The sequence below is a fragment of the Vibrio sp. SSH13-20 genome, from assembly GCF_040104475.1.
Taxonomy (GTDB): domain Bacteria; phylum Pseudomonadota; class Gammaproteobacteria; order Enterobacterales; family Vibrionaceae; genus Vibrio; species Vibrio harveyi.
In genome coordinates this window covers 1-230,686 of the sequence record NZ_JBECOU010000006.1, presented here as the reverse complement: position 1 = coordinate 230,686, position 230,686 = coordinate 1, and the positions used below count along the sequence as shown (strand labels likewise).

Here is a 230,686-nt window from a genome sequence, read left to right as displayed (position 1 = left end):
TCAGTTTTTTGTATATTTGCTCGTCAGTTAGGTCACCCACGTAAGGCATTAGCACGTCATCAAGTTGACCAAGGTAAACGGGAATGTTGGTTACCGAAGGCACGTGATGATAAATGATGGTCAACATGTTGATCGCATCATCAAAATCTTCTGCTGGAGCTAACTCCAAGTATTCAGAACCTTGAGAAAGAAATTTTGCGTAATCTGGCAAAACATAGCGCGGCTTAAATGGCGCGTGACCTTCAAACATGTCACATATGACGCCTTGCTGCATCGCTTGGCTTACCTCGTCAGAGACGGTCATATATGGAATTGTGGCTTCGGCTTCCAAAGCAAGAAAGTTTGATTTCTGTTTTGGAGATAAGTTGCTATCGGTCGCGATAGCAAGGAAACGCTGCTGAAGATCAGAAAGGCTTTGAGTCATCTAAGATGTTCCTAGAGAAAATACAACGAATACGTCCTTTCAAATCGTTTGCTCACTTTTGAGCATTGGTTGAAAGGACGCGTTGAATTCTACGCCTTGAGAGTCTTTGCCACTAATGAAAAAAACCAAAAAGTTGATTTCCATTTTGGAAATAAGATTTTGCTAATTTAGCCTAAGTTTTAATAACTTAGCGAAATAATTATCAATTCAGCTACGATGCGCAGTCGACAACATAACGCCCGCGCTAATGAATACACCGCCCGTTAAACGATTGAATAACTTCGCTCGTCCTTTCGCAAATAACCAATCCGATGTTTTCACTCCCAGCAAACCATAGAAGGTCAGCCAGCTCAGTTCAAACACCACAAAGGTACTAGCAAAGACAATATATTGAGTGAATAACGATGCAGATGGGTCAATAAATTGAGGAAACAGCGCGGTAAAGAACATAATGGCTTTCGGGTTACTCGAGCCCACAATAAAACCACTGGTAAATGCGCTTAAATAATTCGAAGGAGATTGCTCCGGTTGCGCTTGTGAGAAATCCGTTTGTTTAGAGCGTAATGCTTGAATACCAAGCCAAATAAGATACGCAGCACCACACCATTTAATGATGTTAAACACCAGTTCTGAAGAGGCGATAACGACGCCAAGCCCAGTAAAAGATAAGGTAAGAATTATGGTAATTGCCGTCAGACTGCCAAGGGCGGTCGCAAAGGCATGGCGAAATCCATTACTGACGCCTTTACTCAAACAAAGCAGCGAGCTAGGACCAGGAGAGGCAGTCAGAACAAGTATCGCAAGGGTGTAGTAGATCCAAGTATCGAGTTGCATTGGCGCTCCTTTCCAATGTGTTGATGGGGGTACAGATCGTGTAGCCTACTTGCCTTTCTCGACGTTTCTATCCATGAAACGTAACGCGGAAAGACACCACATAGCTTTTATGAAAGCTGAACGACGATAACTGAACAGGCTCAAAACCAACCTAGCTTTTAGTAAAGCCTATGAGTAAGCAAGCTAAGTAGAAAAACTCAGTTTGCCTCGCTTCTAGTCCACTTTGAGCTGTTTAGTTATGCAATCAACATACTGGTAATATGCAACCGTGTAAAGCGATTCGTTACTCGACAGATATTGTGAATAACCCACCTTAATTGCGCTTAATCGTAGAAAGGTTTTGGATCCACTTCTAACGATGATGGCGCTACTGCTTTCTCAACCGAATGTGAGCTGTTTTTTAAATCTACCATAGCAACATCGATGTAACGCTTATACTTACGTGAGTAGAAACACTTCACGATGGGTTTAAGTGGCTGAGAATCGTTGGATGTCCACACAATGCCAACTCGACCATCACTCAATTGTACTATCGAGCCCACAGGGTACACACCTATGCAGTTGATGAACTTGTACACCAAGTCGGGATCAAGGTGGAATGGCGTCAAACTCAATAAGATTTTAAACGCTTCTGCCGAGCTCATGCCCTTTTTGTAGACGCGATCCGCCGTCAATGCATCATAGATATCAACGATACAGCTCATGCGCCCATGCATCGGGATTTGCTCACCTGATAAGCCCAGTGGGTAACCAGTACCATCAAGTTTCTCGTGGTGCATCAAGCACACATCACGACTCACGCTACTCAATCCTTTAACGCCAACAATGATCTCACCTGCGAACACTTGGTGGAGTTTCATGTGTTCAAATTCTTCCGGTGTTAAGCGAGCAGGTTTATGCAAGATCTCATCATCAACTTTGATTTTACCAACATCATGAATGATGCCGCCGATCGCAAGTTGTTTCAGCGTCTCTTTGTCTAGCCCTAAATGCTTACCGAAAGAAACCAACAAACAAGCGACATTCACTGAGTGCTCCAAAAGGTAACTGTCTTTTTGGCGCAGCGCTGATACACATTGGAGTGCATCAGAATCGATGAATACGCTGTCAATCATGTCATCGGCCCACGATTCAATCTCGTTGACCTCAATAATTTTTCCTTCAAAGGTTTGGTTCAGCAGCTTTTGCGCTAAACACTTCGCTTCCGCAATCAGTTTTTTGGCACGCTTGTGCTGCGCCTCGCGGGAACGGAACGCTCGCTGGATTTGAGGAGTGGTCGTGATTTCAGAAGCTGACAACGTAATGTCATGCTCTTCCTCAACAGGCTTAAAGACGCACTGCTGCGCTGAGAGTTTCTGATCGACCCAAACGTACTTTACGCCGCTCGCATGCAGTTTTTTGATGCCCTGCTCCGTAGAGACACGACCAGCATTCGCGAGGTTGACACGTTTGTTCTGTTCAATCGCAGTAACGAACATACCGATACTGACGTCTGCGATCGCTATTTTTATTGAGTCTTCTGGTTTGTACTGCATACGCGCAACTTGTTAACACTTATTATTTAGCAAACGCATTATAAGAGATCTGACCATTCACTGTTATAAGAATTCACTATCATTTAGAATTAATGAGCTTTTGGTCAATATATGAGACAACATCGCCACAATAAACCACTTTTATTTTATGGACTTAGGTCAAGATTTCATCACAGATGCTGACAATTTCGATAATTTGGGTGCTGAATCAATAACTTCTCAATACAAATGGTATTTACTGTTGACTAAGTTTTATAAATACCGATTATTAGTCGCATTACTCTAATAATTATTCTACTTACACATAAACACCGTAAGCTCATTAACATAACAGACTGTCAATCTGGACCGACTTCTTTCGTTTGCAGTGTAAAAGGACAAACTTCAAAAATATGTCATTTGCGTGTAGCTCGACTTATATACTTATCTCCAAGACGGCTTGGGTTATGGGGGAAGTATCTTGACCAACAAGGTTGATCAAACTATTTCAGAACACGATCGTGATTTTTTACAGATCGTTGAACAACGCTTCATTCATATCTTCGATGTGTTTAATGAAGGACTCTTCTACATGGATGAGTTCGGCAGCATGGTTTTTTACAACCAGCGTTTTTATGAGCAGTTCGGCATCAACGCTGGGCGTATCAACCTCGATAGATGGTTAGAGTTGGTGCACCCGTTAGATCGAGAACGCTTATCTAAACGTGTCGATGAACACATCACGACCGACAACACTCGCGTCACGACCACCTACCGCCTTCGTAAACCCAACGGACAATATGTTTGGATCGAAGGCGTTGCAATGACCAAAGAAACCGAACTGGGTCATTATATGGTTGGCAGCCATCGCGATATTTCTGAACGTAAGTTGATGGAGAGTTACATTCATCAAGTCGCTTTCCATGACAACGCATCCGGTATGGCCAACCGCGCTCACTTACTGCTTAACATCAGTGAATGCGTAAAATCCAACGGTGCTCATGCGTCGATTTTTTACATCCAGATCGAAGAGATCAAGTCGTACCTAAACCAATACGGTAGCGAACTTGTTGATGGTTTAGTAGAAAAGCTATTGCAAACGCTTAGTCACTTACCTTCACCAAACTGCACGGTTTATCGTGTTCACGATGACGACTTCGCGATTTTGGTACTTGACGACGTGCCGCTCGAACAGTTGCAAGAATACGCACAGACCATCAAGCAAAATTATCACGATGCCGTTGTCGAACAAGGGCAATATCTTGGCAGTAACATCAGTATCGGTTTATACCCTTCCATCGATCCGGAACACTCTGCTGAAGAAATTTTGCGTAAAGCCGCACGCACTTGCCAATACGCCAATGAGAAGAACAAAGATCGTATTGCCGTATACAGCCAGAAAACGCAGTATGCGGTAGATCGCTATTTCTTTATTGAGCAAGGCTTAAAAAACGCACTTGAAGAGCGAACACTGAGTGTAAAATTCCAACCAATCGTCAGTGCATCCGATCTGCAAGTCGTGAGTTTCGAGTCTTTGGTACGTTTGCGCAGTAAAGAGTTCGGTGAGATCTATCCAGACGAGTTCATTCCCGTCGCAGAAAACAAAGGCTTGATCGTTGAGCTTGGCTATCAAGTATTCGAGAAAGCGTGTCAGTTCATAAAGAGCTATCGTGAGCGCTATCAAAACCAAGTGAGGGTGAACGTAAACGTATCAGTATTACAGCTTCTCAATAGCGAATTTCCAAACAAAATTAAAGCAATGGCTGACGAAGTAGGAGTCGAGCCACAAGCAATTGTTTTGGAGCTTACTGAAACCTTTATATTGGACAATAACCAGGCAGCTATTGCTCCTTTGAACACCTTGAGTGAGTTGGGCTTCGCTCTCTCTTTGGATGACTTCGGTGCTGGTTACAGCTCATTAAACTGCTTCTTCGATCTGCCAATGACACAGATTAAGATTGATAAGTCGATGGCTTGGAAGACATTAACCAACCGCTCCTCTCATGAGTACCTGAAGTTCTTGATCACTATGTGTCGCGAACAAAATATAGAAGTGGTTATCGAAGGGATTGAAGACGCAAAAATGCGCGACTTCTTTACCAGTATGGGCGTGGACTACCTACAAGGCTATTGGTTCTCGAAACCGCTTTCAGTGGCGAGCGCAAGCCGATATACCTTAAGTCAATAAAGGCGCTCACTAAGAATCGGTCCTCATCATTGAACTTCCCTGAGCTGGAGACACTCCAGCTCAGGCTTTTCATTTTGTTTGCGATTTATCTCAAGCGATCAAACACAACATTTTGATCTAAGTGCTCATGATATTCGGTGTAGTCTAATCCCATATCAAAGATATATTTAGTCACCAAATTTCTGACACATTCGACCAATTGTTCCGCTTGCCATGGCTTTTCAAAATAACGGTCAATACCTGCCGAGTTAATCGCATTAATCGTATCCGTATGGGTTGCTTGGCCTGTCAGCAGAACTTTTCGCGTATGGATAAAACGACTGTCTTTGGAAATTTCCGTTAACAGCTCTACACCTGTTTTCCCTGGCATGACGTGATCTGAAATAATGAGAGCAATCATCTCACCTTCCGCATCCAATTCGTCCATCAGCTCAAGAACTTCATCGGCAGACTCGCAATCTTCAATGTTGAGCCATTGGCTTAACGACTGTAAGTCTTGCAGAACCGCGCTTAACACCTCTCGCTGGTCATCAACGCAAATTAAATTAAGCTTGTCCATGTTCATCCTCTACCGGTAATTTAATTCTAAATATGGTTTTCTCACTGTCGCTTTTCACCGCAATTGAGCCGTTGTAGCCAGCCACAATACGTTTCACTATCGACAGCCCCAACCCTAAGCCAAACGACAACCCACCTTTTTTCGTGGTGAAGTTTGGTCGAAAAATCTTTCTGCGCGTCGCTTCATCAATCTCTGGACCATTATTTGCGATGGTCACAAGTATCTTGCTTTTACTCACACGAGTTTGAATCTCAATCGCAGGTGATTCTGTCTCTCTCATCGCATCACATGCGTTCTTTAGGATGTTGACCCAGATCTGCACCAATTCCGTTTGGGAACCAACAAACAAAGGCAAGTCAGCAGGACTAAAGCGCACGCTTACGCGTCGTAAATCGCTTTGTAACAAAGCAAGCGCTTGGTTTATCGAGTCATTGACTCTAAGCCCTTCTTCTTTATCGATGTCCGTGCGACCAAGCTGTTTCACCGATTTCACGATGCCAACAGTGTGCTTGGAGGCAATGCGTAAGTCGTGTAAATCACGCCCCATTTGCCAGTAACGAATGGCTTCTTCTGGTCGCTTTAACCAATGTTCATTTAGGTAATCAGTCGGCACTGCACGGGCGAGTTCACGAGCCAATTCTTTAGGTAAACCGTAATATTTTTCGAAATGGCGCCCCCGCTTTCTTGCCTCACTGGAAGACACTTTTTGCCCTTGCATCAAACCAAAATCAAAGAACTGACTTGCTTCCGGATGAACTTCTTCAAGTAATTCCATGATCACGGATTCCAAACGCTCCGACTTACTACTCACCACCCCAATGGCATTATTAAGCTCATGTGCAATGCCTGCAGCAAGTTGACCTAACGTCGTCATTTGCTCTGCGGTGTGCAGCTTTTGCAGTGCTTTCTCTTTAGCTAAGGCTTCTTGCATCGCTCGACGTTGACGGCGCGACAGCTCATTGACCATGACAGGCATAAACTGCGCCGTTAATGGTCCGTATTTGCCCGCTTCCACAGCCGGAGTATTGCGCTCTATCCACGCTAGCTCAACATCCGTTTGCGCTATCACCGTTGACGACGCGGTCCACGTTCCTGAAAAGAAACTGTGCACACCGATAAATGCCCCTTTCGATGCAGAAAAAACTTCGGTTTGCTTTTTACCGTCTTCGGAAAAGTAGCCAGCAAGCTCGCCTGATAACACGTAATAGAGTCGCTCGTTGTAACCGTCTTGTTCAATCAATACCGAACCTGCCGCTACGGTAATGCGACGCTCGATATGATTGAAGTAACGCTCGACCAGCGTATCTAATTTACTTTCGTACATGGCTTAACCAATGTGTCCAACCGTGTGAAGAATCCACACCATCAAGAAGCTCAACAACACACCAACCACACCGAGCACAACGCCGACACGAGCCATTTGATTGCTTTGTACATGCCCAGTTGCATGAGCCAATGCGTTTGGTGGTGTACTGATTGGGAGAGACATACCTAATGACGCTGCGAAAGTCACTACTAGAATCAATGTCACTTCACCGCCCAACGGAGTCAAGGACGCCATAGATGTACCAAGCGCAGCCATAATAGGCATCAGCAAGTTAGCCGTCGCTGTGTGGGACATAAAGTTCGCCATCACCAAACATAAGAACGCCGCACCAAACAACACAACATAAGGTGAGAATTCATCAAACGGAATACTATGCACTACCAGCTTAGCTAGACCCGTTTTATCCAGAGCAAGCCCAAGCGCAATACCACCAGACACGAGCCAAAGCACATCCCAAGAGATTTTTTTCAAGTCTTCTTTGTTGATGATGCCAGTTAGCGAGAATACCGCGACAGGAATTAAAGCGACGGTGTACGAGTTCATGCCATGAGCAGAACCCATCAACCAAAGTAAAATGGTGCCTGCAAAGGTGATATAAACAATCATCGCTTTCGGTGTTTTTAGGAATTTGCTCTTAATATTGAGGTCAATCGTGGTTTGTTCCGCTTTATACATAAAGCCGATTAAGAACCAAGCAAGAGCCATCATCACAACCACAAAAGGAACACCGAAGACCATCCACTCACCGAAGGTAATTAAGTTATCACCAACGAGATACTTCAAGGCAATCGCATTTGGAGGCGTACCAATTGGCGTACCGATGCCACCAATGTTTGCAGCAACAGGAATACACAAAGCAAACGCGATACGCCCAGGGTCTTTGGGGCCAAACACCGCAATCACTGGCGTTAGAATCGACAACATCATTGCGGTTGTCGCGGTGTTCGACATAAACATCGAAAAAATCGCCGTGATCAGCATTAAACCTAACATCACATATTTAGGGTTTTGCCCAAAAGGCTTGAGTAGCACACGCGCCAAGTTCACATCCAAGCGATATTTAGTTGCGGCCATCGCAAGAAAGAAACCGCCCAAAAACAGCATAATGATTGGGCTAGCAAAGGTCGCCATGATGTCGTTGTATTGCAATAGCTCGCCAAAATGAGGCTGCCCTTCATCAAACCTAAAGAAAATGATGCTCTTGTTGGATACGAGCAACAGCTCAAGCACGATGATCACCACCGACGTGGCATAAATTGGGATCGGTTCAAATACCCAGCAAAGCGCTGCAAGCAAGAAGATTGCAATCACTCGTTGCTGAATAATGGTGATTCCTTCGAATGGAAAGGCTGACAATGGCATCAGCAAAACGAGCAAAGGGATCACCGTTGGGATGATGTATTTGAGATAAGGGCGCATAGTACTACTTCTCTTCCTGAGATGGTTTACCGTGAGATAACAAGCGTAAGAAGCTGTTTTTATTGGCTTCCTTTCGCCACTCCGAGAAGAAATTATGCGCGCCCTTTAGAGGAGGGTTTCTGGTGTTAGATCAATGAACTCTTATTCACGACGGAAAACATGCGGTATCTGTGTTCAAGCTCACTAATTGAGCGAAATATATTTATCGATCACACAGCGCTTCCATCATACGCTCGCTCCATAACATAGTTCGTCAGTATCGCTCCACGCACCTCAACTTGTTGTTCCTTAAGCACAGAGAATCCCATGTGCTCAAAGAACGGACGAGCGGTAATACTCACCTCCGAATAGAGCCGTGTCAGCCCTTTTTCTTTAGCTTGCTTGAATACATGCGCCATTAGTGTACGTCCAACGCCCTGCCCTTGATATGCGTGATGACAGAAAAAGTGGTCGACAAGCCCGCTTGATTGAACATCACTATAGCCCACAATGACCCCATCTAACTCTGCGACAAAGGGTTGAATGTCCATCATTTTCTGCAGCCAGATTTCTGAATCAAACTCGTCTGGCGCCCACGCTTTCAGTTGCTGTTCGTTGTAGTCTCGACGGTTAACATTACGTACCGTGTTATAGAAAAGTGCCCAGAGTATTGGTGCATCTTGCTCACGAAAATCACGAATAACAATCATAGTTTTTCTATTAAATCGAACTGCATTAATTGGCCTCGCACACCTGGCTCACCTACTGGGTACCAACCATGCTTGAGGTAGAAACGTTCTCCCGCATCATTACCCGGAATATAACGCAATCTTGCATATACGCAGCCCTCTTCAACAAAGCGTTTGAATAGGAAATCTTGCAATTGCTTACCCAGCCCTTGATGACGAAACTCCGGCAGCAAATAAAACAGGTTGATGTATCCGAATCTATGACCCTCTTCATCGGCTACCGGATACCGACACTCTAATTGCCCGATAATTTGGTCATCTTTGATCACATGAAAAAAACCCGCTTCGGGATCTTCCACTATCGACTTGAACCACAAGGTGATTTCTTGAGTATCGAACCCATTTTGATGACCAAAACTCACCTCATACGCGTCTTGTCGAAATGCAATGCACAAATCCAAATGACGAGATAAATCGACGGGAACAAATTCCATTTAAGCCTTTCCTTTTCTTGCTTAGCTTGCCTATATAGACATTAGTTATTTTATATAACCATAAATTCAAGAATTTTATAATTCAACCGTCGGTCATTTGAAATCATGCTTTTATAGGAGAAGTTATTATGCATGCATCATCTGTTACCCAAAAACCGACTCAATTTGGCTACTACCTAGGCGTATTTGGCGTTGCCTTGGTTCTTATCTGGCTAGGTATTTATAAGTTCACCCCTACAGAAGCCAAGCTAATTGAACCTTTGGTACTTAATCACCCAGCAATGTCTTGGCTGTACAGCATCATCTCAGTTCAAGCAGTTTCTAATATCATTGGTCTGACAGAAATCATCGTCGCACTTGGATTGATCATCGGTTTGAAAAAACCAACCGTTGCCTACTGGTCTGGTATTGCGGCTAGTGTCATCTTTCTTGCTACACTGAGCTTCTTAGTTACGACACCAAACACATGGAAAGTTTCCGACGGTGTTCTAATCGCGAACTTTTTCCTAGTGAAAGATATTTTGTTCCTAGCAATTTCAATCAGTGTGATTGAGAAGAATAAACCGAGCTCGTTTACAAAGGCAGCCGCTTAAGTAACAGGCACTTTTAAAGTGAATGAAGAGGAGCGCCATTTGATAGTGGCGCTTTTAATCAGGCGTAATACAACGCAGTGTTTTTCCATGTCAGCTCCCTTTTTAATCCTTTAAAATCGAACTTGTTAAAGTGCAAATAAAAGTACGCTTTGAAGTCCTTGAAGTTCCCAACTTAAATATCATCTATAAGAATCATACCTCCCCTATCACGCTGATTTAAATAAACATTTAATCTCGACTCATACATAACTACTGGTAAATAGTTACTTCGCTTCGAAAATTTTCATTGGGCAGCTTTTCTGTGATTGGTACGTCTGAAATTTAGCTTGTAATCGAATACACTCCATATGCACCCCGTGCAATAAAAAAGGAATTATATGAAAACGCTAATTTTTGACACGCTTGTCAACCTTGCTAACCAAGGACCTGAACACCACGCAAAGATCCGCCAAAACTTGTATGAGCAACTCGATCTGCCATTTGATAAGCAACTTGCATTGTATGCATGCGCTCTTGGTCCAGCGAGTTCAGGGAAACTGGAAAGCCGTGAAGGAATAGACAACGCAGTAGACAGCGCGATTAGACTGTTAACGACTCCTGAGCGTTAATTTGCTTTTTGTTCTGTGACGGCCCTACTCCCCTAAGGGCCGTTTTTCTTTCCGAGATTTAATCAGAAGTCGTGAGTCGCTGGACTTGTTCTGAGTGTGAGAAGTCGATGCAATAAGCGAGCTCTACCGTCCCTCCTCTTTTCGCTTGATACTGTTCTACCGCTTTACGGTCAATGAGTTCATGAATACCTGCAAACACTTCTATCGATAGATCTGAAAACTCTACGTACCCCTGCATTGCCACTTTCGCGTCTTTTGCCACTTCTGTTTTTGGATAAAACGTGGCGATGCACGAAGCAAGAGCAAAGTTCGTCAACAACTGCTCGTTACTGTGATTTTCAAGCGGACTTGCTCCTACCAATAAACTGTAAAACCAACCGACACACCCTAACCAGACGCTATTTTTCAATGTCTTCATCCTTGAGTCTCATCCAAAAAGTTTAAACTTTAAGCTAGATGCAACCTAACGCACCTTTACGTCTCATTGCACCCAGCATTTGGAATTTGCGACACATTCGAGGAAAGTGATTGTTCATTGGGAGTGAGGACGTCATATGTAATCAAGCCAGCAACGACCTTGCTGGCTTAAGGTTAACGTTTAAGGAATTCGTTCAAGGAGAATGAGTTGAAACCCTATTCAAGAGCGAGCGTGATTCCATCTGTTGTTGATGCCACCTTTGTGGTCACTTGGTAGTTTTTATCTTTAACACTAGAGAGCATGTACCAAGTAGATTGCGCTTTTTCTGGTGTAAAGGTTACACGCATAAAGCCACGCTGTTTAATGTCTGTCCATTGCAGCTCAGAAACCAAATGCGGCAATGTGTACTCCATTTGTGCGATGGCAACGGGCTCTAACGCTAAGTATTCTTCTAAACCCGGAGAGCTAACCGAACTTGTCGCAAACTCGACACCAACAGGGTTATTAGATACATCCTTTAACTCACTGGTCCATGCATTGTGCGTATCACCAGCTAAGCAAACAAAATGACCTTCACTCGCTTTTGCAATCTCATACACTCGCTCTCGCTCAACATAGTACCCATCCCAAGCATCGAGGTTATATGGCAGCTTAATCGTATCTGAGCTTGGATCAGCGAGGTAATTTGAAATCGCACTGTTCACCGTGAGAAGAGCATCCATTTTCTGCTCATCTGTGGCATTGAATAACTGAAACATTGCTAACATAACCGAGCTCGGAAGCTCCATACGCGACATAAGAACTTGCTGCCCAAGAACATTCCATTTGGCGTCTTGGCTATTAAACGCATTCATTAACCAAGCCAGTTGTTCAGTACCAAGTAGCTCCCTATCAGCACTGCGTGATTGCGCTACGAGTCCACCAATCGAATCCATTGTCGGTGCATTAAGCGAAAAGTAGTCCAACGACTGATCTCGCCCAACTAAGCGAGTATCGAGCATCATTAGGTTGATCAAATCACCAAACGAGAACTGACGATAAATCAACATATTCGAAAAGGTATTCTCGCGAACAGGCAACCACTCAGTCCATGCTGCGGCAGCGGCGGCGCGTCTGTCGACAAAACTGCCTTCATTATCTTGATGGTTTTCTGCACCATTTTTCCATGCGTCATTTGCAAGCTCATGGTCATCCCAAACCGCAATCATTGGCAATGCAGCATGCAAAGCTTGGAGATCTTGATCTTGACGGTATTGAGCATAGCGCTTTCGATAGTCATCTAAAGTAATGCATTCGGTACCTTTACTTGGCTCACGCCCCAACCTAGCTGCATCTTCACTGGCATAACCACCAGCGCCATATTCGTAGATGTAATCACCGAGGTGCAAAACTACATCGAACGACTCTGTTTGATGCTGTTTGAGAATCTCTTTATAAACGTTGAAATAACCCGCGGGATAATTTGCGCAAGACACGACAGCCATGGATGCTTTATCTACGCTGCCTTCAGGTAGAGTTTGTGTCATCCCAACGATGCTAGTGGTCTCGCCCACCATGAAGCGGTAGTAATACTGAGTACTCGGGTTGAGGTTTTGCACATCCACCTTAACCGTAAAGTCTCGACTGGTGTCCGTGGTGAAAGTACCGCTTTGCTCAACGGTTGAAAAATCTTCTGCTCTTGAGACCTGCCATGTTACATCCACATAACTGGCGGCGGTGGTCACTCGAGTCCAGATAATCACTTGAGTTTGGGTCGGGTCGCCGCTGGCCACACCGTATTCGAATGATCCCGTGGGAGTCGCATCGCTATCATCGCTACCACAGGCGGTAAGTGTTGTTGCAACGGCTCCTGAAGAGACGGCTTTTATGAAATCTCGACGAGACAATGACATAGTAACTTCCTTTGTTATTGTGTTTTTATTAACGCGCTCGTTCCTGCACGATTTAACCAGCCAGTAGACGCATTATGCTTCTTTGGCTAATTACTCTAAAAAACATTAAGTTAGAAGGTAGTTATGACAATTGCATTTCTTGATGTTACATTTTTGTTAATTTAAGTGTAAATACTCTATATTCATCACACTTCCAACAAATCATGAAGGTATTTATAAATCTGATAGGTAAAACAAAAAAAGCGACCTTTTGACAGGTCGCTTTTGTGTTTGGGGATCGTTCCTTGGGTGTTAGAGCCTCAAATTCAGCACATCTTGCTCGGCAGTTTCTACTTTTAGTTTGCTTCGAGATTCAATGTACTCAATCTGCTTTGAGTCTAACGAATAAGGCATAACTACACGTAATTCATGGATCCCTTCATGTTTTGCTAGCTTCACCAACATCACTAGATTGGATTCATCACTCTGACGTGAAGACATCGATTTTAAGGCAGCATCCCAAAGGCGATCCTCTGGTAAGCTCAACTCCGCGATGTTCTGTTTCCACATCAAGCCAAAAATGGGAGCGATGGTGGCGAATGCCTCCAAGAAGGTCCACTTCTTACTTCCCGTTGCCCCTAGGAAGCTTGTGTAGTCGAATTCAATGCATGTCTTTCCTTGTTGCTCCATCCTATGCCTCGACACTCTGAAATGAGATATACAAAATATCGTTCAATTACTTTGATATAGCAATAGGATATAAAACAATGGTCTTTTATGCCCTAATTTAACCTCAAAAGGAAATATTAAAACCAGCTTTGTAACAAATGGAGTACAGCTTCGCCATATATAAGCATTCAATTGATTAATATTTTAAACGACGAACTAAAACTACGGTGTGCCAAGGCATACCAGTGGATGACGACTATTACGTTCAAAAGACGAATATCGAGTCCTACTTGCGTTTGTGATTAGTCATAATCTATCGAGGTTTCTCCGTAGTCGTGATACCCCTGCACATACAGACCTAAGATGTCATTAAAGTACGAGGTGTCGCTTAGTTCGATTCCGCCTTTACTGTTCCGGTTTAAGTTATTTTACATCGAGCACTCGGCTGGCTTTCTTATATTGCACTTTCCAGCCTGACCATCGTGGTAGCTCCCAGCGTTTTGGGTCACCTTTCCGGTTACCTTCTGTGTAGATGACATGAACCAATTTACGTGACACAAAGTACTCTACGTCGAGTTTTAGTTCAGCTAACACCAGCTTAAGTGGAAACTGTTCTGCAAAATCTTGATATTCCCAATCTGGAATACCTTCGAAAGGGATATCATCCGCGTCAAACAGTTCGATGTCTTCTACACTTTCGACACCAAGCGTTTCCAGCTGTTCGACCAGCCAAGTAGAAAAAGACAAATCATCAAGCATGCTTTTATCAACAGGAGTTTGGTTTAACCCGAGAGCGTTATAGATCTTCCAATGCTGAATTTGTTGCTTTCTTAGTGGCGCAAATCCCGGCAATAGCGCTTGTTCATCAATCATCTCAACAATAGACTGAACCGCCACTTCTCCTTGAAGTGCTTGGTATTCAGTACAAATGGTTCGCCCTGCATAGATCAAATGCATGGTCGCGCGCGGGACTTCTTCTTCATAATTGGTTTCGCCTTGCTGCCATTCGCCAAGTTCTAATTCACGTAGCAGCGCCAAGGAAACAGGTAACATCACAGATGCAAGGTTAAGCGTCTGCTTTACGCCTCTTCCGGGGACACTATGGCTATCGAGTACCAATGCTGCCTCACTTTTATCAGGGAAGCGGCTATTGCGACCGACCACCATTTCCATCAAGCCATTGCCCAAAGCGTCACGGCGTCGTTCTCGACGAACGAAGACCAGCTCAGGATGCAACTTGGCGATTGCTTTGGTCAGTTCATCACGTTTGTATCGCGATGCTACGTCAAGTTCTGGCAATTCAAACACTTCTCGCATCTGTTTCGCCAAGCCTTGTGCTTCTTCAAGTACGCTCACATCAACATTAACGCCGGGAAGTTGCTCTCCTCTCACCAAGCGAATCATCAGCGATGCATCACAACCAAATGGTTCTTCTTGCGCTAGGGCTTCGGCAGACTCACCGCCTTGCAATTGATGCAACTGAGCTGGAACAGAGAGTGCGGCAGCTAAGTCGATCATCGCTTCTTTTTCTGATTTGGTTTGCATACGAGTGACTAAATCAGCAAACAATGCGTCAATAGGTAAGGGGTAAACTTTTTTACCATGCTCGGTTACATCACCTTGTTGGTCTATCGCTTCCATACCTCGCAAGGTTTGGCTCGCGGAGAGCAGCGATTTTTCAGGTAACGCATCAAGAAATTGAAGTTCGGAAAGTCTATAGCCGCAACAAGCAGCCGCAAGCATAGGCTCCACAAGTTCTTCACGATGTAATTCGGGTGGGGTAACCAATTCTAATGGCGCATGTTCACCAAACAGACGAATACACGCCCCTTCTGCAACACGACCAGCACGCCCCATTCGCTGAGCGGCACTGGCTTTGGAGATATGAGTTAATGTCAGAGCTGTGCGTCCGTTTCGTTGCACCGTTCTGCGTTCCAAACCACTGTCGATCACCACGCGGATATTGGGAATGGTCAGCGAGGTTTCCGCCACGTTGGTCGCTAAAACCACTTTGCGTTGATTTTGTACCGTTAATGTACGGTGTCGCTCTTCATCACTCACCGAAGCATGCAGCTTCACAATCATTACGTCATTGATGTTTTGCAGCATTTGCGCGCATTGAGTAATTTCTTTGCGACCCGGTAAGAAAACGAGAATATCGCCCTCTTCGTCTTCCAGCGCTTCCTTCACTGTTCGAACGACATCATTCTCGCAACCCTTTTTGTTCGGCAAGTAACGGCTATCCAGTGAACGGTGGGTAACGGTAACAGGAAAACAACGACCTTCCGATCGCAGCCGTTTGGCATCCAAATAGTTCGCCAGTTTTTCACCTTCTAAGGTTGCTGACGTCACGATCAAGCGGTGTTGCTTTTCTTGCTTTAAAATCGCCGTAAGGAGATCAATGTCCCAGCGACGCTCATGAAATTCGTCCACCATCACGATATCGAAGCTAGCAAGCTTGTCTTCTGCGAACCAACGTAGTGCAACACCAGGCGTCACAAACACGACTTTGGTGTTTTCATCATAGTGAGCGTGAAGCTTAATCGCGTAACCAATCTGCTTCCCTAACGGTTGACCAGATTGATCAGCAAGAAACTCTGCCAATGACGTACATGCGATTCGACGCGGCTCAATGACCAATACTCGACCATGATTAGCAGACCAAAGCGGTAAACGCGTAGATTTACCAGAGCCCGTTTCGGCTTCTACCACCAAATGGTGGTGATTCACGAGTTGGTCAAATTCAGCTTGTAAGCTATCGATAGGCAATTGAGACATAACAAATAAGAACGTGATAATGGATTGCGGGGCATTATACCTGAGTGAGAAATTCCTGCTTTAGGAATCGATTTCATGGTTATGTTTTCTTTCCAGTGACGATATTTTCGTCGGGAACTGAATTTTTTTGCGACATTACGTTGATGTACATCAACGAATGTTTACAACTAAATAGTGAACCCGTTAGAATTTTGCACGCATCCTTCAACCCTACATTTAAGGCACCCAATGAACAACGACAAGCGCCCACTCTATATCCCATATGCGGGTCCGGCTCTTTTAGCGACTCCTCTATTGAACAAGGGCAGTGCGTTCTCTGCAGAAGAACGTAGTTCATTTAACTTGGAAGGTCTTCTACCAGAGACAACTGAAACGATCCAAGAACAGGTAGAGCGTGCGTACCAACAGTACAAAAGCTTTGAAAGCGACATGGATAAGCACATTTACCTGCGCAACATCCAAGATACAAACGAAACGCTATACTACCGACTAGTTCAAAACCACATTTCAGAGATGATGCCTATCATCTACACACCAACTGTTGGTGCAGCGTGTGAGAACTTCTCAAATATCTACCGTCGTGGTCGTGGTCTATTTATCTCATACCCGAACCGCGATCGTATCGATGATCTGCTAAACAACGCAGCCAACCACAACGTTAAAGTTATCGTAGTGACTGATGGCGAACGAATCTTGGGCTTGGGTGACCAAGGTATCGGCGGCATGGGCATTCCAATCGGTAAGCTTTCTTTATACACGGCGTGTGGTGGTATCAGCCCTGCGTACACGCTACCAATCGTACTGGATGTAGGTACTAACAACCCGCAACGTCTAGCAGACCCAATGTACATGGGCTGGCGTCATCCTCGTATCACGGGTCCAGATTACGATGCGTTTGTTGAAGAGTTTATCCAAGCAGTACAACGTCGTTGGCCTGATGCGCTAATCCAGTTCGAAGACTTTGCACAGAAAAACGCAATGCCGCTTCTAGAGCGCTACAAAGATCGCATCTGTTGTTTCAACGATGACATTCAAGGTACAGCTGCGGTAACGGTAGGCTCTCTACTAGCAGCATGTAAAGCGGCAGGCACTAAGCTTTCAGATCAACGTATTACTTTCTTGGGTGCAGGTTCAGCAGGTTGTGGTATCGCCGAAGCGATCATCGCACAAATGGTGTCGGAAGGGATTTCTGATAAGAAAGCGCGTTCACAAGTTTACATGGTTGACCGTTGGGGTCTATTGCAAGAGGGTATGCCTAACCTTCTTGATTTCCAGCAACGCTTGGTTCAGAAGTTCGACAACACAAAAGAGTGGGAAAATGAAGGAAATGGCTTCTCACTTCTTGATGTGATGCACAACGCGAAACCAACAGTGCTGATCGGTGTATCGGGTGCTCCGGGTCTGTTCAGTGAAGAAGTAATCAAAGAGATGCACAAACACTGTAAGCGTCCGATCGTGTTCCCATTGTCGAACCCAACTAGCCGTGTAGAAGCAACGCCAAACGACATCATTCGTTGGACAAACGGCGAAGCATTGGTTGCAACAGGTAGCCCATTCGAGCCAGTGGTTCATGAAGGTCGTTCTTACCCTATCGCACAATGTAACAACAGTTACATCTTCCCGGGTATTGGACTTGGTGTTCTGGCGGTAAATGCGAAGCGTGTAACCGATGAAATGCTGATGGAATCAAGCCGAGCGTTGGCAACATGTTCGCCATTAGCTATCAACGGCAACGGTGCCCTACTTCCACCACTAGAAGAAATTCACTTGGTATCGAAGAAGATTGCATTCGCTGTTGCGAAGAAAGCAATTGAGCAAGGCGTTGCGCTAGAAATCACCGATGAAGCGTTAAACGATGCCATTGACCAAGCGTTCTGGCAGCCAGTTTATCGCCGTTACAAACGTACAGCATTCTAAATTTTGCTACGCTTTGTATAATAATTAGCCCTCGCATTGCGGGGGCTTTTGTTTTTTATGCTTTTTTTTCTCATCCTAACCGTATTTTGGCATAAATGGGCTTCTCTCTTTTCATTTCTATCAGATATGATGAGGGATACACATTGAAATTAGGACATCGAACGTTTTGCTGTTTTCCCGCATAAAGTCAAAGTGGAAGCTTAAATTCTCATGGAAGCGTCTGGCTTTGGTTTTGTCGATCTCTTTAATCGGTCTCCTCGTCACCGTTATCGCCATAGACCGTTGGGTTGTGCTACAAGCACAAGAACAAATTTTTACCGACTACGAGCAAGTACCTGAGCATGAAGTCGCCGTTGTTCTTGGTACCAGTAAATACATTGGTAAGGTGCTCAACACCTATTACACACACCGAATCAATGCGGCTATTGAGTTGTACAAACAAGGCAAAGTGAAGCAATTTTTGTTGAGTGGGGATAACGCTCACCGCTCTTACAATGAACCTTGGACAATGAAACGAGACTTACTGAAAGCTGGTGTGCCGGAGGAGGTCATCCATCTCGATTACGCAGGATTTCGTACTTTGGATTCGATTGTTCGAGCAAAGAAGATTTTTGCCTCTGAGCGCTTCCTAATTGTCACACAGCGATTCCACTGTGAGCGTGCTCTTTTCATTGCCGATGCATACAATATCGACGCGCAATGTTTGGCAGTAGCAGGTCCAACGGCAAGCAAGCAAAAACTCAACATGCGCACTCGTGAACTTATGGCTCGTGTAAAAGCATTCTTAGATCTGTACGTAATGCATACTCAACCGCGCTTTCTTGGTCCTCAAGAGCCAATCGTTGCCGTGGAAGAGGTACCAGAAACCATCGATAACGAACGTAATATCCCTGTGCAGTAAACTCTATGAGATGTCGTTTATTTCAACCACTCAGCCATGCATTACACACCGATAACAATTCATTAAAAGTAAATGGGTAGCTTTCTACCCATTTCTAATTCCCAACCTCACACTTTCTTGCTCGACCGTCGATTCAGACAAAATTACCTTTCGCATTCGCAGTAACATTTAATCAATAAATAACTACAAGTCAGTTACTTTGCCATAAAAAACCAACACTAAGGCAATGCAAAAGGAGCACAACCATGACCGCACTCGCTGTGACATTGAAGAACTGGTTCTTCACTCGCAACAGCATGATATTAACGTCTAATGTCCTGCTGTTCGCTATATTGTTCAACACCCTACCCTTTGATCCTCAAGTCGTAACTGGCTTGTGTATTTTGATTTTCGTAGCTGTACTTTGGTTAACGGAAGCAATCCATGTGAGCATCACGGCCCTTTTGATCCCGCTACTCGCGGTATTTTTAGGGGTCTTTAATACGCAAGCCGCACTGAACAACTTCTCTAACTCGATCATCTTCTTGTTCTTGGGTGGATTTGCTCTTGCCGCTGCCCTTCATAAACAAAAGCTCGATCAAGCCATCGCCGATAAAGTGTTGCTCATCGCACGCGGTAAGATGTCAGTTGCTGTGTTTATGTTGTTTGGTGTTAGTGCCGGTCTTTCAATGTGGATTTCAAACACCGCAACCACAGCCATGATGTTGCCATTGGTTCTAGGTGTAATGAGCAAACTGGATGCGAAGAAAAGTCACAGTACCTACTTGTTCGTTCTACTGGGCATTGCTTACAGCGCCTCTATTGGTGGCATTGCAACGCTAGTTGGTAGCCCACCGAACGCTATCGCAGCGGCAGAAGTCGGTTTGAGTTTTACAGAGTGGATGGAACTAGGTTTACCAATTTCATTGATTCTCATGCCTATCGCTATCTTGGTCCTTTACACCATGACTAAGCCTGATTTGAGCCACAAGTTCGAACTTGACCACCAGCCTGTTGAGTGGACAAACGGCAAAATGATCACGCTAGCAATCTTCCTATTGACGGTTACTTTGTGGATTTTCAGCAAACCAATCAACGCGATGCTAGGTGGCTTTGCTAAATTCGATACCTTAGTGGCAATCGGTGCAATTCTTTTGCTTGGTGCGTCACGAGCAGTGGAATGGAAAGATATTGAGAAAACCACCGATTGGGGCGTACTGATCTTGTTCGGCGGTGGTATCTGTCTGAGCAATGTGCTTAAAGCGACAGGAACAAGCGTATTCCTAGCAAATGGTCTAGCTGGATTCCTAGAGCAAGCAGGCGTGCTACTGACTATCTTAGCCGTTGTCGCATTCGTCGTTTTCTTAACTGAGTTTGCAAGTAACACGGCGAGTGCTGCACTGTTGGTGCCTGTATTTGCAACCATTGCTGAGGCTCTTGGTCTATCGCCAGTGATTCTATCTGCGCTAATCGCTGTTGCTGCGTCTTGTGCCTTCATGCTTCCAGTAGCAACACCACCAAATGCTATTGTTTTTGCAACGGGTCATATTAAACAGAAAGAAATGATGCGAATTGGTATGGTTCTGAACATCGCATGTATTGGTGCACTAACGCTGTTCGCTTGGTTGTTCTGGTAACAACGAGGTTCTGGAAAAACGCAGAGAGCTACATCATGCGCAGCTCTCTGTCGTCAAAGTCTAGCACTACAGCTGCTGTTCTCGGTAATCATATGAATACCTAGCTACTACCCCATAGTCATGTTCAGCAGTTTCCCTTTTGGTGGTCGGTCGGCCACCTTTTTTCTTCTCTGTATTTCTCTGTCTAAGGCTGGATTTAAGACGCCACATCTGACTTCATTTGCATGCCGTAATTCACTTCGATTCGGTTGCGACCATTGCGCTTAGCTAAGTAGAGCACTTCGTCTGCACGAGCCATCGTCTCAGAGACTCGTTCATTTTGCATCTGAGCGACACCGATACTGCACGTCAAAGGTTCACCATGAACCCACAAGTGACTTTCAACATTCTGTCTTATGACTTCTGCTTTTTTCACCGCTTGTTCCACATTGGTGTCTGGGCAAAAAACCACAAACTCTTCCCCACCCCATCGAACCAGGCGATCTTCGGGTTGAATCGAACTTGAGATTACCATGACGAACTCACGCAGAATATCATCACCCATCTGGTGACCGTACTTGTCGTTCACACGTTTGAATTTATCTAAGTCCATATACAAAATGGAAAATGAGTCGTGCCCCCATCGAACCTGTCGAGCTTGCTGTTCTAGCCAACTTTGTACCGCATGACGGTTCATCGCTCCAGTCAATGCATCACGGTGCGCCAGTTCAGCGAATTCATAATTTTGCGCACGTAACGTGTTGTTAACTTTCTCTAGATGACGATGACGTTTTTTCGCTTTGTTGTAAGCCATTTTGTTCTTTCGCATCTCGTGCAGTGAAAATGCCAAACCTAATGCCATCCAGGAGAACAATAAAACAAACAACAGCGTTGATTGCTGGACGTACGCACCTTCAAACTCAATTTTGTCGATCACGATCTTATGTTTACCAAGCGCCGCACCTGCACCTGTCGCTAAATCAATGCGTGTAATGTTAGAAAACTCCGGAGCAGAGTGCTCAATAGCAACATCATTGTCATTCAACCACCATGTCATGACTTGAAGGTTCTTAATTGGAATCTCAATAATCTCACTGAAATCGGAAGGAGAAAACTGCATACCATTGTATTTAATGGTGTATTCATCCGTTGGTATTGAGTAGGCAGAGTTAAAGTTTCTTAAATACAAACGTAGATTTTTGCTTGGGCTTTGCCCATCACCAGCAGCCTCGTAACGGATCTTCAAACGGACCGTGTGGTAACTAGAAAGATCCAACCCCTTGGTTGCTTCTTTTACATCGGTGTACACGGAAATTCCACAGTATGGCCATGCGTACTTACTCTCTTTGAGATCGCAATTTAAAGTCAAACTGTGGTTTTGATAGGTAATATCTGACTCACTCAGACCGCCCGCAATAGCGTCATTGGTTACATGGATATTGAACTTGTCTGGTGTAACTTCAAGTTTGCGGGTGTCACCAAGCAAGCTATATAACGCCACCAAACTGATGGTGCATATCGATAATGCAAAAATTAATCTATGTATCCATTTCATCACGACCAACCTAGTTACTGAGTATCATTCTGTTTATATCGACCAATGTACTGAATGTTATTTCACTTTTCAAATAAAGTTATTTATCAAGCCAAAAAGTGATTTTTAACTCAAATTCTCACTATTGATACATTGCATATGGTTATACAACATGATCTTGCTCCAAAGTAGCCTGTGTATTTTCATTTAGGTGCTTGTGCGAAGCACTTCAAACCCTAATAGAGTACATCGATTAAAAAACCAACAAAGAACACTCAAATCCCGCAACTTCGCTCCCTCTTCCTGCCTATCGAGCCCGGTTCGGTATATACTGTGCAAAAACACAATAATGAGTAATGTCATGTCAATAATTGCTACTGGTACGCTAAGTAAGATGCGTGCTTCTCTAGACGGTGCCGTAAGTTACCGTTTACCTGTCGGTGATGAAGAAGTGGATCTAAGTCCGTTTCTTGGTCAAACACTTACCTTGACTCACACTGGCAATATTTACTGCTGCTCTTGCGGTAAGAAAACTAAGAAAAGCTATTCTCAAGGCCACTGTTTTGTTTGTATGAAAAAGTTAGCGAGTTGCGACATGTGCATCATGAAGCCAGAAACTTGTCACTACGAGCAAGGTACCTGCCGTGAACCTCAATGGGGGGAAGAGAATTGCATGGTAGACCACTTCGTTTACCTGTCGAATACGTCAAGCTTGAAAGTTGGTATCACACGTCATACTCAAATCCCAACCCGCTGGATCGATCAGGGTGCGACGCAAGGCCTACCGATCTTCAAGGTGAAAACCCGCCATATCTCTGGTCTGATTGAAGTAGAATTAGCGAAACACATTGCCGATAAGACGAATTGGCGTACTCTATTAAAAGGTGATGGAGAACCAATTGAGCTACAAGAGCGTTTTGTAGAGCTACTGCCATTGGTGGAAGATAAAATTGCAGAGATTAAGCAACAATACGGTGATGATGCTATTGAAGTATTAAGTGAGAACATCACTTCCCTGAGCTACCCAGTTCAGCAACATCCAACAAAAATCACTTCACACAACTTTGATAAGAACCCTGTCGTCACTGGCACGCTGCAAGGCATTAAAGGTCAATACCTAATCTTTGATACTGGGGTGATTAACGTACGTAAATTTACTTCGTATGAGATTGAAGTGAGCGAATAAGCCTCGATTAATTGAATTTAGAGAAACGAAAAAGCTCGAGCCAAGTGCCCGAGCTTTTTGTTCTTTGAGTTTTCGATTCTTACACGTCGAGTATGCTCTCTAACACATCAAATAACATATCGATCTCAGCTGTGGTGTTGTAGTGCATACAACCAATTCGCACCACGCCACCAGATTCTTCGAGCCCCAATTGGCGAACCAACCCGAGTGCATAGAAGTGCCCGTTCCAAACGCAGATATTGTGCTCACCCAACGTTTTAGCAATGAACTCTGGAGCGTATTTATCAAACGTAAGAGCAAACGTGGGTGTCCTCAGTTGGCTACTTTCATCGTTAATACCAAACAGATTCACCCCATCAAGCGCACTCAGACGCTGTAAGAAATGCGCACTTAATTGCTGTTCATGCTGATTATATAACGCGTAGCTTTGCTCTAAACGCTGACGAAGTGATGCACCTTCATCACCAAATTGCGCTAAGTATTCGATAGCAGCAGTCACGCCTGCTAAACCTTCAAAACTCTGCGTTCCTGTTTCGAAGCGTCCTGGTCCAATATTCGTTGCAGGTTCCACTTTATACGGTTTGATACTGTGCAACCATTGGTCAGCAATGTAAGCGATACCGACATGTGGTCCAAAAAACTTATATGCGGAACACGCCAAGAAATCACACCCTATAGCTTGCACATCGACTAAGTGGTGCGGCGCATAATGAACAGCATCCACATAAACCTGAGCACCAATGCGATGCGCCAGTTCTACCACTTGATGAATGTCGACAATTGAGCCGGTGGTATTCGATGCGTAAGTCACAGCGACTAAGCGAGTTTTTTCGCTCAGCAGACTTTGCAGATGTTCTAGATCTAACGTACAGTCATGTTCGTTGATTCTCACTTGGTGAACAATGACGCCTTTGTCTTCTGCGGCTTGCTGCCAGCTCGATACATTGGAGTAGTGATCTAATGCCGAGACAATGATTTCATCTCCCTCTTTCCAATCGCGACTGATCGCACGACTTAATTGGAAAGTCAGTGACGTCATATTGGCACCAAAAACGATATTACCGGATGAAGGTGCATTGAGCAGTGCTTGCGCAGACTCACGAGCGGATTGCATAACGTCAACCGTCGCTTGACTCGAGAAATAGTGCCCACCGAGATTAGAGTTAAAATGCCCAAGGTAACTCACCATACTGTCTAACACCGACTGCGGTACCTGTGAACCACCAGGACCATCAAAAAACGTTACTGGACGGTCGTTATGGTATTGCGCCAATGCCGGAAACTGCTCTCGAATTTGATTAAGATTGAAGTTCATTTCGTTTGTCCGTCGCTGTCAGTACAAATACATCCATGTGACCTTCTTGATCATTAATCACTGAGCGAATTGGAACGGCGTTGTGCCACAGTTTGCTGTCTGCCAGCATTGCTACTTCCCCATTCTCCAGCACTTTACGGAAGAAAGGCGCTTGATTGTGGCTGCTGTAAAGCATGATGTCCCCGCCCATGATGTTGTGACGTCCCACGCCGACAAGCGCGATATGGTCAAAGCCATCTTGGTGCACGCCTTCGGGAGCAACTTGAGTTTCATCATAAATCGCTGTGATTCGAATCTGGTGAATTTCGATTTCCTGACCTTCTGGTAGGTGATTAGCATTAACAAACAACGCGCACATTTCACGGAAGCCGTCACTTGAAAGAATACCTTTCTCAATCGGCTCAAATTGACGAACGACATCACCTTGAAAGCGGTTGATATCCGATGACTGAACAAAGCTGTTCTTATTTAAATCAATCACTTGACCATTTTCAAACCCCACGACGGAGTAGCGGCGTAAACGATACTGACCATCGGCATGTTCTGTCCGAGGTAGTCCTTCAAAGGAAGGAGAAAGTTGCTCAATCGCGGCCATGCTGAGCTGAGTTAAATGTAGGGTGTTCTCACGTGAATGTAACATCATTGGCTCCTTTAATGAGGCACATCTAGTTTGTTTTGATTAACATTTAATTTACATTCTAGGATACGCAAATATTCTGCAATTACCAGAATTTGACGTTGATAGCTTCAACAAAAACAAAAAAACAACATACATATCTAATATTTTGTAAAATATCAGTCTAAACATTCATAACAGAGCATTGACAACATTTGAAACTAGAACTCTCCACTATGAATAGAATTTTATTCTGGAATGGCACACTCGATGATATACCCAAGTGACTTCAAGATGCAGGATTCAGAGCGTTGTCATTGATTCGAGTTCAAGGAAAACAACACCGCGTAATAGCCAGCTCTTTCCAAGTTGTTTGACGCAGAAATCGAGGCAATGACACGCTCCCGAAGGGCGAGTTGTCTTGGCTTGTATACTTTGTTGCCGATTCTTGATTTAGAGTGACTAGATCTTTAAATCGTCGCCGCGTCTACAAACCAAGTCATTCTCGCTGAACCTAGCATCTCGAGGTTACTTGGGTATAAACATCAGCAAGTTCTAACCTATAACCAATAATTCGGTTGGCTCCTTTCGTTTATGCTTTTAAAGCACTAAGAATTTCCATACAATCGGAGAAAATGTTCAGCCCTCTATGGAGCCATAATGAGCGACGTAAAACACTGTAAACTATTAATTCTTGGTTCTGGTCCAGCAGGTTACACCGCAGCAGTCTACGCAGCGCGTGCCAATCTAAACCCTGTGCTTGTGACGGGAATGCAGCAAGGTGGTCAGCTAACGACCACAACAGAAGTAGAAAACTGGCCTGGTGATGCAGAAGGTCTTACTGGTCCTGGTTTGATGGAACGTATGAAAGAGCACGCAGAACGATTCGAAACAGAAATCGTGTTCGATCACATTAACGAAGTGGAATTGTCTCAACGTCCATTCCGTCTAAAAGGTGACTCTGGTGAGTACACTTGTGATGCGTTAATTATCTCTACCGGCGCATCAGCAAAATACCTAGGTCTTGAATCTGAAGAAGCATTCAAAGGCCGTGGTGTATCGGCATGTGCAACCTGTGATGGTTTCTTCTACCGTAATCAAAAAGTAGCGGTAGTGGGTGGTGGTAACACAGCGGTAGAAGAAGCGCTTTACCTATCAAACATTGCCTCTGAAGTTCACCTGATCCACCGTCGCGACTCATTCCGCGCTGAAAAGATCCTCGTGAAGCGTCTGATGGATAAAGTAGAAAGCGGTAACATCATTCTTCATACTGATCGCACTCTAGATGAAGTGCTAGGTGACGACATGGGCGTTACTGGCGTTCGTATCAAAGATGTGAACAGCGGTGCGACCGAAGATCTCGAAGTAATGGGCGCATTCATCGCAATCGGTCACCAACCAAATACACAGATCTTTGAAGGTCAGGTAGACATGAAAGATGGTTACATCATCGTTCAATCTGGTCTTGAAGGAAACGCAACACAAACCAGCATTAAAGGTGTGTTCGCAGCGGGTGATGTGATGGATCATAACTACCGTCAAGCTATTACCTCTGCAGGTACTGGTTGTATGGCTGCACTGGATGCAGAACGTTTCCTAGACGCACTTACTGACAAATAACTTTTCACATTTGTGTCATATCCTTAAAACCCAGCGGTATTCCCGCTGGGTTTTCTTTTGTATACTACCGCCTCATTAAAACAATTATCATTAAGCCTTCACGATGGATAAGAAAAAGCAAAGCAGCTTGAATAAGTGGCTTAAGCAACAAAGTAAGTTAGCCAAGCGCTGGCTGATGGTTGCGATAGGCCTAGGCGTACTATCAAGCGTGTTTTTATTGGCTCAAGCAGCCCTGCTCGCCTCCATTCTCCACCAGTTAATCATTGAGCATGTCGACAGAAGTGAACTTGTTTGGCACTTCGTCGGATTAGGTGTCACCGTTGTTGGTCGCGCAGCCTGTACTTGGGGACGCGAAATTGCGGGATACCGTTGTGGTGAACAAATCCGAGTTTATATTCGTCAACTGATTCTCGATAAAGTCCACCAACTTGGTCCTGCTTACATCAAAGGCAAGCCAGCGGGCAGTTGGGCAACTCTGATTTTAGAGCAAGTAGAAGATATGCAAGATTTCTTCTCTCGCTACCTTCCACAAATGTCGTTGTCTGTATTGGTGCCTTTCATCATTCTGGTGGTGGTCTTCCCTATTAACTGGGCAGCGGGTTTAATTTTCCTAGTAACTGCGCCATTGGTCCCAATGTTCATGGCCTTGGTTGGTATGAAAGCCGCTGACGCAAACCGCAAGAACTTCAAAGCGCTACAACGTCTTTCTGGGCATTTCTACGACCGCTTACAAGCGATGACAACGATTCGTTTGTTCGATCGCACTAAGTCAGAAACCGAGACATTAAAAGGGGCATCAGAAGTCTTCCGTACACGTACGATGGATGTCTTGAAGATTGCCTTTCTATCTTCTGCCGTGCTTGAGTTCTTCACTTCGATTTCAATTGCGATTACTGCGGTATACTTCGGTTTCAGCTACATCGGTGAACTGAACTTCGGCTATTACGGCGCTGGCGTAACCCTCTTCGCCGGTTTGTTTATTCTGATCCTTGCGCCTGAATTCTATCAACCACTGCGCGATCTAGGCACTTTCTATCATGCGAAGCAGCAAGCAGTCGGTGCAGCAGAAAGCATCGTTGAGTTCTTAGAGCTAGACGTTGACCAAGTGAAAGACGGCAATAAAGTCGTTGAGCAAAACGCAGCGATTCACATCGAAGCCAGTGACCTTGTTATCTTCAGTCCAGAAGGCAAACAACTCGTCGGTCCCCTAACCTTCTCTTTAGACGCCAACCAAAGCACGGCATTAGTTGGCCCTAGTGGTGCAGGTAAAACCAGCTTAGTGAACACCATCCTTGGCTTTATGCCATACAAGGGCAGTCTGAAAGTTAACGGTTGTGAATTATCTGAGTTGGACTTGTCTACATGGCGAAAAGCCATCAGTTGGATTGGGCAAAACCCGATGCTTTTACATGGCAGCATTCGTGACAACGTCACCTTGGGCAAACAAGATATTCAAGACCAACAAGTCCATTCAGTACTCAACGACTCTCACGCCGCAGAGTTTGTTGAAATGCATGGCTTGGACTACCAAATTTCTGACCGCTCCGGTGGTCTATCTGTTGGTCAGGCACAGCGTCTTGCACTTGCGCGTGCGATGCTACAAAACGGGCGTTTTTGGTTACTCGATGAGCCAACCGCCAGCTTGGATGCTCGGAGCGAGAAACTTGTGATGGAAGGCATCGGTAAATACACCGAATCCACCACTAACTTGATGATCACTCACCAATTGGCACCACTGCAAAATGTGTCTCAGATTTTGGTGATGCAAGAAGGTCAAATTGTCCAACGTGGTGATTACGAAACTCTGGCGTCTCAAGATGGTTTATTTAAAGAAATGTTGGCTGCCAACCTAGCTCAACGTGAATCAGACAAGGGGAACTTAGATGCGTGATTTACTCCCTTATCTAAAACTGTATAAAAAGCACTGGTTTGGTTTGTCGCTGGGTATGCTACTGGCTTTCCTAACACTGGCCGCTTCCATCGGTCTGCTAACCTTATCAGGCTGGTTTATTTCAGCTGCTGCTGTGGCAGGATTGACCATAGCTCGCGAGACCTTTAACTACATGTTGCCTGGCGCAGGTGTTCGTGGTGCGGCAATGGCACGTACGGCAGGTCGTTGGGGTGAACGAGTGGTTAGCCACAATGCGACCTTCAAGCTACTAACGGATCTACGTATCTTCTTCTTCAAGAAGCTTGCGCCGTTGATCCCCGGTCGTGTTTCGACTTTGCGTGATGCAGACTTACTAAACCGTCTAGTGGCGGATGTAGATGCAATGGATCATGTTTATTTGCGTCTTATCAGCCCTGTGATTGTTGGCGTATTCGGCATCTTGTCGCTAACCGCAGTGCTTGCTTTCTTTGACTGGCATCTTGCCTTATTGCTTGGCGGTATTCTAACGGTAATGCTGTTAGTGTGGCCGGTACTGTTCTACAAACTGGGTAAGCATAACGGCGAACATCTGACACAAAATAAAGCACAGCTACGCGTGGCAACATTAGACTGGTTGCAAGGTTACAGCGAACTAAGCTTATTCGGCGCAGAAGAGCGCTACCGCAATGTGATTCTTGAGAAGCAAAAACAACTGCTATCCAACCAGTTTGTCAACGCGAACCTAACGGGCATGGCGTCTGGCCTGCTGATGCTAGCGAATGGTTTAACGCTCGTTGCGATGCTGTGGTTTGCTGCGGATGGCGTTGGTGGTCGTGCGCCAGATCCTTGGATTGCGCTGTTCGCATTTGCCACCATGGCGAGCTTTGAAATTCTGATGCCAATCGCCGGTGCTTTCCAATACCTAGGTCAAACACTGACTTCAGCACGTCGATTAAACGAAATCACGCTAGCTGAACCAGACGTTATCTTCCCTGAACGTTCTAAACGCGAAGATAAGCCGTTAGATATTGAGTTCAGTAAGGTAGATTTCACCTACCCTGATGGTCAGCAAAAAGTACTGAAAGATCTAACGCTATCACTGCCACTGGGCTCGAAAACGGCGATTGTTGGTCAAACTGGTTCAGGTAAATCAACACTTATTCAATTGCTTTGTCGCTACTGGGATGTAAACCAGGGTCAAGTGAGCATCGGTGGCGCACCTCTGCAAGATTGGAGTGAATCTGATCTGCGCGCGGCAATCACAGTAGTAAGCCAACGTGTTGATGTTCTTAATGGCACATTGCGTGACAACCTGCTGCTTGCAGCCCCTGAAGCCACGGACGAGCAGCTAGCTGATATTCTGACCAAAGTGGACTTGGCGAATCTCTTAGAAGAGCCAGGATTGAACGCTTGGTTAGGTGATGGCGGACGTCAACTGTCTGGTGGTGAAAAGCGTCGAATTGGTATTGCGCGCGCTCTATTGCGTGATGCCCCAATCCTACTTCTTGATGAACCAACTGAAGGTCTAGACAAACGCACAGAGCAAACGGTAATGGCACTGTTCAAAGAGCACTTTGCGAACAAAACCGTGGTATTTATCACCCACCGTTTGATTGAGCTAGAGAGTATGGACAACATCTGTCTGATGGAGCAAGGCGAGATCATCGAACAAGGTAGCCACCAAGCGCTACTAGCTGAGAAAGGTCGTTACCACCAGCTATTACAATCTCTGTAGTCTGGAATTAACATAAGCAAAGGGCTCATCCATTGATGAGCCCTTTTTTATACCAATCACAGTAAGCAAGTGTTCAAAGTTAGCGCAGGAAAAACGCTTGAGAACAAGGCTAAAATTTTCGATAAGTAGTTACTCTACAATTAACTTACTTTGAAACGAAAAGTAAACAAAGTTATCAAGCGTTATAACCAGCTAGAATGACCAGTTATTTGCTACGATTGGTATTACTCTCACAGTTCCCAAAGCAAGAGTAAACTCAATTATCGACCAGATTTCGCAAGGTACGCCGACATTTCAGCCTCTGGCACCATGCCGCCACCCGTAGCCCAAACTAGGTGAATGGCATTCTTCATCTTATCTTCACTAAATTGCATTCGAGCTTGGTAAACTTGGTCTTGTGAAACGTGAACTGCCCCCATCATGCCCGCCAACGCAGAAGGCTCTAAACGAATGTCTTCTTGTTCACTTAGCTCACCCAGATGATGGTACATGCGCTCATCCGTCATGGTGTAGTAACCATCAAGCAGTCTTTCCATTGCTCGTCCCACAAAACCAGACGCACGCCCTACCGCTAGACCATCAGCGGCAGTAATGTTGTCGATACCAAGATCTTGCACCGCGATGTCATCATGTAAACCAGTGTGCACCCCAAGCAGCATACACGGAGAGTGTGTCGGCTCCGCGAAGATACAATGAACGTGGTCACCAAATGCCATCTTCAAGCCAAACGCCACACCACCAGGGCCACCGCCCACCCCACAAGGTAGGTAAACGAACAGAGGGTGCTCCGCGTCAACGATGATACCCATATCATCAAACTGTTGCTTCAAGCGTTCGCCTGCAACGGAATAACCTAAGAACAAGGTCTGAGAGTTCTCATCATCAATAAAGAAGCAAGTTGGATCTTTCTCCGCTTCTTTGCGTCCCTGCTCTACAGCAACACCGTAATCTTGCTCGTACTCCACCACGTTTACGCCATGAGAACGCAGCTTATTTTTCTTCCACTCTCGTGCATCCGCTGACATATGAACCGATACCGAGAAGCCAAGTTTTGCACTCATGATGCCGATAGACATACCTAGATTCCCTGTCGAACCTACGGCAATGCTGTACTGCTGAAAGAACTGACGAAACTCTTCACTGAACAATTTGCTGTAATCATCACTTTCACTTAGAAGCCCAGCTTCAATCGCCAACTTCTCTGCATGTGTTAGCACTTCATAGATGCCACCACGCGCCTTTATTGATCCTGAAATAGGCAAATGACTGTCTTTTTTCAGCATCAAACGTCCAAGAATTTGAGTGCCATATTGCGCTTCCAAGCAGGACTTCATCTTGTCGATGTCAACAACGTTCGATTCAATAATTCCGTTAGAAGCCGCCGTTTCTGGGAAGGCTTTCATTAAGTATGGAGCAAAGCGTTTTAGTCGTTCACTCGCGTCTTTGATGTTGGCTGCACCTAAACCAACGTACGGCAGACCTTCTTCAAGTGTGGTGATATTTGGGTTGAACCAAACCACCTCTTCTAACCCAATGAGTCGCTCAACCAAAGGGAATTCTGCTACTAGTGCGTTTACGTTATGCGTAGTCATTATTGTTTACCTTTATTAGATCATGTACGACAGAAGGAATGTGCCTGCTAATGCTACAAAAGAGGCAATGAATGTCGCTGTCGTGTAGTACTTGAAGATTTCTGTCATCGTGGCTCCGCAATATTGCTTCACCAACCAAAAGAGCGAATCGGTCACTATCGTACAACCAATTGCGCCAGAGCCTATAGCCAGAGTAATGATTTCTGGGCTTACGTTCGGATAAAGTGGGAGTAATGGAGCCACAATTGCCGTCGCGCCCATCATGGCAACGGTGGCAGAGCCCACTGCCGCATGCAGAATAATCGCGACAAGCCATGCAAGAAGGATCGGATGCATATCGAGATTAGAAAGTAACTGTGCCAATACATCCGCCAAACCACTGCCCTTTAATACGCCGTTGAATGCACCACCAGCGCCAATAATCAGCAAGATGTTGGCAATCGAAGAAAATGCACCTTCCGTTTTCTCAAGCAGTACACTCATGCCCATGTTCTGCTTAATACCTAACATGTAATAAGCAACAAAAGCGGCGATAAACATTGCTGTAATTGGGTTGCCGATAAACTCCAAAGTGGTGTAGAGCACAGAGCCTTGTTCCATATTGAGTTCTGCCGCCGTTTTTAACAGCATCAGCGCAATAGGTAACATCACGGTGAATAGCGTCGCCCCCAAAGATGGTAATTGTGCTTCATCTTTCACTTCTAGTGAGGTGAACTCTTCAGGTACGGTTTTGAAAGGTAGACGAGCACCCATCATCTTCAAGAACAGCGGACCGCCAACTAAAGACGCAACCAAACCTATGAGTAAGCCATAGAAAATCACAGAACCGATATCAGCACCAAGCTCATTGGTCACAAACAATGCGGCGGGGTGTGGAGGAACAATACAGTGCACTGCCATCAAGGCGGTACAAAGCGGAATGGCGAGATTTAAAAGTGAGGTATTGGTTTTTTTCGCAATCGAAAAAGCCAGTGGAATTAACAGCACTACGCCAACTTCCACGAATAGAGTAATTCCGCAAACAAGGCCGATTAACACCATAATGACTTCAGGTGATAGCCAGCGAATCTTTTGTAGGGTAAGCCCAATTCGCTCAGCCGCCCCAGACACTTCCATCATCTTGCCAAGTATGGTGCCTAAACCAATCACGACAGCAAGAAAACCAAGAGTGCCGCCAATGCCACTTTCGATAGCACTGACCATCTCTAAAGGTTGCATGCCCATCATCCCACCAACGTAAAAACTGGCGAGTAACAGCGCTAAAAAAGGATGGAGTTTAAACTTAACGATCGCAAAAACGATCATTAAGATACTCGTTATGAGGGTAGTAATGACCCAAAGGTTGGATTCCATGTTCAGACCTATGTTGTTGTTTTAATTGACTGCAATTAAACGAGGAATCCATAGCCCTGACAAACGATCAAAACTCACCTTTAGATGAAGTAAACTTAAACAAAAGCGTGATTTATACGACGTTTAGTGAATTTTTCGACCAATAGGTGAATCCAACTATAACAACGCCGTTATTATGTGTTCTATCAAGTTCGACTCAATAACGCACATGTACACCAGAGATAATATTTTCGCCAAGAACCAACGCATCAATAGTTTTCAACTTTCCAAGCTTCATACTTTTGAAGTGGCAGCACGACACTGTTCATTTTCTCTTGCAGCAGAAGAACTCTCCATGACGCCCAGCGCCATCTCTCACCGTATCAACAAGCTAGAAGAAGAACTTGGCATTGCCTTATTTACCCGCTCTCACCGAAAAATCACGCTCACTGAAGAAGGGGAACGTATTTATCTCGCCTTGAACAGAACGCTCAACGAGTTAAACCAAGAGGTCATGGAAGTCAGAAATGGCGAAGTCTCCGGAGAGCTGACGATTTACTCCCGCCCTTCTTTTGCACAATGTTGGCTTGTGCCTAGGTTGTACCTATTTAAGCAAAAGCACCCTTCCATCGAGCTGAATATTCTTACTGGCAATGAGAACGTCAATTTCCAAGGTTATGGCATCGATGCCGCGATCTATTTCGATGAGCAAATGCCAGAAAAGTTGTGGTCGAAAGAATTGATGAGCGAAGAGATAATCCCGGTCTGCACTCAAACATATGCAGAACAATTTAACCTATTTGAAAAGCCAGCGAATTTGGTAAACGCCACCCTACTTCACGACAACCAAGCATGGGATTACAACTCCCATCACGATGAATGGACACTGTGGGCAAAGCAAAATGGCATAACAGACATTGACGCTATTCCAAGCATTTCATTCGACCGATCCGATTTAGCCGTCAGTGCTGCTATGCACAATGCGGGGGTTGCTATCGGTCGATTATCGCTGGTGGAAAAACGACTTAAATCCGGCGAACTGATCACCCCTTTTAGAAACCAAACTCTGCAATGCAAACAGAAATATTATGTCGTTACGGCTAACGAAAAACATTCTCGAAAGCTTGAGCTTTTTATTAACTGGCTAATTGAGCAAATCAGTATAACGAGAATATAAGAGAAAACGATTCAGAAGATCTATTACTTCACGCGCCGATTTCGCGTCACAAATAAATGTTAAGGCTGACTGAAAAACCAGCGCCTTCATTAGAAAGCGCTGATGCTTGAGCTTTGTCTGTCTCTCCCTATAATGACCCAACAATCAATACCCCAAACAGAACAAACTTGGTGAGGTAGTTAATGTTCGGTGATTATCTAAAGCAATTGAGATATCAACTTGGATTAACGCAAAGGGAGCTTGCGACAAAATTAAACTTGGCAAATCCAGAGTTTTCATCTGTGGATTCAGTCACTATTAGTCGCTGGGAAAGGAATGCAACGGCTCCTAAGACCATCAAAGCAATTAAAGTGCTACGTGAGCTTAACTTAGATCTCAGACCTTTTTTGCTCTCTTTGCCTTCTCCGGAGAACGAAACGTTTTTGGACGATATCATTTATGAACGTTACTACTCACAAAAAGCACTATTACTTTCTTCTGGATATGAAGAATTAAAACCCCAAGAAGAAGCGCCTATTATCGAAGAGGCACTCTTTGCTCATGACATCGACACTCACCTCCCACGGTTACATAACTTCTTCCTAAATGCCGATGCTCACTACCCAGGAATGCTGGACCTTGATTTCTTAGCATTAGATGAAGAAAACAAATTGATAGCCAAGGTGTATAGAGATAGTGAGTCCAACAAGGTAAAAGGACATTCAATTTCCTTCTTATTTAAAACAAAGGACCTCGACGAACACTTTACCAATCCTAACCAAACACTGCCATTTGAGCTCGTGCGGTCTTATTCGGAGCAGTATCAATTCGCCATGTGTTGTTTGAGTCGTTATGCCATGAGTGAACAAGTCTTCATGAAACTGCACCCAACGTTTGTGGATTACATCGCGAGCAAATCCAATATTACTGAGATTTACTACTATGCCTTCGATAACAAATTCAGTGATTATCTAGTGGACCTTGGTGCCAAAAAAGTCGCGTATGACAGCCCAGCTCGGACCGGCTCTGTCAAAATCGGTCGAAAAGCATATCGAAAGTGTTTATTGAAATTGGATACTGCCGTGCTGTTAGCTCAGCCAGCGATGATCTACCTGCTCCACCAACATCAAACCAACATGGCTGCTCAAAGATAAATATAAAATGACTATGCAACGTTATTAACGGCTTTAGTTCGTATATTCCTACGTATAAGAGGCTGAAATTCACCTAAAGAACACCATTCCATTAATACCTATTATTTTCTTATGAAATATATTCTCTTTGATGAACATTTCTCATTTTTAAGATAATGGCAAAAAATATTAGCTCGAATTAAAATTCAATTATTTTTGTTTGAACATTGATAAATAAAACAATAAAATCATTATTATTCATATGGTTATATGAAAGCAAAATAATATCCTTCATTTTCAACTAGGCATCTCATGCCTATAGAATACGCACAATGCCTTCTCAATTAAACGACAAACATAATACGATTTGCATGATATTTATGAGCAGCACGACATAAATATTAATGCATTTCCAACTTCCTATATGTCTCATCAATTTTAAATGATTGTACCGTACCGGAATACCATTTCTCAAAATTGACACATTTGGCAGAGAAATGTCATGCACATAACTTAAACGAAAAATAACAATTAGCTATGGACATGTTTTAAACCTATGGGGGAAGTAAAGTGTTCGGGAGTTATCTAAAATCAATAAGAACCACATTAGGGTTAACTCAGGAGCAAGCATCAATAAGACTAAATCTATTAGGTGGTGATTTAGCAAATATAGACTGTGTTACTTTTAGCCGATGGGAAAGAGGAATCACTCAACCGAGTCTAAGCCGACGAGTCAGAGTGCTTCGTGCATTTGAAAACAACCTGCTGCCATACCTTTGTAATTTAGGGTTAGATACGCCTTTAAAAGACGAGGTTGAACAGTTTGAATTGTCTTTGAAACAAAGATACCAAGACGCAATGTCTATCATCTCAGGGATTGACTACAAAAATGCTTACCCTGTTGTGTATGAACATATTGAAGAGGAAGAACTGAGCCAGAATAATGAGCAAGAATTCATTAATAGTCTGAACAACTTTCATAATCAGCTTAAGTCTTTAAATATTAAACATAGTCTTGCGACTATTGATTTGGTTGAATATCAGAAAGACAATCGAGCAATTGCTTATAAATACCTTTCCAAAGGTGAGCTAGTCGGTCATAACATTGGTATGTTTTTTACTGTGCCCACATTGGAAAATGAGCTAGATAGAACTAAAAAGCAACGCTTACCTATCGACACGATTGACCTTAGATTAACCAAGCCATTGAGAGAGAAAGGAGTATATTCTTACTACGCCATCAGTCAGCACTCCAAAAATGAACGCGTATTTCGTAAACAGCTGCATACAGAGTTCACTTTCTTGGCTCAAAACGCGCATATTCATCATTATTACGCAAGTGTCACTTTAAAGAGCTCGGTCGATGTGATGTTTAAAATGGGCTTTAGTGTTGCGGCTTACGAAGGAGAAAGCCCGGTAGGTGCAATCAAAGTTGGCGCTAAACGCTATACTCGCGCAATCATGTATATTGAAACCAGTGAGCTGTTTATTCAGCCAGAATTTCTCTATTTATTGACGTGTTGTGGTGTTTGTACTCATCGCCAATGTGACAGTTGTACAGAACACCCTAATTGCATTTGTTAAACAAATACTGGCTTTTACGCTTTGCTGTCGATTGTTAGTTTAGATTCACTGTGCCTTCAATCGCTATCTTTGACTTCTGATAACGGTTCACAGCTCTATAGCGGCATTCAAATGATTGCCGCTATATCACTTAGCAATCGAGATGCTCATCAATTCTCAAATGCTATCCTGCTCAACATCTAAGTCGTTAAGATCTATACCCAAGTGCTTTAATTTATTAGCAGGTGAAACGCATGAAAAAGATTCGCTATCCATTTGATTTGCACGGGACACTCTCAATTCAATATCGGGATAAAGTTAATCCAATATTTCTAGACACTAATGAAGAAAACCAATCCATCATTGATATTGATGACTTTGCAGTAAGAGCATTCAGCTATGAAGCGGAAGATCGTCTATTAAAAATCTCACTACAAAAAGCGGTAAATTTATCTGAAATAGCTGACTGTGATTCAGTATTGACGGGCATCGAACTTAAACAAAATAATATCAAACTTGATATCGTCTATTGCCTATATAACGCAGGCATTGTCAGCTCTAGTATCTCCTATCCTCTCGATGATGATTCGCCGATTGAATCCATTGCTATCGCGAAACCCCTGACTCTACACCTTAACTAACCTAACGTTTAAAACCGGACACGAAAAAGCCCTTAATTCGGCAAGAACAAGGGCTTTTCTGTCTGCGATTACTCATTATTACTTCTGATAGAAGGCGCGTTTTTTCTCATACATAGCTTCATCCGCGATCGAAAACAGATTTTCAATCGACACAGATTCACTTGAAGCCCCTCCAACAGAAAACTGAACTGGGTAGCGGTTATGCTCAGATAGCTCAACCCACTTATTCTGTTGAGATACCTCAAGACGTGTAATCAACTCGTTTAGAGCGTCAATGCTCAAGTCTTTTGCAATGACGGCAAATTCATCACCACCAATTCTGTACAACAAGGATTTTCCGTTGAGAACCGACTTGATGAGTTGCGTTGACTTAGCAATCAAAACATCACCACGGTCGTGCCCATAATTGTCATTGAGGTTTTTTAAGCCGTTTATATCAATCACAATAATAGCCATAGATTGCCAATGTCCTTGAATGACGGATTGGCAAGCAAACTCATAGTCTTCGTCAAACGCCTTACGATTAAAGCACTTTGAGAGTTTGTCTCGACGTGCGAAATCTTCTAACTCCAGCCACGAGTATAACTGCTTCTTAAATAGCTCTAATAAAATGCGATCTTCTCCTGTCATGACATAATTACCATAACAGAAGTAACCAATTTCAGCTCCCGTAGAAGATCGCATGGTTTTCGCATTTTCGCTGCACGGTTTTTCAAAACTAAAGCGCATGTCTGAGTCAGGAAACAAGCGGGAGAGCCCCGAATTAATCACTTCCGGAATCGCATGGAACCCTACCCCTGCATGGCTAGTGGTAAAGTTAATCAGCGTCATGAGTTTTGCTTGGTGCGCTTCTTCGCGTGTTAAGTTTGCCCGCAACTCCGCCGTTTGCTCTTCAACTCGATGCTCTAGCTTTTGGTTGAAGTTCGCAAGTTGCGCGTTAGTATCTTGAACTTGTTGGTTGGCGTTGCGCAGCGCTTTGTTTCGTACTTCCAACTCATCCATCTGACTGGTCAATTGCGCCCAAAGCGAATCCAATAGGCTCATCAACTGTCTAAACTCTTTAAATTGAAAACGCTTAGGCGATAAATCTGGTCGTTTATTCGTTTTAAATCGACGCACGACCACTTCCATCTGACGAATAGGTTCTGTAAGCCATCGGCTTGCCACAATCGCAATGCATAGAGTCACAACCAAGGTCGCAATGATGATATTTAATAGCTGTTGCTTCGATTGTGTCAGTTCTTGGTTTCGTGCTGCGTCTGACACAGTGTGAATCATAGTCACTTCTAATGGCTTCACAAAACTGTTGTTCTGGACGGTAATTTTACTCAAATGATGCGTGGTATCCCCCTTGGTATTACTCACCGCACCATAGTGGAAGTTAACGCTTTCTTGAGCATATAAGAATGGTTGCGAAATTCGGATTAAATCCTGATATGACACTAAAACAACCAAATAACCTTGCGGCTCATACTCTGAACCTGGCAGCAGCGTGTACGGCAGTAACGGGCTGACAAAGGCGATACCACTTTGCCCCCCATTTAATACCAGCCCCTCATCAAAGTAAGTACTGTGATACATCTTACCTTGCTTATAAATGTCTTCAGCGGCTCGAATTTTGGTCAGCAGCTTACTGTTTTCTAGGTGATATACTGAGCCATTGCTTTCGTACATTGGTTGCCAGTTTTTATCGATAATGTAAGTCGTACTGACATTGACCGCCAACTCTTCAAATGTCTCTATCATTTGCCAGATAATGGATGAATACAGGACGTTATCCATGCCTTGAACGAGTAAGCGATCCTTGGAATACCAGCGAGTTAAGTTCGCCACAAAGGTCAGGTCTTCACCTATCGTTTCTTGGATACCTTGATTGGTATTTTCCAGTTTAAGTTCTTTTTGCACCAACAAATCGGTTTGGTGCTTATCGATCATACTGGTGCCCACCCAATAAGCAGGCAGTAACGACCCTACCACCACAATCAAAGTTAAGATGCTACGCAAACTTATCATAAGGATGCTTTCCTACTCTTGTGAATGTGATTTGAATGTTTATTGATGAAGTCCACCACAAATTGAGCGGCGCCGTGTGCAGGCATGCCTGCTTTATAGCGCTTATATCCGCGAATCAACGCTTCCCAAGTCACCGCCATTTCTACGGTACTTGGCATGGCATAAGCGGGGGTCAGCTCTTTGTACAAATCGCTATAGTAGGTGTTCTCTTCGTCATACCATTTGCGGTTGATTGAGCGATTGGTAGAGATCAAGTTCTGGTTGATGATGACGTCTTCAATAAACTCCGGCTTTTGTACGATCATCGCCAGAGTACGCATTGCTTTTTTCTTCGCCGGATTGCGCATTGCTTCAGCATTAAATGCCAACACCTTACCGCCACTCAGTGAGTGCATGTGGTGATTATTGTACGTCGGTAAACTGCTGATTCTGAGTTCTGTTGAGAAGTGTTGCTTCAGCTCACCTAGCGCCCAATCACCATCAATGAGATATGGCGCTTTCCCTTCAATGAACAACGCTCGCGCTTGATCTTGGTTGTAATCATCAATCACCACACCTTCTTTAGGTAAACGACCATAAAACTTAAGAGCCGCCGCCAGTGCACCAACATCAATATCGGTGATAGGTTGCGTTCTATGATCGGAAAACATAGGCACAAACGACATCAAGAAGTACATGTTCGGATACTGCATTGCGAGCGTGCTTTTGCCCTGTTTGGCATCTTCAATAAGCTTTTCCCAAGTTGGCTGTACTTCGTTGGTCAGCTTCGTATTCACATACAAAACCAAGTGATTACCTAAACCAAGCGGTACCCCATAAATGGCGTCGTCCACGGTGACGAGTTCCAGAGCTTTTGGCTCTATGCTTTTCTCTTCTAACCAGCTTGGCGGAATTTGGGCGAGATCAAAGTAGTCATGTAGTCCCAAGAAATCAGAAGGAACCCAAATAACATCAGGCACGGTAATACCAGTTTGCTTGGCGAGTAGTAGTTCTGAACGGATATTGTTTACATCGAACTCTCTGATCGCGAGTGTGTTGCCTGTTTCGGCTTCGAAGCGCTCGTTAATTTCTGCGACGGTAGAATATTCAATGCCACTCCAAACTTGGATCTCTTGAGCGGAGACCAAGGAGGAAAACAGAAATAACAACAACAGGCTCAGGTTTCTCACTAGGATTCTCGAAAATTGATGGTATTACAAAAGTAGCGAACGACTGGTGCTTATTCAAAAGCGCCGACAGGAAATGTGCGGGGGCTTCCATTGGTGGTTCACCCTACCATAGAAAGCAAAAAGCGCCGCAATTGCGACGCTTTCAAAGATTATATCACAGTTAGTGATTAAGCGTACTCTTGCTCGAACTCACGCATAAAGTCCACGAGAGCTTGCACACCTTCAAGCGGCATCGCGTTGTAAATTGATGCACGCATACCACCAACGGCACGGTGACCTTTTAGTGCCTTCAGTCCTTTTGCATCTGCCAACTCTAGGAATGTGCCATCAAGTTCTGGTTTTGCTAGTTGGAACGGTACGTTCATCAGAGAACGGTTCGCAGAGTGCACTCCGTTACGGTAGAAATCAGACTGATCGATGTAATCGTATAGCAGTGCTGCTTTTTCACGGTTTACTTGCTCGATCGCTTTTACGCCACCCTGCTCTTTTAACCACTTAAACACTAGACCTGATAAGTACCAAGCGAATGTAGGAGGCGTGTTGAACATCGACTCTTTTTCTGCCAACACTTTGTAGTCAAGAATACTCGGTAGCACTTCTTTCGCCAAACCAAGAAGATCGTCACGAACAATCGCAATTGCAATGCCTGATGGACCAATGTTCTTTTGTGCACCAGCGTAAATGACACCGTATTGAGAAACATCAATTTCACGAGAAAGAATGGTCGAAGACATATCTGCAACAATTGGTTTATCCGTTACTGGCAGATCGTTGATTTCAATACCATCAATGGTCTCGTTCGGGCAAAAATGGACGTAAGCCGCATCTGGCGAAATTTTCCATTCTGTTGCAGGTAGAACTGCCGCTTTACCGTCAATCACCGTTTTTGCGTTGAACACGTCAGGTTCACAGTACTTTTTCGCTTCTGCTACTGCGCTTTCTGCCCAGTAACCACCATCAATGTAAGTCGCAGTTTCCGCGCTACCTAATAGGTTTAGTGGAACAGCGGCAAATTGAGCACGAGCACCACCTTGGCAAAACAATACTTTGTAGTTGTCTGGGATATTTAAAAGATCACGAAGGTCTTGCTCTGCTTCTTCTGCAACCTTAATGAACTCTTTGCTTCGGTGACTGATTTCCATCACTGAAGTCCCAAGACCTTGCCAGTTGATTAGCTCCTTTTGTGCTTGCTGCATGACTGCTTTTGGCAGACCTGCAGGTCCTGCACTGAAGTTAAATACGTTGTCCGTATTTTGTTCCATGATGCTCATTGCTCCTGCTAAGTAAAGATTACGAAATTAATATCACGTTTTTGCAGGGATAAAAACAAGAAAAGAGGTCTTACGACCTCTTTTTAAACTGGAAAAGCTAAAAACTTACTTTGTAAACTTCTCTATTGCATCAATGCAGGCATAAGCAATGCGATTAAAGGAAATTCTTGTCCATTTTCGAACTTCAACTTCCCATCAGAAATTTGTGCTTTTAGTTCATAGCCCTTGTCTTTTTTCTCAATAAGTTCCATCACCATCAACTCGTCAACGCCTTCTTGAATGAATGGGTACAGATCCACCAACTCATCAGAGAAGTAAGTATTCAGCGAGCCTTTTGTCGCTGTCATTAGCTTCATCGGGTCTTGCGTGATGTGGTCGGTACCTTCCGGCACGGATAATTGCCATTCATTACGGAATTTGCCGTCTCCAAATGCGAGAGATAGCTCGTTGACTGATAGGTTAAAGCCTTTGCTAAACAAAGTATCAATATGCGGCAACAGCTTTTGAATCTCTTGCTCATCTAGCATTGGTGAACTTTGGTAAATCGACATAATTTGATCGAACGACTGGCTGTCAATATCACCGATAGCGAAATCAAGCTTGAAGTTATCAACGTCTGTACCATCCGTTAAACGCATTTGCTTAGCGTCTAATACCAACTGGGTGTTCAGTTTGTCGCCAGATTCATTCAGGGATGTATTGCCACTGTAGCTTGCGTTCTCGATTAGGAACATCGGGGCAAGTTGCGCATCAACAATATCCAGTTTTTGTAGAGAGAAAGATTGCTCCCCTAGCCAGTATCCTTTTGCTTGCTTACCTTTGCCTTCACCTTTCAGCTCTGTTAGATGAATCTCTTCACCATTTTCAAAGTCGATTTGTACCGAAGGAATCGACACTTGGTAGTTTAAATCACCCAGCACAGTCACATTACCTTTAACTTGCGCAGGACTAGATGAAAGGTGCATACCTTGAGCGTCGTTTTGGTAATTCCAACTTGCTAGGTTAAGCGTGAAATCCGTGTTTCCGTTGAGCTGTGTTTTACTGTGCATCGTCAGCGGCAAAAAGTCAGCATCCACCAATTTAGAGTCAGCACTTAAGCTCGTTAAACCATGTGTTACGTCGCTGGTCACATCAAAAGCTGTCGGAAGACCATCACGCTCAAGCTGCGCTTTGATTTCTGGGTCGACAACGGTGTAACGCGTCAGAACGACCGAAGACAGGTAACCGCGGTCATATTCCACAATTTCACCTTTGACCATTTCATCGTTCATATTGGCGATGCCATCTTCAATGATAGTTTGACCAATCTGACCAACCGCTAACGGCCAACACAGCGCAAGAGAAATAGCGCCACCAATGGCACCGATTTTTTTAAGATTTTCCATAACGTCACTTATTGAGTATTTGTGCTCAGTCTAACCCAAACCCAAAGCGGATAAAACATTGAGATATATCAGACTATTGATGGTTATTTTAGTTCATTAATCGAGAACAATACTCAGCTCTCAACCATTTCTATATTTAATTGATATGTTGTTGGTGCCAAGTTTTAACCGGAGCTCAAACCACTGTGAACCGTTACGCCGTATTGTGCCTCGACAACAATCCAATCAGTGCCGAACAGTTTCGACTGGAGTTGTCTGCCTTTTCGAGCAAGTTTGATATTCTCTCTGTAGAATCGATAGAAGAAGCGCAGAGCGCTCTCGAATACCTCGAAGAAAGAGAACAAAAGGTTGCGCTGGTTATTGCGAGCCATCATGCACATTTTAATGGCGTTGACTTCCTCATCGGTCTCGACCGCAAGCCACATACTGAGCAAGCTCGCAAAATCCTTATTAGCTGCTCGTCCGATATTGAAGCCATTTTAACCGCCGTCAATGAAGGACGCCTCGACCACTGCTTAACCAAGCCTCTTCCGGATAAGGTCCTGTTCAATACGGCGCAAAAAGAGCTGACCCAGTTCATTCTCCGTCATGATAGAGAAGACTTGCTCAACTACAGCCAAATCCTCGACCAGCATAAATTGCTGCGCGCTCACATCGAAAATCAGATGAGCAACTATCAAGCAGGATTCTTGAACGACTACCATGCCCTCTCTGATGGGGAACTCGCAGAACAAGTCATCACGGCGTTGCAACACTTCTTTGAACAAAATGACGATACCAAGGCTTGCCGTACCTACTCTCCTGAACACCTACTTACGATTGAAGGCGAGCCAAACAGTTTCTTGTGGTTTATTACCAGTGGTGAGGTAGCGCTCTACAAACGTGATGAACTTGGCATGCAACGTGAAGTGGTGCGCCATTCAAAAGGAAACATTGTCGGCGGCATGTCATTTGTCACCGGAGAGAGTTCGTTTTCAACTGCACTCACCCTAACAAAAACGGAAGTCATCAAGCTTGACAGAAATGTCTTCCGTAAGGTGATGCAAGGTGATTCTAACTTACTACCTCTGTTTACCAACTTGTTGCTACGTCATTTCAACCGACGATTGCAACGCAGCATCAACACTAAGCTGCAACTGCAAAAAACATTGGAATCATTGGAGTCCGCCCACCAGCAACTCATCGAACGCGAAAAAATGGCGATGCTGGGTCAACTTGTTGCGGGTGTCGCACACGAATTAAACAACCCCATTGCAGCTATCTTGCGAGGGGTAGAAAACCTAACTCTGACACTTGAAAACCTACTCACTCAGCTACCTAGTTACGAGGTTCAAGAAAAAGGCATTGGTTTACTGACAAGAGCTCAAAGCGCCAAACCGGCTTCGACCGCAGAACTCAGAGAGCGAGTAAAACAATTGAGTTCCAGCCTTCCCGACAGAACATTAGCAAAGAAAGTCGTTAATCTAGGGCTTGAGGGCGACCAAACTTTGGTTGCACAACTTAACCGTCAAAACGCCGACTCATTGGATTCACTTGGCACGTTAGAACAATATCATCAAGTCGGCGCATCACTTCGCTCAATCAATGTTTGCGCAGCTCGCATCGCTGATATGGTAAAAAGCTTAAAAGGCTACGCGCGCTCAGACGACGAAGGTTTACACTTTGCCAACTTACATGAAGGCATAGAAGATACGTTGGTGATCTTTGAGAACAAACTCAAGATGCATAAGGTCACAACAAACTACGCAGAACTTCCTAATACACTCTGCCAACCCATTGCTTTACAGCAAGTTTGGACGAATCTGATTTCCAACGCCATTGATGCCTTTCCTGATAAAGGCGAACTCACTATTCAATCTCGCTTGGTAGAAAAAAACCAACAAAAGTATGCCGTAATTTCATTTACAGACAACGGATGTGGCATCCCCGAATCGCAACAAAAAGCCATTTTTGAACTCAACTTTACAACCAAGAAAGAAGGTAATTTCGGTTTAGGTATCGGACTGTCTATCTGCCAACAGATTATGGCAAGCCATAAAGGCTGGATAGAGGTGGAATCTGAGCTCAACCATTTCACTTGCATGACCGTCTGGTTACCTATCACTCAAGAAGGAGATGAAGTATGACTAAATATCTGATTTTATGTGTGGATGATGAAAGAGAAGTCTTAGATAGTGTCCTTCAGGATTTGATGCCATTCGAAGAAAATTTCGTTGTTGAGGGTGCGGAATCTGTCACGGAAGCAAAACAGGTGATTGAAGAAATGGCGGAAGACGGTATTCAGCTTGCCTTGATTCTGTGTGACCACATCATGCCGGAGCAAACTGGCATCAGCTTTTTAATCGAACTCAGTCAAAATGGTGACACTAAATCATCTCGCAAGCTGCTCTTAACGGGTCAAGCTGGCTTAGAAGACACCGTTGAAGCAATCAATCATGCGAGCCTCGATTACTACATCGCCAAGCCTTGGAAAGGTGAAGAGCTCAGAGACGCTATTGTTTCGCAACTGACTGCTTTTATGATAGAAAATGATGACAACTTATTATCGTGGACATCCATCCTAGACGCAGAGGCAATCCTCAACGCGATGGCACAACGACGTGCAAGCTTTGGTGAATGAGAGCTGGGATAGAAAAACAAGTCATATTCGTCATCAACATGGCGCGTTTTTTGCTGATAAAACAGCACAATGAGTCATTTGACAAAACATCGACACATTTTTGTTGGTCGTAGACCTTCGTTTTTATTATGATGTCGAACAAATCAGATTACGGTTCAAGTGGTTACTTGGATCCATGGAACTATAAGACAAGGTTTATCGTTAGTTATGCGTAAAACACTATTAGCCGCTGCCCTTTTGTTGGCATCAAGCCAAGCTCTAGCTGCGAACGACTACAACGCTCCAGCAACAATGAGCAACTTTAGCTACGACTACATGGAAGCTCGCATTGGTGCTAGCCCAGTAACGTTCGGTGCTGGTTTCAGCAAATCAATCCACCCAAATGCACACGTAATCGCGCGCATCGACTCTGAGTTTGATGGTGATTTCGATTCAGCAGCAGGTTTTGGTTTCCACTCACCACTAAACAACTGGGCTGACCTAACGGGTGCAATGCTAATGCGCGTTGTACAACCGTCAAACTCAAGCAGCACTGACGTTGGTATGGAACTTAACTTAGGCGTGCGCCAATGGCTTGGTCCTCAACTAGAAGTTGGTGGTAAAGCGGGTTACGTTTCTATCGACAACGATGACGATTGGATCGGTTCTGTTTACGCTCGTTTCCACTCTACAGAGCTATTCTCTCTGGGTGCTGAAGCGCGTATCAACGACTTCTACGGTGATCAAGTAATGTTCACTACTCGCTTTAAGTTCTAAACGCCTACTGAGCGTACTTTCTTAAAGTATGAACTAAAAAACCGAGGCATTTACCTCGGTTTTTTTGTATCTACAAACTGTCTTGTTGCAATGACTAACTCAAATGAAGTGGCCAAAAGCATCAACTTCCTTTTGTCGCTTTCAACACTCACCTTTTATGACTCGCTAACTTCATCCTAAACGAGTCAATCATCGTGAAACTAAAGCGATTTATTCACACATTGCCAGCAGTTGTTTCTTGCGTGGTTCTTGGAGCAGCTTCCAGTGAATACCATCAGTGGCGCCAGCAAACTTCCATAGAAGCTTCACATCAACATCACTACCGTATGTCACTCTTACTTTATTAAATACTTCTACTGGTCCTAGTTCCAAAAACGTTTCTACGTCATCAATACCTGCTTTTTTGACCATACGCTCTAGCGTCAACTGCATATTTGGTAGGTCACGCAGACGTCTACTGGCTGAAGACTTTTGGTATTTACGTTCCTTAATAGAACATTCAATCGATTTTTGTAACAACGCGTCTAGACCCGCAAAACCTGAGTCAAATAGATCGGTTACATCATAGTAGTTAACGGTTGCCGTCGTTTGTTTTTTGACGTGCTTATATTTTTCACAGTTTAGTTGAGTAAATTCTTCATCTAACCCGTTACCACCACGTAAATAACAACAGTCGTTACTTACTAGTGCGAACATTGCGTCGTTGCTGAATAAACCAATCCCGCCAAACATTGAACGTTTTTGGTACTCACTAAAATTGCTTACATAGTTAAAAAAAGCTTGGTCTGTCATGTCCATTGACCTCTGTAATTGGAATAAATTACCCCGATTAGCGATGTCACCAGATGAACAGCAGCTTATAGCGAATCATAAATTGTCGATATGTTGGCGATATTTTTGTGAATTGCGCTCACCAACTGTCTTAATCATACTTAACGTTGAAAAATAAGTTAGGATCTATGTCACAGTTGCCGAACTACAAATTCCACATACGTGATTAGTTTCACATTTACTCATCCTTAAGCGATGTTTTTTTGACACAGCAACTGCCAAAAATCAAACATCATGGTGATAAATGCGGCAATTGCGAACGTGAAATAGGTATTTAATTGATAAGCAACATAGTGTGGAGGTACACTGTACGAAAGCTCTCTAGCACAACGTCATAATGGAACATCTATCATTTTTTTGGCTACCAAATAATAAAGATAAGCTTATAAAAGCACTCGAATCTGAGTTCGCTCACCTAGTAGAACAATCAATTTCTACCGGGAAAATCTCCCTTCCTCCTATCCCTGATGTCGTACTTAAAATCCAGCAACTCTGCACAGAAGAAAACACCACGATTTCCGACGTCGCAAATGCGTTACTAGAAGATCCTAGTCTTGCTGCGGTTGTGGTTCGCGTCGCGAATTCCGTGATTTTTAATCGCCGTAATATTACCTGTAATGACCTGACAACAGCGGTATCTCGCTTAGGCATTTTACGAGTGAGGGATATCGTCACAGCTCAAGCAATTGAACAGTTAAAGCATTCGGTCAACCTTTCTAAAGACTGCAATAGTATATTGGTGAAAAGTGCCGCGGTTTCTCGTGAGCTAGGCGCAACCATGGTATTGGTTGTCCAAGAGTTCCGTAAGCATGAACCAGCGACATACGGTCACCTAGAGCAAGAAAAAGCGCTATTAGTAGGTTTGTTGGCGGATATTGGTCTGTTCTGTCTCATCAACGAATACCACTTATATCTTGATCGTGGTAATTACTTAGATGCGGATATTGCACTACAAATATTCCAAACGCGCTGTTCTGCGACAAGCAAATTAGTATTGGAGAAGTGGGGTTTTGACAATGATTTCCGTGAGGTTTCATCGAATGAAAAATATGAAGCATCGCGCCCAGAAGTCAGCTACCTGGATATTGCTCGTATCGCAAACCACTTATTAATGTTCCGTAACCAAGATGAACGCATTGAAGATCATGAAGTGGAATTCAATTTAACGGGTGCAGAAATCTTGTACGAGTTGAGCAATATGAGTGATACTGACTTCCATTGTGAAATTAAAGAAGTTCTAAGCGCAAGCGGTCTTTAATCTCTCAATACTTCATTTTAAGCCACGCTAAGCATCAGATAGTATTCTGAGCTGTTTATGCGTGGCTACGTATTTTGCTTACCTCATAAAGGAATCATTGAGTTTTATGTTCTCAGGGATGCTATTTATCTTTGCCCCATTGGTGGTGGGCTACTTAATTCCAATTTCTCAGGCGTCGGTACTTGAAAAAATCAACAAGTCGACCTCATACCTGATTTACGTCATTCTCTCCTTGATGGGTTTAAGCCTTGCTGCACTCGACAACCTCGGCAGCAACTTGCAAACCATCTTGCTTTACGCTGGTACTTTCTTCGTCTGTTTGGGCGCTTGTAACCTACTTGCCTTGCCGCTAGTCGATAAACTGCTTCCTTTGCAAACCGACCAAAACCAGAAAAAACTCCCACTGTCTTCTATGGCACTAGAATCAATCAAGCTTGTTGTCGTCGTTGGTGGTGGTTTGATTGCCGGTTTGATCTTGCCAATTGGTCTTTCTTGGGTGGATACAGCGAGCGAATGGATTTTATTTCTTCTACTGTTCTTTATTGGCATTCAATTGCGTAATAGCGGCTTAACCCTTAAGCAGATTCTGTTGAACAAACAAGGCATGGCGATTGCGACAGTCATTATTGCAACTTGTATGCTCGGTGGTGCAATTGCCTCAGTGATCTTGGATTTACCACTCTACCAAGCGCTGGCAATGTCTTCTGGCTTTGGTTGGTATTCGTTAGCTGGCATCTTGATGGGTGATGCATTTGGTCCCATTTTTGGCGGCGCTTCCTTCTTGATTGAATTGATGCGTGAGTTGGTCGCATTAGTTGCTATTCCATTGTTTATTCGCACCTACCCTTCAACAGCCATTGGTTACGCAGGAGCAACAGCAATGGACTTTACCCTGCCAGTCATCCAGACAACTGGGGGTGTTCGATGTGTGCCTGTCGCGATCGTAAGTGGTTTTATTTTGAGCTTATTGGTGCCTGTCATGATGCTTTTCTTTGTGTCTCTTGCTAGCTAGATCTCAGGAATATTCATTAACATCCATTACAATACGGCAAAAATTCAAATACCCACGTAACCTCAAAATGCTCAATTCAAAGAGAATTTTCTGGATTACCGCTTAGTTATCGAGCCCTTTGATTTTTAAACTCTTGGATCGGTAATCAGTGACAGGCAAGGCATAGTGCCTATTGGGGTTACAAAGGGAATTCAACCAAAAAGGAATAACAATGAAACGCTTTGTCGTTGCAGCGCTCCTCGCTACAAGCTCAACTTTTACCTTTGCTGCTGACCAGCAATGTCTTGCAAACAAATACGACGGTTATATAGACGCCTCTTTACAGTGGTATCAAGACCTTGTAGACCTAACCGTTACTCAATACCCAGATTTGAAAGAAGTAAGTCAATGGTTCTTAGAAGGTCGCCAACACCACTTTGAATTAAACCGTGAAGCGGTACATTACTTCCTGAAAAATGATCCTAGCCGTGTTGCTACAGAGCAACCTGTTGAAGCGTGGCTCAAGCTAGAACAACACGATGTGAAGCAGCTTGCAACACGCAGTGATGAGCTCGGTCAAGCTGCACAAAAAACGTTTAGTGATCGTCAATCGGCGAACCATCCAAAGAACTATGACCTACGTTCTGCATTTGCTGACTTATTGAGCCACCCAAAACAGATCGATTCTGCGCTTAATAAGTACAATCAATCAATTGCTAAGATTGAAAAGCAGAAGTGTGAATAAACCTCGCCCTAGAATTTCATTTCAGCAACATGGGTTTCAATAATTAAAACGGGACTTTGCGCCCGTTTTGGTTTAGATTGTGCCGCTCGCATTACCAAAATAACTACAAAGATTCTTTGCTATGGTTAAGGAACAAAAAACCGCTGACGTTAGCTTCGAGAGCTTGTTAAAGATCTTCACAATTCCTGAAGGTCCAGATTCTACGTTGACCAAAATCGACGAGAGTCTCTCCCAGAACTTGAACAAATTTCTTCGTGAACACATCGTGGCAGAAGAAAAGCCTTTACGTGAAATTGAGAAAGACTTTTCTTCTGCTCAGATTCCTGAGCAACCAGAGTTCGTGTCAGACCATACCGAGCACCTACTAGATACCTTGGTATCTCACTCGGTTCATACCTCTGCGCCAAGCTTTATTGGTCACATGACTTCTGCCCTGCCGTATTTCTTAATGCCGCTGTCGAAGATCATGATCGCCTTGAACCAAAACTTGGTAAAGATTGAAACTTCGAAAGCATTCACACCACTTGAACGCCAAGTACTTGGTATGCTGCATCGCCTTATTTATGGTCAGGACGACAAGTTCTACCGTAAGTGGATGCACAGCGCGAAGCACTCTCTCGGTGCATTTTGTTCTGGCGGTACCATCGCGAACATTACTGCGCTTTGGGTTGCTCGCAATAAAGCACTAAGAGCAGATGGCGCATTCAAAGGGGTAGAAAAAGAAGGTCTGTTCAAAGCCATGAAACATTATGGCTATGAAGGGCTGGCAATTCTGGTTTCTGAGCGTGGGCATTACTCACTGAAGAAAGCTGCCGACGTACTTGGGCTTGGTCAAGAAGGATTAGTTGCCGTCAAAACAGACGCAAACAACCGCATTATCGTTGATGACTTGAAAGCAAAAATTGCGGAACTTGAGTCGCAAAGTATCAAGCCTATTGCGGTGGTTGGTGTTGCTGGTACGACAGAAACCGGTAGCGTTGACCCGCTTCCTCAAATCGCTGAAGTGTGTGCTGAACACGATTGTCACTTCCATGTGGATGCAGCATGGGGTGGTGCGACACTGATGTCGAACAATCATCGTCACCTACTTGGTGGGGTCGAACTTGCAGATTCTGTGACGATTGACGCGCATAAACAACTCTACATCCCTATGGGTGCAGGTATGGTTCTGTTTAAAGACCCAGATGCGATGAAGTCAATCGAGCACCACGCACAATACATTTTGCGTAAGGGCTCAAAAGACCTAGGTAGCCACACCCTTGAAGGCTCTCGCTCCGGTATGGCGATGTTGGTTTACGCGGCAATGCATATCATTAGCCGACCTGGTTATGAACTGCTGATTGACCAGAGTATCGCCAAAGCGCGCTACTTCGCTGATCTTATTAACGAGCAAGAGGACTTTGAGTTAGTGTCTGAGCCTGAGCTTTGTCTGCTGACTTACCGTTATTTGCCAACCAATATGCGCGCAGCATTAGAGAAAGCACAAGGTACGCAGAAAGAGAAACTGAATGAGTTACTCAACCAACTGACTCAGTTTATCCAAAAGCGCCAGCGTGAAACAGGTAAGTCCTTTGTGTCACGTACTCGACTGAACCCAGACCAATGGCAACGCATGAACACCATTGTATTCCGTGTTGTGTTAGCGAACCCATTGACGACCAATGACATTCTAAGTGTGGTATTGGACGAGCAGCGCGAAATTGCTCAACAAGCCCCAAGCTTAATGGCAAAAATTGAAGAAACTGTCGACGACATTCTCAATTCTTAAGCGCCAATGTGAGTTACATCAAATTGAAAATTTCTTTCTTTTTGATGTAACTCAATCATCATTATTGTGCCACTAGAGCAACAAACCATCGATCCCACATCCAATTCTGTAGTTTTTACAACATTTTGTTTGAGGCTTGTCAAATTCTCACGAAATAGTAACCGTATTTGGTTTAGCCAGATTGAGGATCGGGTTTATACTGAATTTATGGCGCTGGTAGTTTTCGTTAACGCCCCTCTAGACCGAGAAGCCTTTGGGTTTCCATTCGTTAGCAGAGCCAGCGAGTTGTTCTCTATACCCTCGTGAACACTATGAATACATTAGAAAAAATTCAAAAAAATCTGGAGAATTTCAGTAAGTCAGAGCGCAAAGTTGCGGAAGTGATTATGGCGTCTCCACAAACTGCAATTCATTCAAGCATTGCAACGTTAGCTAAAATGGCTGACGTGAGTGAGCCTACTGTTAACCGTTTCTGTCGTCGTCTGGATACCAAAGGTTTCCCAGATTTTAAACTTCACCTTGCGCAAAGCCTTGCCAATGGTACGCCTTACGTTAACCGTAATGTGGAAGAAGACGATGGTCCTGATGCCTACACGCACAAGATTTTCGAATCGACAATGGCGTGTTTAGATGTCGCAAAAAACAGCCTTGATGCGATGCAAGTTAATCGTGCAGTTGATCTCCTGACTCAAGCGAAGCGCATCTCATTCTTCGGTCTAGGTGCTTCTTCTTCTGTCGCACGCGACGCTCAAAACAAGTTTATCCGCTTCAACATTCCTATTACTTGTTTTGAAGATATCGTAATGCAACGCATGAGCTGCATTAACTGTAGCGACAATGACGTTATCGTTCTGATTTCTCACACAGGTCGTACTAAGAGCCAAGTTGAGATTGCGAACCTTGCACGTGAAAACGGTGCAACCGTTATTGCAATCACAGCAAAAGACTCACCACTAGAGAAAGCGAGTTCACTGGCTATTACACTAGACGTGCCAGAAGATACCGACGTGTATATGCCAATGGCAAGTCGCGTAGTACAAATGACGGTTATCGATGTCCTAGCAACAGGCTTCACGCTGCGCCGTGGTACTGGCTTCCGTGAAAACCTAAAGCGAGTAAAAGACGCATTGAAAGACAGCCGCTACGATAAGCTAAGTCAATACTAACGAATCGACTTAGTCTGTAATAAAAAATAGAAAGGGGAGCTAAGTAGCTCCCCTTTTCGTATCTGTTCAGGTCGTATTTCTATTGATTCACATCCGATAGATCTGAGCGAGACTCCAGCACTTCTACTGAACTTACGTGATGCGAACTCTCTCCTACACACGCATCGCTACAATCACAAACTTGACGAAGAATGTACACCAACCGATCCTGCGTAAGGGGTAAGGGGTTGCCTTTGATTGCTACTGACTTCAAAGCATCATCCGCAACTTGCTCAAAAGAAGTTTGGCATACTCCAAACTTACCTAACTGAGGTAGCGCTAGCTTATCTAACACCATTTTTACCCAAAGCACGCCATCGTGCTCATTGGCATTAGTTCGGTCCGTCACTAATTGCGCTAAACGCTTATAACGACTGATCACATCACTTCGCCCTGCTTGCCTTGCCGCATTGATGTTCTCTTGCATCACGTGCGGAGCCAGACGGGCAGTAATCACACTATGCGGCGCATCAAGCTTGCCTCCCAATGCAGAAGCTAAACCATGCGCAGCGCCGAGCTTGGCATTTGTGATTGCCATTCCGCCTAAAAGTGCCGCAAAAGAAAGGTCTGATCTGGCTTTGTGACTGTCTTGTTTACACCCTGCAATTACTGAGCGGCTTAAGCGACGTAAACCTTCTTCACACACCATATCGGTAAGAGGATTTGGATCACCACAAACGTAGGCTTCCATAAGGTGAGTAAACGCATCCATCGCGCCACGACCAGAGGTATACTGGTCAGTACCATAGGTTAAGGTTGGATCAACAATCGCAACGTCTGCGAGCATTTCCGGGCTTCTTAAGCTTACTTTCACTTGGTCTTGCCCCGATTTAAGCACAGCATTTCTGGTTACCTCTGACCCTGTGCTTGCTGTCGTAGGAATAGCAATAAAATGAATCGGCTTGGTTTTCAAAGGAACGTTTCTTCCAACGACTTCGACGTAGTCATAGACGTCACCTTGGTTAGGTATGATCGCCGCGAGCGCTTTGCCCATATCAATGACACTACCCCCTCCAATCGCGATAACCATATCAGGTTGGAACTTACGTCCAAGCACTGCGGTTTCTTCTACCATTGTGATATTAGGTTCACCATTGATGGCAACGTGTTGATAACGCATGTTCTGCGCTTTTAGATAATTAATGATAGGTGTGGCACGTTGCGTATCTTTACCAGTCACCAGTAAAACGCTGTAGCCAAATTGATTGATTACAGACAGCGAAGATTGGAGTGCTCCCTCGCCGAAGATAATCCGTGTCGCAGTCATAAACTGAAACATACACTTCCTCCCCAAAACAACAACTCACACTAGAGTGCTATGCTTTCCACCAAAAAAAGTTGACCAAGTGCACCTTGCCGCCATTAACCCTTCAAAAAGTGTGTTTTTATGCGTCACTTCACATACTTACGTCATGTGCTTTTGCGGTTAAGAATCATTCTAAAAAGTGACTTTTCATGGCTTTAAGCTTAGTGCGTGTTTAGTTTTTATACGATAGATTTCGCCTATCGAGACAAGAGGTAAATGCTGCTTTATTTCCGTATCTGGATCGGGCATAGTTGTCTCAAGAAACGAAAGCATGTACCGACATGAAGTCTAGTTGTGCTTTCAAAAAGAATAGATTTTAGGAGAAATAAGATTATGTTCGTAGTTATCTTTGGTCGCCCAGCTTGCCCATTCTGTGTTCGCGCGAAAGAGCACGCAGAAACACTTAAAGCAAAACGTGATGACTTCAACTACCGTTACGTAGACATCCACGCTGAAGGTATTTCTAAAGCTGACCTAGAGAAAACAGTTGGTAAGCCAGTAGAAACTGTTCCTCAAATCTTCATCGACCAAACACACATTGGTGGTTGTGATGATTTTGAAGCTTACGCAAAAGAGCACCTAGGTCTATTCGACGAGTAATCCAAATTACTGAATTTTTAAAAGCCGCTATTAGCGGCTTTTTTATTGTTTATTCAATTTGTTATTCCCTTACGTCAAGTAATAGTAAAACCTAAAAAAATTCACTTATCTTTTTGCTATATTTAGTTACAATTCGCAACTCTTAATCTTTTATTTGGCACACACTTTACCGAGCCACACAGTGAACATAGACGTCGTACACCTTCTTGAACAAAACCCTATTCTTCTAATCTTCGTCGTATTAGCAATTGGTCTTGCCATTGGTAAAATTCGCTTTGGAAACCTACAGTTAGGTAACTCCATAGGCGTCCTCATTACTTCTCTTGTTATGGGTCATCTTGGTTTCTCCTTTAACGCAGAAGCCCTAACCATCGGCTTTATGCTATTTATCTACTGTGTAGGTATTGAAGCTGGTCCAAACTTTTTCGGCATATTTTTCCGCGACGGTAAACATTATTTTATTTTGAGCATGACCGTATTAGTCTCAGCGGTAGGGTTAACCTATTTCTGTAGCCATTACATGGGACTCGATTTTGGTCTATCTGCGGGTATGATGGCCGGCGCTCTTACCGCTACGCCTGTATTGGTGGGCGCACAAGATGCGTTGAATTCTGGTCTTGCAACCATCCCACGAAACATGGATTTTTCTTTAGTATTAGAAAATCTATCGGTTGGTTATGCGATGGCTTATTTGGTGGGTTTGATCAGTATGATCATGTTCGCCAAACTGTTGCCAAAACTGCAAAAGCAGAATCTATCCGATTCAGCTCAGCAAATTGCGCAAGAACGTGGATTGGGTAACTCTAGCCAACGTAAGGTCTACTTGCCAATCATCCGCGCGTACCGCGTTGGTCCTGAGCTGATTGACTGGACAGATGGTAAAAACCTTCGCGAATTGGGCATTTACCGCCAAACAGGCTGCTACATAGAGCGTATTCGCCGTAATGGTATCCTTGCTCACCCAGACGGTGATGCAATCCTGCAAGAAGGTGACGAAATCGCATTGGTAGGCTTCCCAGATAGCCATGCACGTCTTGATCCAAGCTTTCGCAACGGTAAAGAAGTATTCGACCGTAACTTGCTGGACCTTCGAATCGTCGAAGAAGAGATCGTGGTTAAAAGTGATGCAATTGCTGGTAAGCGCCTATCTGATTTGAATCTATCGGAATTCGGCTGTTTCTTGAACCGCGTAGTGCGTGCTCAAATTGAAATGCCAATGGACTTGGACATTGTTCTAGCCAAAGGTGATGTGCTCCAAGTAAGTGGAGAGAAGAGTCGTGTTCATGGTCTCGCTGAGAAAATCGGTTTCATCTCGATCCACAGCCAGATGGCAGACTTGCTCGCATTCTGTAGCTTCTTCATTCTAGGTATTATGTTTGGTTTGGTGACCATGACGTTTGGTCAAGTGTCATTCAGCCTAGGTAACGCAGTTGGCCTGTTGCTTTCAGGCATCACGCTGGGCTTCCTACGAGCGAACCACCCTACTTTCGGTTATGTACCGCAAGGGGCATTGAATATGGTCAAAGACTTAGGTTTAATGTTCTTTATGGTTGGCATCGGCTTAAGCGCCGGTGGCAAGATGTTTGAACACTTAACTCAAGTGGGTCCACAAATCATCGGTTTGGCATTTATCGTTAGTGTTGTGCCTGTCGTGCTCGCGTACCTAGTTGGCGCTTACGTACTTAAGATGAACCGTGCTCTACTCTTTGGTGCCATCATCGGTGCTCGTACGTGTGCACCAGCAATGGACGTAGTGAACGAATACGCGAAGTCGACTATTCCAGCCCTTGGCTACGCAGGTACCTACGCGATTGCCAATATCTTAATGACTTTAGCCGGTACGATTCTGATTATTTTGAGTTAATCTCTTTGAGCGCGCTTTTCAGGTGTGTTCAAGCAGCGCTCATTATTCAGCACAGAGATTCAAGACACAAAAAAGGCGCTCAATGAGCGCCTTTTTAATACCGTTAGAAACGATTAGATTTGAGTGAAATCTGTTTCTACTGCTGGGTTAACGTCTGCTTCGTAATCCACACCGTCAACACCAAAGCCGAATAGCTTCAAGAACTCTTCTTTGTACTCAACGTAGTCAGTCAGCTCTTTTAGGTTTTCAGAGGTAATTTGTGGCCATAGATCTCGGCAGTGTTGCTGGATATCTTCACGTAGTTCCCAGTCATCCAGACGCAGACGGTTTACTTCATCTACTTCTGCTGCGCTGCCGTCTTCTTTGTAAAGACGTTGGCTGAACATACGGAAGATTTGCTCCATACAACCTTCGTGTACGCCTTCTTCACGCATTTTCTTGAACACCATCGCGATGTAAAGAGGCATGACAGGAATTGCAGAACTTGCTTGAGTCACAACAGACTTAAGTACCGCTACGTTTGCGCTACCGCCAGTTGTTGATAGTTTCTCGTTAAGTGCTGCTGCTGCGCGGTCTAGGTCCATTTTCGCTTTACCTAAAGCACCATCCCAGTAGATCGGCCAAGTAAGCTCTGTACCGATGTAGCTGTACGCCACAGTTTTGCAGCCATCTGCTAGAACGCCAGCTTCTGATAGTGCATTAATCCATAGTTCCCAGTCTTCACCGCCCATTACGGTTACTGTGTCTTGGATTTCTTGCTCAGTAGCAGGCTCTACGCTTGCTTCGATGATTACGTCTTTGTTGGTATCAACAGCAGTCGACGTGTAAGTTTCACCGATAGGCTTAAGTGCTGAACGGATCAGTTCACCCGTTTCTGGCATTTTACGTACTGGAGAAGCCAGTGAGTAAACCACCATATCCACCTGACCAAGGTCTTCTTTGATCAGATCGATTGTTTTCTGTTTTGCTTCATTTGAGAAAGCGTCGCCGTTTAGGCTTTTCGCGTACAGACCTTCTTCACGAGCTAGCTTCTCGAAAGCAGCCGCGTTGTAAAAACCTGCTGTACCTGGCTTCTTCTCTGTGCCTTCTTTTTCGAAGAAAACACCAATAGTTGAAGCGCCGCCACCAAATGCCGCAGCGATACGAGAAGATAGACCGTAGCCACTTGATGCACCCACAACAAGAACGCGTTTTGGCGCGTTTTTAATTGGACCTTGCGCTTTAGTGTAAGCAATTTGTTCTTTTACGTTAGCTTCACAACCCACTGGGTGCGTAGTAGTACAGATAAATCCACGAATTCTAGGTTTGATGATCATATTCAACTTCCTTTAAAAAACGTTGCTAGGATAAAAGGTTCAGCCCTACTTCGCACCTAATTTCTGTAAAAATGCTGCGAAAATGCAAGTGGTTGGAGCACTCAACAAAAAAGCTATAGGCTCAAACACGAAAAAGCACCTCAATTGAGGTGCTTTTCTTATTTTATGCGCGGTCGTATTACGCTGCCGAGTTCAAATGCGATTTTTTGCTTGGTGCATTAGTACGAACTTCTGAAAAGTCGTGGCTAAAATGGTCGACTTGAATCGCTTTATAGCGCAGTTTGTCTGCTGCCATAATTTGATCAATTTCTTGCTCAGTAAGTACGTCCGCTTCGAATGCTTGTTGTAGACGGTCATGCAATAAACCTTTACGCGCTACCTTGCCATCTTTCGCTGCTTTCATCAGTTTGCGTTCAAGAGGCTTCACGTCGTACATCGCAAGGAACGCTCGTTCCATGAGCCCTACGCTATCATCCTCTGATTGACCGATATAGCATAAGCTCGTCATTCGGTCACGTTGAGCTCCAGGCGTCATCATTGCCTCTGCAAGGCTCACACAGAGCTCATCGCTTGGAGCTTTGAAGTGATTACCCAATGGGAACAACAGACCTTTCAGAACGCCACCGACGTATTTCACTGGGAAGTTTGAATACGCTTCATTAAGCGACTTCGATGCGTTGTACAAACAGTGCTGAACGGCATAGTGCACAAAGTTCAAATCACCTTGTTGACGACCTTCATCTTCGTACTTCTTAAGTGCAGCGGACGCCATGTACAAGTAACTCAAACCATCACCGAGGCGTGCAGAGATCATTTCTTTACGCTTCAGATCGCCACCTAGAGTTAACATTGCAAAGTCTGCGCTCACTGCAAGTGCGCGGCTTAAGCGCGTGATGTCTTTATAGTATTGCTGCGTAGGACCGCTCATGTGCGCTTTAACAAAGCGAGAACCTGTCAATGCCGCACCAAGAGCACCAAAAGTATTACCCATCGCATGTTTAATATGTTTGAACAACAATTCGTCAAACTCTTTTGCGCCTTCTTTTACATCTGGGTTTGCTGCTGCTTCCATTTCTTTCAAAACATATGGATGACAACGTGTCGCACCTTGACCGAATATCATCAAGTTGCGAGTCAGGATGTTTGCACCTTCAACGGTAATCGCAACGGGAATACCCAGATAGTGCTTAGCTAGGTAATTCATTGGGCCATCTTGAATTGCACGTCCTGCATGAATATCGAAAGAGTCGTTCAGGATAGTACGAGCCATTTCGGTCATGTGGTATTTGGCAATTGCGGTCACGATGCCCGGCTTCTCCTTCATATCCAGAGAAGTGGTTGTCAGCGTTCGTGTCGCTTCCAACAAGTAAGTTAAACCACCAATGCGACCCATCGCTTCTGCCACACCTTCAAACTTACCAATCGACATACCAAACTGCTTACGAACATATGCATAAGCACCGGTTGTACGCGTTGTAAGGTGACCAATCGCGGTGCCAAGTGCAGGAAGAGAGATACCACGACCAGCCGATAGACATTCCACCAACATACGCCAGCCTTTACCTGCGTATTCGGAACCACCAATCAACCATTCCATTGGAATGAATACATCATTACCGCGTGTTGGACCGTTCATGAATGCAGACCCTAGTGGGTCGTGACGCTCACCGATCTCCACACCTTCATGATCTGCTGGGATAAGTGCACAAGTAATGCCCACGTCTTTTTTGTCGCCAAGTAGACCATCAGGATCTTGAAGCTTAAATGCCAACCCAAGAACTGTTGCTACTGGCGCTAGAGTGATATAACGCTTATTCCAGCTAACACGGATACCAAGAACTTCTTCACCTTCGTGAGTTCCGTAACACACTACGCCTTGATCTGGAATGCCACCGGCATCAGAGCCCGCTTCTGGACCTGTAAGGGCGAAACACGGAATGTCCGTACCATCTGCTAAACGCGGCAACCAATAATCTTTCTGTTCTTGAGTACCATAGTGAGACAGCAACTCACCAGGTCCCAGAGAGTTTGGAACCATCACTGATACCGCAGCACTGATACTACGTGTTGCGATGCGAGAAACGATGGTCGAGTTAGCCAGTGCTGAGAACTCACGACCGCCATACTCTTTTGAAATGATTAACGAGAAGAAACGCTCTTTGCGCAAGTATTCCCATACTTCAGGCGAAAGATCTCTGTCTTCCTTAACGATCTTTTGATCATCAAGCATTTCAAGCAATGTTTCGAGTTCATTGTCCATGAAAGCTTGTTCTTCAGAAGAAAGCGCAGGTTTTGGATAATGATGTAACGTCGTAAAGTTAGGTTTGCCTGAGAACAGCTCAGCATCCCACCATACGCTACCCGCTTCCATCGCTTCTTTTTCCGTGCTCGACAATGGAGGCAGTACTTTCTTAAACATTTTGAATGCTGGGTCACTAATCCATTTTCTTCGTAGAGAGCTCATAGTTCAGATCCTTTTGTTCACGTCACCGCTCGCGGCTTTAACTTATTTTATTATTGATTTAATTTCGTTTACTTAGCTGACATACCTGCCGACAAGTATGGAATCAGAAGATCAACGACAGACTTTGCATCGACCTCTTTTTCAAACTTACTTTCTGCAATCTCGGTTAACGCTTGGCTTGATGCCATAGTGAAAACACAAGTGCCTAGTGTGAAGTGCAATCGCCAGAACAACTGTTCTTCCGTCAATTCCGAATTTGCTTTCATGATGGAAAACATAAACAGCTTCAGCACTTCCTCATATCTTGTACTAATAAACCAACGTAAATGACCTTGGACATCGGTATATCCACGACCAATTAGCAACATAAATAACGCAGTACCATTCGGACGCACATCATTCAGTGCTCTTAGAGGCAAACGTAGCGATTCAAACACTTCATCCATGTTGTAATCATCGCGCGTGTTTAACTCGATCAAAGACGTCTTAATATTTGGCATTAGCGCTTCTAGGTATCGGTCTAATACTGCCCTCACCAGCGTTTTCTTATCGCCAAAGTGGTAGTTAACCGAAGCTAGGTTGACATTCGCCTTACCAGTAATGGTTCGTAGTGATGTGTCATTGAAGCCGTATTCTGCAAATAGTCCTTCTGCTACATCGAGTATTTTTTCTTTAGTTGTACTTCTCGGGGCCATTTCAATCACTCGTATTAAACAACTGTTTGAAATATACTCCCGAAACCTGAAATTAACAAATGATTAACATCACACTTTCAAGCATTGGTCTGACCAGATAAAAGAAGTGCGAACTTAAAGGAATGAATTTAAAGCGAATATTGTTTTGTGAAAAAAAATTCTAAAAAAAATGGAACTGTTTGGAATTGTCTCGGTCTGAATTACTGTAACAACTAGGGCATTTAAAGTTTCACAGGCCGTCAAACTTGTTTCTATCTAGTTGCTACATTGCTGCTTTTTCTTATTAACTCCTATGTTTGTATCCGCCCAGACAATTTTTCGTCTGGGCTTTTTTTCGTCTGTCATTTGAGTTTGCCGCCTTCACTTAACCTTGTATTACGTTGAACAAACTTCACCGATCCTCGGATACAAAAAAGCCCCCCTGTCGGGAGGCTTTCGTTAAATTATTCTATCTTAGCTTACGCTTTTTTCTCGCTTGCGACTTCTTCAGCCGCTTTCTTTGGCAAGGAGAAGTGCAGTAGTGCGTAACCAATTACAGCAGCTGTCGTTGAGCCCATCAGGATACCTAGTCGAGCGTAAGTATCAAATTCTGGACTTACATTGCCAAACGCAAGTGACGAGATGAAGATCGACATGGTGAAGCCGATACCACACAACACGGACACAGCGAAAATATGTACAAAGTTCACACCTTCTGGCAGCTTAGCCACGCCCATTTTCACTGCAGCCCAGCTAAATGTGAAGATACCAAGTGGTTTACCAACCAACAGACCCAGCGCAATACCCAGAGGCAACATTGAAGTCAGACCTGACATCGATACGCCTTCTAGTGAGATACCTGCATTTGCAAAAGCAAACAGAGGAAGAATGCCGAATGCTACGTATGGGTGAAGTGCGTGCTCCATGTGTTTCAGTGGAGAGTGCTCGCCCTTCTTACCTTTAAGTGGGATAGCGAAGCCGATAACCACACCTGCAAGTGTTGCGTGAACACCAGATTTAAGTACGGCAAACCATAGTATCGCACCGACAATCATATAAGGTGTTAGCTTGGTGACCTCTTTTGCGTTCAGCATGAACAAGACACCCGTCATGATGAAGCCGACAATCAATGCCATCGTTGATAGGTCGCCAGTGTAGAACAGCGCAATAATCACAACCACACCAAGGTCATCAATGATCGCCAACGCAAGTAGGAAAACCTTCAAGCTGATAGGAACACGCTTACCAAGAAGCGCCATGATACCTAGAGCGAACGCAATGTCTGTTGCCGCAGGAATTGCCCAGCCAGAAATCGCTTCTGCATCACCTGCGTTGAAAGCAACGTAGATAAGTGCCGGAGCTAACATACCACCTACCGCTGCAATTGCAGGGAAGATTGCGGTTTCTTTTGATTTAAGTGCGCCTTCAAGCAGCTCACGCTTTACTTCAAGACCGATTAATAGGAAGAACACAGCCATCAGGCCATCGTTGATCCAGTGAGACACTGACATACCAAATACATAAGTATGCAGCATTGCTTGATAACTTTCGCCAAGCGGTGAGTTTGCAATGGTCATAGCGATTGCTGCTGCAATCACAAGAAGGATACCGCCTGCGGATTCCATTTTGAAAAAGTCACGAATGACATCGTTCATGGTTTCGCCCTTATATTTATTATCTTAATAAACGATTAACAAAGAATGATGAGAGTGTATAGCTGCTGAAAATTTTAGAATAATCGCTTGTTTAGAGTTTAAACTTCGATTTTTCCGAGGTTTCATTTACGAAACATCGTATTTTTCAACAAGAACATAATTATTTACAAGACCTGCCTATCTCCTTATAAGCTCAATCTATTCACATAGACTACTATTAAGTTAGTATAATATCTGACTAATTTTCGTGATTAACGTGCGGTTTTACACCGAAAACTGCGTGTTTCAGTAACAAAAAAGCCACCCTTGTTGGGTGGCTTTTTCGTTGTTTCTAGTAACCGGTGAGTTGCATAAAACCCCAGGCTTCATTGGAACCCGATGCGAGTATCGGTCCTTCCCAATATGGAATCACAAAAGGAAGCCACATGTCCGATTTTATGATCCGTGTCGTTAAATTGATGTTTTGCCCGGGGACATTGATGATCCACTGAAGCGGTAACCTTCTTCCATTAGACAAGTTAGTGACGTGTAGTGGCGTCATCGTCAGCTCTTTTTCTGTTAGGTTTATCACCTTGCCAGAACGCGTTGATAGTGTGCCGAATAAATGAGGAACCTGACCATTATGACGATAACGACTCACTGTAAGCGCTCGTCCATCATCAAGGTTAAACACAAACCAATCCCAACCTTGCTGCCCTTCGCCAATCAGACCACTTCCCCACTCCTTCTGTGTCCATCCAGAGCCTGATACTGGGATTTCACGTCCATTAAGGGTAAGGGTACCTTTGACATTGAGAAACGGCGCACTGAAGCTAAAAGACGCGATAGATTGCAGCGCATGTTTAACTTGGAACCCTTTGTCACCATTAACAACAAAAGGACCGCTCGTTGTAGTATTTAAGTCAATTGCAAACGTATCGGTCGAGACATCAAGATTTCCTGGGAATGGTGTGGAGCCAAGTGCACGCCAAGTCCAGTTGTCAATCCATAAACGGAAAGGACGATTCGTCATGCCCGCCTGCCCAATCCCTCCACGAGCGACACGCTGCTCTTTCCAAACATGCGAGCCAGAACTGACAACAATATGAGAGATAAACAATTGTGGGTTTTGCCAACCTCGAGTATCACGCTCGTCGGTAGCAACGCGGAAATAACTCCATTGAATGTTGTAAACCTTGCCGTGCTTGTCTTGCACCTTCGCAAAGTAGTTCCACCATTCATGTTGGTAATCTGGATGAAAACGGAAATCATGCGGCAGCGAAACGTGCTCATTTGGTAGAACTGGCTCGAAGATAGTCTTACTTTCGCGCTTTAATACATCGCTGATTTCACTTTGTTCAGTTGCTGTCGCTTCCGCCCAATACGTAAAATAAAGAGTCATGCCCGCGAGGGTGACAAATACGACAAACACTAATGCAGAAAGAGATAGCAGCTTTTTGAGTTTTATGTTTTTCACTACAGCGCATCCCTCAATGACTTCATTGGCGTGCTCTTAATCATCCTGATAACAGGTAAAGCTCCTGCTATCATGATCGCCAACATTGCCCAAGCGATCGTTTGAGCGTATTCCCAAGGAATCGTCTGTAACTCTAGCGACCAACCAAATGATTGTTTAATGATGATATCAACGATCAAGTGTGCCAATGCTAAACCAAGTGGGACCGCAATGATGGCTGAGATGGTACCGAAGACAAATAGCTGTAAACCACCCAACATGACTAGTTCTTTGCCTGATACACCCATACACCGCAGTAGTGAGAAGTGTCTTTGCCGAGAAAGTTCTCCCGCAAGTGTTGCAAAGAACAAACCAAATACCGCAATGATCAGAGTGATGTTGCCCAAGGTGCCTGCAATAGCAAAGGTATGGTCAAACACACGCATAGCTTGGTTGTAGATATTGTTGTTATCAAAGACTCGGTCTTGGGACAAACGGAATACGTTCTCTAATCTACGCTTCAAGCCTTCGCCATTGACATTATCTTCCAGCAAAACACCAAGTCCAACATTACCAGAGCCCGCAAACGCATACAGCCAATTACGATGAGACATCATGATTTGGTTATATGGGTTGCCATAGTCGTAGTACACGCCAACCACTTGCCAACCTCCCCCTAAAGGAGGTTGAAGGTCGATATAGTCGCCAGGGCGAATGTCGAGCTTCAAAGCCATGGATTCACTTACCATCAAACTCTTAGAATGGTGCAAGTGATACCAGTAATTTGGAACGCCTAGTTTCACCGTAAGAGAGTCCAACTCCCCTTCTGAAGAACCCGTACTCACCACTTGTAATGCACCGCGCTCAGTCGGGACATCTTTTTCCCAACGCCACCAAACAGCATCCACTTCGGGTTGCTCTTTTAACCAAGCACTCATGCGTGCTGCTGAGTTATTAGTTGGGTAAATATAGATATCAGCCGCAAGGCGTTGGCTCAGCCACTTATCCGTTGTATCACGGAAGCTGCCCACCATGGTCTCCACGCCAATGTTCGCTGCCAATGCGAGCATAAATGCCATGGTTGCTACACCACGATAACTCATACTTGCTGCAGCATCGGCAAAGAACCAACGTACACGAACCCAACGAAGTGAATAAGAGAAGCTTTGGAACATATGCCACATCAAAAACGGCATAAACAACGCCACACTGATCAGCATGAGTGCGATAATCGCAAATCCCGACTCTTGAGTTTTTGGCGCTTGATAGACGGCCACTGCAGCTACACAGAACGCACACGCCGCGAAAGCCTGCCAAGAGAACTCTCGCCCAGCAAAACGCATCAGAGACAACCGAGAAGAAAGTCGAATCGGTTGTGACTTTAACAAGCGAATCAGCGGCCACAGACACGAAATCAAAGCGCCCATCGCTGACATTGCCAAACTGTACAGGCTCGACTCCCATGACCAGCCAATCGTCAAACCGACGTTTGCGTCATAAAGATCGCTCAAGCTTGAAGAGACAGCAGGGATAAGCTCATTTGCCAAAATAAGACCAAAGAAGTTACCACACGCCCAAGCAACAAGAACAAGGATGGTCAGTTCAAGCATAAGCGCTTGCGCCAATTGCATGCCATTCACCCCCGTTTGACGGAGGATACCAACCAAGCGCTGACGTTGAATAAAAGACAACGACATTGCTTGATAGAAGATGAATAAGCCAACTAAGAACGACAACATACCCATCGCCGTTAAGTTCATGTGGAATGCTTTTGTCAGTGACTCTAATTCGGAGCGGCTGTTACGCACCAGTGTCATACCGTTTGGCAGCATATTTTTTAGTGCCAACATTTTCTCTTCGGACATTTCACCACAAGCAATAGCGGACAAACCGGAGCTGCGCTTAAGCATACGAAGAAGAGAAATATCAGTAACGAGGCGAGTGCCAGAGAGTAAGTTGTCCGTATCGACTTTTAGCGGTCCAAGTCGACTGCCATCATTGAGCTCAATAAAGTCGCCATCATTCCATTGCATGTGTGCAGCCAGATCTTGGCTAGCAAGGATAGGATACGGAGGCTTCATTAAAGACAACATAGGAAGGTCTTTAAGTGATTTACCTTGGTGAAGCGGCAACAGCGCTACAGGATCAACGCCTACTAGCATCAGGCTTAAGTCGGCTTTCGTATCGAGATGAAGAATATCAAAAGGCGCACATTGGTTGAAACCAGCGCGACGTAATTGAATATAAAAGCCCTGAGGAATTTTGTTAGCAGAATGCTTAGTACGAATACGGTAAGGCAAAGGGTTTGAAAAAAGTTTCTCACCGGTTTCGTAGCTCTGTTTAGCGTGTTGGTTAATAGAAGTCACACCGACAAGGAGGGACACCCCGAGGGTTAAACCAAGCCAAACAAGAATGATTTGAAGTGGATAGCGACGGTAATGACCGAGTAGTGCCTTAACTACGGGCCATAACATGTAGCTGTCCTCCTTGAAGACGGATTCGACCTTCCATGTGTTCTGCCACTTTTTCACTGTGTGTCACCAGCAGCAAAGTACACTCTAACTGGCGAGCAAGACTCGTTAGCAAACGCATTACCGCTTCAGCATTTCGCTCATCCAAACTACCAGTTGGCTCATCGGCAAGCAGGATTTTCGGTTCCATGTACAAGGCACGAGCAATCGCTGCACGTTGTTGCTGACCACCAGAGACTTCTTCAGGGTAACGACCTAAAAGCGGCATAAGGTCTAGAGCTGAAAGAATTTGACGCCACAAGCCTTTATCTTCTGGTAAGCCTTTTAATTGGCGACAAAAACGGATGTTGTCAGCGATGTTCAAAGTAGGAAGTAGGTTAAACTGCTGGAAGATATTACCAATATTGTTGCGGCGGTATAGAGTTCTTAAGTGCTCTGGAGCGCTGTGCATGGCGAAGCTTGGGTACTGGATCTCGCCAGAATCTGCGGTATCAAGACCAGCTATCAAGTTAAGTAAGGTACTTTTACCTGAGCCACTTTCCCCCATTAATGCAACTTGTTCACCTTGTTGTAATGTTAATTCTGCCCCTTGTAGTACAGGATGAAATTCTCCCCCGTCTACATAGCCTTTACATAGGTCTGACAGTTTTAACATTGATTTTGCCGCTCAAATGGTGTTTAAAAATTGGAATCAGAATCTACACTAAAATCCTGTTGGTAGGAAGTATTTTGAATAGTTGATCACACTATCAGAGTACAAATGCAACTTGTCTCGCGACACCATTCAAGCTTCGATCAAATTTTTCATCCATTTCTTGCTCGTCATGCGGTGTAGACATGTTCCCCACTTCACCACTTCTTCGGTCAAAAACAGCAAATAAACCCACTGAGGCTCAAAACCAAGATAAATTGCACCAAAAGCAGCAAGAGGGATACTGATCACCCATTGCGCGATTAGATCTTGGTATAAACAGAACTTCACATCCCCACCCGCACGAAGTACACCAACAATAGCCATCATAGGTACAGAGCGAAGAACCACACCGATCGCAAGAATCACCATAAACTGTTCAGCTAGGTGGCGCGTTTCTGGCGTTAGAGCACTAAAGGCATCGAGAATAAGTTGGTTTGAGAGCAGAAGTAAAATCGCGACAACAACAGCTATCAACACATTGAGAATCACGGTTGCCCACGCTTGGTAGTAAACCGGACTAAAGTTCTTTGCGCCTAATTGATTACCCACCAATACCGCAGCAGCGTTAGACGAGCCAATCATCATAGCAAGAGCAATCGACTCTACGGGCGTCATTACTGACAATGCCGCTAAGCCTTGCACGCCTGCTTGTCCCATAATCGCGTGATAAGCAAACAAGCCGCCCGCCCATGCTAGGAAGTTAAATGTTGTCGGAAGGGAAAGTTTTAAGAAACGGGTGATTTTATCCAAAACTAAGCTGGCACGAATGTCATCCAAGCCAAAAGCAATGATGTGCTTTTTAAACCACAGATAACTGAATAAACAGGTTACTTCAATTGCGCCACTGATGACCGTCGCAATGGCAGCCCCTTTAATCCCCATCGCAGGAAAGCCAAATTGCCCAAAAATAAGCACCCAGTTAAGAAAGATATTAGACAGAATGCCGATGCCGCTAAAAAACGTACTTAACCCCGGTTGATGCATGGCGCGTAGACCCACCGCCATACTGGCAACACAAGCCACGGCAAACATGCTGACCGATGAGATCACCAGATAATCGGCACCAAGACGAATCACTTCTTCTGAATCTGTTGTCAGACGCATAATGGGCTCGGGGAACAACACAAATAACACGACAGTGAAAGCCGCGAATACCATGGAGATCATCCAAGTGAGTGAAGTACTCTGGCGCACCCCCACTTTATCGCCCGCCCCCCAATATTGCGCCGTTAACAAGGCACCACCAGTTGTTACGCCAAGCAACATAATTGTGGTAACAAAGGTCGCTCTAGCTGCAACACCCACAGCCGCAATTTCTGCCTCACCCAACTGACCAAGCATCAACACGTCTACTAAGCCACGGCTGGAGAACATCATACTCTGTAAAGTAATGGGTAATGCGATAGCAAATAGTCGACGTAAAAACGACTTATCAGCATGAGTAACCAATTGTGAGAAAAAAGTCATGCTCGCTCCGACGACAACTTATTGATAGAACGGGGAAAGTGTCTCATGATTATACCCAGTGGTGACTAATCCACCAGCAATAAAAAGGACTCAGAATGAAAAAGGTGTTGGTACTTGGGGCTTCAGGATACATTGGTTCACAGCTTCTTCCACAACTGCTTGATAAAGGTTACATTGTCACGGCAGCGGCGCGTCATATTGACTATTTAGAATCCCGAACTCAGCCACACCCTAATCTCACACTCACTTATTTAGACCTCGCCGATGCAGAAGCGACGCTCGAAATCGTGAATGATTTTGATTTGGTTTTCTTCCTTGTGCACGGTATGGCGCAAGGTCACGACTTTGTTGAATACGAATTAAACCTCGCAGAGAACTTCAAAAATGCCCTTGAGAAAAGTCGTGTAGAACACGTTATTTACTTAAGTGCAATTCAGCCTCAAACTGGCAACTCTCAACATTTGGCAGCACGCAAAGCGACGGGAAAGATCATTCGCCAAGCCGGTGTGCCTGTTACTGAACTTAGAGCTGGCGTAATTATCGGTCCCGGTTCTGCGGCATTCGAGATCATGCGCGACTTTGTCTATAACCTGCCGATTCTAATTGCACCTAAATGGGTAGACTCCAAAGCCAACCCAATCGCCCTACCCAACCTCAATCACTATTTGCTTGAATTGGCAGAAACCAAACCAACAGAAAGTGAAATTTATGAAGTTGGTGGTCCAGATACACTAAGTTATCGCGATCAATTTGAAGTAATCTGTAAGGTCACTAAGAAACCTTACCGACTTTGGTCAACACCCCTGCTGACACCTAAAATGGCATCGTATTGGTTAGCTATTGTGACATCTGTCCCCGCAAGTATTGGTAAAGCGCTACTTGCAGGTTTGGAACACGATTACATTGCTGATACCAAAGCCATTCATGAGCGATTCCCTCAAGAGCTGATCAGCTATGAGCAGTCCGTTACAGACACCATAGCAACTGAAGGGACTTTTGTGCGCAGTAATGTTTGGGGATTTGAGCCTGCAGCACTCAAACGTTGGCAACCAGGCTACGGGTACTATCCAAAACAAGCGGGAGCTAACATCAAGACAAAAGCCTCTGCGGAATCACTTTGGAAAGTCGCGCAAAAGATCGGAAGCCCGGAAAAAGGCTATTACTTTGCCAATCTCCTTTGGCGAACCCGCGAGTGGCTCGATATCTTCTTTGGTGGTGGGAAACCTATTCGAGTTTCACCACCAGGACCAGAGCTTAAGGTGGGTGACTTCATTGATTCATGGAAAGTCATTCGCTGTGAAGAGAACCAGTTCCTCTCACTGTTCTTTGGAATGAAAGGACCGGGACTTGGTCGTTTGGAAATCACGATTAAAGACGATGGCGAAGAGCGTGAGTTCGACATTACCGCATGGTGGCACCCACAAGGCTTTCCGGGCTTACTTTACTGGTTTGCGATGATGCCCGCGCACCTATTTATCTTTAAAGGAATGGTGAAAGCCATCGCCAAAGAAGCAGAAGTGCTAGAAAGCCAAAGCAAAGCCCAACCTGCCGGTTAAGGCAATAATCGGCGGATATTTTCTAGATGAGCAAGTATTTCTTGCTTGTCATAAAGTGTATCCGCCTTTGCTGATGTGCTTTGTCGTTCAACCAAGCTGACAGGCAATACTTCTGACATAACGCCTTGTCCTTTTTCCATCTGGCTCAGCACTAACTTGACCGCCCTTCGTCCAAGTTCGTTGAAATCTTGCTTAATCGTTGTCAGAGGGGGTGAGAAAAATTGGCTATCTTGAATGCCATCAAACCCAACCACAGATACGGTTTTAGGTACATTAATACCCGCCTCCAAAAGCGCACATAACACACCAAGCGCCATCTGATCATTTGCGACTAATACGGCATCAAAAGATACACCTTTTAACACGGCATCTTTAATGGCGTTGTATCCACTGGCTGCTTGCCAGTCCCCCTCATAGAATGCCGTTTGCATCAGTCCATGCTGCTGAATCTGTGACTGCCATTCTTGGTAACGAATCTGAGAAGCCGTAGATGCCTTTGGTCCAGAAATGCACACAAAAGATTCGCGTTTGTACTCAATCAAATGGGAGATCGCCAAATTTGCCCCAGATTTATGATCACAACTGAGAGAATTAACGGGCGTCCCCTCGGGTACATCGATAAAAACCAGCGTGAGCTGACTGAACTGCTCCACTAGGGTCTCTGCCATCTCTCTGGTTACCGGAGCGTTGATAATAATGGCATCAACTTGTTGGGCAATAAGCTCTCGGATTGCACTACGGAATTCCTCAATGGAGTTGTCACCTAACACTGCCAGCGCCGTCGCGTAATCCATCTCATGTGCTTGGTTGCGAACGCCATTAGCAATAAGAGCCACACCGTGCAGTGAGATATCCAAAGAGACAATACCGATGATCCGCGACTTCGCTCGGCTCAACATTTGTGCCCCTTTGTTCGGCACGTATCCAAGCTTTTTGATTGCGTCGTTAACTCGCTTTCGTGTTTCTTCTGCGACGTTATCCGCGCCGTTGGTTACGCGCGATACGGTTTGCGTCGAGACACCTGCTAACCGTGCAACATCTTTAAACGTAACTGCCACTGCGTTCTCCTATTCTGATTTGCTGTTCACTCTACCAAATTTATTCGAATGTTCTCGTGAACAATGTCGTAAAAAACATGAAAAAATGTTCCCGAAAACAGCAGATCTAGCACACAAAACTGCGTTCTAAAGCCTGTTCAAAGTCACATTTAAACGACTATTCAATCGAAATAAAACCAAACAAGCGCATGATTATTTGCAGACTAAATGTTTGCGAAAACAGAGAAACAACATGCAAAAAATTGTTCACTTAAAATCCAAGAATCACAGCATGATCATTAAAGTGGATCGTGTTCCTGAAATCCTTCATTGGGGCGCAAAAATCGCTCAGATCGATCCCGATTTAATGCTCTCAACCGAGCGCCCTATATCTCAGGCTCGCCTTGATGTCGACGTGCCGTTATCACTTTGTCCTGAGCTTGGTAGTGGTCACTTTAATGCGCCTGGGATTGAGGGACATCGCAATGGCGAAGACTGGGCTCCCGTGTTCACAACCACATCCATAGAGCACGATGACAACAGCGCGACATTTACCCTACAAGATGACATTGCCGGTCTTGAATTATTGATTGAGCTACAACTGGACTTTAACAGTGATGTGGTACAAAAACGCATCACCGTAAAAAACACGACTGCCGGTGAGTATTGCTTGGGTAAGCTCTCCTCTACCCTGCCACTTCCTAACCATGCAAACGAGCTGATGACGTTTCACGGACGCTGGTGCCATGAGTTTCAAACTCAGCGTTTGAGCTTTGAGCATGGTGGCTTTATGCAAGAAAACCGTCGCGGTCGCACCTCTCACGAAAACTTCCCAGGTTTGTTCGCAGGCACTAATGGCTTTAGTGAACAATTGGGACAAGTTTGGGGCTTCCATCTTGGTTGGAGTGGTAACCATCAACTGCGTGCCGATGTTCGTAGTGACGGTCGCCGTTTTGTTCAAGCAGGTGAACTGCTGTTGTCTGGTGAAAAGCGCCTACAAAGCGGTGAAACCTACCAATCACCATGGCTTTACGCGGCATACAGTAACTCAGGTTTGAATGGAATATCAGAGCGATTCCACGAGTTCGTTCGTGCCAATATTATTCAATTTCCAAACAACAAGCCTCGTCCTGTTCATTTAAACACGTGGGAAGGCATCTACTTCGATCATAAACCTGAATACATCATGCAGATGGCGACCGAAGCCGCCGAGATGGGTGTCGAGCGCTTCATCATTGATGATGGTTGGTTCATTGGTCGTGATGGCGAACGCGCAGCGCTTGGTGATTGGTACTTGGATGAAACAAAGTACCCAAATGGTCTTGAGCCTGTCATCGAGCACGTAAACAACAAAGGCATGGAGTTTGGTCTTTGGGTTGAGCCAGAGATGGTCAGCCAAGACTCAAATCTATATCGCCAACACCCAGATTGGGTATTAAGTCTGCAAGGCTACCACCAGCCCTCCGGTCGCTGGCAATACGTGTTGGATTTGCAAAACCAAGATTGCTTCAACTACCTGTTTGAACGTTTGAATGACTTACTGACTCGTTACAACATCGGTTACCTGAAATGGGACATGAACCGTGAATTGGTTCAACCAGGGCACCAAGGTAAACCTGCTGTGCATGGTCAAACTAAAGCGCTTTACCGCTTGCTGGACGAGCTTCAAGCTGCGCACCCTGCGGTTGAAATTGAGTCTTGCTCTTCGGGTGGTGGTCGTATTGATTTTGAAATCCTTAAACGCACTCACCGTTTCTGGGCTTCTGATTGTAACGATGCGCTGGAACGTCAAGCGATTCAACGTGGTATGAGCTACTTCTTCCCACCTGAAGTTATGGGCGCTCACATTGGTCCTGCAGAGTGTCACTCAACCAATCGTCGCCATGCGATCAACATGCGTGGCGTGACGGCGTTAAGTGGTCACATGGGTGTGGAGCTCGATCCAGTAAAAGAAAGCACGGAAGAAAAACAGGCTTTTGCTCATTACATTCAACTGCACAAACAGTATCGCGATTTGCTTCATTCGGGACGTACTTTCCGCATCGACCCTGCCGATCAAAACCAGAACATCTATGGCGTTGAGAACGGACAAGAGATGCTGATTACGGTGTGTCAGTTAGCAATGCCAAATCATGCGCTGCCATCTCCACTCCGCGTCAGTTGTGCGGATGAAAATGCCCGTTACGAAGTCAAGATTGTTGAAATGCCAAAGACCAGCTTCCAGTTGATGAAGCAACGTCCGCAATGGTTAGACAAAACCCTGGCACTAAGTGGCGATAACTTAAAGGAAATTGGGGTGACGCTTCCGATTCTCGACCCAGAATCGGCACTGATTGTACACCTTAAGAAAATGTAAACCTCTATCTGTGCCCTCTAGCGACCGGGTTTCAACTTCGCGTTGTTCCTGATAAAACACTCCTATACGCGCTAGAGGGACACCCTACAACTAACAAGCAAAACTTAATTGCTTAACTTGTTAAGGAAACAAAATGTCTATTACAGTATTACTTTCGTTCTTGCTGTTTACAGGCTTTGTTGTGGTGTTCACTTACAGCAAAGTTAAAAACGATAAAAACACCTCTCAAGACGGTTTCTTCCTTGGTGGACGAAGCTTAACAGGTGGGCTGATTGCCAGCTCCTTGATTCTTACCAACCTGAGTGCTACCAGCTTTGTTGGCATGAGTGCACAATCCTACACCCACAACATGAGTGTGATGGGCTGGGAAGTGGCCTCTGGCGTTACACTGGTTATCATTGCGCTGCTGCTTGTTCCTCGCTACCTCAAGCAAGGCATCACCACCATTCCTGACTTCTTAGAAAGCCGTTACGACATGTCGGTGAAGAAGTTCGTTACCCTGTTGTTCTTGTGCCAATACGTCATCAACATTCTACCTACCACTCTTTACGCTGGCGCAGTGGTACTGGGCGAAATCTTTGATGTGCAAGGTTTACTGGGCATTTCTGAGTTCAGCTCTATCGCCCTTATTTCTGCCACTATTGGTTTGCTGGGTTTCTTTTACGCGATTTACGGCGGTCTAAAAGCCGTGGTAATTGCAGACACGATCAATGGCGTAGGCTTGATCACCGGCGGTTTGATGATCCCTGTATTTGGTCTGATGGCATTAGGCGGCGGTAACTTTATGGAAGGTTTAGACGTATTGCTGACTGCCGCCCCAGAAAAGCTGCAATCCGTAGGTAAAGAAACCGATCCACTGCCGTTCTCTACCCTGTTCACAGGTCTATTGTTGGTGAACTTGTACTACTGGGGTACTGACCAATCTATTATCCAACGTGCACTTGGCGCGAAGAACCTGAAAGAAGGTCAGAAAGGTGTGATTCTCGCGGGTGCGATTAAAGTTATCTCTCCACTTTTCCTAATCATTCCGGGCATCATTGCTTTCCATATGTTTGGCGCAGATGCAGGCAACCCAGACACGATGTACACACGCTTGGTGAACGAGGTATTGCCTAAGCCGCTTGTTGGTTTCTTTGTTGCGGTCATGTTCGGCGCAATCCTAAGTACCTTTAACGGTGTATTGAACAGCTCAACAACCTTGTTTGCTTTGAACGTTTACAAGCCACTATTTGGCAAAGGCAAATCGGATGAAGAGTTAGTCGGGAAAGGTCGTATCTTCGGCGTTATCATTGCGATCATTTCGGTCTGTATTGCCCCTTTCATCATGTACGCACCAGAAGGCTTGTTCCAATACCTACAAATGGTTGCGGGCTTCTTTAGTGTGCCTATCTTCACCATCGTATTTGTAGGCTACATTTCCAAACGTGTACCGGCTATTGCCGCTAAAGTTGCTTTGGTCGTATTTGTTAGCTCTTACGCTGCGATGCAATTGGTCTTTGGTACACCAATCCACTTCCTACACCAATTGGCGATTCTATTCGTCGTGTGTACTGCTCTGATGTTTGCGATTGGTCACTTCATGCCACGTGAAACAGACTACGTAATGCCTGTAAATGAGAATATCGATGTGACGCCGTGGTCATTCCGCTTTGAAGCATCAGCGGTCATCATCTACATGGTATTGGGCGCTTACGTAATGTTCTCAGACTTCGGTTTTGTCTCAAGCGATCCGACTATCATGCAAGTGTACGGGTTCTGTGGTCTGGTCTTGATGTTCGGTGTGGTTTCTAACTACTTCATCAAGCGTAGAAAGCATAAGCAAGTGACTAAACTGAATGACATGTACATGCCATAAATAAGATCGATAAGTCACGGATATAAAAAATCGGAGCACAGGCTCCGATTTTTTATGATGCGATAGATGAATTAGTCTGCTTTAAATGACAGTGGAATCTCTGCCAATTGATTGCCTTCGTTCGCAGGGAAGATAAGGTACTCACCGTGGTATTTCACCATCGATTTGTAATCAGTGACCTTGTGTACCATGTAACCTGCTTGCGATGCTTTTTCAACGAACTCTGCGTGGTTACCGCGAACAAACCAACTCATCGGTTTTACCAACAGCTCACCATCAAAACAGCTTTCACACTGGTCAGCACATAAGGCTAGTGAGTTTTGACCTTCTGTGTAGATTTGTACTTTACCGCAGCCAACTAACTGCTCAGAAGTTGACACTTCCCAGCCCGCTTGCTCCATCGCATCAAGAAACGCTTCAATGTCAGAATCTTTGATCACTTTAGACTCTTCACCTTCAGGGAAAAACTGCGCGTAAAAGCCTGAGATACGTTTAAAGATAAATAGCAAACCAGCATCGTTTCCTTTTGAGCGACCTGCTTTTTGCCAACGCGTTAGATCATCACCCACAGTGCGACCAAAACGCTGTGACTTCAGCGCCTTGGTTACCCAACGAACCAAGTAATGATTGTTCGCTACTGGTGCATTTGCCAATTTACCAGAGCGATGCTCTTGGTCTAAATCTGCCAAAGCAGCGTTAACTAAATTTTGAATTTCTTTGGTGTAATTAGACATTACGCCTTTCTTCCTAAAGTCCAATAAAACAGTGCAGACAGCACTGAACAAGCAAACATAACAACGATCATCGGCCACGCAACGCCACCGGGCATTGCTGCAACAAGCGCACCAATCAATGAACCTGTGCCAAAGCGCAGAGTACCAGCAAGTGAAGATGCAGTGCCTGCCATTGTTGGGTAGCCACTTAACAGCAGCGCCATCGAGTTACTACCAATCGTAGACAAGGTTCCGATAAACAGCACTACAAATGGCACGATGCCCCACAAACCAAGATCAAGCATCCAACCAGCAAACAGTCCAATACCAGCAATCAACTGGATGGTTAGACCGAAGCGCAGCATAAAATGGGAACCGACCTTTTTCACCATGCGACCATTGAGACTGGTCATGATGATCATTGCCACAATGTTCAAGCCAAATAGGTAACCAAATTGGTCTGGCCGAACACCGTATAAATCGATATATATAAATGAACCCGCAGTCAGGAATGCAAACATGCCTGAGAACGAGAACGCACCTGAGAGCATTAACCCTAACGCTTCAGGGTTAGAACACAGACGTGCATAGTTACGAATCGTGGTTCTGAATCTTAATGGCTGACGGTTTTCTGGTTTCAATGTCTCTGGAATCATCCATAGAACAAGCAAGATCACCACAACCGCGAAGATAGCGAGCACCCAAAAGATTGAACGCCAACCGAACCAGATCGCGAGGTGACCACCAATCATCGGTGCAACCAAAGGTGCAATCGTGATCACCAACGTCACGAATGACATTGCACGCGCAAAATCTTCACGGTCAAACATGTCTCGTACAACCGCTTGGATAATCACAGCCGCTGCCGCACCAGCAAAACCTTGTGCCGTACGCACATAAGTAAGCGCATCAATACCGTTAGTCGTTGCACTGACTACCGCTGCCAAACCAAAAAAGAGCACACCTAAAATGAGTACAGGTCGGCGACCATAGCTGTCGGCTAACGGACCATGAATCAGCTGACCTATTGCGAAGCCTGCTGTATAAGCCGTTAACGTAATCTGTACAGCACCTGCGGTTACACCAAGATCTTTAGCGATGGTTGGCATAGCCGGCAAATACATATCGATAGCAAGTGGCGTCAACGCACCAATTGCACCGAGTACAAGGAACAATAAAAAACTGATTTGTGACTGGGGAGCACTTTGGGCTTTTTCTGTCATTGCCTTACCTCTTGTTGTGTCCTCCCATCAACATTCCACATTGATTGAGATAGATGATTGACGCTTCCCTTACCCCGAATCCGTAACAATCACGGAGACAGTGCATAGTATCCTTACTATTGAGAAGATCATAAAAGACGAAAGTATACCAAGGCGGTCTTGCCTAACCCGACGCTAAAACCTGCATGATGAGTATGCAGAACGAAAAAGTAACCGAGCTAAAACGAAGAGGCGACGACGTTAACACCGTCTGTACTTATCGTCAGTAAGGACCAACAAGAGAAAAGACTTTTCTCAGATTAAATACAGTTCTGCCTGCGTTTATGAGCGGCGAATGCGCGTCTTGTTCAGACACTAAGACTTATTTGGTAGGAATCCCCATTCTGAGCGATTTCCTACCAAAACACTAGTTCCTATCAGGAATTAAACAATTTCCCAGAACAGCAATTACTTCCAACCAGAGTGAATCATTTCACTACTGATTCGACTTCTTCTTCTGTTAAGAATCGGTAATCACCCGGCTCAAGCGATTCATCAAGCACAATTGAACCAATACGCTCACGGTGAAGGTGTTCAACCTTGTTGCCGAGCGCAGCAAACATACGCTTCACTTGGTGGTATTTACCTTCCACAATCGTTAACAGCACTTCGTTTTCAGCTTCGTTTACAATTTCAAGGTGGGCAGGCAATGTTGGCTCGCGTTCATTACGTAACTCAATACCTTCGGCAAACTTTTCAACGTAATCAGGTTGAATCGCATCCACAAGCCATACGCGGTACGTCTTTTCACATTTGTGTTTTGGCGACGTAATACGGTGGGACCATTGACCATCGTCAGTGATCAACACAAGACCAGTAGTGTCCACATCCAAGCGACCAGCAAAGTGTAGGTTTTCTACCTTTGGCTCATCAAGCAACACGAATGCGGTTGGGTTATGCCCATCTTCATGTGAACACACAAAGTCCGCAGGCTTGTACAACATAATGTAACGAGGACCAGGAGCACCAACTTCGCGCCCTTCCCACTCAACCACACCACCTTCTGGCACTTTGAAAGCACCACTCTTTTGTACTTCGCCATCAACGGTCACTTCGCCACTTTTGATGATCTTCGTTGCCTGCTTGCGAGTCGCACCCAGCCCATCACACAAATATTTATCTAAACGCATGAATACCTCTAATGTTTAAGGTCGGGTATTATAGCGATCCTAATTCGAATAGTTGAGCAATTTCACAGATTTTCATGTACACCCTTCGACCATACCAAGCCGACTCTGTTAAAGCGGTGATTCACTATTTTCGTAAACACACCACACCAGCAGTCATTGTGCTGCCTACAGGAGCAGGTAAAAGCTTGGTCATTGCAGAGCTAGCAAGACTTGCCAAAGGGCGCGTCCTAGTACTTGCTCATGTAAAAGAGCTGGTGGAACAGAACCACGCCAAGTACGAAGGCTATGGACTGAAAGGCTCAATATTCTCAGCGGGTCTTGGACGTAAAGAAACCGATCAGCAAGTGGTGTTTGCTTCTGTACAATCAGTAGTGCGCAATCTGGACTCTTTCAAGAATCAATTTTCCTTGTTAGTGATTGATGAATGCCATCGCGTGCCAGACGAAAAAACCAGTAGCTACCAAAAAGTAATTACGCACCTAAGAGAACTCAACCCAGGCATTAAAGTTTTGGGGTTAACCGCAACCCCATACCGCTTAGGCATGGGCTGGATCTATCAGTATCACACCCGTGGACAAGTTCGCACGGAAGAGTCACGCTTTTTCCGTGACTGTATCTTCGAACTCCCTATCCGTTACTTACTGGATGAAAACTTCTTAACACCAGCTCGCATGATGGACGCGCCAGTCCTATCTTATGACTTCTCACAACTCAAACCAGCAAACACAGGTCGATACAAAGAAGCTGAGATGGACATGGTGATCGACAAAGCTAAGCGAGCGACACCACAGATCGTTGAACAAATCATTCAATACGCCAAAGAACGCAAAGGCGTAATGGTATTTGCAGCTACAGTTCGCCATGCACAAGAAATCCATGGTTTATTGCCTGAAGGCGAAACCGCGATTGTGATTGGTGACACGCCAACACCAGAGCGCGATGCCATTATTCAGTCGTTCAAGAATCGTGAGATAAAGTACTTGGTTAACGTGTCCGTTTTAACCACGGGCTTCGATGCACCACATGTGGATTTAATCGCGATTCTGCGCCCAACCGAGTCGGTCAGCTTGTATCAACAAATTGTTGGTCGTGGTTTGCGTCTGTCGGAAGGCAAATCAGAATGTCTCGTACTGGATTACGCTGGCAACAGCTATGATTTATATCAGCCTGAAGTGGGCGATCCGAAGCCAGATTCCACTAGCGAAATCATCACCATCCCTTGCCCCGCTTGCGGCTTTAATAACAACTTCTGGGGAAAACTGGATAGCAATGGCTTTTTGCTGGAGCACTTTGGTCGTCGTTGCCAAGGATATTTTGAGGACGATGAGACCGGAGAACGTGAGCATTGCGGTTATCGATTTAGAGCTAAATATTGCGGCGAGTGTGGCGCTGATAACGACATTGCAGCGCGTATTTGTCATGAGTGTGATGCCACGCTGGTTGATCCAGACAAAAAGCTCAAGGAAGCATTGAACCTAAAAGATGCGCTGATCTTTGAATGTACCGAAATGGACTTGTCAGTATTTAAGTCCAGTGATGGCAAATCACAGTTGAAAGTGACGTATTCCGGTGAAACCTATCAAGGAGAAGGAAATGCACTGGTTCACGAGTTCTGGTCACTGAATACCAAAAAACAGAAGCAAATCTTCAAAGACCAGTTTGTACGCCCTCACCTTGCTGACAAACATCGTCCATTTGAAGAGGCGTCGCCAACCAGAGTCGTGGCAAACCAGCATCGTTTCCGTCTGCCACAATTCGTGATTGCTAGAAAGTCAGGGCGTTTTTGGAAACTGCGCGATAAGATCTTTGACGACGAACTAAGATAAGCGAATGCTCACGAATTCACTTTCTGTTCATGTACAGCACGATATAATCGTCGTAACTCATTGAAAAAGGCTTTGCTATGTCTACCTCCTTCACTCCGCGCAAACTTCCCGTGCTGCTAGGCTTAGTGCCACTTTTATTGTCAGCACCAAGTTTTGCATCTCACCATGATCATCATGATGAAAAAGACGGTCATGCCATCGTTCGTGACGTTGAGAAACCGGGAACTCGAATTGAATTCGATGAAGATCAAGATGAAGTCTATCGTGCCGTTCAAAAAGGTTACATTCGCCCATTCTCCGATATGTACGCAGCAGTGGAGAATGATTTGTATGGGCGTATTATTAAAGTAGAACTCGAAGAAGACGATGACGAATGGGTTTACGAGCTGAAAATCTTGTTCAATGACAGTGTGATAAAAGTGGAATACGACGCTGCCACACTAGAGATGCTCGAGATCAAAGGGCGTAACTTCAATAAAGCTCTTAAGCCGCAGTAACCGATATCCAAACATAATTAGAAGAAAGAATATGAAAATACTTGTTGTCGAAGATGAACCTCGCCTAGGCGAACAGATTTTAGAAACGTTGGAAAACAATGGCTGGGTACCAGAACTTTCCCAAGATGGTATCGACGCGCTTTACCGTGCGACCTCTGAAGAATGGGATGCGATTGTGCTCGACTTGGGTTTGCCAAAGCTCGATGGTCTGACGGTCTTGAAAGGCATTCGAGACGAGAACATTAATACACCTGTGGTAATTCTGAGTGCCCGTGACACATTATCTCAACGTGTTGAGGGTTTGAATGCCGGAGCCGACGATTATCTAACCAAGCCATTTGAAATGGTTGAGCTAACGGCTCGCCTTCGCGCTCAATTACGCCGTGCTTCAGGTAACGCCTCACCTGTCATGCAGATTGGTGATTTAAGTTTAGATACGCGCTCATCAAAAGTGCTGTGGCAAGGGCAAGCAGTAAGCTTAACCGCGTTAGAATATAAAGTGGTCGCGTACTTCATGCACAACCCAGAAAAAGTCATTTCTCGTACCGAGTTGGTAGAACACATCTACAAGCAAGACTTCGACCGTGACTCAAACACCATCGAAGTGTTTATCGGTCGTATTCGCAAGAAGATCGCCCCAAAAATCATCAAAACCGTCCGCGGTTTAGGGTATCAATTGAATGCGGAATAGAAGCAAACTTCCCATGCACATTCTTAAGCGGCTGAGCATCAAAAGCCGCTTAGTGCTAGCGGCGGTCGTTTGGCTCACAGCGATGATCCTCGCGGCGGGCGTCACGATCCCAACCCAAGTTTACAGCTATATGGTGGACGACACTCGCTCCCAATTGAATGTCTACATGGACGAGATTGCCGCCCAGCTCGAAGTCGACAGTAAAGGTCAACTCACCCTTCCTACTCAACTTTCCGACCCAAGATTTAATCGTCCATACAGTGGTCTTTACTGGAGCGCATCAACGGACACGAGTCTAGAACGTTCGCGTTCACTATGGGATAAGAAAATTGAGTACAAAGGATTGGATAAAGACGCCTTTGGCGCACGTGATGAAAAACTTATCACGTTGAAAAAGACCCTTTATCTACCGGACTACGATGGTCCTATTGATGTCATCATTGGCATTGACGAAGATCCAATTGAAGGCACGATTCAGTCTTTAACTGGGCAGCTTTGGATCATTTTAGGATTGCTCTTTGCTGGTGTTCTTGCGGTTATCTTGCTGCAAATCGCCTGGTCATTGAGTCCGCTAACCAAGCTGCAAAGAGAGTTAGCCGAACTGAAATCAGGCAACAAGAAAGGCTTGGAAGAAGAGTACCCGAAAGAAATCTCACCTTTGATTTCTGACCTTAATGCCCTGCTCTTTCACTATCAAGAGCTACTTGAACGTGCACGCAATCATGCAGGAAACTTATCTCACGCGCTGAAAACACCACTTTCTGTTTTAAAAAACGAAGTACAAAACTTCACGCCTGAAGAACAAGAACGCTTGAACGCGCCAATCACACAGATCCAACAACACATCGATTACCACTTAGGTCGCGCTCGTATGGCTGGTTCAATGAACATTCTTTCGGTGAAATCGAACCCTTCAGAGCGCGTTGATGCCATATCCATGGCGTTTGACAAGGTCTACGCACATCGTGACGTCACACTGATTAACGAGCTTGATTCTGAATTGAACGTCGCCGTAGAGAAAACCGATCTGGATGAAATGGTGGGAAACTTACTGGAAAATGGCTACAAATGGGCGAACAGCATCATTCGTGTGCATTCAACGTTAGATAAAGACAACATTCATATCATTGTTGAAGACGATGGTCCGGGTATTCCTCCTGAGCAATTATGCCAAGTAATAAAGCGTGGCTACCGTCTGGATGAAACAACGCCAGGATCCGGTTTAGGTTTAAACATTGTCAGTGAAATGGCGCACAGTTACCGCGGTCAACTTGAATTATCAGAGAGTAAAATGGGAGGGTTAAAAGCCACCTTGATTCTGCAAAAGAGCCGCGCTTAAGTCAGCTTACATCAGTCACTCACAGTATTACTTTAAAATGGCACTTATCGATTTATTCGCTAGGTGCCATTTTTATATACCCAAGTAACCTCAAGATGCTTGGGTATATCTAAATAGCGCTTTGATTGGGTAAGTTTAATGCTAGCGATGGTTCACTAATCAACAGCACATTCCCATCCGAATAATAGTCGTGCTTACTATCCATTGCGACAGGTTGCGCTAACGAATGTAACTCTCCGACTAGCGCTAAATGACTGACTTCAATTTGATTCGCTAGACGGTCTCTTTCGCTGTCCACATTAGGATCTATTCGATGCAACACCGTCACAATACCCGAGTAATGCGCCAACTTGAGACCGTCATCGTAACTAATCGCTCCGACCCAAATCGGTTGACCAGACTTTGATTCTAACCCTGCTTGCCACCAGCGAACATGAGAGCGTTTTAACAAACTTCCGGGCTCTTGGAATGCCATCGACTGTGGCTTGCCATTCCAAAACAAATCAGAAACGGGCGGCAGCTTCTGCTTCAATAAGCTCACATAGTCTGCCAATTCAATGTCGTTTCTTGAAAAGGTTTGATTCTCTAGCCAGCCGAGCTCTTGCATTAGGCTTCGCGGGGATTCTCCGACGTACACCAAGTTGACTGCCTGAGCGTCAAACACATTCGAGCGCCCCGGATAAACCTTAAAGCAGATATCATTAAGGACTATCGATTGATTTTCAGTAACGCCGGGTTGTTCAATATTGTCATCTGCTAGATAGAAAAAGTGTCCATAATTCGCAGCAACTAAACATAACACTAAAGCCGTTAGGGATTTTGTCCATTTACGTGACCAGTTTTTCTTCCAAGCCACAAGAGCGAATACAGAAGCGATGAGTACTGAGGCAATAAGAAGCTTATGCTCAACAAGGATGAACTTTATGGAATCAAGTGGAATCCATGTGTTAAGACCCGCAGCAAGCAAATACCCAGCAACGACAAATTGCCCAACACCAAGTATCAATCCAATTGATGAACAGACAGTAAAACGCTTCCAACTAACATTCGCAGTACCTGCCATAAATGGCACGACCCAAGCAACAGGTCCGAGTAAGCGTGCAAAGATCAAAATGGCATTGCCGCGTTTTTTCATCAACAAACGACAACGAGCGATTGGACGCCTTGTCTTGGCTTGCCAACGAATCAGCTTCTTCTGTGCTTTAGAGCCAGAACGCTTACCAATAAAGTAACTGAGTTGATCGCCAATCCAACCGCCCAACAAAACGGCGACAACGCCCCAAATCACACCTTGGTGCAATTGATAGCCCGCAGCGAGCAAAAACGGCTCGCCCGGGACAAAGAGGTTAGGTCCAATCGTTGCATCCAGAAATGCTCCGAAAAACAGACTGATTGCTTCCAGCATGCAGCCTCCGACGATTACGAATGTTGATCTTTGTAGTGACCGAATTTGTATTCCATTTCGTTGTTACGCATCTCGCCAAAGAAGAATCGACGTACATTGGCTTTGAAATAGGTCATGCCCATCTTAAAGAAACCGTCTTGTTCAAGGCGGCGCGGATCGAATTCAAACGTCATCGGTAAGAAGCGGAAACGCCATGTTTTAGAAGCGCGCTTTACGTAATCACAATCTTCGCAAAGTGTAATAGACTCATCAAAGCCGTTGATCTCTTTGTGTGCGCGTTTGGTAGAGAAAATACAAGCACCTACCGCCGTTGGGAATGTGTACTGAGTAATAAACAATCCCGCGTTAAACATGCCATAACCCAACTTATGTGCCATTGGCAGATTTTTTGAGCCCATGTAAACACCAGCAACTTCCAACTTCGCATCCTCAAGCTTACTCATTGCACGGCTCAGAAAATCACTTGGTAAGCGCACGTCGGCATCTAAGAAAAGAATACGTTCATACTTCGCCAGTTCTGCACCTGTATTACGACCTAAGCTGACACCACGCGTATCCATGCGGTGCACTGTCAGTTCTGGCAATGAGCTTTCGTAAGCTTGTGCAACTTCACGTGTCGAATCTTCGCTGTTCGAATCCACCACGATCACTTCAAAGTTCTGGTGAGTTTGTTTGGTTAAGTCTTCAAGTAGTCGACCAATACGTTTTTCTTCATTGAGGGTAATAATCACGATACTGATAGGATTCATAATGTGCTCCATTGAGGTTGTCCGTTTATGTACGATGGAGAATAGAACCGACTGACTTAACGGTTACTGAGGTCAACATTCATTTTGCGTTCATTTTGTGAATAACAGATGTCGTTAATGAATGAATTAACTTGGAAAGAGAATTGAGTCCTAGGCAAATAAAAACGTACTGACAAAAAGCCAAATAGGTTAAAATCAGCGCAATGCGGACAAAGTTTTGCCGACACCACAAAACAGACACTCTTCTTGACGAAGAATTACTGGCTTTTTGGTGATTTAGGTACAATTTTGGTTGCTGAATGTAGAGCAGGATGATAGTATCCGCGCTCGCTTGAACAGTTCCTGTTTCAAGCTTTACTACGAACACAAGGTCGCATTGTGTTTGTAAAGTTTTATTTTTTACTAATTTGAGAGTAAATACTATGAAATTCGAAGCAGTAGTACGTACTGAACTAGGTAAAGGTGCGAGCCGCCGCCTACGTCACGCTGGCAAATTCCCTGCAGTTGTATACGGCGGTGAAGAAGCAGCAGTTGCTATCGTTCTTAACCACGACGACATCGTTAACCAAATGGACAAGCCTGAGTTCTACGAAGGTATCGTTCTAGTGATCGACGGCGCTGAAGTTAAAGTTAAGCCACAAGACGTTCAACGTCACGCTTACAAGCCAAAAGTTGAGCACATGGACTTCATCCGTATCTAATTCCCTACCAAGGAATTAACGGATAAAATCCAAACCTTTTGCATAAAGATTATCGGACTTACCAACCGAGACATCTAAAAAATTTCAAAACCCCGGAGACTTACCACCTCCGGGGTTTTACTATTTAGGACAGAAGTAAATCTCCCCCTACTCTTTTCTCAATTCTCTTTTCATTACCGATAGTGCTTTTCTTCAAACACCGCATTAAACACTCTCATCAGTAAGTTATGTTCGTGCTATGTACTTCACCAGCGTCACGTCGTTGAGCGTCATATCATCGATAACCTCCGACTCTTCCTCTCCAGATCGCACAAAGCCACACTTCTTATAGAAATTAAGCCCTTGTTTATTGGTGTCTAACGCCTTAAGGCTAATTTGCATCACTGGTGTCGAGAGTAAGCGAGTTTCTAATTCATCAATCAGAGCACTGCCAGCGCCCTGCCCGAAGTATAAAGGCGAAACATAGCAACAAGTAACCGTTGCCGTCTTGTCTTCGCTGGTGTGATCAGGCAGTTCATAACTTAGAAAGCCCACGATCTCTTTCTGTTTCTCAACAACAATGAGATTGGCCAGTTGCTCCGTCATTACTCGCGTCCACATACGCTCTCGACGTTCTCGAGTAAATTGGTCAATGTAACTCTGCGGCATTAATCCTCGGTAAGCGACTTGCCATGAATCAACGTGTATTTTGGCGATCTGATCCGCTTCATCTCTCACTGCATTTCTAACTGTATATCCCATTGCTTGCCTTTCTCATTACTCCGGAGTAAACACTCTTTGACGACTGTACGCTTCAAACCCCAAAGACTGGCAGAGCCTTATTGAAGGCGTATTTTCACTATTTACTCGATACCTAATTTTGCGCTGCCTCGACTTCACTTCATTGATTAAATGACTGAGCAGGCGTTTTCCATACCCTTTTCCTCTTACTTCAGGAGAAACCAATATGGATAAAGACTCAAACGGCTCTTTCCCTTTATAACAATAAGAAGCAAGCACAGCGACCAGCTCATTTTTGTCAAATATGCCGTAAAAAAAATGGCTATCGAGGTCAAAGTCCGCTTTAAGGATATCTTCTTCGCTCATTCGGCTGACAAAAGATTCAAGTAATTCGAGATCAGATTCGATCGAGAGAGGAATTATCCCATCGTCTTTGTTGACGTTGTCGTCATTAAATAAATAGTAGTCGACATCATCATATTCACAGAACATTTGTTTATTATTGAGTTTTCTCTCCAGCTCACTTGGCTGAAAATGTTTAATTCGTTCCCATAATTTAGGGGGACAAGATATAAACGTAACGGCGTCTGATTGATATAAAAATACAGCGCAAAGATCGGAGAACTTTTGCCAATAGTGAGGGTCATAAGAATAGCCATTGTACAAATTACAGCTCACACTGAACTGCTTTTGCCATGAGCAATCGATTTCCGCGGCAAGTGCGGTTGTTTTTTTGAGCATCCTTACTCCTCAACACAGCGTACAGAAAAATCTTAACTATTTGTTTCGTAGAGAGTAAGAAGACATTAATCTGGCAAAATAATCACCAAAGTTTGCTCCATATCTCACCAAAATGCGTATTGATTCACATTAGAAAATTGAAATCAATTAAGCGACTCACAAATTTAGTTAGTAAAAACATTAAATCCTTTCTAAATACGGTTTCTGTTTATTTGTCGACGCGGTTTGCAGCCCTGTTATTTCCTGTATTCAACAAAACTGTAAATAAGATATAGATCACTAAAGTTTCACATTATTTCCGTATATTTCACGCCGTAATAAAATCAAAATCACAAAGAAAGGATCCCTTATGAAGTTTTACAAATCCCTTTTGGTACTTTCAGTCGGCGCTGCGCTAGCAGGATGTGGCTCAGACAGCGACAACTCTCCAATCACTTGTGACACTGCAGATTCATGTACTAAGTTCACTGTTCTTCACACAAACGATAACCACGGTCGTTTCTGGGAAAACAGCAAAGGTGAGTACGGCATGGCTGCACGTAAAACACTGATTGAGTCTATTCGTGCTGAAGTAGCAGCAAATGGTGGCGAGTCTATCCTACTGTCTGGTGGTGACATCAACACAGGTGTACCAGAGTCAGACATGCAGAACGCTGTGCCAGACTTCGTAGGTATGAACCTTCTGGGTTACGACGCAATGGCTGTGGGTAACCACGAATTTGATAACGCTCTAGATGTTCTAGATATGCAAGCTGAGCTAGCTGATTTCCCAATGCTAGCAGCAAACATCTACAAAAAAGATGCGGACGGAAAAGTAACTGATGAACGTTACTTCGCTCCTTATAAAGTCTTCACGATTAACGGTCTGAAAATTGCGGTTATCGGTCTTACTACTGAAGATACAGCAAAACTTGTAAACCCAGACAACGTAAAAGACATCTACTTCCAGGATCCTCAAGTTGAAATCCAAAAAGTGCTGGGCGAGATCGAAGCTAACGAGAAAGTCGACCTAGTATTCGCAACAACACATATGGGTCACTACCAAAATGGTCAAAGTGGTAGCGAAGCGCCTGGTGATGTTCAACTAGCACGTTCTCTAAAAGAAGGTGAACTAGACGCTATCATCGGCGGTCACTCGCAAAACCCAGTATGTATGGAGCCAGGTACGAACAACTACGCGGACTTCAAACCAGGTGATGAGTGTACACCAGATCAGCAAAATGGCACTTACATCATGCAAGCGCATGAGTGGGGTAAATACGTAGGTCGTGCAGATTTCGAATACTACGATGGCAAGCTTCACCTAGCGAACTACGCACTGATTCCAGTAAACCTAAAAGCGAAAGATGAAAATGGTGATTACCAATTCATTCAAAACCAAATTAAACCTGATGCAACAGTAAAAGCGCTGCTTCTACCATACCAACAACAAGGTCAAGATTTGCTGGACGAAGTAATCTCAAACACAGACGGCAAGCTTGAAGGCGACCGTAATGTTGTCCGTTCACAACAAACTAACCTTGGTCACCTACTGGGTAAAGCATACCGCACGAACAAGCTAGTGAATGCTGACTTTGGTGTAATGAACTCAGGCGGTGTACGTGATTCTATCCAGAAAGGTGATGTCACTTACCGCGATGTTCTAACAGTTCAACCTTTTGGTAACTTTGTAACAAAAGCAACCATGACTGGTGAAGAGGTTAAAGCTTACCTAGACGTTGTAGCAACAAAATCTGCTGGCTCTGGTGCATACGCTCAACTAGACAACATCACGCTATCAGTTAACTGTGATGCGAAAGACGTAACGATTACAGACATCAACGGTAAAGGCTTTGATCCAAAAGCTGAGTACACTTTCTCTGTAATTAGCTTTAGTGCAGCGGGTGGCGATAATTACCCAATCATCGATGTTAAATCAACCCAGCAAACAGATGCAGCTATACTGCGTGAGTTCTTCGTTAATAACCCTCAGATTTCTGCGGCAGATTTCGATAAGAACTTGGGTAACATTGAGTACTTGAGCAACGGCCAATCAGTGAAAGGCTGTCCTGCTTCAGGTAGCTAATTTACTTTATTCTTGTCTACACTTAGACATTGACAGCCATTCGGTTGCATAACAACTGAGATAAGGCGTGTCAGACTGACTCTAAGACCAACCGGAGCCCAAGTGGCTCCGGTTTTTTTATTTGCGCTAAATCTCTGATAAAACGCCACCTTCACAAATCGTTCAAAAAATGTTCATTTACGTTGTTGACGACCATGTGTAGGGCTTCTATGTTTGATAAGGTCTTTCGAATATGAAGATTCATCAACTGTGTTTGAGCAATTAACTTTTATTCACACAGTCAATGATTCTGAGAAAGATGCGAATGGCGTTACAAACACTGCTCTCAAACAATTTGTCTCTCAGACTTCAAACGAAGGCGATGGGCTTCTACGCTCCCGCCAATGAGCAGCGATCTGAACGCCAATGTGTTCAAACTGCTGCCATCGAGTTCTGGAGGTCAAAAATGAAACGAGCCAGCAACAGCTATAGACTGCAGATAATTAAAGAAGTGGTCACTCGCAGAGAGCGTGAAGCATGTACTGATCCAATGGCAAGATACATTCATCAAATGATGGATGAATTACCCACCAGTAAATTAGACGTGGAACAAAATCACCGCTTTGCCGGTAGTCACTTCGACGAACAAGCAGGAGGCTGGGTAAGCGACCAATGGTCTTTAAAGTAACGCCAAGTGCTCATCACTTTGAGCACGAAAATGGATAGGAGCTTCCCGGCTCTTATGGATAAGTAGTTCAGACTGGGCCGGGAATAGTTAGTCATAAGTAATAAAGCGTAAACAACACTAAAACAAATCCTGTTGCGGGGATAAGTCATCTTGAGGCAGTTCTGCTTTCCCCTTCCCTGCTAGCACCTTTCTTCTGTACCTCTGACGACACAGCTTAATCACGTGCAACTGTTGTGCAGGAGTAAAACTCAGCCAATTAAACCGCTCTTCTCGTTTACGCATGCATCCCTTGCAATAGCCCTTTTCGTCAGAAGTGCACACTCCGACACAAGGACTTGGGACGGTAAAAAACTCCAGTTGCTCCATGCTCAACCCGTTCTTTGGTTATCTCATCAAGACCCGATTCACTTATAGTCGAATAACTGTAAGAAATTTCGAAGTTTTCGCTGAATTTTAGTACCTGGAATGGGATCTCTGTTATAAAATACGCCGTGTTTAAAAACATACGAAACCATAACCGTATGCTGACAAAAACACTGTTTTATTACCTATACTTACCACGTTTTCTAAAAACGGAGTCAATAAAATGAAGCTTAGCCTAAAAACGTTAGTAGCAGCAATCTCACTTCCAGTTCTAATGACTGCATGCGCTAGCAACGGTGACAATGTGAAAGAAATTACGGCTCAAGATCTACAGCACCACAACTGGCAGCTGGTTCAAATCGATGGCAAAAACATCGCAGCAGAAGAACGCCAAGCACCTCGCTTAGAAATTGGTGAAAACCTAACAGCGAACGGTAATGCAGGTTGTAACAACTTCTTCGGTCAAGCTGAACTAAAAGATAACCAACTACGCATCGAGAAAATGGGCATGACCATGAAGATGTGTATGGAAGACCAAATGAAGATTGAAAAAGTAATGTCTGAAACGCTTTCTGATTGGAGCGACATTACTCTGACTAACGATGGTCTAGTACTGAAAAACGCAGATCACGAACTAACGTTCACACTGCGTGACTGGGTAAACTAATCCCACATTTGTTTCTGAGACAATAAGTCTCTGAAAGAATCTCTAAAAAAGCAGCCCTTTGGCTGCTTTTTTTTGTTTCTAATGCCCCATACCTTGCTTAGCCAGCTTTTCAGGATCATCATAAACCGCGTGGCGATCTATCATATCCAAGGTTGCTTCATTCATTCCGGTTACAGCAACAATAGAGCCGCCTTTACGAAACTTAATGATGGCTTTATCCAAAGCTGATATTGCTGTGATATCCCAAAAATGCGCATCGGATAAATCAATTGTGATGTATCGCGTCGCATTATCAAAATCAAACATATCAGTGAAACTATAAGCGGAAGCGAAAAAGATTTGCCCATGAACTTTGTGAATCGTATGGTCGTTATCAACAATGACTTCATCCGAAACCTTCATTAAAGTCCGGCTCTGATTCACATAAAAGACACACGCTAATAAAACGCCCACCAGCACACCAATAGCAAGATTGTGGGTGACAACAACCGAAATCACCGTCGATAGCATGATAAGGTTTGTCGATAAACTGTGTTTACGCATTTCTGCAATGGAGTGCCACGAGAAAGTACTTATCGCAACCATGATCATCACAGCAACGAGCGCCGCCATTGGGATTTGCTTGAGGTAATCCCCCAAGAACACCACCATGATCAGCAAAAACACACCGGAGCAAAGCGTCGATAAACGTGTTCGACCGCCAGACTGGATATTGATCATCGACTGACCAATCATTGCGCATCCTGCCATACCGCCAAACAGCGATGCGACCATATTCGCAATCCCCTGTCCTTTGCACTCGTCGTTTTTCTCACTCTCTGTATCCGTCAACTCATCGACGATAGATGCGGTCATCAGTGATTCAAGGACACCGACAATGGCGAGAGCTAATGAATAAGGGAAAATGATTTGGAGTGTTTCAATGTTGAAGGGAATATTGGGAATCATGAATACGGGAAGCGAATCGGGTAACTGCCCCATATCGCCAACAGTACGAATATCGATATCAAACATCAACGCAACCACTGTCACCGTGATAATGCATACCAAAGGGGACGGTAGCATTTTTCCGATTTTCGGCACATATGGAAACAAATAGATGATGGCTAGTCCTAAAACGGTCAATGCATAAACGGACCAAGAAACGTTCGTCAGTTCAGGCAGTTGCGCCAAAAAGATTAAAATTGCCAACGCATTTACAAATCCAGTCATAATGGACTTAGACACAAAACGCATTAAATCCCCTAGCCTTAAGTAGCCAATCAATAACTGCAGTACACCAGCGAAAAACGACGCAGCGAGCAAATATTGCAAACCATAATCTTTAACTAAGGTGGTCATCAATAGCGCCATCGCTCCGGTTGCCGCGGAAATCATTCCGGACCTTGAGCCAGTAAACGCAATCACGACACAGATGGAAAACGAGGCATACAAACCCACTTTGGGGTCGAGTCCTGCGATGATAGAGAATGCAATAGCTTCTGGAATAAGTGCCAGTGCTACAACAACTCCTGATAAACAATCTCCTTTAACGTTGTTAAACCAAGTATCTTTTGTAAATTTAAACATAAATCTCTCATAAACGTATTGCCTTAGTTGGTGCATTGCGCACGGTGAAGGGAGTGATGCAAACGCATCTGAGAGATCGTTCTAGGGCGGACTAATGAGCAAAAAGCACCTTCCTTATTCGTCAATTGAAACGTCACGGTTTTTCTCGATATGGGCCAGTCAAAAACAAAACCAGCCTCATCGAAGGTGTGCTTTATATCACTTTAAAAATGTAATTTGTAATAAATTCTTACAAAACCAAGTAAATTTGCCTACAAGTAACCATAAAAAAGCGCCTCTAAAAGGAGGCGCTTCTTAATTCATAACATCTACTTAAGTGACTTCAAAATGACTGCTGAGAATAAGATTGTCCATCAAAACCACTTAATTGCTCGTACGCTTTAGACAAAATAGCAATCCCGATGATGGTCACTAGGAAGCTTAATAAACTCATTAGGATTGGCAGTTGTAAATACGCCAGAGGTGATATTGCGATACCACACAGAAGCGGTACCAAGATCACCACACCCATCATGTACCACGTGTACCCTTTGGTTAAGTTCCATGCATAAGGGAATGACACACCTTTACCAATAGCAATGGCGGGAAACACCAACACCAATCGGCAACAGATCACACCAAGTGCGAACAGTACAATTGCGGCAAGCGCAACGTTAATCATCGCAAAGATGGCGGCAACGGCGACTACTGCAACTGTCATCACCAAGTAATGACCGATGAACCACATTTCGATCTTACCAAGGGTGAAACGCCCCCATTGAGGGACAGATTGAGGACCTTTGAGGATAATACTGTGCACATTAATCGCGACGATCGCAGACAATAGCGCCATCAAGATTTGTACGAAGATAGCAGCACCATCGCCTTCACTTGCACCTAAAAGGAGATCAAGAATAACAGAAAAGAGAATCGGTAAAGCGGTCGCTTTCGCAATCGCTTGTTTATGCGTGTTTAGTGAAGCAAAGGCACTTTTAACGGTATCGACAAACATAGTTAGGTTCTAGCCAAGATTAAGATTCATTTCATTTTGGGTACTGATGTTATCTTCCTGATACCGGTTGAGCAAACCTTTCCCAAAATATCATTAGGTTACAGTGATTAATTCGACCTAAATAGCTCAGTTCGTTGCCCCCAAAAACATAAATCAATTAGATCAAATGCCCGACTTTGCGAATCAATACTGCAAGGCTTTCTGCTTCAAGTTTTTTCATCACATTAGAGCGATGTACCTCAATTGTTCTTAGAGAAACACACAACGAATCGGCCATCTCTTGGTTTTTCATCCCCTTGACTACCAATCCAAGTACTTCTTTCTCGCGCTTGGTGAGATTCTGTAATACCTGTTTCGCACTCAACTTTTCACCGTTTTTTAATGACTGTGCCATAGCATTATCCACTGCAACCACAAGCGCGTTTCCATCAACAGGCTTTTGAAAGAAATCTAATGCGCCATCTTTTAGTGCATCGACAGCCATAGGTATGTCGCCATGACCAGTTAGGTAAATCACGCTGATCGGGCTGAATTTCTCATTCATTACATGATGGACATCTTGTCCCCGCATCTCAGGCATACGGCTATCAAGCAAAACACAACCCGGAGCGGACAATTCAGCGTTGTTGAGAAAATCTATCCCACTAGAAAAAGCTTCAACCTCGTAACCATAACTTTCCAACATAAACGCCATGGATTCTAATACTGGCTCTTCATCATCAACGATGTAGAGTGGACAAAGGTTACGACTCATAACAAGCCTCCTGATACGGTAAAACAATGGTCACCTGACACCCAGTGGGCTCTATGGACCTAAATTGCATGCTGCCTTGGTGCGCATCGAGTACATCACGACATATTGCCAGACCTAGCCCTAATCCATTTTCCTTCGTGGTGTAGAAAGCTTGGTCTAATGGCGTACTTTCTTCTTCAATTCCAATGCCGTTGTCCGTCACGTCAATGATGACCATCTCATCACAGAAGCTCACGTGCAGATCCACGTACAAATCTCTACGTTTCGGCGAATGGCTCAAACACGCATCTTTGGCGTTATTTAAAACATTGAGAATGACCTGCTGCAAACCTGTCACATCTGCAAAGACTTTTTGCGGCTCACCAGAGTAAAGCACACCAAGTTGGATTCGATGACGTTGGAATTCGTAATCCACCAGCTTCATCGCTTCTTCAATCAAACAAGGTAGATCCACCCAGTTTTTTTCAATCGGTGTTTTGTTTATCAAGCTACGAAGGCGCTGAATGATGTCGCTTGCAGAAGTCACCTGTTGTTGGATTTTATCGAGGATTGGCGCCATTTCTTCGGCAGTCGCGCCATGTTCCATGCGCATTTTCGCCCCTTGACTGTAGTTTTTGATTGCTGCCAATGGTTGATTAATTTCATGCGCAATACTGCTACCAAGTTCACCGACAATGGTGATACGTTGGGCATGCTCCAACATTGAGCTCTTACGGCGTAAGTCGTTCATGGTGGTTTTTAACGTTTCACGACTACGTTGAAACTTCCATTCCAACCAGAAGTGATATCCCGTCAATAACAGCAAAGTCAGTAACGACGCCATTGCGATCGCTTGGTTCTTATGCAGCCATTCTTGTGCTTTTTGTCCCCAAGACTTTTGCAACGGATGCATGTCTAAGTGCTTGTAGACTTTATCAACGTTGATGCTCGGCGCAGGCAACATCCAGCCAACGTTGTTCGCCGCAACGGCTGCTGGATGATCTTCTGGCATTGCGAAAAGGGTTTGCGCCACCATTTGCCCCACATCCGTGGGCGCTCGCTCTGTCATAGCCATGGTCCAGTTTGGATACAGTGGCGTGCTCACCGCACAAACAGAATCAGCAGGACGCTTCTCATTCAATACACGTAAGCTGTGCAGTTGGATACGCCCCTCCTTCGCCATGTTCTCCAGAGTACATGCAGGGACGATCGCGACATCGAGATCGTTCTTGATCACGTCCAAAATCAACTGGTCAGTTGGTGGACCAGTAAAATGAATTTTTTCGAAGAAAGAGGAATTGAAATAGCCGAGCTTATCGAGCTCATAACGCAGCGCGAGAAAGCCGCCAAAGGCTTTTTCCGATACCGCCGCGACATTAGCTTTATTGATGTCACGCAGCGTTTTATAAGGCGACTCTTCACGCACCACTACCACCGAAGCAATCGACTTATTTGGTAAGTTGCTATAGGCAGTTTTTTGCGTTGCTAACCAGTTGATTGGGTATTCACGTGCCAACTTAGTCGCCTGCCCTGGACTAGTCAGAATGAAGTCAAGCCAACCGTGCAAAAATGCATCTTCAAGTTGGTCGAAATCGTAAGTATGTAGGTTGAATTGATAGCCAGGATTCTGAGTCTCCAACCAATCCAAAGTTGGTTGCCACGCTTCACGAGCATGTGCGTGTCCACGCAGCGCTAAAACGCCAACATCGTAGTCTTTTCTCGGTACTTTTTGATCATTAGCAGAGGCAAAAGAGGTAAAGAAAAAGGAGAGAGCAAAAATGAAAAGAATTAACTTTTGAGAATAATTATCAATCACTTATGAAATACTACCAAAACTCGGTTGTGGCACATTTTAGCACCACTTCCCCCTTCTACTTTGTTGCTTTAGATCAATCCCACATCATTATTGTGGGAAACCACAATATCGTCATTTAAACGATTTCCTCAGAATGCCTTACCCATAAAGGGGTAGAGCGCATTTCCGCTTATTTTAAGCCATGAACACCAAAAATGATTAAGAAACGTTCATGTCAGCACTGCCCCATCAAAAGCATTCTATCTGTCGAAACATCGAGGATTCGGCAGCAAAACTTTAAATTAAAATATGGAAGCAACTCATGAAAAAATCGACGATTGCGTTGGGTGTGTTAGCAGCTGTCACAGCGGTTGGCTACTCAGCTTACAATACGATGTTCTCAGCTGAGGCTGTGATTGTGGATGCCGCTGCTCAAGAGCAGAAATTCGCAGAATACGCTCATCCTGAGCACTTCATTTCGGCACAACAACTTAAGTCGCTGATGGACGGCGACAAAGATGTGGTTGTGATCGGTGCGCTAAACCCTATCAAACCAGATAGTCCTATTTCTGGCTCTTACACTATGTGGCGTAACGATTACTCGGCGGCTGATGGTCAATTCGACTTCGGTGGTATGAGCAATAACACCGAAGAAATGGAGACCATTCTGGGCAGCTTCGGCGCAACAGCTGACAGCACAATCGTGGTTTACGCAGCAGGCTCTCACCACGATGCCGCTCGCCTTTACTGGCAAATCCATAACCTTGGTCATCAAGACGTTCGTTACCTAGACGGTGGCTTGAACGCTTGGATGGGCGCTGGTTACCCAACTGGCTCTGCAAACCCAAGCGTTGCCGCAGTTGAATACAAAGCACCGAACACAAAACAAGACAACAACACGCTAGCGACACTGGATATGGTTATCGCAGCGCAAAACAACCCTGATTGGGTGATCCTAGATACTCGCGGCAACGACGAGTTCAACGGCGACGTTGCGGTTTCTGGTGCGTACGGTCCGGGTACTATCCCAAGCAGTGTTCACATTAACTGGACCAAAGCGTTAAACGAAGACACAACGCTGAAATCTGCACAAGAACTGCAAGCTCTTTATGGCGACATCATCAAAGGCAAAAAAGTGATCGCTTATTGCCAATCCGGTGTGCGTTCTGCCCACACCACCATGATTCTTACTGAAGTACTTGGCGCAGAAGGCGTCTACAACTATGACGGTTCATGGATCGAGTACAGCCATGCTCACTATGAGCAGAAAAACCCTGAAGTGAACGTTATCAACGGCAAGAGCTAGTCAACACGGAAATAGCAGTTAATGAACAATGTAATTTTTAGTCAAAAGCTATTCGACACCGCTCAAATGATTGTCGATGGCTGTATGGGTGATGCCGATCCGGCATGTCAAACCGCGTGCCCAATGCACACAGACGTAAAGCAATACGTTCGCATGGCGGGTGAAGGTGATTTTCAAGGTGCTCTGGATCTGATCCGTAGCAAACTATTCCTTCCTCAAACACTAGGTCGCATCTGCGCACATCCGTGTGAAGCGTCTTGTCGCCGTAATTCTGAGTTTGGTCAGCCAATCAGCGTAGCTGGGATTAAACGTTTCGTCGCAGAGAAAATGGATAACCAAGATCACTGGGATCTAAACATTGCCCCCCTAACTAACAAGCACATCGCGATCGTAGGTGCAGGTCCTGCTGGCGCTCAAGCGGCAATCGAACTACGTCGTCAGGGTCATGAAGTCACCATCTATGAAAAGCTGGACGTTTACGGCGGTATGATGCGTGTTGGTATCCCTGAATACCGCCTGCCACGCGATGTTATCGATTTCGAATACAGCTACTTAGCGATGCTGGGAATCAAAACTCAGTTTGGCGTTGAGATCGGCAAAGACATCAGTTTCGAAACACTACGCAACGAGCATGATGCGGTGGTACTTGCACATGGTGCGCACGTAGGTTCGATCATCCCTCTGCCGGGTCATGACAACGATGGCGTGTTCTCTGCGGTTGAATACCTAAAAGAGATTTCTGAAACTCGCCAATTCCCACGAGCAGGTAAGCGCGTAATGGTTATCGGCGGTGGTGACGTAGCGATGGACTGCGCACGCTCTTCATGGCGTATCGGCGCAAGTGAAGTTTACCAATGTTCACTTGAGAGCCTTGAGAACCTGCCTGCAAGCCAAATCGAAATCGATGAGTCACTAGAAGAAGGCGTTGAATTCCATGCGGGTTGGGGACCTGTCGCTATCGAGCACGAGAGCGGCAAAGTAACAGGCATTACTATCAAGAAAGTGCTGTCGATCTTTGATGAGCAAGGCAACTTTGCACCTCAGTACAGCGAAGAAAGCAAAACTATCTCTGTGGATACCGTTGTTTTCGCTACGGGTCAAATCGTGGCAGATATTACTGACGGTGCACTAGAGCAAACTCGCGGTGGCCGTTACGTTGTCGATAAACAAACACTAGCATCTAGTCTAGAAGACGTATTCGTAGCTGGTGATGCGTGTGGCGGGAACATCGTAATTGAAGCGATGGCATTAGGTCGTAAAGCAGCAATGAGCGTTGAACGCTTCCTAACGACTCGTCCACTAACTGAAGACCGCGACTTCGAGCAAGAATACAGCTACTCATCTCGTCTAGACGTACCACTACCAAAAGGTACGGTAGATACCCCTCGCCTACACGGTGAATTGCGTGACGCTGAAGAGCGTAAGCAGGATTTTGCACAAGTGGATTTAGGCTTTACTGAAGCGCAAATCAAACTAGAAGCTTCTCGCTGCCTGCAATGCAGCTGCAAGCTATGTATGACCGAGTGCATCATGATGAATGACTTCAGCGACTGTCCGAAAACCATTTTCTCCGACTTTGTGAACAACAAGTCGATGGATCCACTGATGGCTTACTCATGCAACGCGTGTGACCAATGCACCATCGTGTGTCCGAAAGACTTCCCAATGAAAGAGATGTTCCTAGGGGCACGTGCTGACTTTGTTAAGGCAAACAACGGTGAATCTCCAATGCCGGGTCATAAAGCGATCAACATGCACCAGAAGCTTGGCTTCTCAAAAATCTTCACTATGGCAAAACGAGCGGTATCGACAAAATGAGTAATAAAGTATTTATGCCAGGATGCAGCTTGCCATCCTATTCACCTGAAGGTGTAGCTGCCATTGCTAGCTACCTAAAGCAAGTATTTCCAGACATGGGCGCAGTCCAAAAATGCTGTGGCAAACCGACTGCAGCTATCGGTCAAACGGAGAAGTTTAAAGAGCGTTACGGTCAGCTACAGGCTGATTTTGACAAGCTAGATGCACAAGAGGTGATTGTGGCGTGTCAAAGCTGCTACGGCATGATCAAAAAATCTGGTGGCACACAAAAACCAGTGTCTTTGTGGAAGCTACTTCCTGAAATTGGTTTACCGGAAGAACTGCGCGGCAAAGCCAAAAACAGCGACGTGGTGTTTACCATTCACGACTCTTGTTCAACTCGCTACGAGAAAGAGCTGCAAGACGGTATCCGTTGGATATTAAACGAACTTGGTTACAAAACCTCTGAGCCAGAACACACACGAGAAAACACCCGCTGCTGTGGCTTCGGCGGCATGGTTGTACCTGCAAACCCAGATGTGGCAACGCGCGTAATTAAGCGCCGTGTTGAAGAGTTTGAAACCGACTACGTAGTGGTTTATTGCTCGGCATGTCGTGCATCCATGATGGGTGTTGGTACAAAGTCTTGGCACATTCTGGATCTGATGTTCGGTCCTGTGATCATGCAAGGTGATGAGCCGCCAGTAAACGTACTTGCAAGCCCTGTAAAAGCTTGGTTCAACCGCTACAAGTCAAAAGCGGGCCTGATCAAGTGTATGTCAGTGTAACTGTCTCTGTGTCGCTATCTCTTTTTAATTATTAGGTTTAAGTGAAGTTGAACTTATGAAACTCGTAAAAATCGCTCTTATCGTCGCTGTTGTAGCTCTCGCTCTGTTCGCGGCAAAACAAACTGGCATTCTTGAAATCATCACTGACATCAAGAGCCTACAAGATTGGATCGCAAGCTTTGGTGTGTGGGGTTACGCCGTATTCGTAGCAGCATTCGTATTTGCGTGTGTTTTCCTACTACCGGGCAGCGCATTTACCATTGTGGCAGGTATCGTATTTGGTCCTATCAAAGGTGGCGTATTGGCGCTCTTTTCTGCAACGCTTGGTGCAGTAGCAGCCTTTATCGTGGCGCGCTTCCTACTGCGTAACACCATCATGAAGAAGTTTGGCGACAACCCAATATTCAAGAAAATCGATGACGGTGTAGCAGCAAACGGCACCAGCTTCTTGATTCTGACTCGTCTTGTGCCTGTATTCCCATTCAGCCTACAAAACTACGCTTACGGTCTAACCAGCCTAAACCTTGGCACTTACGCTCTGGTTTCTCTGTTGACCATGGCGCCAGGTGCTTTCATTTTTGCTTACATGGCTGGTGACATCGCAACAAACGGTGTGTCTGCAATGTTGTTGGTAAAATTTGCGGTTGCGGGTCTTGTGCTGTTTGGCATGTCTTTGATTCCAAAATACATCGCAAAGAAAAAAGGCATCAACATGGAAGAATTAGCGAAGTAATCCGGTCTATCCATTATTGAAGCCAAAATAGTGCGACTTATCGAGAGTCGCACTATTTTCATTGCTACTGATTTGCTCACACTTTGTCCTTAAATTGGTGACTTTTAAGACCAAAAACTGACGTGGATTGGTATCACCTCACAAGGCGAGTAATTCTCTGAATCTATTATCAAATTCGCGTTGATAATAGAGCAAGATAGATTACTATCCATCTAGAGGGAACGGAGCTTCCAGCGTGGTTTATCCCCAATTCAGAGTACCAAAACAGCCGTTTGTACCTCATGGGAATATAAAGCTCCAAAATGAAAACAAAGATAAAGAAACACGGATTACGTATGAAAAAGCTACTTAGCACCATTGGCATTTTAGCCACCACATTCGCGACCTCCTCTTTTGCATCTTCGACCGCTGAAGAATGGCAAAAAATAGAACAGCAAGCCGACGGTCAGACCGTTTATTTTCATGCTTGGGGTGGTAGCCAAGAAATTAACCGCTACATCCAATGGGCAGGCAAAGAGCTTAAATCTCGCTACAACGTGACACTTAACCACGTCAAGGTCACCGATATTTCTGAAACCACCACTCGTCTTATTGCTGAAAAAGCCGCAGGGAAAAACAGCGGTGGCAGTGTTGATATGGTTTGGATTAATGGCGAAAACTTTAAATCGATGAAAGACAACCAACTATTGTTTGGTCCTTTCGTTGAAGGTTTACCAAGCTGGCAGTATGTCGATAAAACCCTGCCTGTTGATGTCGATTTCTCTGAACCAACAGATGGTCTAGAAGCGCCTTGGGGCGTAGGTCAATTGGTGTTTATCTACGATGAAGAAACCCTGCACAACCCGCCAAGCTCATATGCTGAAATGCTGAGCTACGCAAAAGCGTTTCCAAATCGTCTGACATACCCTCGCCCACCGGAATTTCATGGCACCAGTTTCATCAAATCTCTACTGATCGAACTGAGCAATAACGATCCTGCACTGCAAAAGCCAGTGACAGACGAATCATTCAAAACTATCACGCAACCTCTATGGGCTTACCTGGATGAATTTCACAAAGTCGCATGGCGTGGCGGTAAGCAGTTTCCGGGTGGCACAGCGGAAACGGTACAACTACTAGATGATGGTCAGATTGACTTAGCCGTCACTTTTAACCCAAATGCGGTTTATTCAGCACAATCTAGCGGCAACCTTGCAGATAGCACCAAAGCGTATGCGATGGATGCGGGTGCACTTTCTAACATTCACTTCTTAGCTATCCCTTGGAACGCAAACGCCAGTGCAGGGGCTCAAGTTGCTATAAACTTTTTATTAAGTCCTGAAGCGCAATCTCGTAAAGGTGATATCAACATCTGGGGTGATCCTTCAGTGCTAAGCAGCCAATACCTGACTGGTACGGCTAAAAATACTCAACAATTCAAGTCTATTGCAGAGCCACACCCAAGCTGGCAAGCCGCACTAGAAAAAGAATGGTTGAAACGCTACGGGAATTAATAATCACCCATGTTAAGAGCGCTGTATCTAGTTATTATCGCAGTTTGTATATTACCAACCATCCCGGGTCTACTCGGGGTGGTGGTCTCTGCGCTCGGCTATGTTCCCCCTATCGGCTTACATCATTTTTCACTTGATGGCTTTGATGCTGTGTTTGACTGGGAAGGCGTGTGGACATCTATTGGTCTAACGTTCTACTCTGCCATTTTAAGTAGCTACCTTGCTTGTTTGATGACGTTTGCGATTCTGCAAGCTTCTTGGGGAAGTAAATTCTGGCGTAAAATCGAAGTCAGTCTTTCTCCGCTTCTTGCCATGCCACACGTGGCATTCGCCATTGGTTTTGCTTTCCTATTTGCACCAACAGGTATGGGCGTTCGCGTACTCAATCAAATGTTTGGTTACGATCCAAATGCGCAAACGGTGAATGACTTAGCGTTGCTGATCAAAGACCCATACGCACTGGGTTTGATCATCATGCTTGCCATCAAAGAAGTCCCGTTCCTTTTGTTGATGAGTATTCCGATTCTTCAACAATTGAAGGTCGAGAAGATAGAAAAAGTCAGTCATTCGATGGGGTATAGCTCGGCTCAAGCTTGGTGGAAATGCGTTTTCCCTCAATGGTTAGCAAAACTGCGCTTCCCAATGCTAGCCGTGCTGGCTTACAGCTTATCCGTTGTCGATGTCGCGCTAATTATCGGTCCAACCAACCCTCCTACCTTTGCAGTATTGGTATGGCAGTGGTTTAACGATCCTGATTTATCCCTCCTACCAAGAGCAGCGGCGGGTGCAGTTGTGTTGTTTGCGATTGCGAGCCTATTGATTGGCTTTGCTCGACTCGTAGAGTGGAGCGTTACTAAAGGCTTTAAACGCTGGCAATACTCCGGTCGTAGCGGTTTCCGCTTACCAGGAAAGACCTTGTTCTCTATGATTGCTCTACTCGCACTGTTGATGGTGCCGTTGATGGTGGTGTGGAGCTTTGCACAACGTTGGCGTTTCCCTGACTTATTACCAAGCCGTTACAGCTTACGTTTTTGGGAATACGAGTGGCAAAGCATTCTTGGCACGCTAGAGCAAAGCATGTTGATTGCGGTGATCAGCGCATCAATTGCTCTGGTACTTGCTCTGATTGCTCACGAATACCGACTGCGTTACCGCTGGCAAGTCCCAGGGTACATCATTGCCGTGCCAATGTTGATTCCGCAGCTTTCCGTTTTGTTTGGAATGCAAGTCGTCACGCTGTACCTCGACAGCAGCGCGTACTTGTTCTGGGTATGTTGGGCACACGTCTTCTTTGCTTTCCCGTTTGTTTACCTATCACTCGACGGTCCATGGCGCAGCTTCGACAATGGTTTGACTCGTGTCGCCTTAAGCCTTGGTAAATCACCGATGCAGGCTTGGTTAAAAGTCAAACTGCCCATTCTTTTGCCTGCGATTGCTTTTGCTTGGGCAGTTGGCATTAGTGTCAGCTTAGCGCAGTACCTACCAACACTCGTGCTGGGAGCTGGTCGCATCAGCACAATAACAACAGAAGCGGTCGCCCTATCAAGTGGCTTTGACCGTCGTGTCACTGCGATTTACGCAATTTGGCAAGCTCTCTTGCCGTTAATGTTCTTCTCTTTTGCGATTTTACTTAGCCGCTTACACGTTAAGTATCGCCGGTTGTCTATTAAAGGTTTACTACCGAATGAGTCTCTGTCTCGAAAACCTCGCCATCCATAAAACCAATGGCGACACGCTTTTCTCTGCCTTCAATATGACGGTAGAGAAAGGTGAAATTGTTACCCTGATGGGTCCAAGCGGCTGTGGCAAATCCACTTTATTGGATGCCATTGCTGGTCACCTATCTTCCGAGTTCGACTATTCAGGCTCAATCACTCTCGATAATGAAAAGTTGGATGCTTTGCCTGCGCATAAGCGTCAGGTAGGTATTTTGTTCCAAGACGATTTGCTCTTTCCGCACCTCACCGTATGGGAAAACCTTGCCTTCGCTCTGCCTGATTCAATCAAAGGGGCTGAGCGTAAAGAACGTGCGATGCAAGCATTGAAACACATCTCGTTAACCAAGCTCGCGGAATCTTTCCCAGATCAAATATCAGGTGGTCAGCGCGCCCGTATCGCTCTGACTCGTATGTTGTTGGCGAAACCAAAAGTTGCCCTACTCGACGAACCATACAGCAAACTCGATAAAGATTTGCGCGTGCAGTTTCGTAACTGGGTCGTGGAACAGCTTCAACTCGCTAATATTCCCGCGTTGATGGTGACTCACGATGAAGACGATATCCCTGCAGGCAGTCGTTGCCTAAACTGGCCGTGGGAGACAAGTCATGCTTGATAGCCTAAGCATCAAAATCATTAAGTGGCCACTGGCACAAAGCGCAAAGCTGATCGACAAATGTGGCGTGACGGCTAACCAAACCACACTGTTCGGTTTTGCCCTTGGTTGCTTTGCCCTACCAGCATTGATGGCAGAGCAATACACACTCGCATTAGCGTTTATCCTACTGAACCGAATTTGTGATGGATTAGATGGTGCGTTGGCAAGAATCCAAGGCATTACCGATGCCGGAGGCTTTCTCGATATTAGCTTGGACTTCTTGTTCTATTCTTTGATTCCATTTGGTTTTGTGTTGGCAAATCCAGAACAAAACGCCGTCGCGGGCGCATTCTTGATCTTCTCGTTTATTGGCACGGGGAGCAGCTTCTTAGCTTTCGCGATCATGGCAGGTAAACGCGGTATCGATAACCCTGTCTACAAACACAAATCTCTGTACTACATGAGCGGTCTAACAGAAGGCACCGAGACCATTGGTTGTTTCGTGTTGTTCTGTTTGTTCCCACAACATTTTGCCGTGATTGCGTATATCTTTGGTGCGGCGTGTTGGTTTACCACATTTACACGTATTTACTCTGGGTTTCATACGCTGAAACCGTAAACAAAACTTAAAGGGAGATTCCTGATTGCTACGAAGGAGTGCAACCGGGAATCTCTTTTCAATCTTCCCTCAATAAAGCATCCCACTCACCACCAGCGTCACCACAATCCCAGAGACAAAACTCGGCACATGCCACTTCTGCTGCTTAGCTCGAAAATACTCTTTTTGTCGCTCTTCTTGATAGCTCTTCACCGCTAGTTCTTTAATGTAATCGTTCTGCATAATCTACCCTCCTGACGTTTTTCAAATCGAGGATAGAAGCTCAAGTTAACTTGAGGTCAATGCTGAAGTTCCAATTTAGGATATATTCCTTAGAAGTGGAGCGATCCTTGCTTTCAATTCATTAAACTCAACCAGTTGCATTTATTTGTATCACAGTTCTGGCGTGTCACTTGATCGTCGTCAATGGAACATCAATCTATTTCACCTTTCGATGTTCAAATGACATCAAGTTGCTAGCATGAGCCCATTCAAGATAACTCTGGGCTTGTTATGACTCCTACTGTTGACCATGTACTCCTCAATATCGCACTCAATTTGAGCTCAAATCGCTCTCATGAGCAGCAATACCAAAACCTGATTGATGGGGTCGCACAAGTCTTCCCTTGTGATGCGAGTTGCTTGTTCATATTCGATGAGGATGGCTTTCTAACGCCGGTTGCAGTAAAAGGCTTGTCAAACTCAGTACTCGGTCGCCGTTATTTTCCTAAAGCCCATCCGCGCTTAGACGCTATTATCCACAGCCGTGAGCCTGTTCGCTTCGATGCCGACTGTGCCCTGCCCGACCCATTTGACGGGACATTATTGACCGAAGACCAATGCATTGATGTCCATGACTGCATGGGTTTTAGCTTATATGTTGAAGGGCAACTTGTCGGGGCATTAACCATGGATGCACTTGCGGTTGGCGCGTTTGATCATATCGACCCAGTAGCTATCGAAACCTTCGCGGCACTAACGGCGGCAACACTGCGCAACATTGCACAATTAAAAGCCCTCAAAGCACAAAACCAAAAGCAAAAAAGCGTTACACAAACCCTGATTCAACAAGCGCGATCACAACATGGTGACATGGTTGGCTTAAGTCCACAGATCAATCAGTTACGAAATAATATAGCAACCGTTGCACAATCGGATTACGCAGTGTTGGTATCTGGAGAAACCGGTACAGGTAAAGAACTTGTCGCTCATTCAGTTCACGCTCAATCTCATCGCAACGATAAGCCGATGATCTACGTGAACTGTGCCGCTCTGCCCGAGGGCCTGGCGGAGAGCGAACTGTTTGGCCATGTGAAGGGAGCTTTCACCGGAGCCAATAGTCACCGTGCAGGTAAGTTCGAGCTAGCTGATGGCGGCACAATCTTCCTAGATGAAGTGGGTGAATTGCCTTTGGTTTTACAAGCAAAACTACTGCGCGTTATTCAGCAAGGCGAGCTGCAACGTGTGGGCAGCGATCAGCATTTGATGGTGAACGTACGCATCATCGCAGCCACTAACCGACAGTTAGAAAAAGAGGTGGAAACTGGCACATTCCGCGCTGATTTGTTCCATCGATTGAACGTGTTTCCCATCAAAGTGCCACCACTGCGCGCGCGTGACGGCGACATTCCAGTTCTTGCGGGATACTTACTGGAAAAAGTGCGCCAGCAATTTAACGCACCAAACCTTCATGTTCACCCTAAGGTACTGACTCAATTAGAGTCTCTGCCTTGGTACGGTAATGTTCGAGAGCTTGAGCATACCTTAACGCGAGCGGCATTACATGCCATTCAGCAAGGCGATAGCACCATCATGCTCAATCACTTTGACACTTCACTCGCGTTAGATGATGTAAAAAGCACATCACATTACTTGCCTAGAGAGAGCCAGCCGATGCGCGAGTTGGTGGAGCGTTATCAACATGACTTGATTGAGCACGCATTGAGCCAATCTGGCGGTGTTTGGGCAAAAGCAGCGGAGTTTTTACAGATGGATCGGGGTAACTTATATCGCATGGGTAAAAAGCTCGGCATTAATAAATAGAGGCTCCCGCTTCGCCCTTATGAAACAACGATTTACTTTTATCGATAGCAAACATATCGATAACAAACAAAGAGATTCCGGATGACTCACTCTGGCTCGTCCGGAATAACACGCAACACCAATGTACATGGGCTAACTGTCCCATCTGGTTTCTCGTATTTCACTTACTCTTCCTCATTCGTAATAATTAAACCGCTCAAGTCTCAGCTTTCTTGTAACTCTTTAAACTCATCAAGTTTTCAGTTGCCTTATTGCGTCATTCCCGACAGCGACGAAGGAGCGCAATCGGGAATCTCTTGCCTTCACAAAACCGCAATAACTTATCTCCTGTTTAACAAGCACTTCTACTATCGTCCGTTAAAACGTTTATCGCGCGTCGCTTTTATCACCAATTCAAATACACCGTTGTTATTTACACATCAGTTACGTTGTAAAAATCACATCAGCGACATACTCAAAAACACATAAAGCCATTAAAAATCAAAGAGATAATTATTGGCACGCATTCTGCTCTATTGGAGAAAACAAAACGACTATTACTACAATCACTGGAGAACCCAATATGTTCTGTATTCAATGTGAACAGACAATCCAAACCCCGGCAGTAAAAGGCTGTTCTTTCGCACAAGGTATGTGTGGCAAAACTTCAGAGGTATCCGATCTACAAGACGTGTTGGTTTACACTTTGCAAGGGGTTTCTTTTTGGGCAGCACGCGCGCTTGAATTCAATATCATCAATGATGAAATCAACCAGTGGGCTCCAAGAGCATTCTTCTCTACGTTGACCAACGTAAACTTTGACCCAGAACGTATCCTTGAACTGACTTCTCAAGCAGCCACTTACAAAGCGCTGCTAAAAGACCAAGCGATGACAGCAGCAGCTCTTACAGATGAAGTGCTAGTGAACATTCCTGATGTAGCGAACTTCGAGTTGCCAAACAGCGCAGAGGAAATTTTGGCGTTTGCTCCTCAAGTTGCGGTAAACCGCGGTAAAGACCAAGTACACGAAGACGTTATCGGTCTACGTCTGCTTTGCTTATACGGTCTAAAAGGTGCAGCTGCGTACATGGAACACGCACGCGTACTTGAGCAAACCAACAATGACATCTTCGCCGAATACCACGAAATCATGGCCTGGTTAGGTACTGACCCTGAAAATCTAGGCGAACTGCTAGATTGCTCAATGCGTATTGGTCTTATGAACTACAAAGTGATGGAAATGCTGGATCACGGTGAAACAGCAACGTTCGGTCACCCAGAGCCAACAACCGTTAACGTTAAGCCAGTCAAAGGCAAATGTATTCTTGTTTCTGGTCATGACCTTCACGACCTAGAAAAAATCTTGCAACAGACCGAAGGCAAAGGCATTAACGTTTACACTAACGGTGAGATGCTGCCTGCACACGGCTACCCAGAGCTGAAGAAATACCCTCATCTAGTAGGTAACTACGGCAGCGCGTGGCAGAACCAACAGAAAGAATTCGCCAACTTCCCTGGCGCGATTGTGATGACCTCAAACTGCCTATTGAACCCGAACGTGGGTCAGTACGCAGACCGTCTATTCACTCGTAGCATTGTCGGTTGGCCAGGTGTCGCTCACCTAGAAGGTGATGATTTTAGCCAAGTAGTCGAGTGTGCATTGGCACAAGAAGGCTTCCAACACGATGAAATCGAGCACAACATCACGGTTGGTTTTGGACGTAACGCACTGATGAACGCGGCTCCTGCGGTTATCGACCAAGTGAAACAAGGCAACATCAAGCACTTCTTCCTAGTAGGTGGTTGTGATGGCGACAAAGCAGAACGTAGCTACTACACAGACTTCACTGCAGAAGCACCAGAAGATACGCTAATCCTAACGCTGGCTTGTGGTAAATACCGCTTTAACAAGAATACATTTGGCGACATTAATGGCATCCCTCGCCTATTGGATGTGGGTCAATGTAACGATGCATACTCAGCAATTCAGCTGGCATTAGCCCTTGCGAAAGAATTCGACTGCGACATCAACGAGCTTCCTCTTACGCTTGTTCTTTCTTGGTTCGAGCAAAAAGCGATTGTGATCCTACTTACGCTATTCGCACTAGGCGTGAAAGGCATCTACACAGGTCCAACAGCGCCTGCATTCTTGACGCCAAACCTGATTGCAATTATCCAAGAGAAGTTCGATATGCGCAGCATTGGTAATGTTCAAGATGACCTTAAAACTATCCTAGCAGCGTAATCACCTTGCTTATCACGCGCCTCCTTAATTGGGGGCGCTTTTATCTATTGAGTACTCGACAACCAAAGAGATTGTTATGTTTTTTGAATGGCAAGGCAGTCAACCTGTCACCTTACGCTGTGTAGATAAATATCACGAGACTGCCGATGCAGTGAGCCTCAAGCTGGCAGACTTATCTGAATCGCTTTTGTTTGAATTTAAAGCGGGTCAGTTCATAAATCTTGGCATTGAAATCGATGGCAAGATGGAATTCCGTGCCTATTCACTCAGTTCCCTTTCCGGCGATGATTGCTTACAACTGACCATTAAACGCGTCGACGGCGGGAAGGTATCAAACTACATCATCGATAAACTGTTGATTGGAGATACAGTTCAAGCTCTTCCACCAACGGGTGATTTCAACTGTGTTGACCATCCACCAATCACGCTAGATGGTAAAAAGAAAGCCCTGCTGATCAGTGCTGGATGCGGCATCACCCCCGTATTCGCGATGACAAAACAATGGCTGAGCAATGATCAAGAAGTGGATATCGAATTTCTGCATATCGCTCGCTCTCAACCAGAAACGATTTACTTTGATTTGCTAGAGACTTACCACTCAGTTTACCCAGATTTTAACTTGAAGCTGTTACTAAAAAATCGCGGTGAGACCCAGTACCCTGAAGGTCGACTCAGTAAGGAATGGCTTCAGGAGTTGGTCCCAGATTTTAATCAGCGCACGGTTTATCTATGTGGTCCAAACCAGTTCATGCTCGATGTTCAAGGTTATTTGACCGAGCTTGGCTTTGATATGGCTAACTTCTTCCAAGAAAGCTTTACACCAGCGGCAAGTGAAGAAGCTGAAGTGTCAGATGAAACGGCAAGTGTGTCAGTCCCCGACTTTGCTCAAACGATTGATGCACAAAAAGGTCAAGTCCTTGCTGATGTGTTGGAAGGCGCAGGGTTACCGTTGATCGTCGCTTGTCGAAGTGGCATTTGTGGCTCTTGTAAGTGTAAGGTTCGCAAAGGCAGTGTTTCTTCAACCAGCCTTGAAACATTAACACCGGAAGAAATTGAACAAGGCTATGTACTCGCCTGTTCTTCGACGATTGAATCCGACCTCGAAGTTCAGATTGGTTAAAGCGGTTGATACAAACATTAAAAAAGCGCCGTGCTCGGCGCTTTTTGTTTATCGCAGACTGTAATTCTACCAAGACGCGAAGCATTTGATAGAGATTCTCTATAAGGAAAAACGACTGAGCTGGGAACCTCGCTTTAAACTCAGCTAAACAGCAGAACCTTCAGTGCAGCTTCGCTATCTACATCCATAAACTCTGGTGGATTGTCCAAACGCTCTCGGAATGTCAGCTCAGGCGCTTCTTCCTTCATGCTTTCAATCAAGAAATCGCTGGTCACCGATGGCGAGTTTACACATGCGAGAACTTGTCCACCTTCTGCTAGCAAATCTGGCAAACGGCGTAGAATCTTTTTGTAGTCTTTCGTTAACGCGAAGCTGCCTTTTTGGAATGATGGTGGATCAATGATGATCATATCGTACTGACCTGACTTCTTGATCTTCCCCCACGACTTAAAGATGTCGTGCCCCATAAAGCTCACTTGGTTGATGTTATGACCATTCAGTTTATGGTTCTCACGACCTTTCGAAAGCGACGCTTTTGCCATATCCACGTTTACGACTTTATCGGCACCACCAGCAATAGCCGCCACAGAAAAGCCGCAAGTATAAGCGAACAGGTTAAGTACATTTTTGTACTTGGCATTTTCACGAACCCAATCACGACCGTAGCGCATATCAAGGAACAAACCGAAGTTCTGGTTACGACCGATATCTAGCTGGTACTTCAAGCCACTTTCTTCAACCACAGGTCGAGCATCTAGCTCACCCAACAGAATTTCTGAAGGTGCGCCGTCAGCATAACGGTGTTGAATCACGATAGTGCGACCCTGTTTCTCTGCCCACAGCGCAGATTCAGAAAGCGTATTTAAACCAGCTTTTAATTCAGAAACAAACGTCTCATCGACTTCTTTAAATAGGTTAATGATCAACTGACCTTGTAACCAATCACATGTGATTTGCTCTAAACCTTCGAAGCGGCGACCGCGACCGTGAAACAGTCGGCGGATTTCATTGGGAGCTTGTGTTAGCTCCGCTTCTAGATGCTGGAAAAACAGCGGAAGTTGTGATGCTTGCATCGAATTCTCTTATTCGTTTTCTTTGTAATGGTTATTTGATCGTAGGCCAGTTCAGTTCCCACGGAGAAAGCCAAGTGTCGATACCTTGGGATACAATTTCATTGTGCCATTTACTGCCAAGCGCTTTATACTCGCGTGGATCGCAAACAAAGCAGTGTGTTTCATCTTGATACGGGAAACACAATGAAAATGCATGCAAGTAACCACGGTCAGCGTCATTACCTGCATTATAAATAGGATCACCAACAATACCCGAACCAACGGATTTTAATGCCACACGAATTTGGTGTGTTTTGCCAGTATGCGGCTTGCATAAAAACAGGCGCTCTCCCGGCTCTGCAGCGAGAGAAAAGAATTGGGTAATCGCTGGATTCGTTTTGCTGTTGACCAGTTTCCATGAAGAACGACGAGAGCGTTCCATGTCCCCCACTACCAGCCCTTGCTTCTTCTTAGGCTTTTTCGAACCAATCGCAAGATAGAACTTCTCGACTTCACGATCTGCAAATGCTTGCGACAACGCGCTTGCTGCTTTTGCGTTGCGACCCAAAAGCAAAATTCCAGACGTCATTTTGTCGAGGCGGTGAATAAGATACAACTGCTCATCACCACTTTGTTTCGCTACTTCTTGCAGCAACATAGTTTCACCATCGTCTTTATGTACTGAGACGTTGGGATGTTTATTGATGATCAGAAAATCTGGATGGGTGTGTAGAATGTCGAACATAAAAAACTGGCTCCACGTTTGGAGCCAGAAGTATACCGATTCTAAGCAATTAGGCGAGCTTAAACTTACCCACCAGCGCTTCCAATTCTTGAACTTTACGGTTCAGACCTTCTACGCTTTGCGAGCTGTCATTCGCTAATTGTAATGAACGGTTTGAGATGTCGCTGATCGATGTAATATCGGCAGCAATTTCTTTCGTCACTGCGGTTTGCTCTTCCGCTGCTGTCGCGATTGAGTTAACCATGCTTTGAACATGAGCCGCACCAGAAACGATTTCTTCCAGTGAGTTCACCGCTCCCGAGCTTTGACTCACGCCAATTTCAACCAAACGACAGCCATCTTCCGTGTAAGTCACTGCCTCTTGAGTGCCGACTTGAATCGCTTGGATGATCTCACCGACCTCTTGTGTTGCCTTCGTTGTGCGTTCAGCCAGAGCGCGTACTTCATCGGCAACCACAGCAAAGCCACGACCAAACTCGCCTGCACGTGCCGCTTCGATTGCCGCGTTCAATGCCAGCAGGTTCGTCTGCTCGGCAATGTCTTCAATCACTTTGATAACCGCGCCAATTTTCTCGCCATGAGAACCTAGGCTGTTCATCTGCACCGACATATCCGACATTTGCTGTGATACCTGTTGAATGCTCTCCACCATCTCAACAATCACGGTGCGACCTTGTTCAGCGGTTGATTCCGACTTGCGTGCTTCTTCAAACGTCGCAGCACCTTGCTCTGCAACTTGAGAAATGGTCAAGCTCAACTCTTCTGCCGCAGTCGCAATCAAGTTTGCTTTATCAGATTGGCTACTTGCACCCGACACAATATCTTGGCTCACAACTGACAGCTCGCCGGTAACTGATTTCACTTCTTCCGATACGAGCGAAATCGAACCAATAAGGCTAGTCAATGATGCTTGCATCTTATTTAGAGAAGTCGCTAGGTTAGCCAGCTCGTCACCCGATTTATCTTCAATCGGTTCTACCGCTAAATCGCCTTCCGCGACACGTTGCGCTAACTCATCGAGCTTACTCAAACGGTGAGTAATTGAATTGGACAATAAGTACGCAATAACGGCTGTTGCAATCAGCGCAATCGAACCAAGCACATAAATCGTCAGTTCAATGCTATTAAACGAATCCGAAAGGTCCAGTAGCGCTTCACTGGTACTTTGGCGACCGTCCGTTGATGCTGCATCAAGGATAGATTCAATCGGCGCTAGGTTAGCGTCATACAGAGAGCGAAGGCGCGCCACGTTCTCTTCAACGTTTTCTAGACCAAGATTAGTCAAAATTTGCGACTCAAAGTCACGAGTGAAATTACTCATGTAACGTTCAACTTTTTCAACATTACGGTAATCTTCGCCACCAACCGTTTCCAAAAGTTTGACTTCAGCAATCGCTGCTGCAAATTCTTGTTTATTTACTTGGTACTCCGCCTGAGCACCCGATACACCTACGATGCTACCTAATGCATCACGATAAACATCACCAGCTTCATCGATCAAAATTAAGTACTGAACAGTTTCAGGAACATCGTCCGTTCTTACCTCGTCAGCCACTTCGTGCGAGTTCAATACTTCTAATGTGATAATTCCAATCATCACCAGCATGATTGCTAAGATTGCACCAAAACTCGCGTACAGTTTTTTACGAACAGACATTGTCACTAATAACCTACCTTACCCTTGTCTTCTATTTTCTAACTTAGTTCATCCACATATTTACACATGCTTTGTAAGGCTTATCGGAACGTTCAACTGCAACTTTAACACTTATTTTTGTGATCCAGCTCCCTTTGCGAGTCGTCTCACAATTAATACCCATTATTAATATGAATTCACTCAATCCTATAAATAATGAATATAAAAAACGGGAGCCTGTGAAGACTCCCGTTTATTAATTTTTGAATTTAGCTGAATGCTTTTCGCTTATAGCTTCTTAGAGAAGATACCTGCGAGGGCAATGATACCAATACCAAGTAGCATGATTTCGCCTTTACCGCTGTCGAAACCAGACTTGATGCCCATGAAAGCGACGATTGCGATAGCGACTGGGATCACGTATTTAACTAGGTTGTACCAAAGACCAAATAGAGGGAAAGAAACTTTACCGTCGTTAGTGATCTCTTTTTCAAGGTCAGCACGGTTTAGACGCCAGCCTGCAAAGATACATACCAACATACCGCCAACCGCTAGGAAGATCTTATCTGTTAGTAGGTCGAAGATATCAAATGCGCCCGTACCGAATAGGGTTGGACCAACACCACCAAGTGACAGTGACGCGAACACACATAGTGTTGCCATTACGACACTCGCAGACAGTACTGCTGTTGAACGCTTCAGACCTTTCTCATCGATTAGGTAAGAAACTACTACCTCAAGTAGAGATACAGAAGACGTCAGTGCCGCAACAGTAAGACCAATGAAGAACATCAGAGCAAATAGAAGACCAATTACGCCGCCCATTTCAGCAAACAGTTGAGGTACAACTACGAAGACTAGACCTGGACCTGCTGCTGGCTCCATACCAAATGCGAACATTGCAGGGAACATAGCTACACCCGCTAGGATTGCAACACCTGTGTCCATTGCCGTAACCATACCAGTTGTTTGAACTAGGTTCTCTTTCTTCTTCAGGTAAGAACCGTAAGTCATCATACAACCCATACCCAGACTTAGAGAGAAGAATGCCTGACCTAGCGCCGCTAGAACGACATTGCTGTCTACTTTTGAGAAGTCTGGCATGAACAGGAACTCAAGACCTGCCATTGCGCCCGGTAGCATCAGACCTTTCACTGATACAACGATCAGGATAAGGAATAGAAGAGGCATTAGGATTTTACCCGCTTTCTCGATACCGCCAGAAATACCTTTCATTACGATAACGATGTTTAGGAACAGGTAAACACCCATCCACATTAGCGGTTGAACTGGATCAGAAATGAAGCCGCCGAAGCTGTCACCTATTGCTTCAGGAGCACTTAGTAGACCACCGCCTACTTTAAAGATGTACGCTAACGCCCAGCCACCTACTACAGGGTAGAAACCCATGATCAATAGACCACTCAGTACGCCGATAACACCCGTAAATGTCCAACGACGATCAGTCGATTTGAAAGCACCTACTGCTGAAAGACCTGTCTTACGACCAATAGCGAACTCAGTAAGCATGACGCTAAAGCCGATAAAAATAACAAACAAAAGGTAAATTGCAACGAACGCACCGCCGCCGCTCTCACCAGCTGTGTAAGGGAATTTCCATATATTGCCTAAACCGACAGCGGAACCCGCTGCTGCCATTACGAAGCCTAGTTTAGACCCCCACGTATCACGTGGTGCTGCTGTATTTGTAGCCACGCTTTTTCTCCAAAATGTTTTGTTGTGTTTGCATAGAGATAGGCGTCTAGAATATGTTCGTGTAAATATTAATGTACACTTTATAAGATGTTTGTGTGACGCTCTATGTATGGCAAGTAAAGCAGTTTAACTTTAAAATTGGAACCCCGAATAGCACATTTATCGCGCAAATGTATCATTGTTCACGCTAAATGCTGCTTTTTTGCGCAAAAGTTAAAGTTTCATCCAACTTTTCACACCTTAGTAACACATTACCCCGTTATAAAATCTATTTCACAACATAAAATCACCTAACCGTGTTGGTATGAAAATAGTTTCCCGTTACGTCATTTCCGCTTAATATCCATGTTGGGCTTATTACTTTTGGCGTATATGGACAAGTTCTATCACTTTCTCACCCTAGCTAGCATTGGGCTTTATTGGTTCCTAGTGGCTGGTGTTACTATTCGTGTCGTATTAAAACGTCGCGCTGTTAGCGTCTCTCTTGCATGGCTGATGATCATCTACATCCTGCCAGTGCTTGGTGTTGCTTGTTATTTCTTATTTGGTGAGCTTAACCTTGGTCGAAAACGTGCAGAACGGGCTAAAGTGATGTTCACACCGTTCCAACAATGGTTCACTCAGTTAAATGATTGTAACGCGCATGTTCCAGAAGCAATGGGGCGTCATATCTATCGCATTGATGAGCTATGTAACAACCGTTTGGGTCTTCCTGCATTAAGTGGTAACACACTTTCACTTCAGCAATCACCGGATGAGATCCTTCATTCCATCATTGAAGATATCGAAAACGCACAGCACAGCATTCGAATGGTGTTCTACATTTGGCACCCAGGAGGCTTAGCCGATTCAGTCGCTTCTGCACTGATTCAAGCGGCAAAACGTGGCGTAGACGTAAAACTGCTTCTTGACTCTGCTGGTAGTCCGCGCTTCTTCCGCAGTCATTGGTATAAGATGATGAAGGATGCGGGCATCGATGTAGTACAAGCATTGGAAGTTAAAATGTGGCGTATCTTCCTGCGCCGTTTGGACTTGCGTCAGCATCGTAAGATCATCGTGATTGATGACGAAATTGCTTATACAGGATCAATGAACTTGGTCGACCCTGCTTTCTTTAAACAAAGCAGTGGTGTTGGTCAGTGGATTGACATCATGGTGCGAATTACCGGTCCTACGGTCAACGTGCTAAGTGCCATTCACTGCTGGGATTGGGAAGTAGAAACAGGTGAACGTCAGCTACCTAAACACCCAGAGTGCCGCATTGACAACAGCGATGAGTTTCAACATCCAATTCAGGTGGTTCCATCTGGTCCGGGGATGCCGGAGTACTTGATTTACCAAGTACTGACTTTGGCGATCAACCAAGCGAATCGCTCGGTGAGGATCACCACACCTTACTTCGTGCCAAGCTCTGATTTACTCGAAACATTAAAAATGACCGCACAACGTGGCATCGATGTTGAGCTGATCATCCCACACAAAAACGATTCCATGATGGTGCAATGGGCATCGCGAGCTTTCTACAGTGAGTTGATGGCTGCTGGTGTGAAAATCTACGAATTCTATGGCGGTTTATTGCACACTAAATCGGTGGTGATTGATGATCAATTCTGTCTGGTCGGCACGGTAAACATGGATATGCGCAGCTTGTGGCTCAACTTTGAGGTAACTCTGGCAGTAGATGACGAAGAGTTCACCAAGCAAATGTCGTGGCTGCAGGACACCTACATCCAACAATCACACACTGTTGATAAAGAAGAATGGGAGAAGCGCAGTATCTTCTCTCGTTTCTTGGAACGTGTTTTCTATCTATTTAACCCATTGCTATAACAAATGAGTTATACCCAAGTAACCTCGAGATGCTAGGTTCAGCGAGAATGACTTGGTTTGTAGACGCGGCGGTGATTTAAAGGTCTAGTGGGTCTAAATCAAGAATCGACAACAAAGTATACAAACCAAGACAACTCGCCCTTTGGGAGCGTGTCATTGACTCGACTTCTGCGTCAAACAACTTGGAAAGAGCTGGCTATTACGCTGCGTTGTTTTCCTTGACCTCGAATCAATGACTACGCTCTGAATCCTGCATCTTGAAGTCACTTGGGTATAAAGCTAATAAATCTCTACAAAACCGACAGTTCTATGCTGTCGGTTTTCTTTATCTGTTGCACTTTCTCACTGTTTTTCGCTCTATGCTCTGACGAGTCGTTTCATTTCTACTTTTCCCTTGCAAACCACCCTTGGTCCATGTTTTAAATATTGAAAATCGTAATTTAGACAGGGAATTTTTATGTCAGAAGGCAAAAAGACCAAACTCGTTACCGCAGGTCGTGATAAGAAGTGGACAAATGGCGTGGTAAACCCACCAGTGCAGCGCGCTTCTACTATAGTGTTTGATACCGTCGCAGAAAAAAACCAAGCGATGATCAATCGTACGAATAAAACCCTGTTTTACGGACGCCGTGGTACAAACACACACTTTGCCTTTCAAGATGCCATGGTAGAGGTCGAAGGCGGCGCAGGGTGTGCCCTTTACCCATGTGGCACGGCGGCGATTTCTAATGCCATCTTGTCTTTTGTCGAAACGGGCGACCATATCTTAATGGTGGATACCTGCTACGAACCTACTCGCGATTTCTGTGACACCATCATGAAGAAGATGGGTGTAGAGACAACTTACTTCGATCCTATGATCGGCGCAGGCATTCGTGACCTTATTCAGCCGAATACTAAAGTGCTTTTCCTTGAGTCTCCTGGTTCCATTACCATGGAAGTGATGGATGTCCCTACCCTAGCAAGCATTGCACACGAACAAGACATCATTGTAATGTTGGATAACACATGGGGCGCGGGGGTGAACTTCTCACCATTCGAGCACGGCGTGGATATCTCTATCCAAGCAGCAACCAAATACATTGTTGGTCACTCAGATGTAATGCTGGGTACGGCGGTTGCTTCTGAGAAGTACTGGGATCAGCTACGCGAGCAGAGCTACCTAATGGGTCAATGTGTTTCTCCTGATGATGCATATCTAGGTCTGCGTGGTATTCGCACACTTGATGTACGCTTACGCCAACACGCGGAAAACAGTCTAAAAGTCGCGCAATGGTTAGCAGCTCGTCCTGAAGTTGACCACGTTCGTCACCCTGCTCTAGAGAGTTGTCCGGGTCACGAATTCTATAAACGCGATTTTACTGGTGGTAACGGTCTGTTCTCATTCGTGTTGAAAAGCTCGTACCCGAAAGCCACCACAGCATTGTTGGATGGTATGAAGCACTTCAGCATGGGTTATTCATGGGGCGGGTTTGAGAGTTTGATTTTAGCTAACGAGCCAAAGAGCTTTAATAGCTTGCGCACAGTGGCGAATCCAAATTTCGAAGGTACATTGGTACGTCTACACATTGGTTTAGAAGATGTAGAAGACTTAATCGCCGATCTTGAAGCTGGCTTTGCTCGATACAATGCATTAGTGCTAGAAAAAGAAGCCTCTTTATAAGCATTCAGAACAATTATTAAATAGCCTCGTACTGCGAGGCTATTTTTTTACCTCTCATTATAGAGTTACTAACTCATTGTCTTAATTAGAATTAACTAACATTCTAATATTCATCAATCCTATGTTAATTGAATCTGTTGATTTTCTTTTGAGTAATCACAGATTAAAACAATGTGCCACAAACGAACTTCTCAACCGCAAAACTTATCTCCTATTTTATAAAACTCATAAGAGGTCATACCACAAGGAGATAGTTTTGAAACTCAGATTCATAACAACAATGCTTTTCGTTTTAAGCACCCTACCTTTTGCATCTGCCAACGCCAGTGGTTACACAGAAACCAAATACCCCATCGTACTTGTCCATGGTTTATTTGGTTTTGATTCCCTTGCCGGAGTCGATTACTTCTATGGCATCCCACATGCTCTAACGAAAGATGGCGCGACGGTTTATGTCGCTCAAGTCTCCGCAACCAACAGCAGTGAAGCACGTGGAGAGCAGCTCTTGGCTCAAGTAGAAACGTTGCTTGCTGCTACAGGCGCGGAAAAGGTCAATTTGATTGGGCACAGCCATGGTGGACCAACAACACGTTATGTTGCTTCTGTACGCCCAGATTTAGTGGCGTCCGTTACCAGTATTGGAGGGGTGAACAAAGGATCAAAAGTAGCTGATATTGTGCGTGGAACGGTTCCTGAAGGCTCCATCAGTGAAGGTGTCGCGGTGAAGCTAGCAGAAGGGCTAGTGACTCTCATTAATCTACTTTCCGGTGGCACTGATCTCGACCAAGACCCACTAGCTTCCTTAGCGGCACTAACCACCGAAGGTTCTTTGGCGTTCAACCAGCATTACCCTGAAGGCATTCCAACCAGTGAATGTGGAGATGGAGACCTATTGGCGTCTAACGGTGTGCATTACTACTCATGGACTGGCTCTTCCAACTTTACCAACCTGTTTGATCCAACAGACGGCGCAATGGTGGTTTTAGGTTTGGCGTTTGATAGTCCAAATGATGGTCTCGTGGGCACGTGCAGCACTCACTTGGGGAAAGTGATTCGTGATGACTACAAGATGAATCATCTGGATGAAATCAACGGGCTGCTAGGTATCCATCATTTGTTCGAAACGGATCCAGTCACATTGTATCGCCAACATGCAAACCGCCTAAAACAACAAGGTCTATAAGAAGGAAGCCATTATGAAGAAAGTCGCTCTCATCACCTTATTCATCATATCACTCATTGGTGTAGGAGCGGCTTATCTGTTTCCATCGTCTCCACCTTCACAACTTATAAAAGCTCAGTCACAACAGGACACCAGTATTGATCTCTCTTCTCAAAAAGACTTCTTTGAATACACTCTGAGCGGTCTAGGAGAACAAAGCCTTGAAGAAATCAAAGCCAACGTAAAAACTGGTGAATCACAACTAGATTCACTGGGTATCAGCGCAGAACTGTTCGAAACTTACCTAGTCTACAAAGAAGCGTTATCCAAGCTAGAACCGTTCGAAGGAAATTCGTTGTCATTAAACGAACTGAAGCAGCTAAATGACGCAATCTTAGTGATGCAAAGCGCGTTTTTTACTGACGAACAAATTGCTCAACTTTTCGATGAAGAAAATCGCTTACGCCAGTTAGCAATAGATAAACTCACCATTCGAGAAACCGAATTAGACGCTGATTCTCAACAACAAATGCTTGAAGAAAACCTCGCCTCTCAACCTAAGTACATTCAACAAAGTGAGCGCAATAACGCGCTAGTGATTGAACTAAATCAGACCTCAGAAATGTCTGCACAGGAGAAGTATTTGGCTCGTGTTGATTTGGTGGGTGAAGAAGGCGCCGAACGACTACAAACTCTGGATGAACAACGAGCTTCGTTTAACGCATCACTCAACGATTATTTAGAGAAACGTGCGGAGATCATCAACAATGATTTCCTCGGCGAAGAAGAAAAGAAAACAGAAATTACCGGATTAAGAGAACAAAGCTTCGAGCAAAAACAATGGCGTCGCGTCGAAGCTTTGGAAAGGATTCATGATAGTAAATCTAAAAACTAATTCAGTTTTTTAGGACAACCAACAATATGGTCATCGACCATACCTACTGCTTGCATGAAGGCGTAGCAAATCGTCTCGCCCACAAACTTAAAGCCTTTCTTTTTGAGGAACTTACTCATCGCTTTGGATTGTTCTGTCGATACTGGCACTTGGCTCATGTCTGTCCAGTGATTCACGATTGGTTTGCCATCAACAAATTGCCATAGCGCCGCGGAAAGGCTTCCGTATTCTTCTATCAGTTGCTTTGCCGCTTTAGCATTGCTGAATACCGAATTAATTTTGCCGCGATGCTTAACCACGTCGAAGTTTTCAACGATGAATTCGGTACGCACTTCATCGCGTTGAATCAGCTTATCTAAGTCATAGTTTTCAAACGCTTCTCGATAACCTTCACGCTTTTTCAAAATCGTAATCCAGCTTAAACCGGCTTGCGCACCTTCTAGCGTGATGAATTCGAACAATACCGTATCGTCGTGTACAGGCACACCCCATTCAGTATCGTGATATTCGCGTTCAAGTGGATGGTTCATCGCCCATGCACACGTATTCTGTTCCATATTTAATCCTTATAAAAACGCCCCTGACGTTAGCCAGAGGCGCTCTAGAACGTTACTTAAACTAAGTCGTTACTTCGGCACTGCCACCTTGTGGAATAGACGATACAACACTGGCACGACAATTAGTGTCAGTACGGTCGCAAAACCTAAACCAAACATGATGGTTACAGCCATTGGTTTAAAGAAGATATCCGGTAGTAGAGGAATCATGCCTAGAATGGTTGTGATTGCAGCCATGCATACTGGACGCACACGACTTACTGCGGCATCCACCACTGCGTCGTACGCTTCTTTACCCGACTTCATTTCAATCTCAATCTGATCAAGCAGTACGATACCATTTTTCAGTACCATCCCCGACAGACTCAAGAAACCCAGTAATGCCATAAAGCCAAACGGCGTATTCAACACCAATAGACCGGTTGTCACACCAATTAATGCCAAAGGTACTGTTAACCAAACAATAAGAGGCTCTTTGATTGAGTTAAACAAGAAGATGGTGATCAAGAACATAAACAAGTAACCCATAGGCATCGTGGTAAACAACGACGCTTTTGCATCACCTGATGACTCATACTCACCACCCCACTCTAGTGAGTAACCTGGTGGCATTTCGATCGCTTCAATCTGCGGCTGTAGACGTGCTTGCAATGTTGCCGCTGTCTCTTCACCTAGGATATCTGGATCTGCCATTACCGTTAGCATGCGCTTACGGTTCTTACGCACAATGATAGGGTCTTCCCAACGCATGTCGTAACCCATAGTTACTTGTTGTAGAGGAATAAATTCACTCTGCGCTGGGCTCCAAATTTTCATGCCTTCGATGTTACGAATGTCGATACGCTCATCTTCCGGAAGACGCGCAACAATCGGCATCAGAGTTGTACCATCGCGGTATAAACCAATATTCATACCAGAGAAGGACATCGATAAGAAATCATCCACATCCGATTTAGTGATGCCGTAACGACGAGCTTGACTTTCATTAAACTGAGGCTCAAGCACTTGTGTACGTTCACGCCAGTCGTGACGAATGTTCGTTGCTCCCGGGTCGGCGTACATCACATCCATCACTTGTGCAGCAATAGTACGCAGCACCGTTGGATCAGAACCAATAATGCGCGCTTCAATCTTCGCACCGCCACCAGGACCCAATTCAATTTGCTTCAATTTGTAATTGATTTCTGGGTAGTTGGATTTGATGTGCTCTCTAAAGCGCTCCATAAGTGGTGCTAACGCTTCGTAGTTCTCGACACGCGTAGTGATCTCACCATAAGCCGCGTAACTTTTCTCTGGGGCATAAGTCAGCATGAAGCGCTGCAAACCCTTACCTGCGGTGGTAGTGATATGTTCAACGTGATCTTGCTCAGCAAGCCAGCCTTCCAGTTCTTTCAGCGTATCATTCGTAGCTCGAATATCCGTACCCTCTGGCAACCAAACATCCAACTGGAAAATAGGGGTGGTTGAAGATGGGAAGAAGGCTTGTTTCACATAGGTGAAGCCGTAAACACTCGCCGCTAGACCTGCCACCAAGACAACAACAGTAAACCATGCTCGGCGCATACAGAAGCTTAAGAACTTCTTATACATAACGAAGATGATGCCATTGTATGGGTCATTGTCTTCGCCTTCACCACTCTTAATTTTCTGACCTTTGAAGAAAATATCAGCGAAGAAAGGCGTCAACGAAATAGCGGTAAACCAGCTCAGCATTAACGAGATAAGCAGTACGGTAAACAAGGTACCACAGTACTCACCCGTCGAGTCTTCTGATAGACCGATTGGCGCAAAAGCAGTAACAGCGATAACCGTCGCGCCTAAAAGCGGCCATTTGGTTTGCGTGACGATATCCGTCGCAGCTTGAAGTCTCGTTCGTCCTTTTTGAGTCCCGATGAGTATCCCTTCCACGACGACGATGGCGTTATCCACCAGCATACCCAGAGCAATAACCAATGCCCCAAGAGAGATACGCTGTAAATCGATGGCTAAGTACTTCATAAAAATGAAGGTACCTAGTACAGTCAGTAGCAAGATCAGACCAATAAGCAGACCTGAGCGTAAACCCATAAAGAACAACAGAACGATGATTACGATACCAACGGCTTGAGCCAAACTAATAACGAAGCCACTCACCGACTTATCTACTTCTTTTGGCTGATTGTAGATTTCTGAAATTTGAACGCCTACTGGCTGTTGGTACTTCAGTTCTGCAACTCGACGATCAAATGCCTTGCCAACTTCAACAACGTTGACCCCTTGAGCAAATGAAATCCCCAAGTTCAGCGCCAACTCACCATTGTAGTTAATGATGTTGGTTGGAACTTCTACATAACCTCGTTTAATTTCGGCAACGTCTTTTAAGAAAATCAGACCTTGTGCACCAGACTCGGTGATCAATAAGTCACCTAGCTCATCTACGCTTTGAAACTCACCGGTAGGTTGAATACGAATGTACTCATCACCGATACGGATCGCACCAGCATCAGAAACTACGTTTTGGGTCGAAAGTAAGTTAAAAACGGTTGTCGGAGATAGCCCCAAACTGCTTAGCTTTTTCATCGAGATTTCGATGAACACTTGCTCTTGCTGTTGACCAGATACCGAGACCTTACTTACCCCATCAACCAGTTCAAGTTCACGCCTTAAATAATCAACGTAATCGAGCAACTCTTTATAACTGTATCCGTCACCAGTTACCGCAAGCAAAATCCCGTATACATCGCCGAAGTCATCAATCACCGATGGGTCATTGACACCCGGTGGTAATGTACCTTTTAGGTCATTAACCTTACGACGTAGTTCATCCCAAATCTGTGGTAAATCATCCGGACCATAGTTGTTTTTCATGGTCACTGTAATTTGAGATAGACCACGACTGGAAATGGAGTTCACTTCATCCACGTAGGTTAATTGCTGAATCGCTTTCTCTATCGGATAAGTAACTTCTTCTTCCACTTGTTGTGGCGTTGCCCCCGGATAAGAGGTCACTACCATTGCGTCTTTAATAGTAAAGGCTGGATCTTCAAGACGCCCTAATCCAAAGAACGCCGCAACACCACCAATCAAGAAGATCAGCGACACCATCCAACTGATTACGCGGTTTCTAATGAAATACGCCGCAATACCCGTTACGTTTTCATCATCTTGTTGAGGCGCAACGTTATTTTGTTCACTCATTGAGTTGCCTCCTGCTTAACCACTTCCACTTTCATGCCTTCTCTCAATCGAGCCACACCTGCGACAACGACTTTGTCATCAAGCTCTAGACCATCAAGAATTTGAACCGATGTTTTTGATGCTTTGCCCGCTCGCACTTGCTTGCGAGTGACGGTATTGTCGTCATTTAGCACCCAAACAAATTTGTTTTCTCGGCTTAAATCATCGCCATCAGCATTGAAAATCGCTTCAATCGGAACATTGATACCAACATTCAATTCCAAGCCAACATTCTCATCTTTAGACGTCACATCAACAGCCATACCGTCAAGAATGTACTCTTGGTCTGGCATAGGCAGTGATAAGGTGACGGTAAATGTGCCAGTATCTGGATCTGGTTCGGTCGTGAATTCTTTGATGTGGGCTTTGTATTCATTACCACTTGGTACACGAACTACCGCATCAATTTTGGCAAGATTTTCCGACGTCGGCGGCTGTTTGACATAGAGGCGATCCGGAAGTTGGATCAGCACTTCAACACGATCAACACTATGAATGTTCACGATGTACTGCCCAACTTGAATATTCTCAAACTGGTCAACGTTGACGCGTGAGATGATGCCGTCAACAGGCGCTTTAAGTTGAGTAAAAGACAGTCGAAGTTTGGCTAACTCCAATTCAGCCAGTGCGATTTGACGTTGTGCTGCAATCTCATCGAATTGAGATTTCGCTAATAAACCTTTTTTCACCAAAGGTGCAGAGCGACGATACTGGCTATCGACGACGGAAAAACGTGCCGAAGCATTATCAACATCAAGCTGATAATCCGTAGGATCCAGTGTGGCAATGACATCGCCTTTAATGACTTTATCACCCTCTTTCACCAGCACTCGGCTCACCTCACCCGCAACGCGGAAACTCAAATGCGAACGGTCAGCCGCATTGGCAATAGCAGGGAAATAAAGATTATCATCGACTCGCTTTCCTTCCAGAGAAGCGACTCTCACACGAGGTGTTTCTAGTTCTCTTTCAGGTCCTTTGTCACCACAACCAGCGAGCAATACCGCAGAGCAAAGCGTCGTTAAAGCTAAGATTCCTTTCATGTTACAGCCCTCGCTCCTTAACCCATTCCCGAACCTTAATACCCGGTTCGATCACGTTCACGCCAGAGATAATGATTTGATCACCATCTTGCAGTCCTTCCTCGATTTGCTGCTTATCGTTTAACGCGACGGACACTTTCTCAACAATACCTTGGTCATTGACACGCCAAACACAGGTTTTGCCATCTTCAGTAAATATCGCGGAGCTTGGAATTCGGGTGGCACCTGCATTTTCAGAAACTAAATGCACGTTACCGGACATACCCGGCAATATCCCCACCCCTTCTGGTCGTTCCATTACCATGGTGACTTTGTAACTACCAGTTTTAGGGTCTGCTTCAGTATCAATTTCTTGGAAGGTTAACTCGAAAGAACGCTCTGGGAATGCATCAAACGTCATGGAGGCGTACGCATTTGCACCTTGAGTAAATTTACTTAACAAGTGATCAGGCAGTTGGAACAGTACCTTCATTACTTGGTTAGTCTGAATATTCATGACGCCTTCTTTTGCCGCCACATACTCATGGTTTTCTGCTGGGAGATAAGAAATCGTGCCGTCATAAGGGGCAACAAGTTTGGTGTATCTTAGGTTTGCTTTTGCCTGATTCCACTGGGCTTTGGCCGAGTTGTGATTGGCTTTTGCTGCATCAAAATCTTGTTCCGAGACCACTTGTTCTTTACGAAGCTTTTTCGAACGCTCGTATTGAACGTCAGCAAGGGTGTAATTTGCACGGGCTTGTTTTTCGAGTAGTGAATACTCATCGGGGTTAAGCACGGCAAGCACATCGCCTTTATTGACCATTTGACCTGCGTTTACTTCTATCGATTGAAGCAAACCAGGGACACGAAATGCGAGTACTGCTCGGTCACCAGCTTCTGTAGTGGCAGGAAAATGTCTTTCAAACTGAGCATTGCCTACAGAAACAGTGAAGAGTTTGGCGGGCCGAGATTCGGGTTCAGGGACTGGTGGCAGCTCTTTACCACACCCCGAAAGAACCGTCATGACAGCGATTGGAATGAGCGCTTTTCTCATGTGAATTCATCCATTTAACATCCATTCTTTTTAAGGTAGATGAATTTATGACATTCTTCTAGAGCATCTGAATCTAATTTTTCTTTAAAATGAGCTATTTGAGACAAAAATAAAGCAGACCGAGGTCTGCTTTATCAATACATTCATAATTAATTATCAGAGCTTATTAAATTCTCTGTTTACGCGATAGGCATCAGAGGTGACATACGCTTCCATACTTCGAATCTTATTATCAAGACGACTGAAGTCGTTTTCTAGCACACTGAGCAACTGATCTGGGCTTTGCCCTTTTTGCCACGGTTTGCTCTTCAATGTATGTTCCTGTTGCGCCTTAATGTTTTCGGTATAAGTCATTGGCTGCTTTTCTAACATGAAGGTCATCGCAATGTATGCCAACAACACAAGGAAAGTACCACCAAGCAAGGCTGCGGAAATCACAACGATACGAATCAACCAAACTTCTGCACCAAAGTAGTTTGCCACTCCGGCACACACGCCGGAGATTTTACCGTTTACAGGGTCACGATACAGTTCTCGTTTACTCATACTTGCGTCTCCACGTTGGGGATTCTGCATCTAGGATACGCTCCAATGTATCAACTCGAGACTGCATCGCTTCCGCTTTCTCAGACAGCACCTGAAGACGCTCTAGATCTTGGCTCGACAGTGCACTATCTGCTTTGCGTTTGCTGCGATAGTGTAAGAAGAGCCATAGTGGAGCGACAAAGATTAAAAAGACAATCAATGGTCCAGTAATAAAAAATGTCGACATAAATGGCTCCTTTCTTATTTATTGTTCGATGACATCTGTTCTTTCAGTTTTGCCAACTCTTTTTCGATTTCATCTTGTGCTTGTAGCTCGGCAAACTCTTGGTCTAAAGATTTTGCGTTGCCAGTTTTTGCGTAAAGATCTGCTTCTGCTTCCATCTCGTCAATTTTACGAGAGTACTGTTCAAACTTTGCCATCGCTTCGTTTGTGCGACCTGCATGCAGTTGTTTTTGAACATCACGACGGTTAGATGCCGTTTGGTTGCGAATTGCTAATGCTTGTTGCTTAGCGCGCGTTTCAGCAATTTTGTTTTCTAGTTTACCGATTTCACCGGTTAGCTTCTCGATGGTTTCTTCAACCAACGTTTGCTCAGTATGAAGACCTTTAATGACTTGCTCTAGCTTTTGCTTTTCAATCAGAGCTGCGCGAGCCAAATCTTCACGCTCTTTCACTAGAGCTAGGCTTGCTTTTTGCCCCCACTCAGTGATTTGCTCTTCTAGAGCTTCGACTTTGCGAGCCAACTCTTTTTTATCTGCAATCGCTTTAGCCGAGTTAGTACGCACTTCTACAAGTGTGTCTTCCATTTCTTGGATGATAAGACGGATCATTTTTTCAGGATCTTCCGCCTTGTCTAGCAATGCACTGATGTTTGAGTTAACGATATCTGCAAAACGAGAAAAAATACCCATAACGGAACTCCTCTTTTTTCCTATTAAAACTCGACAAGGCGGTTATTCACCTTGTGTCTCCATTTAGATATTACAAGTAGCGTGCCAACTTTTATTTCCCTTAATAAACAGCAAGTTAAGCATTTTGTTGTTGTTGCATACCGTTATGCTATGATGGTTTTTACCAACTGTTGGTAAATTTCACCAACTCCAATACTGTAAATCATGGCAAGATAGAAAATAAGAAGGATTTTATGAAGCAAAACCTCATCGGTGAATCGCCTGCTTTTCTCGCCGTATTAGATAAAGTATCACAACTTGCGCCAATTGAGCGCCCTGTCCTCATAATTGGAGAACGAGGCACAGGTAAAGAACTCATCGCGCAACGTTTACACTATTTATCAAAGCGTTGGGATAAACCACTGCTTTCCCTAAACTGTGCGACATTAAGCGAAGGTTTGATTGATTCTGAGCTTTTTGGTCATGAGTCCGGCTCATTTACTGGCTCTAAAGGCAAGCACAAAGGACGTTTTGAACGCGCAGAGGGTGGCACACTATTTCTCGATGAATTGGCGACCGCTCCTCTCCTCGTTCAAGAAAAACTTTTGCGTGTGATTGAATATGGGGAATACGAGCGCGTTGGTGGGCATACTGCATTAAACGCCGATGTACGTTTGGTGTGTGCAACCAATGCAGACTTACCAAAGTTGGCGGAACAAGGCGATTTCCGAGCGGATTTACTCGATCGCTTGGCGTTTGACGTCATCATGCTTCCTCCTTTACGTGAAAGAAAAGAAGACATTCTCTCTCTTGCCGAGCATTACGCGATCAAAATGTGTCGTGAACTCCAACTTGAATACTTCGTCGGTTTTACGGAGCAAGCGCAGCAATCGCTCCTAGACTACGGATGGCCAGGTAACGTACGTGAACTTAAGAATGTCATTGAGCGTGCCATATACCGTCATGGATTGAACTCAGATCCGATTGAACACTTGATCTTTAACCCATTTGAAACGGGTTGGGAGAACGCATTGGGGCACTCTGCGAGTCAAGAAGAACCAGAAACAACACAAGCCGCACAAAAAGCAGAAATACACTTCCCGTTGGATTACAAGCAGTGGCAAGAAGACCAAGATATTGAATTGCTCAACCGTGCATTGGAAGAAGCCAAGTTTAACCAGCGTCAAGCCGCAGAGCTGTTAGGTCTGAGCTACCATCAACTAAGAGGCATGGTGAGAAAGTATGGCTTAGTTGGTCAAGGATAAACGTCCTTGCACCAAGTTAACTATCATTGCTCTCTAGCGATGTCTCACTCTATCAATTGATCACTATACCCAAGTGACTTCAAGATGCAGGATTCAGAGCGTTGTCTCTGGTTCCCTGTTTAATGAAAGTAAGCAAGGAAGACAACGCTGGGTAATAATCGGCTCTTTCCTAGTTGTTTGACACAGCAGCCGGGTCAATGACACGCTCTCGAAGGGCGAGTTGACTTGGGTATATAATGATAAAACGAACCGCGGTGCGAAAGGCGCTATTGCACGTACGTTGTGAGCAATTTCAAGAGGCAAAACAGGTCAACGACCAGAAATGATACGGTAATTTGATCTAACACCCTGCAGCTCAACGATTTTATGTTTGGAGCGAGTTGGCAAAAGTGATAAATTAGCGAGATCATTTTCGCTTGTCATACCCGGTGCTATAACGCGCTGGGAGCAAGCAAAGTCCAATGACCATTTCATATTATGAATGCTTTTATAAGACTATCGCTGAGCCTAATTGGTATTAGCTTACTCACCGCCTGTGGTGACGAAATCGATCACAATGATATTCGAGAGAATGGCTTTGTGTTTTGTGGGCAAGGTAAGCCAACCACATTCAACCCTCAGTTAATTGACAGCGGCATTACAGCCGAAGCATTAAGTCCTCAGCTTTATGACACGCTGCTCACGCTCGATCCTAAATCTCATCAACCCATCGCGAACCTTGCTGAGAGCTGGTCGGTGAATGAAGAAGGCACCGAATATACGTTTAATCTTAAACGTGGTGTTCAGTTCCAAAAGACTTCATGGTTCACACCAACTCGACCATTCAACGCGCAAGACGTGGTATTTAGCTTTAAGCGAATCATTGATGTAGACCATCCGTTTCACGACGTCGGTGGTGGTTTTTATCCATGGTTTGCAGGTTTAGATTTCCAAAACCTAGTTAAAGATGTGATTGCGCTGGATGACCACACGGTTAAATTTGTTCTGACTCAACCTAACTTTGCTTTTTTGGCAAACATTGCCACCAGCCATGCAGTGCTTCTCTCTGCAGAATATGGTCAGCAGTTAGCAGCAAAGGATGAGAAAGCACAAATTGATATGCTGCCTATCGGTACCGGTCCATACCAACTAAAAGAGTATCAAGTGAACGACTTGATTCGTTTAGAGCGCCATCCTAAATACTGGAAATCGCCGGCAAAAATGGAGCAAGTCGTATTCGATATTTCCCACCGTGGTACGGGCACACTCGCTAAGCTACTGAGAAATGAGTGCGATATCTTGGCTTCACCGATCTCTAGTCAAATCCCGATCATCCAAGAAACAGAAGAGCTGGAATTAACCGCAACACCTGCTAACAACGTGTCCTTTATTGCGATTAATACTGAGCACCCTGCTCTGCGCGATGCTCGAGTTCGCCAAGCCTTGAATCTGGCGATCAACCGCCAGAACATTCTTGACTCGGTTTATTACGGTACGGGGACTCAAGCTTATACACTGCTTCCACCAAACTCTTGGGCTTACCAAAAAGACAGCGTGAAAATACGTTATGACCGTAATTATGCTTTAGCCCTACTTCGAGAAGCAGGTTACGAGAAAGGTCTGCAACTGACGATGTGGGTCCCATTAGAGCCTCGCGCTTTCAACCCTAGCCCGCGTAAAACCGCAGAGCTTATCCAAGCTAACTTTGCCGATATCGGTGTTGAGTTACGCCTACTGACCGATGATCGCTTTGAGCGCACACAGCTCGAAACCATCAACGATGTTGATTTGCTCTTAACTGGCTGGATTGGTGATACTGGCGATCCTGACAACTTCTTCCGTCCGCTGCTTTCTTGTGAATCTGAGCGGGTGGGTTTAAACGTTTCAATGTGGTGTAACGATGATTTTGACTTCCTGCTCGATCTCGCATTAGAGACACAGCAGCAGCGTTACCGCTTGAACCTATACCGCCAAGCGCAGAATATTCTGAATGAAGAGTTTCCAGTTATCCCATTAGCTCACGGCGTTCAGTTCCGTGTTCACGATAAATCGCTGAAAGGTTTTAAATCGAGCCCTTTCAATGCGCAACCTTTTGATAGAGTTGAGAGAATTCATTAATGTTTTGGTACGCCGTAAGACGTCTTAATCTATTTGTCATCACTTTGATGATTCTCACTTTGGTGGGCTTTTCACTCTTGCGTTTGGATCCAACATCTCATTGGGCAAATGTAGAGTTTTGGTCAGGCTGGCAAAGCTACCTAGTTGAGTTGTCTCAGCTCAATTTCGGTATCAGCAAAAATGGCAACCCAATCTATGAAGAGTTAGCGGTCGTGTTCCCTGCAACGCTAGAGCTGTGCTTTTTCGCCTTTGTTGTGTCACTGCTGATCGGTATTCCACTCGGTACAATAGCGGGCATGAAACAAGGCAAATGGTTAGATACCAGCATCTCGTTCGTTTCTATGTCTGGTTATTCCGCCCCAATTTTCTGGGTTGCGCTGATGTTGATTATGGTCTTTTCACTTCAATATCATGTCTTCCCTGTCGCGGGACGCTATGATCTTCTTTACGAAATTGACCATGTGACAGGCTTCGCCATTATCGATGCATTTATGGCAAAAGGTGAATACCGAGCTCATGCGCTACAAAGCGTTATTGAGCATATGGTTCTTCCTTGTTTGGTTCTGGCTCTAACACCAACCACACAGGTCATTGGTTTGATGCGTGCATCAGTGGCAGAAGTGATGAGCCAAAACTACATCCGTGCGGCGCGAATCAAAGGTTTATCAAACCGTGAGATCGTGACACAACACGTATTACGCAATGCGATTCCACCCATCATTCCAAAGGTTGGGGTTCAGCTTTCAAGCATGATTACGTTAGCTATCATTACTGAGTCTATCTTCAACTGGCCAGGCATTGGGCGCTGGTTGTTGGACGCTCTTTCGAATCAAGACTATGCGTCAATTCAAGCTGGTGTCATGGTTCTGGCGACCCTTGTTTTAACTGCCAACATCCTTTCGGATTTGATTGGTGCCATGATCAACCCTCTGGTGAGAAAGGAATGGTATGCTAACAAATAACGTTTATCAGGAAGAGCGCATTCCGACTCAGTTCGAACGATTCTGGCGTAGCTACCGCGCGAACAGCTTGGCAATGTTTGGCTTGTGGTGCTTAATCTTCATTGTGCTGATCACCATTTTTGCACCTTTAATTGCCCCTTATGATCCTCAAGCTCAATCTGGCGAATTGCTTGTGCCACCATCATGGGCACCAGCTGGCACGGTTGACTACTTCCTAGGGACTGACGACTTAGGTCGTGACATTCTTTCGCGCCTTATTATGGGCTCTCAACTGACGTTCGGAGCTGCAGTTGCAATTACGGCGATAGCAGCGTTGATCGGTTGTTTCATTGGTGTTTTAGCGGGCATGACTAAAGGCCTGCTCTCCAGTACCCTAAACCACTTGCTCGACACTGTGATGTCTATTCCATCACTACTGCTTGCGATCATTTTCGTGGCATTCTTAGGCTTTGGTGAATTCAATATTCTTCTGGCCATCTGCTTAGCTCTGATCCCACGTTTTATCCGTTCGGTCTATATTGCCGTGCATACCGAGGTTGAAAAAGATTACATCATGGCAGCACGTCTGGATGGTGCGAACGATTTTTATCTGCTGTGGAACTCCATTCTACCTAACGTATTAACGGTTATCGCCGCTGAAATTACCCTTGCACTGTCAGTTGCTATTCTAGATATCACTGCGCTTGGTTTCCTCGGCTTAGGTGCTCAAGCACCAAGTACTGAATGGGGAGCAATTCTAGGTGACTCTGTTGAGCTCATTTACATTGCACCATGGACAGTAACACTACCAGGTCTCACCATTATGTTTACCGTGGTTATTCTAAACTTAGTGGGTGAAGGTGTACGCCAAGCTCTCAATGCGGGGATCGAATAATGCCGTTATTAGATATTCGACATTTAACCATTGAAATTGAAACGCCCTCAGGTTTGGTGAAAGCGGTAGACCGCATGAGTATTACCCTGAATGAAGGCGAAATCCGTGGTTTAGTAGGCGAATCAGGCTCGGGCAAAAGCTTAGTGGCCAAAGCCATTGTAGGCGTTTGTAAAGACAACTGGAAAGTGACCGCAGACCGAATGCGTCTTGGCAATATTGACCTGCTTCAACTGACGCCAAAAGAACGCCGAAGAGTGATTGCGCGAGACATCGCCATGATATTCCAAGAGCCTTCAACGTGTTTGGATCCCTCAGAAGAAGTAGGACGTCAGTTGATAGAATCGATCCCGTCTCGCTCTTTTGAAGGTAAATGGTGGGAACGCTTTAAGTGGCGTAAAAAACAGGCCATCGCCCTACTCCATAAAGTGGGTATCAAAGATCATAAACGCTTAATGGGCAGTTACCCGTACGAGCTAACCGATGGTGAATGTCAAAAAGTCATGATCGCAATGGCTATTGCAACTAAGCCAAAAATCTTGATTGCTGACGAACCAACAAACGACCTTGACCCAATTACACAATCGCAAATCTTGCGTTTGTTGAGTCGTATGAACCAACTTAACAACACCACCATTGTGTTGATCGGGCACGACTTGACGACCATTACACAATGGGCAAATCGCATTACCGTAATGTACTGTGGTCAATCGGTGGAATCAGCAGATACCGATAAACTCATCGAAGCACCTAAACACCCTTATACTGCTGCGCTGCTAAAAGCGATGCCCGATTTCAATGATTGGATTCCTCATAAACAGAAACTGCAATCGCTGCCAGGCTCAATCCCTCCGTTGCAGCACTTACCGATTGGTTGCCGTTTAGGGCCTCGTTGTCCTTATGCACAAAGACAATGTGTCGAAATTCCGCATACCAAACGAATTAAGAACCATAAATTTAACTGCCACTTCCCATTGAACACGGAGAAACATTCATGAGTGCGTTGCTTGAAGTCGATAACCTATCGAAACAGTTTGTCACGCGCTCAGGTCTGTTCAAACGCACAGTCAAAGAGGCAGTAAAGCCGGTCAGCTTCAGTTTAGAGCCGGGGCAAACTATCGGCTTTATCGGACAAAATGGTTCAGGCAAATCGACGCTAGCACGTATGTTAGCTGGCGTTGTTGAGCCGAGTTCTGGTGAGATTCGAGTGAACGGTGAACGTCTCGAACACAAAGATTACTCGACGCGCTGTAAGCTGATTCGCATGATTTTCCAAGACCCAAACACCTCTTTGAACCCACGAATTCAGATAGGTCGAATTTTGGAAGGTCCGTTAAAGCGAAACACGAACATGCCGCCAGATGCACGTATGAAGCGTGTGAAAGAAACCTTACTTCGAGTTGGTCTGCTGCCGGAACATGCGTACTTCTACCCTCAAATGCTCGCAGCAGGTCAGAAACAACGCGTGTGCCTTGCTCGTGCATTGATCCTTCAGCCTTCGATCATTGTGGCTGACGAAGCACTCAACGGTCTCGACATGGCGATGCGCTCTCAGATCATCAACCTCTTCTTAGAGCTGCAAGAAGAGATGGGACTGTCCTTTGTTTATGTATCTCAGCATATTGGGATCGTAAAACACATTACCGACAAAGTGATGGTGATGCACGAAGGCGAAGTTGTGGAGTTTGGTGAAACTAACCAAGTACTTACCAATCCAGAGCACGCTATTACTCAACGATTGGTCGAGAGTCACTTTTACAAAGCGCCAAGCCACTAATCCTTGTCTCTCAGAAAATCGTAAATTACTGACAAAAATAACAAAGCCTGCATCAACGCAGGCTTTTTAGTATTACTGGATATCAAGACGCGACTCGACGCAATTAGCGACGGCTTTCTTGTTTGCGCAGTTCAAAATCAAATTCGTCAGGAAAAAGAACAACACCTTCTTCATTCTGGTTTGGGAAAACCACGACAGAGAGCTCATCGTCTTCTAAACCGGACGTCCAGCGACTGTGCCACTTATTCAATGAAATAGCTTCCGGCTCACATTCTTCCCAGTCACCCGTTGCCCATTGCTGTGCAAACTCTTCGTTTGGCCAAACTGGTACACAATCGTCATCTTCTGTGTTTAGCATGACACAACCGTGTTCGTCTTTCAGAATCCACACTTTGCGGTTCGCTACGATTTCTTTTACGCAGTATTTCAAACGCTGCTCTTCATTGTAGCGGTTAATGGTGTCCATCTGCTCTTGGGTTAATGCTTCAGACATAGTCGTCTCCTATTTCCCATAGAAAAATGCCCACCGAAGGGCGGGCATCTAAAGTATAAACTGGTAATAATGAAATTACGCAAGCTCAGTTTGAAGCCAAGGCCAACCTTGCTTCTTACGGCTTAGCGTGTTTTCCATCATTAGCATGCCATCTTTCTCATGCTTAACAAGCTTCTCAGCCCACTCACCTTTGTATAGAAGACGAGTTTGAGCAGTAGTGATGTCTGTTAGCATCACTGCCGCGAATGCTAGGTTGTCGTTTGCACAACGCGCCTCTAGATCAGCTTCTAGCGCATCGATCATGCCATCCACTTGCTCAAGAGTTGCAAGCTCAACCTGACCTACGACTACGTCACGACCGTTGAATGGGTAACCTTTCAGGTCTTTTTCAACAAGCTCAGCAGCAGATAGACCTTCGATGTTTGTCTTAGCAATTAGAAGATCTTTAGTGAATGCGTCAACATCTTGCACATCTGCGATTGCCGCTAGTTCAGCAACAGCGTCTTTGTCTTTTTGAGTACAAGTTGGAGAAGCAAAACCAACAGTGTCAGATAGAATAGCTGACATCATTAGCTTAGCGATTTGAGGTGTGATCTCGTGACCTTCAATCTTGAACATGTTGAATAGTACTGTGTTAGTACAACCAACAGGCCAGATCCATGCTTCCATTGGGTTTACTGTCATCACATCACCTAGACGGTGGTGGTCAACGATACCCGCGATTTCAGCTTCAGCGATGTCGTCTGGTGCTTGCGCTAGATCTGAGTAATCTACTAGCCAAACTGTTTCACCCGCAACTGAAGTACGTAGCTCAGGAACTTCTGCGCCAGCTACTTCTAAGATGTGCTGAGTTTCACGGTTAATTTCGCCCTGACGAATTGGCATTGCTTCAACACCACGCGCCTTTAGAAGTTCAGTTGCAACTAGTGCACTACAAATACTGTCACTGTCTGGGTTCTTATGACCTACAACTAGAATCATGTCTCTTCCTATTCAAGTCAATTTGATGGCTTCCTAACGGGGTGAATTACTTAACGAATTGCACCAAGGAAGCGAGTTTGCTCACAAAGGCGGTTACTTTACCTGAAATTTTGCTTTTGTCCTAATTTCAAAACGTAAAAAAGACTCAATAAATTCACCCGACAAGCACAACACACAGGATTCATTCAATAGAGGTCGTTTATACCCAAGTGACTTCAAGATGCAGGACTCAGAGCGTTGTCATTGATTCGAGAGCAAGGAAAACAACGCAGTGTAATAGCCAGCTCTTTCCAAGTTGTTTGACGCAGCCATTTGTTTGACTAAAAAAGCGAGTCAAAGACACGCTCCCAAAGGGCGCTCCTTGCAAATATAAGAGCCTTGGCTTGTATACTTTGTTGCCGATTCTTGATTTAGACCCACTAAACCTTTAAATCGCCGCCGCGTCTACAAACCAAGTCAGTCTCGCTGAACCTAGCATCTCGAGGTTACTTGGGTATAGTAGTGACAACGAAAAAAGCCCAAGCAATTCAATACTTGGGCTTTGATGAAAAGTCTGGTTTAAAACTGTTCTATCGTGTCGCCAGATTTAAACTCCACTTTCCTATTTTTATAACTGGTGTAGCAGAAGACAATAATAAACTTCAGCGTCATGATGAGAATGATGGTAGGCGCTGGTGCACTGTCAATGAAAAAGCTCAAGTACACACCAAGAAAAGCACTCAGCAGTGACATACATAAGGCAAGCAACACCATGCTGTGGAAACGGCGCGTTAGTAAGAATGCAGTTGCCCCGGGAGCAATCAGCATCGCGATAACTAAGATCATCCCAACAGCCTTAAGTGCAGCGACAATGGCTAACGATAGTAACGAAAGCAAACCATAATGGAGAAACTTAACAGGCAGACCAATTGCTTGCGCGTGTTGGTAATCAAATACGAAAACTAACAAATCTTTTCCTTTGAACACCGCAAACAGCACAACAAGTAAAGCGACGATTGCGGCTTCAATGATGTCCGCCCAACTCACACCTAGTGCATCACCAAACAAGATATGATCTAGGTGGACGCCTACTTCGATTTTGGTCATCAATACGAGACCAAGCGCGAACATGGCAGAAAAGACTACGCCCATAATGGTGTCTTCTTTGATACGGCTATTTTCTTTTAAGTAGCCTGTTGAAAGCGCACAAAATATACCCGCAGCAAACGCGCCAACGGTGTAAGGGATAGCAAGGATATAGGCAATCACCACACCAGGAAGAATCGAGTGCGCGATGGCGTCCCCCATCAACGACCAACCTTTCAATACAAGGAAGCAAGACAATAAAGCCGTTGGAATTGAAACAAGCAAAACAATCAAGAATGCTTGCTGCATGAATGTGAAGGTAAAAGGCATAAGGAGTGTATCAAGCATTTTTGTGCTCCTTATTCATCATAGGCATTGAAGACACTGATTCACGATTCTTTTTTGCGATTTGTTGTTTGCTTTTACGTCTAATCGCAATTTGACCATGCTTAGGTGCGAAAACAAATGCCATCAAGAAACAAGCTGCTTGCAGTAAAACGATGATCCCGCCAGTCGCACCATCAATGTAGTAACTGACGTAGGCACCAACGAATGAACTTAGAGACCCAATTGCAACAGCGTAAACAATCACGCGTGAAAATCGGTCAGTCATTAAATACGCTGTAGCCCCTGGAATAACAACCATCGCAATAACCAAAAAAGCACCAACGGTCTGCAACGCTGCGACAGTACATGCACTTAGAAGCGTAAAAAACAACACTTTCAATCGGGTCGGGTTCAGTCCGACACTCTTGGCATGGTTCTCATCGAAAAAGACCACCATTAGGTCTTTCCATTTGACGAGCATAACGGCAAGCGAGATACCACCAATAATAACTAACTGGAATGTATCGGTCGGCGTGATGGCGAGCACATTACCTAATACAATAGTTTGAATATTCACCGCGGCAGGGAAAAGAGAAACTAAAAATAACCCCAGACCAAAAAAAGACGTAAATATCAAACCAATGATGGCATCTTCTTTTAATTTGCTTCTTTGGCTCAAGAACAACATTCCAGCGGCAGCAAGACCACCAGACAAAAACGCGCCAAAGGCAAAAGGTAAGCCGAGCATATATGCACCAGCAACCCCAGGAACGATCGAGTGAGAAAGTGCATCACCAATGAGTGACCAGCCTTTCAACATTAGGTAAGTCGACAGAAAGCCGCAGACACCGCCAATCAATGCACTCACCCACATGGCATTCACCATGTAGCCATAGTGAAAAGGTTCGAGTAAATAATCCATAAAAATGAACTCCTTACTTGTCTGGACGCGAAACCGGAACAGCTTGCTGCTCACCATACATAACAACTGGACGTTCGTGGTCAGACAATACTGTCAACTTACGCTCATCATCATCTTCATGAAGATCTTTACCGCCAAGGATGAAGTGTCGAAGGACGCCACCAAATGCAAGTTCGAGGTTTTCAGGAGTGAAGATTTCGCTAGTCATCCCGGAAGCAAGCACAGTTCGGTTGATCAATACGGTGCGGTCACAAAAATCTGGCACACTACCTAAATTGTGCGTGGATACCAGCATGACTTTGCCCTCATCACGTAAGTCACGCAGCAACGCCATGATTTGTTCTTCCGTTTGAACGTCGACACCAGTAAAAGGTTCATCCAGCAAAATAACGTCACTCTCTTGCGCCAATGCTCGCGCAAGAAAAACACGTTTCTTTTGTCCGCCAGAAAGTTCACCTATTTGGCGTTTTCTAAACGCGGTCATGTTCACGCGATCAAGTGCAGCCGTCACCATGTCATGATCGGTTTGCTTTGGAATGCGGAGTAATCCCATATGACCATAGCGCCCCATCATGACAACATCTTCAACCAGAACAGGAAAGTTCCAATCGATTTCTTCGCTTTGCGGTACGTACGCGACAACATTCTGTTTTAGAGCTTTTTTTGCCGGCATACCAAGGATCTCAACCGATCCTTGGCTAACCGGTACAAACCCCATAATGGATTTGAATAACGTCGACTTACCGCTGCCATTCACACCAACAAGAGCCGTAATTGATCCTTTTGGAAGAGAAAAACTTGCATCATATAGCGCGGTATGACCGTTGCGATAAGTGACACTAATGTCTGATACTTTAATTCCTGCCATTACTGTTCTAGACCCTCTGCGATTGTGTTTGAAGTCACTTTCAGTAAGTCTAAGAAGGTTGGCACTGGACCGTTTTTACTGCTCAATGAATCCACGTACAAGACACCTGCATATTTAGCCCCTGTTTCACGCGCAACCTGCTGTGCTGGCTTTGCCGATACCGTGCTTTCACTGAATACCGCAGAGATCTGATTTGCACGAACTTCATCAATAACGCGTTTAACTTGTTGTGGCGTACCTTGCGAGTCTGCATTGATTGGCCATAGGTAGAGTTCTTTAAGACCGAAGTCTCGAGCCAAATAGCTGAATGCCCCTTCACTTGTTACCAACCAACGTTTGTCTTCTGGGATTTGAGCCACTTTTTCGCGAATAGGCTGAACCATATCCATGATCTGCTTTTTGTATGCTTCAGCATTCTTTTGGTAAGTCTTTGCATTAACACTGTCGTATTTCACTAGTGCATCACGAATATTATCGACGTATATCAGAGCATCACTTGGAGACATCCAAGCATGGGGATTAGGTTTGCCACTGTAAGGACCTTGAGCGATGCTCATCGGCTGCACACCCTCGGTCACAATCACACTTGGCACATCATGAAGATTTTTGAAGAACTTTTTGAACCACAGTTCTAGGTTCAAACCATTGTACAGAATAAGATCCGCGCCTTGAGCGCGTCGAATATCACCAGGGGTCGCTTGATAGTTGTGAATCTCAGCGTCAGGTTTAGTAATCGACTCAACAACAGCCGCATCACCAGCTACGTTTTGAGCCATATCCGCGATAATGGTGAAAGTTGTCACTACTTTAAATTTCTCGGCTGCCATTGCTGCCGTGCTTAATCCAAGTGACATCATAGACAAAAGTACAACCGCAGGTTTGGCAAAAGAGCCAATTTTTAATCTCATCCCTGTTTTCTCCAGAAGGCAAATAGTTACTTTGAAAAGATAGAAGGATTCTACCTTTCATTAGCATTACTGTAAATGATAATAGTTATCATTTACAGTAATTTTAGCCTTTATTTCTGAAAAGGACGAGATTGGCTCACTTTTCCAATTACATTGCTGTCACGACAGCCTTAGCATTTAACCCTTTATCTAAGCTGACTAGCAATAACTGACATGGCTCTTGATTGAGCTTCTCCCCGGTCCAGTAATCATACCAATCTGTTGGTTGGTCTGCGGTAAGCGTAAATTCTGTCGCATCATCGTTCGCGTAGTTAAACAAACAGTGCAGATCATTCTTAGATGTTAGTGGCAGAAAAGCATGGTTCAAACCTAATGCGGTAAACTTAGCCGATTCTTGATTACGGCGTTGACGCAGCATCAGTTTCGCTAGCGTCTTACTCGCAAATGGGGTGATTTCTGGTAGAGGGTCACCGGAAAGTAGTAGACCGCCACACGCTAACAGCACGTTACGATGGAATTGATAATCTTCACGCGAGGCTGCTTGGTTAGGTAATGAAGTGAACGTTGCGCAATCTGGGTCGATTTGCCATAACTTGCGATGCTGCCAACTGCGGAAGAAGGTCTCTTTAGCAATTTGCTCAAAGCGATGGCTATGGCGCTCTACATCGTCAGACACACGCATAGCATCGACTAAGCCCAAAGAAGGCCACATTGGTGCGTTACAACCCAATAGCCATGCATCTCCTGCCCCTTTAGCGATCGCTTCCATACCCATACGGTAGGCTTCTACACCGGTTACGCCCGATTGACTGCGCTTACCTTTTAAAGTGCCCCAATAGTTTGCATCTAATTTGAATAGCTCAACACCCCACTCTTCGCGCATGACAGATACTACGTGAGTTAAGTGATCTTGAACTTCAGGGTTTGAAGTATCGAGAATGTACCAAGGTGTACAACGCCAACCACCATAGGTGACATCTTCAGCTTTCAGAAGCTCTCCGTCTTCGTGACGCACAAACCAATCGGGATGCTTTTTGAAGATTTCTGATTCTGGCTGGGCAATGAATGGTGCCATCCAAATGGCTGGTTTTTTGCCTTTTGCACGAATGTTATGAATCAGCTCTTTTACACCACCAGAGAACTTATCTGAAGGCGTTAGCCAATCTCCCATAAATACTTGGTAGCCATCATCTAGCAGTACCCATTCGACCTCAGCTAGGTTGTCTTGCATACATTCCACGTTTTCCAAAACGTTGCCTTCGGTCACGTCCGCGTAGTAGGCATACCAAGAGCACCAACCAACCGGAGCGTCTTGCATTACTCCGTTACGTGCAGGGTGATGTTCTGCAATCATCTCACTGTATTCTTGATACAGCTCAGATAACGAACTCCCACGTAACACAACAACCGATTCAAGATGGTTATGTTCCCAGTCTGCAACTTGCGTTCTTTCACCATCGATTGCTGCTGAAAGTACCCAATGTTCACCATGTTGCTTCACCTCAAAGTAACCAGCAAAGCGACGGCAAGTAGTGAAACCAAATAAGGTGTAACCTGCAGAGTCTTCTACGACTAAATAGTTGTAGTAACGCTTTGGTGTGCTCTCAGGGTAAATACGGTAGGAATTGTTGTTATCGGGGCAACGACCAATGTCGATAGGTTGAGAAATGGTACCGCTGGTCTGTGCCAACATTTGGAAGCCATCACCGATAACGGTTGCGCCTTGCTCATAGAGAAAAGGCATTTGAAACAAGACTTCACGGTCAGTAAAGGTTTTATTGTGTATCCCGGCAAAAGAAAAGTGAATTTGGTTGCCGACGATTTCGAATTGAAGATCGTTATCACTTACTGAGATCTCAGTATGATTGGCCAATTGAATGGTCTGAGCCATAGAAAATCTACTCACTTGATTATTATTGTTTAGTTTGGCTCATTATCCTCCGCTTCTGCTGCTCAATTCGTTATCGACGTCACGAATCTGTTGCTCTTGAGCAAGCCCAAACTCGGTATTGAGAGAATGCTCACTGAAATTTGGTCAAAAAAATACCAGCCCGAAGGCTGGTATTTTATTTAAAGCTTAGTGCTCTGATTAAGCAACTTCGATTGGACCACCGAATGAAGTAACTGGTGGAACTTTACCAGTGAACTTCTCGAAGTTTACGATACATGTATTCGCAGAAGTCGCCTGTGCTAGCTCAGAAGAACCGATATCTTGAGTTAGAGTGTTAGGGTCACCGTAAGTACAGATTGCACCTACTTTCTCGTTTAGAGGACCATACCACGCACCTTCTTCGATACGGATAACACCACGTGGGTAGCTGTCAGTAAGTACAGCACCAGCAAGAAGCTGACCACGATCGTTAAATACGCGTACCAAGTCACCGTCTTTGATGCCTTTCGCTTTTGCATCAGCCGGGTTGATGTATACAGGCTCACGACCTTGAACAGCGTAAGTTGCACGGAAGTCTTCAGATTCACACATCTGAGAGTGCAGACGCTTGTCTGGGTGGCAAGATTGTAGCCAGTACGGGTGTTTGTCAGAGCCAGGACCACCGTGTGAACGTTCTGATTTCTCGAACCACATAGGGTGTTCTTGACAGTGTTCGTAACCGTAACGACCGATCTTACGAGAAGTGATCTCGATGAAACCAGAAGGTGTACCCAGTGGGTTGATTTCCGGATCTTGACGGAAGTCAGCGTGACGAACCCAAGGCTTACCTTGACCGAAGTCTAGTACGCTCTTCTCCCAGAACTCATCAAATTCTGGCATTTCGAACTTACCGTCGTTCGCTTTCTTACAATCGTTGTACAGGCTGCGGATCCATTCCATCTCGCTCATGCCACGAGTGTACTCGTCGCGACGACCAAAGCGTTGAGTCAGTTCACTCATGATTTGGAAGTCTGGCTTAGATTGGAACAATGGATCCACTAGACGATGCATAGCAATCAAACCTTTGTTCGAGTAAGAACCGTACACGTCGATGTCGTTACGTTCCCACTGAGTACATGCTGGAAGCACGATATCAGAGAAACGACACGTTGCAGTCCAAGCGAACTCAACCGTTACTACTGTTTGTAGCTTCTGGAACGCTTGCTTCATGCGGTTACGATCTTGGTGGTGGTGCCATGGGTTACAACCCGAGATCACCATCATCTTGAAGTCTGGAAGTTTAACTTTACCACCGTTGTAGTTGATCTCTTTGCCTGGTTCTAGCAGACAGTCGATCCAACGAGCAACAGGGATAGTACGGCTGTAACCGTTAAAGTCGTTGTTGTCCCACTTCGGCTTCATACCAGTATCTAGGTTACGAGGGAAACCACCAGGACCCGCGAAACCAGTTGAAGGTACACCGATACTTGAGTAGTGGTGACCGTAAGAGATACCACCGCCAGGCAGACCAATTTGACCAACCATTGCTGCAACTACTGCTGCTGCCCAGTATGGTTGCTCACCGTGCTCTTGACGTTGGATACACCAACCCATAAGGATTTGTGTACGACCGTTCACTAGCATGCGTGCGAATTCACGAATCTTGTCCGCTTTCACGCCACAGATAGGAGCAGCCCACTCAGGTGTCTTAACAACTTTATCTTTCGTTTCACCTTGAACGTACTTGATGAAATCTTCGAAACCTAGACAGTAAGTTTCAATAAACTTCTTGTCGTATAGGTCTTCGTTGTACAGTACGTGCGCAACAGCAAGCATGAATGCTACGTCTGTTAGCGGGTTAATGTATAGGTGATCGTTCTCTAGGTAACGTTGAGTCTTGTTCTTAACTGGGTCTACAGAAAGAACATTGATCTCGCCTTTCGCTACTTTTTCCTTCAACTGCGCTAGGTAGTTGAAAGATTCGTGCGTTTCACAGTTCCAACCTACTTGCAGGTTTTTCACTGGGTCATTTGCCCAAAGAATGATGTTGTCTGAGTTCTCTAGAATTTCAGACCAAGACGTACCTTGTGCATAAACTTCTGTTGAACCAAGTACGTAAGGCATGATGGTTTGACCTGCACCAGTCGAGTAGTCACCTACTTTAGTGATGAAGTTACCGTGCATACCTACAGCACGTTGCATGTGTGCCGTACAGTTGTTGAACGCACCAGTTTGGTTCCAACCAGTTTGACCTGCGTGTAGAGCCCATGGACCGTATTCTTTCTGAACACGTTCTAGCTCACGGTAGAACAGGTCTAGAGCTTCATCCCAAGTTACACGGATGAAACGGTTGTTACCGCGCGTCTCAGCGCTGTATTTGTGCTTCTTCAGCCAATCTAGACGAACCATTGGGTAACGAACACGTGATGGGCTGTAGATGATGCCCTTGATGCCGTTCAACATTTCTGTTGGGTTCTGGTCTAGTTCTAGCGGTTTGATCTCTTGAACTTTACCCGCGTAGATGTGGGCGCGAAACGCGCCCCAGTGTGAACCTGTTACTTTCCAAGTACCAGTAGTCTCAGCTGCATTTGCAGATGCTGAAGCTAATAAGCTTGGGCCGATAACTGACGCTGCACTTGTGGTTGCTACACCTTTAAGAAAACTTCTTCGTGTAATAGCCATTTAATTTACTCCAATCCGACGCTTATTAGTGGTGACCTTCAGCATAATCTGAAGAGTGCTTCTGTAGGTACTTCAAGATCAGTGCTTCACTGTCTGTATCTAGGTTAACGAACGCTAGCATACCGTCGAACATACCTGGCCATGTGTTCGCATCGAAGTGCGCTTCAGCAGGTTGTGTGTGACATACTGAACAGTTAGTTTTGTAAGCTTCTTTTGATTTTTCCCATACAGGGTTGATGTCGTTCAGCATAGATTCTTTCTTGATCCATACTTTCGCAGCTACTTTCTCCCAAGGAAGACCTGTTAGCTCATCAACTTTCTTCTCACCAGCAGTCACAACGTTAGCGTCTGTTGATGCTTCTTTTAGTAGTGATGCTACTGCGATGTTCTTACCGAAGTCTTCTTGAATTACACGACCGAAGCCTTTCGCTTTACGCCAGCCATCGATTTCAACTTCAACGTAGTCGCCTTTCTCTTCAAGAACTTTAACAGTCGATGCTGGGTTTAGAAGACCTGCTTCTTTAGCACCTTTATCGTCGAAGTAGATTGGTAGATGACGAACACTTACAAGTTGTTGACCTACACCGTAGTCAGTGTTTGAAGTCATACCTTCAAGGTCACCAACGATACCACCAATGCTGTCCATACCAGCTGGCAGGTTGTGTGCGATACCTTTGTGACAGTCAACACAGCTTTGGTCTTTCTCAGCTGCTTGTTTCATTTGGATACGAGCCGTTGGAGACATTTGCTCGAAGTCCATAGAATCGTAGTTGTGACAGTTTTTACACTCTAGAGATTTGTTTGCAGAGAAACGATCCCATTCGTGTTTAGCAAGTTCGATACGGCGCTCTTCGAAAACACCCGGTTCGTCGTAGTTGCCAAATACTTGTGCAAATACTTCTTTAGATGCTTGCATTTTACGAGCGATTTTATCTGTCCAGTTGTGTGGAACGTGACAGTCAGGACATGTAGCACGAACACCAGAGTGGTTTTTCCAGTGAACCGTGTCTTGCAGTTCAACGTATACGTTGTCACGCATAGTGTGACAGCTAATACAGAATTCTTCTGTGTTGGTTGCTTCTAGTGCGGTGTTAAAACCACCCCAGAAAATAACACCAGCGATGAAACCGCCCATAGTCAGCACGCCAAGGCTGATATGAACTGCCGGGCGCGTCATCGTACGCCACAGTTTAATGATTAATGATTTCATTATTTGCTCTCTTAAAATCTTTTCAAAAGTGTGGTTGTGAGCTCACTGGCTTACATGCCGTGTGCGCCTGGAGGACCAAAGAAGAACACTTGTAGTGCCCAAACGATAAATCCGTAGCCACCTACGAAAGCCACACTCAGAATTGGGAAGAGAACAACTGCAATGAAGAGGAAAGACTTCCACTCCAGGGAGCGTTTTTCACCACTCTCAATTTTGTTAACATCACTCATACATTTGCCTATTTTGTATCTAGTGTTATTGAAAAGCCTGCGTTACCAAGCTTAAGTTTTTTACAATCTCTATTGGAAAATGTTAGACCATACTAATAGTAAGGTTCAATCAAATCTGACGCTCCAGCCCTTGTTATCCAACACTTTTTTGAGCTCATCCAGAGATGTGTTTGATTGATATTCTTTGTGAAAGAATATTAATAGATGTGAAAAAATAAGTCTTTTGCAAACATGTTAAGAATACAACATTAGATTAACTTTGTTTACATTTTTATGGATTTTTTCGTGCTACTAAATCGCTATTTTTTCGACTAAAGACAATACTTTGTGAACTTTATGTTAAGAAAACTTCACGAAGTCTTAGCGATCATTTTGTCGATGAGATTGCGAAAAAACAGAGCTTAGCAATTCATAAACCTATGCCACTTCGTTAGAATCAAAGCATTGATTTTGGGAGAAGGTTTATGAATCAAGTTGTCGATATAAATTGGTTTGAGCTTGCACTTTTTAGTTTGATTCTTATTGTTCCACTCACCATCAATGCTCGCTATAAATTAGGAATTGCGAAAGATACAGCGATGAGTGTTGCGCGAATGACAGTGCAACTCATTTTGGTTGGTGTGTATCTGGAATACCTTTTTAAGCTAAATAGCTTACTCGTAAATTTACTGTGGTTATCCATTATGGTTGTCGTCGGAGCAAGCTCAATTGTGGGCAAAGCTAATCTTCCGAAGAAACCACTCATGCTCCCACTGATTACTGGCTTGTCTTGCAGTCTAGTCCCTCTTCTTGCCGCTATCACTTTAGGTCTCGTAAAGCCAGAACCATTCTACAATGCCCAATACATGATTCCATTAGCAGGCATGCTGTTAGGCAATAGCTTAAGCAGCAATATTGTCGCGTTGCAGAACTTATTCACCGCTTTCGAACAACGCAAGTCAGAGTACGAGGCAGCCATCTCATTGGGAGCCGCTCCTAGGTATGCCTCCTTCCCTTTTCTTCAAGAAGCCCTTCGCAAATCCCTTGCGCCAATTCTTGCTTCTATGGCGACAACAGGCTTGGTGACGCTCCCTGGTATGATGACAGGTCAGATCTTAGGTGGTGCTAGCCCGATGATCGCCATCAAGTATCAATTGGTTATTATGCTGGCGATTTTTGTCATGCTCAGTGTGTCTGTAGCGATCACTTTAGAGATGACACTAAGTTGTGTACAAACCAAAGAAGGACGTATTAAAGTGAAGTTTATCAACAAGGAAAAGACATAAAATCGGTTACTTCGTCATCACATAAGCGTCTCATTTTATGAATTTTTCTCGATCAAAAAAGATACTCACGATCTTTGAGACAGGTTATCCACAGAAAATGTGGATAAACCCCGAAAACCCATAAGCAACCAGAAACATAAGCGCAACTTTGAGACCACTGTACACTGCGAAATTTAATGGTCACTGATTGGTCATTGAACCGTCATCTTACTCTTCTAAAGTGCAATTAAACGACATAGGGAGAGCACCATGGATAGGTTAGCCGTACGAGAAAACTTCGATGAGTTGCAGTCAGATTCGCCCGTTGATTGGCTGACTCAGGAACCGGTAGAAATGACGTCTCATTGGATTCCAAACGAATATGGCATCAACGAAGAACTGGTTTAAACATCGGTTGAGCGAAGTTTAGATAAAAGAAAGGCAAGCCATTTAGCTTGCCTTTTTTAAAAGTTATTTCAGATGCTTGTCTTCATCACGTAGATAAATCATCCAATACCACATGCCAACGAAGACACCACCACCGATGATATTACCGATTGTCACAGGGATTAGGTTGTTCACTAAGAATCCCATCATGTTTAGATCCGCGTAATCTGCAATGTTTGCACCTGTCATTTGCCAAAACGATTCAGGTGCGAAGTATTTAATACCGATCGCCATTGGTACTTGGAACATGTTAGCGATACAGTGCTCAAACCCAGCAGAAACGAACATAGCTACCGGCAAGATCATTACGGCGATTTTATCAGTCAATGTGCGACCACTGAACGTCATCCAAACTGCGATACATACCAAAACGTTACACATGATGCCCAGCGCGACAGCTTGGAAAAAGCCATGATGCAGTTTGTGCTGCGAAATGGCCATCGCATTCAAGCCCACTTGACCACCGTCGAACATGTACTGTTTGGTGATCAGCATACACACAACAAGCAAAACCGCACCAACCATGTTACCGAAGTACACAACCAGCCAGTTTTTCATTAAGGCTTTCCATGAAATCTTGCCGCTTGCACGTGCCACCAGCGTAAGAACTGAGCTAGTAAAAAGCTCGCCGCCGGTTACTACCACTAAGATCAGACCAAGACTGAATGCCAAACCACCAATAAGACGTGTAATGCCCCATGGAAGATCACCAGCACCTGTGGTTACGGTTGTATAAAAAATAAAAGCGATACCAATGTGAAGACCTGCTGAAATTGCCAACAGGAAAGATTTCATTGGAGCTTTAGTTGCTTTGCCAACACCTACTTCGGCGGCACGTTCAGCAGCCTGAGGTGGTAATAATGAGTCAAACTGATTGAAGTTCATGGAAGTGTAACATTTAGAAACAATTAACGAGGCGCGGATAATCGCTCCATTTCCAGACTTTTTCAAGGGCTATTTTTCATGTTTACCAAATTTGTTGTTGTTGAGAGAGTAATCGATAAAATTCAACTATGAGTTATTGTCCTAACCATTATTAATATTTGGGTCAAATGTTTACCGTAGAATAAAATTTCCGCGTTATATCAGAGCTATAGCGCTACACTTAACATTTCTAAGGGTTTTCTATTGCTCAACCTTAGTTTTCAGACTAGCTTGGATAAAAAAGTACGAAGGAATTACCTATGAAATATTCAGCTGACCATATCGCCGAACTGAACCTACTTCTTCAATTCGATTTAAGCAGCGCAGCAACAGGCATCAAAGTCCACAAAGAAGCTTCTGAAGAAATGCAGGCAGCCGTTGCTCGTCTGTACGAAAAACAACTATGTACACAACCTGATGGCGGTTATCTAACTGACGAAGGTATCGAAGTTGCAGAACACGCAGATAAAATTCTTCGAGTCCTTTCTGCTGAATAACGATATTTAAATAAACCAGTATCGGAATTAAAAAAGCCACCGCAATGGTGGCTTTTTTGATAATTAAATTTATCTAGACTCACTATATTAAGCAATGAGCTTTCTCATTTTTCCAAATGGTTGAATTTTATCATACGCCCAGTTAAAGCCCGTTGCATAAAATAAGAAGAAAATTAAGAAGCCCGCTTCTAACGCTAATGCCTGTAGCAGAGTGATTTCCAAAAACCACGCGATCACCGGAATAGACAAGAAGATTAATCCACCTTCAAATCCCAAAGTGTGACCAATTCGCATCGCTAGACTGCGCTCTTCGCGGTTTGGACCAAACCACTTGTCAAAGTACAAGTTATAAATGTAGTTCCAAACTACGGTGTAAAGACTCAGACCAATACCCACCACCGCTAAGTCACTGGATCCCTTCCCTGTTATTAAAGAAGCAGCAGGAATAATGATCGCCAATGCAATCATTTCAAATAGTACAGCGTGAAAGATACGTTCGTTACGAGTCATGATGTTTTACCTAAATAGTTCTACTCAATGACTGGCATTTTATCTATCATTAAGATAAGTAAAAGTTAGGTACCATCGGTTAAAACGATATGTTTACTATTGAACAACTACAAGCTTTCGCCACTACATCAGAAGCTGGTTCTTTCTCCGCAGCAGCCCGTAAGCTTGGACGAGCACAATCGGTGATCAGTCAGCACATCATGAACATGGAACTTGATTGCGGCGTGGACCTTTTTGATCGAACTGGTCGTTATCCAAAACTGACGGAGAAAGGTCATGAGTTAATGCCTTACGCACTTGCAACGCTTAGCCAACTTGACCGACTGAATAATAAAGCGTCTCAACTTTTTTCCAGCCCTGCAACCAAGCTTGTCCTTGCTGTTGACGAAGGGATTCCGCTCACCCGCCTCCCGATTGCATTGAAAAATTTAGAAAAAAAATTCCCAAGTCTACAGGTGGAATGCTTGACCGCATCCAGCCCTGACATTATTGAACTAATTAAATCAGAACGTGCGACAACGGGCATCATCTTAAGTGACTTACAAATGCCTAAGAATGTTGATTTATCTAACCTAGGGCATATTGGTTTTGATGTGTTTGTCTCATCACAACACCCTTTAGCAATACAGCCAATCCGAAACATCGACGAGCTAAAGCAACATCGTCAACTGGTAATCCGTTCAAAGAATGAAGACGTGAGCGGTCTTAATCAGGCGTTTAGCCCAGATATCTGGTACGCTGATGATTACTACATATTATTAGAACTGGCGAACAAGGGATTTGGCTGGTGCTTTCTTCCTGAACATTTGGTGTCTTACGCACCAAATACCTTAGTGAAACTTGGCGAAGAATTCACAAAACTGGCATGGCAAGTCAACATTGATTTGATACAACATCAGAAATGGCATTCCGATCCCCTGCATCAACAAGCCAGATTAGAGTTACAAACCCTGTTTGAGTAGTCATCAGGGCATACTTTAGGAACATACAGATGGCAAATATATTGATCGTGGGCGCAGGCTGGCTAGGAGCGCCACTTGCACAAACTTTAGCTGACCAAGGACACCATGTTACGGTTACCCGTCGTAGCCAATCTAGGCTAGATGAACTTCCAATCACTTCCGTACGAACGGCTCAACTTGACCTTAGCGAGCCAAGAGCTCAACAGAAAATTGTCGAACTGATCAAACAAGAACAAATAGAGCGCATTGTCGGATCGTTTCCTCCAGGTTTTCGCAAAGGAAACGGACAAGAATATGCACAGCAATGGCAACGATTAGTTGAAGCCGCAAAAGTAAGTGGTGTGGAAAAGCTTTTGATGGTCAGTTCAACGACGGTCTATCCAAATTTTCCCGTCGATATGAGAGAGGAAGACGCCACATTCGCTTTAGCGCAAGACAATCCGCATTTCTCTGATAATGCACGTATTATGCTGCAAGCCGAGCAATACGTGATGGACTCCGGTATTGACTACGCTATCGTTCGCTGTAGTGGTTTGATTGGTGCCGACCGACACCCGTCTCGCTTTGCGTTGCGATTAAAACAGGTCAGTCGCAAAGCGCCAGCGAATATGGTGCATCAAAACGATGCTGTTGCGGCAACGGCTTTCGCGCTCAATCAAATTGAGAATGAGGTAGTTAATGCGACCACGCCAAATACCGTCAGCAAAGCTGAGTTTTATCAAGCCGCCATTACGCAAAGTGATTTAGACATTGCCCTTCCGCCAGTCACCGAAACCGCCGATAAGCGAATCCTTGCAGACAAACTTATCTCGCTTGGTTACCAGTTCCAATTCACCTCAACGCTGGACGCACTATGAAACTCTATCAACACATTGAAATCTTGTGGGAGTACATGCAACTCAAGCATAAGCTAAAGCCTGCTGACTGCCTATTTGTAATGTGCAGTAATGACTTACGCGTAGCCGAACACGCCGCTAAGCTTTACCATCAAAAATTTGCGCCACTCATTGTATTTTCTGGTGGCGAAGGGCGTTTTACGGATGGTTTATTTGAGAGAAGTGAAGCTGAGACTTTTGCAGATATCGCCAAGCTTGCAGGTGTACCGAGCGAAGCAATATTGCTCGAAACAAAGTCGAGTAACAGTGGTGAGAACGTTCGCTTCACTGAGCTGTTATTGAAAAAAAAAGGGATTAGTTGTGACTCTCTGATTTTGGTTCAAAAGCCATTTATGGAAAGACGCGCCATTGCAACCTTTGAAAAACAGTGGCAATCGCCTTATTCACAGCTTCAAGTCACGTCCACAGCGCACCCTTTCTTTGAATATATCAACGAAGAAATGCCATTAATGATGGTGCTTGAAGCGCTCATGGAAGATTTTTCTCGTGTGAAAACCTACCCAGAGAAAGGCTTTCAAACAAAACAAGAGATTCCTGCCCACGTTGAGTCTTCTTATCAAGCACTTCGAGAAAAGTTTGAGTTTGGTCTCGCGTAATCCTTCACTTACGGACCAACAGCTAGACAGTAAAAAGCCACCGAATTCGGTGGCTTTTTCTTATCTAACTCTTATCTAGACTGGCTTACTTACCAAGTGCTTCTTTATAATGCTGGCGACAAACGGATACGTAACGATCGTTACCACCGATTGCGACTTGATCACCTTCTTTGATTGCAACACCGTGCTCATCAGTACGGATAACCATGTTTGCCTTGCGACCACAGTGACAAATCGTTTTGAGTTCCACCAACTTGTCTGCCCAAGATAGCAGGTACTTGCTGCCTTCAAAAAGTTCGCCTAGAAAATCGGTACGAAGACCATAGCAGAGTACAGGAATATGCAGCTTATCAACCACTTCTGTTAGTTGGTAAACCTGTTCTTTCGACAAAAACTGACACTCATCAATTAGGATACAGTGACGTTTTTCAACTTCATGCAGTGCCGCGATCTCTTGGTAAAGGTTGGTATCTGGACGGAACAAATGCGCGTCTGATTGCAAACCAATACGAGAGCTCACTTTACCTACGCCGTAGCGATCATCTAACGCTGCTGTGAAAATCACAGGCGTCATGCCACGTTCTTGGTAGTTAAATGAAGATTGAAGAAGAGTTGTCGATTTACCCGCGTTCATTGCCGAGTAATAGAAATACATCTGAGCCACAGAGCACTACCTTCGTTAAAGTTTAGAATTTATAAAAGCTTGTAAAGAAAAGGGCTGAATCATCAGCCCTTTTTAAAGATTCAATTACTTACGTCGCCACGTTGTGCCTTCTGGACCATCTTCCAGAACAATGCCCATTTCCGTCAGCTTGTCACGAGCCATATCTGCGTTAGCCCAATCTTTTGCTGCACGAGAATCGTTACGTAGCTTAATTAGTGCTTCGATTTCAGCCACTTCATCGTCGTCGCCTGCATCACCTTTTAAGAATGCTTCTGGATCTTGGTGAAGAATACCGATCACGTCAGCCAGTTCACGCATTAGCGCACCTAGCTCGCTCGCTTTCTCTAGGTTTTCTGTCTTCAGACGGTTTACTTCACGCGCCATGTCAAACAGTACTGAGTAAGCTTCTGGTGTGTTGAAGTCATCGTTCATCGCTGCTGTAAAGCGAGTTACGTATTCTTCACCACCCGCTGGCGCAGCATTTAGATCCAGACCACGTAGAGATGTGTATAGACGCTCAAGAGACGCGCGTGCTTGGTTTAGGTTATCTTCGCTGTAGTTTAGCTGGCTACGGTAGTGACCAGACATTAGGAAGTAACGAACGGTCTCAGCATCGTAGTGACCTAGAACATCACGGATAGTAAAGAAGTTACCTAGAGACTTTGACATCTTCTCACGGTCTACCATTACCATGCCGCTGTGCATCCATGTGTTCACGTACTGAGTGTCGTGTGCACAGCATGATTGCGCGATTTCGTTCTCGTGGTGTGGGAACTGAAGATCAGAACCGCCGCCGTGAATGTCGAAGTGGTTGCCTAGGATTGACGAGTTCATAGCAGAACACTCAATGTGCCAACCTGGACGACCTGGACCCCATGGTGATTCCCATGTTGGCTCTCCCGGTTTAGACATCTTCCAAAGTACGAAGTCTAGCGGGCTACGTTTTGCTGTTTCGATATCGACACGAGCACCAGCTTGAAGCTGGTCAAGATCTTGCTTAGACAGTTTTCCGTATTCGTTGAACTTGCCCACTTCGAACATTACGTCGCCGTTGTCTGCAACGTAAGCAAAACCACGCTCGATTAGCTTTTCAACCAATTCGATGATTTCAGCAATGAACTGAGTCGCACGAGGCTCAACGTCAGGACGTTTCATGTTTAGTGCATCAAAGTCAGCGTGCATTTCACCGATCAAACGTTCAGTAAGTGAATCACAAGACTCGCCGTTTTCTGCCGCGCGTTTGATGATTTTATCGTCGATATCAGTGATGTTGCGTACAAACGTTAGATCGTAACCAAGGTAACGTAGGTAACGAGAAACAACATCAAAAGAAACGAAAGTACGACCGTGACCAATATGACAGAGATCGTAGATGGTAACTCCACAGACATACATGCCAACTTTGCCGGCTGTAATTGGTTTGAATTCCTCTTTCTGTCTTGTGAGTGTGTTATATATCTTTAACATGATCTCTATCTATGATTGTGAATGAATAACAAGAACGCCGAGTATAACAACTCAGACCTTATTAGGTAATAGCAATTAACCGATAAAACGATAATCGGCTAAACTTCAAGCACAAAACTATGAATTTGTTCTTCCTGAGTTTTTAAAGCGTAATAACTTAGGCTAGAATCGCAGTTTCAATACAACACAGTAAAGGAAAGTAGCATGATCACCCTTCACACTAATTTTGGTGACATCAAGATTCAACTAAACGAAGAGAAAGCGCCAGAAACAAGCGCAAACTTCCTTCAGTACTGCCGCGACGGTTTCTATGACAACACTCTTTTCCACCGTGTTATTGACGGCTTCATGATCCAAGGTGGTGGTATGGAGTCTGGTCTACGTGAAAAAGCTACACGTGCACCTATCAAGAACGAAGCAAACAACGGCCTTAGCAACAAAGTGGGTACACTTGCTATGGCTCGTACTATGGAGCCGCATTCAGCAAGCTCTCAGTTCTTCATCAACGTAAACAACAACACGTTCCTAGATTTCCGTAGCGAAAGCCTAGATGGTTGGGGTTACTGTGTATTCGGTGAAGTAATCGAAGGCATGGACATCGTAAACAAGATCAAAGGCGTTAGCACTGGTTCTTACGGCATGCACCAAGACGTACCTCTAGAAGATGTAATGATCACTGGTACTACAATCGAAGAGTAATTCTTTAGAATTGCCACCAAGAGATAAGTTTGTGGGGAGGCTTCGCCTCCCCTTATTTCTATGACGACATTATTTATATCTGATCTTCATCTTACCCCATCACGTCCGGACATCACGGAGTGCTTTGTCACGTTCATGCGTACAGAGGCGATCCATGCAGATACTTTGTATGTGCTCGGTGATTTGTTCGAGTTTTGGATTGGTGACGATGATGACACCCCTTTCGCAGACCAGATCCGCGCTGAATTTAAAGCGCTGACGGATTCTGGTGTCCCTGTTTTCTTCATCCAAGGCAACCGAGACTTCCTCCTAGGTAAACGCTTTTGCAAAGAAACCGGTATGACGTTGCTCGACGACGTTTGTACGATTGACCTCTATGGTCAAAAAGCCGTTATCTTACATGGCGATACACTTTGCATTGATGATGTGAAATACCAAGAGTTTCGTAAAACCGTTCATAAACCATGGCTTCAATGGTTGTTTAATCGAATTCCTTGGTTCGTTAAGAAAAGAATTGTCACCAAGGTTCAATCAGACATTCGAGATGATAAAAAAACCAAGTCTCTCGATATCATGGATGTAAACCAAGGCGAAGTTGAACGTGTTATGTCTCAAAACTGCGTCAACTTGATGATTCACGGTCATACACATCGTCCAAATACACATTTTTTTGAACTTAATGGTGCTAAAAACACCCGCATCGTTTTAGGTGATTGGTATACCCAAGGCTCAGTTTTACAAGTAAATTCTGACGGTTTTGACTTACAAACACGACCGTTTGACACAGAATTGAAGTAAAGCTTGTCGAGCGTGTAGAAGATTGACGCGTAAAGCATAGAAATTTTACAAAAAATCGCTATCATCGTAATACTAAGTTAAACAGAACAAAGTACCGCATTGAAGTATTCATACGTAGCTCGTCAACCGATACTAGACAGAGAAAAGCGTACCATTGGGTACGAGCTTCTCTTTCGTGACGGTCCGAAAAACACCTTTCCAGAAGTAGAACCAGAAATGGCGACTAGCCGACTTTTGTCTGATCACTTCTTGACGACTCACTACAGCACACTAGGTGATAAACTCGGCTTTGTTAATTTTCCATACCAAAGCTTAGTCAACCTAGTTCCTACTCTATTTCCTAATGAGTCGTTAGTTGTAGAGGTGCTGGAAGATTGCGAACCGACAGATGAGCTACTTCATGCGATTAAACATCTGCACGCATCTGGTTATCGTGTCGCATTAGATGACTTCGTTCCGACCAAGGCTTGGAAGCGCTTCTTACCATACGTCGCTATCATTAAGTTTGATATCCGTTTGGTGCCTATAGATAAAGCTGCAATCTATATTCGTTCTCTCGGACATTTTGGTATCGACTTCTTAGCAGAAAAAGTCGAAACCTATGAAGAGTTTGAGCAAGCGATGGATGCTGGTTTTAACTACTTCCAAGGATACTTTTTCAGTAAGCCAGAGATGATTCAGAAGAAACGCCTCAACCCAGCGTTTTTGACGGTTATACAACTGTGCAAAGAAATTGCAGATAAACCTATCGATTTCAATGAGGTAGAACGTCTGTTTTCTATTGATGTGACTTTGTCTTATAAGCTGTTGACTTACGTAAACTCAGGTTACACGCTCACAACTAAGATTAAGTCTTTCCGTCAAGCTCTGGTTTACCTTGGTGAAGAGCGCTTAAGACGCTTTATTTCTCTTGTGGCGATTGCCTCTGTGCACGAGGATAAACCTGACTCTCTCTATTCGTTAGCGATTCAACGCGCACGTATGTGTGAGATTTTGTTGAGCCAGATGAAAACCAAGTATGATCCGGGGCAAGCATTCCTGACAGGTATGTTTTCACTGCTGGACTCACTACTCGATCAGCCACTATCCGATGTAATCAGCGACATTCCAGTCGATGAGGAAATCAAACAAGCACTCACCAGTCGAAAAGGTGTATTAGGCTACCTACTTTCAATGATCATTGCTTACGAGAAAGCCGATTGGGAAACGACGGAAAAGTACTGTAACGCGCTCAAACTGAATGAACCACAATTAGCGAAGGCGTTCAGTCAATCCACTGCGTGGGCCCAAGAACTGCTGTCTCAAACGCCCTAAATCGCTATAATGCCCCAAAAGAATACCTCCAGCCTCACTGATATGCCCAAGTAACCTCGCGATGCTACGTTCAGCGAGAATAAGTTGGGTGTAAAAGGTTGTTTGTTTTACCGCTTAATTAATCGAGATTTCATTTTATGGCTTCTTCTTGTCCTTGCGGGTCTAACCGCACCTACTCACAGTGTTGTGAAATCGCCCACAATAACCATGCTGACGTCATCACTCCAGAGCAGTTGATGCGTTCTCGCTATAGTGCACATGTGTTGGGTCTAGTGGATTACGTGGTAAAAACATATCACCCAAGCTGTAACGCAGAAGAACAACGTGAAGGCATTGCCCAGTCCATCGATAGCGATTGGTGCAAGCTTGAGGTAGTCAAAACTGAAGCGGGTAGCAACAAGAATGAAGGTTTTGTTGAGTTCAATGCGTACTTTAATGAAGACGGCAAACGCTACTGCATGACAGAGCGTTCTCGCTTTGTAAAAGAAGAAGGACTTTGGTACTACATTGACGGCACATTTCCTGAAGAGCCAGAAGACGAACTAGAGCAAGATCCACGCTTAAGCCAGCCAGTAAGTAGCCTAAAAGTAGGTCGCAATGACCCGTGTATCTGTGGAAGTGGTAAGAAATTTAAGAAGTGTTGTGGGTAAAGCATCCATACCTAGCTTATTAAACTCGATTTAATTGGATTCTTGACATCGCTTAGGCTTGTCGAAATGACGTGAATATATGTACCTGTTTGAAGTAGATAACTCTACTGCAAGCACCATTAGAAAATATACCGTCATTCTGAACAACGAAGGACGAGCGTGATTCAGAATCCAATCGCCACTCGCACTGTCGCCGAGGTTTACCCCGAACCAAGAACACTAAATTAAAAAAGCCCCTAGACTCCCGAGTCATAGGGGCTTTCATTTATCTATAGCAGGCTTATTTATGACGCTCTTTCAGTTTATTCACCACGTCATTCATCGATAGACCTTGGTCCTGAAGCAATACCAGCAAGTGGTAAATCAAGTCTGCTGATTCACACACTAACTCCGCCTTATCGCCCGACGTCGCCGCAAGCGCGACTTCAACGCCTTCTTCGCCCACTTTTTGCGAAATACGCTTGGTGCCACGGGCATAAAGACTGGCAGTATAAGAGGAATCTGGGTCGGCACTCTTGCGGGCAGCCAATAGCTGCTCAAGTTGATGAAGCCACACCATTTGTGACTCCTCTTGAGGGTCCACATCCCAGCAAGTTGTGTTACCCAAGTGACACGTAGGACCAATGGGATTCACTTTCACCAGTAGCGTATCGTTGTCGCAATCGATCTGAATGTTCACCAATTGCAATACGTTGCCAGAGGTCTCACCTTTCGTCCAAAGACGTTGCTTGGTACGAGAGAAAAACGTCACTTGACCTGTTTCGCCCGTTTTTGCCAACGCATCTTGGTTCATGTAACCCATCATCAGCACTTGGCTTGATTGGAAATCTTGTACGATGGCAGGTACCAGACCATCCACCTTTTCCCAGTTGATTCGCTCAGCTAGCGAACTTACTTCGGCGGCTTTCACACTCATAGTCGTACCTCAATGCCTTGTTGTTTCAAATACTGCTTTAGTTCACCAATATTGATGACTTGCTTGTGGAATACCGATGCGGCAAGCGCGCCATCCACATTTGCTTTTTGGTAGGCTTCTGCGAAATGCTCCATGGCACCTGCACCGCCCGATGCAATCAATGGCACGTTACACACTTCACGCACCATATTCAGTTGTTCGATGTCGTAGCCGTTACGTACACCGTCTTGGTTCATCATGTTCAGCACGATTTCACCAGCGCCGCGCTTTTGTACTTCTTGCACCCAATCACGCGTTTCCCATTGGGTCGCTTTGGTGCGTTCTTCATCACCAGTAAACTGGTAAACCTGATACTTGCCCGTCTCTTTGTCGTAGTATGAATCGATACCAACGACGATACATTGCACACCAAACTTATCAGCAAGGTCAGTAATTAACTGAGGGTTAGCCAAGGCAGGAGAGTTAATAGATACCTTATCTGCACCAAACTCAAGAATGCGCGCCGCGTCTTCTGCTGATTTAATACCACCAGCCACACAGAACGGGATATCAATCACTTCTGCAACGCGAGCGACCCAACTTTTATCGACGACACGACCATCACTTGAAGCGGTAATATCGTAGAACACAAGCTCGTCAGCGCCTTCTTCAGCATAACGCTGCGCTAGAGGAACGATGTCACCAATAATTTCGTGGTTGCGAAACTGGACGCCCTTCACCACTTGTCCATCACGAACATCAAGACATGGAATTATTCGCTTTGCCAACATGCAAACGCCTCCTCTGCTGTGAACTTACCATCTAACAATGCACGACCAACAATCACGCCAGCAACACCGCTGCCTTTTAGTGCTTCGATATCCGCTAATGAACCGATGCCACCTGAAGATTGGAACTGCACTTGCGGGTACTGTTTACATAAGTCGACGTAAAGCTCAACGTTTGAACCTTCTAGCGTACCGTCACGAGAAATGTCCGTGCAAAGCACATGCTGTAGACCTACCGTCAGATAATCGTTGATCAATGCTTCGATAGTCACGCCTGAATCTTCTTGCCAACCAGAGATCGCTACCTTACGCGTGCCGTCTTGATCGATGTTGATGTCTAGCGCGAGAACAATTTTCTCTGCACCGTATTTTTCCATCCAACCTTTCACAAGCTCTGGCTGTTTTACCGCTGTAGAACCAACGACAACGCGCTGCGCACCGGCTTCTAACAGATCAATCACGTCCTGCTCTGTACGCACTCCACCACCAATTTGGATGTTCGCTGGCGTACTTGCTAATAGCTTTGCAATCAAATCAAGTTGACGTGCTGTCGTGTCTTTCGCGCCAGTTAAATCCACTAAGTGTAGCCAGTTAGCACCCGCTTGGTGGTACAAATTAAACTGCTTTGCTGGATCGACTTTGTACTCGGTAACTTGACCGTAATCACCTTGATAAAGGCGAACCACCTGTCCTTCAATTAAATCAAGAGCTGGAATAATCACACTAAATCCCTTTTATAATTCTAAGAAGTTTTGAATAAGCTTCGCGCCCGCTTTTGAAGAACGCTCAGGGTGGAATTGCACACCGTAGTAGTTACCGCTTTGTACTGCTGCTGTGAACGGGTTGCCGTATTCACACTCAGCAATCGTGTACTCCCCGACAGGCATTGCAAAGCTGTGTACAAAGTAGAAGTACTCACCTTCTTCAATGCCTTTGAACAATGGGTTACCTGCTTTTGCAGACACTGTGTTCCACCCCATATGCGGCAGCGGTAAATCGCCGGTTTGTAGCAACTTCACTTCGCCATCACAAAGTCCAAGACACTCAACCAACTCATCTGCTTTCTGCCCTTTCTCTTGAGACACTTTGCCCAATAGTTGCATGCCTAAACAGATACCTAGCAATGGCTTTTCTACCTGTTTTACCAAGCTGATAAGATCGCGCTCTTCTAGGTTCTTCATCGCTTCACTGGCAGTCCCCACTCCCGGTAGAAATAACTTGTCAGCTGCCAATACAACTTGTGGATCTTTTGAAATAGTTACGTCATAACCTAGGCGTTCAATGGCAAACTTCACCGAAGAAACGTTGGCACAGCCAGTATCGATAATGACAACTTTCTGTTCTGTCACTGTTTTTCTCCTTGCTAACGTGAGCCTTAAAGCACGCCTTTACTACTTGGTAGCTCAGTGCCTTCTACTTTGATTGCTTGACGTAAAGTACGACCAAACGCTTTAAACAAGCTTTCAATGATGTGGTGGTCATTATTGCCCGCAGAAGACAGGTGCAGCGTACACGCTAGGGTGTCAGTCAGAGAACGGAAGAAGTGAACCACCATCTCTGTTGAAAGATCCCCCACTTGCTCACGGCTAAACTGCGCGTCGAACTTAAGGTAGGGACGACCTGATAGGTCTAGCGCACATTGTGCTAAACACTCATCCATTGGCAGGCTGAAACCAAAGCGACCAATACCACGCTTGTCACCCAGCGCTTCTTTCAACGCCTGACCTAAGGCAAGAGCGGTATCTTCTACTGTGTGGTGATCATCAATGTGAAGGTCTCCTTCCACTTTGCACACCATTTGGAATCCACCGTGCGTCGCAATTTGATCCAACATGTGGTCGAAGAAACCAAGACCCGTTGAGATGTCATTACCGCCTTGCTCATCAAGATTAACCGCAACTTTGATGTCCGTTTCTTTCGTGGTACGAATCACTTCAGCAATACGAGCTTTCACCGTCAGATCTTTCAGGATCTGTTTCCAATCCATGGTTTCTGGGTTGTATTGAATACCACGAATTGCCATGTTTTCTGCAAGTTGAAGATCGGTTTGACGATCACCAATCACAACAGAGTTTTGAAAATCAACTTTGCCACCTTGTAGATACTCTTTTACCAGGCCTAATTTAGGCTTACGGCAAGAGCAGTTATCTTCATCAAAGTGAGGACAAATCAGCACGTCATCAAACTTCACACCTTGAGACTCAAAGATCTCCATCATCATGTTGTGTGGTGCGTCGAAATCTTCTTGTGGGTAGCTGTCGGTACCTAGACCATCTTGGTTCGTTACCATCACTAGGCGGTATCCGGCATCCTGCAACGACAACAGGCTTGGGATAACAAATGGCTCTAGTTTAAGCTTATCTAAACGGTCTACTTGAAAATCAACCGGCGGCTCAACAATTAAGGTGCCATCACGGTCGATAAAAAGGATTTTTTGTTGTTTGCTCACTCGAACTTCCTTATTGCTATATCTTTTTGGCGCTCCCGCTATTGAGCGAGAGCGATAAATACTTTTTCTACTTATGAGTAGTAGTTTCTGATAAATCCGAGTGTTTTTTCGCACTCGTCGCGGTTACCCACGCTGATACGTACACAGTTCTCGATTGGTGAGTTACGTAAAATAATGCCCGTATCCCAAGCGGCTTTGAAAAGATCATCGCCATCTGGGAACTTCACCAATAGGTAATTCCCCCATCCTTCAAAGACTTCCAATCCCGGAATCATTGACAAACCAACTTGTAAGTAAGCTCGGTTTGCATTCAGGTCGAGAACTTGAAACTTCGCTCGCGCTAGACCTGCTTCAGACAGCGCTTGAGTAGCAATTTCTGCCACTGGAACCGGTACTGGATATGGTGCGATAACTTTAAGAAGTACATTAATCAACTCTTCGTTCGCAAGCGTAAATCCACAACGCAGACCAGCAAGCGCGAAAGCTTTCGACAGAGTACGCAGAATTGCTAGGTTCGGATATTGCGCCAGCAAATCTACCGTTGACGCTTCTGGACAAAAATCAATGTACGCTTCATCCATTACAACGATTGCTCGGTCTTTTGTCATCTCAAGCAGAGACACAATGTCTTCACGCTTAACCAAGTTACCTGTTGGGTTGTTTGGCGAACATACGAAAACCAGTTTCACGTTATCCAGATTGGCTTCGATGCCTGCAAGGTCTAGTTGCCAATCTGACGTCAGTGGTACGGTTTTGCGCTCAACACCGATGGTTTCGGCACTGATAGCGTACATACCGTAAGTCGGTGGACAGTAAAGAATCGCATCTTCACCCGGCTCACAGAAAGCACGAATCAGTAGCTCAATGCCTTCATCTGCACCGCGAGAAGTCAGCGTTTGTTCTGGTTTCACACCCACATACGCCGCGTAAGCGGAAATCAGTTCTTTCGGTTGGCATTCGCTGTAACGATTAAGACGAGCAAAGTCTGTTTTGTATTCATTGTTAAATGGTGATTCGTTGGCATTTAGCCATACATCACCAGTACCGCCAATTCGGCGAGCCGATAAATAAGGGGTAAGTTTTTGGACTTGTTTACGCGCTAGCTTTTCCATCTCAATATCCTCTTACTTCGCTGCCAATTTTTCTACACGGATAGTCACCGCACGTTTGTGTGCATCTAAGCCTTCTGCTTCAGCCATAGTGACTACTGTAGGGGCAAGGTTCTTTAGGCCATCAGCAGATAGCTCTTGAATCGTCATACGCTTAGAGAAGTCCGCCAAGCCTAAGCTTGAATAAGTACGTGTGTAACCGTAAGTAGGAAGAACGTGGTTAGTACCCGATGCGTAGTCACCTGCTGATTCAGGCGACCAATCACCAAGGAAAATAGAACCTGCGTTGTCTAATAGAGGCAGAAGCTCGCGTGGGTTCTTAGTCTGAACAATTAAGTGCTCAGGACCGTAGTAATTTGAGATTGAAACCGATTGAGTCAGAGACTCAGCAATAATAATCAAACTTGAAGCTAATGCTTGCTCGGCAATGTCCGCACGAGACAACTCTTTAAGCTGACGTTGAACAGCATCCGTCACTTGATCTGCAAGCACAGGAGAAGGAGTCACAAGAACCACTTGAGAGTCAGGACCGTGCTCTGCTTGGCTTAACAAATCCGCTGCAATGAAATCTGGGTCTGCCGTTTCATCAGCAATCACTAGCACTTCTGATGGACCTGCTGGCATATCAATCGCTGCACCACGGAAATCATTACTTACCTGACGTTTTGCTTCTGTCACGTAAGCGTTACCTGGCCCAAAGATCTTATCAACTTTAGATACGGTTTCTGTTCCGTAAGCCATTGCTGCGACGGCTTGACCACCGCCGACATTGTACACTTCATCAATGCCACACAGTTTTGCTACATAAAGGATCTCGTCAGCAATTGGGGGTGGAGAACAAAGCACCACTTTACGACAGCCTGCAATTTTTGCAGGAACCCCAAGCATCAAAACAGTCGATGGCAATGGCGCACTGCCACCGGGAATGTACAAACCCACTTTTTGAATTGGGCGCGTTACCTGTTCACAGACTACACCCGGTTGAGTTTCTACTTTGATTGGCTGCGGCTTCTGCGCTTTGTGAAACTTAGCAATGTTTTCATACGCTTGTTCCAGTGCGTTCTTCATTTTTTCAGAAAGACGCGCTGATGCCTCATCGATTTCTTGAGCTGATACACGGATAGATTCCGGCTGCACGCGGTCAAACTTCTCAGTCAGCTCCAATAATGCAGCATCACCTTCTTTGCGAACTTTTGTGATTACTTCAGAAACCGCGGCAGTGATATTCGCACCTTCTGTAATTGCAGGACGTTCTAGGATTGAGTCTTGCTGCGTTTCACTTAGCGATTGCCATACGACTGTTCTCATTGCGATTACTCCATCATTTTTTCAATTGGTAGTACTAGAATTGAGCTGGCACCCAGTTCTTTTAGCTGTTCCATGGTTTCCCAGAACAGGTTTTCAGTACTTACCAAGTGAACCGCAACTTTTTGCTTGTCTGCAGATAGAGGTAATACCGTTGGGTCTTCAGCACCAGGAAGTAGAGCTTTGATTTGGTCTAGCTTCTCTGCAGGTGCGTGTAACATGATGTACTTAGACTCTTTCGCTTGCTGTACGCCTTGCATTCGGGTAAGAAGTTTTTCGATTAGCGCCACTTTGTCTGCATCGAATTCGCCAGTACGTTGAATCAGTGTCGCTTTTGATTTGAAGATAATTTCAGCTTCTTTAAGACCGTTCGCTTCCAGTGTTGCACCTGTAGAGACCAAGTCAGCGATGGCATCAGCAAGACCAGCGCGAGGAGCAACTTCTACTGAGCCTGTCAACATACATGTTGAGAATGGAACACCCGCTTCATCCATATAAGCTTTTAACAGTTGCGGGTAAGTTGTAGCGATACGTTTTCCAGCTAAGTCTTGAGGACCGTTGTACTCTTCGTCTTTATCAATCGCGATAGATAAACGGCAACCACCAAAATCAAGTCGACGAAGTTGAACAAATTCAGACGGTTCACCCAGTGCTTTGCGATCAAGACGAACTTCTTCTAATTCGTTTTCACCAATAAAGCCCAAGTCAACCACGCCATCCATAATTAGACCTGGAATATCGTCGTCACGAACCAAAAGCAAATCAATTGGCATATTTTCAGAATGAACAACTAAGCGCTCACCCATTACATTGAACTTCACGCCACATTTTTTAAGTAGAGCTTGGCTCTCTTTGCTTAGACGACCTTTTTTCTGAATTGCAATTCTTAAGCGTTGTGTTTGCATTGCTTTATCCCTGTGCCAGATTCGGTAATTAAAATATTTTATAAACCAGTAAAACTAAAAAACCCTCGAGAGATGTTGGTCTCCCGAGGGTTTGAAATCTGTTTTCACTTTGATTTTCACCTCCGGGAGTTTCCTATCTCCCGGGTATGCGTGCATCTCCCGAAAGACTAGACTGGGTGATGGTGATGATGAATGTTCATTACAAAATTACGCATACTTATTTAAGGCTCGATTGTGTTGCTTCGTTAACAACCACACTAACTAAGCTGCTAACTTTTTTCAACCTTTAATTTTAAAAAAATACGAATTGTATAATACAAATAAAAAAGGAGGCCGAAGCCCCCTGTTATTTTAACATTTAATTCAACAACTTATGCACTCTGACAAGATGCCATTTTTGACTTTGAAAGCCATGACAAAATCGCACAAACGATAACGAATGTAATCGATGCTGCGATGAAAGAGAACGCAATTGAAGCCGTCATACCAAGAGCAATAAAGCCCACGCATGAAACAAGCGCGACTGATAATGCATAAGGTAACTGAGTTGATACGTGATCGATATGGTTACAACGTGCACCAGTCGATGACAAGATAGTCGTATCTGAGATTGGAGAACAGTGGTCACCGAATACCGCACCAGCAAGAACCGCACTTAGCATTGGTAGCATAAGCGCTACATCTGTTGCGCCCGCCATATCGCCCGCGATTGGTAGCATGATACCGAACGTACCCCATGAAGTACCTGTCGAGAACGCCATTAGACCAGACAGCAAGAATAGGATAACTGGCAGCCAGTGTGGGTTGATGTTGCCTTGTGCCATTGTAGATAGGTAAGAACCTGTCTTCATGTCACCGATAACAGAACCGATAGTCCAAGCAAACACTAGGATTAGGATTGCACCAAACATTGATTTAGCACCAATCCAAAGCGTACGTGCAATCTCAACCATTGGTAGACCTTGCTTCAGCACCGTAAATAGCGCGACAGCAAGACCAAGTAAGCTACCGTAAATTAGAGAAGTACCAACATCAGTATTCTCAAACGCACCTAACAAAGCAAATTCTTTGCCATCTGCTGCTAGTGCTTGACCACCGGTGTAAAGCATTGAAGCAATCGTTGCCACAATAAGCGTAACGATTGGAAGAACTAGGTCAGAAACCTTACCCTTCTCACTTTCACGGATATCTAGCTCTTCATTTAGCTCATGCGCTTCTTGAGTATCATTTTCTTTATCTTTATCGAAACCACGGCCTTGAGACGCCGCGATTTCGTGATCACGCATCTTACCAATATCCAAACCAAACCACGCCACTGCGAATACCATTAGCAGAGCAAATACAGCGTAGAAGTTCATTGGGATAAGGCGAACATAAGCGCCTAGTGCAGAATATTCTGTGATGCCATGTGACACCAAGATACCACCGATAATAGTAATGATGTATGCACCCCAGCTTGATGCTGGCATGATCACACACATAGGTGCTGCTGTGGAGTCTAAGATGTACGCTAGCTTAGCGCGAGAGACGTAAAAGCGGTCAGTTACTGGACGAGAGATCGCACCAACAGCAAGACTGTTAAAGTAATCGTCGACAAAAATGAATACGCCAAGGAAAGCTGCAAGAAGTTTAGAGCCACGTTTACTTTTTACGCGTGTTTGCGCCCATTCAGCGAAAGCACGAGTACCACCAGAAAGTGTTAACAACGCTGTTGTCATACCTAAAAGAATAAGGAAGCCAACAATACTCATGTTCCAAGTATTGATACCACCGTCTTCAATAAAGACAGAAGAAACTTGAGAACTAACATAACCTACCGTATTACCGATAGACCAATCGTTAAGAAGTACCGCACCCAGCACGATACCAACACCAAGAGAAACTAAAACACGTCGAGTTAGAATCGCCAGCGTCAGCGCGACAATAGGCGGTAATAACGAAACAGGAGAATGTGCAAAATCTATTAAATTCATGATCTTCAAAAACCAAAGTTTGGCTAGAGATCTACTGCAGACAAGTCACGTAGCATACGGTACGTGCTCATGTTGAACTTAGCGACAGGGAAGCGAACACTTCACCCAACCCTACAGTAGCGCTCCATAGTTTAATGTAAATATACTATGGCAGTGTTGTTCCTTTCAGAGACAACCCCAGCAAGTGGTTTCGATAGCCCCACTTACTTCGGCAATCTTCGCCTTCCACTATTATTCATTGGCATCACCCCAATAATAGCTACTCTTCGAGACTGCACCTCTACGGCAATAACAAACAATTAACCGTTAATCGTACAAATTAACAACAATTTATCTGCAATATTGCATCAGGTGGTTGTCATTGTACCTATGAAGCCTCCCATTGCAACACATCAAACTAAATTAAATGAATAAATAATCGCGATTTCGATTTATAAATGAAATGTGACCAAATCATACATTGCGCAACTGCAATCACTTCAACCTTGTCCATTATGAAACTTTATTACTACTATTAAATACGCCATAGTTTTACGTGCAACAATAAATGAATGAAATATGACAGTGATAGCATTTGCCATCTAATCCTTTTCTGTCAGAAAAAGGGAAATTTAATTCAAGCTATAAATAAACATGATAGCGATCGAGAAAAAGACCGTATCTATTAAGTAAAAATTGTCTGAAGTGGCTAATTAAATTTCAAATTGATTAATTAATATTGTTAGAACCCGAAAAAACTAAAGAAATTTAATCTAAATCATGAATTAGCATTTGCACATATCAGAAAGATAAAGTTAAATATAAGGACTCTATGTTTATTTCTAGATTCACATTTAATTTATCTTATCGATAAGCGATGTAGAATCTTTTAACCTATTAATAGGAATCGTCATGTCAGAGCTGACTAAAACACTTCTAAATATCCGTAGCCTTCGTGCATTTTCTCGTGAGCTGACTCTAGAACAATTGGAAGAAGCTCTAGATAAACTAACTATCGTTGTTCAAGAGCGTCAAGAAGCAGAAGAAGCAGACCGCGCAGCACAAGCTGAGCAAGAAGCTAAACTGGCTGCTATCGCTGAGCAAATCGCTCAAGACGGTATCGATGTTGAAGCGCTAATTAGTGCACTTGCTGGTGAAACAAAAACTAAAGCAAAAACTAAACGTGCTCCTCGCCCTGCTAAATACAAATACACTGACGTAAGCGGTGAAGAGAAAACTTGGACAGGTCAAGGTCGTACACCTTCTGCAATCCAAGAGCAACTAGATGCAGGTAAATCTCTAGATGATTTCCTAATCTAAGAATAGATTTATGAAATTTTAAAAAGGTTCCCTATGGGAGCCTTTTTTATTTTTCTGTAAATAGATACAAAAATGGCGCATTTTGAATGCGCCATTTTTTGCGTATGTGAGAAGTTGGTTAATTCAACAGAATCTATTAACGTTCCCAGTATGCTTCTTCTAAACTATCTTCGCGCTCAGGAAGACCACGAGAAAGACGTGGTGAATGCTGCACTAACACTTCGTAACTCGCGCGGTTTGCGTATTTACAAACTTGAGAGAACGAAGAGTAAGTTAAATACTCATTGCTGTGCTTGCTAGAGTTAGGCACATTTTCTTTGTGGTATTTATTTGCAGCCATATCGTGAAGTACTGCTGACAATGCTGCATCACCTGCGCCATTAGTATTTTTAATTTTTTCTGGGCCACCCATGTATGGGGAGATATGTGAATATACTTTGATTGCATTTTCACATGAGTCTTTCTTTGCAGGTCGGCTAAATTCAAAACGGTTGAATTCGGCAATAGAACCAGGAAGCAGCGGCAACGACGTTTCACGCTTCGCGCTTTCTTCTGTATAACCCGCCATAAATAGACCAACAGGACCTGCTGTACATAACACAAGGTCAGCCCACTCAAGCGTCTTATCCGACGCCGCTAGCGGATCAGATTCGCCCGTTAGCGCTTCCGCTTCGTCTTCATTCATTGCAACAACGGATACATTGTCACGAATAAATTCTTGCCAGAATGTTGGGTCATCTTGAATAACAAATTTAGTTCCTAGTGTTAGTACCACAGGAACATCATGTTTCTTCGCGTATTCAATTGCACGCATCGTTGCTTCCGGCATTGGGTCGCCTTCTTTACAACGAACTAGGTAAGCAGTCAGTACTAACGCAGACGCGCTCTTGAAGATTTTCTCAGGGATGTTGTCTGGGTGAAGTTGGTTCATTTGACCTTCACTGATTGCGAAAGTACGTTCACCATCTTCTGTAATCAGAGCGAAACAGCGACCGATGGCACCTTCAACACCTTGTAGGTAGTTCAGGTCCATACGGCTAGAAGTGTTACATAGGTAGCGGTAACCGTAGCTACCAATTTTGATGTCCTGACTCATTACACCCAAAAGCGTTGAACGGTCATCCGCTAACACAGAATAGTTGTGTAGCGTGTTACCAATTGTGCCACCAGCATACTCATTGGTAATTAAGCATTCTTCTTTTAGCTGTTGGTATAGCGCTTCTGCAGTCGCGTCATCAATTACCAACGAGTGTCCTTTACTCAAACCGTACTTTTCAATCACATCCGTTGTAACTTTCGCTTCAATATCAACCAGCGTTTGGTCAATGCCGATGATGTGAGTGCGCGTCATCTTTTTGCTTTCTTGTGCTTGGCTCACCAATGGGTCACGAGCATGAACAGGAAAATAGTGCTTCGATTTGCGTTGTCCAGGAAATTTCATATTGTTAGTCTGAGTAAGGGGATGAAAAGGAGAACGGATTCTATACCGCCGTCATTAAAGCAGCAATAAAGGCAATTATAGCAAACGTTTGCAGTCCGCTTTTTTCTTTCAATCGCCCTATTCGCCTTCCATGAAACCAAGATCTGGCAGTTGTTCGAGGTGTTCACTGTAACGCTTAAGGTCGAACTCCCCACCGTTCTTCATTACGTCAAAAATCTCAATAGACATAGCACACGCCATCATCGCCACCGCATCTTCACGTGGTGTGCCTGTCATCATTAGACGCATCAGCGTTTCTTTCACCTTAAGTGGATTACCATCTTCAAGTTGATTTTCAACAATTTCAATCAACTCAGCTTCTTGCATAAATTGGTTTTCTTCAGTCATTTGATTTTTCCTCTTGGATTTTTGCCAACTATGCCATATATAACCCTTCTATACTTATCGAATTTAATACTCACGTTCGCATTTGGATAAATTTAAGCCAAAATCGAAGTGTGATTTCGATCTCGGATCTGTCACCGGTCAGTGGATTCTGGTAGAATCTGCGTCCCGTTAATTTTAGTGGTGTTTAGTAATGTCTGATAACAGCCAAAAGAAAGTCATCGTCGGTATGTCCGGCGGCGTTGATTCATCTGTTTCTGCGTATCTTCTAAAGCAACAAGGCTACCAAGTAGAAGGCCTGTTCATGAAGAACTGGGAAGAAGATGACAACGAAGAATATTGTACAGCAGCAGAAGATCTTGCTGATGCGCAGGCAGTATGTGACAAGCTAGGCATCCACCTACACACTATCAACTTTGCTGCTGAATACTGGGATAATGTATTTGAATACTTCCTTGCGGAATACAAAGCAGGTCGTACACCAAACCCAGACATTCTTTGTAACAAAGAAATCAAATTCAAAGCATTTCTAGAATTTGCGGATGAAGTGCTTGATGCAGATTACATCGCAATGGGTCACTACGTACGCCGCTCTTTCCCAGAAGACGCTTTACCTGGGGAAGAACAGGAAAAACCACAAATGCTACGTGGTCTAGATGGCAACAAAGACCAGAGCTACTTCCTATACACATTAAGCCACGAGCAGATTGCACGTAGCCTATTCCCTGTTGGTGATTTAGAGAAGCCAGAAGTGCGCCGTATCGCAGAAGAGCAAGACCTGATCACAGCGAAGAAGAAAGATTCTACCGGTATCTGTTTCATCGGTGAACGTAAGTTTACGGAATTCCTAGGTCGTTACCTTCCTGCTCAACCGGGTAATATCGAAACGCCAGAAGGCGAAGTGATCGGTCAGCATCAAGGTTTGATGTACCACACATTAGGTCAACGCAAAGGTCTTCATATCGGTGGTCGTAAAGGCGGTGGCGGTAACGAAGACCCATGGTTTGTTGGTGAGAAAGATCTAGAACGTAACGTTTTGATTGCGGTTCAAGGTAAAGACCACCCAATGCTGAAATCAGAAGGTCTACTTGCATCACAACTTCACTGGGTAGATCGTGAGCCAATTCGCGATGTTATGAAGTGCACAGTGAAAACTCGTTACCGTCAGGAAGATATTCCTTGTACAATCATCCCTATCGATGATGAAAACATTAAAGTGATCTTTGACGAGCCACAAATTGCTGTAACGCCAGGTCAATCAGCCGTGTTCTATAAAGATGACGTGTGCCTTGGTGGCGGCATCATCGAGCAACGCATTAAATATTCTCAAGCTTAGGAGTCGTTACGTGGCGAATACACTTTATGACCGTACTATCGCTTTTGCAGGTATCTGCCAAGCTGTTGCTTTGGTTCAACAGGTAGCGAGAGACGGACATTGTGATCAAGATGCCTTTGAAACGTCAATTAACGCCATTTTGAATACTAGCCCAGCCAACACCATCGGTGTTTTCGGTCGCGAAGCCGACCTTAAGCTGGGTCTTGAATGCTTGGTGAAAGGGATTGATAGCACCCCATCTGGAAGTGAAGTCACTCGCTACATCATCAGCCTAATGGCATTAGAGCGCAAGCTATCGGGTCGTAACGATGCAATGTCACAACTTGGTGACCGCATTCAAATGGCTCAGCGTCAAACGGAACATTTTGAATTGCTAGATGATCAAATGATCAGCAACCTAGCGAGCATTTACTTGGATGTAGTCAGCCCTATTGGTCCTCGTATTCAAGTAACTGGTACTCCATCTGTACTGCAACAAACCGCTAACCAGCACAAAGTTCGTGCGTTGTTGTTATCGGGTATTCGTAGCGCAGTACTCTGGCGTCAAGTTGGCGGTAAACGTCGCCACCTGATCTTCGGACGCAAGAAGATGGTAGAGCAAGCACAAATCCTTCTTGCTCGAATGTAATAAGGTATCAAGTAAGCAGCTCGCGTTTATCGCGAGCTCATTTTTTTCGATCAAAACAAATCCCGCGCAAACGTTTGCGCAATATTCGTGACAATTGCCACAGTTATTGGTATAAAGCTCACGAAATTTAGAAACCCAATTCAGGAGAACATCATGGAACTGTCAGCATTGACTGCTGTTTCACCAGTAGACGGCCGTTACGGAAGCAAGACAATTGCGTTACGCGAAATTTTCAGTGAATACGGTCTACTAAAGTACCGTACTATCGTTGAAATCCGCTGGCTACAAAAGCTTGCTGCTACTGCTGAAATTGCAGAAGTGCCAGCGTTTAGCGCAGAAGCAAACCAATTCCTAGACGACCTTGCTGCAAACTTCTCTGAAGAAGATGCACGCCGAATCAAAGAGATCGAGCGTACAACTAACCACGACGTTAAAGCGGTTGAGTACTTCCTAAAAGAGAAAGTAGCAGACGTTCCTGAACTGCACGCAGTAAACGAGTTCTTCCACTTTGCATGTACTTCTGAAGACATCAACAACACTTCACACGCTCTTATGCTTAAAGAAGCGCGTGAGAACGTGATTCTTCCAGAAATCCGTAACCTAATCGACGCTATCAAAGCGCTAGCAGTGGAATACCGCGACATTCCTCTTCTATCTCGTACACACGGTCAGCCAGCTTCTCCATCAACAATGGGTAAAGAAATGGCAAACGTGGCGTACCGTATGGAGCGTCAATTCAAGCAAATCGAAAACGTTGAGATCCTAGCGAAAATCAACGGTGCAGTAGGTAACTACAACGCACACCTTTCTGCTTACCCAGAGCTAGATTGGCACAAGTTCTCTGAAGAGTTCATCACAGAGTCTCTAGGCGTAACTTGGAACCCTTACACAACTCAGATCGAACCGCACGATTACATCGCTGAACTGTTCGACGCTATCGCTCGTTTCAACACTATCTTGATTGACTTCGACCGTGACGTTTGGGGTTACATCGCACTAGGTCACTTCAAGCAAAAAACCATTGCTGGTGAGATTGGTTCTTCAACAATGCCTCACAAAGTTAACCCAATCGACTTTGAAAACTCAGAAGGTAACCTAGGTCTTGCGAACGCTGTATTCGGTCACCTAGCACAGAAACTACCTATCTCCCGTTGGCAACGTGACCTAACTGACTCAACAGTTCTACGTAACCTTGGTGTTGGTGTTGGCTACGCAATTATCGCTTACACTTCTACGCTTAAAGGCATCAGCAAGCTAGAAGTAAACCGCGAAGCACTTCTTGCTGAACTAGACAAAAACTGGGAAGTACTTGCAGAACCAGTACAAACAGTAATGCGTCGTTACGGCATCGAGAAGCCTTACGAGAAACTAAAAGAACTGACTCGTGGTAAGCGTGTAGATGGTGAAGCAATGCGTAACTTCATCGACGGTCTTGAGCTTCCTGAGCACGAGAAAGCGCGACTTAAAGAGATGACACCAGCGAACTACATCGGTCAAGCAATTGAGTTGACAGACAAGCTGTAAGAGAATCGAATGATAAAGAGGGTTGACGTGAAAGCGTCAACCCTTTCTTTATTTTAGGGGGAACGAACTGCACCCTATGCAGCGCAGTGATTCGGAATAATGGATAAGGCTCTATTCATGAAGCGAAGCGTTCTCGAATCTCGAAGACCAGCATTACCAGCAATTTTATTGCCTCTGAAAAAACAGAGTAATCGTCCCTACTTCGATCCCAAACTTCTTGATCTTAGTGAGATTAAACACGTGCATTTCGTCTTGGCGGTAGAGCCAGTCATCAAATGAAACCGTGATAGTTGAATCATCCATTTTTAGCTCAAAATCGTACTGCCATTGCAGAGCGTTTCCTACCTCTTTGCCCGTAGCGACACCAATAATATCATCCGCTTTCCCCTGATAAGTACCGTCTGCAAGTTTGGTAATGACCCAGATTCGCTGGTCAAGTTCACCATCGTCAAAGACAAAGTCTTCCACCAGCGTCAACTCATTGCCTTCAACCGTTCCAACAATATCGACTTCAAAGCGGCGAGTTTGCTTCTCGGTGTAATCTTGAACCATCCCCCACGCTTTGACATCGCCTTCAAAGTAGCCAAATAAATCAAAAGCCGGTGAGGACGCCTGGTAATTATCTATGTCAGCTGAACATGCGCCGAGTAACGTTGCAGCAGCGACAACCGATGTTTTGATCATTCGTTTTATTATTTTCACTGCCTCACCTGCCCGATCAGTTGTTTACGAAGTTTTGGGAATTCCGTCTGTGGTGATAACCAAATTGAAAGAAAGGCATCATTGAGGCGCTCATCATTCACATAACCAACCGTCTGGTAAGGTTTACTGCCTGCTTGACGATAAATCAGTTGACCATTTTTACCATCGGTAAGGTAGGTAAGCTCATCGCCTTTCTTGATGTCAGGAAACATAGTGTTCAATTCAGAAATCCACTGCTGGCGATAAGCCTGAGTAAAACCCAGCTTTTGCCATTGTTCGTCGGTCACATCAAGTAGCTGGTCTCTACTGATATCGCGCTGATAGTTAATCTCGAGTGCAAATGGATGGGGAGAAATATCACCGGACACCATATATATGCCCTCAGGCGCTTTTAAGCGAGATTTATAGATATCAAACACGAACCAAGTGAGCTGCGCTTCACCGACAGTTTGCCATTGCTGCCAATCGCTATTTGTTACTCCGTTTGTACTCGTCACACTTTGCGCTTGCAAAGGCACCGCACAGAATAAGGAGGCGACTATTACACTGCTAGTCAGTTTCCGTTTCCAATTTATCTTCCAACTTTTCATTTCCGTACACCTTGAGTATCAATAGCATCATCAAACACCATACAACGAACAAAATCGCTAGTGTCGCGCTAACGCTGAAACCAAACTCGACAGCCTCAAGCTTATAACCGGCAAAGTAGCTGGCTGTGCCTCCGAGACCACCTACTATTGATACGTAAATTTTGGGGAAACGGTACAAAATTGACTTAAGTTGATAAGCGTACCAAGAGAACAGAACCCACAAACAGGTGAGCCATAAGGGTAACCACGTGGTCGGAAATATAAAGACAGAAAATTGCTTATTGAGTGTGTCTAGCACCAAACCCACAAAGACAACCATGGTGATACGTTTGAGAGCAAAGGGCTCCACTCTCCAACAATGTACTATCGTCAGCAATGTAAGTATTAAGGTCAGCGACTGCCACTGATAGGTTCCAAGTACAGCTAAAAACCAGCATAGTTGGAACCAAGTTGACGCTAAAAACACTTTCATGACGAACTACGGACGCTGAAACGTCATATGAACCGCACTGATCGTGCGAGCTAGAAACCCACCTTCACAGTAACTTAGATAGTATCGCCACATACGTACAAAGCGATCATCGTAACCAAACGCACGCACGTCATGCTCTGATTGATTAAAGCGGTGGTGCCATTCGTTAAGCGTCTTGGCGTAATCCAACCCAATATCAAACAAGTCTCGCGTCACCAGGTCACTGTGTTTAGTTGTTGCTTGGGTGAGTGACGTTACCGAAGGTAAAAAACCGCCAGGGAAAATGTATTTCTGAATGAAGTCGACATTGTTGCTGTAGTAATCGTAACGCTGATCGGCAATAGTAATCGCTTGGATAGCCATCAAACCACCCGACTTTAGCAGGGACTCACACTTCTTGATATAAGAAGGTAAAAATTGCTTACCCACGGCTTCTATCATCTCAATAGAAACAAGCTTGTCATAAGACCCCGTTAAGTTTCGGTAATCTTCTTTAAGCAAGGTGATTTTGTCGGTCAAACCACGCTCATTTATCTTCTGTTCAGCGTAGGCATACTGTTCTTCAGAAATGGTTGTCGTGGTCACTCGACAGCCATACTGCTCAGCCATATAAATCGCCATTGCGCCCCAACCGGTACCAATTTCAATGACATGGTCGCTAGGTTTGAGCTCAAGTTGTTGACACAGGCGTTCCATCTTATTGATTTGCGCCTGCTCTAATGAGTCATCCACTTGGTTGTACAGGGCCGACGAGTACAGCATATTCGTATCAAGAAATGCTTCATACAAATTGTTGCCTAAATCGTAATGAGCGTGAATGTTTTTGCGCGAATTTTCTTGCGAATTGCGATTTGTCCAATGGCTCACCTTATATAACAGCCTCGTTATCCAGCTGCCCTGCTCTTCAAGCTTATCCAGCGCTCGCATGTTAAGCGCCATTAGCTTCATCAATGCTGTCAGATCTGGACTATCCCACCACCCATCCATATAGGCTTCACCCGCAGCGATACTGCCGCCCTGTAGAATTCGGGAGTAGAACCCCGGATGCTTAACTTCAATAGTTGCAGCAACGGGTTCTCCGTTATGCTCACCATTGGGCGTCGAAAAACGTTCGCTACGCTCAGTCGTTTCTGTCTTGAAGCTCTCAATGACCGTTAAGCATCCAATCTCCATCTTTTGCAGACACTGGAAAAGAACTCCACGGGCCGCTTTTTGCGTTGTTGTTAATTCACGCGGCATTGCGATAGAAGTTGTATTTAACATGCAGAGTTCTCCTTATGCTTATTATTTTTCTTGTCTTCACCCACATGGTTTGCTTCGCCCTTACTGGATTGAGCGTATTTTGGATGTGAGTAAAAAGGTGCGCCTTTAATCCACAATTTCAGTGCGTGCCAATAAATACCAACCATTACTTTTACCGTTTGAATCGGCGTAACGATCAAGCATTTCAACAAGGCATTACTTGAAAAGGGCTTGGCTTTCATAGCCATAGTCGCATCAAAATGTTTTTCGCCTTTATGGCATTCCAAATGAATATTCAGCTTGTCTGTTAAAGGTTTGATTTTCCATCGGTACAGTTGGTCGATTGGGTTGAAAGGAGAAACATGAAATGCTTTGTTCTGCTCCCACCCAAACTCTTCATCTTGCTCGTCCGCTGCTACCGCATAATAATGACGTTCATTCCAAGGTGTGTTGCTCACCTCTGCTAGAAGGTACTTCCATTCCCCTTCTTTGTTATAAACGTAGTAGAAATTGACCGGACTGAAATAGAGTCCTAGATAACGTAAGTGACAAACCGCTATCACTTTACCGGTCAAACGAACACCAGCTAGCGCTTCCAGTTTGTCTTGAACCGCAGATTTTACGCACCCTTTACCACCGATATAATCACTGCGCTTAAAACGTGCCCAATGCCACCATCGCGAACCAAAGCCCCATACTTTTTTCTCTAACGCTTCGAGCTCGTCCACGTCGATGGCTGGCATAAATAGTGAGTAATTCAACTCATGCTTTATAGGCGTAAAGCGACGGTGACGGACGTTGCCTATAAATAATCTGCTGTTCATCTGACTATCCATATCATGCCGCGCCTTTTTCAAAAGGAACCACATTTTGCTCGCGGTACTTTTCTTCTAGCCCTTGAACAACATCGAGTGCGCTACGGACACCATCTTCATGGAAACCGTTGTACCAATAAGCACCGCAGAACCATGTGCCTTGTATACCTTGCACTTCGTCTTTACGTTGCTGTGCAGCGATAGACTCCGTCGTAAACACAGGGTGATGATAAGTGAATGAGCGTAGGATTTTGTTTGGGTCGATTTGTTCCGTACTGTTCAAAGTGACACAGAAAGTATGCTCAGACTGGACATGCTGAAGGATATTCATGTTGTAAGTAAGCGAAGGAAGTCGTTGCTGCTCATCTTCACTGCCTTCTAGCAGATAATTCCATGACGCCCACGCTGCCTTACGTTTTGGCAGTAAACGGGTGTCTGTATGCAGTACAACCTCGTTTGCTTGATAGGTCATATCCCCTAGAATTTCCTGCTCGGTTTGGCTGATATCTCCTAGCATTCTCATTGCTTGATCACTGTGACAAGCAAAGATAACGTCATCAAACCAATGTGTTTCTCCATGAACCTGAACACCTACGCCATTTTCAGTTCGGATAACTTTCTCTACAGGGCTGTTTAGACGAATATTATTGGCATAGCCTTTCGTTAGAGGCGTGATGTAAGAGCGAGAGCCACCTTTAACCACGTACCATTGTGGGCGATTTGTAATATCCAACAAACCGTGGTTGAGGAAGAAGCGTAAAAAAAACATAAGCGGGAATGCACGCATATCCGCTAGTGTCGACGACCAAATTGCAGCGCCCATCGGCAAGATGTAGTTGTCGGTAAAGAAAGCACTGAATTTGTGCTCATCCAGAAACGACCCCAACGTCTGGTTATTAGTTAACTGTTCATTGGCAAAGCTTTTAGCCAGTTTGTTGAAGCGAAGGATTTCAAAAATAAAACGATAGAACTTTGGATTTGCCCAATTTCGTTTTTGAGCAAACAATGTCGATACAGTGTGTCCGTTGTATTCCAATCCATTACCATCGTTTCTGACGCTGAAGCTCATCTGAGTAGGAATGCCTTCAACGCCAATCTCATCCATCATTTCTATGAAGTTTGGGTATGTACGATCGTTGTATACGATAAACCCAGTGTCGATTGCATACTCTTTACCATCAAGACTGACATCAACAGTCGCCGTATGACCACCAACGTAATCATTCGCTTCAAACAACGTCACGTCATGTTCTTTATGTAAGTAATAGCCACATGTGAGACCAGATATCCCTGTACCTACGATGGCGATTTTTTTTCTTCCTGCCGTATTCATGATTCTTCCTTCTTATGATGCGAGTTTTGAGGTAAGCCGAGCTTGCCAGCTATACGGAAGCAACGAGATAAAACGCAGAACACCGGTGAATCTCGCCGGGAAATAAATATGGCTTTTGTTGGCATCCAACTGTTTTCGAATCGCAGCTGAAGCCTGATTGACAGAAACAATCATCGGCATGTCAAACGTGTTTTTGTCAGTAAGTGGCGTTTCGACAAAGCCAGGGAACACCGTCACCACTTTGATACCTTTCTTCTTCAAATCGACGGCTAGCGTACGTGCAAAGTAACTGACGGCTGCTTTTGAAGCGCCGTAGGCTTCAGCACGAGGCAATGCGACCTCTGACGCGATTGACCCGACAATTACGACACGATGCCCACGTTCAAATTGCCCCTGACACGCTTCGACACAATTGGCCACACCAACGACGTTAACGTTCATAACACGCGCCATGAGTTGCGCATCAACAATGCCATCATCCATGTATTCACAGTCACCGGCATTGAAAATCCAAGTTTCAGGGATAAACGGCAGTTGAGAGAGAGCTTGAATTGTTTCGTCGTACTGAGTCACGTCGAAGCGTAAAGTCGACATGTTGGTTGAACCTTTTTCTAGCTCAGCCAATACAGCTTCGTTACGACCACATGCAATCACTTTCCAACCTTCATTGGCATAATCCAAGGCGAGCTGTTTGCCAATGCCTGAAGTTGCCCCGGTGATAAGTACTGAGCCACTCATTGCCCTAACCTCTGTTTAATGGTTTTGACGACAGAACCTAGGAGCGGTAGGTTCTCGTAGAGCATTTCGCCCAAATCAAAATAATCACGATGGTAAATGACTTGCCCTTCACAAAACTTAAGGTGGGATACACCATTTACAGATATCGGCGCACCCTTTTGAAGCTTAGGATGTTGTAAATCCATCGTCCAAGTGAGAAACCCAGTTTCTCCGACTTGTTGATGGTCATGGATAACGAAGTCACAGCGAATGACATTGGTGTATAAGGACTGAAAGTAATCGGAAAGTGCAGGCCACCCTTCTAATCGATGGGCTGCATCTTCAAACACCACATCTCGGTGGTAAACCCCTTCAAGCAAATGCAAGTTTGCTTTACTCAACTTCTGATATATGTTGCCAACTGACTGAATGTCCATTCCTTTGCTCCTATACCACATCAAAAGTTGTACAAAAATATCATATGTACAAGATAGACTAATCATGAAAAGTTGTACAAAAATATTTTTGTATAACTTTGTTTCTGAACAGTGATACGTGATGAAGTACAGCAGAGATCAACAGACACAAAAAAAGGCTTGGTTAAAAAACCAAGCCTTTTCAAAATTTTAACTAGCAGTAAGTTGAACTGTTAGCTTACAACGTGATTAGTATTGTTGGCTACGTAGCGCTGCAATACGTTTATCTAACGGTGGGTGGCTCATTAGAAGTTCTGTCATCGAGCGCTTACCGTTAATACCAAATGCCATCATAGTGCCATCTAGTTGAGATTCGTGGCTCATCTTCAAGCGCTCTAGTGCTGCGATCATCTTCTCTTTACCGACTAATTGAGCAGCCCCTGCGTCTGCGTGGAATTCACGATGGCGGCTGTACCACATGGTTAAGAAACTTGCTAGAAACCCGAATACCAGTTCAAGTACCATAGATACACCAAAGTAAACCATCATGTTGGTACCTTGACCTTCCTCATCATCGTTAGAAGCAACAATATTTGCGATAAAGCGAGATAGGAAGATAACAAACGTATTCACCACGCCTTGCATTAGCGTCATCGTTACCATGTCACCATTAGCGATGTGGCTAACTTCGTGCGCCAATACCGCTTCTGCTTCATCACGGGTCATGTTGTGTAGCAGACCGGTAGAAACTGCAACCAATGAATCGTCGCGTTTTGCACCCGTTGCGAATGCGTTGATGTCCGCAGAATCATAAATTGCAACAGTTGGCATACCAATGCCAGCTTGCTGAGCTTGACGTCCAACCGTTTCAAGAAGCCAATGCTCTGTTTCGTTACGAGGACTTTCGATGACCATGCCACCCACAGAACGCAGTGCCATGCCCTTAGACATCATTAACGAAATAAATGCGCCACCAAAACCAAATACAGCAGCCATCACAAGTAGACCAGATAGACTGCCTGGTTGCATTCCAGTTACAGCGTAAACAATATTCAGAACAACACTAAGCACTAGCACAACAGCTAGGTTAGTTGCTAGGAATAACATAATTCGCTTCATTACTTTTCTCCGAGGAAGCTTATCGTTTTTTAAAACAGATGTTTTTTAAACGGATTATTATATGGAACAGGTTTTTATAAGTAACAGAACGCTTGAAAAGCTGATTCCGCTTAGTTTCGTGCTCCGTTGCGTTATAGATATAGTCTATCCGCGATAAAAACAAGGTTAAGCAATAAATTGCAACATTTGTTTTCGAGACTGAAATAATATACCCAAGTAACCTCGAGATGCTAGGTTCAGCGAGAATGACTTGGTTTGTAGACGCGGCGACGATTTAAAGATCTAGTCACTCTAAATCAAGAATCGGCAACAAAGTATACAAGCCAAGACAACTCGCCCTTCGGGAGCGTGTCATTGCCTCGATTTCTGCGTCAAACAACTTGGAAAGAGCTGGCTATTACGCGGTGTTGTTTTCCTTGAACTCGAATCAATGACAACGCTCTGAATCCTGCATCTTGAAGTCACTTGGGTATACACACCTTTTTACACTCTTAAATCAGCACTTTAGACCGAGTATAGACTTTGGTCTTATTGTGCGACTATCTGTACGTGCTAGATTCGGGTTAGATGAACGAAACGGGGTTAGCTTTTAGGACAATTAAGCAGCTCCAAACTTCCATGTCTTGAGGGAAAAATCATGGTAGAAACTAACGACTATCAAATGGCTATCGATCTACTTTGTTGTCACCTGGGTATCTCAGAGGATGAGGCAAAGCAACAACTAGGTATTTCAACCGATGCTCAAATGTCAAAGCGCGTTGTAGAAACACAACAGGCGTTGATGGGGCTTAGCCAAGAGAAATAAACTGAACGTCGAATCTTACGATTAGACACAAAGGTTTACACGAAAAAAGGGCTGCATTTCGCAGCCCTTTTGGTTTTAACTAAAACCTTATTACTTATACGTTCAGCAACGGTTCAACGTTGATGTATTTGCCTAACTCTTTACGTTTAGCACTTGGGATGTACGGGATCTCACCGAGTTTTGGCGCGTCTAGACGTTCTTCCAACATATCGATGATTTCTGCATAGTGCTCTGTGCCCGGATTCACGCGATTTGCCACCCAGCCGACTAGATTTAAACCATCAGCTTTGATGATTTCAGCGGTGAGCAATGCATGGCTCAAACAACCCAGCTTAATACCTACAACCAATACGACAGGTAACTGCTCTTGCTGCACCCAAGTCGACAAGCTGTCTGTATCAGACACAGGCACACGCCAGCCACCAGCACCTTCCACTAGAACAATGTCAGATTGCTCTTTGTGTTGAGCCAATTTCTCGCTCAGTACTTCGTATTTAATTTCTACATGTTCATGTTTAGCGGCGATGTGAGGAGAAGCAGGTAATTCCAAAGCGTATGGGTTTACATCGTCGTATGCGATATCGAGTGTCGCCGCTTTCTGCAGATGCAATGCATCCGAGTTACGCCAACCTTCCGCCGTCTTGTCGCTTCCTGCTGCCACTGGCTTGTAACCAATGGTGTTAAGCCCTTTTGCACCAAGTGCTTGCAAAATAGCTTTAGACGCTACCGTTTTTCCTACATCAGTATCCGTACCAGCAATAAAAAATGCATCAATCATTTAACTATGACTCCAAAACAAACCTGATAACTTGCAGGTAGAAGACCTTGATCGTTTCTAAATGCTTGGTACGCGCGCTCAACCTGCAACAAAGTGCGACGGCTCGTCAGACCATGTGAGCGCCCGCTTACGTGATTTGCACCAATGCCTTTGAGATCACGCATGACAGAAAACGCTGAATCGTACCAAACTGTGATGGGGGTCAAGTCTAGATGATGGTTGTGGCACCAAGATTGCGCTAACGCAATTTTTACCTGATTGTGGGTAATAAAGTTATTCACGTGTTGATATGTATCAATTTTTGACCAAGCCTCACGCAACTCATAAAGCGAACCATCGACCAGCGTAGAGAAACACCCGCTTCCCCCCACTTTTAAGACACGACGTATTTCTCTGAATGGGTAACTCAAATCTGTACACCATTGTAAAGCCAAACTAGAAAACACGTAGTCGAAGCTTTCATCATCAAAAGGCAAGTTTTCAGCATCAGCCAACTGATAATGCATGCATTCAGAGCCACAACGTTGCTTTGCTTTATCTAACATGGCTTGAGAGATATCACCGCACACTACTTCTGCGCCCCGCTGCTGAAGAAGCTGAGAAAAGTAGCCAGTGCCACATCCTAAATCTAACACACGCTTGCCGGTTAAATTTGTAGGGAGCCTATTAAGTAACCGATGTCCAACGTCGCGTTGAAACGCTGCATGTTTATCGTATGTTTCTGCAGCTTTACCAAATGAAGAGGCAATCGCATCCTTATCTTGGTGAAAGCTCTCTAATGCGACCATTTGTGATAAAGCGGAAGTTGCATTATCCATTACAGCGCTCCTAATGCTTGCTTCAATGCCATTGAAAGCGTTTTAACTTGTTCATTAGTGTGATTAGCAGTAAGCGTAATTCGAAGACGAGACGTCCCTTTCGGTACCGTCGGAGGACGAATAGCCGTCACCCAAATACCGTTCTGACGACAAGCACCTGCAACTTGCAAAGCCAAATCAGATTCACCAATCAAAAACGGCTTAATCGATGTTTGAGTCTCAACAAAACCGTCAAGATCACTGAGATTGTCTCCATACACTTTCCCCAACTCTGTCAGTTTTTCACGCCGCCACGACTGCTCTTGAATCATCGAGACAGCATGCGTCAGCGCATAGGCTTGTGCTGGAGGTATCGCCGTAGAATACACATGGTGACGAGCAAATTGAGTTAAAAAATCCCCCGTTGCGCGATCACATAAAATGGCTGCACCAGACATCCCAAATGCTTTGCCGAAGGTCACGATCAATATCTCGGGCTTAACCGCCGCCAATTCACATGAGCCACCGCCAGATTCCCCGAGAACACCGATACCATGAGCGTCGTCTACAGCAAGCCATGCATCATGATTGCTGGTGACATCAGCGATATCAGCAAGTGGGGCACAGTCACCGTCCATGCTGAACACCCCTTCGGTAACCACAAGATTGTTATCTTCAGCGCTTATGAGTGATGAAAGGTGCTCGATATCGTTATGTTTGAAGCGCTTCATTTTAGCTGGTGACAACACACCAGCCTCCATCAAAGAGGCATGGTTCAAACGGTCTTGGAGCAATACGTCTGATTTTTCTAGCAGAGTAAACAGCAGCGCTTGGTTAGCACTGAAACCAGAGCCAAATAGGATTGCCCTCTCGTAGCCCAGCCATTCAGTTAGCGCAGCCTCTAAATTGCCATGCGCCGCACTAAACCCCGTAACCAGTGGAGAAGCACCGCTGCCACTGCCATATACGCTCAAGCCTTGCTGCCAAGCACGGACAAGTGCTTGGTCATTTGCCAAGCCCAAATAATCATTACTTGAGAAATTGATGTAACGTCTGCCTTCGTGCTCCAAAATTGATTGGTTACCAGCAAACACCACATTCATGGAACGACTCAGCCCTCGCGTTTTACGCTCAGCAAGAGCGGATTCGATACGAGATTTAAACGCTGGCATCGTAGAAAAGATCGTCTTTTGTCGGGCGAGCAGCAACGCGCTCTACGACGCGATCGAGTAGCTCGTTTTCTTCGATTTCATCAGGTTTTTGAGACACCTCTTGGCTGTTAATGCCAAGCTTCTTAAACAACATCATGTCTTTGTCTTCAGAAGGGTTTGGTGTAGTTAGAAGCTTGCAGCCATAAAAAACAGAGTTAGCGCCGGCCATAAAGCAAAGCGTTTGCATTTGTTCGTTCATGTTTTCACGACCAGCCGATAAACGGACTGCGGATTGAGGCATCATGATTCTGGCAATGGCGATCAAACGAATAAAATCGAACGGTTCAACGTCATCAACTTCTTCGAGTGGTGTGCCCTTCACCTTTACTAGCATGTTTATTGGTACACTTTCAGGATGCACTGGCAAGTTAGCCAATTCAACCAACAAACCTGCTCGGTCATGTGCACTTTCACCCATACCAATGATACCGCCAGAACAAATTTTCATACCTGCATCACGAACGTGAGAAAGCGTGTCTAAGCGGTCTTGGTAAGTACGTGTGGTAATGATGTTGCCATAGAACTCAGGTGAGGTATCGAGGTTATGGTTGTAGTAATCCAGACCTGCAGTAGCCAATTGCTTAGCTTGATCTGGCGTTAACATACCTAATGTCATACACGTTTCTAAACCCATGCCCTTCACGCCTTTGATCATGTCGGTCAAATGTGGCATGTCGCGCTCTTTCGGGTTTTTCCACGCAGCCCCCATACAGAAGCGGGTCGAGCCAGCGTTTTTCGCTTTTTGTGCAGCGTCGAGCACACGCTCAACTTCCATCAAACGTTCTTTTTCAATGTCTGTGGTGTAGCGAGCACTCTGAGGACAGTACTTACAATCTTCTGGACAAGCACCTGTCTTAATCGACAAAAGCGTGCTTACTTGAACATGGTTGGTTTGTTGATATTGACGATGAACAAGCTGCGCTTCGAATAGGAGATCCATGAATGGTTTTTCCATGAGATCGCGCACTTCAGCATGCGTCCAGTTATGACGAACTTCCACGTGTATTCCTTTAATCACTTTTTTTGTTGTGTTGACAGTCTACTGAGTCTCGATAAACTGTCAACACAACATAAAACAACAAAGTTTACATTTGGTTATTTTTTAAACTCAATTATTTTTGGAATAGCACATGGATCTCGCCTTCGACCGCCAGCATATCTGGCATCCTTATACTTCGACGTTGACACCTCTGACCTGCTACCCAGTTGCATCAGCAAATGGCGTGCGTATTAAATTGGAAGATGGCACTGAGCTTATAGACGGGATGTCTTCTTGGTGGTCGACAATCCACGGTTATAATCATCCGCACTTAAATCAAGCGGCTCACCAGCAAATCGAGCAGGTCTCTCATGTGATGTTTGGCGGGATTACCCATCAACCAGCAATCAATTTGTGTAAGAAACTGCTGTCCCTCGCACCAAGTAACCTTGAACATGTCTTTCTTGCTGATTCTGGCTCCGTTGCCGTAGAAGTGAGCTTGAAGATGGCACTGCAATATTGGCATGCCAGGGGCAAACGCCGACCAAAGTTTCTCACTTTACGACACGGTTATCACGGCGATACTTTTGCGGCAATGTCGGTTACCGATCCTGACAACTCAATGCATTCTCTCTACAAAGGCTTTTTGCCTGAACATATCTTTGCGGAGTCACCAACTTGTGGTTATTGGGATGAATGGAAGTCAGAAGACCTTACTGACTTCGAGCACAAGGTAGAGACGCACCATCAAGAACTTGCTGCGGTGATCCTAGAACCTATTGTTCAAGGCGCAGGTGGAATGCGCATCTACCATCCAGAATTTCTCAGAGGTGTGCGTAAGCTTTGCGACAAATACGGCTTGTTATTGATTGCAGATGAGATCGCAACTGGGTTTGGACGCACTGGCAAATTGTTTGCCTGCGAACATGCAGATATTCAACCAGACATTCTGTGTGTCGGTAAAGCGCTCACTGGAGGTTACATGACCCTCTCAGCGACCCTAGCTAGCAAACACGTCGCAGATACCGTTTGTGGCGGTGATGCAGGGTGTTTTATGCACGGCCCAACCTTTATGGGCAACCCGCTCGCCTGTGCTGTTGCCACCGCAAGTTTGGAGTTGGTTGAGCAAGGTAATTGGCAGCAACAAACCCAACAAATTGAAACGCTGTTTTCCGAGCTGCTGCCAAAACTTGAAACATACGACTTGGTGAAAAGCACCCGTTGGCTAGGTGCTATTGGCGTTGTGGAAACGCATCGCCCAGTAAATATGGAAACCATCCAAGCTCTCTTTGTTGAGCACGGTGTTTGGATTCGTCCATTTGGCAAACTGATTTATATGATGCCACCGTTTATCAGCAAACCAGACGAAATTGAAAAGTTGGTTAATGCGATTGATGCTGCTTTGCAACGCGAAGATTGCTTCGCTTAATTCGTTCTCGGTTAACGCAGGACACTGTGACAAAGAGACAAATAAGAACGGTTTGAATTGCTACTCAAACCGTTTTCTTGTCATTGACTCAAGGAAAGCTATCGAAGTTGACTGTCTTTACTCGCTCGTCGATTGAACAGTGCTTGGCGTTGCGACACCAATTCGATCGTTGACTGGCATTCGATACAAAGACGAACGCCTTTCATTGCTGTTCGACGCGCTTCTGGAATTTCATCTCCGCACTCATCACAATAGTGGGCGCTTTCTCCCTGCTTAATATTGCCTCGAACACGGGAAATTTCATCGTCGATGGTATGTTGAATCTGTTGGCTGACACTATCGTCATTTGCCCACCCTACGGCCATAAGCCCTCCTCGTTACTTGAATGAGAAAATCTACTTACCGTGGTAAGGTGGATGATTATATCGATTACAAATAACAAGATAATTAGGGTAAATTCGAAAACACTATTACGCTTTGGTAATAATCTTGTACTGAATTAATTAGTCGGACGTCTTTTGGAAAAGTGATGTCAGGTTACTCGTACTTCCTTCCTCACACTCAAAATACTGAGTTTGACCTGACTGCCTTAAAGTAATACTGAGTACTTTCTCCACCTCATTAAACTCTTCGCTAAAGTACTCACTGATTAATATGTCACGTTCACCAATACTAAATTCTAATGACTTCTCATCTGCTAACGCTCGATGATAATGTTCGACACGATAATCTCGATGTTTTATCTGCTGTAAAACTGGGCTTTTATTTGCAATGGACTTATTAAAGATAAGCTCGCCTTTGCCTTGCTCTATAAAAATACTAAAGTTCATAGTTTGGTTTACTGAACATTCAAAGACCTTTCTAGGCAAGATGTCAGCGATAGCAAATGTGCTCATCATAGCAACACCGCCCCCCCAAACGACCACCAATCGTTTCATTACCATTCAGCCAACACAGTAAATAGCGCTTGCTCAGACATGCGGGTTAATACATATCCATGTGAAGATGAATAAGAGCCACTGAGTACACTATTCTCTTTTTTAACAACCATATCTTCGATGCCGTCAGCGTTGTAATCCCCTTTTGCCACAACAGTAATGACTTGAAAACCATCGGTCGCGTCGAAGTACTCTGCTTTTACTTCACTGATGACCTGAGTTCTTTGGATATGGTCTGCCTCATCCCACGTTGATAGTGTCTTTGCTTTCTCTGCACTTTCGTCAGAAATAACAAAAGCAAGTACACTTGGCGCAAATTTAGGAAAGCTATCATCTAGCTTAAAGTCCGATATAAACGAACGTTCAGAGGCAATGAGCTTTGCTATCTCGCTCCAAGTTTGGCACTGCGTTAAATACGCTTTAAACGCGCCGTATTCATAAACTTTTGCCGCAGTAAAACCCATAACATATGCAGTTGCTAAGTCATGGCAATTAGATACCAATTTTTCTTCATCAGACGCACGTCTCAATTCAAGTTCATAGCCCCAATCGAGCGAGTTACGAAGTTGCATATTTTCTTTGGAAGGTTGCGCGATTTCTCGCGCGAAAAAGAGATTGGCTCGCTTACTGTCTAGGTATTGAGGCTGTATCCGTTCACTTGCGATAACACCATTGTTAACAGTCAAGGTAAGAGCAAAAGTGACGAGCAATGAAAGGTGAGGGTTTGGCATAACATTTAATATCAATGGGTGAAAGCTCGTTAGCTTGTCACGTTGGAAATCGTTTAGAAAAATATCATTTATCTCGCAATGCTAGATTCTGGGCGGACCCTACATTCTTAATGGTATGAGTTACAAAGCTGAGTATCTTCACTCGGCGCAGATAACAAAAAACCCAGCACTAAGGCTGGGTTTTGATGTTCTAGTGGTTAATGAATTAACCGATGTGCGTTGCGCCTGCCATGTACTTCTGAAGTACTGTTGGAATTGCAATGCGACCGTCTGCTTCTTGGTTGTTTTCTAGGATAGCAACCATGGTACGACCAACCGCTAGACCAGAACCATTTAGCGTGTGTACAAGCTCAGGTTTCTTCTCGCCTTTACGACGGAAACGCGCTTGCATACGACGAGCTTGGAAGTCCCACATGTTAGAACATGAAGAGATTTCACGGTAAGTTTCTTGAGCAGGAACCCACACTTCTAGGTCGTAAGTTTTACGAGCGCCGAAGCCCATGTCACCTGTACACAGAACCACTTTACGGTAAGGAAGTTCAAGAAGCTGTAGAACTTTCTCAGCATGACCGGTTAGCTCTTCTAGCGCGTTCATTGAATCTTCTGGTTTAGTGATTTGTACTAGCTCAACTTTGTCGAACTGGTGCATACGAATCAGACCACGAGTATCACGACCGTAAGAACCGGCTTCAGAACGGAAACATGGTGTGTGAGCCGTCATCTTAAGTGGTAGATCCGCTTCGTCAGAAATCGTGTCACGAACTAGGTTCGTTACTGGCACTTCTGCAGTAGGGATTAGAGACAGTTTACGTGGCTCTTCGTCGTTTACTTTTTCTACTAGCGGCTCAGTGTGGAAAAGATCTTTACCAAACTTAGGAAGCTGACCAGTACCGAATAGGCTGTCAGAGTTTACTAGGTAAGGTACGTACATTTCAGTGTAGCCGTGTTCTTCTGTGTGAAGATCCAGCATGAACTGAGCGATTGCACGGTGTAGACGAGCAAATTGACCTTTCATCACGATGAAACGTGCGCCAGTAATCTTAACTGCACTTGCGAAGTCTAGACCGTCACCCATTTCGCCTAGGTCAACGTGATCTTTCAGTTCGAAGTCGTAAGATTTTGGCTCACCCCAACGAGAGATTTCTACGTTATCGTTCTCATCTTTGCCATCTGGCACTTCATCTGCTGGGATATTTGGTACAGAAAGCGTGAATTCGTCTAGCTGAGCCATTACTTGCTCAAGTTCAACTTTCTTCGCATCAAGATCGCTACCTAGTGTACCGATTTGTTTCTTGATCTCTTCTGCGCCTTCTTTGTCACCAGCCGCCATTTTTTGGCCGATTTGTTTGGAGATGGAGTTACGCGTGGATTGTAAATTTTCAACTTCTACTTGAATGGACTTACGTTGTTCTTCAAGTTTACGAATAGTCTCTACGTCTAGCTTAAAGCCACGACGCGCCAGTTTAGCAGCTGTTTCATCCAGCTCTGTACGAAGTAATTTAGAATCCAGCATTGTTAATCCTATGCTTTTTGTTGTGAAATCACGCGCACTTTCCAAGGCGTACGCGTTAAAAAAATTTACGCAATAAATGTATCCAAAAACGCCTACTTTTCATAGCGCTTTTGTGGGCTATTTGCGTCTAAAGTAGCCAAGTAATCTAACTTTTCGCCGATTTTGGTCTCTAGACCACGATTTGTCGGCTGATAGTACTTACGATCACCCATTTCAGGCGGCAAATATTGTTCACCTGCGGCATAGGCTCCTGGCTCATCGTGAGCATAACGATATTCTGCACCGTAACCCATGTCTTTCATCAAACTCGTTGGCGCATTTCGAAGGTGATGCGGCACTTCATATTCAGGCAAGTTATGAGCATCTGTGAGCGCTTGCTTCCACGCCACATAGACGGCATTACTTTTTGGTGCGCACGCTAAGTAAACTATCGCCTGTGCAATCGCACGTTCACCTTCTGCCGGACCAACACGGGTAAAACAGTCCCAAGCAGATAAGGCTACTTGCATTGCGCGAGGATCTGCGTTGCCTACGTCTTCAGAGGCAATAGCCAGCAGGCGGCGTGCGATGTACAAAGGGTCACAACCCGCAGCCATCATACGCGCAGCCCAATAGAGCGCAGCATCAGGGTTTGAGCCACGAATGGATTTGTGGACCGCAGAGATTAAGTCGTACCAAATATCGCCTTTGTTATCAAAGCGAGAGACCTTTTCTCCTGCTACTTCCGCAAGTAACTTCAGAGTGATCTCTTTTTCGCCCTGCGCATTATCCTCAGCCATATCATAGAGCAGCTCAAGGTAATTGAGGGACATGCGAGCATCACCGTTTACCAGTTCAGCTAAGCGATCTAATACGTTATCGGCGAAATGTGCTGGTGTATTCCCCAACCCACGCTCTTTATCGCTAATGGCTTGGTTCAACGCTAATGAGATTTCTTCTTTATCTAAAGAAGTCAGCTTGTACACACGTGCACGTGACAGCAATGCGTTGTTTAGCTCAAACGATGGATTTTCTGTGGTCGCGCCGATAAAAGTAACGGTTCCATCTTCAATATGAGGTAAAAACGCATCCTGTTGAGATTTATTGAAGCGGTGCACCTCATCCACAAACAAGATGGTACGGCGACCCGCCATTTTATTCTCACGCGCTTTCTCGATTGCAGCACGGATTTCTTTCACACCAGACGTCACCGCAGACACACGCTCTACTTCTGCGTTGGCATAGTTTGCAGCAACTTCCGCTAATGTCGTTTTGCCAGTGCCTGGTGGTCCCCACAAGATCATCGAGTGAATATGACCCGCCTCTAACGCGCGACGTAAAGGCTTACCAGGACCTAAAATGTGCTGCTGTCCGATGTATTGTTCGATCGTTTCCGGTCTCATACGAGCAGCAAGGGGACGAAAATCTTCGTCCCCCGAGAAATCTAATGTGTAATTGCTCACTACCAATTAATTCCTTTGATCATCCACTTCCACGCCATCTGGGATTGTGAAGGTGAATCTGTCTGCTTTTGGTTTGCCAAGCTTCACGTTGCTAAAGCTGAACAGCCCCTTCTGACCATCTTGCTCAACTACGTTAAAGCCTTTCACCACACCTTTTGCATCAATATTAATCTGGAATTGACCTTGTGTGGAGTCTACTGCGGTAGGAATGAGGGTGAACTCGTCCCCTTTTTGAGAAATCTTGTAGTTATCCCAATCACTTGCGCGATTACGCGTTAGCAAAACAAATGGCGTTTGCTCTGTTGCTTGCTCTTGCCAGTAGATGCTGACTTGTTCAATGAATGGGCTGTAGTACCACAGTGTTTTACCATCAGAGACCAGCAAGTTTTCGTCAGGGAATGTCGTGCTCCAGCGAAACAGGCTTGGACGAGCAATTTCAACCGTACCTTCCCCTTCCATGACTGTTTCACCTTCTGGGCTGATTACTTGCTGTGAGAAATCCGCACTGAAGCCATCATTCATAGACAGGCGTTTGTTTAATTCATCTTTAGGAGACGCGGCATGTGCAGTAGAGAAGAGAGAAAAGCTTAAAACAAGCGCAGAGAAAAGTTTCGCTGAAAATAGTTTTTTCATTCAGATACCTATTGTTAGAACCACTCACCTCAGTTGGACTGAGGTGAGTAACACAAGTTCATTAATCTTTTGGTGGCGCAGGAGCCAGTACTTCACGGTTACCGTTATGACCCGGAGCACTTACGATGCCTTGCGCTTCAAGCTGCTCAACAATTCGAGCCGCTCGGTTGTAACCAATCTTGAATCGACGTTGTACGCCAGAAACCGACCCACGACGAGATTGAACCACATGCTCTACGACTTGATCGAACAATGGGTCCACTTCTTCATCCGATTCCATCTGTTCACCCGGAAGCAGACTTTCTGGACCTTGGTCACCACTGATGATTTCGTCGATGTAATTAGGCTTACCACGCGCTTTCCAGTTGTTAACAACAGCGTGAACATCATCATCCGACGCAAACGCACCGTGAACACGGATTGTATGGCTTGAACCCGGAGGTAGGTAAAGCATGTCACCCATACCGAGTAGTGATTCTGCACCGCCTTGGTCAAGAATCGTGCGCGAGTCAGTCTTAGTAGATACTGTAAATGCCACACGCGTTGGAATGTTCGCTTTAATCAGACCGGTAATAACGTCAACCGATGGGCGCTGCGTCGCAAGGATCAAGTGAATACCAGCCGCACGCGCTTTCTGTGCCAAACGAGCAATCAGTTCTTCAACCTTCTTACCTACCACCATCATTAGGTCGGCAAATTCGTCGACAACCACAACGATGTAAGGCAGTTTCTCTAGCAACGGTGGCTCAGTGTCCATGCTGTCGCCTTCTTGCCAGAATGGGTCATGAATTGGATGACCCGCTTCTGCTGCCATCTTCAACTTCTCGTTGAAGCCTTTGACATTACGGACGCCCAATGCCGACATTAGTTTATAACGACGTTCCATCTCGCCTACACACCAACGTAGCGCGTTAGACGCGTCTTTCATGTCCGTTACAACTTCAGAAAGAAGATGAGGGATACCTTCGTAGATTGAAAGTTCCAACATTTTCGGGTCGATCATGATGAAACGCAGATCTTCAGGCGATGCTTTATACAGCATACTCAAGATCATGACGTTCACACCCACCGACTTACCAGAACCAGTCGTACCCGCAACTAACACGTGAGGCATCTTCGCAATATCAGCAATAACCGCTTCACCAGCAATATCTTGACCAAGAACGACTGTTGTCGGCGAGGTTGCTTGTTCAAATTGAGGACTGTTGATTACATCAGACAGGAACACGGTTTGGCGGCTCATATTAGGCAACTCTAGACCTACATACGGTTTGCCTGGAATAACTTCGACAACACGTACTGCCATTGCTGACAATGCACGAGCCAAGTCCATAGACAAACCTGAAATACGGCTCACTTTTACGCCTGGAGCCAAATCAAGCTCGAATCGAGTAATAACAGGACCTGGGTAAATACCGACTACATCAGCTTTAATCTTGTAATCTGCAAGTTTGGTTTCAACCAAACGAGCCACCTCCTCCAAAGCGTCACGGTCGATAAAGTTGTCGCGTTTCTCTGGGTGGTAAAGCAATTCTAGCGTTGGCAATGGCTCTGCTGGTACTGGCAAGTTTTGCTCTTGTTGTACCAAGAATGGGTTTTGCTGAGCAGCCACTTTCGCTTGAGCGCTCGAAACCAAGTTTTGGAACGCCGCTACGTCTTGGTCACCTTCTTGAACCTCTTCTACCTCGACATCTTGAGGCGCTGGTGCTGTCGGCTGAGGCGCAGCTTGGTGCTGCATAGGTTGTTCTTGTACAGCCTGCGGTTGTACAGGCTGAGAAGCAGGTTGTTGCGGCTCAACATGTGTAGGCTGAGCTTGCTGTACAGGTTGCTGCGCTTGGTAATCATCTTCTTCATCCAAGACATCAAAGTTCGAAATCGTTGGCTCGATGTGCTGGCTTGGCTCTGTTTGTTCTGCAATGTTATCCAAAGCTGCAGCGTTAATTACAAGCTCTTCGTGTAAAGATTGCTCTGTAGTTGGCTGTTCGATTGGCGCGTGAACCAGTGCTTGTTCTTGAACAACTTGGGGCTGTTGAGCCTGATCTGCTTCAAACTGAGCATACTCATCGTAGCTTGGCTCATTCTCGACCTGTTCAAAGACAGTTGGTTCAGGTGCCACAAACGGTTCTTGTTGCGCTTGTTGATGATCAACTTGCTGTGGAGCTGGTTCTTGAGCAACGGACTGTGGCGCTTCAGGCTGAGCCACAATAGGTGCAACCACTGGCTCTTGGGCTTGTGATACTTGAACTTGTGGCGTTTCATCAGCCCAGTCGTCAGCTTGTTGCGCTGCCGCTTCTAGCTCCTCAATGGTGACATTCAGTTGCTTAGTACGCTCAACCGTCGGATCCACGTTGTCTGTGTTCACTGCTCGAACAGGCTCAACTGATTGAGGTTGAGCTTGCTCTTGAGCCTGATGCTGAACTTGAGATTGTAGTGGCGCTGCATTCACAACCGCTGGTTGAGACGTTGGCTGCGCTATAGGTTGTGTCGTAAACTGCTGTTTCGGTTGTTCCGCTGCAGATTGAGGCATGTAGATCGGGTATTCATGTGCAGGCGCCTCTTCTTTCGGCTCTTCTACATCATAAGCCGTAAGGTGCGGCAGAGGTTCATCTTCAAGGTCATCTTGACCGCACTTACTCACGACTCGATCCTCAGCTAACTCGTCTAATTGAGGCTCTAACGTTTCTTGCTCAGTACCACGGGCTTTATTAGTAACAGCAGCAACTAAGCCAAGCGCACGGTCACCTAACCATTCGACAATCTTCAGCCAAGAAATACCGGTAAACAGAGTAAAGCCGGCTCCCCATAGGAAAAGAAGCACAAGCGTTGTACCCAACACATTCAGTGTAGGTAAGGATAGACTGGTTAGTACGTCACCAACGACACCACCAGATGAGAAATACCAAATGTCGTCAAAGTTAATATCAGCAAGACCACAACTGGTAAGAATGAGGATAACTAACCCAAGTAGACGAGTACCCCACAACATAAGGTCGATAGGATCGTCTTCAGAACGCTTACGGCAAATCACCCATGCTCCTGCTGTCAACAGGAATGGCAGTGGGTACGCAAGGGAACCAAAGGTAAAGAATAGCGTGTCGGCTAACCAAGCGCCGAACAAGCCACCAGCGTTATTGATCTCTCCCCCCCAAGCAGTTTGGGACCAAGACGGATCAGCCGGGCTAAAGGTAAATAGTGCAACAGCCAACAATACCGAGCTAAGAACGCCAACGATAAAGCAGCACTCTTTTAAGCGTTGGAAGCCATTTAGACGTGAAGACTGAGGCTCTTCACTGGTTTTGATAATGGTTTCGACTTTCTTTGCGTTCTCTTTGAACATAAATCAACTTGAATATGGAAATGAATTAGGAATAAGCAAAACATTCCGAGCGGCACAAAGCCGCTCGGTAAATTGATTTAACCATATCAAAGAGAAAAACCCAATTACTCTATGGAGAAAGCGGAAGCATTTACCGCTTTCTTTGCAAGAATTTAACGAGTTTTAATCACAAGCTGGTTAGTTTGCTTCACTTCTTCCATAACGACGTACGTACGAGTGTCATTTACGCCAGGAAGACGTAGTAACGTATCGCCTAGTAGTCGACGGTAAGCACCCATATCAGATACACGGGTCTTTAGAAGATAGTCGAAATCACCTGATACAAGATGACACTCTTGGATGTCGTCTAGTTTTTGAACAGCTGCGTTAAACTGCTCGAACACATCTGGTGCACCACGGTTCAACGTAATTTCTACGAATACCAATAGTGATGCATCGAGAAACTGCGGGTTTAATAGCGCAGTGTACCCTGTGATGTAACCTTGACGCTCTAAGCGACGCACACGCTCCAAACACGGCGTTGGAGAAAGTCCTACACGTTTTGAAAGTTCAACGTTCGAAATACGACCGTCTTTCTGCAGTTCATTAAGAATGTTGCGGTCGATACGGTCTAGTTCCTTGGACGGCTTCTTATAGTTGTCTGCCATTTTTTATTCCACCTTATTACTTCCTTGCAAAAAAATATACTACAACTTTTTAATATTTGGTGCCAAATATTACAAATCAACATCTATACTAGATATTAATTCGACAATAACACCCTACAAACAGTTAATACAACCATTTTAGAAAGAGGACACAGGATGATCATTGGCGTACCTAAGGAAATCAAGAACCACGAATACCGTGTGGGTATGATCCCAGCTAGCGTGAGAGAGCTAATCTCACATGGTCACCAAGTTTTGGTTGAGACCAATGCAGGTGCCGGCATTGGTTTTTCAGACGATGATTACATCGCTGTAGGCGCATCCATTCTTCCTACTGCTACAGACGTGTTTGCGAAAGCAGATATGATTGTAAAAGTAAAAGAACCCCAAGCTGTCGAGAGAGCAATGCTCCGCGAAGGGCAGATTTTATTTACTTATTTACACCTAGCACCAGATTTTCCACAAACTGAAGAGCTAATCAAGAGCAAAGCTGTCTGTATAGCGTATGAGACTGTAACAGATAATATGGGTCGTTTGCCACTGTTAGCACCAATGTCAGAAGTGGCAGGTCGGATGTCTATTCAAGCAGGTGCGCAAACGTTGGAAAAATCGCACGGCGGTCGCGGTCTACTACTAGGTGGCGTACCTGGTGTTGAGCCTGCGAAAGTTGTTGTCGTTGGCGGCGGTGTAGTTGGCGCGAACGCAGCTCGTATGGCTGTTGGTCTTCGTGCAGACGTAACTATCCTAGACCGTAACGTAGATACTCTACGTAAACTAGACGAAGAATTCCAAGGTCGCGCTAAAGTGGTTTATTCTACTGAAGACGCTATCGAGAAGCATGTTCTAGAAGCAGACCTAGTGATCGGCGCGGTTCTAATCCCTGGTGCAGCAGCACCGAAACTGGTAACAAAAGAGCACATCGCTAAGATGAAGCCAGGTGCGGCGGTTGTTGACGTAGCCATCGACCAAGGTGGTTGTTTCGAAACTTCTCACGCAACAACACACGCAGACCCAACTTACATCGTTGACGAAGTCGTTCACTACTGTGTAGCAAACATGCCAGGTGCAGTTGCTCGTACTTCAACATTCGCGCTGAACAACGCAACGCTTCCATACATCGTGAAGCTAGCAAACAAAGGCTACCGTGAAGCGCTTCTTGAAGACAAAGGTTTCCTTGAAGGTCTAAACGTTATCCACGGTAAAGTGACTTGCAAAGAAGTTGCTGAGAGCTTTGACCTAGAATACGTTGAACCAGCGCAAGCTATCGCAATGTTCAACTAATGACAAAATAACGCACAAATTGTCACGTTTTGTTTACAAAAGCCCACATTAAAGTGGGCTTTTTTGCATAGAGCATTTAATTATAAAAAATAACTAAACCTTATAAGCGCAAATTAAAATGTTTCGAGGTGTGACTGATTTAGCGCAAAACTCTGCCAATCTAACACGATAACCACGTTCTTCAAGATAAAGTACTTTGTCCAAAGCAAGCCAAATCTCCAACGGTCGTTGAAACATCAACTGAACCAAGCTCAAACGCTCCATTTGCCAAAAGCGCTTCTCGCCTAACTTTTCGAAATGTTCGAAGTCGATTTGGCCAGAGAGATCGATACCTTTCTGGTCCGCAGCCCAGCGACACAAAGATTCAAATCCTTCACTTAATTGCGACTTACGCACACTTGGAACTGGTTGGTACTCTTCCATGCCCAACACTTGTCGTGTGATCAAATCAAACCCAAGACGAAACACCATTTCCTGCTGACGATGACGTCGCACACGTTCTCCGCCCGTTACTGTTTGTTGTAACGGAATACGCAGTTCTTGCTTAGACAATGAGAGAGAAGAAGCCCTGCCCTGCGTCGACATCGGCTGATACTGCTCAGACTGAATCAGATGGTAACAACAAGGTGAGATTGTCATCGCAGCAATCCCATTCTCGCTTCCATACTGCATTAAGCGAACATGGAGATCACCACAAGCATGAAGTGCTACCGCGTGTTGCGTCGGTTTAAACACCGCTCTCGTTTTGCTATCGAACGCATCACCTTGAATAAACGTCATCTTCCAATGGTGTTCATTCGCTGCTTGTTGCCCCGAATCACACAGCGCTTGCTGGTATTCAAAACTAGTAACAGGTTGATCGGTTTGCGTTGTCAGGATTCGTCCCAAATACCCTTTACCTGAACACCACTCTAGCCATTCTTCACCGTGATGATGTTGAATCGCCGCTTCGCCCATCGAGCTAATTTGCTCTAACTTACGACCGGGGATGCCGTTATCTAAACCACGGACAAGTTCCAAACCCTTTAAATCTAGTGGCTCTAAAAAAGTAAGTTCTGCGAGTTGTTCAAGTTCAAGCAAAAACGGACTGAGTGCTTTTAGCGCAAGTTCTGGTTCCGCTTTATATTCTTCGATTTGAGAGGGACTAAGAGACGCTAACCATTGGCACAACTGAGGGTGTTGCTCTTGCCAAGGTAACGATACGTGAACGCTGCTTTTAAATGGCTCGAATCGCCACAAAGATTGGTTTTCGATTAAGCAGTCATTAATAAATTGAAATTGCGTTTTCATAGCTCCCCCTACAACGAGCGCATTGTAGAGGGAATCGAAACATCAATGAAGTGTTATCTAACCGGAAGCTCGATGTCTTTAAACATCTCTTCAATTTCCGAGTTCGATTTCAGAGAAATCGCTTGTTCAACTACCGGACGAGTCAAGTGCGGTGCAAAACGCTCCATAAAGTCGAACATGTAAGAACGTAGGAAGGTACCGCGACGGAAACCGATGCTTGTCGTACTCGCACCAAACAAGTGGCTTGCATCAATCGCAACCAAATCGCTGTCTTGGTCTTCATCAACCGCCATACTTGCAATCACACCGACTCCAATGCCCATACGAACGTAAGTTTTAATCACGTCAGCATCTGTCGCAGTGAACACAACGCGCGGCGTCAAACCTTCGCGGTTAAATGCCGTATCCAGTTCAGAGCGACCAGTAAAGCCGAACACGTAAGTCACCAATGGGTAAGCTGCTAAATCGTGAATGGTTACCGTGTCTTTCTTCGCCAATGGATGTTCTTTTGGTACCACGATCGAACGATTCCAGTGGTAACAAGGCAGCATAATGGCATCTTGGTAAAGGTGAAGAGCTTCTGTCGCAATCGCGAAATTGGCCGTACCTTTCGCAATCGCTTCAGACATTTGCGAAGGCGTACCTTGGTGCATGTGCAACGACACTTTCGGGTAACGTGCCGTAAAGCCTTTGATCACGTCAGGAAGTGCGTAACGTGCTTGGGTGTGAGTGGTAGAAATGTTCAACGTACCCATTTCAGGGTGAGTATGTTCACCAGCAACCGCCTTAATGCTTTCAACCCGCGCCAGAATCTCTTGAGAAATTCGCACGATTTCTTCACCAGCGGGTGTCACCTGCGTTAAGTGTTTACCACTTCGTTCAAAGATCTGAATACCCAATTCATCTTCCAGCAAACGAACTTGCTTACTGATACCAGGCTGAGAGGTATATAGGCTCTCTGCCGTCGCAGAAACATTCAGATTATGGTTCACAACCTCAACAATGTACTTCAGTTGTTGCAGCTTCATCGTAATCCCTTACTCATTGATTGAGATAATAACGTCATACTTATCTTGTCTACTCGCCCGAGTAGATATAATGATTAGTTATAACGTGTTAGCAACTAAATGAACAGTAATTTCTAACTTATAGCTCAAACTCATAGCGAATCGAACTCCTTGATTAAATATGCATAGAGTTGAATTTTAAAAATTCGCTTTTTCTTACAGCTCACCGCATTCCGTGCTTAATTACGTCGGAAAACGTGTTTGGGGCAAAATAATCAAACAAATAGGGTGCCGAGAAAGATAAGATTCATGTATTCTTGAACGCTAGCCATACAAAAGTAAAAAAAGCAGACGCAAAGATATGAATACTGGTTTAATAATCGCTTTGGTAGTCATCCTACTGGTACTGATCCTTGGCTATAACATCATGTTGCAGTACAAGGTCAAAGTAGAGACAGCGAAAAGACAAGAGTCTGCTCGCTACGTGGCACTGATTGACGGTACAGAAGAGCTGATTGGACATGCTCATCATATTCCTTTCAGCAAGGACTTACTGTTATGTCTTAATAATCGCATTCTTGATGCGCTTGAAAGCATGCGTGACCTCGATCCGAAGAACAAACAACTTGTTCAGCGCGTCGAGAACATGAAACAGCAGATTGCCCAACTGAATGAGAGCAATCAAAGCGGCGAAAGCACGACGTTTAAAATGCCAAGCAGCGACAAGCAAGCTATCTTGATGCTGAAACTGGTAAAACGCCTGCGTGACACCGTTCGTAACGAGCACAACAAAGGTCGACTCGATACACAAACTTATGTGACTGAAAACGCGCGTCTGGAAACCATGCAGATTCGTATTAACATCGAAAACGTCATTAAGCGTGCAAACGATTCGATTGCTCGTGGTCAGCCTGGTACCGCTCTGCAATTGCTTCGCAAAGGTATTGATGCTCTGAGCACAAAAAATGATGCTTATTCAGTTCAAGCAAAACAAAAGCTTGAAGAAATGCTTGGTGATCTTGATAAGAAACGCCAGGACAAGAACGACGCAGAAATGCAGCAAATTGCCGATAAAGAGCGTGACAGTGATATGGATGCGCTCTTCGGTGAAAAGAAAAAGTGGTAAACTCTCCACAAGCTTTCCGCCCTATCTGATTAAAGGCTGCGTTTGCAGCCTTTTTTGTGTCTTATTACTCTGAAAATGACACAGGCTGGATAACCCAAATTTGAATGTAAAGTGCTAAAAATTAAAATGATGAATCTCGACGCCTATCAGGATCTTCTTGCTCCAATTAATCAATTCTTGCAGTGCAGCACCCCAGATGAGTGGGTTGAGGAAGCAAAGAAGCCAGAAAACCTTCAAACCATTTTATTAGACCATCTACTGTGTGAGCTTAAAGCGGGTCAGTCTGCGATGTTCTTGATCCGTAAATACGCCGTAGACAAAGCAAGTTCACACGCCCTGCTCGACTGGTTTAAACCCTACGAAGATTTCGCTTACCGCAAAACGGGGTCATTAGAGACACTAAAAGGTAAGAGCAATATTTCTAAAGCCATCATCGCTAAGTCTGATTCACCATACAGTCAGGATCTGATCGATAAGATGGTTCTGCTGATCAAAGAAGAGTTGCACCACTTCTACCAAGTGCTCGAAATCATGGAAAGCCGTGGCATTGAGTACCAGAACATTCCAGCAAGCCGCTACGCAAAAACCTTAATTTCACACATGAAAACGCATGAACCAGAAACCTTGATTGATAAGCTCATCATCGGTGCTTACATCGAAGCGCGTTCGTGTGAGCGTTTCGCTAAACTGGCTCCGCATATGGATGAAGATATTGCCAAGTTTTATGTTTCTCTGCTGCGTTCAGAAGCGCGTCATTATCAGGATTATTTGATTCTGGCAGAGCAAATCGCGGGTAAAGATATTAGCGAGCGTGTGGCAGAGTTTGGTCGTATCGAAGCCGAGCTGATTTCAACTCCAGACGACGATTTTAAGTTTCACAGTGGTGTGCCTGTACTAGCAGCTTAAGTTGCGAACCTGAAGTAAATAGCAAAAAGCCGGACATCACATCCGGCTTTTCTGTATCTGGTTCGGCACTTGCTGTAACTCAGTGTTCCATAGACATTCCCGACAGCGCCCTTTCGTCGCTTTTGGGAATGACATTATGTTGCGTTAGCAATTCTAACGTCGTCATCCTCACAGTGAGGGACGAGCGAGTTGGGGAGCTCTTTTACTCGCCAACTAAGAACGTGCGCTCAGCTCCATACGTTGTAAATTCGCATCAATGGTTTGATCGCCTTTCAGCCTTTCCCACAGCTGCCCTAACAGATCTAAGCTTCGCTCACTTGGGTAACGTTGTGTCGATTCCAACAACTGCCATTCCCCGCTTTGGCTCTTCTCGGCGAAAACAAACTCAAAGGAAAGGTTGTTAGACATACCTAATCGTAAATCAGTCACAATCAATGCATCATTCTCTACACGGTAGTTAAGGTAGTTGTGTGAAAACGCCTGAAGCCCTTTTAACGTATCCGGTTTGTCCTCTAGTGGCCAACTGCCTAGAGGATGTGAGACAAAATCAATGCGTTCGCTATTGTCGAAAACTGATGCCAATCCTTCCCAATATTTACCATCATCCATCACGACCACACGCCAAAGCAGAGTATTAAATGGTGTCGGTGTAATCAGCACCTGTTGATTTGGTAGGCTCTGCGTCATTAAGTTTTGCTCCACTCGGGAAGCAATGATCTGCTGTGAAGCGTAACCCCACCCCAGATAAAGTGTCGAGATCAGCACAACCGTTTGGCACCACTGTCCACCACGCGATTTAGAAAACAGAGCGACACCAATTGCGACCAGTAGAGGTAAGGTGTAAAGCGGATCAATGATGAAGACGTTCCGTAGCTCAAAATAGCCCTCAAAAGGCCATATTAACTGGGTGCCGTAGGTTGTCATCGCATCCAATAAAGTGTGCGTAACCAAAACACTCACAGTCAGAAAAAATACTCGAGACAACGTCCAGAATGTGTCTGGTCTCCATCGACAGTACAGCCAAGAAATCAGCAACGCGAAAGGAGGTAAAACAAGTAAAGAGTGAGAGAATCCACGGTGCTTAATCGTATTTTGGACTGCATCACCATAATCAAGGATCACATCTAGGTCAGGCAAGGTTCCGAGCGCTGCGCCCGTTAATAACACTTTCGCATTGCAGCGTTTGCCGGCTATTGCACCTGCAACCGTTGCCCCTAATGCTGCTTGAGTAATTGAGTCCATACTGGCTATCTAAACCTATTCATGACAAAGATTGATTAAGCCGCAAACTAAAACGCATTCCGATAGGAGTCAAACAACTCGCCTTATTTCACTCTCTTATTTACTTACTTTTACACAATATACCCAAGTGACTTCAAGATGCAGGATTCAGAGCGTTGTCATTGATTCTCTGTTTTTACCGAAAGCAAGCAAGGAAAACAACGTAGCGTAATAGCCCGCTCTTTCCAAGTTGTTTGACGCAGCAATCGGGTCAATGACACGCTCCCAAAGGGCGAGTTGACTGGGCTTGTATACTTTGTTGTCGATTCTTGATTTAGACCCGCTAGACCTTTAAATCGCCGCCGCGTCTACAAACCCAGTCATTCTCGCTGAACCGAGCATCTCGAGGTTACTTGGGTATAGAAGTCGATCAAATGTCGAGACAGGATTGAGCATCACCTTAGGCTAGTTCGGCACCTCAGTGCTGGCAATCTTCTTTAACAGCGTTTCTCTTCGAAGCTCCAAGATCTCATCAATGAGTTTTTCTTTCGCATCGATACCGAAATGCTGAGCATAGTTTTTCACTTTCTCAATTTCGTCTGGCTGGAGACGGTAGACCTCTTTCTTTAAAAGAACTTCTGCTTCGCTTTTGATACAGCCTTGGTGTTGAAGCAACTTAATGATGATTTCATCCGTTGGGTTTACAGCTTTTACCATGATTCTCTAATCTTCAGGTTGAGTGTTGAGCCATTTAGCTCGCTCATTTAAGTCGCACAACTTATAGCCCAAACATGACAAATTTATTGCAGCATCACGTCATAAAATAGCAAAACATGATTTACCGCACATTGGTTTAAATGATTGTTTTTAATCATCATAACTAGACAATCGATATAGCTAGACAAGCAATGTCAGCTGCTCGTAGAGGATATAAAGAGATATCGATAGTAAGAGAAGCAGACAAAGTAAACGTACATCGCAGAACCACTCACCTACTCTGCCGAAGAAATATAAAAGCTCAGAATCTTGATACGAAAAAGCCGGACAACTACGTCCGGCTTTGGCTTAAATTAAAGTGACTAGATCGCTAAATCGCCGCCGCGTCTACAAACCAAGTAAATCTCACTGAACCTAGCATCTCAAGGTTACTTGGGTATAGTTCAGTAAAAATATACCAGCATCTCGACATCATCCCCTTGCTGCTTAGCATTTAATGAGAAATGCAAGTAACCAGCTTCGGTAACTGGAATTTGCAGATATTCATTGCTGCCCCAGTAATTTGATGCATATTCGTGCTGTTCTACTGTCGGCCAGTACGCTCGGCTAGCGTAGAGGTCAACATTGCCATTTTCGTCATTGTTGTTTTTATCACTTAACCATACGCGAACTTCTTTTACGCCTTGCGGAACATATACCGCAGCGTAACGTTGTTGATGCACGGTTAAGGTCTTTGCCTGGCCAGATTCCAACACTACAGGCGCCAAATCATCTTGTTCTTGTGTTGGGGGTGTTTGTGTTTCTGTCTCTAACGTCGCAACCAGAGTCACAGCATTAAATTCAGTACGACCAGCAATGCTGATGTAGTATCGACCAGGTTTAATGTAGCCAGAAGGTTCGGTCTCAAAAGTGACGACCTCATTGCTACCATCTGCGTACTGGCTGAATTCAAAATCGTAGTAATGCGCTTCTTTCTCAAAGCTCATGTAAAGGTCTGCATCACCTTGATTCTCACCTTGCAACGCGACTTCAAAGTGTGTGCTCTTCTCTGGAACGTCAACATAGAACAATTGCTCACTGTATGCTTCCCCACTAATTACCACGCTTTGGTTGGTCGCTAGCGCCGTGACTTGATCAGAAGGGTCTGTCGGCTCGTCTGGCTTGGTATCTGGATTTGGGTCTGGCTGCTCTGGTTGGTTAGCAACAGAATCTAACCAGCGGTCAAACTCGCCGTTGTATTGCTGACCTAATACCTGCACTTGCAGCGCCCATTGCTTAAACTCACCAGCACGCGAAAGCGCCAGCAGAGTGTCCACTTCCTGAGGATGCTCTTCCAACATAAAACGCACGGCTAGGTAACCCCAGCGATAAATACGGTTGGAATCATGAGAGTAAGTGGTTGCAAACACATCCGACAAACTCATCTTTCCATTGTCAATCAAACCAATCGCTGCGTCATAGCTTTGTTTGTAATGCATGTATTCAGCGAAACCTTCTAACCACCAAACAACATAGCCATGTGCCAAGTTATCGCTAAACGAACCGTATTGGTTGAATCTCGCATCCAGATAATGGGTGTACTCATGCTCTAGATTGAGAATAGAAAGCTCATCACCATTGGCGTAACGATAAGCGACAAAGCGCGCCACATTGCCGGCTTCTGATGGGTTACCTTCTAGGTACTGTCCACCATTATCAGTTGTGTTGCCAAATAAGAAAGATGAATAATCTACGTAGCTGCCATTATTAGCAAACACCGCCACTTCTACCCGTTCGTTATGGTCATCTGCCACTGGCTGATTCCCGGTATTCGCAACTTGGTGAAAGTCCGCTTCTTTGGCAGAAAGCACGCCACATGCTTCTATCGCCTGAGCTTGGGTCAGATCTTGTGAGCGAATAATTGCAGGACCATCGCACTCATGACGATTCGGTAAAACACGCGCAGCTAAATCATGTTTTGCTTGGTCTAAATCGAGACCATTCAACCCTTCCGGCGCGTAATAGCTCATCATCTCAACTGCCGCTAACCAAAGTTTGTCGTGTTTGCTACCCAACGGGTTTTGCACCATCACTTGCTGCATTACACGTAGTGCTTTTTCTTTAGTCGCTTTATCCGGACTTGCTAGCAAACGACCAGTTTCACGTATCGCGTTGTACACGAGGAAGCTAGCATCAGTATCAAGCGCCCAAGCGTTATCACGAGCAAAGGCAGCTAAGGTATCGATGTGCTGTGTGTGACTTGCCATGTAACGATAAAAATCATCCTTCGACGCATGCCCTGCCATGGCACGGAATAGATTGTTCAGCCCAGCCACCCACTGCGTATCTTTTGCCGTCTCACGATTAAAGTGACGAAGAGCAGTGAGCTGAGCATCCATGGTCAACGGTAATTGTCTTACGTTGTCGACCATTAAGGTCAAACTCTTCATCGCACCCACTTGTTCGCGACCTTGATCAAGCGCGTGTGGGTTAGCAAGAAACGCATTTATTGACTGCGCAAAGCGTTGGCTCAGAGCTTGAGAGAAATTCGGTTGCTGCGCGTTATAGCGCACATAGTAAGCAGCACGCACAAATTCACCCAAGTTTTCTAACTTACGCGCTTGCTCGGCGTCACCTCGGTAACGAGTAATTTCTTGATTTAATACAGTTTGAATGCGACTCAAGCTCGCTTCGGTGTAAATATCATTTAACGAGTCAGCAGGAGCAGAAAACCAAGAGCTGTAACAGTGATAGTCGGCAGCAGACACTGCGGAAGCAAGATCAACCGCGTGCTGAAGATCAGCAACATCACATTGTTCTTGGGCAAATGAGAAACTGGAAACACTGGCAAGCATGCAAGCTAGCGCCAAACGATGACGTGGGAATAGACGGGTATGAGACATAACAACACTCATTAATTAGTTATATATTTGAGCGGTGATTTATATTCCCCTTGCACAATTAAGTGCAATTGATGGCATAATTTTTTATGAAGTTAGTTCAGAAATATTTAAACGAAAACGTTTTACAAGATATTGATAAACTTATGAATTTAATTAAGAAAGCTCAGCAAGAATCCTCGCTGAGCTTTTTACAGGTCGCAATCAGATTTTAAACTTTAAAATAAGCCGCTTCTTGTTTGAGCTTATTAGAAAGTGCGTTCAGATTCTGGCTTGCGACGTCATTGTTTTTCATCGAGTCAATCGATTCTTTCGACATGCTGGAAATCTGATCCATCGCCACGACAAGCTCACTCACAACTTGAACTTGTTCTTCTGTGGCAGTCACAATATCACGCACTCGATCAAGGGAATCCTGCGCTTGTTTCTCAATGCTAACCAATAAATGCGTCGCCTCTTCTGTGTTCCTTTGACAACTTTCCACTTGTGGTTGCGTGCTTTCCATCGCGTTCACACTTGCGACCGTCTGGGCTTGAACCTCTTTCAGCATCTTCTCAATCTGAGTAGTGGCTTCCCCCGTACGCTTAGCGAGGTTTCTTACCTCATCAGCAACGACTGCAAAACCGCGTCCAGATTCACCCGCCCGAGCAGCTTCAATTGCAGCATTAAGTGCCAACAAGTTAGTTTGCTCAGAGATGTCACTGATCATATTCACGATGCCACCAATTTCACGCGTTTTTGTCTCAAGTGCCTTCACCTGCCCTACTGTGCCATTTACGGCTGCAGTAACGGATAACATTTGTTCTGCCACAGCAGCAATGCGTTCACGACCATCGCGAGCATTCTCTGATGTGTTAACTGAGTTTTGCTCCGATAAATTTACGATCTTGGCTATCTCATCGATACTCGCATGCATGGTTTCTAATCTGATCGCCATTTGATCCGTAAGAGACGCTTGCTGTTGAGCAGTATCAAATACCGAGCGAGAACCACGAGAGACTTCTTCGACTTGCTCTGCTAATTGCTCAGATGCGCCACGAATATTGCTGACAATCGAGCTGAGCTTTTCTGACATCAAAGACAGAGAATGCAAAATGCTGCCTTGTGCGCTGTCACTATGATCTTGGGTTAACTCACCTTCTGCCATTGTTTGAATCGCGCGTTGTGCCTCAAATGGCTCGCCACCTAGAGAGCGTCGGAAGCTACGCTCAATAACAAAACCAACTAAGATTGAAATCAGCAAAGCAATTCCACTTAGAGCAAGCATTAAGCTTTGGAAGCCACTTGCTTGCTCTCGCGCTACTGGCGTCAATTTCTGGTTCAACGTTTCTTGGTAATCAATAAACTCGTTGATCACCTTTAGCCACATCGCAAAGTTAGGGCGGACTTGCTCCAAAAGTAAATCCGTGACTGGTTTGCCGTTTTCTTTTTTAGCGATAACTTCTTGAACGAGAGGAAGTGTTTTCGCTTGGATGTCATCGATACGTTGCAATATCTCACGTTCTTTAGCGGTAAAAGGAACATCACTTGCCATCATGCTTTGCATCTGTTGTTCAGACTCGCGATAAAACGCTTCCAGACGTTTGATTTCCTCTTCAAAGGCGCGCATTTCTTCCACATTTCGCGCCATTGCAACATCTCTAATTGCAATCGCACGGTCATGGACACTACCTCGATAGTTAATGGCATAGCGCTGCTTCACAGAGTTGATATCCGTAACCTCAGATAAGGTCATATCAATAAAGTTAACTTTCTGAATTCCGACAACCGTAAGTATCGCCATAAGCGCCACTAATGTACCGAAGCCAAGCGCCAAACGGGTTCTCACTTTTAACTGAGCAAGGGACTGCATTTCGTTCTCCTGATAGCAAACGAGATAAGTGAGGCAACTTCGCTGGTTACCTCTCATTTTAATTTTGTGCGAAAGAGAACAGACCTTGTTGTTCTGACAAAAATTCCAAACTAAATGAGAATTCATCACAGGCATGTTCTATACGCTATCCCGATCACATATTTGAGTTTGAATAAGCAGTGGAATCAGAAGGTTAAGTTCAATACTTTATTATGCGAAACAGAATGGTTTGCGGGATTATTACAACCTAACCTGTCAACGTCTAATCGGTTACATCAATAAAACCGATAGGTACCATCGAACAATAAAGATAAGAAATAATTGTTGTTTAACAAGTGCTTAATAAATGTCTGATTCGGTCTCCTCATATTTTCCAATTTCCACTTGGAATCTGGATCACAACTCATCAACAAATTCGGTCAAAAGATAATCTGTCATCCATATTTAACGTGCTAGTCATATTTATAAATAAGAATTATTGCTCTAACACAACTTATGGATAAACAAGATGAAATTTACGCAGTGGAGTCTTTTGCTAAGCGGTTTAGTGGCATTACCAAGCTTGGCAGATACGGACGTATACCTCACTAATAACTCGGACCAACCGTTAACCATTCAAGTGAAGCACGAAGGCAGCGATTTACTGAAATACGGAGAGGAATGGCAGCAACATGTGCAAGTGCTTGGTCCTTGGGAAACCAAATCCGTACTCAGCTTTAACCGCTGGGAAGGTGTTAAGTCTGGTCAGAATTATCGCTTCGAGACTGTGGTGTCTAACCCGCAAGGTGAAAGCGTTACGCTTAACCAAGTCATGGAAGGTCATTGGTACAACTCGACCATTGAGTACGGTTTATCTGCAGCAGATGTGGATTTAACGCTGAAAGATGATCGTAATATTCACCGTTCTAGCACTAGTGCCTTTGGGTCTCGCCCTTCTGAATTGGCTTTTAAATCCGCAAGCACTGCGCGCTATGACGATTTGTACTACACCATTACTCCAAACAAAATCGATGAAGTCGTCGATACTGATGAACAAAATCTCAAGTTGATGACTTATAACATTTGGGCGCTGCCTGCGATTGCTTCACATATTGGTGATCGTTTTGAACTCATTCCCGATTATGTCAAAGGTTATGACGTGTTAGCACTGCAAGAAGTGTTTGCCAGTGGTCGCGATGCTTTCTTACGCGAACTCGCCAAAGAATATCCTTACCAAACTAAGATGCTGGATAAAGATGGCTTCAACATTTACGACGGTGGCGTGATCATTGTGAGCCGTTACCCTATCGTTAATCAGGCTCAATACGTCTTCCCAGATTGCTCCGGAACAGATTGCTTCGCAGACAAAGGAGTGAATTACGCAGAGATCATTAAAGGTGGTCAGGCATATCACGTATTCGCTACGCATACAGCCTCTTTCGATACTGATACTGCACGCGAATACCGACAGCGTCAGTTCAAGCAAATGCGCACAATGGCGCAATCTCTCAATATTCCGAGTAATGAAACGGTGGTTTACAGCGGCGATTTCAATGTGAACAAATTGAAGTTCCCTGGCGATTACCAGCAAATGATCGCCAACCTAAGCGCGATAGAACCGCAATACTCTGGTTATACCGCTTCGACGTTTGATCCTCGCATCAACAACTTTGCTGGAGAAGCCCTATCCGGGGGTGAAAATGTGGAATATCTAGATTATGTAATGGTGAGTAATGAATATGGCGTGAAGTCATTTAACGATAACCGTGTCGACATTCCACGCTCAACAGCGGAGAGTTTGTGGAAGCATTACAATCTGTCGGATCACTTCCCTGTTAGCGCTGTGATCAAACCATGAAGCGTATTGCGTTAGTTACTGTGTCCGCCGTTGTGGCGGGCACGATTTGGTTCTCAAGCAAAGGCGAAAAGAGCGAGAGCTTTCTGCCGTTTTCTTCCGTATTGGAGAGTGCGACGAATCCCCAAGTCGCTGCATCTACGTCTTCCACAACCAATCAAACTGCAAACAAAACAATCGTACCAAAAGCGAAGGATACTCCCTCTCCACTCAAAGCAATTGCAGGACGGTTAAGTGATGCCAAAGGCAGAGTATTAAAGGATGAGATAGAAGCGTTTTGGCACTCATGTATGTCCGACTATAACTGTGAATCCAAGCTTGCTGAGTTAGAGAGCTACATGGCAGAAGAACGTTTTGCTCTGCTGGCGAATTACCACCAGCTCAATAGCTTATGGCAACAAAGTGTTGGTAATTTAATGTTTGATGAGCATCAGCCTCTTGCCTCTCGCATCGCACTTCTCAAGGCAGAAGCGAGGAAGATATGGGGGGAACTAGCAGACGTAATTTTTGCCGATGAGTTTGCACTCTATGACTTCAGCTTGCAGGCAAAGCAGTTGGATTCGACTTCACCTCAAGACTATGTGCAAACCTTTGAGAAGTTAGTCCAAGATTGGCAAGGCAATCAAGAAGCACTGGGATTGGTCAGCGAACAAGCGAAATATGAACGCGCTGTTGAACTGATACCGAAAGACATGAGTCATGCAGAGCGCAAGGCTTTGGTTGAGAAGCTTCAACAAACTTACCTTTCTGAACAAGAGAGTGAGGAGATACACGCTCGTGAACTACAGGTCGCGCAGCAAAAGCGGCAAGTGCGCGATTATCAGAGCGAGTTGCAACAGCTTGAATCTAAATTAGCAACGCAAAGAGCCACCAGTCACGCGGGTTTGTCGGACTCGGATTGGCAACGTTATTATCAACAAGCGGTAGCCGATTTTCGCCGTGAGTTCTTCGCGGGTTAATCGCTCACTTGTTTATTAAGAAGTAAGGATAACCAAGAGATTCCCTACTCGCTCAAAACTTAAACTAGGTCATTCCAGCAAGCCTAGGCGCGACTAGGAATCTGGTTCCCGCGAATGCTTGATACAAGAAGGTCGCTCACTTTAAGCGACCTTTTGTTATTCATTCTGTTGGTACAACTCAAGAGTTACAGCACGCGCAAGCACTCTTCTGGTGGCAAACTTAGAAGCGTGTTCGCAAAATTAATCTTCTCATCACGCCATTTCAGTGCTGCTCCTCGGCTGTCTTGCGAGTGACGATCTGCTTCAAAATAGCTTTTCCTTGGTAAACCATTTGCTGGTGTCATCACCATAGACTGTTCATTCAAACGAATCGTAAATAAGAACTGACCACGTTGCCCTGTCTGCGCCGCTGGGTGATGCAACGTCGTATCGCAACAATAACGCTTATCACGTAACGCACGACACGTGTACTCAAATGCATCTTGTGTACCACGCCCCGGAAAAGCGGTATACACACTGATGCCATCACGTTGCAAAGACTGATCACCCGCCGCTAATTGCACTGCATACTGGATCATTCTAAAGCCCAGTACCACACCACCAATGCTATTTAATCCACTAAATTGAATCGCCCCTTCTAAACTCAGACGAAGTTTATCTTCACCTTCATAGAGAAAGAGGTCAGGCGCCGCCCAATCACTTTTTGGAATAAGCAGTTGAGTAATATCCGTGTGTTCCATGTTGGTCTCCGCAACAATATGTGTATTTGAGACCATTAAAATAATGTAATGAGAATTATTATCAATAAAATTCAACAAAAAATGAGAGAAGAAAAAGACACAACGCCATGAAAAACGTTGTGCCTTTAACGAAATAATCTGTCACCGTAGCCCAAATTGAATTCGTTTAGCGAGGTAGGTATTCGATGGTCGTCTCAGAACAGATTCAAACCAAACACTCCTTTCACATCAAACAACACTTGCTCGGTTTTCTCACGGGAAAGCTGACTGCCTTGTTTTAGGATGTCGATAAGCTGTGCTTTATCATCAAGGAACATGGCGCGTTTTTCTCGAATAGGACGAAGCATCTCTTGCAGACACTCTTCCAATACTTTCTTGGTTGTTCCATCGCCTAATCCACCACGGCGGTAAAGCATTTTGAGTTCTTCTACATAATCTTTGTCGGTATGAAACGCATCAAGGTATGTGAATACAATATTTCCTTCAACCTGACCAGGGTCTTCAATGCGTAGGTGGTTTGGGTCGGTGTACATCGATTTCACTGCCGCAGAGATTTCTTTCTCTGTTGCTCCAAGGTTGATTGCATTGCCCATGCTTTTTGACATCTTGTTTTTACCGTCAGTGCTTGGCAAGCGTGGTGCGTCACTGAGCAATGGACGACACTCTTTCAAGATGGCTTTTCCGCCAAGGTGATTTATCTTTCTAACGATCTCATTGGTCTGTTCTAGCATCGGTAATTGGTCATCTCCGACAGGCACGAGAGTCGCGTGAAAACCTGTGATGTCCGCGGCTTGAGAAATTGGGTACGTCAGAAACCCAGCCGGAATGGAACGCTCAAACCCTTTGCTTTGAATTTCATTTTTCACCGTCGGGTTACGCTCCAAGCGTGCGATAGAAACCAAGTTACTGTAGTACATTGTCAACTCGGCAAGAGCCGGGACTTGAGACTGCAAACAAATGGTAGTTTGGGTTGGGTCAATCCCGACGGCGAGGTAATCCGCGACCACATTTAAAATGTTAGACGAGACCTTAGAGGGATTATGTGCGTTATCGGTTAAGCCCTGCATGTCAGCAACCAAAATGGTTTGCTCATGTTGAGTTTGTAGAGCAACACGTTGTTGTAGTGAACCAACGTAATGGCCCAGATGCAAAGGACCTGTAGCTCGATCACCAGTTAAAATGATTTCGCGTTCTTGAGTATCGTGTGGGGTGTTCATAACTTATCTCCAAAGAAAAATAGATCGCTACTGGAGATAAAAAAAGACATGACATTCTCAGCTACCGTCCAGCAGCGTAAGAATGTAAAGATTCCGCGCCGCTCTAATTAGAGCGCCACCAAAAGAAGTTTGATGAAGGAGTAAATGTCGTTTTCATGTTTTTAAAACTAACAAGGAGCAGAGCTGAAAACAACCCTACTCCTTGCACAATTTGATTTTTCAATTTTGGTGGCTTTGCCATACACGCATCAAATTTGAATATACATAGCGATAACGAGCGCCGCGCCAAATACACTCCCTGACACAAACGCGAGTAATACCGCTTTGTTCTGTTTACTTCTCATCCTTTGTTTCTCGACTCTCAATTTACGTGAGCTATCGCTCGGCTCAGTACTCGTAATCAATGGGACAGTAATCAATCCTTTTCGGTGAGCCAATACTGCGAATAACCCTCAGCTCACTCTGTTGCACACAGCGTTACGACTTTTGGCACAAACTTAAACCACTTAGCCCTAGAAATGTGATGACCTTAGAACAAGTTCAATGAAATCCGACATGGATTACAAAGGTACGTATTTTGAAAAGTTACGTTTAGATACTTCTTTTAGGATGCTTTTATTTAGATGTTTAATGGATAAGAATTTGAGTTATTTAGCATCAAACACTGTTTATTAAAAGAAGAATGACACCGATCATCTTTTGACCAAAACCTTGAAAAATATAACCAAACCATGAGGGCGAAATAGCTAACCAATAACTAAACTTTCAGGACACTAACCCCAGTTAGGGAGCAAAAGATGAGCGACAACAACAATCACTCCAAATGTCCTGTCATGCATGGAGCGAATACCAACCAACAAGCCACAGAGTTCAATTGGTGGCCGAAAACCCTCAACCTCGATATCCTACATCAACACGATCACAAAACTGACCCAATGGGCGCAGACTTCAACTACGCTGATGCCTTTAACTCTCTTGACTTAGAGGAAGTCAAAAAAGACCTGAAAGATCTGATGACCGATAGCCAAGATTGGTGGCCAGCGGATTGGGGTCATTACGGTGGTTTGATGATTCGGATGGCGTGGCACTCGGCAGGTACGTATCGAATTGCCGATGGTCGTGGTGGTGCAAGTCGAGGCAACCAGCGTTTTGCTCCCCTCAACAGTTGGCCAGATAACGGTAACCTCGACAAAGCCCGTCGCCTTTTATGGCCGGTCAAAAGAAAATACGGTAACAAGCTATCCTGGGCGGATTTAATGATTCTTGCTGGCAACATGGCTTATGAGTCAATGGGCTTCAAGACGTTCGGTTTTGCCGGCGGTCGAGAAGACATTTGGCATCCAGAAAAAGACATTTATTGGGGCGCAGAAAAAGAGTGGCTGCAACCAAGTGGCGGTGAAAACAACCGATACTCTGGCGAACGTGATCTCGAGAATCCGCTTGCAGCAGTGATGATGGGCCTGATTTACGTAAACCCAGAAGGGGTCGACGGTAAACCCGATCCCATCAAAACCGCACACGACATGCGTGTAACATTTGCCCGTATGGCAATGAACGATGAAGAAACCGTTGCATTAACAGCCGGTGGTCACACTGTTGGTAAAGCACACGGCAACGGCGACGCTTCGTTACTTGGTCCTGAACCTGAAGGCGCTGAAATTGAAGACCAAGGTTTCGGTTGGCTAAATAAAACTTCTCGTGGCATAGGACGTGATACCGTCACTAGTGGCATCGAAGGCGCATGGACAACCAACCCAACCAAGTGGGATAACGGCTACTTCCATTTGTTGTTCACCTACGACTGGTGGGTAACGAAGAGCCCAGCAGGCGCAGAACAATGGGAACCAATCAACATCAAAGAAGAAGACATGCCTGTGGATGTGGAAGACCCAAGCATCCGCCGCAATCCGATGATGACCGATGCGGATATGGCACTGAAGTTTGACCCAGAGTACCGCAAAATCGCCGAGCGTTTCCGCGACGACCCTAAGTACTTTGAGGATTGCTTTGCTCGAGCTTGGTTTAAACTGACTCACCGCGATTTAGGACCTAAATCTCGTTATCTCGGCCCTGATGTGCCAGCCGAGGATTTGATTTGGCAAGATCCGGTACCACCGGTGTCTTATCACTTATCTGAAGACAATATCGATGCACTCAAGATGGCGATTCTTAACAGCGAGCTAAGTATCGCAGAATTAGTCTCAACCGCATGGGACAGCGCGCGAACATTCCGTGGTTCAGACCGCCGAGGCGGAGCAAACGGTGCGCGTATCCGCCTTGCTCCGCAAAAAGATTGGGTAGGTAACGAACCGGAAAGATTGCAGAAAGTACTCAACACGCTCGATTCAATTCGCACCACCCATAACTCCCCTATCAGCATGGCGGATTTGATTGTGCTTGCTGGCGGAGTGGGTATTGAGAAAGCAGCATCGAATGCGGGCATGAATATTTCTGTGCCATTTAGCCAAGGTCGTGGTGACTCAACCGATGCAATGACTGACGCCGAATCCTTCGATGTACTCGAGCCGATCCATGATGGATTCCGTAACTGGCTAAAATCAGATTACGTTGTGACGGCAGAAGAACTATTGCTTGAAAGAAGCCAATTGATGCAACTAACCGCAGTCGAAATGACCGTATTAGTTGGTGGCATGCGCGTGCTTGGTACCAACTACGGCGGCGCTGCGCATGGTGTGTTCACTGATAATGTCGGCGCGTTAACGAATGACTTCTTCGTAAACCTCACTGATATGAGCTACACCTGGCATCCAACCAGTGATAACGAATACGAAATCCGCGAGCGAGCTTCTGGTCAAACAAGATGGACAGCATCACGTGTTGACTTGGTGTTCGGTTCAAACTCCGTGCTCCGCTCTTATGCCGAGGTTTACGCACAAGACGACAACAAAGAGAAGTTTGTGCACGATTTTGTTGCTGCGTGGGTAAAAGTAATGAACAACGACCGCTTTGACCTTTAATCGCCTAACTTAATCAAGCTTTAACCATTGAGAGAAGAGTCAAACATTATGGCTCTTCTCTTTCTTACCTTTCTTTTATTTCTGGTTTCTCTATCCATACTTCCTCGTTCTCTCCTCTCTTTGGCTTAGATTCTTTTACTGAAGATTAACCGCCCGATATTGTCATACAATTTGCCATATTCAGAAGGCAAACGTATCTCAATCAAATACCCATTTTTTGCTTATACCTTCTCGTTTTCGTGACCTTATCCCGAAGACATAAAAATCACTCAAAGCCAATAAAAATCGTACCAATAGGCTAACCAACCTCTCATTTTTATCAAAAACCAGTGGCAAATCGCCTTTCGTCTCATTTTCCGATTGCAAATTCAAAATGAGGAATTAAGATAAAAGCATATAATCATACAATACGATATTTGGAGTTTGATATGACAAAACCTGTCATTGGTTTCATCGGCCTTGGTCTGATGGGTGGAAACATGGTTGAGAACCTTCAAAACCGTGGTTACGAACTAAACGTAATGGATCTGAATAAAGACGCAGTAGCAGCATGTGTTGCTCGCGGCGCAAAAGAAGCAAGCTCACCTAAAGCACTGGCTGAAGCAAGTGACATCGTGATGCTATGTCTAACAACATCTGAAGTTGTTGAGAAAATCGTTTATGGTGAAGAAGGTATCCTAGCGGGTATTAAAGAAGGTGCGACACTGATTGACTTCGGTACGTCTATCCCTGCTTCTACTCGTAAGATCGGTGCAGACCTTGCAGCTAAAGGCGCAGGTATGATCGATGCGCCTCTAGGTCGTACGCCTGCTCACGCAAAAGATGGTCTGTTGAACATCATGGCTGCAGGTGACATCGAAACATTCAACAAGGTGAAGCCTGTACTGGACGATCAAGGTGAAAACGTATTCCACCTTGGTGCGCTAGGTTCTGGTCATGTGACTAAGCTAGTAAACAACTTCATGGGTATGACAACAGTAGCGACCATGTCTCAGGCATTTGCGGTTGCTAAACGTGCTGGCGTTGATGGTCAACAACTATTCGACATCATGTCTGCTGGTCCATCAAACTCACCATTCATGCAGTTCTGTAAGTTCTACGCTGTAGATGGCGAAGAGAAGCTTGGTTTCTCTATTGCAAACGCAAACAAAGACCTTGGTTACTTCTTAGAGATGGTAAAAGACCTAGGCACTGAGTCTCTTATCGCAGAAGGGACTTCTAAGAGTCTACAAGCTGCAGTGGACCAAGGTCTTGGTCAAAACGACGTACCAGTGATCTTTGATTACTTCGCAGAGCTAGAAGGTTAATACTTTACTAAACTGCGCTTCCAAAGCCTTGCTAACCCCGTAGCAAGGCTTTTTTTGTGCTTTCTTTTCTCCTCTTAAATTCACTCCTTCTCCCTCTTTGAGATCCACACCCTACGTTCAAACTGTATATGTACTCAAGCAGCTTCAAGATGCAGGATTCAGAATGTTGCCATCGGTTCCCTTTTTACCAAAAGTAAGCAAGGAGAATAACGCCGTGCGATAGCAAGGCTTGTCCAAGTGGTTTGACACCGCCATTGGTTTAATAAAAAACCGAGTTCATGACACGCTCCCAACGGATATTCTTGGTAAATGTTAATGGCGTTGGCTTGTATACTTTGTTGGTGATTATTGATTGAACTCTACGAAACCTTTAAATCACCGCCATGTCTACAAACCAAATCATTCTCGCTGAACCCAGTCATTCTCACTAAATCAAGCATCACGAGGTTACTTGGGTATAGACATGACATTATGTTTGTACATTATTCCGCGGATATTTTCTTTTTACAGTTAAAGAGTGACCGATTATCTTGAGACTGGTTTCTGAGTACTAGTTGAAGAATTCCAAGTTAATGGGAAGCTTTGCCCTTCGTTACAAACCATCGGTGAACTCCCCAGAACAACTATTATCACCGCAGAACATGACCCACGGCGTGATGATTATCGATGACTACAGCTCAAGGAGTGGGAGCATACTGCAAGCGTTATCTGGTTGTTATTCATGGCTTTTTGTCATTCTCTGGGCTGAATGGTTTAGCAACGCGCTCTACTGCTGCGTTTTCAAAGCAGCGCAAACATCCGTCATGGCACACTTTCAGAATCGTTCACTGCAAGTTACTTGGAATGATAAAGATCGTTTGTGGCTCAATTAATGACACCATAAACAAAAAAATCCCACGGTATTGACCGTGGGATTTTTCATAGAGAGTTTGTTAATTGCGGTTAGCTTTTCGCGTTAGCTAACTTTGGGCTTTTAGGTCCTCGCGCCGCGTTCACCAATAGAACACCAACCGAGAGAACAATCGCACCACACAAGATGAACAGAAGTCGACCTGTTGGCTCGTTTGGAATCAGAGCCATCGCTAGGATACCGAAGCCTGCTACGCTAATAAGCTTACCAAGCATGCCACGCTGTTTTGTATCTAGGTTTTGTTGCTCTTCACTATCAGCCACAAGCGGTGTGTTCCAGTTCTCGAACAATTGGTCCACTTCTTTTTCACGCTCAGGCGTCAAGCCTTTGTAGAAGCGTGTTGTTAGTAAGAAGAAACCACCAGTGAAGACAACGTGCGCCGCTAAGCTCAAGCCAACTTTAAGGTCAGCCCACTCACGTGCTGTTAGAGCTTGTTCTAGTCCGAATAGGTGCTCAACATCTTGTGCTTGTAGAGAGATACCGAAGATGTAAGAAACAAAGCCACCTACAACGAGTGTTGCCCAACCAGCCCAGTCTGGCGTCTTACGAATCCACATACCAAGTAACACAGGAATCAACATTGGGAAACCAATCAACGCACCTACGTTTAGTACGATATCAAACAAGCTCAGGTGACGTAGTGAGTTAATAAACAAACCAATACCGATGATGATGAAGCCCATCATAATGGTCGTCACTTTACTCACGATAACCAGCTCTTTCTGTGACGCTTGCGGGCGTACAATAGGGCTGTAGAAGTTCATCACAAAGATACCTGCGTTACGGTTTAGACCAGAGTCCATTGAAGACATGGTCGCCGCAAACATTGCTGACATCAGAAGACCCACCATACCCGCCGGCATTACGTTTTGTACGAACGCTAGGTAAGCTGCATCACCACCTACTGAGCCGTACTGCTCTGCGAAGTCAGGCATAAATGCCGCTACGTACCAAGGAGGTAGGAACCAAATGATAGGACCAACAATCATCAACACACATGCAAGACCTGCAGCTTTACGCGCATTCTCACTGTCTTTTGCACATAGGTAGCGGTAAGCGTTGATGCTGTTGTTCATTACACCGAACTGCTTAACAAAGATGAACACCACCCAAAGGACAAAGATACTGATGTAGTTCAGGTGATTACCCAGCATGAAGTCACCGTGGAAGTTCGACACGATGTTACCAATACCGCCGCCGTGGAAGTAAGCCGCCACCGCACAAGTAATGGTTACCGCCATGATAACCAGCATCTGCATGAAGTCAGAAGCAACAACCGCCCAAGAGCCGCCCGTTACCGCCATCAACATCAGAACCAAACCAGTTACGATAATGGTCGCTTCCATCGGAATATTGAATACCGCAGCCACAAAGATTGCGAGACCATTCAACCAGATACCAGCTGAGATCAAGCTGTCTGGCATGCCAGCCCAAGTGAAGAACTGCTCTGACGTTTTACCAAAACGCTGACGAATTGCTTCGATTGCCGTTACTACACGTAGCTGGCGGAACTTTGGAGCAAAGTAGAGATAGTTCAAGAAGTAGCCAAATGCGTTGGCTAAGAATAGGATTACAACAACGAAACCGTCGTTGAACGCGCGTCCTGCGGCACCTGTAAACGTCCATGCTGAAAATTGCGTCATGAAGGCGGTAGCACCTACCATCCACCATAACATCTTACCGCCCCCTCGGAAGTAGTCACTGGTCGACGTCGTGAACTTACGGAACATCCAACCAATGGCAACTAGGAAGAAGAAGTAGGCAAGAACAACAAAAGTATCAATAGTCATTTTTTCAGCCTTTCGAGTTTGATCATTTTCTACTGCCTAGATTACTCCGTTCATATTTTTATTTGTACTACAATAAGCTTTAATTGTGATCTAAAGCATAAGTTATTCGACGAAGAAAACGCACTAAAATCCTTTATTTTCTTGGCTATTTGGGATTTAAAGGAATAATCACCACGTAAGCCATTGCATTATATTGTAATACAAATAATATATTAGAAATCCATTAAAGTATGGAATATTTTTCTTTCTTGTGCTTTGTCTGAAGATCAAAAATGCGTGGCATTTATTTGTAGGAAACGTAATGAGATGTTTCAGATGAACCGGATCGCAAGCGCGATTATAGATGAATACAAAAATTGAGATTCCCGACTCGCTCCTTCGTCGCTCTCGAGAATGACGCTGAGGAGGTTCTACGCATTACCACTTCCAGATCTCAAACCTCATGCTTCTCCTCTCGGCTTTACCCCTACTCCTTACCGTCATTTCCTAAAAGGAGGACGACTGAGTAGGAAATCTCTTTTCTAGTTCCTTTATCTCGCCTCTTTCAAACACAAAAAAGCGAGCACTAAGGCTCGCTTTACATTCTTTTCGCTAATTTTATCGGGGCGCTACTGCACTTATGCTACGTGAGCGACGGCGTCACGAACCAATGTACCTAGTTCATCCCACTTGCCTTCATCGATAAGTTTTGTTGGAACCATCCAAGTACCGCCACATGCCAGCACTGAAGGAATAGACAAGTACTCATCTACGTTACCTAGGCTCACACCACCTGTTGGCATGAATTTTACTGGGTAAACTGCCGTTAGAGCTTTAAGCATACCAACACCGCCAGATGGCTCAGCAGGGAAGAACTTAAGTGTACGCAGCCCCATTTCCATCGCTTGCTCAACAAGGCTTGGATTGTTTACGCCAGGTACAATAGCTACGCCCTTGTCTAGGCAGTATTGAACCGTACGAGGGTTAAAGCCTGGGCTAACAATAAAGTCCACACCGGCTTCAATCGCTTGGTCAACTTGTTCATTAGTTAAGATTGTACCCGCACCAATCAACATTTCTGGGAACTCAGCGCGCATAGCACGAATCGCTTCTGCAGCACACTCTGTGCGGAACGTGATTTCAGCGCAAGGCATACCGTTTTCAACCAAAGTGCGACCTAAAGGAATCGCATCTTCTGCTTTGTTGATGGCAATAACAGGAATTACTTTTAGGTTTGCTAATTGTTCGTTTAATGTTGTCATAAGAGTGTACTCATCGTCGTTAACTTGAGTTCAATAAATCACTGCGGAGCGCCGATTATTCAACACTCCGCAAAAGAATTACAAAGGAAGATCGGGCATCACTTCACGTGGAATGATGGCACCTTTGTGCTGAATAACCTCACCAGCCATACAATGACCAGAGTAAGCCGATTCAGCCGCATTACCACCAGTCAAACGCTTCGCCAAAAAGCCTGCACTGAAAGAGTCACCTGCTGCCGTCGTATCAATCACGCTATCGACTTTGTTTGGCGCCACGTATTGCGCTTCGCCATTCGCCACAACCAAGCAATCTTTACTACCACGTTTGATGATGATTTCATCTACGCCTAGTGCAGAGGTTCTCTCAATGCACTGTTCTAGATGCTCGTCACCATACAGCATTTGCTCATCCTCAAATGTGAGTAGAGCAATATCGGTAAACTTAAGAATCTTAAGGTACCAAGACATGGCATTCTCTCGGCTTTCCCACAATTTAGGACGGTAGTTATTATCGAAAATAACCTGGCCGCCTTGTGCTTTAAAGCGTTCGAGGAATGCAAACAACTGCGTCTTACCTTCTTCAGTAAGAATCGCTAATGTAATGCCACTCAGGTAAACCGCATCATAAGAATAAAGCGTGTCGACTAGTGCCGAAGATTCGTCCTGTTCAAACAAAAACTTTGCTGCTGCTTCATTACGCCAATAGTGGAAGTAACGCTCGCCTGTCTCATCCGTTTCGATGTAGTAAATACCCGGCTGTTTACCATTAACAGTCAACACTAAGCTGGTATCAATGCCCTCTTCTTGCCATGCTGAAAGCATTTCTTGGCTAAAAGGATCATTACCCAGGGCAGTTACATAGCTAGTTTTGATATCGTGAGCTTTGGTCAAACGGGATAAGTAAAGAGCGGTATTCAACGTGTCACCACCGAATGACTGACGCAACTGACCTTCCTTTTTCTGTAGCTCAACCATACATTCGCCAATGATCGCGATATTTAATGATTTCATACTGTCACCTTAGCAACTGAGGTTGCGCTATACGTTACTTTAAGAAGTCTTCACGAGCTGGGTTGAAGATATCCAGAAGAATGCTGTCTTGCTCTAGTGCAACCGCGCCATGCATCATGTGCTTACGAGCAAAATACGCGTCACCCTCTTTCAGTACTTTCTTTTCGCCTTCGATTTCTGCTTCAAAGCTGCCACGTACTACGTAACCGATTTGATCGTGAATCTCATGCGTATGTGGAGCACCAATCGCACCTTTGTCAAAACATAGGTGAACAGCCATCAGATCATCTGTGTAAGCAACAATTTTACGTTTGATACCGCCGCCTAGCTCTTCCCACGGGTTCTCATCTAATACAAAGAAAGAATTCATCGTCATACTCCTAAAAAGTCTCTATTAAAGCGAACCCTACGGCACTTCATTCTTAACCATGCTTTTATTAAAAGGTTCTCTTAAAAAAGCGTCGTATTGATAAAAGTGAAACGCAAAGCGAAAGGGTCTGCTGTCGAATTGGTAACGAGCATATCCGATCCATCTTAATTGTAATACAATATATCTAAAAATATGTGATATCCATCAAATGGAGAGACCTAAAGCATTCCACTTAACGATTGATAACGTAGAAACATCAGCCACAACAGGGATCGCCACAACAATATAAATCAATGAGTTAGCTAAATTCGCGTGATTTCACTCTCCCTTTTTGCCACAAAAACTACCCCCCAAATCTAATATTGTATTACTTTATAGAAAGTTTAAGAAAACAACACACTTCATCTGAGGGTGGTAAAGAAATGACTACACAACCGATTTTGTTGACTGAAGCAGAAGTCGAACTACTAAGAAAGGAAGTCGGAAAGCCGAGCTTGATGGGCAAATCCATTGAAGCGAATCGCAAGGAACTTGAAGCCTTCATGCGTCTGCCTCTAGACGTCCCAGGTCACGGCGAAGCGGGTGGCTACGAGCACAACCGCCACAAACAAAACTATACCTACATGAACTTAGCGGGTCGTTTGTTCTTGATCACTCAAGAAGAAAAGTACGCGCAGTTCGTTAAAGATCTTCTCGCTATTTACGCAGAGAAGTACCTCACTTTTGATTTCCACGTACAGAAAAACACTAACCCTACAGGTCGTCTTTTCCACCAGATCCTTAATGAACACTGTTGGTTAATGTTTACTAGTCTTGCCTATTCTTGCGTGGCATCAGTGATGACAGAAGAAGAGCGCACTGCGGTTGTTGAGCGCATTTTCGAACCAATGCTAGACATGTTCACCGTGAAATACGCGCACGATTTCGACCGTATTCACAACCACGGTATCTGGGCAGTGGCGGCTGTTGGTATTTGTGGTCTAGCTATTGGCAAACCTGAATATCTAGAGATGTCTGTGTATGGTCAAGATCGTGATGATACTGGCGGCTTCCTAGCGCAAATCTCACAACTGTTCGCACCTTCTGGTTACTACATGGAAGGTCCGTACTACCATCGTTATGCGATTCGTCCAACTTGTGTATTCGCAGAAGTGGTACACCGTCACATGCCTGAAGTAGACATCTACAACTACAAAGACAAAGTGATTGGCAACACAGTACAGGCGATGCTAGCAACAGCTTACCCGAATGGTGAGTTCCCAGCCCTAAACGACGCATCTCGTACCATGAGCATTACCGATATGGGTGTTCAAGTTGCAGTGAGCGTTTACAGCAAGCACTACGGCTTGGATGACAACATTCTAGGCATGGCGAAGATTCAAAACGCCGTTTGGATGCACCCATGCGGTCTAGAGCTTTCTCAAGCTTACGATAAAGCCATCGCAGACCGTGAAATCGGTATACCTTTCTGGCCAAGTGTGGAACTTAACGAAGGTCCAACTGGCAACAACGGTGCACAAGGCTTTATCCGTATGCAGGATAAAACCGGTGATGTGTCACAGCTTGTGATGAACTACGGTCAACACGGCATGGGACATGGTAACTTCGATACGCTTGGCATTACCTTCTTCAACCGTGGTCAAGAAGTGCTGCGTGAATACGGCTTCTGTCGCTGGGTAAACGTTGAGCCTAAATTCGGCGGTCGTTACCTAGACGAAAACAAATCGTACGCACGTCAAACTATCGCGCATAACGCGGTAACGATTGATGAGCAATGTCAGAATGGTTTCGATGTAGACCGCGCTGATTCAGTGCACGGTTTGCCTCACTTCTTCAAAGTGGAAGGCACTGAAATCAACGGTATGAGCGCGTTTGCGAACGACCACTACCCGAACACAGACATGCAGCGCAGTGTGTTCATGCTTAACCTAGATGAGCTTGAAGCACCGCTATTGCTAGACCTTTACCGCATCGAAGGTGAAGGAGAGCATCAGTACGACTACTCTCATCAATACGATGGTCAAATCGTACGTACTAACTTCGATTACCAAAGCTTTGGTGAACTGAACACGCTTGGCGATGACTTCGGTTACCAACACCTTTGGAAAGTAGCAAGCGGCAAAGTGCAAGATATGGCGCTAGTTAGCTGGCTACAAAACAGCACCTACTACACTTGGTTAGGCACAAGCAGCAGCGCGAAACAGAACGGCGATAATGAAGTGATCTTCACTCGCACTGGCGCCAATGACCCAAGCTTTAACCTACGTAGCGAACCGGCATTCATTCTGCGCAGCAAGGGCGAATCGACGCTATTTGCTTCTGTGCTAGAAACACACGGCTACTTCAATGAAGAGTTTGAGCAATCGGTGAATGCACGTGGTCAGGTGAAAGATATCCGCGTCGTGGGTTACAACGCCGTTGGCAGCATCGTAGAAATCACGACTGAAAAATCACTGGTTACTGTGATGATCAGCAATGTTCTAGGCGCTGACGACCAAACCCCACACCAAGTAGAAATGAACGGTAAAACCTACAGCTGGAATGGCTTCTACTCTCTAGAAGTGAACGCATTCGGGCAGGAGAAATAATAATGAGCTACCAAACCCAGTCTTACCAACCGCTATTAATGAACTTTGAAGAAGCGGCAGAACTAAGCAAAGCACTTGGCACGGATAGCCTATTAGGAAATGCACTAGCACGTGACATCAAACAAACTGACGCTTACATGGCAGAGGTCGGTATTGAAGTTCCAGGTCACGGCGAAGGCGGCGGTTACGAGCATAACCGTCACAAGCAAAACTACATCCACATCGATCTAGCGGGGCGCCTATTCCTTATCACTGGCGAACAGAAATACCGCGATTACATCGTGGACATGCTAACGGCTTACGCGAAGGTTTATCCGACGCTAGAGAGCAACACCAGCCGTGACTCTAACCCTCCGGGTAAGCTCTTCCACCAAACTCTGAACGAGAACATGTGGATGCTATACGCCTCTTGTGCGTACAGCTGCATTTACCATACCTTGGAAGAAGAGCAAAAATCACTGATTGAGAACGACCTGTTCAAGCAAATGATTGAGCTGTTCGTGGTAACTTACGGCCACGACTTCGACATCGTACACAACCACGGTCTATGGGCAGTAGCCGCTGTGGGTATTTGTGGTTACGCAATTAACGATCAAGATGCGGTAGACAAAGCGCTTTACGGTTTGAAACTAGACAAGGTCAGCGGCGGCTTCCTAGCTCAGTTAGACCAGTTGTTCTCGCCAGACGGCTACTACATGGAAGGTCCTTATTACCACCGTTTCTCGCTACGTCCAATCTACCTATTCGCAGAAGCGATTGAGCGTCGTCAGCCTGAGCTTGGTATTTACGAATTTAACGACTCGGTCATCAAGACCACGTCTTATGCCGTATTTAAGACGGCATTCCCAGATGGTACTTTGCCAGCGTTGAACGATTCATCGAAGACGATTTCGATCAATGATGAAGGCGTAATCATGGCTACGTCAGTGTGTTTCCACCGTTACGAGCAGTCTGAAACGCTACTTGGCATGGCAGACCACCAGCAAGACGTTTGGGTTCATATCTCAGGTAAAACATTGTCTGACGCGGTTGCAGCAACAGACAACATCAAACCATTCAACTGGGGTAGCCTATTCGTAACAGACGGTCCAGAAGGCGAAAAAGGCGGCGTAAGCATTCTTCGTCACCGTGACGAGCAAGACGACGACACAATGGCGCTTATCTGGTTTGGTCAGCACGGCAGCGATCACCAATACCACTCAGCGCTAGACCACGGTCACTACGATGGTCTGCACCTGAGCGTGTTTAACCGTGGTCATGAAGTGCTGCACGATTACGGCTTTGGTCGCTGGGTAAACGTTGAGCCTAAATTTGGCGGTCGTTACATCCCAGAGAACAAGTCTTACTGTAAGCAGACGGTCGCGCACAACACAGTAACGGTTGACCAAAAGACACAAAATAACTTCGACACAGCGCTAGCAGAAACCAAGTTCGGTTCTAAGCACTTCTTCAAAGCTGATGACGAAAAACTGCAAGGCATGAGCGGTCGCATCTCTGGTTATTACAACGGCGTAGACATGCAGCGCAGCATCATTCTTGCTGAGTTGCCAGAATTTGAAAAACCGCTTGTGATTGATGTTTACCGCATCGAAGCAGATCAAGAACACCAATACGACCTGCCAGTGCACTACTCTGGTCAAATCATCCGTACGGATTTTGAATACGATGTAGAAAGCACGCTGCGTCCAATGGGCGAAGACAACGGCTACCAGCACCTATGGAACATCGGTTCTGGTCAAGTCGAAGGCAGTTCACTGGTAAGTTGGTTGCACGACAACAGCTACTACTCGCTAATCACAAGCGCAACTAACGGCGGCAAAGTGTTCTTCACCCGCACAGGCGCAAATGATCCAGACTTCAACTTGAAGAGCGAACCAGCACTTATCCTACGTCAATCAGGTCAGAACCACGTGTTTGCCTCAGTGCTAGAAACACACGGTTACTTCAACGAGTCTATCGAAGCATCGGTTGGCGCTCGTGGCCTAGTTGAGTCAGTAACCGTCGTTGGCAACAACGAAGTGGGTACTGTGATTCGTCTGCAAACCACAACAGGCAACGCTTATCTGTTCGCTATTTGCAACTTAGATGAAGACAAGCAAAACGCTGCACATCGCGTTGAATTCGACGGTGTGGCTTACACTTGGGAAGGCGCATTCGCACAAATTTAATCTTTAGATAGCCACTAAAAATTAATGTAAAAAATCGGGAACTAATTCAAAGCCGGACGTCATGTTCGGCTTTTTTTCTTTCAATTCAAATCACTAAGTCTCTCTCAGTTTTATCAAAACAAATCGTTTGTACGTGTTTTATTGAAGGCACAAAAAGCACCTAACCACAGGACTCTGCTGATTAGGGATGGTAGAAATTAATCATTAGCTATTAGGTTACTTGCGGTTTAGCTTTAACTTAGAGAACAAAACTCCACCAACTTGACCAATGTTTCGAGCTTTTCAAAGCGAGGGCTTCTTGTTCCTCTAGAATCTGACCTATCACTTAAAACGCCCCTTTCACTGAGTACCTTATCCGTAGAAATCGGTGCTAAAAGCCCCCTCTCATCGGTTGTCTCCCTTCCATAGTGAGCAAGCAACTGGCATAAAAAAGGTTCATCGCGGCTTTCCGGGGAAAGCCGCTTTTATCTTTAAGAAGAAATAATCGGTATCTCGATAGCCATACCCCATCCGCTTGATTAACTTTATCTTGTTATTTATCCCTTCAAGCGTACAGGTA

General features: G+C 44.9%; 197 protein-coding genes, 1 riboswitch and 1 other annotated feature (1 of these 199 cut by a window edge). Of the genes, 82 read left to right on the top strand and 115 right to left on the bottom strand.

Annotated elements, in window-relative coordinates; genetic code table 11:
* The 3 genes from ABMY42_RS18435 to ABMY42_RS18425 form a co-directional block, all read right to left on the bottom strand.
* Nucleotides 1-424, bottom strand: partial view of a YjjI family glycine radical enzyme gene (locus ABMY42_RS18435; RefSeq protein WP_069687039.1) — the beginning only. 1,121 nt of this gene lie to the left of the window's left edge; 424 of the gene's 1,545 nt are visible here — the first part of the coding sequence; it begins with the start codon at nucleotides 422-424; the stop codon falls past the left edge of the window.
* A 207-nt stretch (nucleotides 425-631) separates the two neighbouring features.
* The gene (locus ABMY42_RS18430; RefSeq protein ID WP_069687038.1) at nucleotides 632-1,258 is read right to left on the bottom strand and encodes a LysE family translocator; all 627 of its coding nucleotides are present in this window, start codon (nucleotides 1,256-1,258) and stop codon (nucleotides 632-634) included.
* Nucleotides 1,259-1,581: 323 nt separating this feature from the next.
* Entirely contained in the window at nucleotides 1,582-2,793 is a 1,212-nt protein-coding gene (locus ABMY42_RS18425; RefSeq protein ID WP_005444470.1) for an HD-GYP domain-containing protein, read from the bottom strand.
* A 460-nt stretch (nucleotides 2,794-3,253) separates the two neighbouring features.
* Between ABMY42_RS18425 and ABMY42_RS18420 the strand changes: the two genes are divergently transcribed.
* The gene (locus tag ABMY42_RS18420) at nucleotides 3,254-4,960 is read left to right on the top strand and encodes an EAL domain-containing protein (RefSeq protein ID WP_349266608.1); all 1,707 of its coding nucleotides are present in this window, start codon (nucleotides 3,254-3,256) and stop codon (nucleotides 4,958-4,960) included.
* Between the two features lie 85 nt (nucleotides 4,961-5,045).
* Here ABMY42_RS18420 and ABMY42_RS18415 read toward each other — a convergent pair whose 3' ends face one another.
* The 5 genes from ABMY42_RS18415 to ABMY42_RS18395 all read right to left on the bottom strand — a co-directional run bounded on the left by ABMY42_RS18415 (nucleotide 5,046) and on the right by ABMY42_RS18395 (nucleotide 9,427).
* On the bottom strand, nucleotides 5,046-5,519 hold the full coding sequence (locus tag ABMY42_RS18415; RefSeq protein WP_005444472.1) for a response regulator: 474 nt from the start codon (nucleotides 5,517-5,519) through the stop codon (nucleotides 5,046-5,048).
* Entirely contained in the window at nucleotides 5,506-6,843 is a 1,338-nt protein-coding gene (locus ABMY42_RS18410; RefSeq protein WP_009698101.1) for an ATP-binding protein, read from the bottom strand. Before ABMY42_RS18410 ends, ABMY42_RS18415 begins: the two co-directional genes overlap by 14 nt.
* 3 nt (nucleotides 6,844-6,846) lie before the next feature.
* Nucleotides 6,847-8,265, bottom strand: a complete 1,419-nt coding sequence (locus tag ABMY42_RS18405; RefSeq protein WP_005444477.1) for an SLC13 family permease — start codon at nucleotides 8,263-8,265, stop codon at nucleotides 6,847-6,849.
* 209 nt (nucleotides 8,266-8,474) lie between these two features.
* Nucleotides 8,475-8,954, bottom strand: a complete 480-nt coding sequence (locus ABMY42_RS18400) for a GNAT family N-acetyltransferase (RefSeq protein ID WP_349266607.1) — start codon at nucleotides 8,952-8,954, stop codon at nucleotides 8,475-8,477.
* Nucleotides 8,951-9,427 (bottom strand): GNAT family N-acetyltransferase, encoded by a 477-nt coding sequence (locus tag ABMY42_RS18395; RefSeq protein WP_009698103.1) that lies wholly within the window; start codon nucleotides 9,425-9,427, stop codon nucleotides 8,951-8,953. Before ABMY42_RS18395 ends, ABMY42_RS18400 begins: the two co-directional genes overlap by 4 nt.
* A 128-nt stretch (nucleotides 9,428-9,555) precedes the next feature.
* Between ABMY42_RS18395 and ABMY42_RS18390 the strand changes: the two genes are divergently transcribed.
* Complete coding sequence (locus ABMY42_RS18390) at nucleotides 9,556-10,020, top strand: DUF417 family protein (protein ID WP_005444484.1); 465 nt, start codon at nucleotides 9,556-9,558, stop codon at nucleotides 10,018-10,020.
* 377 nt (nucleotides 10,021-10,397) lie between these two features.
* A complete protein-coding gene (locus ABMY42_RS18385; protein ID WP_272759394.1) occupies nucleotides 10,398-10,628 on the top strand; it encodes a PAS factor family protein in 231 nt (76 codons plus the stop codon).
* Between the two features lie 58 nt (nucleotides 10,629-10,686).
* Here the strand turns inward: ABMY42_RS18385 and ABMY42_RS18380 are convergent, their stop codons facing one another.
* From ABMY42_RS18380 to ABMY42_RS18365, 4 genes are all read right to left on the bottom strand, one after another.
* Complete coding sequence (locus ABMY42_RS18380) at nucleotides 10,687-11,046, bottom strand: T6SS amidase immunity protein Tai4 family protein (protein ID WP_009701546.1); 360 nt, start codon at nucleotides 11,044-11,046, stop codon at nucleotides 10,687-10,689.
* Nucleotides 11,047-11,261: 215 nt separating this feature from the next.
* The gene (locus ABMY42_RS18375) at nucleotides 11,262-12,938 is read right to left on the bottom strand and encodes an alkaline phosphatase D family protein (RefSeq protein WP_349266606.1); all 1,677 of its coding nucleotides are present in this window, start codon (nucleotides 12,936-12,938) and stop codon (nucleotides 11,262-11,264) included.
* Between the two features lie 291 nt (nucleotides 12,939-13,229).
* Nucleotides 13,230-13,607 carry a hypothetical protein gene (locus tag ABMY42_RS18370; protein WP_005444488.1) on the bottom strand — a complete coding sequence of 126 codons (378 nt, stop codon included), beginning with the start codon at nucleotides 13,605-13,607 and terminating at the stop codon, nucleotides 13,230-13,232.
* A gap of 402 nt (nucleotides 13,608-14,009) precedes the next feature.
* Nucleotides 14,010-16,364, bottom strand: coding sequence for a helicase-related protein (locus ABMY42_RS18365; protein WP_349266605.1), 2,355 nt, complete (start codon nucleotides 16,362-16,364; stop codon nucleotides 14,010-14,012).
* A gap of 228 nt (nucleotides 16,365-16,592) precedes the next feature.
* Between ABMY42_RS18365 and ABMY42_RS18360 the strand changes: the two genes are divergently transcribed.
* The 3 genes from ABMY42_RS18360 to ABMY42_RS18350 all read left to right on the top strand — a co-directional run bounded on the left by ABMY42_RS18360 (nucleotide 16,593) and on the right by ABMY42_RS18350 (nucleotide 20,798).
* Nucleotides 16,593-18,281 (top strand): NAD-dependent malic enzyme, encoded by a 1,689-nt coding sequence (locus ABMY42_RS18360; RefSeq protein ID WP_005444490.1) that lies wholly within the window; start codon nucleotides 16,593-16,595, stop codon nucleotides 18,279-18,281.
* A 166-nt stretch (nucleotides 18,282-18,447) separates the two neighbouring features.
* Nucleotides 18,448-19,182 (top strand): ElyC/SanA/YdcF family protein, encoded by a 735-nt coding sequence (locus ABMY42_RS18355; protein WP_009700901.1) that lies wholly within the window; start codon nucleotides 18,448-18,450, stop codon nucleotides 19,180-19,182.
* Between the two features lie 245 nt (nucleotides 19,183-19,427).
* On the top strand, nucleotides 19,428-20,798 hold the full coding sequence (locus ABMY42_RS18350; RefSeq protein WP_009698107.1) for a DASS family sodium-coupled anion symporter: 1,371 nt from the start codon (nucleotides 19,428-19,430) through the stop codon (nucleotides 20,796-20,798).
* A gap of 196 nt (nucleotides 20,799-20,994) precedes the next feature.
* Here ABMY42_RS18350 and ABMY42_RS18345 read toward each other — a convergent pair whose 3' ends face one another.
* Nucleotides 20,995-22,332, bottom strand: a complete 1,338-nt coding sequence (locus ABMY42_RS18345) for a GGDEF domain-containing protein (protein ID WP_017188153.1) — start codon at nucleotides 22,330-22,332, stop codon at nucleotides 20,995-20,997.
* Between the two features lie 340 nt (nucleotides 22,333-22,672).
* Here ABMY42_RS18345 and ABMY42_RS18340 point away from each other — a divergent pair, with 340 nt between their 5' ends.
* The gene (locus ABMY42_RS18340; protein WP_050906986.1) at nucleotides 22,673-23,497 is read left to right on the top strand and encodes a DUF2797 domain-containing protein; all 825 of its coding nucleotides are present in this window, start codon (nucleotides 22,673-22,675) and stop codon (nucleotides 23,495-23,497) included.
* A gap of 79 nt (nucleotides 23,498-23,576) precedes the next feature.
* Here the strand turns inward: ABMY42_RS18340 and ABMY42_RS18335 are convergent, their stop codons facing one another.
* Together ABMY42_RS18335 and ABMY42_RS18330 are read right to left on the bottom strand one after the other, a co-directional pair.
* A complete protein-coding gene (locus ABMY42_RS18335) occupies nucleotides 23,577-24,812 on the bottom strand; it encodes a cysteine desulfurase-like protein (RefSeq protein ID WP_050932242.1) in 1,236 nt (411 codons plus the stop codon).
* A complete protein-coding gene (locus tag ABMY42_RS18330; RefSeq protein ID WP_005444497.1) occupies nucleotides 24,796-25,455 on the bottom strand; it encodes a 2OG-Fe dioxygenase family protein in 660 nt (219 codons plus the stop codon). Before ABMY42_RS18330 ends, ABMY42_RS18335 begins: the two co-directional genes overlap by 17 nt.
* A 633-nt stretch (nucleotides 25,456-26,088) precedes the next feature.
* On the opposite strand from ABMY42_RS18330, the gene trxB reads away from it, so the two are divergent.
* The 3 genes from trxB to cydC all read left to right on the top strand — a co-directional run bounded on the left by trxB (nucleotide 26,089) and on the right by cydC (nucleotide 30,653).
* Nucleotides 26,089-27,048, top strand: coding sequence for a thioredoxin-disulfide reductase (gene trxB, locus ABMY42_RS18325; RefSeq protein ID WP_005444498.1), 960 nt, complete (start codon nucleotides 26,089-26,091; stop codon nucleotides 27,046-27,048).
* A gap of 103 nt (nucleotides 27,049-27,151) precedes the next feature.
* Nucleotides 27,152-28,939 (top strand): cysteine/glutathione ABC transporter permease/ATP-binding protein CydD, encoded by a 1,788-nt coding sequence (cydD, locus tag ABMY42_RS18320; protein WP_349266604.1) that lies wholly within the window; start codon nucleotides 27,152-27,154, stop codon nucleotides 28,937-28,939.
* Nucleotides 28,932-30,653, top strand: a complete 1,722-nt coding sequence (cydC, locus tag ABMY42_RS18315) for a cysteine/glutathione ABC transporter ATP-binding protein/permease CydC (RefSeq protein ID WP_017819488.1) — start codon at nucleotides 28,932-28,934, stop codon at nucleotides 30,651-30,653. The genes cydD and cydC overlap by 8 nt, the downstream gene beginning before the upstream one ends.
* A gap of 260 nt (nucleotides 30,654-30,913) precedes the next feature.
* On the opposite strand, the gene ABMY42_RS18310 is transcribed toward cydC, so the two are convergent.
* Together ABMY42_RS18310 and dsdX are read right to left on the bottom strand one after the other, a co-directional pair.
* On the bottom strand, nucleotides 30,914-32,245 hold the full coding sequence (locus ABMY42_RS18310) for a D-serine ammonia-lyase (protein WP_017188158.1): 1,332 nt from the start codon (nucleotides 32,243-32,245) through the stop codon (nucleotides 30,914-30,916).
* Between the two features lie 15 nt (nucleotides 32,246-32,260).
* Nucleotides 32,261-33,598, bottom strand: a complete 1,338-nt coding sequence (gene dsdX, locus ABMY42_RS18305) for a D-serine transporter DsdX (protein WP_050908860.1) — start codon at nucleotides 33,596-33,598, stop codon at nucleotides 32,261-32,263.
* A gap of 208 nt (nucleotides 33,599-33,806) precedes the next feature.
* On the opposite strand from dsdX, the gene dsdC reads away from it, so the two are divergent.
* The 4 genes from dsdC to ABMY42_RS18285 all read left to right on the top strand — a co-directional run bounded on the left by dsdC (nucleotide 33,807) and on the right by ABMY42_RS18285 (nucleotide 38,070).
* Entirely contained in the window at nucleotides 33,807-34,754 is a 948-nt protein-coding gene (gene dsdC / locus ABMY42_RS18300; RefSeq protein WP_038898864.1) for a DNA-binding transcriptional regulator DsdC, read from the top strand.
* A gap of 182 nt (nucleotides 34,755-34,936) precedes the next feature.
* Nucleotides 34,937-35,887 (top strand): helix-turn-helix transcriptional regulator, encoded by a 951-nt coding sequence (locus tag ABMY42_RS18295; protein ID WP_038898860.1) that lies wholly within the window; start codon nucleotides 34,937-34,939, stop codon nucleotides 35,885-35,887.
* Between the two features lie 549 nt (nucleotides 35,888-36,436).
* Nucleotides 36,437-37,450 carry a transcriptional regulator gene (locus tag ABMY42_RS18290; protein ID WP_038898859.1) on the top strand — a complete coding sequence of 338 codons (1,014 nt, stop codon included), beginning with the start codon at nucleotides 36,437-36,439 and terminating at the stop codon, nucleotides 37,448-37,450.
* A 233-nt stretch (nucleotides 37,451-37,683) separates the two neighbouring features.
* A complete protein-coding gene (locus tag ABMY42_RS18285; protein ID WP_005444511.1) occupies nucleotides 37,684-38,070 on the top strand; it encodes a hypothetical protein in 387 nt (128 codons plus the stop codon).
* 78 nt (nucleotides 38,071-38,148) lie between these two features.
* On the opposite strand, the gene ABMY42_RS18280 is transcribed toward ABMY42_RS18285, so the two are convergent.
* From ABMY42_RS18280 to ABMY42_RS18265, 4 genes are all read right to left on the bottom strand, one after another.
* Nucleotides 38,149-40,083: a diguanylate cyclase gene (locus ABMY42_RS18280; protein WP_038898858.1), complete on the bottom strand. Its 1,935-nt coding sequence runs from the start codon at nucleotides 40,081-40,083 to the stop codon at nucleotides 38,149-38,151.
* Entirely contained in the window at nucleotides 40,080-41,252 is a 1,173-nt protein-coding gene (locus ABMY42_RS18275; RefSeq protein ID WP_017188164.1) for an extracellular solute-binding protein, read from the bottom strand. The genes ABMY42_RS18280 and ABMY42_RS18275 overlap by 4 nt, the downstream gene beginning before the upstream one ends.
* A gap of 167 nt (nucleotides 41,253-41,419) precedes the next feature.
* Nucleotides 41,420-42,514 (bottom strand): 3-phosphoserine/phosphohydroxythreonine transaminase, encoded by a 1,095-nt coding sequence (serC, locus tag ABMY42_RS18270; RefSeq protein WP_009698119.1) that lies wholly within the window; start codon nucleotides 42,512-42,514, stop codon nucleotides 41,420-41,422.
* Between the two features lie 131 nt (nucleotides 42,515-42,645).
* Nucleotides 42,646-43,908 carry a DUF945 family protein gene (locus tag ABMY42_RS18265; RefSeq protein WP_009698120.1) on the bottom strand — a complete coding sequence of 421 codons (1,263 nt, stop codon included), beginning with the start codon at nucleotides 43,906-43,908 and terminating at the stop codon, nucleotides 42,646-42,648.
* Nucleotides 43,909-44,093: 185 nt separating this feature from the next.
* Here ABMY42_RS18265 and ABMY42_RS18260 point away from each other — a divergent pair, with 185 nt between their 5' ends.
* The 3 genes from ABMY42_RS18260 (at nucleotide 44,094) to ABMY42_RS18250 (ending at nucleotide 47,284) form a co-directional block, all read left to right on the top strand.
* Nucleotides 44,094-46,034: an ATP-binding protein gene (locus ABMY42_RS18260; RefSeq protein WP_009698121.1), complete on the top strand. Its 1,941-nt coding sequence runs from the start codon at nucleotides 44,094-44,096 to the stop codon at nucleotides 46,032-46,034.
* Entirely contained in the window at nucleotides 46,031-46,528 is a 498-nt protein-coding gene (locus ABMY42_RS18255; protein ID WP_009698122.1) for a response regulator, read from the top strand. The genes ABMY42_RS18260 and ABMY42_RS18255 overlap by 4 nt, the downstream gene beginning before the upstream one ends.
* A gap of 207 nt (nucleotides 46,529-46,735) precedes the next feature.
* Entirely contained in the window at nucleotides 46,736-47,284 is a 549-nt protein-coding gene (locus ABMY42_RS18250) for a hypothetical protein (RefSeq protein WP_005442235.1), read from the top strand.
* A gap of 210 nt (nucleotides 47,285-47,494) precedes the next feature.
* Here ABMY42_RS18250 and ABMY42_RS18245 read toward each other — a convergent pair whose 3' ends face one another.
* On the bottom strand, nucleotides 47,495-48,082 hold the full coding sequence (locus ABMY42_RS18245; RefSeq protein WP_005444533.1) for a TfoX/Sxy family DNA transformation protein: 588 nt from the start codon (nucleotides 48,080-48,082) through the stop codon (nucleotides 47,495-47,497).
* 370 nt (nucleotides 48,083-48,452) lie between these two features.
* On the opposite strand from ABMY42_RS18245, the gene ABMY42_RS18240 reads away from it, so the two are divergent.
* The 5 genes from ABMY42_RS18240 (at nucleotide 48,453) to ABMY42_RS18220 (ending at nucleotide 54,043) form a co-directional block, all read left to right on the top strand.
* Complete coding sequence (locus tag ABMY42_RS18240) at nucleotides 48,453-49,373, top strand: HDOD domain-containing protein (protein ID WP_005444535.1); 921 nt, start codon at nucleotides 48,453-48,455, stop codon at nucleotides 49,371-49,373.
* Between the two features lie 106 nt (nucleotides 49,374-49,479).
* The gene (locus ABMY42_RS18235) at nucleotides 49,480-50,385 is read left to right on the top strand and encodes a lysine exporter LysO family protein (RefSeq protein WP_005444536.1); all 906 of its coding nucleotides are present in this window, start codon (nucleotides 49,480-49,482) and stop codon (nucleotides 50,383-50,385) included.
* Nucleotides 50,386-50,596: 211 nt separating this feature from the next.
* The gene (locus ABMY42_RS18230) at nucleotides 50,597-51,109 is read left to right on the top strand and encodes a hypothetical protein (RefSeq protein WP_005444538.1); all 513 of its coding nucleotides are present in this window, start codon (nucleotides 50,597-50,599) and stop codon (nucleotides 51,107-51,109) included.
* A 121-nt stretch (nucleotides 51,110-51,230) separates the two neighbouring features.
* On the top strand, nucleotides 51,231-52,877 hold the full coding sequence (panP, locus tag ABMY42_RS18225) for a pyridoxal-dependent aspartate 1-decarboxylase PanP (RefSeq protein WP_349266603.1): 1,647 nt from the start codon (nucleotides 51,231-51,233) through the stop codon (nucleotides 52,875-52,877).
* A gap of 311 nt (nucleotides 52,878-53,188) precedes the next feature.
* Nucleotides 53,189-54,043 (top strand): MurR/RpiR family transcriptional regulator, encoded by an 855-nt coding sequence (locus tag ABMY42_RS18220; protein WP_005444542.1) that lies wholly within the window; start codon nucleotides 53,189-53,191, stop codon nucleotides 54,041-54,043.
* 79 nt (nucleotides 54,044-54,122) lie between these two features.
* Here the strand turns inward: ABMY42_RS18220 and ABMY42_RS18215 are convergent, their stop codons facing one another.
* On the bottom strand, nucleotides 54,123-55,361 hold the full coding sequence (locus tag ABMY42_RS18215) for an iron-containing alcohol dehydrogenase (protein ID WP_017188169.1): 1,239 nt from the start codon (nucleotides 55,359-55,361) through the stop codon (nucleotides 54,123-54,125).
* Nucleotides 55,362-55,721: 360 nt separating this feature from the next.
* Between ABMY42_RS18215 and ABMY42_RS18210 the strand changes: the two genes are divergently transcribed.
* A complete protein-coding gene (locus ABMY42_RS18210; RefSeq protein WP_005428550.1) occupies nucleotides 55,722-55,988 on the top strand; it encodes a GrxA family glutaredoxin in 267 nt (88 codons plus the stop codon).
* A gap of 181 nt (nucleotides 55,989-56,169) precedes the next feature.
* Nucleotides 56,170-57,852 carry an aspartate:alanine antiporter gene (locus ABMY42_RS18205; RefSeq protein WP_005444545.1) on the top strand — a complete coding sequence of 561 codons (1,683 nt, stop codon included), beginning with the start codon at nucleotides 56,170-56,172 and terminating at the stop codon, nucleotides 57,850-57,852.
* A 113-nt stretch (nucleotides 57,853-57,965) separates the two neighbouring features.
* On the opposite strand, the gene fabV is transcribed toward ABMY42_RS18205, so the two are convergent.
* From fabV to ABMY42_RS18165, 8 genes are all read right to left on the bottom strand, one after another.
* The gene (fabV, locus tag ABMY42_RS18200; protein ID WP_005444550.1) at nucleotides 57,966-59,168 is read right to left on the bottom strand and encodes an enoyl-ACP reductase FabV; all 1,203 of its coding nucleotides are present in this window, start codon (nucleotides 59,166-59,168) and stop codon (nucleotides 57,966-57,968) included.
* A 178-nt stretch (nucleotides 59,169-59,346) separates the two neighbouring features.
* Nucleotides 59,347-61,632 carry an acyl-CoA dehydrogenase gene (locus ABMY42_RS18195; RefSeq protein WP_009698128.1) on the bottom strand — a complete coding sequence of 762 codons (2,286 nt, stop codon included), beginning with the start codon at nucleotides 61,630-61,632 and terminating at the stop codon, nucleotides 59,347-59,349.
* Between the two features lie 68 nt (nucleotides 61,633-61,700).
* Nucleotides 61,701-62,327 (bottom strand): TetR/AcrR family transcriptional regulator, encoded by a 627-nt coding sequence (locus ABMY42_RS18190; protein ID WP_005444555.1) that lies wholly within the window; start codon nucleotides 62,325-62,327, stop codon nucleotides 61,701-61,703.
* Between the two features lie 458 nt (nucleotides 62,328-62,785).
* The gene (gene nhaA, locus ABMY42_RS18185; protein WP_005444559.1) at nucleotides 62,786-63,961 is read right to left on the bottom strand and encodes a Na+/H+ antiporter NhaA; all 1,176 of its coding nucleotides are present in this window, start codon (nucleotides 63,959-63,961) and stop codon (nucleotides 62,786-62,788) included.
* A 331-nt stretch (nucleotides 63,962-64,292) separates the two neighbouring features.
* Entirely contained in the window at nucleotides 64,293-65,417 is a 1,125-nt protein-coding gene (locus ABMY42_RS18180; RefSeq protein WP_154203771.1) for a lipocalin-like domain-containing protein, read from the bottom strand.
* Entirely contained in the window at nucleotides 65,417-67,870 is a 2,454-nt protein-coding gene (locus ABMY42_RS18175; protein WP_009698130.1) for an ABC transporter permease, read from the bottom strand. The genes ABMY42_RS18180 and ABMY42_RS18175 overlap by 1 nt, the downstream gene beginning before the upstream one ends.
* A complete protein-coding gene (locus ABMY42_RS18170) occupies nucleotides 67,851-68,522 on the bottom strand; it encodes an ABC transporter ATP-binding protein (RefSeq protein ID WP_005428554.1) in 672 nt (223 codons plus the stop codon). The genes ABMY42_RS18175 and ABMY42_RS18170 overlap by 20 nt, the downstream gene beginning before the upstream one ends.
* Nucleotides 68,523-68,651: 129 nt before the next feature.
* On the bottom strand, nucleotides 68,652-70,028 hold the full coding sequence (locus tag ABMY42_RS18165; RefSeq protein ID WP_349266602.1) for an MATE family efflux transporter: 1,377 nt from the start codon (nucleotides 70,026-70,028) through the stop codon (nucleotides 68,652-68,654).
* A 95-nt stretch (nucleotides 70,029-70,123) separates the two neighbouring features.
* On the opposite strand from ABMY42_RS18165, the gene ABMY42_RS18160 reads away from it, so the two are divergent.
* On the top strand, nucleotides 70,124-71,584 hold the full coding sequence (locus ABMY42_RS18160) for a DUF2867 domain-containing protein (protein ID WP_349266601.1): 1,461 nt from the start codon (nucleotides 70,124-70,126) through the stop codon (nucleotides 71,582-71,584).
* Here the strand turns inward: ABMY42_RS18160 and ABMY42_RS18155 are convergent.
* Nucleotides 71,581-72,642, bottom strand: a complete 1,062-nt coding sequence (locus tag ABMY42_RS18155; protein WP_349266600.1) for a LacI family DNA-binding transcriptional regulator — start codon at nucleotides 72,640-72,642, stop codon at nucleotides 71,581-71,583. The genes ABMY42_RS18160 and ABMY42_RS18155 overlap by 4 nt on opposite strands.
* 232 nt (nucleotides 72,643-72,874) lie before the next feature.
* Here ABMY42_RS18155 and ABMY42_RS18150 point away from each other — a divergent pair, with 232 nt between their 5' ends.
* Both ABMY42_RS18150 and ABMY42_RS18145 read left to right on the top strand, forming a co-directional pair.
* A complete protein-coding gene (locus tag ABMY42_RS18150) occupies nucleotides 72,875-74,977 on the top strand; it encodes an alpha-galactosidase (RefSeq protein WP_349266599.1) in 2,103 nt (700 codons plus the stop codon).
* A 133-nt stretch (nucleotides 74,978-75,110) separates the two neighbouring features.
* Nucleotides 75,111-76,832 (top strand): solute:sodium symporter family transporter, encoded by a 1,722-nt coding sequence (locus ABMY42_RS18145; protein ID WP_029789440.1) that lies wholly within the window; start codon nucleotides 75,111-75,113, stop codon nucleotides 76,830-76,832.
* A 71-nt stretch (nucleotides 76,833-76,903) separates the two neighbouring features.
* Here the strand turns inward: ABMY42_RS18145 and ABMY42_RS18140 are convergent, their stop codons facing one another.
* The 3 genes from ABMY42_RS18140 to rsuA form a co-directional block, all read right to left on the bottom strand.
* Nucleotides 76,904-77,566: a DUF2913 family protein gene (locus tag ABMY42_RS18140; RefSeq protein ID WP_009702485.1), complete on the bottom strand. Its 663-nt coding sequence runs from the start codon at nucleotides 77,564-77,566 to the stop codon at nucleotides 76,904-76,906.
* A complete protein-coding gene (locus ABMY42_RS18135) occupies nucleotides 77,566-78,768 on the bottom strand; it encodes a Bcr/CflA family multidrug efflux MFS transporter (protein ID WP_005450614.1) in 1,203 nt (400 codons plus the stop codon). The genes ABMY42_RS18140 and ABMY42_RS18135 overlap by 1 nt, the downstream gene beginning before the upstream one ends.
* Nucleotides 78,769-79,235: 467 nt before the next feature.
* Nucleotides 79,236-79,937, bottom strand: a complete 702-nt coding sequence (gene rsuA, locus ABMY42_RS18130; protein ID WP_009698137.1) for a 16S rRNA pseudouridine(516) synthase RsuA — start codon at nucleotides 79,935-79,937, stop codon at nucleotides 79,236-79,238.
* Nucleotides 79,938-80,011: 74 nt separating this feature from the next.
* Here rsuA and ABMY42_RS18125 point away from each other — a divergent pair, with 74 nt between their 5' ends.
* From ABMY42_RS18125 to ABMY42_RS18110, 4 genes are all read left to right on the top strand, one after another.
* A complete protein-coding gene (locus tag ABMY42_RS18125; RefSeq protein WP_009698138.1) occupies nucleotides 80,012-81,763 on the top strand; it encodes a DEAD/DEAH box helicase in 1,752 nt (583 codons plus the stop codon).
* Between the two features lie 77 nt (nucleotides 81,764-81,840).
* Nucleotides 81,841-82,260, top strand: a complete 420-nt coding sequence (locus ABMY42_RS18120; RefSeq protein WP_005450617.1) for a hypothetical protein — start codon at nucleotides 81,841-81,843, stop codon at nucleotides 82,258-82,260.
* 31 nt (nucleotides 82,261-82,291) lie between these two features.
* Complete coding sequence (locus tag ABMY42_RS18115; RefSeq protein ID WP_005442273.1) at nucleotides 82,292-82,951, top strand: response regulator transcription factor; 660 nt, start codon at nucleotides 82,292-82,294, stop codon at nucleotides 82,949-82,951.
* Nucleotides 82,941-84,290 carry an ATP-binding protein gene (locus ABMY42_RS18110; RefSeq protein ID WP_045488294.1) on the top strand — a complete coding sequence of 450 codons (1,350 nt, stop codon included), beginning with the start codon at nucleotides 82,941-82,943 and terminating at the stop codon, nucleotides 84,288-84,290. The genes ABMY42_RS18115 and ABMY42_RS18110 overlap by 11 nt, the downstream gene beginning before the upstream one ends.
* Nucleotides 84,291-84,399: 109 nt before the next feature.
* Here the strand turns inward: ABMY42_RS18110 and ABMY42_RS18105 are convergent, their stop codons facing one another.
* Both ABMY42_RS18105 and ABMY42_RS18100 read right to left on the bottom strand, forming a co-directional pair.
* Entirely contained in the window at nucleotides 84,400-85,695 is a 1,296-nt protein-coding gene (locus tag ABMY42_RS18105; RefSeq protein WP_349266598.1) for an LssY C-terminal domain-containing protein, read from the bottom strand.
* A gap of 14 nt (nucleotides 85,696-85,709) precedes the next feature.
* Complete coding sequence (locus tag ABMY42_RS18100; RefSeq protein WP_005450620.1) at nucleotides 85,710-86,444, bottom strand: glycosyltransferase; 735 nt, start codon at nucleotides 86,442-86,444, stop codon at nucleotides 85,710-85,712.
* 422 nt (nucleotides 86,445-86,866) lie between these two features.
* Here ABMY42_RS18100 and rplY point away from each other — a divergent pair, with 422 nt between their 5' ends.
* The gene (gene rplY / locus ABMY42_RS18095) at nucleotides 86,867-87,145 is read left to right on the top strand and encodes a 50S ribosomal protein L25 (RefSeq protein WP_005450622.1); all 279 of its coding nucleotides are present in this window, start codon (nucleotides 86,867-86,869) and stop codon (nucleotides 87,143-87,145) included.
* A gap of 225 nt (nucleotides 87,146-87,370) precedes the next feature.
* On the opposite strand, the gene ABMY42_RS18090 is transcribed toward rplY, so the two are convergent.
* Together ABMY42_RS18090 and ABMY42_RS18085 are read right to left on the bottom strand one after the other, a co-directional pair.
* Nucleotides 87,371-87,886, bottom strand: coding sequence for a GNAT family N-acetyltransferase (locus ABMY42_RS18090; protein WP_005450623.1), 516 nt, complete (start codon nucleotides 87,884-87,886; stop codon nucleotides 87,371-87,373).
* Nucleotides 87,887-87,901: 15 nt separating this feature from the next.
* A complete protein-coding gene (locus ABMY42_RS18085) occupies nucleotides 87,902-88,606 on the bottom strand; it encodes a GNAT family N-acetyltransferase (RefSeq protein WP_047513592.1) in 705 nt (234 codons plus the stop codon).
* A 349-nt stretch (nucleotides 88,607-88,955) separates the two neighbouring features.
* Between ABMY42_RS18085 and ushA the strand changes: the two genes are divergently transcribed.
* Together ushA and ABMY42_RS18075 are read left to right on the top strand one after the other, a co-directional pair.
* Nucleotides 88,956-90,671: a bifunctional UDP-sugar hydrolase/5'-nucleotidase UshA gene (ushA, locus tag ABMY42_RS18080; RefSeq protein ID WP_009698144.1), complete on the top strand. Its 1,716-nt coding sequence runs from the start codon at nucleotides 88,956-88,958 to the stop codon at nucleotides 90,669-90,671.
* Nucleotides 90,672-91,116: 445 nt separating this feature from the next.
* Nucleotides 91,117-91,338 (top strand): hypothetical protein, encoded by a 222-nt coding sequence (locus tag ABMY42_RS18075; protein ID WP_005450627.1) that lies wholly within the window; start codon nucleotides 91,117-91,119, stop codon nucleotides 91,336-91,338.
* Between the two features lie 117 nt (nucleotides 91,339-91,455).
* Here the strand turns inward: ABMY42_RS18075 and ABMY42_RS18070 are convergent, their stop codons facing one another.
* Nucleotides 91,456-91,704, bottom strand: coding sequence for a DUF1289 domain-containing protein (locus ABMY42_RS18070; protein ID WP_017188178.1), 249 nt, complete (start codon nucleotides 91,702-91,704; stop codon nucleotides 91,456-91,458).
* A gap of 220 nt (nucleotides 91,705-91,924) precedes the next feature.
* Between ABMY42_RS18070 and ABMY42_RS18065 the strand changes: the two genes are divergently transcribed.
* Nucleotides 91,925-92,368, top strand: a complete 444-nt coding sequence (locus ABMY42_RS18065) for an META domain-containing protein (protein WP_005450631.1) — start codon at nucleotides 91,925-91,927, stop codon at nucleotides 92,366-92,368.
* Between the two features lie 78 nt (nucleotides 92,369-92,446).
* Here ABMY42_RS18065 and ABMY42_RS18060 read toward each other — a convergent pair whose 3' ends face one another.
* From ABMY42_RS18060 to ABMY42_RS18045, 4 genes are all read right to left on the bottom strand, one after another.
* On the bottom strand, nucleotides 92,447-93,937 hold the full coding sequence (locus tag ABMY42_RS18060) for a SulP family inorganic anion transporter (RefSeq protein WP_349266597.1): 1,491 nt from the start codon (nucleotides 93,935-93,937) through the stop codon (nucleotides 92,447-92,449).
* Nucleotides 93,938-94,259: 322 nt separating this feature from the next.
* Entirely contained in the window at nucleotides 94,260-94,928 is a 669-nt protein-coding gene (locus tag ABMY42_RS18055; RefSeq protein ID WP_005450635.1) for a hypothetical protein, read from the bottom strand.
* 157 nt (nucleotides 94,929-95,085) lie between these two features.
* Nucleotides 95,086-95,682 (bottom strand): response regulator, encoded by a 597-nt coding sequence (locus tag ABMY42_RS18050; protein ID WP_009698147.1) that lies wholly within the window; start codon nucleotides 95,680-95,682, stop codon nucleotides 95,086-95,088.
* The gene (locus ABMY42_RS18045) at nucleotides 95,672-97,477 is read right to left on the bottom strand and encodes a sensor histidine kinase (RefSeq protein ID WP_005450639.1); all 1,806 of its coding nucleotides are present in this window, start codon (nucleotides 97,475-97,477) and stop codon (nucleotides 95,672-95,674) included. Before ABMY42_RS18045 ends, ABMY42_RS18050 begins: the two co-directional genes overlap by 11 nt.
* Nucleotides 97,478-97,778: 301 nt before the next feature.
* Here ABMY42_RS18045 and ABMY42_RS18040 point away from each other — a divergent pair, with 301 nt between their 5' ends.
* The 8 genes from ABMY42_RS18040 to ABMY42_RS18005 all read left to right on the top strand — a co-directional run bounded on the left by ABMY42_RS18040 (nucleotide 97,779) and on the right by ABMY42_RS18005 (nucleotide 106,506).
* Nucleotides 97,779-98,762, top strand: coding sequence for a rhodanese-like domain-containing protein (locus tag ABMY42_RS18040; protein WP_038898844.1), 984 nt, complete (start codon nucleotides 97,779-97,781; stop codon nucleotides 98,760-98,762).
* A gap of 21 nt (nucleotides 98,763-98,783) precedes the next feature.
* On the top strand, nucleotides 98,784-100,580 hold the full coding sequence (locus ABMY42_RS18035; RefSeq protein WP_005450642.1) for an FAD-dependent oxidoreductase: 1,797 nt from the start codon (nucleotides 98,784-98,786) through the stop codon (nucleotides 100,578-100,580).
* Nucleotides 100,577-101,347: a (Fe-S)-binding protein gene (locus ABMY42_RS18030; protein WP_009698151.1), complete on the top strand. Its 771-nt coding sequence runs from the start codon at nucleotides 100,577-100,579 to the stop codon at nucleotides 101,345-101,347. The genes ABMY42_RS18035 and ABMY42_RS18030 overlap by 4 nt, the downstream gene beginning before the upstream one ends.
* A gap of 55 nt (nucleotides 101,348-101,402) precedes the next feature.
* Nucleotides 101,403-102,080, top strand: coding sequence for a TVP38/TMEM64 family protein (locus tag ABMY42_RS18025; RefSeq protein WP_005450645.1), 678 nt, complete (start codon nucleotides 101,403-101,405; stop codon nucleotides 102,078-102,080).
* A gap of 335 nt (nucleotides 102,081-102,415) precedes the next feature.
* Entirely contained in the window at nucleotides 102,416-103,573 is a 1,158-nt protein-coding gene (locus ABMY42_RS18020; protein WP_005450647.1) for an ABC transporter substrate-binding protein, read from the top strand.
* Nucleotides 103,574-103,582: 9 nt separating this feature from the next.
* Complete coding sequence (locus ABMY42_RS18015; RefSeq protein WP_274882653.1) at nucleotides 103,583-105,292, top strand: thiamine ABC transporter permease; 1,710 nt, start codon at nucleotides 103,583-103,585, stop codon at nucleotides 105,290-105,292.
* Complete coding sequence (locus tag ABMY42_RS18010) at nucleotides 105,258-105,905, top strand: ATP-binding cassette domain-containing protein (RefSeq protein WP_005450651.1); 648 nt, start codon at nucleotides 105,258-105,260, stop codon at nucleotides 105,903-105,905. Before ABMY42_RS18015 ends, ABMY42_RS18010 begins: the two co-directional genes overlap by 35 nt.
* Nucleotides 105,898-106,506, top strand: a complete 609-nt coding sequence (locus ABMY42_RS18005) for a CDP-alcohol phosphatidyltransferase family protein (protein WP_005450653.1) — start codon at nucleotides 105,898-105,900, stop codon at nucleotides 106,504-106,506. Before ABMY42_RS18010 ends, ABMY42_RS18005 begins: the two co-directional genes overlap by 8 nt.
* 69 nt (nucleotides 106,507-106,575) lie before the next feature.
* Here the strand turns inward: ABMY42_RS18005 and ABMY42_RS18000 are convergent, their stop codons facing one another.
* Nucleotides 106,576-106,728: a hypothetical protein gene (locus tag ABMY42_RS18000; protein ID WP_017188183.1), complete on the bottom strand. Its 153-nt coding sequence runs from the start codon at nucleotides 106,726-106,728 to the stop codon at nucleotides 106,576-106,578.
* A gap of 270 nt (nucleotides 106,729-106,998) precedes the next feature.
* Between ABMY42_RS18000 and norR the strand changes: the two genes are divergently transcribed.
* The 3 genes from norR to ABMY42_RS17985 all read left to right on the top strand — a co-directional run bounded on the left by norR (nucleotide 106,999) and on the right by ABMY42_RS17985 (nucleotide 111,872).
* Nucleotides 106,999-108,528: a nitric oxide reductase transcriptional regulator NorR gene (gene norR, locus ABMY42_RS17995; RefSeq protein WP_005450661.1), complete on the top strand. Its 1,530-nt coding sequence runs from the start codon at nucleotides 106,999-107,001 to the stop codon at nucleotides 108,526-108,528.
* Between the two features lie 562 nt (nucleotides 108,529-109,090).
* A complete protein-coding gene (hcp, locus tag ABMY42_RS17990; protein WP_069687012.1) occupies nucleotides 109,091-110,752 on the top strand; it encodes a hydroxylamine reductase in 1,662 nt (553 codons plus the stop codon).
* A 76-nt stretch (nucleotides 110,753-110,828) separates the two neighbouring features.
* Nucleotides 110,829-111,872 carry a hybrid-cluster NAD(P)-dependent oxidoreductase gene (locus ABMY42_RS17985; RefSeq protein WP_029789457.1) on the top strand — a complete coding sequence of 348 codons (1,044 nt, stop codon included), beginning with the start codon at nucleotides 110,829-110,831 and terminating at the stop codon, nucleotides 111,870-111,872.
* 140 nt (nucleotides 111,873-112,012) lie between these two features.
* On the opposite strand, the gene ABMY42_RS17980 is transcribed toward ABMY42_RS17985, so the two are convergent.
* From ABMY42_RS17980 to ABMY42_RS17965, 4 genes are all read right to left on the bottom strand, one after another.
* Entirely contained in the window at nucleotides 112,013-112,945 is a 933-nt protein-coding gene (locus tag ABMY42_RS17980) for a class I SAM-dependent methyltransferase (protein ID WP_005450667.1), read from the bottom strand.
* A gap of 31 nt (nucleotides 112,946-112,976) precedes the next feature.
* Nucleotides 112,977-113,669 carry a TIGR01621 family pseudouridine synthase gene (locus ABMY42_RS17975; RefSeq protein ID WP_272759373.1) on the bottom strand — a complete coding sequence of 231 codons (693 nt, stop codon included), beginning with the start codon at nucleotides 113,667-113,669 and terminating at the stop codon, nucleotides 112,977-112,979.
* A gap of 49 nt (nucleotides 113,670-113,718) precedes the next feature.
* Entirely contained in the window at nucleotides 113,719-115,332 is a 1,614-nt protein-coding gene (locus ABMY42_RS17970; RefSeq protein ID WP_349266596.1) for a methyl-accepting chemotaxis protein, read from the bottom strand.
* A gap of 261 nt (nucleotides 115,333-115,593) precedes the next feature.
* The gene (locus ABMY42_RS17965; protein WP_005450673.1) at nucleotides 115,594-117,021 is read right to left on the bottom strand and encodes a sodium-dependent transporter; all 1,428 of its coding nucleotides are present in this window, start codon (nucleotides 117,019-117,021) and stop codon (nucleotides 115,594-115,596) included.
* A 372-nt stretch (nucleotides 117,022-117,393) separates the two neighbouring features.
* On the opposite strand from ABMY42_RS17965, the gene cls reads away from it, so the two are divergent.
* From cls to ABMY42_RS17945, 4 genes are all read left to right on the top strand, one after another.
* Nucleotides 117,394-118,851 carry a cardiolipin synthase gene (gene cls / locus ABMY42_RS17960; protein WP_005450675.1) on the top strand — a complete coding sequence of 486 codons (1,458 nt, stop codon included), beginning with the start codon at nucleotides 117,394-117,396 and terminating at the stop codon, nucleotides 118,849-118,851.
* Nucleotides 118,852-119,308: 457 nt separating this feature from the next.
* Complete coding sequence (locus tag ABMY42_RS17955; protein WP_005450676.1) at nucleotides 119,309-120,514, top strand: cystathionine beta-lyase; 1,206 nt, start codon at nucleotides 119,309-119,311, stop codon at nucleotides 120,512-120,514.
* A gap of 280 nt (nucleotides 120,515-120,794) precedes the next feature.
* On the top strand, nucleotides 120,795-121,697 hold the full coding sequence (locus tag ABMY42_RS17950; RefSeq protein WP_009698161.1) for a triacylglycerol lipase: 903 nt from the start codon (nucleotides 120,795-120,797) through the stop codon (nucleotides 121,695-121,697).
* A 13-nt stretch (nucleotides 121,698-121,710) separates the two neighbouring features.
* Nucleotides 121,711-122,571, top strand: coding sequence for a lipase secretion chaperone (locus tag ABMY42_RS17945; RefSeq protein WP_349266595.1), 861 nt, complete (start codon nucleotides 121,711-121,713; stop codon nucleotides 122,569-122,571).
* Here ABMY42_RS17945 and ABMY42_RS17940 read toward each other — a convergent pair.
* From ABMY42_RS17940 to pspA, 7 genes are all read right to left on the bottom strand, one after another.
* Nucleotides 122,568-123,128 (bottom strand): DNA-3-methyladenine glycosylase I, encoded by a 561-nt coding sequence (locus ABMY42_RS17940; RefSeq protein WP_005450686.1) that lies wholly within the window; start codon nucleotides 123,126-123,128, stop codon nucleotides 122,568-122,570. The two genes, ABMY42_RS17945 and ABMY42_RS17940, sit on opposite strands and share 4 nt — an antisense overlap.
* 69 nt (nucleotides 123,129-123,197) lie before the next feature.
* Complete coding sequence (vmeI, locus tag ABMY42_RS17935) at nucleotides 123,198-126,305, bottom strand: efflux RND transporter permease subunit VmeI (RefSeq protein WP_005450688.1); 3,108 nt, start codon at nucleotides 126,303-126,305, stop codon at nucleotides 123,198-123,200.
* Nucleotides 126,302-127,387: an efflux RND transporter periplasmic adaptor subunit gene (locus tag ABMY42_RS17930; protein ID WP_050908339.1), complete on the bottom strand. Its 1,086-nt coding sequence runs from the start codon at nucleotides 127,385-127,387 to the stop codon at nucleotides 126,302-126,304. Before ABMY42_RS17930 ends, vmeI begins: the two co-directional genes overlap by 4 nt.
* A 1-nt stretch (nucleotide 127,388) precedes the next feature.
* Complete coding sequence (locus tag ABMY42_RS17925) at nucleotides 127,389-128,420, bottom strand: efflux RND transporter periplasmic adaptor subunit (RefSeq protein WP_005450692.1); 1,032 nt, start codon at nucleotides 128,418-128,420, stop codon at nucleotides 127,389-127,391.
* A 156-nt stretch (nucleotides 128,421-128,576) separates the two neighbouring features.
* On the bottom strand, nucleotides 128,577-128,966 hold the full coding sequence (gene pspC / locus ABMY42_RS17920) for an envelope stress response membrane protein PspC (protein ID WP_172458607.1): 390 nt from the start codon (nucleotides 128,964-128,966) through the stop codon (nucleotides 128,577-128,579).
* On the bottom strand, nucleotides 128,959-129,192 hold the full coding sequence (gene pspB, locus ABMY42_RS17915) for an envelope stress response membrane protein PspB (RefSeq protein ID WP_005450695.1): 234 nt from the start codon (nucleotides 129,190-129,192) through the stop codon (nucleotides 128,959-128,961). The genes pspC and pspB overlap by 8 nt, the downstream gene beginning before the upstream one ends.
* Before the next feature lie 14 nt (nucleotides 129,193-129,206).
* Complete coding sequence (pspA, locus tag ABMY42_RS17910; protein WP_005450697.1) at nucleotides 129,207-129,878, bottom strand: phage shock protein PspA; 672 nt, start codon at nucleotides 129,876-129,878, stop codon at nucleotides 129,207-129,209.
* 233 nt (nucleotides 129,879-130,111) lie between these two features.
* Between pspA and pspF the strand changes: the two genes are divergently transcribed.
* The 6 genes from pspF (at nucleotide 130,112) to ABMY42_RS17880 (ending at nucleotide 136,829) form a co-directional block, all read left to right on the top strand.
* The gene (gene pspF / locus ABMY42_RS17905; RefSeq protein WP_038897449.1) at nucleotides 130,112-131,122 is read left to right on the top strand and encodes a phage shock protein operon transcriptional activator; all 1,011 of its coding nucleotides are present in this window, start codon (nucleotides 130,112-130,114) and stop codon (nucleotides 131,120-131,122) included.
* A gap of 477 nt (nucleotides 131,123-131,599) precedes the next feature.
* On the top strand, nucleotides 131,600-133,219 hold the full coding sequence (gene sapA / locus ABMY42_RS17900) for an ABC transporter substrate-binding protein SapA (RefSeq protein WP_349266594.1): 1,620 nt from the start codon (nucleotides 131,600-131,602) through the stop codon (nucleotides 133,217-133,219).
* A complete protein-coding gene (locus tag ABMY42_RS17895) occupies nucleotides 133,219-134,181 on the top strand; it encodes an ABC transporter permease subunit (RefSeq protein WP_005450705.1) in 963 nt (320 codons plus the stop codon). Before sapA ends, ABMY42_RS17895 begins: the two co-directional genes overlap by 1 nt.
* A complete protein-coding gene (locus ABMY42_RS17890) occupies nucleotides 134,168-135,055 on the top strand; it encodes an ABC transporter permease subunit (protein WP_322851677.1) in 888 nt (295 codons plus the stop codon). Before ABMY42_RS17895 ends, ABMY42_RS17890 begins: the two co-directional genes overlap by 14 nt.
* Nucleotides 135,055-136,050 (top strand): oligopeptide/dipeptide ABC transporter ATP-binding protein, encoded by a 996-nt coding sequence (locus tag ABMY42_RS17885; protein ID WP_005450708.1) that lies wholly within the window; start codon nucleotides 135,055-135,057, stop codon nucleotides 136,048-136,050. The genes ABMY42_RS17890 and ABMY42_RS17885 overlap by 1 nt, the downstream gene beginning before the upstream one ends.
* A complete protein-coding gene (locus ABMY42_RS17880) occupies nucleotides 136,047-136,829 on the top strand; it encodes an ABC transporter ATP-binding protein (protein WP_005450710.1) in 783 nt (260 codons plus the stop codon). Before ABMY42_RS17885 ends, ABMY42_RS17880 begins: the two co-directional genes overlap by 4 nt.
* 103 nt (nucleotides 136,830-136,932) lie before the next feature.
* Here ABMY42_RS17880 and ABMY42_RS17875 read toward each other — a convergent pair whose 3' ends face one another.
* From ABMY42_RS17875 to torE, 10 genes are all read right to left on the bottom strand, one after another.
* Nucleotides 136,933-137,322: a DUF2750 domain-containing protein gene (locus ABMY42_RS17875; RefSeq protein ID WP_005437260.1), complete on the bottom strand. Its 390-nt coding sequence runs from the start codon at nucleotides 137,320-137,322 to the stop codon at nucleotides 136,933-136,935.
* Nucleotides 137,323-137,397: 75 nt separating this feature from the next.
* Nucleotides 137,398-138,303, bottom strand: coding sequence for a manganese-dependent inorganic pyrophosphatase (locus tag ABMY42_RS17870; protein ID WP_005450712.1), 906 nt, complete (start codon nucleotides 138,301-138,303; stop codon nucleotides 137,398-137,400).
* A gap of 558 nt (nucleotides 138,304-138,861) precedes the next feature.
* The gene (locus ABMY42_RS17865; protein WP_005450714.1) at nucleotides 138,862-139,716 is read right to left on the bottom strand and encodes a metal ABC transporter permease; all 855 of its coding nucleotides are present in this window, start codon (nucleotides 139,714-139,716) and stop codon (nucleotides 138,862-138,864) included.
* On the bottom strand, nucleotides 139,709-140,617 hold the full coding sequence (locus ABMY42_RS17860; protein WP_349266593.1) for a metal ABC transporter permease: 909 nt from the start codon (nucleotides 140,615-140,617) through the stop codon (nucleotides 139,709-139,711). Before ABMY42_RS17860 ends, ABMY42_RS17865 begins: the two co-directional genes overlap by 8 nt.
* A 13-nt stretch (nucleotides 140,618-140,630) precedes the next feature.
* Complete coding sequence (locus ABMY42_RS17855) at nucleotides 140,631-141,485, bottom strand: manganese/iron ABC transporter ATP-binding protein (protein WP_005450718.1); 855 nt, start codon at nucleotides 141,483-141,485, stop codon at nucleotides 140,631-140,633.
* The gene (locus tag ABMY42_RS17850; RefSeq protein WP_005450720.1) at nucleotides 141,485-142,393 is read right to left on the bottom strand and encodes a metal ABC transporter substrate-binding protein; all 909 of its coding nucleotides are present in this window, start codon (nucleotides 142,391-142,393) and stop codon (nucleotides 141,485-141,487) included. The genes ABMY42_RS17855 and ABMY42_RS17850 overlap by 1 nt, the downstream gene beginning before the upstream one ends.
* Nucleotides 142,394-142,541: 148 nt before the next feature.
* The gene (locus ABMY42_RS17845) at nucleotides 142,542-144,284 is read right to left on the bottom strand and encodes an alpha-galactosidase (RefSeq protein WP_349266592.1); all 1,743 of its coding nucleotides are present in this window, start codon (nucleotides 144,282-144,284) and stop codon (nucleotides 142,542-142,544) included.
* 198 nt (nucleotides 144,285-144,482) lie between these two features.
* Nucleotides 144,483-146,945, bottom strand: a complete 2,463-nt coding sequence (torA, locus tag ABMY42_RS17840; protein WP_005450724.1) for a trimethylamine-N-oxide reductase TorA — start codon at nucleotides 146,943-146,945, stop codon at nucleotides 144,483-144,485.
* 25 nt (nucleotides 146,946-146,970) lie between these two features.
* Nucleotides 146,971-148,155, bottom strand: a complete 1,185-nt coding sequence (gene torC, locus ABMY42_RS17835) for a pentaheme c-type cytochrome TorC (protein ID WP_005450726.1) — start codon at nucleotides 148,153-148,155, stop codon at nucleotides 146,971-146,973.
* A 50-nt stretch (nucleotides 148,156-148,205) separates the two neighbouring features.
* On the bottom strand, nucleotides 148,206-148,385 hold the full coding sequence (gene torE / locus ABMY42_RS17830; protein ID WP_005450728.1) for a trimethylamine N-oxide reductase system protein TorE: 180 nt from the start codon (nucleotides 148,383-148,385) through the stop codon (nucleotides 148,206-148,208).
* Nucleotides 148,386-148,849: 464 nt separating this feature from the next.
* On the opposite strand from torE, the gene ABMY42_RS17825 reads away from it, so the two are divergent.
* Together ABMY42_RS17825 and ABMY42_RS17820 are read left to right on the top strand one after the other, a co-directional pair.
* Nucleotides 148,850-149,650, top strand: coding sequence for an ABC transporter permease (locus ABMY42_RS17825; protein ID WP_239213945.1), 801 nt, complete (start codon nucleotides 148,850-148,852; stop codon nucleotides 149,648-149,650).
* Between the two features lie 249 nt (nucleotides 149,651-149,899).
* Nucleotides 149,900-150,037, top strand: coding sequence for a hypothetical protein (locus ABMY42_RS17820; RefSeq protein ID WP_005450732.1), 138 nt, complete (start codon nucleotides 149,900-149,902; stop codon nucleotides 150,035-150,037).
* A gap of 63 nt (nucleotides 150,038-150,100) precedes the next feature.
* Here the strand turns inward: ABMY42_RS17820 and focA are convergent, their stop codons facing one another.
* On the bottom strand, nucleotides 150,101-150,961 hold the full coding sequence (gene focA / locus ABMY42_RS17815; protein ID WP_005450735.1) for a formate transporter FocA: 861 nt from the start codon (nucleotides 150,959-150,961) through the stop codon (nucleotides 150,101-150,103).
* A 299-nt stretch (nucleotides 150,962-151,260) separates the two neighbouring features.
* Here focA and ABMY42_RS17810 point away from each other — a divergent pair, with 299 nt between their 5' ends.
* Nucleotides 151,261-151,497, top strand: a complete 237-nt coding sequence (locus ABMY42_RS17810) for a TIGR02647 family protein (RefSeq protein ID WP_005430269.1) — start codon at nucleotides 151,261-151,263, stop codon at nucleotides 151,495-151,497.
* An 87-nt stretch (nucleotides 151,498-151,584) separates the two neighbouring features.
* On the opposite strand, the gene ABMY42_RS17805 is transcribed toward ABMY42_RS17810, so the two are convergent.
* Nucleotides 151,585-152,007, bottom strand: coding sequence for a PACE efflux transporter (locus ABMY42_RS17805; RefSeq protein WP_005450737.1), 423 nt, complete (start codon nucleotides 152,005-152,007; stop codon nucleotides 151,585-151,587).
* 89 nt (nucleotides 152,008-152,096) lie between these two features.
* On the opposite strand from ABMY42_RS17805, the gene ABMY42_RS17800 reads away from it, so the two are divergent.
* From ABMY42_RS17800 to ABMY42_RS17790, 3 genes are read left to right on the top strand one after another with little or no spacing between them, the layout of a single operon-like run.
* The gene (locus ABMY42_RS17800; RefSeq protein WP_005450739.1) at nucleotides 152,097-152,969 is read left to right on the top strand and encodes a LysR family transcriptional regulator; all 873 of its coding nucleotides are present in this window, start codon (nucleotides 152,097-152,099) and stop codon (nucleotides 152,967-152,969) included.
* Nucleotides 152,970-152,998: 29 nt separating this feature from the next.
* On the top strand, nucleotides 152,999-153,826 hold the full coding sequence (locus ABMY42_RS17795) for an NAD(P)H-binding protein (protein WP_349266591.1): 828 nt from the start codon (nucleotides 152,999-153,001) through the stop codon (nucleotides 153,824-153,826).
* A complete protein-coding gene (locus ABMY42_RS17790) occupies nucleotides 153,823-154,461 on the top strand; it encodes a YdcF family protein (protein WP_349266590.1) in 639 nt (212 codons plus the stop codon). Before ABMY42_RS17795 ends, ABMY42_RS17790 begins: the two co-directional genes overlap by 4 nt.
* Before the next feature lie 85 nt (nucleotides 154,462-154,546).
* On the opposite strand, the gene ABMY42_RS17785 is transcribed toward ABMY42_RS17790, so the two are convergent.
* Both ABMY42_RS17785 and cysS read right to left on the bottom strand, forming a co-directional pair.
* Nucleotides 154,547-155,125: a thymidine kinase gene (locus ABMY42_RS17785; protein WP_005450744.1), complete on the bottom strand. Its 579-nt coding sequence runs from the start codon at nucleotides 155,123-155,125 to the stop codon at nucleotides 154,547-154,549.
* An 84-nt stretch (nucleotides 155,126-155,209) separates the two neighbouring features.
* Entirely contained in the window at nucleotides 155,210-156,592 is a 1,383-nt protein-coding gene (gene cysS / locus ABMY42_RS17780) for a cysteine--tRNA ligase (RefSeq protein ID WP_005437232.1), read from the bottom strand.
* A 204-nt stretch (nucleotides 156,593-156,796) separates the two neighbouring features.
* On the opposite strand from cysS, the gene ABMY42_RS17775 reads away from it, so the two are divergent.
* The 4 genes from ABMY42_RS17775 to ABMY42_RS17760 all read left to right on the top strand — a co-directional run bounded on the left by ABMY42_RS17775 (nucleotide 156,797) and on the right by ABMY42_RS17760 (nucleotide 160,053).
* A complete protein-coding gene (locus tag ABMY42_RS17775) occupies nucleotides 156,797-157,291 on the top strand; it encodes a peptidylprolyl isomerase (RefSeq protein WP_005437228.1) in 495 nt (164 codons plus the stop codon).
* 60 nt (nucleotides 157,292-157,351) lie between these two features.
* Nucleotides 157,352-158,089, top strand: coding sequence for a UDP-2,3-diacylglucosamine diphosphatase (gene lpxH, locus ABMY42_RS17770; protein WP_026138395.1), 738 nt, complete (start codon nucleotides 157,352-157,354; stop codon nucleotides 158,087-158,089).
* A gap of 99 nt (nucleotides 158,090-158,188) precedes the next feature.
* The gene (locus ABMY42_RS17765; RefSeq protein WP_009698175.1) at nucleotides 158,189-159,403 is read left to right on the top strand and encodes an EAL domain-containing protein; all 1,215 of its coding nucleotides are present in this window, start codon (nucleotides 158,189-158,191) and stop codon (nucleotides 159,401-159,403) included.
* A 137-nt stretch (nucleotides 159,404-159,540) separates the two neighbouring features.
* Nucleotides 159,541-160,053, top strand: a complete 513-nt coding sequence (locus ABMY42_RS17760; RefSeq protein ID WP_050907663.1) for a YchJ family protein — start codon at nucleotides 159,541-159,543, stop codon at nucleotides 160,051-160,053.
* Between the two features lie 280 nt (nucleotides 160,054-160,333).
* Here the strand turns inward: ABMY42_RS17760 and hisIE are convergent, their stop codons facing one another.
* The 9 genes from hisIE to tet(35) all read right to left on the bottom strand — a co-directional run bounded on the left by hisIE (nucleotide 160,334) and on the right by tet(35) (nucleotide 169,477).
* Nucleotides 160,334-160,969: a bifunctional phosphoribosyl-AMP cyclohydrolase/phosphoribosyl-ATP diphosphatase HisIE gene (gene hisIE / locus ABMY42_RS17755; protein WP_349266589.1), complete on the bottom strand. Its 636-nt coding sequence runs from the start codon at nucleotides 160,967-160,969 to the stop codon at nucleotides 160,334-160,336.
* Nucleotides 160,966-161,739: an imidazole glycerol phosphate synthase subunit HisF gene (gene hisF / locus ABMY42_RS17750; protein ID WP_004749837.1), complete on the bottom strand. Its 774-nt coding sequence runs from the start codon at nucleotides 161,737-161,739 to the stop codon at nucleotides 160,966-160,968. The genes hisIE and hisF overlap by 4 nt, the downstream gene beginning before the upstream one ends.
* Nucleotides 161,721-162,458 (bottom strand): 1-(5-phosphoribosyl)-5-[(5-phosphoribosylamino)methylideneamino]imidazole-4-carboxamide isomerase, encoded by a 738-nt coding sequence (gene hisA, locus ABMY42_RS17745; RefSeq protein ID WP_050907664.1) that lies wholly within the window; start codon nucleotides 162,456-162,458, stop codon nucleotides 161,721-161,723. Before hisA ends, hisF begins: the two co-directional genes overlap by 19 nt.
* Before the next feature lie 12 nt (nucleotides 162,459-162,470).
* Nucleotides 162,471-163,085, bottom strand: coding sequence for an imidazole glycerol phosphate synthase subunit HisH (gene hisH, locus ABMY42_RS17740; protein ID WP_017819522.1), 615 nt, complete (start codon nucleotides 163,083-163,085; stop codon nucleotides 162,471-162,473).
* A 26-nt stretch (nucleotides 163,086-163,111) separates the two neighbouring features.
* Nucleotides 163,112-164,185 carry a bifunctional histidinol-phosphatase/imidazoleglycerol-phosphate dehydratase HisB gene (gene hisB, locus ABMY42_RS17735; RefSeq protein WP_017188197.1) on the bottom strand — a complete coding sequence of 358 codons (1,074 nt, stop codon included), beginning with the start codon at nucleotides 164,183-164,185 and terminating at the stop codon, nucleotides 163,112-163,114.
* Between the two features lie 71 nt (nucleotides 164,186-164,256).
* Nucleotides 164,257-165,297: a histidinol-phosphate transaminase gene (hisC, locus tag ABMY42_RS17730; protein ID WP_038897438.1), complete on the bottom strand. Its 1,041-nt coding sequence runs from the start codon at nucleotides 165,295-165,297 to the stop codon at nucleotides 164,257-164,259.
* 12 nt (nucleotides 165,298-165,309) lie between these two features.
* Nucleotides 165,310-166,602 (bottom strand): histidinol dehydrogenase, encoded by a 1,293-nt coding sequence (gene hisD / locus ABMY42_RS17725; RefSeq protein WP_017819524.1) that lies wholly within the window; start codon nucleotides 166,600-166,602, stop codon nucleotides 165,310-165,312.
* Nucleotides 166,603-166,607: 5 nt separating this feature from the next.
* Complete coding sequence (gene hisG / locus ABMY42_RS17720) at nucleotides 166,608-167,504, bottom strand: ATP phosphoribosyltransferase (RefSeq protein WP_005450765.1); 897 nt, start codon at nucleotides 167,502-167,504, stop codon at nucleotides 166,608-166,610.
* 53 nt (nucleotides 167,505-167,557) lie between these two features.
* Nucleotides 167,558-167,696, bottom strand: a sequence feature (His leader region).
* A gap of 179 nt (nucleotides 167,697-167,875) precedes the next feature.
* A complete protein-coding gene (gene tet(35), locus ABMY42_RS17715; RefSeq protein ID WP_038897437.1) occupies nucleotides 167,876-169,477 on the bottom strand; it encodes a tetracycline efflux Na+/H+ antiporter family transporter Tet(35) in 1,602 nt (533 codons plus the stop codon).
* 109 nt (nucleotides 169,478-169,586) lie between these two features.
* A riboswitch (Lysine riboswitch) is annotated at nucleotides 169,587-169,768 on the bottom strand.
* A gap of 600 nt (nucleotides 169,769-170,368) precedes the next feature.
* Between tet(35) and ABMY42_RS17710 the strand changes: the two genes are divergently transcribed.
* A complete protein-coding gene (locus ABMY42_RS17710; protein ID WP_005450770.1) occupies nucleotides 170,369-170,776 on the top strand; it encodes an H-NS family nucleoid-associated regulatory protein in 408 nt (135 codons plus the stop codon).
* A 136-nt stretch (nucleotides 170,777-170,912) separates the two neighbouring features.
* Here ABMY42_RS17710 and ABMY42_RS17705 read toward each other — a convergent pair whose 3' ends face one another.
* Nucleotides 170,913-172,217 (bottom strand): inosine/guanosine kinase, encoded by a 1,305-nt coding sequence (locus ABMY42_RS17705; protein ID WP_005450773.1) that lies wholly within the window; start codon nucleotides 172,215-172,217, stop codon nucleotides 170,913-170,915.
* Nucleotides 172,218-172,334: 117 nt separating this feature from the next.
* Complete coding sequence (locus tag ABMY42_RS17700) at nucleotides 172,335-172,604, bottom strand: hypothetical protein (protein WP_005450775.1); 270 nt, start codon at nucleotides 172,602-172,604, stop codon at nucleotides 172,335-172,337.
* A 190-nt stretch (nucleotides 172,605-172,794) separates the two neighbouring features.
* Between ABMY42_RS17700 and mnmA the strand changes: the two genes are divergently transcribed.
* The 3 genes from mnmA (at nucleotide 172,795) to purB (ending at nucleotide 176,089) form a co-directional block, all read left to right on the top strand.
* Nucleotides 172,795-173,937, top strand: coding sequence for a tRNA 2-thiouridine(34) synthase MnmA (gene mnmA, locus ABMY42_RS17695; RefSeq protein ID WP_005450776.1), 1,143 nt, complete (start codon nucleotides 172,795-172,797; stop codon nucleotides 173,935-173,937).
* 10 nt (nucleotides 173,938-173,947) lie between these two features.
* Entirely contained in the window at nucleotides 173,948-174,565 is a 618-nt protein-coding gene (gene hflD, locus ABMY42_RS17690; RefSeq protein ID WP_005450778.1) for a high frequency lysogenization protein HflD, read from the top strand.
* A gap of 153 nt (nucleotides 174,566-174,718) precedes the next feature.
* Nucleotides 174,719-176,089, top strand: a complete 1,371-nt coding sequence (gene purB / locus ABMY42_RS17685; protein WP_005378198.1) for an adenylosuccinate lyase — start codon at nucleotides 174,719-174,721, stop codon at nucleotides 176,087-176,089.
* Between the two features lie 165 nt (nucleotides 176,090-176,254).
* Here the strand turns inward: purB and ABMY42_RS17680 are convergent, their stop codons facing one another.
* The 9 genes from ABMY42_RS17680 to htpX all read right to left on the bottom strand — a co-directional run bounded on the left by ABMY42_RS17680 (nucleotide 176,255) and on the right by htpX (nucleotide 183,495).
* The gene (locus tag ABMY42_RS17680) at nucleotides 176,255-176,773 is read right to left on the bottom strand and encodes a DUF3833 domain-containing protein (RefSeq protein WP_005450780.1); all 519 of its coding nucleotides are present in this window, start codon (nucleotides 176,771-176,773) and stop codon (nucleotides 176,255-176,257) included.
* Between the two features lie 14 nt (nucleotides 176,774-176,787).
* Complete coding sequence (locus tag ABMY42_RS17675; protein WP_017188200.1) at nucleotides 176,788-177,381, bottom strand: chalcone isomerase family protein; 594 nt, start codon at nucleotides 177,379-177,381, stop codon at nucleotides 176,788-176,790.
* A complete protein-coding gene (locus ABMY42_RS17670) occupies nucleotides 177,341-177,853 on the bottom strand; it encodes a DUF2878 domain-containing protein (protein WP_349266588.1) in 513 nt (170 codons plus the stop codon). The genes ABMY42_RS17675 and ABMY42_RS17670 overlap by 41 nt, the downstream gene beginning before the upstream one ends.
* Before the next feature lie 6 nt (nucleotides 177,854-177,859).
* Entirely contained in the window at nucleotides 177,860-179,116 is a 1,257-nt protein-coding gene (locus ABMY42_RS17665) for a cyclopropane-fatty-acyl-phospholipid synthase family protein (protein ID WP_005450783.1), read from the bottom strand.
* Nucleotides 179,110-179,931, bottom strand: a complete 822-nt coding sequence (locus ABMY42_RS17660) for a DUF1365 family protein (RefSeq protein WP_005450784.1) — start codon at nucleotides 179,929-179,931, stop codon at nucleotides 179,110-179,112. The genes ABMY42_RS17665 and ABMY42_RS17660 overlap by 7 nt, the downstream gene beginning before the upstream one ends.
* A 1-nt stretch (nucleotide 179,932) precedes the next feature.
* Complete coding sequence (locus ABMY42_RS17655; RefSeq protein WP_349266587.1) at nucleotides 179,933-181,243, bottom strand: NAD(P)/FAD-dependent oxidoreductase; 1,311 nt, start codon at nucleotides 181,241-181,243, stop codon at nucleotides 179,933-179,935.
* A gap of 12 nt (nucleotides 181,244-181,255) precedes the next feature.
* Nucleotides 181,256-181,981 (bottom strand): SDR family oxidoreductase, encoded by a 726-nt coding sequence (locus ABMY42_RS17650; protein ID WP_017819149.1) that lies wholly within the window; start codon nucleotides 181,979-181,981, stop codon nucleotides 181,256-181,258.
* Nucleotides 181,978-182,397, bottom strand: coding sequence for a nuclear transport factor 2 family protein (locus ABMY42_RS17645; protein ID WP_005450787.1), 420 nt, complete (start codon nucleotides 182,395-182,397; stop codon nucleotides 181,978-181,980). Before ABMY42_RS17645 ends, ABMY42_RS17650 begins: the two co-directional genes overlap by 4 nt.
* 228 nt (nucleotides 182,398-182,625) lie before the next feature.
* Nucleotides 182,626-183,495, bottom strand: a complete 870-nt coding sequence (gene htpX / locus ABMY42_RS17640; protein ID WP_005450788.1) for a protease HtpX — start codon at nucleotides 183,493-183,495, stop codon at nucleotides 182,626-182,628.
* A 637-nt stretch (nucleotides 183,496-184,132) separates the two neighbouring features.
* Here htpX and ABMY42_RS17635 point away from each other — a divergent pair.
* A complete protein-coding gene (locus tag ABMY42_RS17635) occupies nucleotides 184,133-184,300 on the top strand; it encodes a hypothetical protein (protein WP_274876783.1) in 168 nt (55 codons plus the stop codon).
* A 94-nt stretch (nucleotides 184,301-184,394) separates the two neighbouring features.
* Here the strand turns inward: ABMY42_RS17635 and bioD are convergent, their stop codons facing one another.
* The 4 genes from bioD to bioB are packed head-to-tail and all read right to left on the bottom strand — an operon-like array spanning nucleotide 184,395 to nucleotide 188,086.
* Nucleotides 184,395-185,078 (bottom strand): dethiobiotin synthase, encoded by a 684-nt coding sequence (gene bioD / locus ABMY42_RS17630; protein WP_009698190.1) that lies wholly within the window; start codon nucleotides 185,076-185,078, stop codon nucleotides 184,395-184,397.
* Nucleotides 185,075-185,896 (bottom strand): malonyl-ACP O-methyltransferase BioC, encoded by an 822-nt coding sequence (gene bioC / locus ABMY42_RS17625; protein ID WP_272759356.1) that lies wholly within the window; start codon nucleotides 185,894-185,896, stop codon nucleotides 185,075-185,077. The genes bioD and bioC overlap by 4 nt, the downstream gene beginning before the upstream one ends.
* Nucleotides 185,896-187,047: an 8-amino-7-oxononanoate synthase gene (gene bioF, locus ABMY42_RS17620; RefSeq protein WP_274876781.1), complete on the bottom strand. Its 1,152-nt coding sequence runs from the start codon at nucleotides 187,045-187,047 to the stop codon at nucleotides 185,896-185,898. Before bioF ends, bioC begins: the two co-directional genes overlap by 1 nt.
* Nucleotides 187,034-188,086, bottom strand: a complete 1,053-nt coding sequence (bioB, locus tag ABMY42_RS17615) for a biotin synthase BioB (RefSeq protein WP_050932662.1) — start codon at nucleotides 188,084-188,086, stop codon at nucleotides 187,034-187,036. Before bioB ends, bioF begins: the two co-directional genes overlap by 14 nt.
* Before the next feature lie 130 nt (nucleotides 188,087-188,216).
* Between bioB and bioA the strand changes: the two genes are divergently transcribed.
* On the top strand, nucleotides 188,217-189,494 hold the full coding sequence (gene bioA / locus ABMY42_RS17610; protein WP_349266586.1) for an adenosylmethionine--8-amino-7-oxononanoate transaminase: 1,278 nt from the start codon (nucleotides 188,217-188,219) through the stop codon (nucleotides 189,492-189,494).
* 98 nt (nucleotides 189,495-189,592) lie between these two features.
* Here bioA and ABMY42_RS17605 read toward each other — a convergent pair whose 3' ends face one another.
* From ABMY42_RS17605 to lrp, 8 genes are all read right to left on the bottom strand, one after another.
* Nucleotides 189,593-189,859 (bottom strand): DksA/TraR family C4-type zinc finger protein, encoded by a 267-nt coding sequence (locus ABMY42_RS17605; RefSeq protein WP_005450802.1) that lies wholly within the window; start codon nucleotides 189,857-189,859, stop codon nucleotides 189,593-189,595.
* A 138-nt stretch (nucleotides 189,860-189,997) separates the two neighbouring features.
* Nucleotides 189,998-190,438 carry a hypothetical protein gene (locus ABMY42_RS17600; protein ID WP_349266585.1) on the bottom strand — a complete coding sequence of 147 codons (441 nt, stop codon included), beginning with the start codon at nucleotides 190,436-190,438 and terminating at the stop codon, nucleotides 189,998-190,000.
* Nucleotides 190,432-191,004 carry an ATPase gene (locus tag ABMY42_RS17595; protein WP_349266584.1) on the bottom strand — a complete coding sequence of 191 codons (573 nt, stop codon included), beginning with the start codon at nucleotides 191,002-191,004 and terminating at the stop codon, nucleotides 190,432-190,434. The genes ABMY42_RS17600 and ABMY42_RS17595 overlap by 7 nt, the downstream gene beginning before the upstream one ends.
* A gap of 364 nt (nucleotides 191,005-191,368) precedes the next feature.
* A complete protein-coding gene (serS, locus tag ABMY42_RS17590) occupies nucleotides 191,369-192,676 on the bottom strand; it encodes a serine--tRNA ligase (protein WP_005450806.1) in 1,308 nt (435 codons plus the stop codon).
* 92 nt (nucleotides 192,677-192,768) lie between these two features.
* Nucleotides 192,769-194,124, bottom strand: coding sequence for a replication-associated recombination protein A (locus ABMY42_RS17585; RefSeq protein ID WP_029789115.1), 1,356 nt, complete (start codon nucleotides 194,122-194,124; stop codon nucleotides 192,769-192,771).
* Nucleotides 194,125-194,751, bottom strand: a complete 627-nt coding sequence (gene lolA, locus ABMY42_RS17580; RefSeq protein WP_009699192.1) for an outer membrane lipoprotein chaperone LolA — start codon at nucleotides 194,749-194,751, stop codon at nucleotides 194,125-194,127.
* Nucleotides 194,752-194,812: 61 nt separating this feature from the next.
* Nucleotides 194,813-198,088, bottom strand: a complete 3,276-nt coding sequence (locus ABMY42_RS17575) for a DNA translocase FtsK 4TM domain-containing protein (protein ID WP_349266583.1) — start codon at nucleotides 198,086-198,088, stop codon at nucleotides 194,813-194,815.
* 152 nt (nucleotides 198,089-198,240) lie between these two features.
* A complete protein-coding gene (gene lrp / locus ABMY42_RS17570) occupies nucleotides 198,241-198,735 on the bottom strand; it encodes a leucine-responsive transcriptional regulator Lrp (protein WP_005437169.1) in 495 nt (164 codons plus the stop codon).
* Between the two features lie 156 nt (nucleotides 198,736-198,891).
* Here lrp and ald point away from each other — a divergent pair, with 156 nt between their 5' ends.
* Nucleotides 198,892-200,016, top strand: a complete 1,125-nt coding sequence (ald, locus tag ABMY42_RS17565; RefSeq protein ID WP_005450810.1) for an alanine dehydrogenase — start codon at nucleotides 198,892-198,894, stop codon at nucleotides 200,014-200,016.
* 93 nt (nucleotides 200,017-200,109) lie between these two features.
* Here the strand turns inward: ald and ABMY42_RS17560 are convergent, their stop codons facing one another.
* Both ABMY42_RS17560 and cysB read right to left on the bottom strand, forming a co-directional pair.
* Complete coding sequence (locus tag ABMY42_RS17560) at nucleotides 200,110-201,306, bottom strand: methyltransferase (RefSeq protein WP_349266582.1); 1,197 nt, start codon at nucleotides 201,304-201,306, stop codon at nucleotides 200,110-200,112.
* 53 nt (nucleotides 201,307-201,359) lie between these two features.
* Nucleotides 201,360-202,334, bottom strand: coding sequence for an HTH-type transcriptional regulator CysB (gene cysB, locus ABMY42_RS17555; protein WP_005450814.1), 975 nt, complete (start codon nucleotides 202,332-202,334; stop codon nucleotides 201,360-201,362).
* A 340-nt stretch (nucleotides 202,335-202,674) separates the two neighbouring features.
* Between cysB and ABMY42_RS17550 the strand changes: the two genes are divergently transcribed.
* Nucleotides 202,675-203,439, top strand: a complete 765-nt coding sequence (locus ABMY42_RS17550) for a hypothetical protein (protein WP_005450816.1) — start codon at nucleotides 202,675-202,677, stop codon at nucleotides 203,437-203,439.
* Between the two features lie 126 nt (nucleotides 203,440-203,565).
* Entirely contained in the window at nucleotides 203,566-204,345 is a 780-nt protein-coding gene (locus ABMY42_RS17545) for a tRNA isopentenyl-2-thiomethyl-A-37 hydroxylase MiaE (protein ID WP_009698199.1), read from the top strand.
* A 213-nt stretch (nucleotides 204,346-204,558) separates the two neighbouring features.
* Here ABMY42_RS17545 and ABMY42_RS17540 read toward each other — a convergent pair whose 3' ends face one another.
* From ABMY42_RS17540 to ABMY42_RS17525, 4 genes are all read right to left on the bottom strand, one after another.
* Nucleotides 204,559-205,587: a metal-dependent hydrolase gene (locus ABMY42_RS17540; RefSeq protein ID WP_349266581.1), complete on the bottom strand. Its 1,029-nt coding sequence runs from the start codon at nucleotides 205,585-205,587 to the stop codon at nucleotides 204,559-204,561.
* A gap of 444 nt (nucleotides 205,588-206,031) precedes the next feature.
* The gene (locus ABMY42_RS17535; RefSeq protein ID WP_005450822.1) at nucleotides 206,032-206,283 is read right to left on the bottom strand and encodes a hypothetical protein; all 252 of its coding nucleotides are present in this window, start codon (nucleotides 206,281-206,283) and stop codon (nucleotides 206,032-206,034) included.
* Between the two features lie 443 nt (nucleotides 206,284-206,726).
* Nucleotides 206,727-209,165, bottom strand: coding sequence for a M9 family metallopeptidase (locus ABMY42_RS17530; protein ID WP_349266580.1), 2,439 nt, complete (start codon nucleotides 209,163-209,165; stop codon nucleotides 206,727-206,729).
* Nucleotides 209,166-209,373: 208 nt separating this feature from the next.
* Nucleotides 209,374-211,014, bottom strand: a complete 1,641-nt coding sequence (locus ABMY42_RS17525; RefSeq protein ID WP_349266579.1) for a methyl-accepting chemotaxis protein — start codon at nucleotides 211,012-211,014, stop codon at nucleotides 209,374-209,376.
* A 508-nt stretch (nucleotides 211,015-211,522) separates the two neighbouring features.
* Here ABMY42_RS17525 and ABMY42_RS17520 point away from each other — a divergent pair.
* Together ABMY42_RS17520 and ABMY42_RS17515 are read left to right on the top strand one after the other, a co-directional pair.
* Nucleotides 211,523-212,851: a sphingomyelin phosphodiesterase gene (locus ABMY42_RS17520; RefSeq protein WP_005450833.1), complete on the top strand. Its 1,329-nt coding sequence runs from the start codon at nucleotides 211,523-211,525 to the stop codon at nucleotides 212,849-212,851.
* Nucleotides 212,848-213,807: a chromosome partitioning protein ParA gene (locus ABMY42_RS17515; protein WP_274876776.1), complete on the top strand. Its 960-nt coding sequence runs from the start codon at nucleotides 212,848-212,850 to the stop codon at nucleotides 213,805-213,807. The genes ABMY42_RS17520 and ABMY42_RS17515 overlap by 4 nt, the downstream gene beginning before the upstream one ends.
* 185 nt (nucleotides 213,808-213,992) lie before the next feature.
* Here ABMY42_RS17515 and ABMY42_RS17510 read toward each other — a convergent pair whose 3' ends face one another.
* Both ABMY42_RS17510 and trpS read right to left on the bottom strand, forming a co-directional pair.
* Nucleotides 213,993-214,547 carry a hypothetical protein gene (locus ABMY42_RS17510; protein ID WP_349266578.1) on the bottom strand — a complete coding sequence of 185 codons (555 nt, stop codon included), beginning with the start codon at nucleotides 214,545-214,547 and terminating at the stop codon, nucleotides 213,993-213,995.
* A 194-nt stretch (nucleotides 214,548-214,741) separates the two neighbouring features.
* On the bottom strand, nucleotides 214,742-215,764 hold the full coding sequence (gene trpS, locus ABMY42_RS17505) for a tryptophan--tRNA ligase (protein WP_005450839.1): 1,023 nt from the start codon (nucleotides 215,762-215,764) through the stop codon (nucleotides 214,742-214,744).
* A 797-nt stretch (nucleotides 215,765-216,561) separates the two neighbouring features.
* Between trpS and katG the strand changes: the two genes are divergently transcribed.
* The 3 genes from katG to ABMY42_RS17490 all read left to right on the top strand — a co-directional run bounded on the left by katG (nucleotide 216,562) and on the right by ABMY42_RS17490 (nucleotide 220,921).
* Nucleotides 216,562-218,742 carry a catalase/peroxidase HPI gene (katG, locus tag ABMY42_RS17500; protein WP_005450841.1) on the top strand — a complete coding sequence of 727 codons (2,181 nt, stop codon included), beginning with the start codon at nucleotides 216,562-216,564 and terminating at the stop codon, nucleotides 218,740-218,742.
* Between the two features lie 428 nt (nucleotides 218,743-219,170).
* Complete coding sequence (locus ABMY42_RS17495) at nucleotides 219,171-220,049, top strand: NAD(P)-dependent oxidoreductase (RefSeq protein WP_017819133.1); 879 nt, start codon at nucleotides 219,171-219,173, stop codon at nucleotides 220,047-220,049.
* Nucleotides 220,050-220,621: 572 nt separating this feature from the next.
* Entirely contained in the window at nucleotides 220,622-220,921 is a 300-nt protein-coding gene (locus tag ABMY42_RS17490) for a lipase (RefSeq protein ID WP_274876774.1), read from the top strand.
* Nucleotides 220,922-220,991: 70 nt separating this feature from the next.
* On the opposite strand, the gene ABMY42_RS17485 is transcribed toward ABMY42_RS17490, so the two are convergent.
* The 4 genes from ABMY42_RS17485 to ABMY42_RS17470 form a co-directional block, all read right to left on the bottom strand.
* Nucleotides 220,992-222,749, bottom strand: a complete 1,758-nt coding sequence (locus ABMY42_RS17485) for a transporter (RefSeq protein ID WP_349266577.1) — start codon at nucleotides 222,747-222,749, stop codon at nucleotides 220,992-220,994.
* A 617-nt stretch (nucleotides 222,750-223,366) separates the two neighbouring features.
* Nucleotides 223,367-223,990 (bottom strand): bifunctional 4-hydroxy-2-oxoglutarate aldolase/2-dehydro-3-deoxy-phosphogluconate aldolase, encoded by a 624-nt coding sequence (locus ABMY42_RS17480; RefSeq protein ID WP_005388506.1) that lies wholly within the window; start codon nucleotides 223,988-223,990, stop codon nucleotides 223,367-223,369.
* Between the two features lie 78 nt (nucleotides 223,991-224,068).
* Nucleotides 224,069-225,001 carry a sugar kinase gene (locus tag ABMY42_RS17475; RefSeq protein ID WP_005450848.1) on the bottom strand — a complete coding sequence of 311 codons (933 nt, stop codon included), beginning with the start codon at nucleotides 224,999-225,001 and terminating at the stop codon, nucleotides 224,069-224,071.
* 34 nt (nucleotides 225,002-225,035) lie between these two features.
* Nucleotides 225,036-225,371: a cupin domain-containing protein gene (locus tag ABMY42_RS17470; protein ID WP_005450851.1), complete on the bottom strand. Its 336-nt coding sequence runs from the start codon at nucleotides 225,369-225,371 to the stop codon at nucleotides 225,036-225,038.
* 422 nt (nucleotides 225,372-225,793) lie between these two features.
* Here ABMY42_RS17470 and ABMY42_RS17465 point away from each other — a divergent pair, with 422 nt between their 5' ends.
* Together ABMY42_RS17465 and ABMY42_RS17460 are read left to right on the top strand one after the other, a co-directional pair.
* Nucleotides 225,794-227,959 (top strand): heparinase II/III family protein, encoded by a 2,166-nt coding sequence (locus tag ABMY42_RS17465; RefSeq protein WP_009703184.1) that lies wholly within the window; start codon nucleotides 225,794-225,796, stop codon nucleotides 227,957-227,959.
* Between the two features lie 2 nt (nucleotides 227,960-227,961).
* On the top strand, nucleotides 227,962-230,127 hold the full coding sequence (locus ABMY42_RS17460; RefSeq protein WP_349266576.1) for a heparinase II/III family protein: 2,166 nt from the start codon (nucleotides 227,962-227,964) through the stop codon (nucleotides 230,125-230,127).
* Nucleotides 230,128-230,562: 435 nt separating this feature from the next.
* Here ABMY42_RS17460 and ABMY42_RS17455 read toward each other — a convergent pair.
* On the bottom strand, nucleotides 230,563-230,686 hold a 124-nt coding region (locus ABMY42_RS17455), incomplete at its 5' end, for a transposase (protein WP_137406502.1).

What these genes read in the sequence shown, in the direction of transcription:
- ABMY42_RS18395 (WP_009698103.1), bottom strand. Translation starts at nt 9,427, where the DNA reads ATGGAATTTGTTCCCGTCGATTTATCTCGTCATTTGGATTTGTGCATT.
- vmeI (WP_005450688.1), bottom strand. Translation starts at nt 126,305, where the DNA reads ATGAGTGAACAAAATAACGTTGCGCCTCAACAAGATGATGAAAACGTA.
- ABMY42_RS17465 (WP_009703184.1), top strand. Translation starts at nt 225,794, where the DNA reads ATGACTACACAACCGATTTTGTTGACTGAAGCAGAAGTCGAACTACTA.
- ABMY42_RS18065 (WP_005450631.1), top strand. Translation starts at nt 91,925, where the DNA reads ATGAAGCTTAGCCTAAAAACGTTAGTAGCAGCAATCTCACTTCCAGTT.
- bioD (WP_009698190.1), bottom strand. Translation starts at nt 185,078, where the DNA reads ATGATTGATGCATTTTTTATTGCTGGTACGGATACTGATGTAGGAAAA.
- rsuA (WP_009698137.1), bottom strand. Translation starts at nt 79,937, where the DNA reads ATGCGTTTAGATAAATATTTGTGTGATGGGCTGGGTGCGACTCGCAAG.
- ABMY42_RS18055 (WP_005450635.1), bottom strand. Translation starts at nt 94,928, where the DNA reads ATGTTTGTCGATACCGTTAAAAGTGCCTTTGCTTCACTAAACACGCAT.
- pspC (WP_172458607.1), bottom strand. Translation starts at nt 128,966, where the DNA reads ATGAGTAAACGAGAACTGTATCGTGACCCTGTAAACGGTAAAATCTCC.
- fabV (WP_005444550.1), bottom strand. Translation starts at nt 59,168, where the DNA reads ATGATCATCAAACCTAGAATTCGTGGATTTATCTGTACTACTACGCAC.
- ABMY42_RS18160 (WP_349266601.1), top strand. Translation starts at nt 70,124, where the DNA reads ATGAAAAAGGTGTTGGTACTTGGGGCTTCAGGATACATTGGTTCACAG.
- ABMY42_RS18040 (WP_038898844.1), top strand. Translation starts at nt 97,779, where the DNA reads ATGAAAAAATCGACGATTGCGTTGGGTGTGTTAGCAGCTGTCACAGCG.
- ABMY42_RS17595 (WP_349266584.1), bottom strand. Translation starts at nt 191,004, where the DNA reads ATGCAACTTCGTAACTCGCTCGATTGGGGCTATGAACTTGAATTGAGA.
- ABMY42_RS17605 (WP_005450802.1), bottom strand. Translation starts at nt 189,859, where the DNA reads ATGGCCGTAGGGTGGGCAAATGACGATAGTGTCAGCCAACAGATTCAA.
- ABMY42_RS17525 (WP_349266579.1), bottom strand. Translation starts at nt 211,014, where the DNA reads ATGCAGTCCCTTGCTCAGTTAAAAGTGAGAACCCGTTTGGCGCTTGGC.
- ABMY42_RS17670 (WP_349266588.1), bottom strand. Translation starts at nt 177,853, where the DNA reads ATGAAAGTGTTTTTAGCGTCAACTTGGTTCCAACTATGCTGGTTTTTA.
- ABMY42_RS18400 (WP_349266607.1), bottom strand. Translation starts at nt 8,954, where the DNA reads ATGATTGTTATTCGTGATTTTCGTGAGCAAGATGCACCAATACTCTGG.
- ABMY42_RS17560 (WP_349266582.1), bottom strand. Translation starts at nt 201,306, where the DNA reads ATGAAAACGCAATTTCAATTTATTAATGACTGCTTAATCGAAAACCAA.
- ABMY42_RS18125 (WP_009698138.1), top strand. Translation starts at nt 80,012, where the DNA reads ATGTACACCCTTCGACCATACCAAGCCGACTCTGTTAAAGCGGTGATT.
- ABMY42_RS17510 (WP_349266578.1), bottom strand. Translation starts at nt 214,547, where the DNA reads ATGGAACACACGGATATTACTCAACTGCTTATTCCAAAAAGTGATTGG.
- ABMY42_RS17485 (WP_349266577.1), bottom strand. Translation starts at nt 222,749, where the DNA reads ATGACTATTGATACTTTTGTTGTTCTTGCCTACTTCTTCTTCCTAGTT.
- ABMY42_RS17460 (WP_349266576.1), top strand. Translation starts at nt 227,962, where the DNA reads ATGAGCTACCAAACCCAGTCTTACCAACCGCTATTAATGAACTTTGAA.
- ABMY42_RS18265 (WP_009698120.1), bottom strand. Translation starts at nt 43,908, where the DNA reads ATGGAAAATCTTAAAAAAATCGGTGCCATTGGTGGCGCTATTTCTCTT.
- ABMY42_RS17975 (WP_272759373.1), bottom strand. Translation starts at nt 113,669, where the DNA reads ATGTTCGACATTCTACACACCCATCCAGATTTTCTGATCATCAATAAA.
- ABMY42_RS18370 (WP_005444488.1), bottom strand. Translation starts at nt 13,607, where the DNA reads ATGGAGCAACAAGGAAAGACATGCATTGAATTCGACTACACAAGCTTC.
- ABMY42_RS18070 (WP_017188178.1), bottom strand. Translation starts at nt 91,704, where the DNA reads ATGGAGCAACTGGAGTTTTTTACCGTCCCAAGTCCTTGTGTCGGAGTG.
- pspA (WP_005450697.1), bottom strand. Translation starts at nt 129,878, where the DNA reads ATGGGTATTTTTTCTCGTTTTGCAGATATCGTTAACTCAAACATCAGT.
- ABMY42_RS17860 (WP_349266593.1), bottom strand. Translation starts at nt 140,617, where the DNA reads ATGGATTATTTACTCGAACCTTTTCACTATGGCTACATGGTGAATGCC.
- ABMY42_RS17665 (WP_005450783.1), bottom strand. Translation starts at nt 179,116, where the DNA reads ATGTTAAATACAACTTCTATCGCAATGCCGCGTGAATTAACAACAACG.
- ABMY42_RS18100 (WP_005450620.1), bottom strand. Translation starts at nt 86,444, where the DNA reads ATGAATCCTATCAGTATCGTGATTATTACCCTCAATGAAGAAAAACGT.
- ABMY42_RS18415 (WP_005444472.1), bottom strand. Translation starts at nt 5,519, where the DNA reads ATGGACAAGCTTAATTTAATTTGCGTTGATGACCAGCGAGAGGTGTTA.
- ABMY42_RS18385 (WP_272759394.1), top strand. Translation starts at nt 10,398, where the DNA reads ATGAAAACGCTAATTTTTGACACGCTTGTCAACCTTGCTAACCAAGGA.
- ABMY42_RS18020 (WP_005450647.1), top strand. Translation starts at nt 102,416, where the DNA reads ATGAAAAAGCTACTTAGCACCATTGGCATTTTAGCCACCACATTCGCG.
- ABMY42_RS18135 (WP_005450614.1), bottom strand. Translation starts at nt 78,768, where the DNA reads ATGACAGAAAAAGCCCAAAGTGCTCCCCAGTCACAAATCAGTTTTTTA.
- ABMY42_RS18245 (WP_005444533.1), bottom strand. Translation starts at nt 48,082, where the DNA reads ATGGACATGACAGACCAAGCTTTTTTTAACTATGTAAGCAATTTTAGT.
- ABMY42_RS17645 (WP_005450787.1), bottom strand. Translation starts at nt 182,397, where the DNA reads ATGGACATTCAGTCAGTTGGCAACATATATCAGAAGTTGAGTAAAGCA.
- ABMY42_RS17775 (WP_005437228.1), top strand. Translation starts at nt 156,797, where the DNA reads ATGATCACCCTTCACACTAATTTTGGTGACATCAAGATTCAACTAAAC.
- ABMY42_RS18425 (WP_005444470.1), bottom strand. Translation starts at nt 2,793, where the DNA reads ATGCAGTACAAACCAGAAGACTCAATAAAAATAGCGATCGCAGACGTC.
- ABMY42_RS17475 (WP_005450848.1), bottom strand. Translation starts at nt 225,001, where the DNA reads ATGAAATCATTAAATATCGCGATCATTGGCGAATGTATGGTTGAGCTA.
- ABMY42_RS17880 (WP_005450710.1), top strand. Translation starts at nt 136,047, where the DNA reads ATGAGTGCGTTGCTTGAAGTCGATAACCTATCGAAACAGTTTGTCACG.
- hcp (WP_069687012.1), top strand. Translation starts at nt 109,091, where the DNA reads ATGTTCTGTATTCAATGTGAACAGACAATCCAAACCCCGGCAGTAAAA.
- lolA (WP_009699192.1), bottom strand. Translation starts at nt 194,751, where the DNA reads ATGAAAAAACTATTTTCAGCGAAACTTTTCTCTGCGCTTGTTTTAAGC.
- ABMY42_RS18240 (WP_005444535.1), top strand. Translation starts at nt 48,453, where the DNA reads ATGGAACATCTATCATTTTTTTGGCTACCAAATAATAAAGATAAGCTT.
- ABMY42_RS18035 (WP_005450642.1), top strand. Translation starts at nt 98,784, where the DNA reads ATGAACAATGTAATTTTTAGTCAAAAGCTATTCGACACCGCTCAAATG.
- ABMY42_RS18120 (WP_005450617.1), top strand. Translation starts at nt 81,841, where the DNA reads ATGTCTACCTCCTTCACTCCGCGCAAACTTCCCGTGCTGCTAGGCTTA.
- ABMY42_RS18390 (WP_005444484.1), top strand. Translation starts at nt 9,556, where the DNA reads ATGCATGCATCATCTGTTACCCAAAAACCGACTCAATTTGGCTACTAC.
- ABMY42_RS17820 (WP_005450732.1), top strand. Translation starts at nt 149,900, where the DNA reads ATGGATAGGTTAGCCGTACGAGAAAACTTCGATGAGTTGCAGTCAGAT.
- cydD (WP_349266604.1), top strand. Translation starts at nt 27,152, where the DNA reads ATGGATAAGAAAAAGCAAAGCAGCTTGAATAAGTGGCTTAAGCAACAA.
- bioF (WP_274876781.1), bottom strand. Translation starts at nt 187,047, where the DNA reads ATGCCAGCGTTTAAATCTCGTATCGAATCCGCTCTTGCTGAGCGTAAA.
- ABMY42_RS18295 (WP_038898860.1), top strand. Translation starts at nt 34,937, where the DNA reads ATGTTCGGTGATTATCTAAAGCAATTGAGATATCAACTTGGATTAACG.
- ABMY42_RS17985 (WP_029789457.1), top strand. Translation starts at nt 110,829, where the DNA reads ATGTTTTTTGAATGGCAAGGCAGTCAACCTGTCACCTTACGCTGTGTA.
- ABMY42_RS17810 (WP_005430269.1), top strand. Translation starts at nt 151,261, where the DNA reads ATGAAATATTCAGCTGACCATATCGCCGAACTGAACCTACTTCTTCAA.
- serC (WP_009698119.1), bottom strand. Translation starts at nt 42,514, where the DNA reads ATGGAACAAAATACGGACAACGTATTTAACTTCAGTGCAGGACCTGCA.
- ABMY42_RS17575 (WP_349266583.1), bottom strand. Translation starts at nt 198,088, where the DNA reads ATGTTCAAAGAGAACGCAAAGAAAGTCGAAACCATTATCAAAACCAGT.
- rplY (WP_005450622.1), top strand. Translation starts at nt 86,867, where the DNA reads ATGAAATTCGAAGCAGTAGTACGTACTGAACTAGGTAAAGGTGCGAGC.
- ABMY42_RS17950 (WP_009698161.1), top strand. Translation starts at nt 120,795, where the DNA reads ATGCTTTTCGTTTTAAGCACCCTACCTTTTGCATCTGCCAACGCCAGT.
- ABMY42_RS17705 (WP_005450773.1), bottom strand. Translation starts at nt 172,217, where the DNA reads ATGAAATTTCCTGGACAACGCAAATCGAAGCACTATTTTCCTGTTCAT.
- katG (WP_005450841.1), top strand. Translation starts at nt 216,562, where the DNA reads ATGAGCGACAACAACAATCACTCCAAATGTCCTGTCATGCATGGAGCG.
- hisIE (WP_349266589.1), bottom strand. Translation starts at nt 160,969, where the DNA reads ATGAGTGTGAAAGCCGCCGAAGTAAGTTCGCTAGCTGAGCGAATCAAC.
- hisC (WP_038897438.1), bottom strand. Translation starts at nt 165,297, where the DNA reads ATGGAAAAGCTAGCGCGTAAACAAGTCCAAAAACTTACCCCTTATTTA.
- ABMY42_RS18015 (WP_274882653.1), top strand. Translation starts at nt 103,583, where the DNA reads ATGTTAAGAGCGCTGTATCTAGTTATTATCGCAGTTTGTATATTACCA.
- ABMY42_RS17760 (WP_050907663.1), top strand. Translation starts at nt 159,541, where the DNA reads ATGGCTTCTTCTTGTCCTTGCGGGTCTAACCGCACCTACTCACAGTGT.
- ABMY42_RS18000 (WP_017188183.1), bottom strand. Translation starts at nt 106,728, where the DNA reads ATGCAGAACGATTACATTAAAGAACTAGCGGTGAAGAGCTATCAAGAA.
- pspF (WP_038897449.1), top strand. Translation starts at nt 130,112, where the DNA reads ATGAAGCAAAACCTCATCGGTGAATCGCCTGCTTTTCTCGCCGTATTA.
- hisD (WP_017819524.1), bottom strand. Translation starts at nt 166,602, where the DNA reads ATGAGAACAGTCGTATGGCAATCGCTAAGTGAAACGCAGCAAGACTCA.
- ABMY42_RS17660 (WP_005450784.1), bottom strand. Translation starts at nt 179,931, where the DNA reads ATGGATAGTCAGATGAACAGCAGATTATTTATAGGCAACGTCCGTCAC.
- htpX (WP_005450788.1), bottom strand. Translation starts at nt 183,495, where the DNA reads ATGAAGCGAATTATGTTATTCCTAGCAACTAACCTAGCTGTTGTGCTA.
- ABMY42_RS17540 (WP_349266581.1), bottom strand. Translation starts at nt 205,587, where the DNA reads ATGGACTCAATTACTCAAGCAGCATTAGGGGCAACGGTTGCAGGTGCA.
- ABMY42_RS18050 (WP_009698147.1), bottom strand. Translation starts at nt 95,682, where the DNA reads ATGAGTCGTAACCTTTGTCCACTCTACATCGTTGATGATGAAGAGCCA.
- ushA (WP_009698144.1), top strand. Translation starts at nt 88,956, where the DNA reads ATGAAGTTTTACAAATCCCTTTTGGTACTTTCAGTCGGCGCTGCGCTA.
- ABMY42_RS18030 (WP_009698151.1), top strand. Translation starts at nt 100,577, where the DNA reads ATGAGTAATAAAGTATTTATGCCAGGATGCAGCTTGCCATCCTATTCA.
- ABMY42_RS18010 (WP_005450651.1), top strand. Translation starts at nt 105,258, where the DNA reads ATGAGTCTCTGTCTCGAAAACCTCGCCATCCATAAAACCAATGGCGAC.
- ABMY42_RS17480 (WP_005388506.1), bottom strand. Translation starts at nt 223,990, where the DNA reads ATGACAACATTAAACGAACAATTAGCAAACCTAAAAGTAATTCCTGTT.
- ABMY42_RS17675 (WP_017188200.1), bottom strand. Translation starts at nt 177,381, where the DNA reads ATGAAAAGTTGGAAGATAAATTGGAAACGGAAACTGACTAGCAGTGTA.
- ABMY42_RS18165 (WP_349266602.1), bottom strand. Translation starts at nt 70,028, where the DNA reads ATGACTTTTTTCTCACAATTGGTTACTCATGCTGATAAGTCGTTTTTA.
- ABMY42_RS18005 (WP_005450653.1), top strand. Translation starts at nt 105,898, where the DNA reads ATGCTTGATAGCCTAAGCATCAAAATCATTAAGTGGCCACTGGCACAA.
- ABMY42_RS17470 (WP_005450851.1), bottom strand. Translation starts at nt 225,371, where the DNA reads ATGAATTCTTTCTTTGTATTAGATGAGAACCCGTGGGAAGAGCTAGGC.
- ABMY42_RS17600 (WP_349266585.1), bottom strand. Translation starts at nt 190,438, where the DNA reads ATGGTAATGAAACGATTGGTGGTCGTTTGGGGGGGCGGTGTTGCTATG.
- ald (WP_005450810.1), top strand. Translation starts at nt 198,892, where the DNA reads ATGATCATTGGCGTACCTAAGGAAATCAAGAACCACGAATACCGTGTG.
- ABMY42_RS18190 (WP_005444555.1), bottom strand. Translation starts at nt 62,327, where the DNA reads ATGGCCCCGAGAAGTACAACTAAAGAAAAAATACTCGATGTAGCAGAA.
- ABMY42_RS17940 (WP_005450686.1), bottom strand. Translation starts at nt 123,128, where the DNA reads ATGGAACAGAATACGTGTGCATGGGCGATGAACCATCCACTTGAACGC.
- cysS (WP_005437232.1), bottom strand. Translation starts at nt 156,592, where the DNA reads ATGTTAAAGATATATAACACACTCACAAGACAGAAAGAGGAATTCAAA.
- ABMY42_RS17845 (WP_349266592.1), bottom strand. Translation starts at nt 144,284, where the DNA reads ATGGCTCAGACCATTCAATTGGCCAATCATACTGAGATCTCAGTAAGT.
- lpxH (WP_026138395.1), top strand. Translation starts at nt 157,352, where the DNA reads ATGACGACATTATTTATATCTGATCTTCATCTTACCCCATCACGTCCG.
- dsdC (WP_038898864.1), top strand. Translation starts at nt 33,807, where the DNA reads ATGTACACCAGAGATAATATTTTCGCCAAGAACCAACGCATCAATAGT.
- ABMY42_RS18250 (WP_005442235.1), top strand. Translation starts at nt 46,736, where the DNA reads ATGCGTAAAACACTATTAGCCGCTGCCCTTTTGTTGGCATCAAGCCAA.
- ABMY42_RS17870 (WP_005450712.1), bottom strand. Translation starts at nt 138,303, where the DNA reads ATGATTCTAGTTGTAGGTCATAAGAACCCAGACAGTGACAGTATTTGT.
- ABMY42_RS18230 (WP_005444538.1), top strand. Translation starts at nt 50,597, where the DNA reads ATGAAACGCTTTGTCGTTGCAGCGCTCCTCGCTACAAGCTCAACTTTT.
- torE (WP_005450728.1), bottom strand. Translation starts at nt 148,385, where the DNA reads ATGAGTGATGTTAACAAAATTGAGAGTGGTGAAAAACGCTCCCTGGAG.
- nhaA (WP_005444559.1), bottom strand. Translation starts at nt 63,961, where the DNA reads ATGAACGATGTCATTCGTGACTTTTTCAAAATGGAATCCGCAGGCGGT.
- bioA (WP_349266586.1), top strand. Translation starts at nt 188,217, where the DNA reads ATGGATCTCGCCTTCGACCGCCAGCATATCTGGCATCCTTATACTTCG.
- ABMY42_RS18285 (WP_005444511.1), top strand. Translation starts at nt 37,684, where the DNA reads ATGAAAAAGATTCGCTATCCATTTGATTTGCACGGGACACTCTCAATT.
- ABMY42_RS18310 (WP_017188158.1), bottom strand. Translation starts at nt 32,245, where the DNA reads ATGACTACGCATAACGTAAACGCACTAGTAGCAGAATTCCCTTTGGTT.
- ABMY42_RS17520 (WP_005450833.1), top strand. Translation starts at nt 211,523, where the DNA reads ATGAAATTTACGCAGTGGAGTCTTTTGCTAAGCGGTTTAGTGGCATTA.
- hisG (WP_005450765.1), bottom strand. Translation starts at nt 167,504, where the DNA reads ATGCAAACACAACGCTTAAGAATTGCAATTCAGAAAAAAGGTCGTCTA.
- ABMY42_RS17865 (WP_005450714.1), bottom strand. Translation starts at nt 139,716, where the DNA reads ATGCTTGATACACTCCTTATGCCTTTTACCTTCACATTCATGCAGCAA.
- ABMY42_RS18340 (WP_050906986.1), top strand. Translation starts at nt 22,673, where the DNA reads ATGTCAATAATTGCTACTGGTACGCTAAGTAAGATGCGTGCTTCTCTA.
- ABMY42_RS18220 (WP_005444542.1), top strand. Translation starts at nt 53,189, where the DNA reads ATGAATACATTAGAAAAAATTCAAAAAAATCTGGAGAATTTCAGTAAG.
- norR (WP_005450661.1), top strand. Translation starts at nt 106,999, where the DNA reads ATGACTCCTACTGTTGACCATGTACTCCTCAATATCGCACTCAATTTG.
- ABMY42_RS17875 (WP_005437260.1), bottom strand. Translation starts at nt 137,322, where the DNA reads ATGTCTGAAGCATTAACCCAAGAGCAGATGGACACCATTAACCGCTAC.
- ABMY42_RS18090 (WP_005450623.1), bottom strand. Translation starts at nt 87,886, where the DNA reads ATGGGATATACAGTTAGAAATGCAGTGAGAGATGAAGCGGATCAGATC.
- lrp (WP_005437169.1), bottom strand. Translation starts at nt 198,735, where the DNA reads ATGGCAGACAACTATAAGAAGCCGTCCAAGGAACTAGACCGTATCGAC.
- ABMY42_RS18145 (WP_029789440.1), top strand. Translation starts at nt 75,111, where the DNA reads ATGTCTATTACAGTATTACTTTCGTTCTTGCTGTTTACAGGCTTTGTT.
- ABMY42_RS17495 (WP_017819133.1), top strand. Translation starts at nt 219,171, where the DNA reads ATGACAAAACCTGTCATTGGTTTCATCGGCCTTGGTCTGATGGGTGGA.
- purB (WP_005378198.1), top strand. Translation starts at nt 174,719, where the DNA reads ATGGAACTGTCAGCATTGACTGCTGTTTCACCAGTAGACGGCCGTTAC.
- torA (WP_005450724.1), bottom strand. Translation starts at nt 146,945, where the DNA reads ATGGCTATTACACGAAGAAGTTTTCTTAAAGGTGTAGCAACCACAAGT.
- hisF (WP_004749837.1), bottom strand. Translation starts at nt 161,739, where the DNA reads ATGTTGGCAAAGCGAATAATTCCATGTCTTGATGTTCGTGATGGACAA.
- ABMY42_RS18430 (WP_069687038.1), bottom strand. Translation starts at nt 1,258, where the DNA reads ATGCAACTCGATACTTGGATCTACTACACCCTTGCGATACTTGTTCTG.
- ABMY42_RS18345 (WP_017188153.1), bottom strand. Translation starts at nt 22,332, where the DNA reads ATGAAATGGATACATAGATTAATTTTTGCATTATCGATATGCACCATC.
- ABMY42_RS18410 (WP_009698101.1), bottom strand. Translation starts at nt 6,843, where the DNA reads ATGTACGAAAGTAAATTAGATACGCTGGTCGAGCGTTACTTCAATCAT.
- ABMY42_RS18025 (WP_005450645.1), top strand. Translation starts at nt 101,403, where the DNA reads ATGAAACTCGTAAAAATCGCTCTTATCGTCGCTGTTGTAGCTCTCGCT.
- ABMY42_RS18215 (WP_017188169.1), bottom strand. Translation starts at nt 55,361, where the DNA reads ATGTTTCAGTTTATGACTGCGACACGGATTATCTTCGGCGAGGGAGCA.
- cydC (WP_017819488.1), top strand. Translation starts at nt 28,932, where the DNA reads ATGCGTGATTTACTCCCTTATCTAAAACTGTATAAAAAGCACTGGTTT.
- trxB (WP_005444498.1), top strand. Translation starts at nt 26,089, where the DNA reads ATGAGCGACGTAAAACACTGTAAACTATTAATTCTTGGTTCTGGTCCA.
- ABMY42_RS18150 (WP_349266599.1), top strand. Translation starts at nt 72,875, where the DNA reads ATGCAAAAAATTGTTCACTTAAAATCCAAGAATCACAGCATGATCATT.
- ABMY42_RS17945 (WP_349266595.1), top strand. Translation starts at nt 121,711, where the DNA reads ATGAAGAAAGTCGCTCTCATCACCTTATTCATCATATCACTCATTGGT.
- ABMY42_RS17700 (WP_005450775.1), bottom strand. Translation starts at nt 172,604, where the DNA reads ATGACTGAAGAAAACCAATTTATGCAAGAAGCTGAGTTGATTGAAATT.
- ABMY42_RS17790 (WP_349266590.1), top strand. Translation starts at nt 153,823, where the DNA reads ATGAAACTCTATCAACACATTGAAATCTTGTGGGAGTACATGCAACTC.
- ABMY42_RS18380 (WP_009701546.1), bottom strand. Translation starts at nt 11,046, where the DNA reads ATGAAGACATTGAAAAATAGCGTCTGGTTAGGGTGTGTCGGTTGGTTT.
- ABMY42_RS18375 (WP_349266606.1), bottom strand. Translation starts at nt 12,938, where the DNA reads ATGTCATTGTCTCGTCGAGATTTCATAAAAGCCGTCTCTTCAGGAGCC.
- ABMY42_RS17955 (WP_005450676.1), top strand. Translation starts at nt 119,309, where the DNA reads ATGTCAGAAGGCAAAAAGACCAAACTCGTTACCGCAGGTCGTGATAAG.
- ABMY42_RS17795 (WP_349266591.1), top strand. Translation starts at nt 152,999, where the DNA reads ATGGCAAATATATTGATCGTGGGCGCAGGCTGGCTAGGAGCGCCACTT.
- ABMY42_RS17515 (WP_274876776.1), top strand. Translation starts at nt 212,848, where the DNA reads ATGAAGCGTATTGCGTTAGTTACTGTGTCCGCCGTTGTGGCGGGCACG.
- ABMY42_RS18360 (WP_005444490.1), top strand. Translation starts at nt 16,593, where the DNA reads ATGAACAACGACAAGCGCCCACTCTATATCCCATATGCGGGTCCGGCT.
- ABMY42_RS18255 (WP_009698122.1), top strand. Translation starts at nt 46,031, where the DNA reads ATGACTAAATATCTGATTTTATGTGTGGATGATGAAAGAGAAGTCTTA.
- panP (WP_349266603.1), top strand. Translation starts at nt 51,231, where the DNA reads ATGGTTAAGGAACAAAAAACCGCTGACGTTAGCTTCGAGAGCTTGTTA.
- ABMY42_RS18060 (WP_349266597.1), bottom strand. Translation starts at nt 93,937, where the DNA reads ATGTTTAAATTTACAAAAGATACTTGGTTTAACAACGTTAAAGGAGAT.
- cysB (WP_005450814.1), bottom strand. Translation starts at nt 202,334, where the DNA reads ATGAAGCTGCAACAACTGAAGTACATTGTTGAGGTTGTGAACCATAAT.
- ABMY42_RS18280 (WP_038898858.1), bottom strand. Translation starts at nt 40,083, where the DNA reads ATGATAAGTTTGCGTAGCATCTTAACTTTGATTGTGGTGGTAGGGTCG.
- ABMY42_RS17885 (WP_005450708.1), top strand. Translation starts at nt 135,055, where the DNA reads ATGCCGTTATTAGATATTCGACATTTAACCATTGAAATTGAAACGCCC.
- ABMY42_RS17895 (WP_005450705.1), top strand. Translation starts at nt 133,219, where the DNA reads ATGTTTTGGTACGCCGTAAGACGTCTTAATCTATTTGTCATCACTTTG.
- focA (WP_005450735.1), bottom strand. Translation starts at nt 150,961, where the DNA reads ATGAACTTCAATCAGTTTGACTCATTATTACCACCTCAGGCTGCTGAA.
- ABMY42_RS17825 (WP_239213945.1), top strand. Translation starts at nt 148,850, where the DNA reads ATGAATCAAGTTGTCGATATAAATTGGTTTGAGCTTGCACTTTTTAGT.
- ABMY42_RS17805 (WP_005450737.1), bottom strand. Translation starts at nt 152,007, where the DNA reads ATGACTCGTAACGAACGTATCTTTCACGCTGTACTATTTGAAATGATT.
- cls (WP_005450675.1), top strand. Translation starts at nt 117,394, where the DNA reads ATGGACAAGTTCTATCACTTTCTCACCCTAGCTAGCATTGGGCTTTAT.
- ABMY42_RS18110 (WP_045488294.1), top strand. Translation starts at nt 82,941, where the DNA reads ATGCGGAATAGAAGCAAACTTCCCATGCACATTCTTAAGCGGCTGAGC.
- ABMY42_RS17635 (WP_274876783.1), top strand. Translation starts at nt 184,133, where the DNA reads ATGGTAGAAACTAACGACTATCAAATGGCTATCGATCTACTTTGTTGT.
- ABMY42_RS17890 (WP_322851677.1), top strand. Translation starts at nt 134,168, where the DNA reads ATGCTAACAAATAACGTTTATCAGGAAGAGCGCATTCCGACTCAGTTC.
- ABMY42_RS17980 (WP_005450667.1), bottom strand. Translation starts at nt 112,945, where the DNA reads ATGCAAGCATCACAACTTCCGCTGTTTTTCCAGCATCTAGAAGCGGAG.
- ABMY42_RS17490 (WP_274876774.1), top strand. Translation starts at nt 220,622, where the DNA reads ATGGGAAGCTTTGCCCTTCGTTACAAACCATCGGTGAACTCCCCAGAA.
- ABMY42_RS18170 (WP_005428554.1), bottom strand. Translation starts at nt 68,522, where the DNA reads ATGTTAAAACTGTCAGACCTATGTAAAGGCTATGTAGACGGGGGAGAA.
- ABMY42_RS18335 (WP_050932242.1), bottom strand. Translation starts at nt 24,812, where the DNA reads ATGAACTTCAATCTTAATCAAATTCGAGAGCAGTTTCCGGCATTGGCG.
- pspB (WP_005450695.1), bottom strand. Translation starts at nt 129,192, where the DNA reads ATGTCGACATTTTTTATTACTGGACCATTGATTGTCTTTTTAATCTTT.
- ABMY42_RS18350 (WP_009698107.1), top strand. Translation starts at nt 19,428, where the DNA reads ATGACCGCACTCGCTGTGACATTGAAGAACTGGTTCTTCACTCGCAAC.
- ABMY42_RS17650 (WP_017819149.1), bottom strand. Translation starts at nt 181,981, where the DNA reads ATGAGTGGCTCAGTACTTATCACCGGGGCAACTTCAGGCATTGGCAAA.
- ABMY42_RS18115 (WP_005442273.1), top strand. Translation starts at nt 82,292, where the DNA reads ATGAAAATACTTGTTGTCGAAGATGAACCTCGCCTAGGCGAACAGATT.
- ABMY42_RS18075 (WP_005450627.1), top strand. Translation starts at nt 91,117, where the DNA reads ATGAAACGAGCCAGCAACAGCTATAGACTGCAGATAATTAAAGAAGTG.
- ABMY42_RS17550 (WP_005450816.1), top strand. Translation starts at nt 202,675, where the DNA reads ATGAATACTGGTTTAATAATCGCTTTGGTAGTCATCCTACTGGTACTG.
- sapA (WP_349266594.1), top strand. Translation starts at nt 131,600, where the DNA reads ATGAATGCTTTTATAAGACTATCGCTGAGCCTAATTGGTATTAGCTTA.
- trpS (WP_005450839.1), bottom strand. Translation starts at nt 215,764, where the DNA reads ATGAACACCCCACACGATACTCAAGAACGCGAAATCATTTTAACTGGT.
- ABMY42_RS18175 (WP_009698130.1), bottom strand. Translation starts at nt 67,870, where the DNA reads ATGTTATGGCCCGTAGTTAAGGCACTACTCGGTCATTACCGTCGCTAT.
- ABMY42_RS17925 (WP_005450692.1), bottom strand. Translation starts at nt 128,420, where the DNA reads ATGAGAAAAGCGCTCATTCCAATCGCTGTCATGACGGTTCTTTCGGGG.
- ABMY42_RS17535 (WP_005450822.1), bottom strand. Translation starts at nt 206,283, where the DNA reads ATGGTAAAAGCTGTAAACCCAACGGATGAAATCATCATTAAGTTGCTT.
- ABMY42_RS18235 (WP_005444536.1), top strand. Translation starts at nt 49,480, where the DNA reads ATGTTCTCAGGGATGCTATTTATCTTTGCCCCATTGGTGGTGGGCTAC.
- ABMY42_RS17710 (WP_005450770.1), top strand. Translation starts at nt 170,369, where the DNA reads ATGTCAGAGCTGACTAAAACACTTCTAAATATCCGTAGCCTTCGTGCA.
- ABMY42_RS18195 (WP_009698128.1), bottom strand. Translation starts at nt 61,632, where the DNA reads ATGAGCTCTCTACGAAGAAAATGGATTAGTGACCCAGCATTCAAAATG.
- ABMY42_RS17800 (WP_005450739.1), top strand. Translation starts at nt 152,097, where the DNA reads ATGTTTACTATTGAACAACTACAAGCTTTCGCCACTACATCAGAAGCT.
- ABMY42_RS17545 (WP_009698199.1), top strand. Translation starts at nt 203,566, where the DNA reads ATGATGAATCTCGACGCCTATCAGGATCTTCTTGCTCCAATTAATCAA.
- ABMY42_RS17855 (WP_005450718.1), bottom strand. Translation starts at nt 141,485, where the DNA reads ATGGCAGGAATTAAAGTATCAGACATTAGTGTCACTTATCGCAACGGT.
- ABMY42_RS17530 (WP_349266580.1), bottom strand. Translation starts at nt 209,165, where the DNA reads ATGTCTCATACCCGTCTATTCCCACGTCATCGTTTGGCGCTAGCTTGC.
- torC (WP_005450726.1), bottom strand. Translation starts at nt 148,155, where the DNA reads ATGAAATCATTAATCATTAAACTGTGGCGTACGATGACGCGCCCGGCA.
- ABMY42_RS17680 (WP_005450780.1), bottom strand. Translation starts at nt 176,773, where the DNA reads ATGATCAAAACATCGGTTGTCGCTGCTGCAACGTTACTCGGCGCATGT.
- ABMY42_RS18330 (WP_005444497.1), bottom strand. Translation starts at nt 25,455, where the DNA reads ATGATGTTACATTCACGTGAGAACACCCTACATTTAACTCAGCTCAGC.
- ABMY42_RS17850 (WP_005450720.1), bottom strand. Translation starts at nt 142,393, where the DNA reads ATGAGATTAAAAATTGGCTCTTTTGCCAAACCTGCGGTTGTACTTTTG.
- ABMY42_RS18105 (WP_349266598.1), bottom strand. Translation starts at nt 85,695, where the DNA reads ATGCTGGAAGCAATCAGTCTGTTTTTCGGAGCATTTCTGGATGCAACG.
- serS (WP_005450806.1), bottom strand. Translation starts at nt 192,676, where the DNA reads ATGCTGGATTCTAAATTACTTCGTACAGAGCTGGATGAAACAGCTGCT.
- bioC (WP_272759356.1), bottom strand. Translation starts at nt 185,896, where the DNA reads ATGGATAATGCAACTTCCGCTTTATCACAAATGGTCGCATTAGAGAGC.
- ABMY42_RS18365 (WP_349266605.1), bottom strand. Translation starts at nt 16,364, where the DNA reads ATGTCTCAATTGCCTATCGATAGCTTACAAGCTGAATTTGACCAACTC.
- ABMY42_RS17655 (WP_349266587.1), bottom strand. Translation starts at nt 181,243, where the DNA reads ATGAATACGGCAGGAAGAAAAAAAATCGCCATCGTAGGTACAGGGATA.
- dsdX (WP_050908860.1), bottom strand. Translation starts at nt 33,598, where the DNA reads ATGGAATCCAACCTTTGGGTCATTACTACCCTCATAACGAGTATCTTA.
- ABMY42_RS18140 (WP_009702485.1), bottom strand. Translation starts at nt 77,566, where the DNA reads ATGTCTAATTACACCAAAGAAATTCAAAATTTAGTTAACGCTGCTTTG.
- ABMY42_RS18085 (WP_047513592.1), bottom strand. Translation starts at nt 88,606, where the DNA reads ATGCTCAAAAAAACAACCGCACTTGCCGCGGAAATCGATTGCTCATGG.
- mnmA (WP_005450776.1), top strand. Translation starts at nt 172,795, where the DNA reads ATGTCTGATAACAGCCAAAAGAAAGTCATCGTCGGTATGTCCGGCGGC.
- ABMY42_RS17930 (WP_050908339.1), bottom strand. Translation starts at nt 127,387, where the DNA reads ATGAAAGGAATCTTAGCTTTAACGACGCTTTGCTCTGCGGTATTGCTC.
- ABMY42_RS18405 (WP_005444477.1), bottom strand. Translation starts at nt 8,265, where the DNA reads ATGCGCCCTTATCTCAAATACATCATCCCAACGGTGATCCCTTTGCTC.
- ABMY42_RS18210 (WP_005428550.1), top strand. Translation starts at nt 55,722, where the DNA reads ATGTTCGTAGTTATCTTTGGTCGCCCAGCTTGCCCATTCTGTGTTCGC.